This window comes from Acidimicrobiales bacterium, assembly GCA_034521975.1.
Taxonomy (GTDB): Bacteria; Actinomycetota; Acidimicrobiia; order Acidimicrobiales; family SKKL01; genus SKKL01.
In genome coordinates this window covers 57,137-284,447 of sequence record JAXHLR010000002.1, presented here as the reverse complement: position 1 = coordinate 284,447, position 227,311 = coordinate 57,137, and the positions used below count along the sequence as shown (strand labels likewise).

At 69.8% G+C, this 227,311-nt stretch carries 243 protein-coding genes, 5 tRNA genes, 1 other RNA gene and 1 pseudogene (2 of these 250 cut by a window edge); 86 read left to right on the top strand and 164 right to left on the bottom strand.

Features of this window, described 5'->3' with window-relative positions:
• The 14 genes from efp to U5K29_01480 all read right to left on the bottom strand — a co-directional run.
• Positions 1 to 308, bottom strand: the 5' portion of a protein-coding gene (efp, locus tag U5K29_01545) for an elongation factor P (GenBank protein ID MDZ7677218.1). The gene continues 256 nt to the left of window position 1, outside the view; 308 of the gene's 564 nt are visible here — the first part of the coding sequence; its start codon is at positions 306 to 308; its stop codon lies off the left edge, out of view.
• A gap of 55 nt (positions 309 to 363) precedes the next feature.
• Positions 364 to 1,449 (bottom strand): Xaa-Pro peptidase family protein, encoded by a 1,086-nt coding sequence (locus U5K29_01540; protein ID MDZ7677217.1) that lies wholly within the window; start codon positions 1,447 to 1,449, stop codon positions 364 to 366.
• Between the two features lie 35 nt (positions 1,450 to 1,484).
• Positions 1,485 to 1,928: a type II 3-dehydroquinate dehydratase gene (locus tag U5K29_01535; protein MDZ7677216.1), complete on the bottom strand. Its 444-nt coding sequence runs from the start codon at positions 1,926 to 1,928 to the stop codon at positions 1,485 to 1,487.
• Complete coding sequence (locus U5K29_01530; GenBank protein MDZ7677215.1) at positions 1,925 to 2,935, bottom strand: 3-dehydroquinate synthase family protein; 1,011 nt, start codon at positions 2,933 to 2,935, stop codon at positions 1,925 to 1,927. The genes U5K29_01535 and U5K29_01530 overlap by 4 nt, the downstream gene beginning before the upstream one ends.
• Positions 2,932 to 3,465, bottom strand: a complete 534-nt coding sequence (locus U5K29_01525) for a shikimate kinase (GenBank protein MDZ7677214.1) — start codon at positions 3,463 to 3,465, stop codon at positions 2,932 to 2,934. The genes U5K29_01530 and U5K29_01525 overlap by 4 nt, the downstream gene beginning before the upstream one ends.
• A 38-nt stretch (positions 3,466 to 3,503) precedes the next feature.
• Positions 3,504 to 4,316, bottom strand: coding sequence for an A24 family peptidase (locus U5K29_01520; GenBank protein ID MDZ7677213.1), 813 nt, complete (start codon positions 4,314 to 4,316; stop codon positions 3,504 to 3,506).
• Between the two features lie 64 nt (positions 4,317 to 4,380).
• Positions 4,381 to 5,688, bottom strand: a complete 1,308-nt coding sequence (locus U5K29_01515) for a DUF4388 domain-containing protein (GenBank protein MDZ7677212.1) — start codon at positions 5,686 to 5,688, stop codon at positions 4,381 to 4,383.
• 108 nt (positions 5,689 to 5,796) lie between these two features.
• Positions 5,797 to 6,639, bottom strand: coding sequence for a shikimate dehydrogenase (gene aroE / locus U5K29_01510; protein MDZ7677211.1), 843 nt, complete (start codon positions 6,637 to 6,639; stop codon positions 5,797 to 5,799).
• An 8-nt stretch (positions 6,640 to 6,647) separates the two neighbouring features.
• Positions 6,648 to 7,907, bottom strand: coding sequence for an endolytic transglycosylase MltG (mltG, locus tag U5K29_01505; protein ID MDZ7677210.1), 1,260 nt, complete (start codon positions 7,905 to 7,907; stop codon positions 6,648 to 6,650).
• On the bottom strand, positions 7,904 to 8,335 hold the full coding sequence (gene ruvX / locus U5K29_01500; GenBank protein MDZ7677209.1) for a Holliday junction resolvase RuvX: 432 nt from the start codon (positions 8,333 to 8,335) through the stop codon (positions 7,904 to 7,906). Before ruvX ends, mltG begins: the two co-directional genes overlap by 4 nt.
• Complete coding sequence (gene alaS, locus U5K29_01495) at positions 8,332 to 10,914, bottom strand: alanine--tRNA ligase (GenBank protein ID MDZ7677208.1); 2,583 nt, start codon at positions 10,912 to 10,914, stop codon at positions 8,332 to 8,334. The genes ruvX and alaS overlap by 4 nt, the downstream gene beginning before the upstream one ends.
• Positions 10,915 to 10,926: 12 nt before the next feature.
• Complete coding sequence (locus U5K29_01490; GenBank protein MDZ7677207.1) at positions 10,927 to 11,169, bottom strand: hypothetical protein; 243 nt, start codon at positions 11,167 to 11,169, stop codon at positions 10,927 to 10,929.
• Between the two features lie 2 nt (positions 11,170 to 11,171).
• Positions 11,172 to 11,528, bottom strand: coding sequence for a hypothetical protein (locus tag U5K29_01485; protein MDZ7677206.1), 357 nt, complete (start codon positions 11,526 to 11,528; stop codon positions 11,172 to 11,174).
• Entirely contained in the window at positions 11,525 to 12,865 is a 1,341-nt protein-coding gene (locus U5K29_01480; protein ID MDZ7677205.1) for a replication-associated recombination protein A, read from the bottom strand. Before U5K29_01480 ends, U5K29_01485 begins: the two co-directional genes overlap by 4 nt.
• Positions 12,866 to 12,948: 83 nt before the next feature.
• On the opposite strand from U5K29_01480, the gene U5K29_01475 reads away from it, so the two are divergent.
• Positions 12,949 to 13,614, top strand: a complete 666-nt coding sequence (locus tag U5K29_01475; protein ID MDZ7677204.1) for a hypothetical protein — start codon at positions 12,949 to 12,951, stop codon at positions 13,612 to 13,614.
• Between the two features lie 21 nt (positions 13,615 to 13,635).
• Here the strand turns inward: U5K29_01475 and aspS are convergent, their stop codons facing one another.
• Together aspS and hisS are read right to left on the bottom strand one after the other, a co-directional pair.
• Complete coding sequence (gene aspS / locus U5K29_01470) at positions 13,636 to 15,393, bottom strand: aspartate--tRNA ligase (GenBank protein MDZ7677203.1); 1,758 nt, start codon at positions 15,391 to 15,393, stop codon at positions 13,636 to 13,638.
• A complete protein-coding gene (gene hisS / locus U5K29_01465) occupies positions 15,390 to 16,649 on the bottom strand; it encodes a histidine--tRNA ligase (GenBank protein ID MDZ7677202.1) in 1,260 nt (419 codons plus the stop codon). Before hisS ends, aspS begins: the two co-directional genes overlap by 4 nt.
• A gap of 108 nt (positions 16,650 to 16,757) precedes the next feature.
• Here hisS and U5K29_01460 point away from each other — a divergent pair, with 108 nt between their 5' ends.
• Positions 16,758 to 17,621: a universal stress protein gene (locus U5K29_01460; GenBank protein MDZ7677201.1), complete on the top strand. Its 864-nt coding sequence runs from the start codon at positions 16,758 to 16,760 to the stop codon at positions 17,619 to 17,621.
• A gap of 17 nt (positions 17,622 to 17,638) precedes the next feature.
• Here U5K29_01460 and U5K29_01455 read toward each other — a convergent pair whose 3' ends face one another.
• From U5K29_01455 to ruvC, 9 genes are all read right to left on the bottom strand, one after another.
• Positions 17,639 to 19,855 carry a bifunctional (p)ppGpp synthetase/guanosine-3',5'-bis(diphosphate) 3'-pyrophosphohydrolase gene (locus tag U5K29_01455; protein ID MDZ7677200.1) on the bottom strand — a complete coding sequence of 739 codons (2,217 nt, stop codon included), beginning with the start codon at positions 19,853 to 19,855 and terminating at the stop codon, positions 17,639 to 17,641.
• Between the two features lie 79 nt (positions 19,856 to 19,934).
• Positions 19,935 to 21,089 (bottom strand): protein translocase subunit SecF, encoded by a 1,155-nt coding sequence (gene secF, locus U5K29_01450; protein ID MDZ7677199.1) that lies wholly within the window; start codon positions 21,087 to 21,089, stop codon positions 19,935 to 19,937.
• Entirely contained in the window at positions 21,086 to 22,498 is a 1,413-nt protein-coding gene (gene secD / locus U5K29_01445) for a protein translocase subunit SecD (GenBank protein ID MDZ7677198.1), read from the bottom strand. The genes secF and secD overlap by 4 nt, the downstream gene beginning before the upstream one ends.
• Positions 22,498 to 22,848, bottom strand: coding sequence for a preprotein translocase subunit YajC (gene yajC / locus U5K29_01440; protein MDZ7677197.1), 351 nt, complete (start codon positions 22,846 to 22,848; stop codon positions 22,498 to 22,500). The genes secD and yajC overlap by 1 nt, the downstream gene beginning before the upstream one ends.
• A gap of 96 nt (positions 22,849 to 22,944) precedes the next feature.
• Positions 22,945 to 24,066, bottom strand: a complete 1,122-nt coding sequence (tgt, locus tag U5K29_01435) for a tRNA guanosine(34) transglycosylase Tgt (GenBank protein MDZ7677196.1) — start codon at positions 24,064 to 24,066, stop codon at positions 22,945 to 22,947.
• Positions 24,063 to 25,085: a tRNA preQ1(34) S-adenosylmethionine ribosyltransferase-isomerase QueA gene (gene queA / locus U5K29_01430; GenBank protein MDZ7677195.1), complete on the bottom strand. Its 1,023-nt coding sequence runs from the start codon at positions 25,083 to 25,085 to the stop codon at positions 24,063 to 24,065. Before queA ends, tgt begins: the two co-directional genes overlap by 4 nt.
• A gap of 45 nt (positions 25,086 to 25,130) precedes the next feature.
• Positions 25,131 to 26,210, bottom strand: a complete 1,080-nt coding sequence (ruvB, locus tag U5K29_01425) for a Holliday junction branch migration DNA helicase RuvB (GenBank protein MDZ7677194.1) — start codon at positions 26,208 to 26,210, stop codon at positions 25,131 to 25,133.
• Positions 26,207 to 26,812: a Holliday junction branch migration protein RuvA gene (gene ruvA / locus U5K29_01420; protein ID MDZ7677193.1), complete on the bottom strand. Its 606-nt coding sequence runs from the start codon at positions 26,810 to 26,812 to the stop codon at positions 26,207 to 26,209. Before ruvA ends, ruvB begins: the two co-directional genes overlap by 4 nt.
• On the bottom strand, positions 26,809 to 27,306 hold the full coding sequence (gene ruvC, locus U5K29_01415; GenBank protein ID MDZ7677192.1) for a crossover junction endodeoxyribonuclease RuvC: 498 nt from the start codon (positions 27,304 to 27,306) through the stop codon (positions 26,809 to 26,811). Before ruvC ends, ruvA begins: the two co-directional genes overlap by 4 nt.
• Before the next feature lie 105 nt (positions 27,307 to 27,411).
• On the opposite strand from ruvC, the gene U5K29_01410 reads away from it, so the two are divergent.
• Together U5K29_01410 and U5K29_01405 are read left to right on the top strand one after the other, a co-directional pair.
• Positions 27,412 to 28,407 (top strand): ABC transporter ATP-binding protein, encoded by a 996-nt coding sequence (locus U5K29_01410; protein MDZ7677191.1) that lies wholly within the window; start codon positions 27,412 to 27,414, stop codon positions 28,405 to 28,407.
• Complete coding sequence (locus U5K29_01405; protein ID MDZ7677190.1) at positions 28,404 to 29,228, top strand: ABC transporter permease; 825 nt, start codon at positions 28,404 to 28,406, stop codon at positions 29,226 to 29,228. Before U5K29_01410 ends, U5K29_01405 begins: the two co-directional genes overlap by 4 nt.
• Here U5K29_01405 and U5K29_01400 read toward each other — a convergent pair.
• The 5 genes from U5K29_01400 to U5K29_01380 are packed head-to-tail and all read right to left on the bottom strand — an operon-like array spanning position 29,188 to position 34,501.
• Complete coding sequence (locus U5K29_01400) at positions 29,188 to 30,405, bottom strand: glycosyltransferase family 87 protein (protein ID MDZ7677189.1); 1,218 nt, start codon at positions 30,403 to 30,405, stop codon at positions 29,188 to 29,190. The genes U5K29_01405 and U5K29_01400 overlap by 41 nt on opposite strands.
• Positions 30,402 to 31,313: a glycine cleavage T C-terminal barrel domain-containing protein gene (locus tag U5K29_01395; protein MDZ7677188.1), complete on the bottom strand. Its 912-nt coding sequence runs from the start codon at positions 31,311 to 31,313 to the stop codon at positions 30,402 to 30,404. The genes U5K29_01400 and U5K29_01395 overlap by 4 nt, the downstream gene beginning before the upstream one ends.
• Before the next feature lie 8 nt (positions 31,314 to 31,321).
• Positions 31,322 to 32,836 (bottom strand): anthranilate synthase component I, encoded by a 1,515-nt coding sequence (gene trpE / locus U5K29_01390; GenBank protein MDZ7677187.1) that lies wholly within the window; start codon positions 32,834 to 32,836, stop codon positions 31,322 to 31,324.
• Complete coding sequence (gene hisI, locus U5K29_01385; protein MDZ7677186.1) at positions 32,817 to 33,188, bottom strand: phosphoribosyl-AMP cyclohydrolase; 372 nt, start codon at positions 33,186 to 33,188, stop codon at positions 32,817 to 32,819. Before hisI ends, trpE begins: the two co-directional genes overlap by 20 nt.
• A gap of 59 nt (positions 33,189 to 33,247) precedes the next feature.
• The gene (locus U5K29_01380; GenBank protein MDZ7677185.1) at positions 33,248 to 34,501 is read right to left on the bottom strand and encodes a DUF222 domain-containing protein; all 1,254 of its coding nucleotides are present in this window, start codon (positions 34,499 to 34,501) and stop codon (positions 33,248 to 33,250) included.
• A gap of 114 nt (positions 34,502 to 34,615) precedes the next feature.
• On the opposite strand from U5K29_01380, the gene U5K29_01375 reads away from it, so the two are divergent.
• The gene (locus U5K29_01375; GenBank protein MDZ7677184.1) at positions 34,616 to 35,224 is read left to right on the top strand and encodes a hypothetical protein; all 609 of its coding nucleotides are present in this window, start codon (positions 34,616 to 34,618) and stop codon (positions 35,222 to 35,224) included.
• Between the two features lie 23 nt (positions 35,225 to 35,247).
• Here the strand turns inward: U5K29_01375 and U5K29_01370 are convergent, their stop codons facing one another.
• From U5K29_01370 to U5K29_01360, 3 genes are all read right to left on the bottom strand, one after another.
• Complete coding sequence (locus tag U5K29_01370; protein MDZ7677183.1) at positions 35,248 to 35,544, bottom strand: hypothetical protein; 297 nt, start codon at positions 35,542 to 35,544, stop codon at positions 35,248 to 35,250.
• 111 nt (positions 35,545 to 35,655) lie between these two features.
• Positions 35,656 to 36,018, bottom strand: coding sequence for a hypothetical protein (locus U5K29_01365; protein MDZ7677182.1), 363 nt, complete (start codon positions 36,016 to 36,018; stop codon positions 35,656 to 35,658).
• A 26-nt stretch (positions 36,019 to 36,044) separates the two neighbouring features.
• A complete protein-coding gene (locus U5K29_01360) occupies positions 36,045 to 36,395 on the bottom strand; it encodes a co-chaperone GroES (GenBank protein ID MDZ7677181.1) in 351 nt (116 codons plus the stop codon).
• Between the two features lie 25 nt (positions 36,396 to 36,420).
• Between U5K29_01360 and U5K29_01355 the strand changes: the two genes are divergently transcribed.
• Positions 36,421 to 37,050: an alpha/beta hydrolase gene (locus U5K29_01355; GenBank protein ID MDZ7677180.1), complete on the top strand. Its 630-nt coding sequence runs from the start codon at positions 36,421 to 36,423 to the stop codon at positions 37,048 to 37,050.
• Here U5K29_01355 and hisF read toward each other — a convergent pair.
• From hisF to hisD, 6 genes are read right to left on the bottom strand one after another with little or no spacing between them, the layout of a single operon-like run.
• Positions 37,037 to 37,825, bottom strand: a complete 789-nt coding sequence (gene hisF / locus U5K29_01350) for an imidazole glycerol phosphate synthase subunit HisF (GenBank protein ID MDZ7677179.1) — start codon at positions 37,823 to 37,825, stop codon at positions 37,037 to 37,039. The genes U5K29_01355 and hisF overlap by 14 nt on opposite strands.
• The gene (locus U5K29_01345) at positions 37,807 to 38,544 is read right to left on the bottom strand and encodes a 1-(5-phosphoribosyl)-5-[(5-phosphoribosylamino)methylideneamino] imidazole-4-carboxamide isomerase (GenBank protein ID MDZ7677178.1); all 738 of its coding nucleotides are present in this window, start codon (positions 38,542 to 38,544) and stop codon (positions 37,807 to 37,809) included. Before U5K29_01345 ends, hisF begins: the two co-directional genes overlap by 19 nt.
• Before the next feature lie 2 nt (positions 38,545 to 38,546).
• A complete protein-coding gene (gene hisH / locus U5K29_01340) occupies positions 38,547 to 39,188 on the bottom strand; it encodes an imidazole glycerol phosphate synthase subunit HisH (GenBank protein MDZ7677177.1) in 642 nt (213 codons plus the stop codon).
• Positions 39,189 to 39,198: 10 nt separating this feature from the next.
• On the bottom strand, positions 39,199 to 39,816 hold the full coding sequence (gene hisB, locus U5K29_01335) for an imidazoleglycerol-phosphate dehydratase HisB (protein MDZ7677176.1): 618 nt from the start codon (positions 39,814 to 39,816) through the stop codon (positions 39,199 to 39,201).
• Positions 39,813 to 40,901 (bottom strand): histidinol-phosphate transaminase, encoded by a 1,089-nt coding sequence (gene hisC, locus U5K29_01330; protein ID MDZ7677175.1) that lies wholly within the window; start codon positions 40,899 to 40,901, stop codon positions 39,813 to 39,815. Before hisC ends, hisB begins: the two co-directional genes overlap by 4 nt.
• Entirely contained in the window at positions 40,898 to 42,193 is a 1,296-nt protein-coding gene (gene hisD / locus U5K29_01325) for a histidinol dehydrogenase (protein MDZ7677174.1), read from the bottom strand. Before hisD ends, hisC begins: the two co-directional genes overlap by 4 nt.
• 67 nt (positions 42,194 to 42,260) lie before the next feature.
• Between hisD and U5K29_01320 the strand changes: the two genes are divergently transcribed.
• Positions 42,261 to 42,452 carry a hypothetical protein gene (locus U5K29_01320; GenBank protein MDZ7677173.1) on the top strand — a complete coding sequence of 64 codons (192 nt, stop codon included), beginning with the start codon at positions 42,261 to 42,263 and terminating at the stop codon, positions 42,450 to 42,452.
• 310 nt (positions 42,453 to 42,762) lie between these two features.
• Positions 42,763 to 43,557: a mycothiol synthase gene (mshD, locus tag U5K29_01315; GenBank protein MDZ7677172.1), complete on the top strand. Its 795-nt coding sequence runs from the start codon at positions 42,763 to 42,765 to the stop codon at positions 43,555 to 43,557.
• Here mshD and U5K29_01310 read toward each other — a convergent pair.
• The gene (locus U5K29_01310) at positions 43,521 to 44,270 is read right to left on the bottom strand and encodes a VIT1/CCC1 transporter family protein (GenBank protein ID MDZ7677171.1); all 750 of its coding nucleotides are present in this window, start codon (positions 44,268 to 44,270) and stop codon (positions 43,521 to 43,523) included. The genes mshD and U5K29_01310 overlap by 37 nt on opposite strands.
• 39 nt (positions 44,271 to 44,309) lie before the next feature.
• On the opposite strand from U5K29_01310, the gene rlmN reads away from it, so the two are divergent.
• A complete protein-coding gene (rlmN, locus tag U5K29_01305; GenBank protein MDZ7677170.1) occupies positions 44,310 to 45,359 on the top strand; it encodes a 23S rRNA (adenine(2503)-C(2))-methyltransferase RlmN in 1,050 nt (349 codons plus the stop codon).
• A gap of 3 nt (positions 45,360 to 45,362) precedes the next feature.
• On the opposite strand, the gene U5K29_01300 is transcribed toward rlmN, so the two are convergent.
• Positions 45,363 to 46,109: an NTP transferase domain-containing protein gene (locus U5K29_01300; GenBank protein ID MDZ7677169.1), complete on the bottom strand. Its 747-nt coding sequence runs from the start codon at positions 46,107 to 46,109 to the stop codon at positions 45,363 to 45,365.
• Between U5K29_01300 and U5K29_01295 the strand changes: the two genes are divergently transcribed.
• The 4 genes from U5K29_01295 (at position 46,108) to U5K29_01280 (ending at position 50,612) form a co-directional block, all read left to right on the top strand.
• Complete coding sequence (locus U5K29_01295; protein MDZ7677168.1) at positions 46,108 to 46,491, top strand: hypothetical protein; 384 nt, start codon at positions 46,108 to 46,110, stop codon at positions 46,489 to 46,491. The genes U5K29_01300 and U5K29_01295 overlap by 2 nt on opposite strands.
• 58 nt (positions 46,492 to 46,549) lie before the next feature.
• Positions 46,550 to 48,118: an AMP-binding protein gene (locus tag U5K29_01290; GenBank protein MDZ7677167.1), complete on the top strand. Its 1,569-nt coding sequence runs from the start codon at positions 46,550 to 46,552 to the stop codon at positions 48,116 to 48,118.
• A gap of 561 nt (positions 48,119 to 48,679) precedes the next feature.
• On the top strand, positions 48,680 to 49,378 hold the full coding sequence (locus U5K29_01285; GenBank protein ID MDZ7677166.1) for a ubiquinone/menaquinone biosynthesis methyltransferase: 699 nt from the start codon (positions 48,680 to 48,682) through the stop codon (positions 49,376 to 49,378).
• Positions 49,371 to 50,612 carry an isochorismate synthase gene (locus tag U5K29_01280; GenBank protein ID MDZ7677165.1) on the top strand — a complete coding sequence of 414 codons (1,242 nt, stop codon included), beginning with the start codon at positions 49,371 to 49,373 and terminating at the stop codon, positions 50,610 to 50,612. Before U5K29_01285 ends, U5K29_01280 begins: the two co-directional genes overlap by 8 nt.
• Positions 50,613 to 50,648: 36 nt before the next feature.
• Here U5K29_01280 and U5K29_01275 read toward each other — a convergent pair whose 3' ends face one another.
• Positions 50,649 to 51,506, bottom strand: a complete 858-nt coding sequence (locus U5K29_01275; protein ID MDZ7677164.1) for a phytanoyl-CoA dioxygenase family protein — start codon at positions 51,504 to 51,506, stop codon at positions 50,649 to 50,651.
• Positions 51,507 to 51,787: 281 nt separating this feature from the next.
• On the opposite strand from U5K29_01275, the gene U5K29_01270 reads away from it, so the two are divergent.
• On the top strand, positions 51,788 to 52,051 hold the full coding sequence (locus U5K29_01270) for a DUF4242 domain-containing protein (protein ID MDZ7677163.1): 264 nt from the start codon (positions 51,788 to 51,790) through the stop codon (positions 52,049 to 52,051).
• On the opposite strand, the gene U5K29_01265 is transcribed toward U5K29_01270, so the two are convergent.
• The 3 genes from U5K29_01265 to menD all read right to left on the bottom strand — a co-directional run bounded on the left by U5K29_01265 (position 52,041) and on the right by menD (position 55,515).
• The gene (locus U5K29_01265) at positions 52,041 to 53,192 is read right to left on the bottom strand and encodes a tetratricopeptide repeat protein (GenBank protein MDZ7677162.1); all 1,152 of its coding nucleotides are present in this window, start codon (positions 53,190 to 53,192) and stop codon (positions 52,041 to 52,043) included. The two genes, U5K29_01270 and U5K29_01265, sit on opposite strands and share 11 nt — an antisense overlap.
• Positions 53,193 to 53,281: 89 nt before the next feature.
• On the bottom strand, positions 53,282 to 53,491 hold the full coding sequence (locus U5K29_01260) for a hypothetical protein (protein ID MDZ7677161.1): 210 nt from the start codon (positions 53,489 to 53,491) through the stop codon (positions 53,282 to 53,284).
• A gap of 302 nt (positions 53,492 to 53,793) precedes the next feature.
• Complete coding sequence (menD, locus tag U5K29_01255) at positions 53,794 to 55,515, bottom strand: 2-succinyl-5-enolpyruvyl-6-hydroxy-3-cyclohexene-1-carboxylic-acid synthase (GenBank protein MDZ7677160.1); 1,722 nt, start codon at positions 55,513 to 55,515, stop codon at positions 53,794 to 53,796.
• 24 nt (positions 55,516 to 55,539) lie between these two features.
• Between menD and U5K29_01250 the strand changes: the two genes are divergently transcribed.
• Positions 55,540 to 56,325, top strand: coding sequence for an alpha/beta fold hydrolase (locus U5K29_01250; protein ID MDZ7677159.1), 786 nt, complete (start codon positions 55,540 to 55,542; stop codon positions 56,323 to 56,325).
• Here the strand turns inward: U5K29_01250 and U5K29_01245 are convergent, their stop codons facing one another.
• Complete coding sequence (locus tag U5K29_01245) at positions 56,326 to 57,198, bottom strand: 1,4-dihydroxy-2-naphthoate polyprenyltransferase (GenBank protein ID MDZ7677158.1); 873 nt, start codon at positions 57,196 to 57,198, stop codon at positions 56,326 to 56,328. It lies immediately after the preceding gene.
• A gap of 91 nt (positions 57,199 to 57,289) precedes the next feature.
• On the opposite strand from U5K29_01245, the gene U5K29_01240 reads away from it, so the two are divergent.
• The gene (locus U5K29_01240) at positions 57,290 to 58,405 is read left to right on the top strand and encodes a long-chain fatty acid--CoA ligase (protein ID MDZ7677157.1); all 1,116 of its coding nucleotides are present in this window, start codon (positions 57,290 to 57,292) and stop codon (positions 58,403 to 58,405) included.
• Positions 58,406 to 58,409: 4 nt separating this feature from the next.
• Here U5K29_01240 and U5K29_01235 read toward each other — a convergent pair whose 3' ends face one another.
• Positions 58,410 to 59,759 carry a zinc ribbon domain-containing protein gene (locus tag U5K29_01235; protein MDZ7677156.1) on the bottom strand — a complete coding sequence of 450 codons (1,350 nt, stop codon included), beginning with the start codon at positions 59,757 to 59,759 and terminating at the stop codon, positions 58,410 to 58,412.
• Positions 59,760 to 59,835: 76 nt separating this feature from the next.
• On the opposite strand from U5K29_01235, the gene U5K29_01230 reads away from it, so the two are divergent.
• The gene (locus tag U5K29_01230; protein MDZ7677155.1) at positions 59,836 to 60,030 is read left to right on the top strand and encodes a hypothetical protein; all 195 of its coding nucleotides are present in this window, start codon (positions 59,836 to 59,838) and stop codon (positions 60,028 to 60,030) included.
• A 22-nt stretch (positions 60,031 to 60,052) separates the two neighbouring features.
• Here the strand turns inward: U5K29_01230 and U5K29_01225 are convergent, their stop codons facing one another.
• The 9 genes from U5K29_01225 to U5K29_01185 form a co-directional block, all read right to left on the bottom strand.
• Complete coding sequence (locus tag U5K29_01225) at positions 60,053 to 60,205, bottom strand: hypothetical protein (protein ID MDZ7677154.1); 153 nt, start codon at positions 60,203 to 60,205, stop codon at positions 60,053 to 60,055.
• 10 nt (positions 60,206 to 60,215) lie between these two features.
• Entirely contained in the window at positions 60,216 to 60,968 is a 753-nt protein-coding gene (locus tag U5K29_01220; protein MDZ7677153.1) for an SDR family oxidoreductase, read from the bottom strand.
• Between the two features lie 11 nt (positions 60,969 to 60,979).
• Positions 60,980 to 61,600, bottom strand: a complete 621-nt coding sequence (locus U5K29_01215; GenBank protein ID MDZ7677152.1) for a nitroreductase family protein — start codon at positions 61,598 to 61,600, stop codon at positions 60,980 to 60,982.
• A gap of 11 nt (positions 61,601 to 61,611) precedes the next feature.
• Positions 61,612 to 62,619 (bottom strand): patatin-like phospholipase family protein, encoded by a 1,008-nt coding sequence (locus U5K29_01210; GenBank protein ID MDZ7677151.1) that lies wholly within the window; start codon positions 62,617 to 62,619, stop codon positions 61,612 to 61,614.
• A gap of 3 nt (positions 62,620 to 62,622) precedes the next feature.
• The gene (locus tag U5K29_01205; GenBank protein MDZ7677150.1) at positions 62,623 to 63,255 is read right to left on the bottom strand and encodes a hypothetical protein; all 633 of its coding nucleotides are present in this window, start codon (positions 63,253 to 63,255) and stop codon (positions 62,623 to 62,625) included.
• 121 nt (positions 63,256 to 63,376) lie between these two features.
• Entirely contained in the window at positions 63,377 to 64,147 is a 771-nt protein-coding gene (locus U5K29_01200; protein MDZ7677149.1) for a GNAT family N-acetyltransferase, read from the bottom strand.
• The gene (gene dnaE, locus U5K29_01195; protein ID MDZ7677148.1) at positions 64,148 to 67,684 is read right to left on the bottom strand and encodes a DNA polymerase III subunit alpha; all 3,537 of its coding nucleotides are present in this window, start codon (positions 67,682 to 67,684) and stop codon (positions 64,148 to 64,150) included.
• A gap of 87 nt (positions 67,685 to 67,771) precedes the next feature.
• Positions 67,772 to 68,302, bottom strand: coding sequence for a proteasome activator (locus tag U5K29_01190; protein ID MDZ7677147.1), 531 nt, complete (start codon positions 68,300 to 68,302; stop codon positions 67,772 to 67,774).
• 48 nt (positions 68,303 to 68,350) lie between these two features.
• Positions 68,351 to 69,490, bottom strand: coding sequence for an alkaline phosphatase family protein (locus U5K29_01185; protein ID MDZ7677146.1), 1,140 nt, complete (start codon positions 69,488 to 69,490; stop codon positions 68,351 to 68,353).
• Between the two features lie 73 nt (positions 69,491 to 69,563).
• Between U5K29_01185 and U5K29_01180 the strand changes: the two genes are divergently transcribed.
• On the top strand, positions 69,564 to 70,007 hold the full coding sequence (locus tag U5K29_01180) for an Rrf2 family transcriptional regulator (protein MDZ7677145.1): 444 nt from the start codon (positions 69,564 to 69,566) through the stop codon (positions 70,005 to 70,007).
• Between the two features lie 704 nt (positions 70,008 to 70,711).
• Positions 70,712 to 72,028 carry a DUF222 domain-containing protein gene (locus U5K29_01175; protein MDZ7677144.1) on the top strand — a complete coding sequence of 439 codons (1,317 nt, stop codon included), beginning with the start codon at positions 70,712 to 70,714 and terminating at the stop codon, positions 72,026 to 72,028.
• Here U5K29_01175 and U5K29_01170 read toward each other — a convergent pair.
• The 3 genes from U5K29_01170 to U5K29_01160 are packed head-to-tail and all read right to left on the bottom strand — an operon-like array spanning position 71,976 to position 73,787.
• Entirely contained in the window at positions 71,976 to 72,896 is a 921-nt protein-coding gene (locus tag U5K29_01170) for an RluA family pseudouridine synthase (GenBank protein MDZ7677143.1), read from the bottom strand. The two genes, U5K29_01175 and U5K29_01170, sit on opposite strands and share 53 nt — an antisense overlap.
• Positions 72,868 to 73,404: a signal peptidase II gene (gene lspA, locus U5K29_01165; protein ID MDZ7677142.1), complete on the bottom strand. Its 537-nt coding sequence runs from the start codon at positions 73,402 to 73,404 to the stop codon at positions 72,868 to 72,870. The genes U5K29_01170 and lspA overlap by 29 nt, the downstream gene beginning before the upstream one ends.
• The gene (locus U5K29_01160) at positions 73,401 to 73,787 is read right to left on the bottom strand and encodes a TraR/DksA C4-type zinc finger protein (GenBank protein MDZ7677141.1); all 387 of its coding nucleotides are present in this window, start codon (positions 73,785 to 73,787) and stop codon (positions 73,401 to 73,403) included. The genes lspA and U5K29_01160 overlap by 4 nt, the downstream gene beginning before the upstream one ends.
• 504 nt (positions 73,788 to 74,291) lie before the next feature.
• Between U5K29_01160 and ileS the strand changes: the two genes are divergently transcribed.
• Positions 74,292 to 77,444: an isoleucine--tRNA ligase gene (gene ileS / locus U5K29_01155; GenBank protein ID MDZ7677140.1), complete on the top strand. Its 3,153-nt coding sequence runs from the start codon at positions 74,292 to 74,294 to the stop codon at positions 77,442 to 77,444.
• Positions 77,445 to 77,456: 12 nt separating this feature from the next.
• Here the strand turns inward: ileS and U5K29_01150 are convergent, their stop codons facing one another.
• The 23 genes from U5K29_01150 to U5K29_01040 all read right to left on the bottom strand — a co-directional run bounded on the left by U5K29_01150 (position 77,457) and on the right by U5K29_01040 (position 99,246).
• Complete coding sequence (locus tag U5K29_01150; protein MDZ7677139.1) at positions 77,457 to 78,464, bottom strand: DivIVA domain-containing protein; 1,008 nt, start codon at positions 78,462 to 78,464, stop codon at positions 77,457 to 77,459.
• A 25-nt stretch (positions 78,465 to 78,489) separates the two neighbouring features.
• On the bottom strand, positions 78,490 to 78,741 hold the full coding sequence (locus U5K29_01145) for a YggT family protein (protein MDZ7677138.1): 252 nt from the start codon (positions 78,739 to 78,741) through the stop codon (positions 78,490 to 78,492).
• Positions 78,742 to 78,749: 8 nt separating this feature from the next.
• Positions 78,750 to 79,406, bottom strand: a complete 657-nt coding sequence (locus tag U5K29_01140; GenBank protein ID MDZ7677137.1) for a cell division protein SepF — start codon at positions 79,404 to 79,406, stop codon at positions 78,750 to 78,752.
• Positions 79,407 to 79,433: 27 nt separating this feature from the next.
• Positions 79,434 to 80,126 (bottom strand): YggS family pyridoxal phosphate-dependent enzyme, encoded by a 693-nt coding sequence (locus tag U5K29_01135; protein MDZ7677136.1) that lies wholly within the window; start codon positions 80,124 to 80,126, stop codon positions 79,434 to 79,436.
• Positions 80,126 to 80,806, bottom strand: coding sequence for a polyphenol oxidase family protein (locus U5K29_01130; GenBank protein ID MDZ7677135.1), 681 nt, complete (start codon positions 80,804 to 80,806; stop codon positions 80,126 to 80,128). Before U5K29_01130 ends, U5K29_01135 begins: the two co-directional genes overlap by 1 nt.
• A 17-nt stretch (positions 80,807 to 80,823) precedes the next feature.
• A complete protein-coding gene (gene ftsZ / locus U5K29_01125; protein ID MDZ7677134.1) occupies positions 80,824 to 81,930 on the bottom strand; it encodes a cell division protein FtsZ in 1,107 nt (368 codons plus the stop codon).
• Between the two features lie 206 nt (positions 81,931 to 82,136).
• Positions 82,137 to 83,033, bottom strand: a complete 897-nt coding sequence (locus tag U5K29_01120; protein MDZ7677133.1) for an FtsQ-type POTRA domain-containing protein — start codon at positions 83,031 to 83,033, stop codon at positions 82,137 to 82,139.
• A complete protein-coding gene (murB, locus tag U5K29_01115; protein ID MDZ7677132.1) occupies positions 83,030 to 83,947 on the bottom strand; it encodes a UDP-N-acetylmuramate dehydrogenase in 918 nt (305 codons plus the stop codon). The genes U5K29_01120 and murB overlap by 4 nt, the downstream gene beginning before the upstream one ends.
• A complete protein-coding gene (murC, locus tag U5K29_01110) occupies positions 83,944 to 85,323 on the bottom strand; it encodes a UDP-N-acetylmuramate--L-alanine ligase (protein ID MDZ7677131.1) in 1,380 nt (459 codons plus the stop codon). Before murC ends, murB begins: the two co-directional genes overlap by 4 nt.
• Positions 85,316 to 86,461, bottom strand: coding sequence for a UDP-N-acetylglucosamine--N-acetylmuramyl-(pentapeptide) pyrophosphoryl-undecaprenol N-acetylglucosamine transferase (locus U5K29_01105; protein MDZ7677130.1), 1,146 nt, complete (start codon positions 86,459 to 86,461; stop codon positions 85,316 to 85,318). Before U5K29_01105 ends, murC begins: the two co-directional genes overlap by 8 nt.
• Positions 86,451 to 87,608, bottom strand: a complete 1,158-nt coding sequence (gene ftsW / locus U5K29_01100) for a putative lipid II flippase FtsW (GenBank protein ID MDZ7677129.1) — start codon at positions 87,606 to 87,608, stop codon at positions 86,451 to 86,453. Before ftsW ends, U5K29_01105 begins: the two co-directional genes overlap by 11 nt.
• A complete protein-coding gene (murD, locus tag U5K29_01095) occupies positions 87,605 to 88,957 on the bottom strand; it encodes a UDP-N-acetylmuramoyl-L-alanine--D-glutamate ligase (protein MDZ7677128.1) in 1,353 nt (450 codons plus the stop codon). The genes ftsW and murD overlap by 4 nt, the downstream gene beginning before the upstream one ends.
• Complete coding sequence (gene mraY, locus U5K29_01090) at positions 88,954 to 90,003, bottom strand: phospho-N-acetylmuramoyl-pentapeptide-transferase (GenBank protein MDZ7677127.1); 1,050 nt, start codon at positions 90,001 to 90,003, stop codon at positions 88,954 to 88,956. Before mraY ends, murD begins: the two co-directional genes overlap by 4 nt.
• Positions 90,000 to 91,466, bottom strand: coding sequence for a UDP-N-acetylmuramoyl-L-alanyl-D-glutamate--2,6-diaminopimelate ligase (locus U5K29_01085; protein ID MDZ7677126.1), 1,467 nt, complete (start codon positions 91,464 to 91,466; stop codon positions 90,000 to 90,002). The genes mraY and U5K29_01085 overlap by 4 nt, the downstream gene beginning before the upstream one ends.
• A complete protein-coding gene (locus U5K29_01080; protein MDZ7677125.1) occupies positions 91,456 to 93,222 on the bottom strand; it encodes a penicillin-binding protein 2 in 1,767 nt (588 codons plus the stop codon). The genes U5K29_01085 and U5K29_01080 overlap by 11 nt, the downstream gene beginning before the upstream one ends.
• Before the next feature lie 116 nt (positions 93,223 to 93,338).
• Complete coding sequence (locus tag U5K29_01075) at positions 93,339 to 93,821, bottom strand: septum formation initiator family protein (protein ID MDZ7677124.1); 483 nt, start codon at positions 93,819 to 93,821, stop codon at positions 93,339 to 93,341.
• The gene (gene rsmH / locus U5K29_01070) at positions 93,818 to 94,795 is read right to left on the bottom strand and encodes a 16S rRNA (cytosine(1402)-N(4))-methyltransferase RsmH (GenBank protein MDZ7677123.1); all 978 of its coding nucleotides are present in this window, start codon (positions 94,793 to 94,795) and stop codon (positions 93,818 to 93,820) included. The genes U5K29_01075 and rsmH overlap by 4 nt, the downstream gene beginning before the upstream one ends.
• Positions 94,796 to 95,009: 214 nt before the next feature.
• A complete protein-coding gene (locus tag U5K29_01065) occupies positions 95,010 to 95,429 on the bottom strand; it encodes a division/cell wall cluster transcriptional repressor MraZ (protein ID MDZ7677122.1) in 420 nt (139 codons plus the stop codon).
• 237 nt (positions 95,430 to 95,666) lie between these two features.
• Entirely contained in the window at positions 95,667 to 96,374 is a 708-nt protein-coding gene (locus tag U5K29_01060) for a hypothetical protein (protein ID MDZ7677121.1), read from the bottom strand.
• Positions 96,367 to 97,467: an o-succinylbenzoate synthase gene (menC, locus tag U5K29_01055; protein MDZ7677120.1), complete on the bottom strand. Its 1,101-nt coding sequence runs from the start codon at positions 97,465 to 97,467 to the stop codon at positions 96,367 to 96,369. The genes U5K29_01060 and menC overlap by 8 nt, the downstream gene beginning before the upstream one ends.
• Positions 97,468 to 97,473: 6 nt before the next feature.
• Positions 97,474 to 97,983: an HNH endonuclease gene (locus U5K29_01050; GenBank protein MDZ7677119.1), complete on the bottom strand. Its 510-nt coding sequence runs from the start codon at positions 97,981 to 97,983 to the stop codon at positions 97,474 to 97,476.
• A 71-nt stretch (positions 97,984 to 98,054) separates the two neighbouring features.
• Positions 98,055 to 98,342 carry a hypothetical protein gene (locus tag U5K29_01045; protein MDZ7677118.1) on the bottom strand — a complete coding sequence of 96 codons (288 nt, stop codon included), beginning with the start codon at positions 98,340 to 98,342 and terminating at the stop codon, positions 98,055 to 98,057.
• A gap of 25 nt (positions 98,343 to 98,367) precedes the next feature.
• Entirely contained in the window at positions 98,368 to 99,246 is an 879-nt protein-coding gene (locus U5K29_01040; GenBank protein ID MDZ7677117.1) for an ROK family protein, read from the bottom strand.
• 143 nt (positions 99,247 to 99,389) lie between these two features.
• Here U5K29_01040 and U5K29_01035 point away from each other — a divergent pair, with 143 nt between their 5' ends.
• Genes U5K29_01035 through U5K29_01025 form a run of 3 tightly spaced genes read left to right on the top strand, consistent with a single transcriptional unit; the run spans position 99,390 to position 103,910 of the window.
• Positions 99,390 to 100,364 carry a MoxR family ATPase gene (locus tag U5K29_01035; protein ID MDZ7677116.1) on the top strand — a complete coding sequence of 325 codons (975 nt, stop codon included), beginning with the start codon at positions 99,390 to 99,392 and terminating at the stop codon, positions 100,362 to 100,364.
• Between the two features lie 16 nt (positions 100,365 to 100,380).
• Complete coding sequence (locus U5K29_01030; GenBank protein ID MDZ7677115.1) at positions 100,381 to 101,616, top strand: DUF58 domain-containing protein; 1,236 nt, start codon at positions 100,381 to 100,383, stop codon at positions 101,614 to 101,616.
• The gene (locus U5K29_01025; protein MDZ7677114.1) at positions 101,613 to 103,910 is read left to right on the top strand and encodes a DUF3488 and transglutaminase-like domain-containing protein; all 2,298 of its coding nucleotides are present in this window, start codon (positions 101,613 to 101,615) and stop codon (positions 103,908 to 103,910) included. The genes U5K29_01030 and U5K29_01025 overlap by 4 nt, the downstream gene beginning before the upstream one ends.
• 64 nt (positions 103,911 to 103,974) lie before the next feature.
• Here the strand turns inward: U5K29_01025 and U5K29_01020 are convergent, their stop codons facing one another.
• From U5K29_01020 to U5K29_01005, 4 genes are all read right to left on the bottom strand, one after another.
• A complete protein-coding gene (locus U5K29_01020; protein ID MDZ7677113.1) occupies positions 103,975 to 104,349 on the bottom strand; it encodes a DUF3040 domain-containing protein in 375 nt (124 codons plus the stop codon).
• Positions 104,350 to 104,469: 120 nt separating this feature from the next.
• Positions 104,470 to 105,717, bottom strand: a complete 1,248-nt coding sequence (locus U5K29_01015) for a DNA polymerase IV (protein MDZ7677112.1) — start codon at positions 105,715 to 105,717, stop codon at positions 104,470 to 104,472.
• A 4-nt stretch (positions 105,718 to 105,721) separates the two neighbouring features.
• The gene (locus tag U5K29_01010) at positions 105,722 to 106,219 is read right to left on the bottom strand and encodes an NUDIX hydrolase (GenBank protein MDZ7677111.1); all 498 of its coding nucleotides are present in this window, start codon (positions 106,217 to 106,219) and stop codon (positions 105,722 to 105,724) included.
• 55 nt (positions 106,220 to 106,274) lie between these two features.
• Complete coding sequence (locus U5K29_01005) at positions 106,275 to 107,258, bottom strand: hypothetical protein (protein ID MDZ7677110.1); 984 nt, start codon at positions 107,256 to 107,258, stop codon at positions 106,275 to 106,277.
• 96 nt (positions 107,259 to 107,354) lie between these two features.
• On the opposite strand from U5K29_01005, the gene U5K29_01000 reads away from it, so the two are divergent.
• The 5 genes from U5K29_01000 to U5K29_00980 are packed head-to-tail and all read left to right on the top strand — an operon-like array spanning position 107,355 to position 111,352.
• Positions 107,355 to 107,645, top strand: coding sequence for a hypothetical protein (locus tag U5K29_01000; protein MDZ7677109.1), 291 nt, complete (start codon positions 107,355 to 107,357; stop codon positions 107,643 to 107,645).
• 4 nt (positions 107,646 to 107,649) lie between these two features.
• Entirely contained in the window at positions 107,650 to 108,444 is a 795-nt protein-coding gene (locus tag U5K29_00995) for an inositol monophosphatase family protein (protein MDZ7677108.1), read from the top strand.
• Between the two features lie 54 nt (positions 108,445 to 108,498).
• Complete coding sequence (locus U5K29_00990) at positions 108,499 to 109,179, top strand: response regulator transcription factor (GenBank protein ID MDZ7677107.1); 681 nt, start codon at positions 108,499 to 108,501, stop codon at positions 109,177 to 109,179.
• Between the two features lie 12 nt (positions 109,180 to 109,191).
• Positions 109,192 to 110,667, top strand: a complete 1,476-nt coding sequence (locus U5K29_00985) for a HAMP domain-containing sensor histidine kinase (protein ID MDZ7677106.1) — start codon at positions 109,192 to 109,194, stop codon at positions 110,665 to 110,667.
• Complete coding sequence (locus U5K29_00980; GenBank protein ID MDZ7677105.1) at positions 110,651 to 111,352, top strand: GerMN domain-containing protein; 702 nt, start codon at positions 110,651 to 110,653, stop codon at positions 111,350 to 111,352. Before U5K29_00985 ends, U5K29_00980 begins: the two co-directional genes overlap by 17 nt.
• On the opposite strand, the gene U5K29_00975 is transcribed toward U5K29_00980, so the two are convergent.
• On the bottom strand, positions 111,353 to 112,384 hold the full coding sequence (locus tag U5K29_00975) for an ATP-dependent 6-phosphofructokinase (protein ID MDZ7677104.1): 1,032 nt from the start codon (positions 112,382 to 112,384) through the stop codon (positions 111,353 to 111,355). It abuts the gene before it with no gap.
• Between the two features lie 107 nt (positions 112,385 to 112,491).
• Here U5K29_00975 and glpK point away from each other — a divergent pair, with 107 nt between their 5' ends.
• On the top strand, positions 112,492 to 113,982 hold the full coding sequence (gene glpK, locus U5K29_00970; protein MDZ7677103.1) for a glycerol kinase GlpK: 1,491 nt from the start codon (positions 112,492 to 112,494) through the stop codon (positions 113,980 to 113,982).
• A 16-nt stretch (positions 113,983 to 113,998) separates the two neighbouring features.
• On the opposite strand, the gene U5K29_00965 is transcribed toward glpK, so the two are convergent.
• Positions 113,999 to 114,667, bottom strand: a complete 669-nt coding sequence (locus tag U5K29_00965) for a hypothetical protein (protein ID MDZ7677102.1) — start codon at positions 114,665 to 114,667, stop codon at positions 113,999 to 114,001.
• 116 nt (positions 114,668 to 114,783) lie between these two features.
• On the opposite strand from U5K29_00965, the gene U5K29_00960 reads away from it, so the two are divergent.
• Positions 114,784 to 115,371: a TetR/AcrR family transcriptional regulator gene (locus tag U5K29_00960; GenBank protein ID MDZ7677101.1), complete on the top strand. Its 588-nt coding sequence runs from the start codon at positions 114,784 to 114,786 to the stop codon at positions 115,369 to 115,371.
• Between the two features lie 15 nt (positions 115,372 to 115,386).
• Here the strand turns inward: U5K29_00960 and U5K29_00955 are convergent, their stop codons facing one another.
• The 11 genes from U5K29_00955 to U5K29_00905 all read right to left on the bottom strand — a co-directional run bounded on the left by U5K29_00955 (position 115,387) and on the right by U5K29_00905 (position 125,463).
• Entirely contained in the window at positions 115,387 to 116,559 is a 1,173-nt protein-coding gene (locus U5K29_00955) for an aminotransferase class I/II-fold pyridoxal phosphate-dependent enzyme (GenBank protein ID MDZ7677100.1), read from the bottom strand.
• A gap of 62 nt (positions 116,560 to 116,621) precedes the next feature.
• Positions 116,622 to 117,566, bottom strand: coding sequence for an ROK family protein (locus U5K29_00950; GenBank protein ID MDZ7677099.1), 945 nt, complete (start codon positions 117,564 to 117,566; stop codon positions 116,622 to 116,624).
• Positions 117,567 to 117,576: 10 nt separating this feature from the next.
• Positions 117,577 to 118,692 (bottom strand): hypothetical protein, encoded by a 1,116-nt coding sequence (locus tag U5K29_00945; protein MDZ7677098.1) that lies wholly within the window; start codon positions 118,690 to 118,692, stop codon positions 117,577 to 117,579.
• A 57-nt stretch (positions 118,693 to 118,749) separates the two neighbouring features.
• On the bottom strand, positions 118,750 to 121,227 hold the full coding sequence (locus tag U5K29_00940; GenBank protein MDZ7677097.1) for a hypothetical protein: 2,478 nt from the start codon (positions 121,225 to 121,227) through the stop codon (positions 118,750 to 118,752).
• Positions 121,228 to 121,282: 55 nt separating this feature from the next.
• Positions 121,283 to 121,738 carry an SRPBCC family protein gene (locus tag U5K29_00935; protein ID MDZ7677096.1) on the bottom strand — a complete coding sequence of 152 codons (456 nt, stop codon included), beginning with the start codon at positions 121,736 to 121,738 and terminating at the stop codon, positions 121,283 to 121,285.
• Positions 121,739 to 121,825: 87 nt separating this feature from the next.
• Entirely contained in the window at positions 121,826 to 122,275 is a 450-nt protein-coding gene (locus tag U5K29_00930) for a hypothetical protein (protein ID MDZ7677095.1), read from the bottom strand.
• Positions 122,272 to 123,393: a glycosyltransferase family 4 protein gene (locus tag U5K29_00925; GenBank protein MDZ7677094.1), complete on the bottom strand. Its 1,122-nt coding sequence runs from the start codon at positions 123,391 to 123,393 to the stop codon at positions 122,272 to 122,274. The genes U5K29_00930 and U5K29_00925 overlap by 4 nt, the downstream gene beginning before the upstream one ends.
• Positions 123,390 to 124,568 carry a tRNA epoxyqueuosine(34) reductase QueG gene (gene queG / locus U5K29_00920; protein MDZ7677093.1) on the bottom strand — a complete coding sequence of 393 codons (1,179 nt, stop codon included), beginning with the start codon at positions 124,566 to 124,568 and terminating at the stop codon, positions 123,390 to 123,392. Before queG ends, U5K29_00925 begins: the two co-directional genes overlap by 4 nt.
• A 19-nt stretch (positions 124,569 to 124,587) precedes the next feature.
• Positions 124,588 to 124,785 carry a hypothetical protein gene (locus U5K29_00915; protein ID MDZ7677092.1) on the bottom strand — a complete coding sequence of 66 codons (198 nt, stop codon included), beginning with the start codon at positions 124,783 to 124,785 and terminating at the stop codon, positions 124,588 to 124,590.
• 52 nt (positions 124,786 to 124,837) lie between these two features.
• A complete protein-coding gene (locus tag U5K29_00910; GenBank protein ID MDZ7677091.1) occupies positions 124,838 to 125,053 on the bottom strand; it encodes a hypothetical protein in 216 nt (71 codons plus the stop codon).
• 50 nt (positions 125,054 to 125,103) lie between these two features.
• Entirely contained in the window at positions 125,104 to 125,463 is a 360-nt protein-coding gene (locus U5K29_00905) for an STAS domain-containing protein (protein MDZ7677090.1), read from the bottom strand.
• 125 nt (positions 125,464 to 125,588) lie between these two features.
• Between U5K29_00905 and U5K29_00900 the strand changes: the two genes are divergently transcribed.
• Positions 125,589 to 127,307 (top strand): DEDD exonuclease domain-containing protein, encoded by a 1,719-nt coding sequence (locus U5K29_00900; protein MDZ7677089.1) that lies wholly within the window; start codon positions 125,589 to 125,591, stop codon positions 127,305 to 127,307.
• Here U5K29_00900 and trpD read toward each other — a convergent pair.
• The 3 genes from trpD to U5K29_00885 form a co-directional block, all read right to left on the bottom strand.
• Entirely contained in the window at positions 127,304 to 128,359 is a 1,056-nt protein-coding gene (trpD, locus tag U5K29_00895; protein ID MDZ7677088.1) for an anthranilate phosphoribosyltransferase, read from the bottom strand. The genes U5K29_00900 and trpD overlap by 4 nt on opposite strands.
• 19 nt (positions 128,360 to 128,378) lie before the next feature.
• On the bottom strand, positions 128,379 to 128,615 hold the full coding sequence (locus tag U5K29_00890) for a WhiB family transcriptional regulator (protein ID MDZ7677087.1): 237 nt from the start codon (positions 128,613 to 128,615) through the stop codon (positions 128,379 to 128,381).
• A gap of 126 nt (positions 128,616 to 128,741) precedes the next feature.
• The gene (locus U5K29_00885; GenBank protein MDZ7677086.1) at positions 128,742 to 129,071 is read right to left on the bottom strand and encodes a hypothetical protein; all 330 of its coding nucleotides are present in this window, start codon (positions 129,069 to 129,071) and stop codon (positions 128,742 to 128,744) included.
• Between U5K29_00885 and U5K29_00880 the strand changes: the two genes are divergently transcribed.
• Positions 129,070 to 129,825, top strand: a complete 756-nt coding sequence (locus tag U5K29_00880) for an IspD/TarI family cytidylyltransferase (GenBank protein ID MDZ7677085.1) — start codon at positions 129,070 to 129,072, stop codon at positions 129,823 to 129,825. The two genes, U5K29_00885 and U5K29_00880, sit on opposite strands and share 2 nt — an antisense overlap.
• On the opposite strand, the gene U5K29_00875 is transcribed toward U5K29_00880, so the two are convergent.
• The 4 genes from U5K29_00875 to U5K29_00860 form a co-directional block, all read right to left on the bottom strand.
• Entirely contained in the window at positions 129,806 to 130,420 is a 615-nt protein-coding gene (locus tag U5K29_00875; protein MDZ7677084.1) for a DUF3501 family protein, read from the bottom strand. The genes U5K29_00880 and U5K29_00875 overlap by 20 nt on opposite strands.
• Positions 130,417 to 131,727 carry a heterodisulfide reductase-related iron-sulfur binding cluster gene (locus tag U5K29_00870; protein MDZ7677083.1) on the bottom strand — a complete coding sequence of 437 codons (1,311 nt, stop codon included), beginning with the start codon at positions 131,725 to 131,727 and terminating at the stop codon, positions 130,417 to 130,419. The genes U5K29_00875 and U5K29_00870 overlap by 4 nt, the downstream gene beginning before the upstream one ends.
• Positions 131,728 to 131,827: 100 nt before the next feature.
• A complete protein-coding gene (locus U5K29_00865) occupies positions 131,828 to 132,247 on the bottom strand; it encodes a rubrerythrin family protein (protein ID MDZ7677082.1) in 420 nt (139 codons plus the stop codon).
• Positions 132,240 to 132,707, bottom strand: coding sequence for a transcriptional repressor (locus U5K29_00860; GenBank protein MDZ7677081.1), 468 nt, complete (start codon positions 132,705 to 132,707; stop codon positions 132,240 to 132,242). Before U5K29_00860 ends, U5K29_00865 begins: the two co-directional genes overlap by 8 nt.
• Before the next feature lie 147 nt (positions 132,708 to 132,854).
• Here U5K29_00860 and U5K29_00855 point away from each other — a divergent pair, with 147 nt between their 5' ends.
• From U5K29_00855 to U5K29_00800, 12 genes are all read left to right on the top strand, one after another.
• A complete protein-coding gene (locus tag U5K29_00855; protein MDZ7677080.1) occupies positions 132,855 to 134,522 on the top strand; it encodes a glycerol-3-phosphate dehydrogenase/oxidase in 1,668 nt (555 codons plus the stop codon).
• Positions 134,519 to 136,039 carry an FAD-binding oxidoreductase gene (locus U5K29_00850; GenBank protein ID MDZ7677079.1) on the top strand — a complete coding sequence of 507 codons (1,521 nt, stop codon included), beginning with the start codon at positions 134,519 to 134,521 and terminating at the stop codon, positions 136,037 to 136,039. The genes U5K29_00855 and U5K29_00850 overlap by 4 nt, the downstream gene beginning before the upstream one ends.
• A gap of 19 nt (positions 136,040 to 136,058) precedes the next feature.
• Entirely contained in the window at positions 136,059 to 137,501 is a 1,443-nt protein-coding gene (locus U5K29_00845) for an FGGY-family carbohydrate kinase (GenBank protein MDZ7677078.1), read from the top strand.
• A 147-nt stretch (positions 137,502 to 137,648) separates the two neighbouring features.
• Entirely contained in the window at positions 137,649 to 138,065 is a 417-nt protein-coding gene (locus U5K29_00840; GenBank protein ID MDZ7677077.1) for a cupredoxin domain-containing protein, read from the top strand.
• Positions 138,066 to 138,103: 38 nt separating this feature from the next.
• An RNA gene (rnpB, locus tag U5K29_00835) (RNase P RNA component class A) lies at positions 138,104 to 138,472 on the top strand.
• Positions 138,473 to 138,745: 273 nt separating this feature from the next.
• Positions 138,746 to 139,633 carry a transposase gene (locus U5K29_00830; protein ID MDZ7677076.1) on the top strand — a complete coding sequence of 296 codons (888 nt, stop codon included), beginning with the start codon at positions 138,746 to 138,748 and terminating at the stop codon, positions 139,631 to 139,633.
• A 97-nt stretch (positions 139,634 to 139,730) separates the two neighbouring features.
• Complete coding sequence (locus U5K29_00825) at positions 139,731 to 139,979, top strand: integrase core domain-containing protein (protein MDZ7677075.1); 249 nt, start codon at positions 139,731 to 139,733, stop codon at positions 139,977 to 139,979.
• Positions 139,980 to 140,115: 136 nt separating this feature from the next.
• A complete protein-coding gene (locus tag U5K29_00820) occupies positions 140,116 to 141,183 on the top strand; it encodes a tyrosine-type recombinase/integrase (protein MDZ7677074.1) in 1,068 nt (355 codons plus the stop codon).
• Between the two features lie 157 nt (positions 141,184 to 141,340).
• Positions 141,341 to 143,761: a site-specific integrase gene (locus U5K29_00815; GenBank protein ID MDZ7677073.1), complete on the top strand. Its 2,421-nt coding sequence runs from the start codon at positions 141,341 to 141,343 to the stop codon at positions 143,759 to 143,761.
• Positions 143,758 to 144,306 carry a DUF6262 family protein gene (locus U5K29_00810; GenBank protein ID MDZ7677072.1) on the top strand — a complete coding sequence of 183 codons (549 nt, stop codon included), beginning with the start codon at positions 143,758 to 143,760 and terminating at the stop codon, positions 144,304 to 144,306. Before U5K29_00815 ends, U5K29_00810 begins: the two co-directional genes overlap by 4 nt.
• An 87-nt stretch (positions 144,307 to 144,393) precedes the next feature.
• On the top strand, positions 144,394 to 144,636 hold the full coding sequence (locus tag U5K29_00805) for a hypothetical protein (protein MDZ7677071.1): 243 nt from the start codon (positions 144,394 to 144,396) through the stop codon (positions 144,634 to 144,636).
• A gap of 110 nt (positions 144,637 to 144,746) precedes the next feature.
• Complete coding sequence (locus tag U5K29_00800) at positions 144,747 to 145,040, top strand: hypothetical protein (GenBank protein MDZ7677070.1); 294 nt, start codon at positions 144,747 to 144,749, stop codon at positions 145,038 to 145,040.
• A gap of 99 nt (positions 145,041 to 145,139) precedes the next feature.
• Here the strand turns inward: U5K29_00800 and U5K29_00795 are convergent, their stop codons facing one another.
• Complete coding sequence (locus U5K29_00795; protein ID MDZ7677069.1) at positions 145,140 to 145,655, bottom strand: hypothetical protein; 516 nt, start codon at positions 145,653 to 145,655, stop codon at positions 145,140 to 145,142.
• Positions 145,656 to 146,873: 1,218 nt separating this feature from the next.
• Here U5K29_00795 and U5K29_00790 point away from each other — a divergent pair.
• Together U5K29_00790 and U5K29_00785 are read left to right on the top strand one after the other, a co-directional pair.
• Positions 146,874 to 147,137: a hypothetical protein gene (locus tag U5K29_00790; GenBank protein ID MDZ7677068.1), complete on the top strand. Its 264-nt coding sequence runs from the start codon at positions 146,874 to 146,876 to the stop codon at positions 147,135 to 147,137.
• 54 nt (positions 147,138 to 147,191) lie between these two features.
• Complete coding sequence (locus U5K29_00785; protein ID MDZ7677067.1) at positions 147,192 to 148,436, top strand: DUF5677 domain-containing protein; 1,245 nt, start codon at positions 147,192 to 147,194, stop codon at positions 148,434 to 148,436.
• Between the two features lie 13 nt (positions 148,437 to 148,449).
• Here the strand turns inward: U5K29_00785 and U5K29_00780 are convergent, their stop codons facing one another.
• On the bottom strand, positions 148,450 to 149,025 hold the full coding sequence (locus tag U5K29_00780) for a transposase (GenBank protein MDZ7677066.1): 576 nt from the start codon (positions 149,023 to 149,025) through the stop codon (positions 148,450 to 148,452).
• Positions 149,026 to 149,296: 271 nt separating this feature from the next.
• On the opposite strand from U5K29_00780, the gene U5K29_00775 reads away from it, so the two are divergent.
• Positions 149,297 to 149,767, top strand: a complete 471-nt coding sequence (locus U5K29_00775; GenBank protein MDZ7677065.1) for a hypothetical protein — start codon at positions 149,297 to 149,299, stop codon at positions 149,765 to 149,767.
• A 257-nt stretch (positions 149,768 to 150,024) separates the two neighbouring features.
• On the opposite strand, the gene U5K29_00770 is transcribed toward U5K29_00775, so the two are convergent.
• From U5K29_00770 to U5K29_00760, 3 genes are read right to left on the bottom strand one after another with little or no spacing between them, the layout of a single operon-like run.
• Positions 150,025 to 150,210 (bottom strand): hypothetical protein, encoded by a 186-nt coding sequence (locus U5K29_00770; protein ID MDZ7677064.1) that lies wholly within the window; start codon positions 150,208 to 150,210, stop codon positions 150,025 to 150,027.
• Positions 150,207 to 150,932, bottom strand: coding sequence for a hypothetical protein (locus U5K29_00765; GenBank protein ID MDZ7677063.1), 726 nt, complete (start codon positions 150,930 to 150,932; stop codon positions 150,207 to 150,209). The genes U5K29_00770 and U5K29_00765 overlap by 4 nt, the downstream gene beginning before the upstream one ends.
• 54 nt (positions 150,933 to 150,986) lie before the next feature.
• Positions 150,987 to 151,757 carry a hypothetical protein gene (locus U5K29_00760; protein ID MDZ7677062.1) on the bottom strand — a complete coding sequence of 257 codons (771 nt, stop codon included), beginning with the start codon at positions 151,755 to 151,757 and terminating at the stop codon, positions 150,987 to 150,989.
• Positions 151,758 to 152,114: 357 nt separating this feature from the next.
• Between U5K29_00760 and U5K29_00755 the strand changes: the two genes are divergently transcribed.
• A complete protein-coding gene (locus U5K29_00755) occupies positions 152,115 to 152,357 on the top strand; it encodes a hypothetical protein (GenBank protein MDZ7677061.1) in 243 nt (80 codons plus the stop codon).
• A 265-nt stretch (positions 152,358 to 152,622) separates the two neighbouring features.
• On the opposite strand, the gene U5K29_00750 is transcribed toward U5K29_00755, so the two are convergent.
• A complete protein-coding gene (locus U5K29_00750; GenBank protein ID MDZ7677060.1) occupies positions 152,623 to 153,243 on the bottom strand; it encodes a TetR/AcrR family transcriptional regulator in 621 nt (206 codons plus the stop codon).
• A gap of 92 nt (positions 153,244 to 153,335) precedes the next feature.
• Here U5K29_00750 and U5K29_00745 point away from each other — a divergent pair, with 92 nt between their 5' ends.
• Positions 153,336 to 154,145 carry a methyltransferase domain-containing protein gene (locus U5K29_00745; GenBank protein MDZ7677059.1) on the top strand — a complete coding sequence of 270 codons (810 nt, stop codon included), beginning with the start codon at positions 153,336 to 153,338 and terminating at the stop codon, positions 154,143 to 154,145.
• 379 nt (positions 154,146 to 154,524) lie between these two features.
• On the opposite strand, the gene U5K29_00740 is transcribed toward U5K29_00745, so the two are convergent.
• The 8 genes from U5K29_00740 to U5K29_00705 all read right to left on the bottom strand — a co-directional run bounded on the left by U5K29_00740 (position 154,525) and on the right by U5K29_00705 (position 159,226).
• Entirely contained in the window at positions 154,525 to 154,704 is a 180-nt protein-coding gene (locus U5K29_00740; protein MDZ7677058.1) for a hypothetical protein, read from the bottom strand.
• A gap of 10 nt (positions 154,705 to 154,714) precedes the next feature.
• Entirely contained in the window at positions 154,715 to 155,278 is a 564-nt protein-coding gene (locus tag U5K29_00735; GenBank protein MDZ7677057.1) for a histidine phosphatase family protein, read from the bottom strand.
• Positions 155,278 to 155,769, bottom strand: a complete 492-nt coding sequence (locus U5K29_00730) for a hypothetical protein (protein MDZ7677056.1) — start codon at positions 155,767 to 155,769, stop codon at positions 155,278 to 155,280. Before U5K29_00730 ends, U5K29_00735 begins: the two co-directional genes overlap by 1 nt.
• Before the next feature lie 13 nt (positions 155,770 to 155,782).
• A complete protein-coding gene (locus U5K29_00725) occupies positions 155,783 to 156,496 on the bottom strand; it encodes a C4-type zinc ribbon domain-containing protein (protein ID MDZ7677055.1) in 714 nt (237 codons plus the stop codon).
• A gap of 99 nt (positions 156,497 to 156,595) precedes the next feature.
• Positions 156,596 to 157,726 carry a hypothetical protein gene (locus tag U5K29_00720; protein MDZ7677054.1) on the bottom strand — a complete coding sequence of 377 codons (1,131 nt, stop codon included), beginning with the start codon at positions 157,724 to 157,726 and terminating at the stop codon, positions 156,596 to 156,598.
• 130 nt (positions 157,727 to 157,856) lie between these two features.
• Positions 157,857 to 157,930 (bottom strand) — tRNA-Val (locus tag U5K29_00715).
• Positions 157,931 to 157,945: 15 nt separating this feature from the next.
• On the bottom strand, positions 157,946 to 158,425 hold the full coding sequence (locus U5K29_00710) for an NUDIX hydrolase (GenBank protein MDZ7677053.1): 480 nt from the start codon (positions 158,423 to 158,425) through the stop codon (positions 157,946 to 157,948).
• A gap of 48 nt (positions 158,426 to 158,473) precedes the next feature.
• Entirely contained in the window at positions 158,474 to 159,226 is a 753-nt protein-coding gene (locus U5K29_00705; protein MDZ7677052.1) for an inositol monophosphatase, read from the bottom strand.
• Between the two features lie 48 nt (positions 159,227 to 159,274).
• Here U5K29_00705 and U5K29_00700 point away from each other — a divergent pair, with 48 nt between their 5' ends.
• Positions 159,275 to 159,835, top strand: coding sequence for a hypothetical protein (locus U5K29_00700; GenBank protein MDZ7677051.1), 561 nt, complete (start codon positions 159,275 to 159,277; stop codon positions 159,833 to 159,835).
• Between the two features lie 16 nt (positions 159,836 to 159,851).
• Here U5K29_00700 and U5K29_00695 read toward each other — a convergent pair whose 3' ends face one another.
• Positions 159,852 to 160,736 carry a diguanylate cyclase gene (locus U5K29_00695; protein MDZ7677050.1) on the bottom strand — a complete coding sequence of 295 codons (885 nt, stop codon included), beginning with the start codon at positions 160,734 to 160,736 and terminating at the stop codon, positions 159,852 to 159,854.
• A 66-nt stretch (positions 160,737 to 160,802) separates the two neighbouring features.
• Between U5K29_00695 and U5K29_00690 the strand changes: the two genes are divergently transcribed.
• From U5K29_00690 to U5K29_00680, 3 genes are all read left to right on the top strand, one after another.
• Positions 160,803 to 160,875: transfer RNA gene (locus U5K29_00690), tRNA-Asn, on the top strand.
• 152 nt (positions 160,876 to 161,027) lie between these two features.
• On the top strand, positions 161,028 to 161,192 hold the full coding sequence (locus U5K29_00685) for a hypothetical protein (protein MDZ7677049.1): 165 nt from the start codon (positions 161,028 to 161,030) through the stop codon (positions 161,190 to 161,192).
• A gap of 385 nt (positions 161,193 to 161,577) precedes the next feature.
• Positions 161,578 to 161,721, top strand: coding sequence for a hypothetical protein (locus U5K29_00680; GenBank protein MDZ7677048.1), 144 nt, complete (start codon positions 161,578 to 161,580; stop codon positions 161,719 to 161,721).
• Positions 161,722 to 161,754: 33 nt separating this feature from the next.
• Here the strand turns inward: U5K29_00680 and U5K29_00675 are convergent, their stop codons facing one another.
• The 3 genes and pseudogenes from U5K29_00675 to U5K29_00665 all read right to left on the bottom strand — a co-directional run bounded on the left by U5K29_00675 (position 161,755) and on the right by U5K29_00665 (position 164,810).
• On the bottom strand, positions 161,755 to 162,063 hold the full coding sequence (locus U5K29_00675) for a WhiB family transcriptional regulator (GenBank protein MDZ7677047.1): 309 nt from the start codon (positions 162,061 to 162,063) through the stop codon (positions 161,755 to 161,757).
• Position 162,064: 1 nt separating this feature from the next.
• Entirely contained in the window at positions 162,065 to 162,301 is a 237-nt protein-coding gene (locus U5K29_00670) for a hypothetical protein (protein ID MDZ7677046.1), read from the bottom strand.
• A gap of 53 nt (positions 162,302 to 162,354) precedes the next feature.
• A pseudogene (locus tag U5K29_00665) lies at positions 162,355 to 164,810 on the bottom strand (phage tail tape measure protein).
• Between the two features lie 212 nt (positions 164,811 to 165,022).
• Between U5K29_00665 and U5K29_00660 the strand changes: the two are divergent.
• Entirely contained in the window at positions 165,023 to 165,313 is a 291-nt protein-coding gene (locus tag U5K29_00660) for a hypothetical protein (protein ID MDZ7677045.1), read from the top strand.
• A 16-nt stretch (positions 165,314 to 165,329) separates the two neighbouring features.
• Here U5K29_00660 and U5K29_00655 read toward each other — a convergent pair whose 3' ends face one another.
• The 4 genes from U5K29_00655 to U5K29_00640 all read right to left on the bottom strand — a co-directional run bounded on the left by U5K29_00655 (position 165,330) and on the right by U5K29_00640 (position 168,526).
• Positions 165,330 to 166,094: a hypothetical protein gene (locus U5K29_00655; protein ID MDZ7677044.1), complete on the bottom strand. Its 765-nt coding sequence runs from the start codon at positions 166,092 to 166,094 to the stop codon at positions 165,330 to 165,332.
• Positions 166,060 to 166,488: a hypothetical protein gene (locus tag U5K29_00650; protein MDZ7677043.1), complete on the bottom strand. Its 429-nt coding sequence runs from the start codon at positions 166,486 to 166,488 to the stop codon at positions 166,060 to 166,062. The genes U5K29_00655 and U5K29_00650 overlap by 35 nt, the downstream gene beginning before the upstream one ends.
• Before the next feature lie 641 nt (positions 166,489 to 167,129).
• On the bottom strand, positions 167,130 to 168,245 hold the full coding sequence (locus tag U5K29_00645; protein ID MDZ7677042.1) for an AAA family ATPase: 1,116 nt from the start codon (positions 168,243 to 168,245) through the stop codon (positions 167,130 to 167,132).
• On the bottom strand, positions 168,242 to 168,526 hold the full coding sequence (locus tag U5K29_00640; GenBank protein MDZ7677041.1) for a hypothetical protein: 285 nt from the start codon (positions 168,524 to 168,526) through the stop codon (positions 168,242 to 168,244). The genes U5K29_00645 and U5K29_00640 overlap by 4 nt, the downstream gene beginning before the upstream one ends.
• 137 nt (positions 168,527 to 168,663) lie before the next feature.
• Here U5K29_00640 and U5K29_00635 point away from each other — a divergent pair, with 137 nt between their 5' ends.
• Positions 168,664 to 168,912, top strand: a complete 249-nt coding sequence (locus U5K29_00635) for a hypothetical protein (GenBank protein MDZ7677040.1) — start codon at positions 168,664 to 168,666, stop codon at positions 168,910 to 168,912.
• A 74-nt stretch (positions 168,913 to 168,986) separates the two neighbouring features.
• Here U5K29_00635 and U5K29_00630 read toward each other — a convergent pair whose 3' ends face one another.
• From U5K29_00630 to U5K29_00605, 6 genes are all read right to left on the bottom strand, one after another.
• Entirely contained in the window at positions 168,987 to 169,199 is a 213-nt protein-coding gene (locus U5K29_00630; GenBank protein ID MDZ7677039.1) for a hypothetical protein, read from the bottom strand.
• A 146-nt stretch (positions 169,200 to 169,345) separates the two neighbouring features.
• Positions 169,346 to 169,879: a hypothetical protein gene (locus tag U5K29_00625; protein ID MDZ7677038.1), complete on the bottom strand. Its 534-nt coding sequence runs from the start codon at positions 169,877 to 169,879 to the stop codon at positions 169,346 to 169,348.
• Positions 169,876 to 170,799: a tyrosine-type recombinase/integrase gene (locus tag U5K29_00620; protein MDZ7677037.1), complete on the bottom strand. Its 924-nt coding sequence runs from the start codon at positions 170,797 to 170,799 to the stop codon at positions 169,876 to 169,878. The genes U5K29_00625 and U5K29_00620 overlap by 4 nt, the downstream gene beginning before the upstream one ends.
• Positions 170,800 to 170,915: 116 nt before the next feature.
• Positions 170,916 to 170,989, bottom strand: a tRNA-Val gene (locus U5K29_00615).
• A 15-nt stretch (positions 170,990 to 171,004) separates the two neighbouring features.
• Positions 171,005 to 171,484: an NUDIX hydrolase gene (locus U5K29_00610; GenBank protein MDZ7677036.1), complete on the bottom strand. Its 480-nt coding sequence runs from the start codon at positions 171,482 to 171,484 to the stop codon at positions 171,005 to 171,007.
• Between the two features lie 48 nt (positions 171,485 to 171,532).
• Entirely contained in the window at positions 171,533 to 172,285 is a 753-nt protein-coding gene (locus U5K29_00605; protein MDZ7677035.1) for an inositol monophosphatase, read from the bottom strand.
• A gap of 48 nt (positions 172,286 to 172,333) precedes the next feature.
• Here U5K29_00605 and U5K29_00600 point away from each other — a divergent pair, with 48 nt between their 5' ends.
• Positions 172,334 to 172,894, top strand: a complete 561-nt coding sequence (locus U5K29_00600; protein ID MDZ7677034.1) for a hypothetical protein — start codon at positions 172,334 to 172,336, stop codon at positions 172,892 to 172,894.
• 16 nt (positions 172,895 to 172,910) lie between these two features.
• On the opposite strand, the gene U5K29_00595 is transcribed toward U5K29_00600, so the two are convergent.
• Entirely contained in the window at positions 172,911 to 173,795 is an 885-nt protein-coding gene (locus U5K29_00595) for a diguanylate cyclase (protein ID MDZ7677033.1), read from the bottom strand.
• Positions 173,796 to 173,861: 66 nt separating this feature from the next.
• On the opposite strand from U5K29_00595, the gene U5K29_00590 reads away from it, so the two are divergent.
• The 5 genes from U5K29_00590 (at position 173,862) to U5K29_00570 (ending at position 178,960) form a co-directional block, all read left to right on the top strand.
• Positions 173,862 to 173,934 (top strand) — tRNA-Asn (locus tag U5K29_00590).
• A 12-nt stretch (positions 173,935 to 173,946) separates the two neighbouring features.
• Positions 173,947 to 174,019, top strand: a tRNA-Ile gene (locus U5K29_00585).
• Between the two features lie 57 nt (positions 174,020 to 174,076).
• Complete coding sequence (locus tag U5K29_00580) at positions 174,077 to 174,796, top strand: DUF2510 domain-containing protein (protein ID MDZ7677032.1); 720 nt, start codon at positions 174,077 to 174,079, stop codon at positions 174,794 to 174,796.
• 105 nt (positions 174,797 to 174,901) lie between these two features.
• Positions 174,902 to 177,685: an EAL domain-containing protein gene (locus U5K29_00575; GenBank protein MDZ7677031.1), complete on the top strand. Its 2,784-nt coding sequence runs from the start codon at positions 174,902 to 174,904 to the stop codon at positions 177,683 to 177,685.
• A gap of 54 nt (positions 177,686 to 177,739) precedes the next feature.
• Positions 177,740 to 178,960 (top strand): geranylgeranyl reductase family protein, encoded by a 1,221-nt coding sequence (locus U5K29_00570; protein ID MDZ7677030.1) that lies wholly within the window; start codon positions 177,740 to 177,742, stop codon positions 178,958 to 178,960.
• A 6-nt stretch (positions 178,961 to 178,966) separates the two neighbouring features.
• On the opposite strand, the gene rpoD is transcribed toward U5K29_00570, so the two are convergent.
• The gene (gene rpoD, locus U5K29_00565; GenBank protein ID MDZ7677029.1) at positions 178,967 to 180,307 is read right to left on the bottom strand and encodes an RNA polymerase sigma factor RpoD; all 1,341 of its coding nucleotides are present in this window, start codon (positions 180,305 to 180,307) and stop codon (positions 178,967 to 178,969) included.
• A gap of 17 nt (positions 180,308 to 180,324) precedes the next feature.
• On the bottom strand, positions 180,325 to 182,103 hold the full coding sequence (dnaG, locus tag U5K29_00560; GenBank protein MDZ7677028.1) for a DNA primase: 1,779 nt from the start codon (positions 182,101 to 182,103) through the stop codon (positions 180,325 to 180,327).
• A gap of 132 nt (positions 182,104 to 182,235) precedes the next feature.
• Here dnaG and U5K29_00555 point away from each other — a divergent pair, with 132 nt between their 5' ends.
• Genes U5K29_00555 through U5K29_00535 form a run of 5 tightly spaced genes read left to right on the top strand, consistent with a single transcriptional unit; the run spans position 182,236 to position 184,614 of the window.
• Positions 182,236 to 182,649, top strand: coding sequence for a hypothetical protein (locus U5K29_00555; protein ID MDZ7677027.1), 414 nt, complete (start codon positions 182,236 to 182,238; stop codon positions 182,647 to 182,649).
• Positions 182,650 to 182,677: 28 nt separating this feature from the next.
• Positions 182,678 to 183,412, top strand: coding sequence for an AzlC family ABC transporter permease (locus U5K29_00550; protein ID MDZ7677026.1), 735 nt, complete (start codon positions 182,678 to 182,680; stop codon positions 183,410 to 183,412).
• Positions 183,405 to 183,725: an AzlD domain-containing protein gene (locus tag U5K29_00545; GenBank protein MDZ7677025.1), complete on the top strand. Its 321-nt coding sequence runs from the start codon at positions 183,405 to 183,407 to the stop codon at positions 183,723 to 183,725. Before U5K29_00550 ends, U5K29_00545 begins: the two co-directional genes overlap by 8 nt.
• A gap of 29 nt (positions 183,726 to 183,754) precedes the next feature.
• Positions 183,755 to 184,078, top strand: a complete 324-nt coding sequence (locus U5K29_00540; GenBank protein ID MDZ7677024.1) for a helix-turn-helix transcriptional regulator — start codon at positions 183,755 to 183,757, stop codon at positions 184,076 to 184,078.
• Positions 184,079 to 184,083: 5 nt separating this feature from the next.
• Positions 184,084 to 184,614: a hypothetical protein gene (locus U5K29_00535; GenBank protein ID MDZ7677023.1), complete on the top strand. Its 531-nt coding sequence runs from the start codon at positions 184,084 to 184,086 to the stop codon at positions 184,612 to 184,614.
• Between the two features lie 26 nt (positions 184,615 to 184,640).
• On the opposite strand, the gene U5K29_00530 is transcribed toward U5K29_00535, so the two are convergent.
• The 6 genes from U5K29_00530 to U5K29_00505 all read right to left on the bottom strand — a co-directional run bounded on the left by U5K29_00530 (position 184,641) and on the right by U5K29_00505 (position 188,615).
• Positions 184,641 to 185,963 (bottom strand): glycine--tRNA ligase, encoded by a 1,323-nt coding sequence (locus U5K29_00530; protein ID MDZ7677022.1) that lies wholly within the window; start codon positions 185,961 to 185,963, stop codon positions 184,641 to 184,643.
• Between the two features lie 145 nt (positions 185,964 to 186,108).
• Entirely contained in the window at positions 186,109 to 186,435 is a 327-nt protein-coding gene (locus tag U5K29_00525; GenBank protein MDZ7677021.1) for a type II toxin-antitoxin system PemK/MazF family toxin, read from the bottom strand.
• Positions 186,432 to 186,668 (bottom strand): antitoxin MazE5, encoded by a 237-nt coding sequence (locus U5K29_00520; GenBank protein MDZ7677020.1) that lies wholly within the window; start codon positions 186,666 to 186,668, stop codon positions 186,432 to 186,434. The genes U5K29_00525 and U5K29_00520 overlap by 4 nt, the downstream gene beginning before the upstream one ends.
• 61 nt (positions 186,669 to 186,729) lie before the next feature.
• The gene (gene recO, locus U5K29_00515; protein MDZ7677019.1) at positions 186,730 to 187,455 is read right to left on the bottom strand and encodes a DNA repair protein RecO; all 726 of its coding nucleotides are present in this window, start codon (positions 187,453 to 187,455) and stop codon (positions 186,730 to 186,732) included.
• A gap of 42 nt (positions 187,456 to 187,497) precedes the next feature.
• Positions 187,498 to 188,220 carry a polyprenyl diphosphate synthase gene (uppS, locus tag U5K29_00510; protein MDZ7677018.1) on the bottom strand — a complete coding sequence of 241 codons (723 nt, stop codon included), beginning with the start codon at positions 188,218 to 188,220 and terminating at the stop codon, positions 187,498 to 187,500.
• Between the two features lie 26 nt (positions 188,221 to 188,246).
• Positions 188,247 to 188,615 carry a hypothetical protein gene (locus tag U5K29_00505; GenBank protein MDZ7677017.1) on the bottom strand — a complete coding sequence of 123 codons (369 nt, stop codon included), beginning with the start codon at positions 188,613 to 188,615 and terminating at the stop codon, positions 188,247 to 188,249.
• Positions 188,616 to 188,717: 102 nt separating this feature from the next.
• On the opposite strand from U5K29_00505, the gene U5K29_00500 reads away from it, so the two are divergent.
• Together U5K29_00500 and U5K29_00495 are read left to right on the top strand one after the other, a co-directional pair.
• Positions 188,718 to 190,652 (top strand): ATP-dependent DNA helicase, encoded by a 1,935-nt coding sequence (locus U5K29_00500; protein MDZ7677016.1) that lies wholly within the window; start codon positions 188,718 to 188,720, stop codon positions 190,650 to 190,652.
• 67 nt (positions 190,653 to 190,719) lie between these two features.
• Positions 190,720 to 191,274, top strand: coding sequence for a hypothetical protein (locus tag U5K29_00495; protein MDZ7677015.1), 555 nt, complete (start codon positions 190,720 to 190,722; stop codon positions 191,272 to 191,274).
• A 42-nt stretch (positions 191,275 to 191,316) separates the two neighbouring features.
• Here the strand turns inward: U5K29_00495 and U5K29_00490 are convergent, their stop codons facing one another.
• A complete protein-coding gene (locus U5K29_00490) occupies positions 191,317 to 192,111 on the bottom strand; it encodes a maleylpyruvate isomerase family mycothiol-dependent enzyme (protein MDZ7677014.1) in 795 nt (264 codons plus the stop codon).
• 118 nt (positions 192,112 to 192,229) lie between these two features.
• Between U5K29_00490 and U5K29_00485 the strand changes: the two genes are divergently transcribed.
• Positions 192,230 to 192,808, top strand: a complete 579-nt coding sequence (locus tag U5K29_00485) for a TetR/AcrR family transcriptional regulator (protein ID MDZ7677013.1) — start codon at positions 192,230 to 192,232, stop codon at positions 192,806 to 192,808.
• Positions 192,809 to 192,844: 36 nt separating this feature from the next.
• Here U5K29_00485 and era read toward each other — a convergent pair whose 3' ends face one another.
• Genes era through U5K29_00470 form a run of 3 tightly spaced genes read right to left on the bottom strand, consistent with a single transcriptional unit; the run spans position 192,845 to position 196,454 of the window.
• Positions 192,845 to 194,941 (bottom strand): GTPase Era, encoded by a 2,097-nt coding sequence (gene era / locus U5K29_00480; GenBank protein MDZ7677012.1) that lies wholly within the window; start codon positions 194,939 to 194,941, stop codon positions 192,845 to 192,847.
• Entirely contained in the window at positions 194,938 to 195,486 is a 549-nt protein-coding gene (ybeY, locus tag U5K29_00475) for an rRNA maturation RNase YbeY (GenBank protein MDZ7677011.1), read from the bottom strand. Before ybeY ends, era begins: the two co-directional genes overlap by 4 nt.
• Positions 195,483 to 196,454, bottom strand: coding sequence for a PhoH family protein (locus tag U5K29_00470; GenBank protein ID MDZ7677010.1), 972 nt, complete (start codon positions 196,452 to 196,454; stop codon positions 195,483 to 195,485). The genes ybeY and U5K29_00470 overlap by 4 nt, the downstream gene beginning before the upstream one ends.
• Before the next feature lie 198 nt (positions 196,455 to 196,652).
• Here U5K29_00470 and U5K29_00465 point away from each other — a divergent pair, with 198 nt between their 5' ends.
• Entirely contained in the window at positions 196,653 to 197,240 is a 588-nt protein-coding gene (locus U5K29_00465) for a hypothetical protein (protein MDZ7677009.1), read from the top strand.
• Here U5K29_00465 and U5K29_00460 read toward each other — a convergent pair.
• A complete protein-coding gene (locus U5K29_00460) occupies positions 197,180 to 197,437 on the bottom strand; it encodes a helix-turn-helix domain-containing protein (GenBank protein MDZ7677008.1) in 258 nt (85 codons plus the stop codon). The two genes, U5K29_00465 and U5K29_00460, sit on opposite strands and share 61 nt — an antisense overlap.
• Positions 197,438 to 197,525: 88 nt before the next feature.
• On the opposite strand from U5K29_00460, the gene U5K29_00455 reads away from it, so the two are divergent.
• From U5K29_00455 to U5K29_00400, 12 genes are read left to right on the top strand one after another with little or no spacing between them, the layout of a single operon-like run.
• Positions 197,526 to 198,353 (top strand): hypothetical protein, encoded by an 828-nt coding sequence (locus U5K29_00455; protein ID MDZ7677007.1) that lies wholly within the window; start codon positions 197,526 to 197,528, stop codon positions 198,351 to 198,353.
• The gene (locus U5K29_00450) at positions 198,353 to 199,660 is read left to right on the top strand and encodes a hypothetical protein (GenBank protein ID MDZ7677006.1); all 1,308 of its coding nucleotides are present in this window, start codon (positions 198,353 to 198,355) and stop codon (positions 199,658 to 199,660) included. Before U5K29_00455 ends, U5K29_00450 begins: the two co-directional genes overlap by 1 nt.
• Positions 199,657 to 200,976, top strand: a complete 1,320-nt coding sequence (locus U5K29_00445) for an ATPase, T2SS/T4P/T4SS family (protein MDZ7677005.1) — start codon at positions 199,657 to 199,659, stop codon at positions 200,974 to 200,976. The genes U5K29_00450 and U5K29_00445 overlap by 4 nt, the downstream gene beginning before the upstream one ends.
• Entirely contained in the window at positions 200,973 to 201,854 is an 882-nt protein-coding gene (locus U5K29_00440; protein ID MDZ7677004.1) for a hypothetical protein, read from the top strand. Before U5K29_00445 ends, U5K29_00440 begins: the two co-directional genes overlap by 4 nt.
• Entirely contained in the window at positions 201,851 to 202,759 is a 909-nt protein-coding gene (locus U5K29_00435) for a type II secretion system F family protein (protein ID MDZ7677003.1), read from the top strand. The genes U5K29_00440 and U5K29_00435 overlap by 4 nt, the downstream gene beginning before the upstream one ends.
• Positions 202,760 to 202,815: 56 nt before the next feature.
• The gene (locus tag U5K29_00430) at positions 202,816 to 203,034 is read left to right on the top strand and encodes a hypothetical protein (protein MDZ7677002.1); all 219 of its coding nucleotides are present in this window, start codon (positions 202,816 to 202,818) and stop codon (positions 203,032 to 203,034) included.
• Positions 203,031 to 203,447, top strand: coding sequence for a hypothetical protein (locus U5K29_00425; GenBank protein ID MDZ7677001.1), 417 nt, complete (start codon positions 203,031 to 203,033; stop codon positions 203,445 to 203,447). The genes U5K29_00430 and U5K29_00425 overlap by 4 nt, the downstream gene beginning before the upstream one ends.
• Entirely contained in the window at positions 203,444 to 203,914 is a 471-nt protein-coding gene (locus U5K29_00420) for a hypothetical protein (protein ID MDZ7677000.1), read from the top strand. Before U5K29_00425 ends, U5K29_00420 begins: the two co-directional genes overlap by 4 nt.
• Complete coding sequence (locus U5K29_00415) at positions 203,907 to 204,338, top strand: pilus assembly protein TadG-related protein (GenBank protein MDZ7676999.1); 432 nt, start codon at positions 203,907 to 203,909, stop codon at positions 204,336 to 204,338. Before U5K29_00420 ends, U5K29_00415 begins: the two co-directional genes overlap by 8 nt.
• Positions 204,339 to 204,382: 44 nt before the next feature.
• The gene (locus U5K29_00410; protein MDZ7676998.1) at positions 204,383 to 205,720 is read left to right on the top strand and encodes a hypothetical protein; all 1,338 of its coding nucleotides are present in this window, start codon (positions 204,383 to 204,385) and stop codon (positions 205,718 to 205,720) included.
• Positions 205,717 to 206,526: a LysM domain-containing protein gene (locus U5K29_00405; protein MDZ7676997.1), complete on the top strand. Its 810-nt coding sequence runs from the start codon at positions 205,717 to 205,719 to the stop codon at positions 206,524 to 206,526. Before U5K29_00410 ends, U5K29_00405 begins: the two co-directional genes overlap by 4 nt.
• Entirely contained in the window at positions 206,424 to 207,167 is a 744-nt protein-coding gene (locus tag U5K29_00400) for an iron ABC transporter permease (GenBank protein MDZ7676996.1), read from the top strand. The genes U5K29_00405 and U5K29_00400 overlap by 103 nt, the downstream gene beginning before the upstream one ends.
• A 9-nt stretch (positions 207,168 to 207,176) precedes the next feature.
• Here U5K29_00400 and U5K29_00395 read toward each other — a convergent pair whose 3' ends face one another.
• The 7 genes from U5K29_00395 to lepA all read right to left on the bottom strand — a co-directional run bounded on the left by U5K29_00395 (position 207,177) and on the right by lepA (position 214,934).
• Positions 207,177 to 207,728, bottom strand: coding sequence for a transcriptional regulator (locus U5K29_00395; GenBank protein MDZ7676995.1), 552 nt, complete (start codon positions 207,726 to 207,728; stop codon positions 207,177 to 207,179).
• A gap of 93 nt (positions 207,729 to 207,821) precedes the next feature.
• A complete protein-coding gene (locus tag U5K29_00390; GenBank protein MDZ7676994.1) occupies positions 207,822 to 208,568 on the bottom strand; it encodes an RsmE family RNA methyltransferase in 747 nt (248 codons plus the stop codon).
• Between the two features lie 8 nt (positions 208,569 to 208,576).
• A complete protein-coding gene (gene dnaJ, locus U5K29_00385; protein ID MDZ7676993.1) occupies positions 208,577 to 209,698 on the bottom strand; it encodes a molecular chaperone DnaJ in 1,122 nt (373 codons plus the stop codon).
• Positions 209,699 to 210,697, bottom strand: a complete 999-nt coding sequence (gene hrcA, locus U5K29_00380) for a heat-inducible transcriptional repressor HrcA (GenBank protein MDZ7676992.1) — start codon at positions 210,695 to 210,697, stop codon at positions 209,699 to 209,701.
• 69 nt (positions 210,698 to 210,766) lie between these two features.
• Positions 210,767 to 212,131: a deoxyribodipyrimidine photo-lyase gene (locus U5K29_00375; protein ID MDZ7676991.1), complete on the bottom strand. Its 1,365-nt coding sequence runs from the start codon at positions 212,129 to 212,131 to the stop codon at positions 210,767 to 210,769.
• Between the two features lie 46 nt (positions 212,132 to 212,177).
• Complete coding sequence (locus U5K29_00370) at positions 212,178 to 213,128, bottom strand: oxidoreductase (protein ID MDZ7676990.1); 951 nt, start codon at positions 213,126 to 213,128, stop codon at positions 212,178 to 212,180.
• A gap of 21 nt (positions 213,129 to 213,149) precedes the next feature.
• A complete protein-coding gene (gene lepA, locus U5K29_00365; GenBank protein ID MDZ7676989.1) occupies positions 213,150 to 214,934 on the bottom strand; it encodes a translation elongation factor 4 in 1,785 nt (594 codons plus the stop codon).
• A 104-nt stretch (positions 214,935 to 215,038) separates the two neighbouring features.
• Between lepA and rpsT the strand changes: the two genes are divergently transcribed.
• Positions 215,039 to 215,314, top strand: coding sequence for a 30S ribosomal protein S20 (rpsT, locus tag U5K29_00360; protein ID MDZ7676988.1), 276 nt, complete (start codon positions 215,039 to 215,041; stop codon positions 215,312 to 215,314).
• A gap of 83 nt (positions 215,315 to 215,397) precedes the next feature.
• On the opposite strand, the gene holA is transcribed toward rpsT, so the two are convergent.
• The 8 genes from holA to U5K29_00320 all read right to left on the bottom strand — a co-directional run bounded on the left by holA (position 215,398) and on the right by U5K29_00320 (position 223,768).
• A complete protein-coding gene (holA, locus tag U5K29_00355) occupies positions 215,398 to 216,417 on the bottom strand; it encodes a DNA polymerase III subunit delta (GenBank protein ID MDZ7676987.1) in 1,020 nt (339 codons plus the stop codon).
• Positions 216,414 to 217,244, bottom strand: coding sequence for a dihydropteroate synthase (gene folP / locus U5K29_00350; protein MDZ7676986.1), 831 nt, complete (start codon positions 217,242 to 217,244; stop codon positions 216,414 to 216,416). The genes holA and folP overlap by 4 nt, the downstream gene beginning before the upstream one ends.
• A 109-nt stretch (positions 217,245 to 217,353) precedes the next feature.
• Positions 217,354 to 217,785: a hypothetical protein gene (locus tag U5K29_00345; protein ID MDZ7676985.1), complete on the bottom strand. Its 432-nt coding sequence runs from the start codon at positions 217,783 to 217,785 to the stop codon at positions 217,354 to 217,356.
• Between the two features lie 40 nt (positions 217,786 to 217,825).
• Entirely contained in the window at positions 217,826 to 218,356 is a 531-nt protein-coding gene (locus U5K29_00340; protein MDZ7676984.1) for a hypothetical protein, read from the bottom strand.
• Between the two features lie 176 nt (positions 218,357 to 218,532).
• A complete protein-coding gene (locus U5K29_00335; protein ID MDZ7676983.1) occupies positions 218,533 to 220,074 on the bottom strand; it encodes a VWA domain-containing protein in 1,542 nt (513 codons plus the stop codon).
• Positions 220,075 to 220,404: 330 nt separating this feature from the next.
• The gene (locus U5K29_00330; protein ID MDZ7676982.1) at positions 220,405 to 222,195 is read right to left on the bottom strand and encodes a ComEC/Rec2 family competence protein; all 1,791 of its coding nucleotides are present in this window, start codon (positions 222,193 to 222,195) and stop codon (positions 220,405 to 220,407) included.
• On the bottom strand, positions 222,195 to 222,974 hold the full coding sequence (locus U5K29_00325) for a helix-hairpin-helix domain-containing protein (protein ID MDZ7676981.1): 780 nt from the start codon (positions 222,972 to 222,974) through the stop codon (positions 222,195 to 222,197). Before U5K29_00325 ends, U5K29_00330 begins: the two co-directional genes overlap by 1 nt.
• Before the next feature lie 89 nt (positions 222,975 to 223,063).
• Positions 223,064 to 223,768, bottom strand: coding sequence for a tetratricopeptide repeat protein (locus U5K29_00320; protein ID MDZ7676980.1), 705 nt, complete (start codon positions 223,766 to 223,768; stop codon positions 223,064 to 223,066).
• 38 nt (positions 223,769 to 223,806) lie between these two features.
• Between U5K29_00320 and U5K29_00315 the strand changes: the two genes are divergently transcribed.
• The 3 genes from U5K29_00315 to U5K29_00305 are packed head-to-tail and all read left to right on the top strand — an operon-like array spanning position 223,807 to position 226,755.
• On the top strand, positions 223,807 to 224,850 hold the full coding sequence (locus tag U5K29_00315) for a phosphotransferase family protein (GenBank protein MDZ7676979.1): 1,044 nt from the start codon (positions 223,807 to 223,809) through the stop codon (positions 224,848 to 224,850).
• Positions 224,847 to 225,737 carry a PAC2 family protein gene (locus tag U5K29_00310; GenBank protein MDZ7676978.1) on the top strand — a complete coding sequence of 297 codons (891 nt, stop codon included), beginning with the start codon at positions 224,847 to 224,849 and terminating at the stop codon, positions 225,735 to 225,737. Before U5K29_00315 ends, U5K29_00310 begins: the two co-directional genes overlap by 4 nt.
• Positions 225,738 to 225,747: 10 nt before the next feature.
• Positions 225,748 to 226,755: an LLM class F420-dependent oxidoreductase gene (locus tag U5K29_00305; GenBank protein ID MDZ7676977.1), complete on the top strand. Its 1,008-nt coding sequence runs from the start codon at positions 225,748 to 225,750 to the stop codon at positions 226,753 to 226,755.
• 12 nt (positions 226,756 to 226,767) lie between these two features.
• On the opposite strand, the gene U5K29_00300 is transcribed toward U5K29_00305, so the two are convergent.
• Positions 226,768 to 227,311 carry the 3' portion of an AMP-binding protein gene (locus tag U5K29_00300; GenBank protein MDZ7676976.1) on the bottom strand. The gene runs 1,112 nt beyond the window's last position, so 544 of the gene's 1,656 nt are visible here — the last part of the coding sequence; its start codon lies off the right edge, out of view; its stop codon occupies positions 226,768 to 226,770.

Here is a 227,311-nt window from a genome sequence, read left to right as displayed (position 1 = left end):
GCGTCGCCGAGGGTCTCGGCAGGCACGTGGAGCTGGTCGTAGGTCTCGCTGTCCATGAAGATGTAGTCGGTGCCGTCGTGGTAGAGGTACTGCATCTCGCGCTTGTCGATCATGGCCCGCTCGAGCTTCTCGTCGGCACGGAAGGTGCGATCGACGATGGCGCCGGTGCGGGCGTTCTTGAGCTTCGTTCGGACGAAGGCACCGCCCTTGCCGGGCTTGACGTGCTGGAACTCGACGACGTTCAACAGATCGCCGTCGATGGCAAGGGTCATCCCGTTCTTCAGGTCGTTGGTCGAGACTGCGGGCATGCTGGTGCTTCCTCGCGCGGGCGGACAGATGGGCGGACAGATGAGGGGGTCGGACTCAACCGAGGACGGTGTGGTGGGACGAACGGGTGAGACGACGACAGCCGGTGCCGGTGACCTCGACGGTGTCCTCGATGCGGACCCCACCGAACCCTGGCAGGTAGACCCCGGGTTCGACGGTCACCACGTGGCCGACGGCGAGCGTATCATCGGAGGTCGCGGCGAGACGAAGGCGCTCGTGGATCTCGAGGCCCACCCCATGACCGGTGGGATGTACGAACGCCTCGGCCCACCCGGCCTCGGCGACCACCCTCCGAGCGGCGGCGTCGACGTCACGACACGGCCTGCCGGCGACCACCTCCTCCACCCCGGCGGCCTGGGCCGCGGCCACCACCTCGAGCAGGCGCCCGGCGGTGTCGGAGGGCTCGCCGATCACGAAGGTGCGGGTCATGTCGGATCGGTAGCCGTCGACGGTGGCCCCCATGTCGATGACCACGAGATCACCCTGTTCGATCACCCGGCCGGTGGGGCGGTGATGGGGTACCGCCGAGTTGGGTCCTGACGCCACGATGGTGTCGAACGCCGGCTCCTCGGCGCCGAGACGTCGCATGGCGGACTCGAGGGCGACCGCGACCTCGACCTCGGTCGCACCGGCACGAAGCATGGGAACGACCTCGGCCAGTGCTGCGTCGGCGATGCCCGCAGCCGCTTCGGCGCGGGCGATCTCGGCCGACTCCTTCACCTCGCGCAGCGACTCGATCAACCCGGTCGTCGGCACCAGTTCGGCATCGGGGAACCAGCTGGCGTCGGCAACCTGGGCGCTCGCCCAGGAGAGGTCGTCGGCCTCGGCCGCGACACAGCCGAGCTCCTCCTCGCGGGTCAGCTCCGAGAGCACCTCCCCCGGTGCGCTGGTGACCGCGAGCTCCGCGTCCACTCGCGCATCTGCGAGCTCGGCAGAAGCGGACTCGCGGTAGCGACCGTCGGTGATCAGCACCGATCGGCGGGGCAGGATCAGCAACATTCCGGCAGAACCACTGAAACCCGTCAACCACCGGAGGTTGACCAGCTTGGTGACCAGCAGGGCATCGGCCCGGTGTCGGGAGATCTCCCGGCGCACACGATCGAACCGGGCGCTGCGCTCCATGGCCGGCAGGTTCGGCGCAGGCCACGAGGTGGTGGTCACGGCTCGAGCAGCGCGGCGACGGCATCGACGGCCATCTCGTAGCCGAGCGACCCCAGTCCGGCGATGGTCCCGGCCGCGACCGGCGACACGACCGAGGTGTGCCGCCACGGCTCGCGGGCGTTGGGGTTCGACAGGTGCACCTCGATCACGGGACCGTCGAACGCAGCGAGCGCGTCGTGGATCGACCAGGCGTAGTGGGTGAACGCACCGGGGTTGACGATGATCGCTCCGACCCTGCCCCTGGCGGCGAGAATGGTGTCGACCAGGTCTCCCTCGTGATTGCTCTGGTGGTGCTCCACGTCGAGATCGTGGGTCGCTGCCCGTCGCTCGGCCAGGTCGATGAGCTGATCGAGGGTGGTGGTGCCGTAGATCTCGGGTTGGCGCTCACCCAGGATCGCCAGGTTGGCACCCGAGAGGATCAACACGGTGGAACGGCTCACGACGACCTCCTGATCGCGGCCAACGTCTCGCGGACGAGCGCCGGTTTGACGTCGGCGACCACCTCGATCCCGTCGGGACCGTCGAGCACGAAGGTGAGACCGTCGAGTGCCTTCTTGTCGCGGGCGAGCAGGTACATGAGCTCGTCGTCCTCCAGCGCCCCGGGAAGGTCCTGGGGCAGGTCGTAGGCAGCCACCACGCGGCGGTGCTCGGCGACGCGGTCGGCGTCGATGCGCCCGAGACGGCGGGCGAGCTCGGCCGCGTAGACCAGGCCGATGGCCACCGCTTCACCGTGGCGGAGGTCGAACTCGGTGGCGATCTCCACCGCGTGGCCGAGCGTGTGGCCGTAGTTGAGCGTCGCCCGCCGCCCCGACTCCCGCTCGTCGGACGCGACGATGTCGGCCTTGATCTCGACACAGCGAGCGACCCGCTCGTCGAGGTCGAGGGCGTCGAGATCGCCCCCGCCGAGGAAGTGGTACTTGGCCAGCTCGCCGAGCCCGCTGCGCAGCTCGCGAGGTGGCAGCGTGTCGAGCAGCTCGGTGTCGCAGATGACCCCCGATGGCTGCCAGAAGGCACCGACGAGGTTCTTGCCCTCGGGCAGGTTGACCCCGGTCTTGCCCCCGATGGCGGCATCGATCTGGCCCAACAGCGTGGTGGCGACGTGCACCACGGCGATGCCCCGGTGATAGACCGCAGCGGCGAACCCGGCAACGTCGGTCACGAGCCCACCACCGACCGCGACCACGACATCGGTGCGGGTGAGCCCCCATGCGGCGAACTGGCTGCACAGCGACTCGACCGTGTGCAGATCCTTGGCCGCCTCGCCGTCGCCGATGGTGAATCGCCGGTGCTCGATGCCGGGGTCGACCACGATGTCGAGGTGGTCCTGGGTGACGATCGCCGCTCGGCGCGCCGACGGCGGTATGAGCGATGGCAGATCGCTGCGCGCACCGCGGCCGACGACCACGTCATAGGAGCGGTCGGCGAGGCGGATGGGGACGGTGATCATGGCTGCCAGCCCAGCACGCCCAGCACCTCGTCGGCCACCTCGTCGGCGCTGCGGTGCCCGATGTCGACGACGACGTCGGCCACCTCCGCGTACAGCGGTGCCCGGTGGTCGTGCAGGTCACGGAGCGTCGCCAGTGGATCGTGGCCCGAGAGGAGCGGACGGCGCCGATCGCCGTCGAGGCGCTGAGCGAGCATCCCGGGATCGGCCCTCAGCCACACCACCGTGGCGTCGCGTCCGAGGGCCAGACGGGCATCGGGCGTGAGCACCACCCCTCCCCCGGTCGCTACGACCACGGGCTCGGTCCGGGTCAGCGAGCGGTGGAGCGAGTCCAGCTCGTAGCGACGGAACGCCGCCTCACCCTCGCCGGCGAACAGCTCGCCGATCGAGCGGCCGGTGACGCCTTGGACCAGATCGTCGGTGTCGATCAGCTCGCGACCCATGCGCTCGGCCAGGATCCGGCCGACCGAGGACTTTCCGGTGCCCATCAGCCCCACGAGTGCCAGGTGGCCCGAGATCGAAGTGCTCGCCATCGCTGGAACCTTACCCATGCCCCTGGCACTCGGGAGCTTCAGTTCAGGACCTGGCCGCTGAACACCACGGCCAGCAACGCACCGAGACACAGGGCAGGTCCGAACGGGAACGCCCCCTTTCGGCCGAGCACCATGAGCACGGCCAGACCGATCGCTGCGCCGAGCAGGCTGCCCGCCAGCGCGCCCATCAGGACCAGCTGCAGCCCCCATTCGATGCCTCGATGGACCGGTTGGCCGTCGATGGTGACGAGCGACCCCGCCCAGCCGAGGTGCAGACCGAGAATCAGCGCCAGCTTCACGTCGCCGAAGCCCATCCCCCGCGGCCAGACGAAGAAGAACACGAACAAGAACGCGAAGTAGGCCACCGCTCCAACCACGGCGGCGACGAAGGCTCCCGTAACGCTGTCGATCAGCGCGGCCGCCCCGAGCACGGGAACCGTGACCGCCAACGCCGGGAAGACGACGCGATCGGGGATCCGGTAGTGGTCGATGTCGATGACCGTGGCCACCACGAGGGCAGCGCCGAACACGAGGAACGCGGGCAACGCCGGGGTCCAGCCGATTCGGTGGGCGAGCACGGCGAGCACCACCGCCGTCCCGAGATCGACCGCCGGCGCCCGCCACCGGCGCATCGCGATCTCGGCGGTGCCGTCGTCACGGTCGTCAGGAGACCCGACCAGCACGGCCGTCCCTGCCGGTTCGGCATCGAGCCAGGATCGGATCGGCACCAACTCGTGCCCCGGTCGGCTGAACAGCGGCTGGCGCCCGGGCACCTGGTCGATCGCCCGTCGTAGCACCGGACCGATCATCAGACCCAGCACCGCCGCCAGGATGGTGACGATCCCGCTCACGCCGGAGGACCCTAGTGGTTGTGGCGCGCGTGCCCGAGCTGGCCGTTTCGACGCAGCTGGTGGGCTACTCGTCGACCGACGAGAGGTACTTCAACAACAGGTTTCGGTTGATGGGTTCACCCGAGGCGTCCTGGGCCCGGGCGATGGCCTGCTCGCGCTCCTCGTCGGTGTCGGCCGAGGCTGCGGCAGCCACCGCTTGCTGGGCCCGGGGGCTGAGGTTGGCCAGCTGGCGAGCCATCTCCGAGGCCTCTTCGGCCTCGCGGGCGTCCTCGGGCGAGCCGAACGTGGGGATCTGGAACGGGTCGGGGCCGAACGGATCATCGGGCCCGGGGGCCTCCTCGGACGCTCCGAACAACGGAACCGACTCCTCGTCGCTGTGGAAGCTCGAGAGGCCGTCGTCGTCGGGGTCATCGTTCCAGCCGGCGATGGGATCCTCGGCGGTGGGTGCAGCGGGTGGTGGTGGCGGGGCGAAGGCGGCCTGGTTCGACTCGGCGGCATCGGTCGGCGGCGGGGCGAAGGCTGCTGAAGGACCGGACCCGGAGGCATCGGTGCTGAGCAACGGCCCGTCGGTGCCAGAAGGTGGCGGTGGCGGCGGTGGCGGCGGCGGTGACGACTCGGGCGTCGGAGCGATCAGCGACTCGGTGTCGGCGAAGGAGATGCCGGTGTCCGCCGCGGCTGCGGCAGGGGCCTCACTGTCGTCGGGTGCGACCGATTCGGTCGGCGCCACCGGGGCCAGGTCGATGACCGCTGCTGATTCGGATGTGGTGTCGGGCTCGGAGCCCGCGTCGGCGGGCGGTTCGGGCTGGGTCGTGGTGCGAAGCTCCTCCTCGCCGACCCTGGCCGCGCCGAGCTCGACCAGGTCGCGAACGACGCGGGAGGCGGGAAGCTCGGAGATGCCAAGGCGCTCGGAGAGGACCTCGGTCGTGCAGCCGTCGCCGAGGGCGACGACCGCCTTCCACTGTGGAGCGGTCAGGGTGATCTGCTCCTCGCCGCGCTCGGGGTCCAAGGTCACGAGCCGGGTGGGAGATGGCACCACCGCCTCGATCTCGCGCCACTCCCGGAGCTGCTCCTCGGCATCGGCCAGCGCTTCTTCGACGTTCTCCTGGTGTTCGCCCTGGCTGGTGACCTCGATGTCGCTGTCGAAGACGAACGACCCATCGCCGTAGCGCAGAAGCTCGAACAGGACCTCTCCCGGCCGTTCGGCACGCGGGGCTCCGGTCGCCGACGCCCCCACCAGCTCACCGTCGACCACCGAGAGGCTGCCGTTGCCACGATCACCGTCGATGCGCAACACGCCCGTCTTCTTGGTGGACGCGAGGAGTCGGAGCACATCGGCCAGTGCGAACGTTTCGAGTGTTCCTTGCAGAGCCACGTGGACCTCCGTACCCGTTCTGCTTCGTCTCCTCATCGGCATGTGAGCCCGAGAACTTCACGTTTCGCGCCCGAAAGTCGCGTCGATCCACTCGACGTCCTGGTGCAGTCAACCAGGCTTCACAGCCTGCCACATGGCCTCGATCGGTGCCGGATGGCCCGTCCAGAGGCTGAACGCGAGGCCGGCCTGGTGCACCAACATCCCCAACCCTGGGACCGCCATCGCTCCCCGTCGTTCGGCCTCGTCGAGCAGGCGGGTCCGGAGCGGGTGGACGACCAGGTCGGCCACCACCTGACCCGGACCGAGCAAGGTGGGGTCGAGGGGGATCGCGGGCGCCTCGGGCGACCCCGACACCATACCGATGGGCGTGGCGTTGACGACGAGGTCGGCGGCGGCGACGGCATCGGCGGCGACGACCCTGCCCGCCCCGCCGGCCAGCGCCGCGGCCTGGAGGCCCCGCGCGTGGGTCCGGTTGACCACCCCGACCTCGCTGGCTCCGGCTTCGGCCAGAGCCAGGATCACCGAGCGCGCCGCTCCCCCGGCTCCGATCACCACGCATCGCATGCCGTGGGGGTCGATCCCGTGATCGGTGCGCAGGGAGGCGACCAACCCGTCGCCGTCGGTGTTCTCGCCCACGAGCACGCCGTCACGGTTGACGACGCAGTTCACCGCACCCAGCGTTGCCGCCACCGGTGACAGCTCGTCGACCGCGGCTGCGGCGGCATCCTTGTGGGGCATCGTGACCGACAGGCCACGGAGGCCGAGCGCAGCGACAGCCCGCACCGCGGCCTCACCCCGGTCGGGTGCGACCTCGAGGGCGAGATAGACCCAGTCGAGCCCGAGCGCATCAAAGGCAGCGTTGTGCAGCACAGGGGACAGCGAGTGTCGCACCGGGTGCCCGATGACCGCGGCGAGCTGGGTGGTGGCGCCGATCCGGCGCGGGCTGCCCATGGCCCCCCTCAGAAGAGGCCGGCGGCCCGCGACTCGTCGCGGACCCGCAGGAACTCGTCGTAGTCGTCGGTGAAGAAGTGACTGCCGTCCTCGCCCGCCAGCACGTAGTAGAGCCATGGCCCCTCGGCCGGGTGCAGCGCGGCGTCGAGCGCGCTGCGGCTGGGGGCGGCGATCGGCGTCGGCGGCAACCCGGGGTTGAGACGGGTGTTGTAGGGCGAGTCGATGGCGAGGTCGGCATCGGTGAGCGGGCCGTCGCGCTCGGGTCCCCGCGCATAGAGCACCGTGGCGTCGATGCCGAGGTTCATGCCCAGCGCCAAGCGGTTGTGGATCACCCGGGACATCATCGCGTGCTCCTCGGAGAGGCGGGCCTCCTCCTCGATCATCGAGGCGATGATGATGTGGTCGTAGGCCGTGAGACCGGTGTTGGCGAGAGTGGCGGGATCGATGTTCATCCAGGGGTCCAACCCGACGGATCGAGCCACCTGGTCGAACTGATCCTTCATGCGCTGGAGGATCTCTTGGGTGTTGTCGTCGGTGTTGTACTCGTAGGTGTCGGGGAAGAGGAGTCCCTCCCAGCTGTCGATGTTGCCCGGTCGCCACGGGCTCTCCATCCGGATGAGGGCACCCGACACCTCGTCGGCGTCGAATCCCGGGACGTCCTCGTCGAGCAGCTCGGTGATCTCGTCGAGGGTGAGCCCCTCGGGGACGGTGAAGCGGTCGGTCTCCGGGGGTGCCGGACCGGCGGCCAGCGTGTCGATGACATCGCCGAACGCGGAGTTCTCCACCAGCGTGTACTCGCCGGCCTGGAAGGAGTCGATCCGCTTCCAGCGGAGGTAGTAGCGGAACACCGTGGGGTTCGAGACCACACCTTCCTCGGCAAGCTGGCTGGCGATGTCGTCGACGGTGGACCCGCTGGGGATCGTGATGCTCAGCGCATCGCCGGGGCCGCCTGTGGGGTTGATCTGGCGTTGGATCCACAGGCCGGCGCTGCCGACCAGGACACCGAGGACGATCAGCACGCCGAGCGTGGTGAACAACACCTTGCGGATGGGGCCAGGAGGTTGACCGACCCGCACGTACTCGCGGGCATCGAGCGGTGGGCCCGATCCGGCACCGGGGTGGACTGCGGGTTCGTCGGGCGGCGGATAGGCATCGGGAGGACGGCTCGCCCCGACCGGCGGACGCTCGCCGTGGGGCTCGTCCCCTGACCCCGGGGTGTCGCGGACTTCGGTGGCGGTGTCCTGGTCGAACAGGCGGGGATCGGTCACGGTCGGTCGCCCTCGGAGGGGGGACCGGCATCGAGCCAGGCCTGCAGCATCACCGATGCCGCGACCTTGTCGACGACCTGGCGGCGGGCACCGGCGCCGAGGTTCTGGCCCATGAGCTGCCGGTCGGCGGTCACGGTGGTCAAGCGCTCATCGTAGGCCGCGACGGGGACCTCGAGGGTGTCGGCCAGTTCGGCGATCTCGGCTTCAGCCGCTCGTGCGGCCGGACCCATCGTTCCGTCCAGCGAGAGCGGCATCCCCACCACCACGACCTCGGCACCGGTCTCGACGGCCAGTTCGGCGATCCGAGCATGGTCGCGGGAGCGGTCACCCGAGCGAACGACCACCTCGTAGGGGGTGGCCAGGGTTCCCGAACTGACCGCGACGCCGATCCGCTTGGTGCCCAGGTCGATGCCGAGGGCTCGGCTCATGCCCCGTTGACCGACTCGCGGACCAGATCGAGTGCCTCATCGAGCCGGTCGGGGTCGCGCCCACCGGCCACCGCCAGCTCGGCGTTCTTGCCCGTGCCACCGCCGACCATCTTGGCGGCAGGGCCGATCAGCTCGGAGGCGTGCAGGCCGCTGTCGGGGGCAACTGCGGCAACGATGGCGACGCCACCCGATTCGGGCGCGCTGCCGAGGATCGCCCCGCGGACCTCGGGCTGCTCGCGGATGGCGACGGCAAGGTCGCGCAGCTCGTCGCGGCTGAGGTCGTCGCGCCGAACCACCACCACGCCGTCGACGGCATCGGCGGCCAGCGTGCTGGCCTCTCCCCGGGCCACCTGGCGGCGCAGGGCCTTGACCTCGTCACGGAGATCCTTGAGCTCGCCCAACCGCTTCTCGATCCCCTCGACCACCTCGTCGGGGCCGGTGCCGACCAGGTCGGAGGCCTGGTCGAGCAGCTGCTCCTCGTGACGCAGTCGCTCGATCGGCCCGGTACCGGTGATCGCTTCGATGCGGCGGATGTTGGAGCCGATGGAGCTCTCGCTGATGATCTTGATCGGGCCGATGTCGCCCAAGGCGTGCACGTGGGTGCCGCCGCACAGCTCGATGGAGTGCTCGCCGGCTTCGAGGACCCGGACGGTGTCGCCGTACTTCTCACCGAAGAACGCGATGGCACCGAGCCGTTCGGCTTCGGCCTTGGAGGTCTCGAAGTGGCGAACGGGGGCGTTGCCGAGGATCTCGACGTTGGCGAGGTCTTCGATGGCGGTGATCTGTTCGGGGGTGAGGGCGTCGAAGTGGCTGAAGTCGAAGCGCAGGCGGTCGGGAGCGACCAGCGACCCCTGCTGCTTGACGTGGTCGCCGAGGACCTCGCGAAGGGCCCAGTGCAGGATGTGGGTGCCGGTGTGGTTGCGCTTGATCCTGGCCCGTCGCTCGGCGTCGATGGTGGCGGTGACCGACTGGCCGACCTCGATGTCTCCTTCGAGCATCCGGACGTGGTGGCGGGGCAAGCCGGGCAGGGCGTAGGTGGTGTCGAGCACCTCGGCGGTGCCGGTGGGTGAGGTGATCCGACCCGTGTCGCCCACCTGACCACCCGACTCGGCGTAGAAGGGGGTCCGATCGAGCACGAGCTCGTCGCCGATCCTGGCGATGACGGTCGCGGCGGATTCGACCTCGTCGCGGCCGGTGAAGGTGGTGGGCCCGTGCTCGTTGAGGAGGCGCTGGTGCTCCGCGGCCTCTTCCCCTGCGGCTACTCCCCCGCCCTTGCGGGCGGCCTTGGCCCGGTTCCGCTGCTCGGCCATGGCTGCGTCGAACCCTGCCTGGTCGACGGTGAACCCCTTCAGTTCGGCCACCTCCTGGGTGACCTCGAGGGGGAAGCCGTAGGTGTCGTGGAGCTGGAAGGCCACCGCGCCCGGAAGCTCGCCGCCCTCGGGGAGCTCGTCGAGCGCGGTGTCGAGGGTTTGCGAGCCGGTGCGCAGCGTCTGGCGGAACCGGTCCTCCTCGCGGCTGACGATTCCGAGCACCAGGTCGCGGCCGTCGACGAGCTCGGGGTAGTCGTCGCCCATGATGTCGATGCAGCGCTCGACCAGCGGTGGACAGACCGGTCGCTCGACCCCCAGCAGGTAGGCGAAGCGGATGGCCCGGCGGATGATGCGCCGCAGCACGTAGCCGCGGTCCTCGTTGGAGGGGACGATGCCGTCGGCGATGAGGAACGACATCGTGCGGGTGTGGTCGGCGAGCAGGCGCAGGCCGATGTCGCCGAGATCGCTCGAGCCGAGTCGGGTGCCGGTGACCCCTTGGGCCTCGTCGATGAGCGCGCTGAGCGAATCGGCGACATAGAGGCTGGGCGAGCCGTCGATCACGCCCAGGATCCGTTCGAGTCCGGCGCCGGTGTCGATGCCCGTGGCCTCGAGGTCGGTGAGGCTGGCGTCGGGCTGGCGGAAGTACTGGGGGAACACCAGGTTCCAGAACTCGACGAAGCGCTGCTCGGCGGCCGGGTTCGCCGGACCGCCGTCGGGGCCCCACTCGGGCCCGGAGTCGAAGAACATCTCGGAGCTGGGACCGCAGGGACCGGTGTCGCCCATCTCCCAGAAGTTGTCCTTGTCGAGGCGCTGGATGCGCTCGTGGGGGAACCCGGCAGCGTCGACCCAGAGCTCTTCGGCCTCGTCGTCGTCGACGTGGACGGTGATCCACATCTGGCCGGGATCGATGCCGAGCACCTCGGTCACGAACTCGTGGGCCCAGACGATGGCGTCGGCTTTGAAGTAGTCACCGAAGCTGAAGTTGCCCAGCATCTCGAAGAAGCTGAGGTGCCGCAACGAGCGACCGATGGCGTCGAGATCGTTGTGCTTGCCGCCCGCACGCACGCACTTCTGCACCGACACCGCACGCTTGGGCGAGAAGGGCACCGGTTCCTCGCCGAGGAAGTACGGCACGAACTGCATCATGCCCGAGTTGGTGAACATGGGCGCGCTGGGGTGGGTGGGGATGAGACTCGACGACGGCACCGCGGTGTGGTCGCGAGCGGTGAAGAAGTCGGTGTAGGCGCGACGAAGCTCGGTGGCTCTCATGATCCGACCAGCCTACCGACGGGGACCGGCGATCTCGGCCCGCATCCGTTCTTCGGTCTCGGCCATGGCGGCACGCCCCTCGGCCGCTGCCTCGCGGAGGTCGGTGCCGAGCTGACGTATGGCATCGGACAGGTTCTCGCCGATGCCCGCCGGTGTGTAGCGGGCCGCGGTCTGGCGCACCGCCCGCATGAGCCAAAAGGAGATCCCGAACCCGAACGCAGCCCCGGCGACGAGCCAGAAGAGTCGACGAAACATCGTCATCTCCCTCGACGCAGACGGCGCATGGCTCGTCCGGCGCCCGCGCCGAAGGCGACGACCTTGATGACCGGGTTGGACACCACCAGGTAGGTGAGCTTCGAGGCCGAGTCGACGGTGGTGGAGACCGATTCGGCGGTGTCGAGCAGCTCGTCGACCCGGTCGAGCTGTTGGTTGGCCGCTCCGGCTGCCCGTCGCAGGTCGGCGACCGCGGGTACGGCGTCGACCCTGATGGCTTCGATCGTGTCGCGCAGCGACCGCAGAGTGGAGATGATCGACACGACGGCAAAGAGCAGCACCACCAGCGCCACGATGGCGGCGATGGCGACGATGACCGCGGCCAGATCGGCGGCGCTCACGAGGAGCGATCCTGGTCGTCCGGTAGGTGGCCGCTGGAGGCTTCTGTGGTTCGCGTGGCCATCCGGGTGGCGATCTCCTGTTCGGCTCCGTGCGATGACGGCTCGTAGTACACGACACCGTCGAGACCGGGGGGCCGGTGCTGCTGTGGCACCCATCCCCGCGGGTCGTCGTGAGGATAGTCGTAGCCCCGGCCGTGCCCGAGCACCGTTGCCCCCTGGTAGTGCGAGTCGCGCAGGTGAACCGGCACGGCATCGTCACCGCCCCGTTGCGCGTCGGCCTTGGCCCGTCCGAGCGCCATCGTCACCCGGTTCGACTTCGCAGCAGTGGCCAGATGGACCACGGCGTGGGCCAGGTTGAGCTGGGCCTCGGGCAGCCCGACGAACTCGACGGCGCGGGCTGCGGCGTTGGCGACCACGAGGCTGGTGGAGTCGGCCATGCCGATGTCCTCGGAGGCGAGGATCACCAGGCGCCGGGCGATGAAGCGTGCGTCCTCGCCCGCGTCGAGCATGCGAGCCAGCCAGTAGAGGCCGGCGTCGGGGTCCGAGCCCCTGATGCTCTTGATGAAGGCGCTGATGACGTCGTAGTGGGCGTCGCGCCCGTAGCGCAGGGCCTTGGTGGCCACCGCCGCCTCCGCATGGGAGAGCTCGACGTGAGCGGGACCAGCGTCGCCCCCTGCCGCCAGGGCGACCGCCACCTCGAGGGCGGTGAGGGCCTGTCGCCCGTCGCCCGACACCTGGTCGGCGAGGTGGTCGAGCGCGTCCCGGTCCGCGGTGGCCTCCTCGGCCGCGAGGCCCCGGGTCAACAGGTCGAGGGTGGCGTCGCGGTCGAGGGTTTCGAGCCGGAACAGCGTGGAGCGCGACAGCAGTGGCGGGTTGACCTCGAAGTAGGGGTTCTCGGTGGTCGCGGCCACCAGGGTGAGCAGGCCCGACTCGACCGAGGGCAGCAGGGCATCCTGTTGCGCCTTGTTGAACCGGTGAACCTCGTCCAGGAACAAGATGGTGCGGTGCCCGTGCTGGCCGAGCCGTTCCTCGGCCTTGGCGATCACCTCGCGGACATCCTTGACCGATGCCGACACGGCGCTGAGCTGCTCGAAGGCGTTGCTGGTGGTGTCGGCGATGAGCCGGGCCAGGGTGGTCTTGCCGGTCCCTGGTGGCCCCCAGAGGATCACCGACGAGATGCGGTCCTGCTCGATCAGGGTGCGCAGCGGCGCCCCGGGTGCCAGCAGATGGTGCTGGCCGACCACCTCGTCGAGGCTGCGGGGCCGGAGCCTCGCCGCCAGCGGAGCGCGGGCGGCGAGTCGCTGCGATGCCGCGGCGGCAAAGAGGTCGTCGGCCACGGACCGAGGGTAGCGACCCCAGCAGCACTGCCGCGCGGCGGATGCTCCGCGAGTCAAGCGCGCTGACGTGCCACCATCTGTCCATGCCGCAGTGGGTCGTCGTCCTGTTCTGGACCTGGGTCGTGGTCTCGCTGGTCATCTTCGTGATCCGGCGGGTCAGGAGTCGCCGGGCCAAGCTCGCCGGTGGATCCGATGTCGGGCCCGCGCCGGCGTCCTCGGGTGGCCTGCTCGACAAGGAGTGGCCCGCACCTCCACCCCCCGAGCCCGGTGACGAGACGTTCCGGCTTGATCCTCAGGCGGCATCCCCTGAGCCCGTTCAAGACTCACCCCCAACCGGCGACCACGACGAAGAGACGCCACCCTCGACCGGGCACGTCCCACCTCCCGCCGACACGCCCGGCATCCCCACCGGCGCACCCACCCTGCCCGAGCTGCTGGCGGGCATCACCTTGCCCCACGAGCTGGTGCCGTTGACCCAGCTCGATGCCCGGGTCGACGTCGCCACCCACGTGATCGTGGCCACGGAGAAGGCCAGCGCCGAGGTGGTCCGCACCGGGATGATCGACGAGCTCGAGCGTCTGGGCTATGACATCGAGCACGTGTCGATGATGCACCTCGTCGCGAGTGGCCCACGAGGCCGCGTGCTGATCGACATCCACCCCGACGGACCCGGGGCGACCGAGGCGGGGGTGGCCCGCTTCCCCACCGCCCTCGAAGGGAGCGTGGTGGTCGAGCTGCGGGTCGGCTGACCCGGCCCGGTCAGCCGAGGGCTAGGTCTGCGGCGGCAGCAGCCGCAGGCCCAGCTCGTCGAGTTGGGCAGGGTCGATGGGGCTCGGTGCCTCGGTGAGCGGATCGCCCCCCGACTGGGTCTTGGGGAAGGCGATCACCTCGCGGATGTTCTCCTCCCCCGCGAGGATCGCCACGAGCCGGTCGATCCCGAAGGCGAACCCGGCGTGGGGTGGGGCACCGTAGCGGAACGCCTCGAGCAGGAACCCGAACTTGGCTCTGGCCTCGTCCTCGGTGATGCCGAGCAGCGCGAAGATCTGCTGCTGGACGTCGGAGCGATGGATACGGACGCTGCCCGAACCGAGCTCCCAGCCGTTGACCACCAGGTCGTAGGCCTGAGAGCGGACAGCGAGCAGCGCCTCGCCGGTGGCGTCGAGCAGGTGCTGGTCGTCGGGGTGGGGCATGGTGAACGGGTGGTGGGCGGGGATCGGTGACCCGTCGTCGCCGAGCCCCTCGAACAGCGGGAAGTCGACGACCCACAGGAACTGCAGACCACCCTCGTTCACCGGCGGTCGCCCGAGCTCGAGGCGGAGCAGACCCAGCACGTGCTGCACGGTGCGGCGTTGGTCGGCCACGAGCAGCAACAGATCAGCCGGTTCGGCGTCGAGGGTGTCGGCGATCGACCCCAACTCGGCCTCGCTCAAGAACTTGGCGACCGGTGAGGTGAGGGTGCGGTCGGGTTCGACCTTCATCCACACCAGGCCCTTGGCGCCGAACCGCTTTGCGGTCTCGGTGAGGTCGTCGAGCTGCTTGCGGGTGCGGTCGGCACCACCCGGCACCCGGATGCCCTTGACACAGTCGGCCGCGAACGCGTTGAACTCCGTGTCGGCGAACGTCGGGGTGAGCTCGACCAGCTCCATACCGAACCGGATGTCGGGCTTGTCGCTGCCGAATCGCTCCATGGCGTCGTGCCAGGTCATGTGGGGCACCTCGCCGGGGCGCTCGCCGGTGACCGCCTCGACCGCGGCGGACACCGCATGGGTGATGAACTCCAGCACCTCTTCCTGGGTGGCGAAGCTGGCCTCGGCGTCGAGCTGCATGAACTCGAACTGGCGGTCGGCTCGGAGGTCCTCGTCGCGCAGGCAGCGGGCGATCTGGTAGTAGCGATCGATGCCGCCGACCATGCACAGCTGCTTGAACAGCTGCGGACTCTGGGGGAGGGCGTAGAAGGACCCCGGCTTCAATCGCGACGGCACCACGAAGTCGCGAGCGCCCTCGGGGGTGGAGGCGATGAGCATGGGGGTCTCGATCTCGACGAAGCCCTGCTCTTCCATCGCGCCCCGGATCGCGCTGTTGACCGTGGCGCGCAGCCGGAGGTTCCGCTGCATCCGGTCGCGGCGCAGATCGACATAGCGGTGGCGCAGGCGCACCGTCTCGTCGGTGTCGAGCCGCTCGTCGACCGAGAACGGCGGTGGTTCGGCGGTCGAGAGGACCTCGACGCTGCAGTCGCCGACCTCGACCTCGCCGGTGGCCAGGTTGGGGTTGGTGGTTCCCTCGGGCCGGTGCCGCACGGTTCCGGTGATGCGCAGCACGTATTCCGAGCGCAGGTCGTGCGCGTTGTCGACCACGCACTGCACCACACCGGTGTGGTCGCGCAGGTCGACGAAGGCCAGGTGCTCGCCGTGCTCGCGGCGGCGGGCGACCCACCCGCAGAGTGCGACCTGCCGGCCGACGTCGGCGGTGCCGAGCCGTCCGCACATGTCGGATCGCATGGGGGTGGTGGATGTCGGTGTATCGGTCACAGTCTCTTCCTCAAGTCGTCGACGAGATCGTCGGTCGCGACTCGTTCCTGGTCTCCACCGTGGCGCAGGTCGCGCACGGTGATCTCGCCGGCCGCGGCTTCATCCTCGCCGATGATCAGCGCCAACGCCGCGCCCGAGCGGTCGGCGGCCTTCATCTGGGACTTCATGGAGCGCCCGTCGAAGACCCGGTCCGCCGCGATGCCGGCCCGGCGCAGCTCGGTGGTGATCCGTCGGGCGTGGGTGCCGTCGACCACGTCGACCACGAACACCCGGGCCTGCTCGGCTGGATCGCGGAACACGCCCTCGGCCTCGCACGCCAGCAGGATCCGCTCGATGCCCGAGCCGAAGCCAACACCCGGGGTGGCGGGCCCACCGAGCGCCTCGGCCAGCCCGTCGTAGCGCCCACCGCCACCGATGGCGTTCTGGGCCGAGTCGAGGGCGTTGGCCGCGAACTCGAAGGTGGTGTGGGTGTAGTAGTCGAGACCCCGAACCAGGCGCGGCTCGATCCGGTACCCGATCCCGAGGTCGTCGAGACCGGCCAGCACCTGTTCGAAGTGGGCGGCGGCATCGGGCGAGAGCCCATCGACGGTCTGGGGTGCCTCGTCGGTGACGGCCCTGGTCGTGGGGCGCTTGGAGTCGAGCACGCGCATGGGGTTGGTGGCAACGGTGGCCCGGTCGGCCGGATCGAGCTGGTCGACCCGATCCTCGAGCCAGGCTCCGAGACGGCGGCTGTAGCCGGCGCGGTCCTCGGTCGAACCCATCGAGTTCACGATGAGCTCGACCTCGGTCAGCCCGAGCGAACGGTAGAAGTCGGCCTGGAGGGCCATGACCTCGACGTCGACGTCGGGATCAGCGCTGCCCAAGGCCTCGACCCCCAGCTGGTGGTGCTGACGGTAGCGCCCGGCCTGGGGGCGTTCGTACCGGAAGTTGGGCGCCACGTACCAGGCCTTCCAGGGGACCTCGGTGGGCCGGTGCTGCACGAAGGCCCGCACGACCGAGGCGGTACCCTCGGGCCTCAGGGCGATGCGGCGGCCTCCCTTGTCCTCGAAGTCGTACATCTCCTTGGTGACGATGTCGGTCGACTCGCCCACCCGCTGGAAGACCTCGAGATCCTCGAACATGGGGCTGATCACCAGGCCATAGCCCGCCTGTTCGGCCAGCACGGCGAACCGAGCGATCAGCGCCGCCCAGCGTCCCGATTCGGGGGCGAGTATGTCGCGGGTGCCCTTGGGGGCGCTGAAGGATGGACTGGCCACGGCGGCGAGGCTACCGGTCGGCCCGCCCGCCCTCCGAACCGGTTGTCGACCCGGCGAAGGAGACGTTGGACCCTTGGAGCATGCCGGGGCGATCCGTAGGCTCCAACCATGGCTACAGTTCCGAGCACCCAGCCCACCGACGTCGTCGTCGCCGTCGACGGTTCCGAATCCTCTCAGGCCGCGCTGCGGTGGGCCGCCGGGCTCGGACTTCCGCTCCGGGTCGTGCAGACCTGGGAGTACCCGAGCACGATCCCGCTTCCGTGGAGCCGCCTCACCTCGCACACACCCGAGGAGGTCGACCAGGAGGTCGAGTCCGCGCTACGGGAGCTCGTGAGCTCGAGCCTCCCCGATGGGATCCCCGTCACCAGCGAGGTCCTCCGAGGCCCGGCAGCGACTGCGTTGATCAACCATGCCGCCGAGACCCGACCCAGGATGCTCGTGGTCGGCTCGCGGGGCCATGGCGGCTTCGCCGGTCTCCGACTCGGGTCGGTGAGTCGCCACTGCTTGGAACACGCACCATGCCCGGTGGTGATGGTCCCCGGCCCCGAACGGACCACCGCCGAGTCGACACTGTCCTCGATCGCGGTCGGCGTCGACGACTCCGAGCTCTCGAAACGGGCCCTCGACCTGGCGATCGGTCTCGCCGGAGACACCGGCGCCTCGGTGACCACCATCCACGTCTTCGACATCGAGCGAGCGCATCTGCCTGCCGATGTCACCCTCAGCATCCGTTCGGCGGTCGACGAGCAGATGGCGGCCCAGCGCGAGGAGGCACTCAGCCGGCACGAGGTCTCCGAGGCGCTGATCGTCGACGGCGATCCCCGCCGGATGCTGCCCGACACGGCGGCCGAACACCACGCCGACCTGCTGGTCGTCGGTGCCCTCGGTGCCGGGACGGTCAACAAGGACCTGGGGCCGGTGGCCTCCTATCTCGCCTCTCACACCACGATCCCCCTCGCCGTGGTGCGCTGAGGGCGTTCCGGCCCGGTTCACCCGCCCTTGCCGGGGACCACGCGGTAGGCGTCGTACACCGAATCGATGCTGCGCACGGTGCCGATCAGCGAGTCGAGGTGTGACGGGTCGCCGAGCTCGAAGTCGAACCGCAGCTTGGAGACTCGGTCGTTGCCGGTGGTGGTCGTGCACGAGATGATGTTGACGTGGTGGTCGGCCAGCACCGCCGAGACGTCGCGCAACAGGCGCGACCGGTCGAGGGCCTTGACCTCCATCGACGCGACGAAGAACCCCGACGGGGCGGAGTCCCACTCGACGTCGATGAGCCGGTCGGCCTGACCGGACATGAGCGACACCGCGTTGGCGCAGTCGGCGCGGTGCACCGACACACCCCGGCCGCGGGTCACGAACCCCATGATCTCGTCGCCAGGGACCGGCGTGCAGCAGCGCGACAGCCGCACCATGACATCGTCGAGCCCTTCGACGTGAACACCCGAGGACGAGGCGCCCGGTCGGTTCTTGGCAGTGCGCGCCGTGCGAGGCAGTTGCTCCTCGATCTCGGGTTCTCCGCCCCGGAGCGCCTTGCCCACCCGTCCGGCCACGGACTTGGCCGACACGTGGTGCTCGCCGATCGCCGCGTGCAGCGCGTCGACGTCGGCGTAGTTGAGCGACTCGGCAACCTCCTTCAGCAGCGGAGAGTTGGTGAGCTTCTGGACCGGGAGCCCTTCGCGCCGCAGCGCTCGTTCGAGCTCGTCGCGGCCGGTCTCGATGGCATCCTCGCGTCGCTCACGGGAGAACCACTGCCGGATCTTGTTGGTGGCCCGTGGCGTGACCGCGATCTTGAGCCAGTCGCGCGAGGGCCCGGCCCCTTCGACCTTGGAGGTGAAGATCTCGACGGTGTCGCCCGAGTTGAGCTTGGAGTCGAGCGGCACCAGCCGACCGTTGACCCGGGCGCCGATGCAGGCGTGGCCCACCTCGGTGTGAATCGTGTAGGCGAAGTCGATCGGGGTGGCCCCCACCGGCATGGTGATGACCCGACCCTTGGGCGTGAACACGAAGACCTCGTCCTGTTCGAGGTCGATCTTGAGGTTGGCCATGAACGCCGAGGGGTCGGAGGTCTCCTGCTGCCACTCGATGATGCGGTTGAGCCAGGCCACGTCCTCGCTCGACGCCGCGTCCTTGTAGCTCCAGTGCGACGCCACCCCGAACTCGGCCCTGCTGTGCATCTCCGAGGTGCGGATCTGGACCTCGAGCGGCTTGCCCTGGGGACCGATGACGGTGGTGTGCAGGGACTGGTAGAGGTTGAACTTGGGCATGGCGATGTAGTCCTTGAACCGTCCCTGCACCGGCTTCCACGTGGCGTGGATGGACCCCAACGCGGCGTAGCAGTCCTTGACCGTGTCGACGGTGACCCGGATGCCCACCAGGTCGAAGATGTCGTCGAACTCGCGGCCCTTGACGACCATCTTCTCGTAGATGCTCCAGTAGTGCTTGGGGCGACCGGTGACCTCGGCCTCGACGTTGGTCTCGGCCAACCGGGCCCGCACCTGCTCGAGCACCTGGATGACGTACAACTCGCGCTCGGGGGCGCGGGTGGAGACCATCTGGTCGATCTCGGCGTAGCGCTTGGGATGCATCGCCGAGAAGGAGAGGTCCTCGAGCTGCATCTTGAGCTCCTGCATGCCCAGGCGATGGGCCAGCGGCGCGTAGATGTCGAGGGTCTCCTGGGCGGTCCTGGCCTGCTTCCACGAGGGCATGGCGGCGATGGTGCGCATGTTGTGCAGCCGGTCGGAGAGCTTGATGATCAGGACCCGCAGGTCCTTGGCCATGGCCACCAGCATCTTGCGCATGGTGGCGGCCTGCTGAGCCTCCTTCGAGTCGAACTTGAGCCGGTCGAGCTTGGTGACCCCGTCGACGATGGCGGCGACCTCGGGGCCGAGCTCACGTTCGAGGTCGGCGACCTCGATGCCGGTGTCCTCGACCGCATCGTGCAGGAGCGCGGCGGCGATGGTGACCGCGTCGAGGCCGAGATCGGCCACGATCTTGGCCACGGCGAGCGGGTGGGTCATGTAGGGCTCGCCGGACACCCGCGTCTGTCCCTGGTGGGCGTCGCGGCCGATCTCGTAGGCCCGGGTGATCATCGCCGCCTGGGCGCGGGAGTCGCGCCCCTTGAAGCGCGCGACGAGCGGCGCGACCTCGACCGACGGCGGCGCCAGCTCGCGCCGCCAGGGAAGGACGCGGTCGACGGTGGCCATGACCGCCGCTCAGTCCCTGCTGGTGGTCGTCATGCCTTCAGGCTACCGGGGACCTGCACCCACGGTGACGATCTCGACTTCAGCGTCGCTTGCCCTTCTTGCGGGGTCTCGGAGGGTGGGTGAGGGTGGGCGTGACACGGGGCGTGGGAGCCGCGGGTCCGGCCCTGTCCGGCGACGAGGACGTCCGGGACTGCCGGGCGGTCTTGGCGTCGTCGCGGGCCGCCTTGCGGCCGGCGCTGGCCATGCCCGCCACCTCGGTCGCCTCGACCGGCGTCGAGCGGTTGCCGCCCAGCTTGCGGCTGATCTCGGCGAACTGCGACTCGCGCTCTTTGAGCCAGGTGACGGCGGGAACGGCGACGAACAGCGACGAGTAGGCGCCGACCGCCAGGCCGATCGCGAGTGCGATGCCGAACTCCTGCAGGGTGGTCGCACCGAGCAGCAGCGAGCCGACCAGGAGGATCGAGACGATGGGCAGCAGCGAGGTGATCGTGGTGTTCACCGACCGCATGAACACCTCGTTGGTGGCGTAGTTCGCCATGTCGGTGTAGGTCATCTTGGTGCTGGTGCCGACCAGGTGGGTCGACTCCTTGACCTTGTCGAACACGACGACGGTGTCATAGAGCGAATAGCCGAGGATGGTGAGGAAGGCGATGACCGTCGCCGGGGTGACGGTGAACTGGAACAGCGAGTACACACCGACGGTGACGGCGATGTCGTGGACCACCGCGACCAGCGCGCCCGCGGCCATCCGCCACTCGAGCCGGATCGAGAGGTACGCCGCGATGGCGATGAAGAAGTAGATCAGCGCCCGCTCGGCCGCTCCGGTGATCTCGTCGCCCCAGGTCGGACCGACCGTGTTGATCGACACCTGATCCGGGCTGGTGCCGGCGGCCTCGGCCAGAGCGCCAACGATCTCGTCGCTGTCGTCGACCGCGTCGACCCCGGCCTGCACCCGGATGGTGCGGGAACCGGCGGCGGAGGTGAGCTCTTGGATGCGGGCGTCGTGTCGATCGATGGGGCGGAGCGCATCACGGGTCTCCTCGACCGACAGGTCGGCGGAGGGAACCTCCCACACGCCGCCCCCTTCGAAGTCGATGCCCAGTTCGAGGCCACGGATCGCCAACGAGGCGACGCAGATCGCCACCAGCACCACCGAGATGATCAGCGCCTTGCCCCACGCCCGGCGGAAGTCGAAGCCGGGGTTGCCGCTGTAGAGCCGTCCGGCGATGCTCATCGGCCACCTCCCAGCGTCGCCGGTTCGCGCACCGAGGGCGCAGCGCCGGCCACCGGCTCGGTGGCCGGGATCCCCAACCAGCCCGGTCTCCCCCGGAGACGGTGCGACCGCCCGAGACCGATGACAAAGGGGCGCATCAGGTAGTAGGACACGATGAGGTCGAGGATGGTGGCCAGCCCGAGGTAGAGCGCGAAGCCCCGAACCGGACCGATGGTGAGCCAGTAGAGCAACCCCGCTCCGATGAGAGTGGTGACGTCGGCCTTGACGATGGTGGAGAACGCCGTCTTGAAGGAACGCTCGACCGAGGATCGCACGGGCCGCCCCTCGCGCACGTCCTCCTTCACGTTCTCGAAGTAGACGACGTTCGAGTCGACCGACACGCCCACCGCGACGATGAGACCGGTCACTCCCGCCAAGGTGAGGGCCAATCCCTGGGCCTCTCCGAGCCAGCTGATGATCGACCACAACAGGGCGAACGACACGCCCAGCGACAGCATGGCCACGATGCCCAGCAATCGGTAGTAGGCGATCATGTAGATGGCCACCAGCACCACGCCGACGAGGCCGGCCACGATCCCGGCATCGAGGGCGTCGCGGCCGATGGTGGCCGACACGGTCTGGGTCTGTTGGGTCTCGAGCTCGACCGGCAATGCACCGAAGCGCAGCACGAGGGCGAGGTCCTGGGCGCCCTCCTGATCGAAGTTGCCGGTGATGGTGACCGCATCGTCGAACTGGGGTTCTTGGAACACCGGTGCGGAGATGACGGCGCCGTCGAGCACGATGCCGAGCTGGCCGGTGGGACACTGGGGCTGGCGCGCGAAGCAGGCACTGGCCAGCTCGTTGAACGGTTCGATCCCCTCCGCTCCGCTCTTGAGGTCGACCTGGACCAACCACTCGAGTGCCTGCTGGTTGTAGAGCGCTTCGGCGCCGGAGATGCCGCTTCCGGTGAGTGCCGTCGGCCCCATCCGGTAGTGGCGCTCGACGCCGACCGAGTCGTCGCCCGCCAGCACCACCTCGTCCTCGGCGATGTCGTCCTCGGGCTCGGTGAGCTCGACGTCGGGTCCGACCTCCTCGAGCACCGGACGGAACCGCAGCTCGGCGGTCTGGCCGATGAGGTCGAGGGCCCGCTGAGGCTCGTCGACACCGGGGAGTTGGACGATGATGGTGTCACCCTGACGGGCCACCTCGGGCTCGGCCACGCCCAGGGCGTCGACCCGGCGACGCATGATGTTGATCGACTGGTCGAGGTCCTCGTCAGAGGCCGGATCGGTGGGCTGGAGCACCACCGATACCCCGCCCTGCAGGTCGAGGCCGAGCAGGGGCTGGTTGCCGGCCGCGAAGGTGTAGATCAGTGCCGCCGCGGTCACGATCACGATCGCCAGCAGCGGCACCAGTTCCTGTCTGCGCATCAGCGGTCCTCGACGGCGTCATCGCCTTCGCTGGTGTCGTCGGCGGCGCTGTCGTCGTCGGCGCGGTCGTCGTCGGCGCGGTCGTCGCCGGCGTCGTCCTCGAAGTCGATCTTGGAGGCCACCGCCGCGCTGGCGATGCGGATCTCGACGCCGGGCGAGACCTCGAGGAAGATGTCGTCGTCGAAGACGTCGGTGACGGTGCCGTAGATCCCCGCCGTGGTCAGCAACTCGTCACCGGGCTGGATCGAGGCGACCAGCTCGTTGTGGCGCTTCGCGCGGCGCTGCTGGGGCAGGATCATGAACCCCCAGACGAACAGCACCATGACAGCGAGAAAGATGAGCAGGTCCACGGCGAACAACAGCCTTCCGATGGCGATCAGACCGGAGGGTCACGCTAGTCGCGACCACCGACCCAGTGGTACCTGACCGCTCGGCCGCCGACCCGGTCAACCCCACACCGCCAGCACCTCGCGGCGCAGGGACTCGAACGTGCCCGCCTCGATCGCGGTGCGCATGCGGTGCACCAGGTCGAAGGTCCAGGCGAGGTTGTGCAGGGTCAGCACCCGGTGGGCGGTGGGCTCGTTGATCATGAGCAGGTGCCGCAGGTAGGCCCGGGAGTAGCGGTGAGCCGGGCTGGCCACGAACCCCGGGTCGAGCGGATCGTCGTCGGTGGCGAACCGCCGGTTGCGGAGGTTGATCCGACCCTCGCTGGTGAGGATCATGCCGTGGCGACCCAGGCGGGTGGGGAGCACGCAGTCGAACATGTCGATTCCGAGCGTGACCGCTTCGACCAGCCCGGCAGGGTCGCCGACGCCCATCAGGTAGCGGGGCTGATCGGCGGGGAGCTGATCGATGGTGGCGGCCAGCGCCTCGACCATCTCGGCCCGGCTCTCGCCCACCGACAGGCCTCCGATGGCGTAGCCGTCGAAGCCGATGCCGACCAGGGCCTTGGCGCTGGTGACCCTCAGCTGGACGTCGAGTCCGCCCTGCACGATGGCGAACTGGGCCTGGTCGCGACCTTGGGCCAGACGGTGCTCCCGCTCGGCGAGGAAGGCGGCCCGGCCCCGTTCGGCCCACAGCGTGGTGCGGTCGACCGCGTCGGTGATGACCTCGGGTGCCGACGGCAACGGGGGGCAGACGTCGAGCACCATCTGGATGTCGGCGCCGAGGCCAGCCTGGATCCGGGCCGCCTCCTCGGGGCTGAGGTGATGGGTGCTGCCGTCGTAGGTGGAGACGAAGGTCGCCCCTTCATCGGTGACCCTGGGTTCGAGGGAGAACACCTGGTAGCCACCCGAATCGGTGAGCAGGTGACCGCCCCAGTCCATGAAGCGGTGCAGACCACCCTGCCCGTCGATCAGGTCTGCACCTGGCCGAAGCATGAGGTGGTAGGTGTTCCCGAGCACGATCTCGGCGCCCAGCGCCTCGAGGTCGACGGTGTCGAGGGCCCGCACCGCGGCCTTGGTACCCACCGGCATGAACTGCGGGGTGGCGAACCGGCCTCGCGGGGTGGTGACCCACCCGGTGCGGGCGGCACCGTCGGAGGCGACCAGATCGATGTCGAGCCTCATCGGCCACCCCGCTGGAGGAACATGGCATCGCCGAAGGACAGGAACCGGTAGCCGTGGTCGAGGGCGTGCCGGTACAGATCGCGCCAGCGGGGACCGACGAAGGCGTCGACCATCACCAGCAGCGACGAGCGGGGGATGTGGAAGTTGGTGAGCAGCGCGTCGACGACCTTCCAGTCGTGGTCGCCGTGGATGAACAGGTCGGTCCGACCACACCGCTCGCCGCTGGTCGCCGCCGACTCGAGGGCACGGGTGACCGTCGTGCCGATGGCGACCACCCGGTCGGCATCGCGGCAGGCGGCCATGGTCTCGGCGGGGACCTGGTAGCGCTCGGCGTGCATCCGGTGGTCCTCCACCCGATCGGCGGTGATCGGACGGAAGGTGCCGAGTCCCACCACCAGCTCGACCGGATGCACCGGCACCCCGTTCGCCTCGATCCGCGCCAGCAGTTCGGTGGTGAGATGCAGCCCGGCGGTGGGGGACGCAACCGATCCGGGGCGGTCGGCGAACACCGTCTGATACCGCTCGGGGTCGTCGAGGGTCTCGGTGATGTAGGGCGGGAGCGGCACCTCGCCGTAGCGGTCGAGCGCGTCGAGCAGATCCATCCCCGTGGTCCGCACCTGCACCAGTCGGCGACCCTCGCCCAGGTCGTCGCCTACCTCGACACCGAGCCCGGCGTCGTCGCCGGCCGGTGTCAGGAGGGTGCCGGGGGCCACCTTTCGGCTTGGCCTGACGAGCGCCTCCCACACCTGGCTGTGGGTCGGATCAGGCTCGAGCAGCAGCACCTCGACCGCTCCGCCGGTGGGCTTGACCAGGTGGAGTCGGGCGGGCAGCACCCGGGTGTGGTTGACGACCACGACATCGCCGGGCCCCAGCAGCTCGGCCAGGTCGCACACCTGGCGGTCCTCGGGGCGGTGGCCGGGGCCGTGGTCGACCAGCAGCTTCGCCGCATCACGGGGCTCGATCGGATGCTGGGCGATGCGCTCGTCGGGGAGGTCGTAGTCGAAGTCGGCGAGATCCATGGGCACCGAAACACTACGGCCCCAGGGTGGTCCGACCACCAGCGCTCACTCGAAGAGGCTGGGCGGCTCTGGATCGGCCGAAGGGGCCTGGGGAGCGATGAGCCCGAGGTGGCTCCACGCAGTCGGCGTGGCCACCCGGCCACGTGGCGTGCGCATGAGCAGACCGAGCTGGATGAGGAACGGCTCGTAGACGTCTTCGACCGTCTCGGAGGGTTCGCCCACACTGATCGCCAGGGTGGACAGACCGACCGGGCCGCCACCGAAGCGACTGCAGAGCGCATCGAGGATGGCCCGGTCGATCTTGTCGAGACCGAGCTCGTCGACCCCGAACAGGGCGAGGCCGTCGTGGGCGGTGGCGTGGTCGACCACGCCGGTGCCGCGCACCTCGGCGAAGTCGCGCACCCGCCGCAGGAGCCGGTTGGCGATGCGGGGGGTTCCCCGCGCGCGGCGTGCGATCTCGACCGCGCCCGCGTCGTGCAGCTCGACGCCGAGGATGCCCGCGGTCCGCACGACGATGGACTCGAGATCGGTGGCGGCGTAGTAGTCGAGCCTGGCCACCAGGCCGAAGCGGTCGCGCAGCGGTCCGGTGATGAGCCCGGTGCGGGTGGTGGCGCCGACGAGGGTGAAGCGAGGCACATCGAGGCGCAGGGAACGAGCGGCAGGCCCCTTGCCCAGCACGATGTCGATCTGGAAGTCCTCCATGGCCGGATAGAGCACCTCTTCGACCGCACGAGAGAGCCGATGGATCTCGTCGATGAACAACACGTCGCCGTCGGCCAGCTGGGTGAGGATGGCGGCGAGGTCGCCGGCGCGCTCGAGCGCAGGACCGGAGGTGACGTGGATCCCGACGCCCATCTCGGCGGCGACGATGCCGGCCAGCGTGGTCTTGCCCAGACCCGGCGGCCCGGCGAAAAGCAGGTGGTCGGCCGCCTGGGCCCGGCGGCGTGCCGCTTCGAGCACGATGCCGAGGTGCTCCTTGAGCTCGGCCTGACCGACGAACTCGCCCAGGTGTCGGGGCCGCAGACCGGCCTCGTCGGCCCCTGGTGTTGCCGCCGCCCAACCGAGCGCGCCCTCGGCGTCGTGATCGTCGGGCCCCGGTTCGGGGTCGAGCAGCTCTTCTCTCATCGGGCCCCGGCCAGGCGCCGCAGTGCCTCACGCAGCAGATGGGAGGCGTCGCCGTCGTTCGGGAGGTCGCGCACCGCCTCGCGGATCTCGTCGCTGGAGTACCCGAGGCCGGCAAGCGCGTCGTGGACATCGGAGCGCGACGAGCCACCCGAACCGTTCGACGACGTCTCGCTCGTGGCCGACGATTCGAGATCGGGGACATCGAGGCGGGACTTCAGCTCGACGAGCAGACGGGCCGCGGTCTTCTTGCCGACACCCGGAACCAGGCACAGCGATGCGAGGTCGTCGTCGGCGAGGACGCGGGCCAGCGCCGACGGCGGGTGCACCGACAAGATGGCCAGGGCGAGCGACGGACCGACACCATGGGCGCCGAGCAGGGCCTCGAACGCGATGCGCTCGTCGCGGTCGGCGAACCCGTAGAGGGTCTGGGCGTCCTCGCGGAGGTGGTGGTGGACGTGCAGGAAGACGTCGTCGCCGACCTCGCCGATGGCGACGGCGGTGGACGGGCTGACCACCACCCGGTAGCCGATGCCGGCCACCTCGACGAGCACCTCACCCGACAGCGTGCGATCGATCAGGGTGCCACGCAACGACCCGATCATCGGCGACCTCCGATGGCAGCGGACAGCGGCGCGTGGGCGAGGTGGCACAGCGCCAGGGCGGCGGCATCGGCGGCATCGGGCGGTTCGGGGGGTCGGCGCAACGCCAGCAGCGTGGTGACCATGGCCCCCACCGCCGCCTTGTCGGCCGCGCCGTCGCCGGTGACGGCCAGCTTCACCTCGTTGGGTGAGTACTCGACCACCTCACAGCCCCGGCTCGCCGCCTCGGCGATGACCACGCCCGAGGCCTGGCCGACCGACACCGCGGTGCGCACGTTGTGCTGGAAGAAGATCCGCTCGATGGCCACGACGGCGGGGAGGAACTCGTCGAGCAGGGCCTTGACCTCGGCCTGCAGCTCGGCGAGTCGGGTGGGGAGCGGATCCGACGGCGAGGTGCGCAGCACCCCGATGGCCACGGCCCGGGCCGGACGCGGACGCGGGTCGACCACGGCGTAGCCACAGCGCGAGAGCCCGGGGTCGATGCCAAGAACGAACACCAGTACGACCATACTCGGGGTGGTGGAACGATTCGGGGATGGTCGCGGTCGCGAGAGCTACAGATCGACACCGTGTGCGCCGACCAGATCAAGGTGCACGAACCGATGACGGGGACCACCACACCGCTGCCTCGCGACATCCCCGACGCGGTCCCCGCCGTCGTGCTGGACGGCGTCAGCCGGGTCTTCGGCCCGGTCCGGGCACTCGACCGGCTGGATCTGGTCGTGCCCACCCAGAGCATCACCGTGCTGCTCGGTCCCAACGGCGCCGGCAAGACCACCGCGGTGCGGATGATCACCGGCGCGTTGGACCCCCATGGAGGCAGCGTTCGGGTGTTCGGACTCGATCCTGCTCACCGCGGCGAGGAGGTCCGGCGTCGCTGCGGGGTCGTGTCGGCCAAGCCCGCCCTCTACGACCGGCTCAGCGGGTGGGACAACCTTCGCTACGCCGCGCAGCTGTACGGACTGGGACGCAACGCCGACGGCCGCATCCGTGAGGCCGCGGCCCGCTTCGAGATCGAGCACGCTCTCGACCAGCAGGTCGGGGGCTACTCCACCGGGATGAAGACCCGCCTCGCCCTCTCGCGATCGGTGCTGCACGAGCCCGACCTGTTGCTGTTCGACGAACCCACCTCTGGACTCGACCCGGAGTCGTCGTACGCGGTGCTCGACCTCATCCGCCAGATGCGGACCGATGGATCGACGATCGTCATGTGCACCCACCTGTTGCTGGAGGCCGAGGGACTGGCCGAACAGATCGTGGTGCTCGACGAGGGCACCAACCTGGTGTCGGGGACCAACGAAGAGCTGGTGGCGCGCTACTGGCCCGGACTGTCCCTGCGACTCGAGGCCGAGGACCCGGCGACCCTCGACCAGCTCCGCCACCGTCCGGGGGTCCTCGGCTACCAGCGCCAGAGCCTGGCCACGGTCCAACTCGACGAGCACACCGCCGTGGCCGACGTGGTCGCCGACCTGGTCGCGGCCGGGGTGCGCCTCACCAGGGTCGAACCCCACCGGCCGAGCCTCGAGGACCTGTACTTCGCCGTCCGCTCCGAGGCCCGAGCCGCCCGAGCAGCGTCGACCGGAGGGGAGACCCCGTGAACGTCGGTCACATCCTCACCGTGGCTCGCACCGACCTCAAGCAGCTGATCGGGGCCCGCGACTTCTGGTTGCCGATGATGTTCCTCGGTGGCCTGTTCTTCGTCATCGTCCCCCTCGTCCTGCTCTCGAGCATCACCGCGATCGGCGATGTCGATGCCGTCGCCCAGATCTCCCAGACCCTCGAGATGCTGCCTGCCACCGCCCAGGAGAACGTCCGGGGCAACTCCGATGCCGGCCGGGCCGGCTACGTCCTGGCGGTGTACCTGTTCGGACCGGTGGCAGTGGTCGTTCCGCTCACGATCTCCACCGCGGTCGGTGCGGCGTCGATCGTGGGCGAGCGCGAGCGGGGCACCGGTGAGTTCCTCGCCCACTCCCCCGCCGACGTCCGTGCGATCTACCTCGGCAAACTGCTGGCCAGTCTCCTGCCGGGCTATGCCACCACCATCGTCGGGTTCGGCATCTACTCGCTCATCGTCAACGTGATCGTGGGGCCGGATGTGGGCGGCTGGTTCTTCCCCACATCGGAGTGGTGGGTCCTGATGCTGTGGGTCATCCCTCCGTTCCTCGCCCTGGCACTATCGGTCGTGCTGCGACTCTCGGCGCGGGTGAAGAGCACCGCCGCCGCTCAGCAGGCTTCGGGCCTGGTGAGCATCCCGCTGATCATGGTCGCCTACTCGCAGTCGACCGGAGCGCTCTTCGGCGCGGCCCGTGCCTCGGTGGTGATCGGTGGGCTGGCCTGGGCCCTTGCGGTGGTGGGGCTGTGGCGGGGGATGAAGGCAGTCAGCCGGTCACGTCTGCTGGGCGTCGCCGACGGGATCTGACCTCGGGGGTCGGGCTGGTGGCGTGCCAGGCCCAGGCCCAGGTGGCGATCACCAGCAGCGCCACCGGCTGCACCCCCAGCATGGCCGCGCCGAGGTGTCCGAACCCCGCCACCCACCAGAGGGCCAACACCTGGGGTTGGTGCCGTTCGGGAATCGTGGTGATGAGCGCTCCCACCGACACCACCAGCATGCCGGCGTCGTAGTAGAGCGAGTGCGGGGCCACCACCAACAGCGTGGGCAGCACCAACGCCACCGTGAGGTGATCGAGCACCGGCCGGGTCCAGAGCCGCCACACCAGCGCGGCCACCGTGGTGGCGCCGGCGACGAGGGCGATGGCCAGGGCAGCCCCTGAACCCGCGCCCAGCGCCACCTCTGCCAGGCCCAGCCACGAGACCTCGTTGTGGAGGTTGGCTCCCTGGTCGATCTCGCTCAGCGAGCGGGTGAGGTCGAGCCACGGGCCCATCCAACCGAAGCCCGACACCGCCGCGGAAGCGAGCCAAAGTACGACGGTCGTGACCGCCGCCGCCGCGACCGCGGTCCACCGTCGGGCGAGCACCACCAGAGCGAGCAGCGGCACCCCGTACTGGGGTTTGAGGGTGAGCAGGCCCATCGCCACGCCGGCGACCAGGTCGCGATGGTGGTGGAGTCCCCACCAGACTCCGCTTCCGGCCAACAGTACCAAGGCCGTGTTCTGTCCGAGCGTGACCCCGGTGAACATCGGAAGGAAGGTGAGGGTGAACGCCACCGCCGCGAGCCGGTACCGGTGGACCGTCAGCACGGGGAGCACGCTGCGGAGCACCAGCACCGCCGCGCCGAGGGCGGCGATCATCGCCAGCGTGTGCACGAGGTAGGCCAACCGATAGTCGAGCAGGGCGAGCACCCGGTAGGTGGCCGCGACGACGGGCGGGTAGGCGAACAGGATGAGCGAACCCTCCTCACCCCAGTAGCGCGCCTGGGCCTCGACCTGGCGGTCGACCTCGTAGAGCCGATCGCCGTCGCCGTCAGCGACGATCTGGCCGGCGGCGTAGAACTCGGGGAAGTCTCCCCCGAGCCGCCCCGACAGGCTGCTGGCGCCGTCGGAGGAGACCACCACCAGCACCACCGCGGCGACGATGGCGACCAGGATCGCCAGCGGGTAGGTCCGCCACCGCCAGCTCCCCCCGCCCGCCTGGGTCACGCCCGGCGACCCTCCACCAACGGAAGCTCGACGGCACGGCCCGAAACGACGCGGTCGGCGACGGTGATCTCGACGTCGGCGGGCAGGTCGATGCCCCGCTTGAGATAGGCCAACGCGACCGGATGACCGGTCGAGGAGACGTCGGCGGAACTGGTGACGCGTCCGACCTCGCGGTCGTCGTGGACCAGCGTGGCGCCCTGGGGCGGCGCCTGTTGGTTCTCTAGGTGAAGGCCGACGAGACGCCGTGGTGTCTGGCTGCCTCGCGAATCGATGCGGGCCACCAGCTCCTGGCCGGTGAAGCAGCCCTTGGTGAAGCTCACCGAGATGGGGACGACGCCGGCCTCGGCGGGGATGGTCGACGCCTCGAGCTCGTGGCCCATGCGGGGGCGTCCCGCCTCGATTCGCAGCACCTCCATTGCCTCGACCGAGCATTCTGGTGGCCCGGAGGTGACCTCGCCGGGCCCGATCAGGTCCCAGCCACGATCGCCTGGCCACTCGACGGGCACCGCCACCCCTTGGTCGGGGCTGGGCGGTGATTGTGGCGCCAGGACCTCGGCGCCGCGGAGCGCGGTCACCGTCCAGTCGCGACGTTCGAAGGTGACCGGGGTGCGGAGCTTGAACCGTTCGAGCCGTGCGACGAGCGGATCGGCCCAACCGGCGTCGATGTCGAGGGCGAAGGTGGTGTCGTCGACGCGGGTGACCCGGAACCAGGCGTCGACCTTGCCCTGGGGTTGGAGGATGAACGACCACGCGGCCCGTCCCGGTTCGAGGGCGGCGACGTCCTGGCTGAGCTGGCCCTGGAGGTAGTCGACGACGGCGTCTCCGTGGGCCAGCACGACCTCGCGGTCGAGGCGTACGAGCCCGGCGTCGTCGCGCAGGCGTTGGATCTGGTCGGCGAGCGGTGACATCGGGGGGCTCACTCCTGGTGCTTGCGTCGGATCGCGGTCATGCGTCGGGCCGGCGGGATGGCCACCAGCAGCGCCTTGGCCTTGTTGCGGCACTCGAGGTCTTCCTGCTCGGGCACGCTGTCGGCCACCACCCCTGCGCCGGCCTGTACCGACGCGACGTTGTCGTCGCCGATGATCATGGTGCGGATGGCGATGGCGGTGTCGATGTTGCCCGAGAAGTCGAGGTAGCCGACCACCCCGGCGTAGGGACCGCGCTTGGTGGGTTCGAACTCGTCGATGATCTCCATGGCCCGCACCTTGGGCGCGCCCGACACCGTGCCCGCGGGAAGCGTGGCCCGCAGCACGTCGATGGGGGTTCTGCCCTCGGCCAGTTCGCCCGCTACCTGCGAGGTCATGTGCATGACGTGGCTGTAGCGCTCGAGGGTCATCATCTCCTCGACCCGTTCGGTGCCGAAGGTGACCACTCGGCCCACGTCGTTGCGGGCGAGGTCGACGAGCATGACGTGCTCGGCGATCTCCTTGGGGTGCTCGAGCAGCTCGGCGCCCAGCCGTCGGTCGTCCTCCTCGGTGGTGCCTCGCCGACGGGTGCCGGCGATGGGCCGGGAGATCACCCGGCCGTCGAGGAGCTGCACCATCGGTTCGGGCGAACACCCGACCAGGCTGAGCCCCGGCTGGCGCACGAAGAACATGTAGGGGCTGGGGTTGATCTGGCGCAGCACCCGGTAGACGTCGAAGGGGTCGGCGTCGAGGGCGACGTCGAAGCGCTGCGAGAGCACCACCTGGAAGATGTCGCCGGCGAGGATGTACTCGCGAGCGGCGTCGACGGCCCGTTCGTAGGGCGCACCGCCCATGGTGGTGGTGAACTCGGGCAGTTCGTCGGCGTCGGGTGGGTCCATGATCGGCTCGTCGATGGCTCGGGCGCCGTCGCGGGCCAAGGTGTCGAGCCGGGCGACGGCGTCGTCGTAGCGGGCGTCGAGCTCGGCCTCGTCCGCCCCCGGCGGCACGATCACGTTCTCGATGAGGGTGACCCGCTGGCGCCAGTGGTCGAACGCCGCCAGCTCCCCGATGACCGACAGCATGGCGTCGGGATGCCCACGGTCGTCGGGCGGCACGTTCGGGAGCCGTTCGACCTCGCGCACCACGTCGTAGCCGAGGTGGCCGACCACGCCCCCGTGCAGCGGAGGCAGGTGGGGCAACGACGGCGACCGGTAGCAGTCGAGCAGCTCCTCGAGGGTGGCGAGCACCCCCTGGTCGAGGGGCAGGTCGTCGGGCAGGTCGCCTTCGACGGCGACCGCTCCGGCGCGGGAGGTGATCGTTCCGATGGGGTTGCGGCCGACGAACGACCACCGGCTCCACCGTTCGCCGTGCTCGACCGACTCGAGGAGGAACCCCGGCTGGTCGTCGCCACAGAGCCGGGCGAAGGCGGCGACGGGGGTGATGAGGTCGGCCAGCAGCTCGCGCCAGACCGGCACCACCGTGTACTCGGCAGCGAGGCGGTGGAACTCAGCTCTGGTCGGCTGCATGCCCGAACTCCCGGTAGAAGCAGCTGTGGTTGCCGGTGTGGCATGCCCCACTGCCTTCCTGCTCGACGGCGAAGAGCACGACGTCGCCGTCGCAGTCGTACCAGCCCCGCCGCACGTACTGGCGGTCGCCGGAGGTCTCGCCCTTGCACCACAGCTCTTGGCGGGACCGGCTCCACAGCCAGATGCGCCCGGTCTCGAGGGTGCGCCGCAACGACTCGGCGTTCATCCAGGCGAACATCAGCACCTCGCCGGTGCCGTCCTCCTGGATGATGGCGGGCACGAGTCCGGCATCGTCGAACTGGACCTCGGCCAGGTCGGCCTCGTCGACCGGTATGGGTGTCACAGCGGGCATCACCCCATCGTACGGGCGCGCCGCGACCCCACCGAACGATTCCCACCGAGGTGGGAGGATCAGGAGCCGGGTTGGTCGGCTTCGCCGTCTCCATCGTCGTCTCCATCGGCGCTGCTGTCTGTCTTGCTGCCGCGGCCACTTCGTCGTCGCCGGGCTTTGTCGGTGCGGCGGCGGCCGGGGTGGTGTGCGGGGCAGCGGGGTTCGCCGTTGGCTTGGGTGGTGGGCCCGGCGGGCCAGGCCTCGATGTGGTGGACGTCGCAGCGTTCGGCGGGCACCTCGCAGGTGTTGTGCACGCATTGGGGTTGGCAGATCTGTACGGCTCGGCGGGTGCCACCGACAAAGAACCGTGCCTGTTCGCCGAGGTCGACCAGCCGCGACGGGGTGTCGAACACGGCCCGTTCGATGTCGGCTTCGCTCAACAGGGGCAGGACCTCACCGGGGGTGAGGACCTGGCCGGTGGAGAGCTCACACACCCGACCCGCCAGGGTGTCGTGGTCGATGTGCACGGTGATCAACGGCACCGGTTTCCGGGCACCGGCGGGGGTCGCGGCGGAACGCCGGGCCATCTCGACCAGGGCGTCGTGGCGACGTTGGGCATCGCTGCGGGCCAGATCGGCCTTGGTGGCGTCGACCCCGAGACGGTCGCGGGCCTCGGCCCAATCGGTCTCCCACAGTTCTTGTTCGATCCTCGCCAACGCTTCGGCGAACAGGCCGTGGGCGACCGGGTCGAGATCGACCTCGAGATGGCCCATCCCGTCCAACCCAGTGGTGAGTCGGGCCCGGCGGGCCTCGTAACGGGCCCGGGCCTGGTCCTCGACCTCATCAGGCGCCGCGCACTGACACCAATAGTCGACCACCTTGGCGAAATCGTCGAAACCCAACACCTGGGCCTGGGCCACCAGCCACGCCTCGTCATCACCGGCAAACACCTCGGGGTTGATCCGCTGGGCCCGAGCCAACAACCGCACATGACGCGCCGACAACTCCCCCGCCTCGTGGGCGGCCGCGGTCCCGGGCATGTCCCGCAACGCCCGAGCCCGCCCGAACACGCCCTTGGTCTCGGCCCGATCACGACCCGCGGCCCGACCCAACCACGCCGACGCGGACTTGGACCCGTCCTCGGCCCAGACCCGCGACGCCTCCACCCGGCCCGCCACCGCCGCCGTCACCGCATCGAGCTTGGAACCCGCCCCCATCAACCCCACCAACACCTCCGCCGCCGACCCCGGATCGACCAGAGCCCAGTCGACCCCAGCCAACCCGTCGAGCACCTCCCCCAGTTGTCGCACCAACACCGCCGGATGTTCGCTCATGCACCCCACAATACCGGCTCGAACACCTGTTCGCAACCACAACCACCGAAACTTCAAGAAATCTCACAGAAGACGCCCGTGACTCAATGATGAGGAGGTGACACGATCCGATGTGTGATCGTCGTCGTCGAGGGCCCCAGCGCGGCGGGAAAGACCACATGGTGCGTTGCACAGGGACCCGACAGCGTGGTAGCCGAGACGGAACGGATCGAACCGCCCGCAGCCTCGTCTGACGACGGCCTCGCTCGGTTCTGGAACGACGTCAACTGCCGCCGCTGGGCAGAGGCCCTTCGGGTTGAGACCGAGCGCGACCTGGCGGTGTGTGACACCGATCCACTGAAGCTGCACTACGACTACTGCCTCGCGCGACTGGGGGTCATCTCGTGGGAACGCTTCGAAGCCGGCATCGACGCGGCGACCGAGGCCATCGCGTCCTGTCGGTTGGGCATCGCCGACCTCGTGCTGGTCAACATCTCCGACGACGAAACGCTGTCGCGCCGGCGCGACGCCGACCCGACTCGTAGCCGGAGGAACTTCGATCTGCACCGTCGTCTCGGCTCGGGACTCCGTGACTGGTACCAGACGCTCGCCCGGCTCGATCAAGATCGAGTCAGATGGGAGTACCCGAGTGAGATGCCGCCGATGCTCGTGCGCGACCGGTACGACACGGACCTGTTCCGAGTCTGGATGTCCCAACTCCCGCGCGAAGCGGCTGGCCCATAGCGCGACCGAGGAGTCCCACGACGTCAGTCGCCAACCGTTCGGAGCTCGACACCGAAGCTGGTCGCAGCCGTCCGCAGAGGATCGTTGTCGTCGACTTCGGCGAGACAGATGACGGCGGAGAGATGCCTCGCCGCCGCCAGCGCTTCGAGCGAGATGAGATCGAGGCGAGCTCCGGCGTGGACCAGTTCACCCATCGGCCACCCCAAGGCCCGGAGCGACACCAGATCGATCGTCTCGGGAAGCTCGATGACCGCGCCGAGCACGTCGGCGGCGACTGCTTCATCGACCCCACCGAGCCGCCTCGACAGCGACCCGACCACCGCGGAGTCAGATTACAAGGCAACAATGCATATCTACAAGGTCGCATTGGACAGCGGGACCGTCCCCGAGCTCCGTCCGAACGCTGAGGCCAGGAGAGCAGGCCGCCAGCCTCAGTCGACGAGGCGGTCGAGCAGCCAGCTCGGACCGACGACCTTCGCCTCGACGGCTCGGACCCGGGCGGCCAGCTCACGGTCGGCGGTGACCACCACCACGTCACGGTTGGTCTCGGCAACCGAGACCATGGTGTCGTCGCCTTCGCCGAGCGCGTGCACGACCGCCACGCCGTCGTGATCCGCCTCCTCTGCCCCTGACCGGGACCGGCCCTCGAGCACCACGGTCACCGGCGGATCGAGATTCCCCGCGGCCACCGTCGCCCGCACGCGACCCACGAAGGTTCGTGCGGCCCCCGGCCGATCGCGCCACCATCCCGTCGGGCGCGACCCGATCACGTTGGCCGCGTCGATCACCAGCATCCGACCAGGTTCGCGCGGCCTCGACCTCAGAGGTACAGGCCGGTGCTGCCTTCTTCGAGGCGGCTCGATGCCACCGCGTGGATGTCGCGCTCGCGCAAGATGATGTAGTCGGTCCCCCGCACCTCGACCTCGTAGCGGTCCTCGGGGTTGAACAGCACCTGGTCGCCGGTCTCCATCGAGCGCACGTTGGGCCCGACCGCAACGACCTCGGCCCAGGCGAGTCGCTTGGAGCTCTGCGCGGTGGCGGGGATGAGGATGCCACCCGACGACCTGCGCTCGCCCTCGGGCTGTTCGATCTTCACCAGGATCCGGTCGTTCAGCATCTTGATGGGCAGCTTGTCGTCGCCCGGCAGACCGGCGCCCTCGCTGTTGCTCATCTCGCCGACGGTACCGTCTGGGGCCATGTCCGACGACATCGACATCGGGCCCATCGAGATCGTCACCGACGACGGGCTGACCCTTCACGGCGACCTCGTGGTCCCACCGGGGACCGGTGCCGTCGCGGTGGTGTGCCATCCGCATCCGCGGATGGGCGGAGACCGCCACAACACGGTGGTCGACGCAGTGTTCCGGGGACTCGCCGTTACCGGGGTGGCGGTCGTGCGGTTCGACTTCCGCGGTGTCGGACGATCGGAGGGCACCTTCGGGTCGGGTGTCGACGAACGGCTCGACGCTTCCGCTGCCCTCGGCACCGCGGCCGCACTCGCCCCCGGCACACCGCTGTGGTCGATCGGCTACTCCTTCGGCGGCGACGTGGCCCTCTCGTCCGACCATCCCGACCTCACCGGCTGGGTCGCCATCGCCGCTCCGCTCTCGGTGATCGCCGACGATCCCGCCGCCGCGACCGACGACCGACCGACCACCCTCGTCGTCCCCGCCCACGACCAGTTCCGACCGCCTGCCGCGGCCCGCGACGCCTCCGCCGGGTGGGGCGCCACCACCGTCGTCGAGATCGACATGGCCGACCACTTCCTGACCGGACGACTCGCGGCGGCGGTCGACGCGGTGGTCGAGGCCGTCACACCGGCCTGACGTTGACTCCCTGATCGGCCATGAGCGCCTTGGCCTCGGCGATCGAGTGCTCGCCGAAGTGGAAGATCGACGCGGCCAGCACGGCGTCGGCCCCACCGCCGGTGATGCCGTCGACCAGATGCTGCAGCTCTCCGACCCCACCGGAGGCGATGACCGGGACCGGCACCGCGTCGGCGACAGCGCGGGTCATCTCCAGGTCGAACCCCTGACGGGTGCCGTCGCGATCCATGGAGGTCAGCAGCACCTCTCCCGCGCCCAGATCGGTGGCGCGGGTGGCCCACTCGACCACGTCGATGCCGGTCGGGCGGCGCCCGCCGTGGGTGTACACCTCGAACGACGACGGCACCTCACCCAACGATGTCGACTCGACCTGTTGGCGACGGCCGTCGATGGCGATCACCACGCACTGGGTTCCGAACTCTTCGGCCAGCTCACCCAGCAGCTCGGGGCGGGCCACCGCGGCAGAGTTGACCGACACCTTGTCGGCGCCCGCGCGCAACAGCCGGCGGGCGTCGTCGACCGAACGGATGCCACCGCCGATGGTGAACGGGATGAACACCTCCTCGGCCACGTGGCGGGCGAGCTCGACGATGGTGTCGCGCTCGTCGGACGAGGCGGTGATGTCGAGGAACACCAGCTCGTCGGCGCCCTCGGCGTCGTAGCGGGCCGCCAGCTCGACGGGGTCGCCCGCGTCGCGCAGGTCGACGAAGTTGGTTCCCTTGACGACCCGACCGGCGTCGACGTCGAGGCAGGGGATCACCCGCGCGGCGCGCATCGCAACACCTCCACCGCTCGTTCCACGGGAACCGCTCCCTCGTACACCGCCGTGCCGACGATCGCCCCCGCGAGCCCGCGCCCATCGACCTCCACGGCGTCGAGCGCCCGCAGGTCGTCGAGGCTGCTGACGCCGCCCGAGGCGATGACGTCGAGGTCGGTCGCGGCCAGCATCTCGGTGAGACCGGCGACGTCGGGCCCACCCATGAGCCCCTCGCGCTCGATCTGGGTGACGACGACGGCCTCGGCGCCGGCGCCCGCGAGGCGCGCCAGCACCTGATCCCACTCGACGCCGGCACCAGCGGTCCATCCCCGGATGGCAACCTCACGGCCCCTGATGTCGAGGCCGATGGCGACCCGCTGCTGGGCAGCGATCGCCTCGACGATCTCCGGCTCCTCGAACGCCGCCGTGCCGATCACCACCCGAGTCACTCCGATGCCGTCCAGCGCTCGGGCCGCATCGGCCGACCGCACTCCCCCGCCGACCTGGACCGGTACCGACACCGCCTCGACCACTGCTGCGATGTGGGGGCGGTTCACCAGCTCGCCGGTGCGCGCCGCGTCGAGATCGACGCAGTGGATCCATGGCACGCCCGCCTGTTCGAACGCTCGGGCGACCGCGGCCGGGTCGTCGCCGTGGACGGCCACGTTGTCGAAGTCGCCCTGCACCAGCTGCACGACACGCCCGCCGAGGATGTCGATGGCGGGATAGAGATCCACGGTCAGACCCCCACGGCGGTACGGGCCATGGCCACGAAGTTCGACAGGATGGCGATGCCGGTGTCGCCGGACTTCTCGGGGTGGAACTGGGTGGCCAGCACGTTGTCGTGCTCGACAGCGGCGACCACCGGTCCGCCGTAGTCGCACCGGGCGATGGTGTGCTCGCCGTCCTCGGGCGCGTAGGAGTGGACGAAGTAGACCCACGCCGGATCCGCAAGTCCCTCGAGCAGCGGCGAGGGCCGCACGATCTCGAGCACGTTCCACTGCATCTGGGGCCGCTTGACCCCTTCGGGGAGCAGCACCACCCGGCCAGGGAGGATGCCGAGCCCGGGGACGTCGGCGGTCTCGTCCGATCCCTCGTACATCAGCTGCATCCCGACGCAGATGCCGAGGAAGGGCCGACCGCTCGCGGCGGCCTCGACCGCCCGGGTGGCCAACCCCGACTCGTGCAAGGCCTCCATGCACCGCCCGAAGGCGCCGACCCCGGGCAGGACCACGGCCGCGGCATCGGCGATGAGGCCGGGATCGGCGGTGAGGCGCGCGTCGGCACCGGCCCGCTCGAGCCCCTTCTGGGCCGAACGCAGGTTGCCGATGCCGTAGTCGAGGACCGCCACCAGCGGCCGCTGGGTGTCGGCGCTGCTCATCGGTGCACCCTCACAGGGTCCCCTTGGTGGAGGGGACCGCACCATCGGCCACCTCGACGCGGATCGCGTCGCGCAACGACCTGGCGACGGCCTTGAAGCTTGCCTCGATGACGTGGTGGGTGTTCTTGCCCCGCACCATCTCGACGTGGAGGGTGATCGCGGCCGAGGTGACGAACGCGCGCCAGAACTCCTCGGCCAGCTGGGGATCGAAGGGTGGGTCGCCGAGGATCTTCTCGCCTGGGGGATGGACCTCGTAGACGAGGAAGGGCCGGCCGGACAGGTCGAGCGCCACGTCGACCAGGGCCTCGTCGAGCGGTACCCGGTTCGACGCGAACCGGCGCACCCCGGCCTTGTTGCCGAGCGCCTCGGCGAAGGTCTCGCCGAGCAGGATCCCGGTGTCCTCGACCGTGTGGTGGGCGTCGATGTGGAGGTCGCCGGTGGCGGTCACCGAGAGGTCGAGCCCGCCGTGGCGACCCAACTGGGAGAGCATGTGGTCGAAGAACGGCAACCCCGTGGACGCCTCGACCACCCCGCCACCGGTGGCGTCGAGGTCGAGGGCGATCTCGATCGAGGTCTCCTTGGTGGTCCGCGAGCGGCGCGCGCTGCGGGTCGGGGTATCGGTGGTCATGTGAGGATCTCCGTGAGTGCTTCGAGAAAGCGATCGTCTTCGGCCGGGGTGCCGAGGGTGACCCGCAGGCAGCCGTCGAGGCGCGGCCACGAGGCGCAGTTGCGCACCAGCACGGATCGATCGACCAGGTCGTGCCACACCTCGGCACCATCGCGTGCGTCGGGCCGGAACAGGATGAAGTTGGCGCCCGATGGCCACACGGTGACCGCAAGCTCGGACAGGGCCGCGACGACCCGGCCCCGTTCCTCGACCAGGTCGGCCACCCGGTGCTCCATGGCGTCGATGTGGCGGAGCGCCAGCGTGCCCGCCAGCTGGGTGACGGCGTCGAGGTGATAGGGCAGCACGACCTTCGCCAGCTCGGCGACCAGCCAACCCGGCCCGACCAGGTACCCGAGCCGCGCCGCGGCCATCGCCCAGGTCTTGGAGTAGGTGCGGGTGACCACCAGCGGCAGATCGTCGTCGAGGAGCTCGAGCGCGGACCACCCGGCGAACTGGCCGTAGGCCTCGTCGACCACCACCAGCGCACCCTGCGCGCCGGCGCGACCGACGATGTCGCGGACGACGGGCTCGGGCTCGACCAGACCCGTGGGGTTGTTCGGCGAGCAGAGGAACACGATGTCGGGATCGGTCGCCATGATCCGGTCGACCTCGGCCGGGTCGAGCTCGAAGTCGTCGGTGCGCTCGCCGACCACCACCGAGGTGCCGGTCACGCGGGCGATGTGGCCGTGCAGGGCATAGGTCGGCTCGAAGACCGCCGCCGTGCGGCCAGGCCCCCCGTAGGCGAGGCAGAGGGTCTGGAGGACCTCGTTGGAGCCGTTGGCGGCGAACACCTGGTCGGGACCGACGCCGTGCAGCCCGGCGATGGCGGTCCGCAGCTCGGTGGCAGCACGGTCCGGGTAGCGGTTCCAGTCGACGGCGGCGATCGCGTCGGCCAGCTCGCGGGCGAACTCGGGCGGTGGTCCGACCGGCGACTCGTTGGTGTTGAGGCGGACCTCGACGTCGACCTGTGGCGAGTGGTAGCCGTCCATGAGCGCGAGGTCGTCGCGCACCGCCGGCCGTCGCGACCGCGTGCCGGAGCCGGTCATCGGTCGGCCTGGCGGAGACGGACCGATTCGGCATGGGCATCGAGCCCCTCGGCCGCCGCCAGCGCCACCACGTGGGGAGCCACGGCGTCGAAGCCCGCGGGCTCGACGGTCACCACGTGGATGTCCTTGGTGAAGTCGGCGACGGTGAGCGCGCTGGCGAATCGGGCGGTGCCGTCGGTGGGGAGCACGTGGCTGGGACCGGCGATGTAGTCGCCGATCGACGCGGGAGAGAGCGGTCCGCAGAACACCGCCGGTGCGTTGCGCACCAGCGGAAGCAACCGACGAGGGTCGTCGCAGAGGAGCTCGAGGTGTTCGGGGGCGACGAGGTTGGCGACCGCGATGGCCTGCTCGGGGCCGTCGACGAGGGCGCTGAACCCACCGGCGGACAAGGTCTGTTCGATCTCGGTTCGCCGTGGAGCGCCGGCGACGAGACGTTCGACCGCGGCGTCCACCGCCTCGCACACCTCCGGGGACCAGCTGATGAGCCACGAGGTGCCGTCGGGGCCGTGCTCGGCCTGCAGGATGACGTCGATGGCCGCGTAGTCGACCGGTGTCGTCTCGTCGGCGACGACCACCACCTCGGACGGTCCCGCGAAGGCCGCCGCGATGCCGACCCGGTCGGACACCTCGCGCTTGGCGACCGCGACGAACACGTTGCCGGGCCCGGCGATGACGTCGACCGGGCGCACCGTCTCGGTGCCGTAGGCCATGGCACCGATCGCCTGGGCTCCACCGATGGCGTAGACCTCGTCGACCCCGGCGATCGCGGCCGCGGCCAGGGTCACCTCGGCGACTCGACCGGTGGCGCGGTCCGGTGGCACGCACAGCACAACCTCGGGCACGCCGGCGACGCGGGCGGGGATGACCGTCATCAGCACCGTGCTCGGGTAGGCGGCCCTGCCCCCGGGCACGTAGATGCCGGCGCGCTCGACCGGCCGGACCAGCGCCTCGATGCTGATGCCGTCGCGGGTGTCGGTGTGGTCGTGGCGCACCTGGGTCTGGTGGTGGGCCCGGATGCGCTCGGCGGCAGCGTCGAGCGCGGCCCGCACCGACGGATCGATCGACGCCAGGGCTTCGTCCAACGCGGCGGAAGGGACACGTGGCGAATCGAGGCGCACCCCGTCGAAGCGTTCGGTGAGCTCGAGGACCGCGGTGTCGCCGCGTACGCGGACGTCGTCGAGGATCTCGCGCACCGCTTCCACCGGCTCGGAGCCGGCCGCCTTGGGCCGGGGCAGGGTGGCGCGGAGGGCGTCGTCGTCGAGTCCTCGCAGATCGAGGTGGGTCAGGATCATGGCCCCGCCACGGTACCGGTCCCACCGATCGGATCGCCCATCGGTTTCGTGGGGTCATACTGCGTGCATGGACGAACACCGCGCCCAGCTCTCATCGGTGTCCTCGACGCTCTCCGAGCTCACCCAACGGGTGGTTGCCATCGCCGACGCGCACCGTGACACCGAGACCGACGACATCAGCACCGACCTCGACGAGGTGGAGCGAGCCCTGCGCAGCGCCTACCGGCGCCTCGACCGTCTGGTGCACCGCCTGCGATGACCACGCGGACGACGCACGCCCCGCTGAAGGTTCTTACGTTGTACGGTCGGGGCCCTGACGCGAGTCGGCGCCCCCGAAGGGGCGCCGACCGGGTGACCTCAGGCGGCGGATCCCGGGTCACCTTCAGCCAGGTGGCGGGACCTGGCAGGTATCACCATACACCGCCCGCGACGCCGTGACACATCCACATTCAACTTTTCGGTTCTAGAGCGCCGTTCGCGTTCTACGGCGTACGGTCGAACCGGCTCCCGGAAGACTGGCCCCGGGGCCTGACCCGAGCCGACGACGCCGACCGGTACCCTCGACCGCGATGTCGACCACACCCCTCCCTCCCGACCGAGCGCTGACCGTGCACCACCACGGTGCCGAGGGCGTCGCCCACCCCGGCGAACGCGGATGGGAGGTGGAGCTGCACGGCGGAGCCGGAGGACTCGACGTAGCCACCGCCAGCCGACTCCTCGACGATCTGGTGCAGACGATCGGCGACCACGGTGGAGGCCCGGTCCGCTGGCGGGTTCCGGACGCGAGCGCCGAGCACCACCAGATCGCGACCGCCGCGGGCCTGGCGCCGACCCGCCGGCTCGTCCAGATGCGCCGGTCGCTCCCGGTTCCACACACCACGGATCTCGACACCCGGCCCTTCGAACCCGGCCGCGACGACGAGGACTGGCTCCGGATCAACAACGCCGCGTTCGCCTGGCATCCCGAGCAGAGCGGGTGGACCCGCCAGCACCTCCGCGACCACGAGGATGAACCGTGGTTCGATCCGAACGGCTTCCTCGTGCACCCGCCGACCGGCCCGTTGCTGGGGTTCTGCTGGACCAAGGTGCACCACGACCTCGACCCTCCGCTCGGGGAGATCTATGTGATCGCCGTCCACCCCGATGCCACCGGACGGGGCCTGGGGCGCGCCCTGGTGCTCGCCGGACTCGAACACCTCGCCGGCCTGGGTCTCGACACCGCCATGCTCTACACCGAGGCCGACAACCGACCGGCCGTCGCGCTCTACGAACAGCTCGGCTTCACCGTCCACCACACGGTGACGGTGTTCGAACGCGACGTTCCGGCTCAGATCCCGACGCCGATGGCCGAGCCGATCCCGTAGGTGACCGCGGCGGCCCCGCTGGCCACCAGTGCCTGGCGGACCGCGGTGTAGACCGGCGACCGGCCCGAGAAGAAGCCAACGATCGCGCCGAGCACCAACGCGCCCACCAACCCGAGAACGACCGAACCGACGAACGCCCCGGTGCCCGCAGTGAACAGCCAGGGGATCAGCGGCAGCGCGGCACCGACGGCGAAGGCGGCGAACGACGAGCCCGCAGCCCCCAGCGGCGAGCCGAGCTCATCGGGATCGATGCCGAGCTCCTCGCGGGCATGGACCTCCAGCGCCACGTCGGGGTCGCGCATCATGGCCCCGGCCAGCTCCTCGGCCAGCTCAGCGCTCATCCCCCGATCCTCGTAGATCTTGGACAGCTCCAGCTGCTCGAGCTCGGGGTTCTGGCGCTGGGCGGAGCGCTCGATCCGCAGCTCGCGCTCGTAGAGCTCGGTCTGGGCACGCATGGAGATGTACTCGCCTGCGGCCATCGACACCGCACCGGCGACGAGCCCGGCGATCCCCGCGAGGCGGACGACGCCCTCCGCAGGTGACGCGCCGGCCATACCGAGGATCAGCGACACGTTCGACACCAGACCGTCGCTGGCGCCGAAGACCGCTGCTCTGGCGCCTCCGGTGGACACGCTCCGGTGCTGGTGGTTGCGGTGCGCCGCCCGGTAGACGGCATCGAGGGAGTCGTTCCGCAGCGAGGGATCGTGGTCCATGCCGACAGCGTATCCAGGGCCGCTGCCTAAGCTGAGTGGGTGCCCACCCGCTATGACCCCAGCGCCCACGAGCTCGCAGGCCTGCTCGAGGACGAACCCGCCTACCGGACTCGACAGATCTGGGACGGCCTCTACCACCAGGGGCGGGACCTGCTCGAGCTGACCGACGTGCCCAAGGGACTCCGGGAGCATCTGGCCGAGGAGCTTCCACGCGCGCTCACACCGGTCGCCGAGTCGGTCAGTGACGACGCCATGACCGCCAAGTGGCTGTGGGAGCTCGACGGCGGCGCCCGGATCGAGACCGTGCTCATGCACTACCGCGACCGCACCACGGCATGTGTGAGCACCCAGGCCGGCTGCGCCATGGCCTGCTCGTTCTGTGCAACCGGTCAGGCCGGGTTCGACCGTCAGCTCAGCGTCGGCGAGATCGTCGAGCAGGTGATCGAGGCCCGGCGAGCGGCCTTGCCCCGCCGCCTGTCGAACGTGGTCTTCATGGGGATGGGCGAACCGCTGGCCAACTACGACGCCATGTGGGGCGCCATCGAGCGGCTCCACGCCGACGTGGGGCTCTCGGCGCGCCACATCACGGTGTCGACGGTCGGCCTGGTGCCCGGCATCCGACGACTGGCCGCCGAAGCTCTGCCGGTGAACCTGGCGGTGTCGCTCCACCTGGCCGACGACGAGCGTCGCGACCAGCTCGTCCCCATCAACCGGCGGTACCCGCTCGCGGTGCTCGCCGAGGCCTGCAACGAGTACCTGCGAGCCAAGGGACGCCGCCTGTCCTTCGAGTGGGCCCTGATCGACGGTGTCAACGACTCGGATCTCGACGCCCGGCAGCTGGCGACGTTCGCCCGCCCCCTGCGAGCACACGTGAACCTGATCCCCCTCAACCCCACACCCGGCTACCCCACCCGGGGGACACCACCGGAACGGGTCCGGTCGTTCTGCGAGCATCTGCGGTCACTCGGCATCAACGCCACGGTCCGCCAGAACCGCGGTACCGACATCGATGCCGCGTGCGGCCAGCTCCGAGCGAACCAGACGACCACGGTGGCATCCCCGCGCCGTCGCCGCGACCCAGGCGCCTGAACCTCACCGGACCAGCACGGTGACCCCCACATCGGTGCGGATGGCGTCGACCAGGATCTCGACAGGCCACACGTGGGCACCGGGCCACACGACCGAGCGGACGACCGTTCCCTCGACCACCGCGCCCTCGCCGACGACCGAGTGGCCCCGCGACCTCAGCAGGCTGGCGGTGAGGTAGTCGCGGGGAGTGGCACAGTCGATCACGGTCCCCTCCCAACCGACCACGTCGAGACGACCGGCCTCGGCCGCCGGAGCCCAGCACGTCTCGTAGAGCCCTGAGGGTTCCACGGCCAGCCGGGCGACCTCACGCGCGGGGAGGAACGAGGCGACGATGCGCGAATCGGCAGCCAGGACAGGTGCTCCCGCCACGACGACCCGGATCCGGTCTCGATCCCAGCTCTGAGCGAGTGGTTCGAGGTCGCCGGGACACCAGGTGTCGGCGTTGACCACGACGAGATCGTCGTCGCCGATCCACGGCGCGGCGTGGGCCACGCCGCCGGCGGTGCCGAGGCCCGGCCGGTCCTCGACCGACAGGTGGACCCGGCCCGACAGGTGGGCCTCCATCTCGGCCCGCCCGTGGTGGGCGTTCACCGCGATCCTGGTGGTGCAGGACCGCAACCTGGCGATGGCGTGGTCAACCAGGGCCGCCTGGCCGAAGGGCAGGAGCGGCTTGGGACGCACCCGGCTCAAGGGCTCCATCCGGGTGCCGGCACCGGCGGCCAACACGAGGCCTGCCAGACTGTCAACCATGGAGACGCGCCGCTGGACCAACCCTCATCAGCCGCAGACCCTACAAATCGCGGTGCTGTTGCTCTACATCCGCGCCGTGCTCGGCCTGCTCCTCGGTGGCACCGTCTACCAGTTCTACTGGGGCTTCGAGGTCAACCTGCTGGCGTCGATCGCCATGGTCGCCGGCGGGCTCGGCATCGCCAACGAGAAGCGGTGGGGCTACCGCTTGGCCGTGGGCATCACCGTGCTCGGGCTGTTCCCGCTCGTGGCCTGGTTGTGGGACTTCGGCCCCAGCATCCTCGGGGAGTTCCGGTTCGTCACCATCGCGCTGTTCCCGATCGCTCAGGTCGTGCTGCTGCTGCACCCCCTGAGCCGTCAGCACCAACGCATCTGGTTCACCTGAGCGCGTCGGTCCGCCGATCCGTCCGGGGTGCGTTCGTGGCCACACTACGGTGACCCCGGTGAGCTACAACCTGGCGGACCTGTTCGAGCGGGTTGCGCGACATGTCCCCAGCCGCGAGGCGATCATCTGCGGCGACCACCGGTGCACGTACCGTCACCTCGACCAGCGAGCCGATCGCGTCGCCGCCGCGCTGGCCGGCTCGGGCATCGCACCCGGCGAGCGGGTGGCCATTGCGCTGCGCAACAGCATCGAGTACCTCGAGCTCATGCTCGGCGCGTTCAAGTCGGGGGCGGTGCCGATCAACGTCAACTACCGGTACCAGGCCGGCGAGCTGGGCCACGTGCTCGACGACAGCGGCGCCCGGCTGCTGGTCCACGAACCCGAACTGACGCCACGGGTCGATGCCCTGGACCGGCTGCTGAAGACCCTCGAGCGAGGTGCGGCCTACGAGCGGTGGCTGAACGATGCTCCGGGGGGAACCCCCACGTCGCCCCGATCCAGCGACGACCACTACATCCTCTACACCGGCGGCACCACCGGCGCCCCGAAGGGGGTCGTGTGGCGCCACGAGGACATCTTCTTCGCGGCCATGGGTGGCGGTCGCCGCACCGCGAACCCGATCGAGGCACCCGACCAGATCACCGACGTGATCGCCGACCCGCCCAACCGGGTCCTGCCCGCGTCGCCACTCATGCACGGCACCGCGCACTGGTTCGCGTTCCTCACCTTGTTCGCGGGCAGTTGCGTGGTCCTCTCGCCCGCACCGACCTACGATCCGACCGGCCTGCTCGATCTCGTCGACGCGGAATCGGTGTCCTATCTGGTGGTGGTCGGAGACGCGTTCGCCGCCCCGCTCGCCGACGCCGTCGCGGCCGAGCCCGACCGCTGGGACCTCACCAGCCTCACCGTGGTGATCTCCGGCGGAGCCACGCTCTCGGCTCCCGTGAGGCGGGCGCTGCTGGACCTGCTGCCGTGGGTGATGGTGGTCGACAGCTATGGCACGTCCGAGACCGGGGGACAAGCCTCGCTCGTCTACTCGGCGGGAATGGCGCCGGTGACCGGGCCACCGCGCTTCGAGGCCGGCGACCACACCGTGGTGCTCGACGACACCCTGTCGCCGGTCGAACCCGGCAGCGGGGTCGCCGGCCGCGTGGCCAGACGGGGACACATCCCGCTCGGATACCTGGGAGACCCGGAACGCACCGCAGCCACCTTCCCGACCGTCGACGGGGTGCGATGGGCGATCACCGGCGACCAGGCGCTGGTGGATGGAGACGGACGGATCCTGCTGCTGGGACGAGGATCGGCCACGATCAACTCAGGAGGTGAGAAGATCCATCCCGAGGAGATCGAAGCGGTGCTCCGCGAGCACCCCGCGGTGCACGACGCGGTCGTGGTCGGCCTGCCCGACGACCGATGGGGAGAACGGGTCGGGGCGGTGGTCGCTGTGCGTGGGCGCCACGACGTGTCGAGAGCCACGCTCGCCAACCACTGCCGCACCAATCTCGCGAGCTACAAGACGCCACGGACCATGGCCCTGGTCGACCGGGTCCAGCGAACCGAGTCGGGAAAGCCCGACTACGCCTGGGCCCAGTCGCTGCTCGCCGCCACGGACCGACCCTCGTAGAGGCGGCTCTGGTCCCGGACCGCCCACGTGGCGAACGGTCCGGGATCCAGAGCCGCGGTCCCGCGATCTGGTGAGGCCGGCTACAGCGGAAGACTACCCGTCGCGGCGTTGACGCCGCCGGTGTCCTTGTAGACAGCCAGGGTGCGCTCGGCGATGCGCATCTGGTGGATCTCGTCCGCGTGAGGTACAGCTCCTTCTGCTCATCGGTGGCCCAGTGCAACAGGGTGTGCATGTTGCCCTCGTCGGGGGTCTGGGCGTCGAGGGCGAAGGGTCCCATGGGGGTCTTGGCCGCCTCGGCGGAGACCGCGGCCATGGCGACGAGTGTGCCATGCGGTCGGCTGAACGATCCAGTGATGCGACTGTACGAGTCGGACAGCGTCCGCGTCCCCGGGTGGTCGGCCCCGACATCAGCCGAAGCCGCACCACCCGGGCGCGCCGGCCCCTACTCCAGGGGGCCGCACACGGCGCCCGCGCCGTTGCAGCGCCCGAACCCTAGTGGGTGGTGGAGGCCCGCGCCCGCCCGTGCGGGAGCACCCTCGCCCGGCATCTACCATCCGAGGTGTGATCGAGGACCGCGACGAGCTGCCGACCGGAGGCACCAAGGTCGCGGCGGTCCGCTCGATGTTCGACACCATCGCCCCCCGCTACGACCTGGTCAACCGGATCATGACCTTCGGCCTCGACGTGCGGTGGCGCCGCCGGGCGGTGCGCGACCTCGACCTGGCACCGTCGAGCACCGTGCTCGACCTGGCTGCCGGCACCGGCGACTTCTGCCGGGACCTCCAGGCAGCGGGGATGGAACCGATCGCCATCGACCTCTCGTTCGGAATGCTGTCCAACGCCCGGACCGAGGCGCCCCTCGTGCAGGCGGACATCCTCCGCCTCCCGGTTCCCGACCGGTCCGCCGACGGGATCACCTGTGGGTTCGCCCTGCGGAACCTCGTCGAGCTGCGCCCCTTCTTCGACGAGCTGGCCCGCGTCGTCCGCCCGGGTGGACGGATCGCGCTCCTCGACGTGGGCGAACCCACCAACCCGGTCCTTCGGGCCGGGCACGCCATCTACTTCGGCAAGGTCGTCCCGGTCATCGGCGGGCTCCTCTCCGATCCCGCCGCCTATCGGTACCTCCCCCGCTCGGTGCAGTACCTCCCCGACCCGGTCGAGCTGCTGAGGATGGTGCGCCGGGCCGGGTTCGCCGATGCCACCCACACCCTGTTGCCCCCCGGCGCCGCCCAGCTGATCCTCGGATCCCGCGATGGGTGATCCCACCCACCAGGTCACCACCCGCCGCCTCGACGACGACGTCGATCTGTTGGCCTTCGCCGGCGACCACGGGCTGTTGGTCGAGCGCGACGGGGTGGGTCTGGCCGGACGCGGGGTGGCCGCCGAGCTGATCCTCGAGGGCTCGGTCCCGGCCGAGGTCGCGACCGCCTTCGACCACGCCACCACGTCCTTCGACGTCGACGACGAGGTCGGGCTCCCCGGATGCGGCCTCGTCGCCTTCGGTGCGCTGCCGTTTCTCCCCGGCCGGCCCCGCACCCTCACCGTTCCCGAGGTGCTGGTCGGTCGAGGACCAGACGGGACCCGATGGCTGACCCACGTCGTCGCCAACGGGGACCGACCGGCGGCGGTCGACCTCCATCCCCCGACGCCCACCGAGTCCGAGCTCGATCCGGGCGAGATCAGGATCCGATCCGCTCGCGATCCCCGGGACTGGTGCGCTGCGCTCGCACAGGGGCGCGACACCCTGGGCGGGGCCGACGGTCTGCGCAAGTTCGTCCTGGCCCGCGAGATCACCGTCGACACCGACCGACCGCTGTCGCGCTCCGCTGTCCTCGGTCGCCTCCGCCGCGCCTACCCCGGCTGCTACCTGACCTCGGTCGGACCGATGGTCGGAGCCTCGCCCGAGCTGTTGCTGTCGCGGTCGGGCGACATCGTCCGATCGCGGCCCATGGCGGGCACGGCCCCGCGCAGCGCCGACCCCACCGCCGACGCCCGTCTGGCGGCATCGCTGCTGGCCTCGAGCAAGGACCGCGAAGAGCATCAGATCACCATCGACATGGTCCGCGACACGCTGCTGCCCTGGTGCTCGTACCTCGATGCCGAACCCGAACCGTCCATCGTGGCCATGGCCAACGTCCAGCACCTCGCCACCTATGTCGAGGGCCGCCTGTCGACCCCCGCCGCCTCGGCGCTCGAGCTGGTCACCGCCGTCCATCCCACCCCTGCGGTGTGCGGCTCGCCCACCGCGGCCGCGCTCGAGCTGATCGACCGACTCGAGGACCTCGACCGGGGCGCCTATGCCGGGCCGGTGGGGTGGGTCGACCACCGGGGCAACGGCGAGTGGGCGGTCGGGATCCGCTCGGCCGAGCTCTCCGGCACCCGGGCCCGGGTGTTCGCCGGAGTGGGCGTGGTCGCCGACTCGGACCCCGACGCCGAGCTGGCCGAGACGAGGGCGAAACTCCAGGCGATCCTGTCGGCGCTGCTCCGCCCCTAGCCACGATCGGCAGGCTTGATCGAACGACAGCGTCGGTCATCCGATGCGGCGGGAGAGCTCCCCGGAGGAGACGTCGCCGAACCCGATGCGCCCGGCGTCTGGTCGCAGGACCTCGATCGGGTCGCGCAGGTCGTCGATGTAGCCAAGGGCGTAGGCGCCGCGCCCGTAGCCCATGAGCCGCTGCAGGTCCTCGTCGAAGATACGCGCCGTCTCGACCGGCACGGTGAGGTACTGGTTCTCCTCCTGTCGCAGCCAGGCCACGGAGTAGGTGATGTTCACCCCACAGCGCACCTGCTCGGACCGGTTCGCGCCACGCCCGTGGTACAAGGTGCCGGTGTAGAACAGCACCGATCCTTTGGGCATCTCGGCGGGGATCGTGTCGACCTCGGTGAAGCGCTGCCTGTCCTCGAAGTGGTTGCTGCCCGGAATGACCCGGGTGGCTCCGTTAGCCTCGGTGAAGTCGGTCATCGCCCAGAGCGTGTTGCACTGGACCTCGTAGCCGGAGGGAAACGGGAAGAAGTCGAAAGCCCACTGGTCACGGTGGATGTCCTGGGCCGACTCACCGGGTCCGACGGCGATGAGCTGGGTCAGGTGGAGCTGGTAGGAGGTGGCGTCTCCGAGCACGAGGTCGACCGCGCCGCGCACGGTGGGGTGCTGGATGAGCGCCCGGCTCGTCTCGCTGCGGGCGAGCAGTCCGCCCGTGCGCCGCGTCGAGTGTCCGGAGAAGTCGTCGGGCCCAGGTGACGTGGCCTCCATCCACGGCGCCATCTCCTCAGCCAAGCGGTCCATGACCGTGGGGTTGACGAGGTGCTCGACCACCGCACATCCGTCCACAGCCAGCACCTCAGCGATCATTGCCGGCTCGACATCGGCAGCGAAGCGTTGGACCTGCACGACGGAACCCCCCTCGGTGTTGGATCAGGAAACCAGCGTCGCACGTCGGCGCTGTGTTGCGCTCGTCCGGGCCCATCGCGCTCGTCGGGGTGGTCATCCTGCCGGAGCACGACGCACCGACGACGGCGAGGTGCGCGAACGCGCAGGTACTGCTCGCGGCGTGCCGATGCCCCCGCCGTCCTGACGCGAGGATCCGCGTTTCTACCGATGCGCGCCCGCCTGCTGTCCCATATGGTCTGAACCAGACCGCGAATCCGTGGTCGAAGAACAGGGAGACCAAGATGTCGGTGTACATGGTTGACAGGGACCTGCCAGGGATCACGCTCGATGCTCTGGGCAACGCACAGAGGAAGGTCATTGCCACAGCGGAGGAGTTCCGACGCAAGGGCCAGGAGGTTCGCTACATCCGGAGCACGTTCGTGCCGGGGGAATCCCACTGCATGTGTCTCTTCGAGGCATCCACCGCGCAAGATGTCGCCGATCTCAATGACGAGGCGGGAGTCCCCTACACGCGGGTGACCGAAGCGATGGATCTTACTCCCTGACCTCGGTTCCCCCACGTTGGCCTACGGTGGCCCACCACTTGACCAACTGGGTCCGTGATGTGAGGTCGAGCTTGGTGAAGATGTGTGAGAGGTGGCTGTGCACCGTTCGCTCCGAGACGAAGAGCTCCTCGGCGATGAGGCGGTTCGACATTCCGGCAGCGACCAGTTCGGCCACCTGAGCCTCCCGATCGGAGAGTTCGGTGGAGACAGGACACAGGCCGTCTAGGTTCTGTTGAGCTGTGGTGCGACCCGCCACATCCTGAAGCTTCTCGAACCGTGCGATCGCCTGTTCGTAGAGCATGCGGGCCTCGGTGAAGGCCCCGTGCGCCTCCCAGAAGCCCGCAAGGTTGTTCAACATGGCCGCTTCGCCGCGGAGGTCGGCGACAACGGTGAAACGGTCCAAGGCGCGACGCGCCAGCTCGATGGCATGATCGACGTCACCGTGCGCGTTGGCAAGGATGGCGAGGTTGTTGAGACACAGTGCCGCTCCCCGTCGGTCCTCGATGGAGTCGAAGAGCTGCAGGGCACCGTCGTAAAAGCGAGACGACCGCTGGTCGTCCCCGACGTCCTGAGCAAGGTTGCCAAGGTTGGCAAGGACACTGGCCGACTCATGCCGCAACCCTTGGGCCCGGAACAGCTCCGAACTGTGCAGGAGATGTTCAAACGCTTCGTCGGGGCTATGCCTTGCCGCGGCGATCAATCCCAAACACGACAACGCGAATGCTCTGCCTCTGTCGTCCTCGAGTTGCTCTGACGCCGCCAGGGCGAGCAGCCCAGCATCCTCGGCGGCCTCGTGGTCGCCCGAGCGCAGCAGGACCACGGCGAGAGCACTGGTCGCCGACGCGACAGCACCTTCGTTCCCGATCGCTGCATGAAGGGAGATCGCTTCCTGATGGGCCCGTCGCGCTGCAGCCAGGTCACCTTGGACCGTGGCGAGCGTGGCAAGCGCCCCGTACGCTTCTGCTTGTTCGGCTGGTGGGCCGTCTTGAGCCGCCAATGCGCTCTCGAGCGTGTCACGGCCTGCGACGAACTGGCCGTGCGACTCCCAATGCGGGGTCAGCCGGGTCGCGAGGACGAGAGGGGAGAGCTCCTGATCGGACGGATCGCCTGATTTCGTCTCATCCGGGTGCCCTCTGTCCACGATCCGGCCCTCCTCGGTGCATGGAATGATGCCACGAGGGTGACCCACCCGGGAAGTGCGCGAACGGCGTCCAGAGATGTTTCGAGCCGCTAGAGCGAGACCTGCCAGCCACTGGCGGGGTTCGGGACACCGCTCGCAGACCTCAGCGAAGCGGTGACCCCATCGATGATCGCCTGCAGCTGGGAGTTGATCTCGTCGCGCTTGACCAACAGATCGTCGAGCTCGACCTGGCCGAGGATGCTGCGCAGCCTGGTCTGGGCGATCTCGGAGGTGCCCCGCAGGTAGTTCTGGATCGCCACGACGGCACGAACGGGGTCGACGACGTGGCGGCAGCGAGCAGCAGCACGATGACGGCGACAGCGGCCGCGAGGCCGTAGATCCACGCTTCGTTCATGATGATCCGCGGGCTCACGATCGGGGGACGACGGCTCGGCGAGGAGGTCGAGGCCTTCCACGTCGACGATCCTCACCGATGAACCATCGTCCGCGGTCGTCTCGAACTCGCACCACTGCATCGTGTCCAACGGGGGGACCCTCAACCCGCCTGCCCACAGCTACCGTTGACGCCCGTGACCACCTCAACGCATACGGCCCCAAGCTCCTAGCCGAGCGCGTCGGCCACCGCGGCGTGCAGCTCGTCGTGGAGGGCCACGTTGGCGTGTCGCTCGGTGCGGGCGACGATCAGGTGGACTCCCCCCGCCGCTTGGGCATCGACCACCGCACGGCTCACCTCCCCCGACTGTGCGGCGACCGTGGTGGGAATGCCGTGGACCGCCGCGAGGGCGGCGAGGTCGATCCCGTGGGGGGTCCCGAAGAGCCGCTCGAACCCTTCGCTGTCGAGCAGCTCGGCCTGGGGCAGGAAGGAGAAGATGCCGCCTCCGTCGTTGTCGACCACCACGACGACCAGGTCGACCTGGCGCTGCATCAGCCCGAGCAGACCGTTCGAGTCGTGCAGCAGGGCCACGTCGCCGATCAGCAGCGCGGTCGGTGATCCGGCCAGCGCCACCCCCACGGCGGTGGAGACGACCCCGTCGATCCCGTTGGCCCCACGGTTGGCCAGCACCCGGACACCCGACCGGGCCGCGCCGTACCACTCGAGGTCGCGAACGGGCATCGACGACGACACGACCAGGCTGCTCCCGGCGCTGAGCGCGGCGAGGAGGTCGCGGGCGACGCCGGGCTCGGATACCGACGGGTGCAACGCCAGGGTCGAGGCGATGCTCGTGCTGGCCGCGGCGTCGGCCTCGGTCCACTCGTCGAGCCACCCGGGGTCGGTGCCACCCCCGGCGACCGCCACCGCCAGCTCTGCGGCCAGGTGTGACGGATCGGCGGCCACGATGAGCTCCGAGCGGCGGTCGGGGTCGGCCCAGATGCCGTCGGGATCGATCACCAGGTGCTCGGATGCAGCGGTCAGCCACTGGGCCAGCACCTTCGATGCCGGCGGCTCTCCCAGCTGCAGCACCACATCGGGGCGGTGCCGCTCGGCGAAAGGCACGTGCCGCAGCAGGGCATCGGCGTGCGACACCGTGGTACCCACCTCGGTCCGGCACCCCGAACGCGGATCCGCCAGCACCGGCCAGCCGAGGCTGCGGGCCAGGGCGTGCACGGGGATCGGGTCGAGTGCCCTCCCACCTCCGGCACCACCGGCGACGATCACCCCGCGCCGTCCGGCGACCGTGGCGGCGAGATCGGCGACCACCCGCGGGGCTGCGTGTGGTGTCTCGACGTCGCGGCGGTGCCACGGTGCGTCGTCGGCGCGCCCGGGCGGCAGCTCGCCGGGACTGGCCACGAGCGGGTCGCGGAAGCCCAGGTTGAGCTGCACGGGACCCGCCGGTGGCCCGAGCGCCTCGGCGACGGCCCTGGCACCCAAGGACCGCCAGGCCGACTCGGGCACCGTGTCGACCGGTCCCGGATCGGCGAACCAACGGGAGGCGACACCGTAGAGACGGGTCTGATCGATGGTCTGTGGTGCCCGGACCTGCTGGAGCTCGGGTGGCCTGTCGGCGGTGACGCACACCATCGGGACCCGGCCGTTGTGGGCCTCGACCACCGCGGCGTGCAGCTCGACGGTGGCGGTGCCGCTGGTGGTCAGCACCGGCGCCGGCGATCCGGTGGCCAGGGCGAGCCCCAGAGCGAGGAACCCCGCCGACCGCTCGTCGTGGTGGACATGGACCCGCAACCGATCGTCTGCCACCAAGGCCATGGCCAGCGGCGTGGACCGGGACCCGGGAGCCACCACCGCATCGGTGATGCCGCACCTGACCCATTCGTCGACCACGGTCGCGCAGAAGGTGGCTTGGGCGGTGATCGGCGCGTCGGGCATCGGCGCGCAGCATAGGTTGTCGGCGTGGATCGACCGAGCGTGCTCCCCGGCGAGGCATCTCTGTACGCCGAACGTCGCGGCAGCGGCCCTCCGCTGGCGCTGGTGCACGGGTTCACCCAGAACCGGCGGTGCTGGGGGCCCGTCGCCGAGGACTTCGCCCGCGATCACGAGTTGGTGCTGATCGACGCCCCCGGACACGGGTGGTCGAGCGATGTCGTCGCCGACCTGGTCGGCGGCGGGCACCTCATCGCCGAGGCTGCGGGCCCGGCCACCTACCTCGGGTACTCGATGGGTGGGCGCTTCGCGCTCCACACCGCGCTGGAACGGCCCGACGTCGTCGACGGCCTGGTCCTGGTCGGCGCCACCGCGGGCATCGAGGACCCCGGCGAGCGCTCCGCCCGGCTCGCCGACGACGAGGCCAGGGCCCGTCGCATCGAGAAGATGGGGGTCGAGGCGTTCGTGGCCGAGTGGTTGTCGTTGCCGATCTTCTCCGGCCTGGGAGCCGACGTGGCCTGCCGGGACGAACGCTCGGAGAACACTGCTGCGGGTCTGGCCTCGTCGCTGCGCCTGGCGGGCACCGGCAGCCAGGTGCCGTCCTGGGACCGCCTGGGTGAGCTGACCATGCCGGTGCTGGTGGTGGCGGGAGCCGCCGACGCCAAGTTCGTCGCCCTCGGCGAGCGCCTCGCAGCCTCGATCGGGGCGTCGGCGACCTTCGAGACGATCGCGGGAGCCGGCCACACCGCCCACCTCGAACAGCCCGCGCGCTTCCTCGTCACCGTGCGCAGGTGGCTGGAGCGGCACGGGCTGTGATCAGGCGCTGTACCAGAGCCCTGCGGACAGCGCGACCCCGACGATGAGCTGAACCCGTCCCGTCGCCCCCAGCACGGGGATCAACGCCTGCCCGGCCGCTCCCTCGAGGACCGACAGCACCGGTCGGCGACCGAAGGGGATCCCCACCAGCGCGGCCACGGCACCGATCCGGCCGAACGCGGCGATGGGCGGCACCATCACGAACGGTGCCGCCATCAACAGGGTGTAGAGCACGCGTGTGCGCCCGTCGCCGAGGCGGACCGCCAGGGTGCGCTTGCCGGACGCCGCGTCGCCGGGGATGTCGCGCAGGTTGTTGACGACCAGCAACGCCGTCGACAGCAGCCCGACCGGCACCGCGACCGCCACCGACAGCCCGGTGACGGTGCCGGTGTGCACGTAGGTGGAGCCGACGGTGGCGACCAACCCGAAGAACACGAAGACGAACAGCTCGCCGAACCCGGCGTAGCCGTAGGGGCGAGGGCCACCGGTGTAGAGCCAGGCGGCGGCGATCGCCAGCGCCCCCACCACCAGCAGCTCCCAGCCGACCGCGAGCACCAGCGCCAGCCCCGCCAGCGCGGCGACCCCGAGGGCGGCCAGCGCAGCCCGCTTGACCGCCGAGGCCGGCTTCAGCCCCGAGCCCACCAGGCGCATCGGGCCCACCCTGGCGCCGTCGGCGTCGGTGCCCCGCTTGCCGTCGCTGTAGTCGTTGGCGTAGTTCACGCCCACCTGCAGGGCGAGTGCCACGACCAGCGCGGCGCCGGCCCGCCAGGCCACGACGGGCGCCTCGCCCACGGCGGCGGCGGTGCCGACCGCGACCGGGACCACCGCAGCGGGCAGCGTCCTGGGGCGGGCCCCGAGGATCCAGGGGTTCATCGGCGCGGCGTCACGCGGGTGCTGGTGGTCTCGGGCACGACGTGAAGTGTCGTCCAGCGGGAGAACCAGGGCCAACCTCTACGCTGCGTTCGTGCACGAGCTCGTGGCGCTGATCGGACCGGCCGGGCCGGCGTGGGTCGACCGCCTACGGCGGGCGTGGGACGACGGCGACGCCGTACTCCCGGTCGATCCCCGCCTACCGGGGCCCGCCCGCGACCGGCTCATCGCCGCGATGGCCCCCACGGTGCTCGACACCCCCGACGGTGGCCGCACCCGCACGACCGACGGAAGGCCGGTGCAGGCCGGCGATGCCCTGGTGGTGGCCACCAGCGGCACGACCGGCGCCCCGAAGGGGGTGGTCCTGACCCACGACGCAGTCACCGCGTCGGCACAGGCGACCACCGCGCGCCTCGGTGTGGACCCGGACCGGCACCGGTGGCTGGCATGTCTGCCCCTGTCCCACGTCGGCGGGCTCTCGGTCGTGACCCGGGCGCTGCTCACCGGCACCCCCCTCGAGGTGCACCCGGGCTTCGATGCCGAGGCGGTGACGGCCGCGGCCACCGAGCGTGGCGCCACCCACGTGTCGCTGGTGGCCACCGCGCTGGCGCGGATCGACCCGTCGCGCTTCGCCTGCATCGTCCTGGGCGGCTCGGCTCCCCCGGCCGACCGCCCCGCCAACACGGTGGCCACCTACGGCATGACCGAGACCGGCAGCGGCGTGGTCTACGACGGCCATCCGCTCGATGACGTCGAGGTGCGGATCGTCGACGGCGAGATCCACCTGCGGGGACCGATGCTGCTGCGGGCCTACCGCGACGGCACGGTGCCGACCGACTTCGAGGGATGGCTGGCGACCGGCGACCGGGGCGAGGTCGATCCCGACACCGGCGAGCTCACCGTCCACGGGCGAGCGAGCGACCTCATCATCACCGGCGGCGAGAACGTGTGGCCGGCCACGGTCGAGGCGGTGCTCGGGGCCCATCCCCTCGTTGCCGAAGTCGCGGTGGTCGGCCGGGCCGACCCCGAGTGGGGGCAGCGGGTGGTGGCCGTCGTGGTCCCGGCCGATCGTCACCATCTTCCGACGCTCGACCAACTGCGCTCGGCGGTGAAGGACCAGATGCCCGCCTTCGCCGCCCCGCGAGAGCTCGAGCTGGTGGAGCGATTGCCCACCACCGCGCTGGGCAAGGTGGTGCGCACGCGGCTGTGAGCGCTCAACCCGGCGCCGACACGGGACGCCATGGCTCCGGGAGCGCATCGACCGGCACCAGGAACAGGCCTTCGTAACCACCGGATGCCTGCGTCCGATCCGACAGCCGTACCGACACGGGGCTCGTGGAGGCGTCGGGACCGCGCCACCACACCGCCTGCACCGACGGCTGCAAGTGCTGCTCGAGCCAGATCAGACCGTTGCTGTCCGGTGTCCAGGTGACGGCGGTGCTGGGGTCGCCGCTCCATCCGTCGAGCGCGAAGGTGACCGGTGGGCCACCGTCCACCGACAGAACCGACAGTTCGAGCGCGGATCCGTCGGCATCGGGCGGAGAAACGACCGCCACGGCGCTGCCATCGGGCGCGGGACGGGCAGCGATGATCGATGCCGACGACTCGAACCCACCCAAGGTGGTCTCGATGCCGGCAGACACGTCGTCGAGCACGATCTCGCACTCGAGCACCTCGTTGCAGCTCCGACGCACCAGAAGCCGGTCGCTGGCCCCGAGCAACGACCCGAAGGCGTGCCGCTGCGGGGTGCCGTCGGGGGCGATGAGATAGATGGCTCCGCCGATGTCGACCGCCAGGCGTCCATCGACGAGACCGGCCGGTCGGTCGAAGGGCTGACCGAGATCGAACACCTCGAGTTCGCCCGTGGCGAGGACCCGACCCAGCACCGCGCCCGACCTCGGCGTCGCCGAATCGGCGGACCACAAGGTCAACAGCTCGCCGTGGCCGGGCCACCACAGATCGGCCTCGTATCCGTCGGTCTCGACTCGCCGCCACCCGGCCGAGGTGGGACGGGTCTGATACAGCTCGGAGTCCACTCCCCGGACCAGAAACGAGTCTCCTGTCCATCGTGCACCCTGCACCGGTCGGACCGGCAGGTCGTCCTCGATCACCTGCTCGGTGCCGGTGCCCAGGTCGGCGACCACCACAGCTCCGTTCGATCGGAACCACACCAGCGCCATGCCGGACGCCGGATCGAGCCGCTCTCCCTCTTCCAGCAGCGTCAGGTCGTCGTTGGTCCGGGGGGTGGGCAGCGTCGGAGCCGAGGCCGGGGGGAGCGTCGTGGTCGTCGTCTGGTCTGCGGCGGTGGGGTCCGCCCGCTCGTCGGCGTCGCCACCGCCGGTGACCGACAGCACCACGATGAGCGCCACCACGCCCAGCAGCACCCCGGCGACCGTGGTGCGGGTGCGGTCCCGGGGCGGTGGCGGCTCGGGTTCGTCCGGGTGTGCCTCGGAGCCGAGGTCGAAGACCGGGAGGGCGTGGCTGGCCGCAGCGCCGCAGGACGGGCAGAACCGGGCACGCTCCGGCAGGCTCGCTCCGCAGGTGCTGCAGCTGCTGGTCCCCACGAGGTTCACGCTACCGGGCGCACTCCACCGCAACGGTTCGCGACATCGCCGACGAGGGTCGGCAACACTGGGTGGCGTGTCCGATGATCCGCTATCGCCCGGCGACGCCCCGCGCGAACGCCGACCGCTCGATCGGCGTCACCTCAAGGTGCTGGTGTTCGTCCCACTGGTCGCCGTGGTGGGAGTGGTCGTGCTGCTGCTCGGCGTGCCGTGGCCCCTCGTCGTCGCGGCGCTCGTCTTGTTCGTGCTCTGGCTGGTGTTCGAGGGTTGACCCACGGCCAGGGTGGGGCGGCTCAGGCGAGCAGCGCGCTCACTGCGCCGGCGGCGGTGGTGAGCACGAGGGCGACCACCGCGATGACCGCAACCCACCACATGGCGGGGTTGCGCTGCTTCATCGACGGAAAGGTGTCGTCGGGTTCTGGCGGGCGTGTCACTCGTCCGGTCACGTCGTCCACCCTAGCTACCGCTGCGCAGGAGCGAACCACCGTCGACGACCAGGGTGTGACCGGTGATCCACGCCGCCAGGTCCGACGCGAGGAACAGCGCAGCGTTGGCGATGTCCTGTGGCTCGCCGATGCGACCGAGCGGGGTGTTCGACCCGAGCGTGGCCTCGTTGGGCTCCCACAGCGCCCTGGCCATGTCGGTCTTGACCAGACCCGGGGCGATGGCGTTGACCCGAACCGTGGGTGCCAGCTCGTTGGCGAGCAGGCGCGTCTGGTGGACGAGTCCCGCCTTGGTCATGTTGTAGATGCCGATGCCCGAGGCGGCGGAGTAGGCGCCGACCGAGGCCAGGTTGATGATCGAGGCCCCCGGACGCGCGTGCATCGACTGGTGCCATGCCTGGTGCGACCACACGAGTGGACCCCGCAGGTTGACCTCGAACGTCTTGTCGTACCGGGGCAGGTCGATGTCGATCGAGCGGCCGGCGTAGGGGTTGGTCGCCGCGTTGTTGACGAGGATGTCGATGCCACCGAAGCGTTCGACGGTGGCTGCCACGCAGGCCTCGGCCGCCTCCGGATCGCCGGCGTTGGCCGCGAAGACCGCGGTCTCGCCGTCGATCTCGGCCGCGGCGGCATCGAGCGCCTCCTGCTTGCGCGACGACAGCATGACCCGTGCGCCATGGGCAGCCAGCGACGCGGCGATGGCCCTGCCGATCCCCTTCGACGCGCCCGTCACGAGCGCGACCTTCCCCCCGAATGCGATGTCCATGTGCTGGGACCCTAGCGGCCCCGCGAGCCACCCCAGGACCCACGATGGACGGCCTCGGCGAGCCCGCGTCGGGGTTGATCGGCCGACCGACCCCGACGGTGCTCCGGCGCGGGATGCCCGATGGCGACCGCCCCGATGGGTCGCAGATGGTCGGGAACGCCGAGCGCGCCCATGAGCTCGGCCTCGTTGCGGAAGATCCCGAAGAACAGCGCGCCGAGCCCGGCGTCGACCGCGGCGTGCAACAAGGTCATGGTGGCGAAGGCCGTGTCGATGGTCCAGTACGGCACCGGCCACGCATCCTCGGTCGCACCCAACCCCGTGGTCTCCTTGTCGGGCCGGGAGTACCGGTCGAGATAGCGCTTCGGGTCGGCCAGCGGCACGACGATCACCGGGGCGGCCAGCAGCCCTGGCCAGGCGAACGACGGGCGCCGCTCCTCCGGCAGGGTCACGTCCCAGAAGGCCGCGGTCTGTTGCGGTCCCTCGAGCACGACCAGGTCCCGACCCTGGCTGTTCCCCGCGGAGGGAGACCTCAGGGCGTCGGAGAGCATCTGGTCGAGGACCTCGGCGTCGACGGGTTCCGAGGTGAATGCCCGCACCATCCGGCGTCGAGCGACGACGTCGCGGAACTCCATCGGGTCAGGGATCAGCTCGCGGAGGCGACGGAAATGGGAGCCTCGGCCGCCTCGGTGAGGAGGCGCGCGGCTCTGGGGCTGGCGATGAACCTGGCGGTGGCGTCGTAGGCGGCCACCGCCACCGGTTCGAGACCGTGGCCGCGCATGGGGTTGAGACCATGCGCGTCGAGCTCCTCGCGGCCCGGACGCAGCAGCAATACCGACCGTCCGGCGGAGCGCAGCGCCATCCGGTCTCGCGCCAGGCCACGGTTGATGGGGCGCCGGGCGGCGCGGGCGAGCGGTCCCGGCGCGCGGCGGGGGTCATAGGCCATCGGAGCCGAGGCGATGACCAGCGGGGCCTCGACCCGACCGGCCAGGTCGAGGTTCGTCGTGGAGTGGACGCCCCCGTCGACCAGCGTCCGGCCGTCGAGCCGCACGGGCTGGTAGTAGCCGGGAATGGCGCATGACGCCAGCACCGCCTCGGCCAGCGGCGGTTGGTCGCCGCGGCGTCCGAGCACCACCCGTCGGCCGGTCTCGATGTCGACCGCGCACAACCACAGCGGCGCATCGGGCCAGTGGTCGCCGATGCCGGTGCCGACATCGCCCTGTTCCTCGCTGAGGCTGAGGAACCCCCCGGGGAAGACCCGGCGGGCCAGCTCGGGTATGGGCACCAGCGGGACCCGTACGAGCGAGCGCGACACGACGAACACCGAGCCCAACGCCCGCCGCACCAGCTGGGAGGGGTTCGTCCACGACCGCCCGAAGAGGTCGTCGCCGGCGACATCATCGCGGTGGTCGGGCAGCCGGGTCCTGGTGGCGAGGGCCCAGATCTCCGAGGTCGACCATCCCAGCCGCAGCAGCGCACCCATGACGCTTCCCGCGCTGGTGCCGATCACGAGCCGAGCTCGAGCCGGGTCGAGTCCGCCGACCTCGTCCAGGGCCCGCAGCACACCGGCGTGGGAGGCCATGCCGACCCGGCCACCGGCACCGAGCACCAAGGTGAACCCATCGGTTCGGTCGTTGGACCCGACGGGGATCACCGATCAGGCCAGCTTCGCCAGATCCTCGGCCATCGCCCAACCGAACGCGATGAGCGAGTCGCCACGTCGCCGGTCGAGCGGTTCGAACAGCGCCGCCACATCGGGGGCGATCCGCTCGGGCTTGAGCGCCTCGTGGTGGAGCACACAGGGGGTCGAACCGTCGCCGGTGGCCACGAAGCTGCGGTCGTCGTAGTTGCCGTTTTCAACGCCGAAGCGCTTGGCGAGCCGTCGCCCCCAGGCCCGTTCCTCTCCCGAGGCCTTGTGGCCCGGCCGGGGCACGATGTCGTCGAGCTGGCGGTAGGCCTCGAACCCTGCGGGATCGTTGAAGCGGGCACCGATCAGGACGTCTTCGTCGGGGAACGCCAGCACCGCCCGCCGCAACTGGTCGAGGACGATGCCCCGCAGGATGGAGTCGCGCTTGGAGGTCCGCTTCACCGATGCGACACCCACGAGCACGCTCGGGGTGCCCCCGATGCGTTCGAGGGTGCTGAACGAGAAACCCTTCAGCTTGCTGTTGTCCCTGGCCAGGGTGATCAGCACCCATTCCTCGGCCTGCTTCGAGAGCATGCCGACACCGATCTCGCTGTCTCCCTCCGCGCACATGTCCGCCAGCTCTCCGAAGTCTGCATCGCTCAAGGCGGCGCAATCCTTGGTCTCGATCTCGATCGCCATGCCTGTCATGACCCCCAGGAATGGTGGACGGACAACACCACCAGTCCAGTAGGTCCCCGCCGTTCGCGCAACTTGAGCGATCGGCTCAGCGCAGCCACACGTCGCATCGGGCCACCCGGGCGAACCCCAACCGGTCGTAGATCCCTTCACCGGCGGGGGTCGCCTGCAACCAGGCGTGGGGGATCCGGTGCGCGGCGGCCAGATCGAGCGCGGCGGCGGTCAGCGCGGTCCCGATCCCACGCTCGCGATGGCGCGGATCCACGGCGGTGCCGACGATCGCCGCCGCGGCCGGATCGAGGTGGACGGTGATCGAGCCGACCACCGGCCCGCCGATCTCGGTCCGGGCCACGATGACGGCAACGTCGGGGTCGGCGAACATGGCGTCACCGACCAGCCCCGATGCGGTCGCGGGGGTGAGATCGAACGACACGCGCTGCACCTCGACGATCTGATCGCGTTCGACGCTGGTTCCGAGCTCGAGCACGACACCGGGCTCGATCCTCTCCCAGTCACGTGCGGCGAGCGGTCGCACCATCCCCGGACGGCTGACGACCACCTCGAACCCGCGCCGGTCGAGCACCGCTTCGATGTCAGGGTGTGCGCCGACGACCAGGTCGAACGCCGGTCGCCATCCGGCACGATCGAAGCAGATCTCGGCCGCGATCACCGCGGCGCCGGGCTCGGTGACCGGCCCCTCGACCACCGCCACCTGCTGGGTCTGGTCCACGATGCCGCTGAGTGCGACGAGGAGCCCACCGAGGTGCCTGATGGTGCTGCCGGGCACCCATCTGGTCTGACGTGCCCAACTCGTTGCCAGACCTCGCTCCAGCAGCCGCGCGGCCTCGGGTGAGTCCACTCAGCAGACGATGGCGTCGGGGCCGAGCATCTCGCGCAGCTCGCCGACCAGCCCGCCCTCGGCGTTCACCGAGAACTCGTCGGGGAGGCGGATGACGGTACGGTCGCCGAGGTGCAGGAAGACCTCGGACTCGCCGGGGTGCCGTGACAGCAACGCCTTGAGCGCGCCCGACACCTCGTCGGAGAGCGCGGTGAGCGCCACGCGGATGCGCAGCGGCGGCCTTGCCTGCTCGAGGCCCCCTTCGAAGGGTTCGATCTCGACCGCCATGAGCTTGGGGACATCGTCGCGATGGTCGACCCGGCCCTTGACGCACACGACGCGATCGTTGTCGAGCAGGTGGCCGTATGCCTGCATGGTCTTGGGGAAGACCATGACCTCGGCCGATCCCTGGAGGTCCTCGAGGGTGAACACGGCCATGAGGTCGCCCTTCTTGGTCCACTTGCGGGCCAGACTCGTGATGATCCCCCCGCAGGTGCGGACCGAGCCCTCCTCGACATCGAGCAGATCGAGCAGGTTGATGTCGGTACGGCGCCGCAGCGCCCCCTCGGCGCCCATGAGCGGATGGTCGCTGACGTAGAGCCCGAGCATCTCCTTCTCGAAGGCGAGGCGGGTCATCTTGTCGAAGTCGATGTCGGGGATGGGCGGCCGTTCGTCGAAGACCGGGTCGCCGTCGGCCTCGCCGAAGAGGGTCATGACCCCCATGTCGCGCTCGCGACGGCGGGCCACGGTGGTGTCGACGATCGCCTCGAACACCTGCAGCAGTCCCTGGCGGGGATGGCCGAGCGAGTCGAACCCACCGGCCTTGATGAGGGCCTCGAGCGTTCGCTTGTTGAGCACCGAGAGGTGGACCCGTTCGCAGAAGTCGTAGAAGTCGGTGAAGGGCCCGTTGGCCTCGCGCTCGGCGACGATGTGGGCGACGAGCCCTTCGCCGACGTTGCGGACCGCGGACAGCCCGAACGGGATCGAGCCGAGGCGACCGCCGTCGGGGTCGGGCACCGCGGTGAAGTCCGACGCCGAGACGTTCACGTCGGGGACGAGGACATCGACGCCCATGTTGCGGCACTCGGCGAGATAGACCGCGGCCTTGTCGAGGTTGGTCCTGACGCTGGTGAGCAGTGCGGCGAAGTACTCGACCGGGTAGTGCGCCTTGAGGTAGGCGGTCTGGTAGGCGACGAAGCCATACCCGTAGGAGTGGCTCTTGTTGAACGCGTAGTCGGCGAAGGGCTCGATGATGTCGAACCACGCCTTGCCGAGATCGCGCCCGTACCCGTTGGCCTCGCAGCCGGCCTCGAACTTCTCGCGCTCCTGGGCGATGAGCTCGCGGATCTTCTTGCCGCACGCCTTGCGGAGGTTGTCGGCCTCGGCGAGCGAGTACCCGGCGAACTTCTGGGCGATCCGCATCACCGACTCTTGGTAGATCATCAGCCCCTGGGTGCTGCCCAGGATCTCTTCGGCGTCGGGGTGCAGGTAGTCGATGGGCTTCCGGCCGTTCTTGCGGTCGGCGTAGTCGTTGTGCATGTTCGCCGCCATCGGGCCCGGGCGGTAGAGGGCCACGAGCGCGGCGACGTCTTCGAAGCAGGTGGGGGCGAGGGAGCGCATGAGGGCCCGCATGGGCCCGCCTTCGAGCTGGAACACGCCGATGGAGTCGCCCTGGGCGAGCAGCTCGTAGGTGAGGGGGTCCTCGAGGTCGACCGAGTCGATGTCGAGCGCCACGCCCCTGGTCTCGGCAATGAGGTCGACCGCGTCCTGGATGACATCGAGGTTGCGCAGCCCGAGGAAGTCCATCTTCAACAGGCCGAGGTCCTCGACCCCGTGCATCTCGTACTGGGTGACGACCGGGGCGTCCTCGGGGTCCTGACCGTTCTCGGGCTTGCGCTGGATGGGCAGGTGCTCGGTCAGCGGCTCCTTGGTGATGACCACCGCGGCCGCGTGGATGCCGTCCTGGCGGCGGAGTCCTTCGAGTCCCTTGGCCACGTCGATGACCTGGCGAGCATCGGGATCGGTGTCATACATCTGGCGGAGCTCGGCCGCCATCTTGTAGCCGTCGACGAACTTGGGATCTTCGGTCATGCAGGCGTAGAGCGGGGTGTCGCGGCCCATGATCAGCGGTGGCATGGCCTTGGCGACCTTGTCGCCCACCGCGTAGGGGTGACCCAGCACCCTGGCGGCATCGCGCACCGCGGCCCTGGCCTTGATCGTCGAGAAGGTGACGATCTGGGCGACGTGGTTGCGGCCGTAGCGCTCGGCGGCGTAGCGGATCATCTCGTCGCGGTAGCGGGAGTCGAAGTCCATGTCGATGTCGGGCATGGACGACCGCGAGGGGTTGAGGAACCGTTCGAAGAGCAGGTCGTAGCGGATGGGGTCGAGGTCGGTGATCCACAGGCAGTAGGCCACCGCACAACCGGCCGCGCTGCCACGGCCCGGCCCGACCCGGATGCCGGTGTCGCGCGCGTGGCGGATGAGGTCCCAGGTGATGAGGAAGTAGCTCGAGAACCCCATTTCGCTGATCGTCTGCAGCTCGTAGGCCAGCCGTTCGACGACCCGGTCGTCGAGGGGTTCGCCCCACCGCTTCTTGGCCCCCTCGAAGGTGAGGTGCCGGAGGTAGTCGTCGTCGCCCTCGAAGCCTGCGGGGATGGGGAAGTCGGGCAGCTGGGGTGTGCCGAACTCGATCTCGACGTTGCAGCGCTCGGCGATCCACAGCGTGTTGTCGCAGGCTTCGGGCACCTCGGAGAAGAGGTGGCGCATCTCGGCGGCGGACTTCAGGTAGTGCTGGTCGCCGTGGAACTTGAAGCGGTCCGGGTCGCTCATGAGCGACCCGGTCTGGACACACAGCAGCGCGTCGTGGCTGACCGCGTCGTGGCTGTGGGTGTAGTGGCTGTCGTTGGTTGCCAGCAGGGGCGCGCCGATGCGGCGGGCGATCTCGACCAGCTGGGGGTTGGTGCGGTGCTGTTCGGGGATCCCGTGGTCTTGGAGCTCGACGAACAGCGAGTCGCGTCCGAAGATGTCCTGGAGGCGTCCCGCCTTCTTGAGCGCGCCGTCGAAGTCTCCCTGCATGAGCGACTGCAGCACGTGCCCGCCGAGGCACCCGGTGGTCGCGATGACACCTTCGGAGTGCTCGTCGAGCAGGTCCCAGTCGACCCGGGGCTTGTAGTAGTAGCCCTCGAGGAAGGCCCGGCTGGCCAGCTGGATGAGGTTGCGGTAGCCCTCGCGGTTCTCGGCCAGCAGCGTCAGGTGGTAGTAGAGCTTCTTGCCGCCGTCGACCTCACCACCGGAGTCGTCGACCCGGCCCCGCCGTGCCGGCCGCTCGAAGCGGTCGTCGTGGGCCATGTAGGCCTCGGTGCCGATGATCGGGTTGATGCCGTGGTCGCGGCACTCGCGGTAGAAGTCGAGGACCCCGTACATGTTGCCGTGGTCGGTGATCCCCAACGCCGGCTGGCCGTCGGCCGCGGCCGCGGCGACCACCTCGGAGATGCGCGCCGCGCCGTCGAGCATGGAGAACTCGGTGTGCACGTGGAGGTGGGTGAACGAGTCGGTCACCGCAGGAAACCCCCTGACAAATCACAACGGTGTCGTTCTCGCCGACTGTACCCCATCTCGCCGCGACGCGAACGAGGAGACACCGAGTCAGAGGTAGGTGCCGGGGCGATCGGTCGACGGACTCTGCCGACCCCCCTGCTCACCACTCGGGAGCTCTGCCGAGCGCATCTGCTCGAGCTGCTGGCGGGCGGCGACCTGCTGCGCGAACAGCGTGGCCTGGATGCCGTGGAAGAGGCCTTCGAGCCAGCCAACCAGCTGCGCCTTGGCCACCCGGAGCTCGGCGTCTGACGGAAGCTCCTCGGCCCCGAAGGGCATGGTGAGCCGCTTGAGCTCGTCACGGAGATCCTCGGAGAGCGCACTGCCCAGCTCGGTGATCGACAGGTCGTAGATGTCACGCAGACGGTCGCGGCTGGCTTCGTCGAGCTGGGTGGTTCGCACCTCGTCGAGCAGCTGTTTGATCATCGAGCCGATGCGCATCACCTTGGCGGGCTCATCGACCGACTCACGTCGGTCGTCGTGCTTCTTGGCGCGCTGTCCGTCCGGAGTGAAGGGGGTGATGAGCTCTCCACGCTCGGGAGCATCGGCCGGATCGTGGGGTGAGCGCTGGTGTTCCGACATCAGGGGCACCATAGCGGGTCGAGGCGGATCACCCTCTGGCCGCGCGGGTCACCCTCTGGCGGCGATGAGCGGCACCAGCATCTCGGCCGGCGTCACCGATCCGTGGCGTCCGACGAGTTGGAACGGACCGGTGTCGTTGGGCTCGAGGAAGGCCAGGGTGCCCCATGGGGCGAGCAGCACGTCGCCCATCCGGGCCCGGGCCATGTCGCTCACCTTGGGCCCGTACCAGCCCTGGCTGATCGCTTCGTCGCGGGTGCGGATCCACGCCTGGTGGCCGTGGTGGGTGACCAGGGCTTCGAGCAACGCCTGGGACCGACCGGGGCGGGCGTGGAACCACCGGAAGCGTCCTTCACCGGACTGCATGGCGGTCTCGGCGAGCACCTGGTGGTGGGGACTGGTGACGTTGCCGCCGGTCTCGACCTGGCCGTGGTCGGCGGTGACGATCAGCGACGCGCGCGGTGGCAACAGGTCGATGATGTCGGCCGCCAGGCGATCGGCGGCCACCAGCTCCGACTCGAAGCAGTCGCCGAACCCGTACTCGTGGCCCACCTTGTCGATGCCGTCGTAGTAGGCGTAGATGAACGGCTCGTTGGCCTGCAGCAGACGGTGGAGGTGGACCAACATCGTCGACGGCATGCGGTAGCCGTGGAACCGGACCTGGTGCAGGTGGGCACCGCTGAACCCCGACGTGGCGAACTCGGCCTTGGTGACGATCGGGGGGCGCTGGCCGGCGAAGGGACTGACGTCTTGGAGACGCTCGGGCGGGAACCGGTCGCGTGCGTCGCCGCGGGCGGTCGACCAGCGCAACACGTTGAGCACCTCGCCCTCGACGGCCATGCGGTAGCCGACGACACCGTGCTCTCCCGGTGGAAGCCCGGTGGTGATGGAGGTCAGCGCAGTGGCCGTGGTGGAGGGAACCACGCTCGCCACCGGACCACCGGCCAGACTCGCGAGGGTCGGCACCAGGTGGGCGTAGTGCTGGAGCTGCTCCCACCCCAGGCCATCGAGCACGAGCAGCACCACCTGGTCGGCATCGACCACCGGGGACGGCAACCAGCTGGGCGTCTCGTCCCACTCGAGCAGGGCGGGAACCACGTTGGAGATGCATGCTCCGCCGTAGTCGGGGAGGCACGGGTGCTCGTGAACCGAGTCTGGCTGGTCCGCGACAGGGGGTTCGCTCGGACTCATCTCGTCCACTCCATCACGTCTGGTGGGCCGATGCCAACACCGGGGTGCTCCCGTCGGCCATACAGTAGTGATCGTGAAGGTTTCGACTCGCGGTGACTACGCCTGCCGGGCGCTGCTCTCCCTCACGTTGCACGCCGACCACGAAGGCCCCACCTCGGTTCGCGACATCGCCGAGCGGACCGGGCTGCCCCAGCCCTACCTCGAACAGATCCTCCTCGCACTCAAGGGTGCGGGGCTGGTTCGGTCCAAGCGCGGTGTGGGCGGCGGCTACGTGCTCGCCCGAGACCCGGCGACCGTCACCTTGGCCGACGTCGTCAGCGCAGTCGACGGGCCCATCGTCGCCGGCGACTTCGGCGAACCCCACCAGGACGGTGCCTGCGACCACGAGGGTCAGTGCGTGCTGCTGGCGGTCTGGGCCGAGGTGGGCGAACACATGCGCCGCCACCTCGAAGGCACCACGCTGGCCGACGTCGCGGCGATGGCTCGCGGCCAGCAGGACTGGCCCGAGGTCGACTGAGCGAGTGGCCGAGCGGTCGAACGGTCGAGCGGTCGAGCAGCACGGCCGGCGGTTCGGGATCGGGTTCAGGCCGGTGGCACGTGACGACTTCCCGCAACTCGCAATGTGGTTCTCCGAGCCCCACGTCGACCGATGGTGGAACGAGGACAGCTCACCGGCAGGCGTCGAGGCCAAGTACGGCAGGCGTGTCGATGGTCTCGACGCGACGGGCATGTGGGTGATCGAGATCGACGGGCGTCCGGGCGGGGCTGGCCCAGCACTACCGGCACGAGGACTATCCCGACCACGACGAAGCGGTCGGACTCCCCCACGCCGTGGGAATCGACTACCTGCTCGGTGCAGAGTTCTCCGGGCAGGGCTTGGGTCCCAGGGTCCTCGCCGAGCTCGCGAGGTTCGTGCTCGACCGTACGCCGGGTGCACGATGCTGTGTCGCGACTCCGGCCCAGGCCAACAGACCGTCTTGGGTCGCCTTGGAGCGAGCAGGGTTCACTCGCCACGGGGCGTGCCGACCACCGGACGAACCGCCGGCGTGGACCTACGTATGGTGGCCCGACTGAACCCTCGGACGACGCGACACCTGCGAGAGGCTTGACACTCGAACACCTGTTCGATATTCTGGAGTTCTTCCCCATCGGAGCCGGTGCGGCTCCCTCCAGTCAGGTCGAGCGCGAAGGGCGCGGGTTTCGATGGGTCGAGCCACGGTGGTGAGCCACGACAACGAGGCGGAGCACGGCGAAGGCGTCGGAGACGTCGAGGGCGGCAAGCGCGCCGAGCATGCGGTCCTGTCAGCGAACGCGGCCCGCTACGCCGAGTCCACCCCCGATGAGCGCCTGGCCGCCCTCGAACAGCTCGCAGCGGTGCTGTGTGCCACCCACGCCGAGATCCTCGACATCCTGGCTGCCTCAGCAGCTCAGGGCGACCACGACCTCGACGGCGCCACCGACGTGGCCCCGTGGCTGGTCGGGCGCCTGGGGCTGGCCCGCTCCAACGCCGACGAGTGGGTGCGAGCCGGCCAGGCCCTCCAGGCGCTGCCGGCGCTGCGCGGCGCCTACGCACGCGGTGAGCTGTCGTGGGACCAGGTGAGACCCGCCACCAAGTTCGTCACCCCCGACGCCGACACCGAACAGGCGGCAGCACTGCCTGGACACTCGGCCCACCAGATCGCGTTGATGGCCCGCCAGGCCCGACCCGTTCCCGACGACGAGGCCAACGACGCCCACGCCAACCGGGGGTTCCGATGGCGACGTGACCACCGCAAGGGTGGCTACTGCTACAGCGGGTTCTTGCCCTTCGACCAGGGCGAGGCGGTCAACCAGGCGATCGACTCGATCGCCGAGAACTGGGGCCCCGACCCCGAAGTTGGCCGGTGGGCGCCGATCGCCACCCGCCGCGCCGACGCTCTCCACGACCTCGCCACCCGCAAACTCGGCTCCGCCTCCGCTCCCGACCGGGCCACCGTGGTCATCCACGTCGACGCTGCTGTGGTCGACGGCGAGACACCGGGCAACGGGTTCATCGGCGACCTCGCCCTCTGCCAGAGCGGGGTCATGCGCTCCATGTGCGACGCCCGCGTCGAGGTCGCGCTGCACGGCCCCGACGGCGCCACCGTCGGTGTCGCCCGGGCCAGCCAACAGGTCCCGTGGTGGCAGCGCCGCCAGGTCCACGGCCGAGACATCTGCTGCCGCGGGTTCGGTTGCGGACGCAAGATCCGCCAGATCCACCACATCCACCACTGGACCGACGGCGGTGAGACCAACCTCGACAACCTCGTGGGTCTGTGCTGGGAACACCACCGCCTCGTCCACGAAGGCGGCTGGACCATCGAGGGCAACCCCAACGGCGAGATCACCTTCATCAGCCCCGACGGCCGACGCCGCCTCCCCAGCCGGCCCCAACCGCTTCACCCCAAGGTCCGCACCCAACTCCGACGCATCAACAACGGCAATCTCCGACCGACCCCAGAAACCGCTAGGAGAGACCCCCGAGCACCCCGGCGAGGTCCTCCGGCAGCTCCGACCTGAACCTGAGGCGCTGCCCGGTGCCGGGGTGATCGAAGCCGAGCTGGGCGGCGTGGAGCCATGGCCGCGCGCACGGGATCGGCGAGCGAGCGCCGCCGTACTGGCGGTCGCCGACGATGGGGTGTCCGATCGCGGCCAGGTGCACGCGAATCTGGTGGGTTCGACCCGTCTCGAGCCTGCACGCCAGGAGGCTCACCTCCGAGGGATCGCTGAAGGTCTCCCGCACCTCGAAGCGAGTCCGCGCCTCGCGGCCCTGGTTGGTGACCGCCATCTTGGTCGGGTCAGAGGCCCTCCTGCCGATCGGCGCCTCGATGAGACCACTCGGCGAGTCGAGATGGCCCCAGCACAGGGCCAGATACTCGCGCTCGACCGAACGGGATCCGAACTGATCCACCAGCGACTCGTAGGCCCGCTGGGTGCGGGCAACGACCAGGAGACCGCTCGTGCCCTTGTCGATCCGGTGCACGATGCCGGGCCGCTCCGGCTCACCGACCTGGGCGACCTCCGGCCAGATGGCCACTACTCCCTGCACGAGCGTTCCCATGGCGTTTCCCGAGCCCGGGTGCACCACGAGCCCGGCGGGCTTGTCCACGACGATGACATCGTCATCGACGTGGACCACGTCGAGCGCCACCGACGGGTCGGGCTCGATCGACGAGCCTGCCGGCGACTCGGGCACCTCGATCGAGACCTCTTGACCACCGCTGACCTTGGTCGATCGCAGAGTGACGACGTCGCCATCCAGTGTCACCGCGCCGTCGGCGATCATGGTGCTCGCCTCGGATCGACTGCACCCCGACACCATGGCCACCACCCGGTCGAGGCGTTCGCCGTCGAGGCTGTCAGGCAGAGTCTCGTGCTGCGCCGGCATCGCGACTCGCTCCTGCCTGCTCGGTGTCGGATCCGTCGTCGGCGCCCCAGGTGGCGATCGCCAACAGCACCGCCCCGACGACGATCGCCATGTCGGCAACGTTGAAGACCGGCCACCACTGCAGGTCGATGAAGTCGACCACGCCTCCACCGAGGAACCCGTCGCCTGCACGGAACGCGCGGTCGATCAGGTTGCCGATCGCTCCGCCCATGACCAGGCCGACCGCGAACAGGCCGAGTCGGTTCGGGATCCGGCCGACCATCAGGAGCAGGCCGACGACCACGAGCGCGGCCAACGGAGCGATGAGCCGGCCCCAGCCGGCGCCCAGCCCGAACGACATTCCCGTGTTGAACGCGAGACGCAGCTGCAGGGTCCCCACGAGCTCGATGATGCGGCCGTCGGCCAGCGAGGTGACCGCCCAGTGCTTGGAGATCTGGTCGATGACCACCAGCACCGCAGCAAGCGCGACCGGTCCCACCGCCCGCCGGTGGACCGGGCTCGAGGTCACCGGCGGTTGAACCCCCCGACCTTGAACTCCACCCGCTCGGCCGCCCACGGAATGGCCTCTAGTCGTTCCTTCGGGATCGGCAGGCCAGAGGTCACACAGATGCCGTAGGTGCCGTTGTCGATCCGCGCAAGTGCGGCGTCGATCTCGTCGACCGCCGCCCTCGCCTGTGCGCTCAGCGCCAGGTCGCGCTCGCGCTCGACGGCCACGGTGTCGCCCTCTCCGGACTCGTCGTCGAACTGGACGTCTCCAGGATCGCGATCGAGCATGAGCAGGTCGGCCTCGGCCTTGAGGCTGTCGGCCTGGTGGGTGTAACGGGCTCGCTCCTTGAGCAGCGCTTGTCGCTGATGCTCGAGGAACTTCGCTCCGAACGGCGTCTTGGCCACCTTCTTCTTGGCCGGCGCCTTCTTCTTGGCCGGCGCTGCCTTGGCCGGAGCTGCCTTGGCCGGCGCTGCCTTGGCCGGCGCCTGCCTTGGCCGGCGCCTTCTTCTTGGCCGGAGCCTTCTTCTTGGCCGGAGCTGCCTTGGCCGGCGCCTTCTTGTTCGCTGACGCCTTCTTCTTGGCCGGCGCCTTCTTGTTCGCTGACGCCTTCTTCTTGGCCGGCGCCTTCTTGTTCGCTGACGCCTTCTTCCTGGCAGGCGTGTTCCGTGCTGGTGCCTTGGCTGCCCCTCGAGTGCTGGCGTTGGCCATCGTCGTTCCTCTCGCTGCCGGGGAGTGCGGTCCCTGGGCTCCGCCGGGGTCGGTGTGGTCGAGCGATCCTATCGCCACCACGAACGCTCTCCGACCCACCAGACCAGGATCTGACACCACCGAAACCGCTTCCCGGGCCTCGGGGACCGGCCGATATGCTGCCAGGGCCCATCGTCTCCGCGTGCGAGGACCACTCCCCCATGGCCGACCAGCCCTACTCCCCTGTCGATCCACGACCCTCGTTCCCCGAGATCGAGCGGCGGATCCTGGAGTCGTGGTCGGCCGGACACACCTTCGAGCGCTCGGTCGAGGCCCGCCCTCCGGGCCCCGACGGGGCCAACGAGTTCGTCTTCTACGATGGCCCGCCGTTCGCCAACGGACTCCCCCACTACGGGCACCTCCTCACCGGCTATGTGAAGGACGTGGTCCCCCGCTACCAGACCATGAAGGGCCGCCGCGTCGAGCGCCGCTTCGGCTGGGACTGCCACGGCCTGCCCGTCGAGATGGAGGTCGAGAAGGACCTCGAGGTCGCCGGCCGAGCCGCAATCGCCGACTTCGGCATCGAGCGCTTCAACGACACCTGCCGCACCTCGGTGATGCGCTACACCAAGGAGTGGGAGCGCTATGTCACCCGCCAGGCTCGCTGGGTCGACTTCAGCAACGACTACAAGACCATGGACATCTCCTACATGGAGAGCGTCATGTGGGCCTTCAAGCAGCTCTGGAACAAGGGGCTGGTCTATGAGGCCCACCGGGTCATGCCGTATTCGTGGGGCGCCGAGACGCCCCTGTCGAACTTCGAGATCCGTCTCGACGACGCCACCCGTCCCCGCCAGGATCCCGCCATCACCGTGTCGTTCACCCTCGACCCCCGCGACGGCGATCCGGGCCCCATGCACATCCTCGCCTGGACCACGACTCCTTGGACGCTCCCCTCGAACCTGGCGCTCGCCGTTGGCCCCGACATCGACTACGCCATCGTCGAAGAGGACGGCGAGCACTACCTGATCGGTGCCGACGCCATGGGCCACTACGAGAGCCAGCTCGCGGGCACGCGCCACGTCGGCACCATCACCGGTGCCGACCTGATCGGCCGCACCTACCAGCCGCTGTTCCCCTACTTCGCCGACGTTGCGAACAGCTTCCGGATCATCCCCGCCGACTTCATCGACACCGCTGAGGGTACCGGCATCGTCCACATCGCGCCCGGCTTCGGCGAGGACGACCAGCGCATCGGCGAAGAGCACGGGATCGGCCTGGTTGTGCCGGTCGACGAGGCCGGGCGCTTCACCGAGGATGTCCCCGAGTGGGCCGGCGAGAACGTGCTCGAGGCCAACACCCCCATCATCCGCCACCTCAAGGAGCTCGGCCGGGTCGTCAAGCACGAGACCTACGAGCACAACTACCCTCACTGCTGGCGCACCGACACGCCGATCATCTACCGGGCGATGAGCTCGTGGTACGTCACGGTGACCGACTTCCGCGACCGCATGGTCGAGCTCAACCAGCAGATCAACTGGATCCCCGACCACGTCCGCGACGGCCAGTTCGGCAAGTGGATCGCCGGCGCCCGTGACTGGTCGATCAGCCGCAACCGGTTCTGGGGCTCACCCATCCCGGTGTGGAAGAGCGACGATCCCGACCATCCACGTGTCGATGTCTACGGCAGCCTCGACGAGATCGAACGTGACTTCGGGGTCCGCCCCACCGACCTGCACCGGCCCACGATCGACCAACTGGTCCGCCCCAACCCCGACGACCCAACCGGCAAGTCGATGATGCGACGGGTGCCGGAGGTGCTCGACTGCTGGTTCGAGTCGGGATCGATGCCCTTCGCCCAGGTCCACTACCCGTTCGAGAACAAGGAGTGGTTCGACCACCACCACCCCGGCGACTTCATCGTGGAGTACGTCGCCCAGACCCGCGGCTGGTTCTACACCCTGCACGTGCTGGCCACCGCGCTGTTCGACACCCCCGCGTTCCAGAACGTGATCTGTCACGGCGTGGTGCTCGATCACGAGGGCAAGAAGCTGTCGAAGTCGAAGCGCAACTATCCCGACCCCGAGGATCTGTTCGAGACCATCGGCGCCGACGCGCTGCGCTGGCACCTCATGTCCTCGCCCATCCTCCGCGGCGGCGACCTGCGGATCGCCACCGACGGTTCCGATGTCGCCGAGGTGGTGCGCCAGGTGCTCATGCCCATCTGGAACGCCTACTCGTTCTTCGTGCTCTACGCGAACGCCGACCGACGCCGGGCCACCGCGCGCGCCAACTCGCCGCACGTGCTCGACCGCTACATCTTGGCCAAGACCCGACACGTCCTCGAGACCGTGACCGCCTCACTCGACGACTACCACCTGGCCGACGCCTGCGCCGAGATCCAGACCTTCATCGACGCGCTCAACAACTGGTACATCCGCCGTTCCCGCGAGCGCTTCTGGGGTGGCGAGGACGGTTCCGGGTCCGCCGACGCCCACGACACCCTCTTCACGGTGCTGACCACCCTCACCAGGGTTGCCGCGCCGCTGCTGCCGATGCTCACCGAGGAGATCCACCGCAACCTCACCGGGACGGACAGCGTGCACCTCGCGGACTGGCCCGACCCCGACGAGCTACCGGCCGACACCGACCTCGTCCGCGACATGGACCGCGTCCGCGACGTGTGCACCGCCGCGCTGTTCCTGCGCGAGGAGCATGGTCTCCGCACCCGCCTGCCGTTGCGGGACCTCACCGTCGCGGGAGCCGACAGCGAACGCCTCGCCCCCTTCGTCGAGCTCATCGCCGACGAGGTGAACGTCAAGTCCGTGTCGCTGACCGACGACCTCGCGTCGCATGCAGACTTCGTCCTACGACCAAACGGTCGGGTGCTCGGACCCAAGCTCGGCGGCGACACCCAGAAGGTGATGGGCGCGGCCCGAAGTGGGGAGTGGACCCTCGACGGAGACCGGGTGGCCGTCGCTGGTCACTCACTCGAACCCGGTGAGTTCGAGCTGACGCTCAAGCCCCGCGAGGGCGAGACCAGCCAGGCGCTACGTACCAACGACGCAGTGGCGGTCCTCGACACCGAGGTCACATCCGAACTCGCCGCCGAAGGCCGGGCACGAGACCTCGTGAGGCTCGTCCAGCAGGCCCGCAAGGATGCAGGGCTGGAGGTGACCGACCGCATCTCGCTGCGCGTTCAGAGCGACTCCTCGGCGGTGAGCAGTGCCGTCACCGACCATCGAGACTGGATCGCGACCCAGGTGCTGGCGGTCGACATCGCCGACGCGACCACCGGGACCGGCCACACCGCCACCGGGGAGATCGACCAGGACCCCGTCACCATCGAGGTGGAGAACGCCAACCGCGGTTGAGGTACGCGCCTGTCAGCGGCGGCGGCCGAAGCGACGTGAGGGTTCCTCGTCGTTGTCCTGATCGAAGAACGCCGCCATGGCGGCGTCGGCCTCGGACTCGGCGGACTCGTCGCTGACCGCCCGGCGCAGCTCGTCGAGGTGCGAGCTACCGAACGATCCACCGGCTCCCACCACCGGGTGCGCCTCGGTGGGGGGACCATCGCTGTCGGGGATCTCGTCGATGCTGCCGAAGAGGCCACGGGGAGCCGGGTCGTCGTTGCCGGGCTCGTCCTGGGGTTCGCCGACGGCGGGCTCGTCGCCGCCGGGCGTGGTCGGCTCGGCTGGCGCGGCGGGAGTGCTTCCGGTGCCGGTCGACTCGGGCTGCCAGTCCTCGGGCGGGGGTGGCAGGTGCGAGAGGTCCTCGTCGTCGGCCGGGCTCTCGGCCGCAGGAGGGTCGGACAGCACGATCACCGACTCGGGTTCGTCGCCGGGCACGGGAGCGATCGTGGCCCGCGACGGATCGTCGAGCACGTCCTTGATGGCATCGAGCTCGGCGTGCAGCCGGGCCCGTTCGGTCTCGAGGTGCGAGTCGATCACCTTGATCCGCTCGAGCATCTCGTCGCGGTGGCCTTCGAGATCGCGTATCTCGGCCTCGAGGCGATCGCGGGTCGCCCCGACGTCTCGACGCACCGCCTCCTCGGCCTGGACGAGCATCTCGTCGGCCCGCTGGCGCGCGTCGGCCACGATGCCCTCGGCCTCGTCCTTGGCCTCGCTGACTGCGGCGTCAGCGGTGCGTTGAGCGAGCACGAGGGTGCGTCGCAGCGTCTCGTCGGCGTCCTTTTGCTCCCGCGCCGCGGCCTCGAGCTTGGCGATGTGGTCCTCGGTGGCCTCGACGCGTCGCTGTGCCTCGCGGAGTCGTTCCTGCATCTGCCCGACCGCAGTGCCCACCCGGGCGAGAAATGCGTTGACTTCGTCCTTGTCGTAGGCGCCGCGACGTTCGGTGAACTGGACGTCGCGGAACAACTGTGGGGTCAGATCCATGGGCGCGATGGTAGCCAACAGCGGATCAACAGATGATCGCCCGGATGATCTGGATGCCGAAGAGCACGATGAGCGGTGAGAGGTCGAGGCCCATCCCGCCCATGCGAACCGGCGGGAGCAGGCCCCGGACCGGTGCCATGACCGGTTCGGTGATCGCGTAGAAGAAGCTGGCAACGCCCTCCATGGCTCCACCCGGAGCGAGCGGGATCCAGCTCAAGACGATGCGGATGAAGATGATGACCAGGTACCACCCGAGCAGGGTGCAGATGATCTCCACGAGGCGGGCTAGGAGTCGTAGAGGCCACGTTCGGAGAGCCGCTGGCGCTCCTCGGCAGAGACCTCGACGTCGGTGGGGGTCAACAGGAAAACGTCGGTGGCGACCTTCTTCATCTGGCCGCCGAGGCCGTAGCAGAGGCCGCTGGCGAAGTCGACGAGGCGTCGCGACAGATCGCGCTCGACTCCCTGCAGATTGACGATCACCGGCTCCTTGTCCTTGAAGTGGTCGGCCATCGTGGCCGCGTCGTCGAAGGACCGGGGCGCCACCACGTAGGGCGTGGCCGTCGGCCGGGCGATGGTGCGGACCCCGCTCTTGGCGACCGACTCGGCCGGAGCGGAGCGCCCGGGATCGGACCCGGGAGCCGAGGCCTGGTTCGAGGCGGCCACCGTGCGGACCGGGGGCTGTTCGTGCGGTCCGCCGTGGGTGGGAAAGCGGGTCTGTCCACCTTCGGGCGCGGGAACGCCGGGTAGTGGCGACACCGACGCGGTGCGGTCGGCGACCGGCTGGACCGAACGCGGTTGGGTGGCTGGCTGGGGGGACGGTGCCGGCGACGGTGGCACTCCGGGAACTGGGGCGCGCGGTGCGAACTCGTCGTCGTAGTCCTCGTAGTCCTCATCGTCGCCGAGGCCAAGAGCGATCATCGCCTTGCGCCAGACCGTTGACATGCGGCTCCTCCTCGCGGTGTGACGATTCTAGACGCCGGCCGGGGGTTCAGCGGTGACACCCTGGCGACGCGGCCCGAACAGCGCCGTCCCGACCCTGACCATGGTGGCACCGCACGACAGGCCGACCTCGAGGTCACCGGACATGCCCATGGACCGCTCGGCGAGACCGAGCCGGTCGGCCAGCGCGGCGGTCGCCTCGAACCCCGGACGCGGATCGGCACCGACCTCGGTGGGGCCGATGGTCATCAATCCCCGCACGTCGAGGCCCAGCGCGTGCAGCTGCTCGACCAACTCTGGCACCTGGTCCGGTGGGCACCCGGCCTTGGCGGCCTCGCCGGTGGCGTTCACCTGCACGAAGACCGTGGCGCCCGGGGCCCACCGGGCGATCTCGCGGCCGACGGCGAGACGGTCGACCGTCTGCCACACCGAGACGTGCGGTGCCAGCTTGCGCACCTTGTTTCGCTGCAACGCCCCGATCATGTGCCACCGAGGCGGCACGGCGGCGGCGGATTCGACCTTGGACAGCAGCTCCTGGGCGTAGTTCTCGCCGACGTCGACCAGCCCGGCAGCCAACGCCGCCTGGACCGCGTCGGGACCGAACCCCTTGGTGACGGCCAGGATGGTGGTCGTGTCGGGATCGACACCGACCTCGCGGATGCGCCGTCGGAGCGCGGCCAGGCGTTCGCCCACCACCGCCGGGTCGATCTCGGGGAGGCCCATCAGGCCCGTGCGATCCAGGCCACCAGTGCCTGACGTTCGCGGTCGCCTCGGGCCCGGTGCGAGTACCACCGACCGCCGCACGCGGTGCACGCGGTGTGGTCGGCGACGAGGGGAACGGCCTCGCGCCCCAGCGCCACGGCCACCGCGGCCGGCAGATCGAGGGCGGGCTGACCGGCGGAGGTGGTCGAGCGCACGACGGGACCGAACCGCTCGACCAGCGGCACGAGGTCGGGCTCGGAGAACTGGTAGCACTCGGGATGGATGCAGGGTCCCAACACCGCCCGGTAGGGACCGCGGGCGACCGAGCGAAGGCGACCGGCCCCGCGTTCGACCACCCCTTCGGACAGGCCCTTCCAGCCGACATGGACGACCGCCACCGCTCCGCCGTCGGCGATCAGCGCAACGGGAGCACAGTCGGCGGTGTGCACGGCCAGTACCGCACCCGTGGCGGTGGTGACCGCGGCGTCGGCCTCGACGTCGGCGTGCTCGCCGGGAGCGGTGACCTCGACGACCGACGAGCCGTGCACCTGCGCCAACGACGTCCAGGGAAGCGGGGCCACCCGAGCGCGACGGGCATCACGTTCGGTCGCGGCGGCCTCGCGACCCAGATCGCCGTGGGATCGGTCGGTGAAGACCAGGTGCGCCTGCCGGCCATCGAGCAGGGGCAGGGTGACGGCCACGTCGGGGTGCAGGGCCTCTAGCGCAGGAACGACGGCACGTCGAAGTCGTCGTCGCCGTCGATGTCGAGGTCGTCGCCCTCGTCGTCGGTGAAGATGTCGGGGGTCTCGTCGTCGCGAAGCAGCGTGTCGCGGTCGAGGATCGACGGCCGCCGTTCGGTCTCGCTGCGCTTGTCGTCCCACCGGTCGAACCCGGCGGCGATGACGGTGACCCGGACCTCGTCGCCCATGGCGTCGTCGATGACCGCGCCGAAGATGATGTTGGCGTCGGGATGGGCGACACCGTGGATGACCTCGGCCGCCTCGTTGACCTCGAACAAGCCCAGGTCGCTGCCCCCGGAGATGTTGAGGAGGATGCCGCGGGCACCTTCGATGGATGCCTCCAACAGCGGGCTGGAGATCGCGGCCCGGGCCGCGTTCAGCGCCCGACCCTCGCCGGAGCCGAACCCGATGCCCATCAGCGCCGAACCGGCGTCGTGCATCACCATCTTCACGTCGGCGAAGTCGGTGTTGATCAGACCCGGCGTGGTGATGAGGTCGGTGATGCCCTGCACCCCTTGGAGGAGGATCTCGTCGGCCATCTTGAAGGCGTTGAGCATCGACGTCTTCTCATCGGCGATGGTGAGGAGGCGATCGTTGGGGATGACGATCTGGGTGTCGACCTTCTCGCGGAGGCGCTGGATGCCGGCTTCGGCCTGGACCGAGCGGCGGCGACCTTCGAACGCGAACGGTCGGGTGACCACGCCGATGGTGAGCGCCTCGAGGCTCTTGGCGACCTCGGCGACCACCGGCGCCGCCCCCGTGCCGGTTCCACCGCCCTTGCCGGCGGTGATGAACACCATGTCGGCGCCCTCGAGCGCCTCTTCGATCTCCTGTCGGTGGTCCTCGGCGGCCTGACGTCCGATCTCGGGATCGCTGCCTGCCCCGAGCCCACGGGTGAGCTCACGGCCGATGTCGAGCTTGACGTCGGCGTCGCTCATGAGCAGGGCCTGGGCATCGGTGTTGACGGCGACGAACTCCACGCCCTTGAGACCGGCGTCGATCATGCGGTTGACCGCGTTGACACCACCCCCGCCGATGCCGATGACCTTGATGACCGCCAGGTAGTTCTGGGGAATACCGGCCATGGTCGGCTACCTCCACCTCTGTGACGTCGGATGTGGGCGAGCACGCTCGCCGGAACAAGACGAAGGCCGGACAACGGTGTCGCCCGGCCTCACGTTGCAGTGGAGGTTGAGGTGACACTCGACCTCATCTACGGGGTGAGACGCTATCGGGCCCATCGGATCAGGGTCAAGGATACCCCTGACCTGGGCCGATGCGGGGGATCCCCTCACATCGCCTCGCAGTCGGGGTGACGGGTGACCGCCGGGGTGGCGGCCACCCGGACATCGACGGTCGCCAGACAGCTCAGGTCGACCCGGGTCAGCACCGTCTCGGCGGCCACCAACTGTTCGGGCAGGTCGAGCGTCCTGCCGAGCCGGACCCGCGCCGGATCGGACACCGGATCCCCGCCCGGTGCCGGGTCGTGGCCCTGGCTGGGATCGGACGCCGACCGCGCCAGGCGCAACCAGTGCTCGCCGGAGGGGTCGACCACCACCGCGTCGATCCAGGGATGGAGGCCAACGGTCAGCGAGGCGGCCACCGACACCGGGGGACGGTGCTCGGCGTCGAGGCGACCGCCCACCTCCGGTGCCTCCACCCCCTCGATCATCGCCAGCGACGAGCGATCGTCGGGCGTCGCCGACGCCAGAACCCACCCGGAGCGGTCGACGAGCCACGAACCGGCATCGGTGCCGTCGCCGACCAGGATGGCAACGGGTACTCGCTCGGTGACCGCGAACCGTATCGTTCCCCACCAGCTCCTGGTGACCTCGACCGACTCGACCCAGGCCAGTGCCTCGATCCGGTCGTCGACGGCCCCCAGGTCGAGATCGATCAAGGGGTCGTCGATGGCGACGCCACCCGTCGCGACGACGGTGGCGGCATCGAGCCGCTCCACCCCGACGACCTCGAGGTGGTCGATGTCGAGGAGCGGGCTCCGGGTGATCGCCCACGCCATGGCGCAGACGATGGTGACCACCACGGCGAACAACAGGCGTCGCAACCGGCGCCGGCCCTCGCGCCGACGAACCGCGATGCGACGGGCACGCAGCCGGGGATCGACCGGCGGGGTCGATCCCGGACGCTCGGCGACCGCGGTGCCGCCACCGGAGCTCGCACGGGTCACGAGGCCGGCTCTCCCACGACGTGGGTCTCGGCGCGCAGCTCGACGCCCATGCGCTCGGCCACGCGAGTGCGCACCTCGTTCATGAGCCTCCAGATGTCGTCGGCCGAGCCACCAGGATCGGCCTGGATGAAGTTGGCGTGCTTGGGCGACACCTGGGCCGAGCCGAGCCGCAACCCGCGACACCCCGCCTCGTCGATCAGCCGCCCGGCGTGATCGTCGGGCGGATTGGTGAACACCGAGCCCGCATTGGGGCCACCGGGCTGGTTCGCCCGCCGCCACCGCACGATGGAGTCGATCTCGGCCTGGGCGGTGGCCGGGTCGCCTCTGCTCAACCCGAACGTGGCGTCGACCACGACGGTCGACGGTGCCAGGTTCGAGGACCGGTAGGAGAGCTCGAGCGCATCGGCGGACACCTCATCATGGTCGCCGCCCGCGAGGGCGACGACGCGGATGCTGATCAAGCTGGCCGCCATGTCGGACCCGTGCCCTCCGGCGTTCATCCGCACCGACCCGCCGATCGAACCGGGGATCCCGACCGCCCACTCGAACCCGGTCAGCCCGGCACGTGCGGTGCGACGGGCGACGACGGGCATCGATGCCGCGCCGCCGGCGGTGACCCGGGTGCCCTCGATGTCGACCGAGGCGAACTCGTCGCCGAGGTGGACCACCACCCCGGCGAAGCCGCCGTCGAGCACCAACAGGTTCGATCCCTTGCCGACCACCAGCACCGGGACGGGATGCTCGGCCAGCACCTGACCGAGATCGACCAGATCGGCGACGGCGTGGGCGTCGAGCAGCAGCGCTGCGGGCCCTCCGACGCGATAGGTGGTGAGCGGCCCGAGCGGCACCTGGCGCCGGACACGCGGACCCAGGGCCTCGGCGACGGCGTCGATGGCTGGCGCATCGCGGTTCACGGCGACGTCTCCCCCAGCTTCTCGAGCAGCGGGGAGGGGAGGGTGGTGATGTCGCCCGCCCCGATGGTGATGCACAGGTCGCCCCGCTGTAGCTCGCCGACCACTTCGGCGATGAGCGCCTCGCGGTCGGGCGCCCACCGGATGTCCGCGTCGGGATGGGCGCGGCGCGCCGCCTCCCAGATCAGCGATCCGCTGATGTCGTCGCGGTGGGGCTCCCCGCTGGGGTCGAGCTCGGTCACCCAGACGATGTCGGCGTCGACGAAGCTGTCGGCGAAGGACGCCCAAAGGTCGGCGGTGCGGCTGTAGCGATGTGGCTGGAACACCGCGAGCACTCGGTCCCACCCACCGGCCGCGGCTGCTGCCAGCACCGCGGTGACCTTCGCCGGGTTGTGGGCGTAGTCGTCGACCACGGTGACGCCGCCCACCTCGCCTCGGACCTGGAAGCGACGCTCGAGTCCGGCGTATCGGGCCAGGGCCTCGACCGCCACCGGCACCGGCACCCCCAGGTGGTGGGCGGCGGCGATGGCCATGGCCGCGTTGCGGGCGTTGTAGACGCCCGGCTCCGGCACCGCCACATCGGTGCTGGCCCCCGATGGATCGATCAACGTGAACCGGGTGACACCACGACCGACCTCCGGCTCGACGATGCGCCAGTCGGCGCCGGGCGAGAGACCGACCCCGAGCGAGCCGTGCCGGGCACCGAGGCGGTTCGCGATCGGGTCGTCGACACCCACCATCGACCCGCCGGTGGCTTCGGAGAGGAACCGATCGAACCCGGCCTCGATGGCGTCGAGCGACCCCCACTGGTCGAGGTGGTCAGCGTCGACGTTGGTCACCACCGCGACCTCGGCGCCGAGCTGCAGGAAGGTGCCGTCGCTCTCGTCGGCCTCGACCACGAACCACTCGCCGCTCCCGAGCCGGGCCGAGCCCAGGTTCCCGATGCGGGCACCGACGATGTAGGAGACGTCGAGCCCTGCGTGGTTGCAGATGGTGACCAGCATCGCCGTGGTCGAGCTCTTTCCATGGGTCCCCGAGACCGCGAGCGCTCGCCGCGTCCCGACGATGGAACCCTGGAGCTCGGGGCGGCTCACCACCGGGATGCCGCGCCGGAGCGCGGCCTGCCGTTCGACGTTGTCGGCCGACACCGCGGTGGAGCAGGCGACCAGGCCGGCATCGCCGACGTTGGCGGCGTCGTGGCCGACCACGACCGTGGCACCAAGGGACCGCAGGTGCGCGAGCTCGGGCCCGTCGACCAGATCGGAACCGGTGACGTGGTGTCCCATGGCCAGCAGGATCTCGGCCATCGCACTCATGGCCTTGCCTCCGATGGCGACCATGTGGATCCGCGTTGGGCGGGACAGGTCGACCTCAGTCACCGAGCGCGTGCTCCTCGCACAGCGCGGCCACCCGCCCCGCGGCATCAGCGTGGCCTACCTGGCGAGCGCTCGCGGCCATGGCCGGGAGCGTCGCGGGATCGTCGAGCAGCTCCTCGACCAGCTCGACCAGCCGCTCGCCGGTGCACTCGGCATCGGTGATCCGGATGGCCGCGCCCGCTTGGACCAGCGCCTCAGCGTTGTGGAACTGCGCATCGCGTGGGGCGATGGGAAGCGGGACCAGGATGCTCGGCACGCCGACCACGGCCAGCTCGGCGACGGTCGATCCACCGGCTCGCCCGATGAACAGATCGGCGGCCGCGAGCAGCCGATCGGCCCTGGACTCGTACTCGAAGGACCGGTGGTCGATGGCGGCCTCGGCGCCGAGCACCGGAGCCGGTGCGTGCTCGCTCTGCCAGTCCCTGCGTCCGACGACGTGGTGCACCACGAGATCGCCCCGGTCGGCGAGTCGTTCCACCATGGCGATCGCTGCACGGTTGACCGACCGGGCACCGAGCGATCCGCTCATCACCGCGATGAGCGTCGAGCCCTCGGGAACGCCGAGCTCGCGACGGATCGCAGAGCGCCTCGTCGGATCGGCCGCAGCATCTGCTGCCTCGACGATCTCGGGTCGCACCGGGTTTCCCGTGACCACGGCGCGGGGAAGGTCGGTGCCCTCGAAGGGCACGGCGCAGGTCTTGGCGAAGCGGCCGGCGAGACGGTTGGCGAGCGACCCCCTTGCGTTCTGTTCGGTGACCACGACCGGGACCCGCCAGACCGCCGCACCGATGATCCCGGCCACGGCGGCGTAGCCGCCGAGCGACAGCACCACGGCCGGACGGTGACGACGCACGATGCCGATGCCCGCGAGCGTGGCCCGGACGAGTCCGACGACCGCCACGAGGTTGGCCAGGTCGAGACGGCGACTGTTGAGACCACGACCCGGGAGGACGCTCACGGCGAACCCGGCCTCGGGCACCATCTCGACCTCGACCCCGCGCGCGCTGCCGAGGAAGTGGATCGAGTCGGGTGAGTGCCCTCGACGGACCAGCTCGGCGGCCACCGACAGCCCGGGGATGACGTGGCCCGCGGTGCCCCCACCCGCGATCATCGCCCAGGTGGGGGTCGGATCAGCGGGCATGGCGCGACACGTTCAACAAGATCCCGCTGGCCGCCATGATCGCCAGCAGCGACGAGCCACCGAAGGAGACGAAGGGCAGGGGCACCCCGGTGATGGGCAGGATGCCGATGACTGCGCCGATGTTGACGAAGGCCTGCACGCAGAGCCAGGTGGTGATCCCTGCGGCGACGAGCATGCCGAAGGTGTCGGGCGCGCGCATCGAGGTGAGCACCCCCAGCCAGGCGAGGGCGATGAAGAGGGCGACGACGAGCGACGCGCCGATGAGCCCTGCCTCCTCGGCGATGATGGCGAACACGAAGTCGGTGTGGGCGAAGGGCAGGAAGCCCCATTTCGAGCGACTCGCTCCGAGCCCCACCCCCGCCAGGCCGCCCTGGGCGATGCCGACCAACGACTGGATGGTCTGGTAGCCCGTGTCGAGGGGGTCCCGCCACGGATCGAGGAACGTCATGACACGCTCCCGCCGGTAGGGAGCAGCGAGGGCCAGCCCGCCGGCAGCAGCGGCGCCGCCCATACCGAGTCCGGCAAGGGGGAGCAGCGGGGTGCCGGCCACGAACAGCATGGCCACGGCGATGGCGCCGATGACCATGGTGGTGCCGAGGTTCGGCTGCAACAGCACCAGCCCCGCCACGACCGCGGTGACCACCGCCACCGGCTTCAGGGTGATGCGCAGGTCGTGCATCCGGTGGGCCCGCCGGGCGAGCAGGTCGGCGGTGAACAGGACGAGGCCGAACTTGGCGAACTCCGACGGCTGGATCTGGACGGGACCGATCCCCAGCCAGCGGGTCGCACCGTAGACCTCGCGGCCGATGCCGGGGATGAGCACGAGCACGAGCAACCCGAGCGAGACCAGCAGCGACGGGACCGCCAGCCGGCGCCAGACGTGGTAGTCGATCCGCATGGTGAGCACGAGGACGACGAGGCCGGCACCGAGCCAGATCGCCTGACGCTTCACGAAGTACCAGGACGAGCCGAACTGGTAGAGCCCGACGACCGACGAGGCCGACATCACCATGACCAGTCCGAGCAGGCAGAGCAGCACCACGATGGCCAACAGCGCCATGAAGAGCCCGGTGCGGCGTCCCCTCGGTCGGCCAAGGAGGCGGGGCCCCGACCGTGGGCGGGTCTCGGTGGGTTCGTCTGTGATCATGAGGCACCTGTTCCGGTGTGCAGGGCTCGGACGGCCCGACCGAAGTCATCGCCCCGTTCGGCGAAGTTGTCGTACCAATCATGGGACGTGCAGCCCGGCGAGAGGAGGACCGTGTCGCCGACCCGGGCGAGCATGCTGGCGCTCCCGACCGCGTCGTCCATGGAGTCGGCATCGACGACGCTGATCCCCATGGGTGCGAACACAGCGCGAACCTCGGACGCGGCTTCGCCGATGGCCACCACCGCCCGGACGCGGTCGCTCACCTCCCGTAGCGCGGTCAGATCGAGTCCCTTGTTCCGGCCCCCGGCGATGAGCACGACGTGCGCACAGCCCCGCACCGCGGCGATCACTGCGTGAGGCACCGTGGCCTTGGAGTCGTCGACGAAGCGGACCCCGCCCTGTTCGTCGATGAGCTGGGCGCGGTGCGCCAGGCCTTCGAAGCTGCCCAGTACCTCGGCCACGGCCACCAGATCGGCTCCGGCGCTGCACGCCGTGGCGGCGGCGGCCAGCGCGTTCTCGATGTCGTGGGGCGCTCGGCGGCTCATCTCATCGACCGCGACGATGCGCTCTCCCCTGTCGGTGACCAGCCAGCCGCTGTCCACTCGGTAGTCGCCATCACCGGCGGAGAACGTGAGGTGGCGGGCCGCGCCCCGCCCGCGGTGACGACTCACCACCGGATCGCCTGCGTTGGTGATGGCGACGCCGTCCGCGGGTTGATGGTCGAAGATCGACGCCTTGGCCCGCTCGTACGCATCGAGGCTGTCGTGCACATCGAGGTGATCGGGAGCGAAGTTCAACCAGGTGGCGACGACGGGCGCGAAGCGCTGGCTGTGTCCGAGACGGAACGACGAGGCTTCGACCACGAACACCTCGGGGCGCTGATCGGCGATCGCCGCGATCAGCGGCGTGTCGTTGTTGCCGGCGAGGGAGGTGGCCCGTCCGCTGGCCTCGAGCATGGCCGCCACCATCGTGGTGACCGTGGTCTTGCCGTCGGTGCCGGTCACCGCCACCACGGGACGATCGTCCCGTTCCGCGGCCAGGTCGAACTCGGACTGGACGGCGACGCCGAGGCGGCGCGCCGTTCGGATCGCCGGATGCCGGTCGGGCAATCCGGGCGCGGGGATGAGCCGCGACGCGCCACCCACCAGGCGAGCGACCTCGTCGGGATCGGGAGATTCGATCAGCTCCAGACCGCGGCTGTCGACGAAGTGCCTGACCTCGGGGGAGGGACGGTCATCGATCACCACCAGCTCGCGGTCGTCGGCGAGGAGCGCATCGACCACTGCCCTGCCGGTGATGCCGAGGCCGACCACGATCGTCGGACCCGGGCCGGAGCCCGTCGGGTTCACCCCGGCACCACCCGGGCGGGGAGGTCGGTGTTGGTGATGAAGTCGGCGTAGAACAGGCCGAGACCGACCGCGGTGGCGATCCCGGCCAAGATCCAGAAGCGCACGATCACCGTCGTCTCCGGCCAGCCGCGCAGCTCGAAGTGGTGATGGATGGGAGCCATCCGGAACACCCGCCGGCCGGTCAGACGGAAGCTGGCGATCTGGATGATCACCGACAACGCCTCCATGACGTAGAGCCCGCCGATGAACACGAGCAGCAAGTGGGTGTTGGTGGCGAGCGCCAGAGTGGCGAAGGCAGCTCCGATCGCCAGCGAGCCGGTGTCACCCATGAAGATCTGAGCCGGCGAGGCGTTCCACCACAGAAAGCCCAGACACGCGCCGAGCATCGCGACCGCGACGATGGCGAGGTCGAGGGCGTGGCTGACCTCGTACAGCTCGGGGTTGCGGAACGCCCAGAACCCGATGACGGTCATCGCCGCGAACCCGAGAGTGGCCGAACCACCGACGAGGCCGTCGAGGCCGTCGGTGAAGTTGACCGCGTTGGTGCTGCCCATGATCAACAACAAGGCGAACAGCGCCCACCCCCACTCGCCGAGATCGACGCCGAGGTGCCCGGCCCTGGTGAAGGCCAGCTCGGTGCTGACACCGGTGAACGCCAGCATCGACACGATGAACCCGCCCGCCACGAGCACCAAGCCGGCCAGCTTGGCCCGCTTGGTCAGGCCCAGGTTCCGTTCCCGTGACACCTTGATCCAGTCGTCGACGAGTCCGACCAGACCCGCTGCCGCGATCGCGAGCACGACGATGATGCCGGTACGGGTGTAGACGCCCCGGTAGAGGTTGGTGGCGGCATATCCCACCAGGAGACCGGCGACGATGGCGACACCGCCCATCGTGGGAGTGCCGGCCTTGGTGGTGTGGCCTTCGGGCACGTCGTCGTGGATCGGCTGACCGATGCGATGCGAAGTGAGCCAGGCGATGAGGTACCGGGTGGTCGCGAGGGACACGGCGATCGAGACCGTCACCGCGATGAGCAGCTGGATCACCGCACGGTCCCGTTCAATCGTTCCCACTCCTCGACGACCACGACGCGGTCGTCGAAGGGGATCGTCTGGTCGCCGATGATCTGTTCGGTCTCGTGTCCCTTGCCCGCGACCACGACCAGGTCGCCGGGCGCGGCAGCAGCAAGCGCCCGGCGAATGGCCTGACGACGGTCGGCCTCGATCTCGATGTCGACGTGTTCGGTCGTGCTCATCCCTGCGCGCATCTCGTCGATGATCGCGTAAGGATCCTCGCTGCGGGGGTTGTCGCTGGTGAGCACCACGTGGTCGGCCAGCCGGGCCGCAGCGTCGCCCATCGGGACCCGCTTGGTGCGATCCTTGTCTCCCCCGCAGCCCACCACCAGGTGGACCCGGCCGCTGCCGGTCAGCTCGTTGGCGGTCTCCAGCAGCTGGCTCAGCGCGTCGGGGGTGTGCGCGTAGTCGACCATCGCCTCGAACCCGGCACCGAGGTCGACCCGCTCGAAGCGGCCCCGGACCGGCTCGACCCGCTCGAGGCCATCGGCGATGGTGGCGGTCGGGATGCCGAGCAGGCGGGCCACCGTTGCGGCGGCCAAGGCGTTGGACACGTTCGCCCGGCCCACCAACGGCAGGGTGACGTGCTGGCTCTCCCACACGAAGCTGCTGTGGTCCGGGTGGAGCTGGAGCCCGGAGGCATCGGCGAGCCGGTAGCCGATCGTGGGGATCGACGCCGCGTCGAACAGGAGCCGGCCGTGGGAGTCATCGAGGTTGACCACTGCCTGCCGCGCGTGGGCGGGCGTGAAGAGTCGGGCCTTGGCTTGGAAGTAGGTGTCCATGCTGGCATGGAAGTCGAGGTGGTCACGGCTCAGGTTGGTGAAGACGGCGATATCGGCGACGATGGCGTCGACGCGGTGCAGCGACAGCGCGTGGGAGGAGATCTCGATGGCCACCGCTTCGGTGCCGCGAGCGAGGAGGGCGGCCAGGCGTCGCTGCAGCTCCGGCGCCTCGGGGGTGGTGGGCGTGGTGTGACCCCCGGTGAGCGTTCCGATCGTCGCCGCAGCCGTTCCAGCCTGCTCGAGGATCGACCGCAGCAGGTGCACGACCGTGGTCTTGCCGTTGGTGCCGGTGACGCCGATGACGGTCATCGATTCGGCGGGATGGCCGAAGAAGCAGGCGGCGATGGGGGCCATCGCGACCCGGGTGTCATCGACATGAAGCTGGGGCACCCCGATCTCGAGTCGATGGTCGACGACGAGGGCGACCGCTCCAGCGGCGACCGCGTCGATCGCGAGGTCGTGACCGTCGACGCTGGTGCCGCGGATGCACACGAAGAGGTGCCCGGGCCCGACGTGGCGGGAGTCGTGGACGACGTCGGTGACCAGGACCCCGTCGGCAGGCGGTCCATCGGTGGTGCCGATCAGCCCGGCACCGGCACATCGAGCCAGCTCTCCCAGCGCCACCTCATGGGTGGCTCTCGGCTCAGCGATCACGGGCATCTCCTGCTGCGGCGTCACCCGCGGCAGGATCTGCGACCACGGGCGCTCGGACTCTGGCGGACTCCGCCGAGGGGCTCGAGGCCGACACCAGGATAGGTTCCGATGCACCATCGGTCCGAACCCGGCTTGGCGGCACGTCGAGCAGGCGCAGCGCGTGCTCGGTGACGCGGGCGAACGCGGGCGCCGCCGCGGCCCCACCGGAGTAGTTGCTCGTGGGGTCGTCGACCACCACGATCACCGAGACCCTGGGGTCCTCGACCGGCGCGAACCCCACGAAGGTGGCCATGTAGCGTCGGCTGCCGGCCTCGCCGAACCCGCCGTCGTCGAGACGCTTCCATGCGGTTCCGGTCTTGCCCGCCACCTCGTAGCCGGGCACGGCGGCCCGCCGTCCGGTGCCCTCGTCGATCACCTCGGTGAGCATGGTGGCGACCTGATCGCTCGTGCGTTCGGAGATGACCCGGTGGGATTCGGCGACGGGGACCTCATGGCGGTCGCCCTCGGCGTCGACGTGAGCCGAGACGAGCCGCAGCGGCACGTGGACTCCGTCGTTGGCGACCACGTTGTAGGCGGCGAGGACCTGAGCCGCGGTGACCGAAACACCGGTACCGATCACGTTGCCCGCGATGTCGGACCCGTGCCAGTCCTCCACCGGGCGCAGGAGACCGGGGCTCTCACCGGGAAACCCGATCCCGGTGGGTTCACCGAAGCCGAAGTCCTCGAGGTAGGAGCTGACCCGCTGCTCCCCCAGCTCTTGACCGAGCATGATCGCACCGACGTTGGACGAGTCGACGAGGATGCGACTCACCGACCACGGCTCGGTGGCATGTGGCGTGGAGTCGTGGAACCAGCTGTCGGCGACCAGGAGCTGAGCGGGCACGCGCAGCTCGCGCCACGGTGTGCTGAGCCCCTCCTCGAGCGAGGCGGCGACCGTCACCAGCTTCAGCACCGAGCCCGGGGCGAAGCTGTCGACCAGGGCCTGGTTGTATCCCGACGGCACCGCCTCGCCGCTGTCGGGATCGGTGGAGAGGTTGACCATGGCCAGGACCTCACCGGTCCCGGGAACGCTGACGATCATCGAGGCGTGATCGGCCTCCATCTCGACCACCCAGTCGGCCAGCGCCTCCTCGGCGAGGTGCTGCAACGATCCGTCGATGGTCAAGACCACATCGTCGCCGCGACGGGCGGGCTCGACCTGATGCTCTCCGACCGGGATCGGCACCCCTCCGTTGAGGCTGCGCTCGAACACGACCTCGCCGGGCGTGCCACTCAGGAAGTCGTCGAACTGCAGCTCGACCCCCGAGACCCCACCACCATCGATGTCGGCATCGCCCAGCACGGTGCGCGCCAGGTCCCCCGAGGGACGCACCCGGGCCGGTTCGGCCCGGAGGTACACGCCCTCGAGGTCCAGCTCGGCGACCGCCGCCGCGGTCTCGTCGTCGACCTGGCGGGCAAGGTACTCGAACCGCGAGACGCGGCTGAAGCGCTCCCGCAGCCATGAGGGGTCGAGGTCGAGCAGGCGCGCCAAGGCCTCCGCGGCTCCGGCCGGGTCGGTCACACGGCTGGGGTCTGCCCAGACCGTGGTCGCCGGGACCGACAGCACGAGCTCGGCACCGCTGCGATCCAGGACCGATCCGCGGCTGGCAGGCAGCACCTCCGACCGCAGGCGCTGGTTCTGACCGTAGGCGACGTAGCGCTCCTGGGCCACGAGCTGCAGGTCCGCGACCCGGGCGACCACACCAACGAACAACATCGTGAGCGCGATCAACAACCCCCAGAGGCGGCGTCGATGGACACGTCGGGGAGACGGGGAGGTCCCCGAGGACCGGACCAGCCCACCGGCGCGACGTGTGACCGGGGGGCGCCTGCTCATCGTCCGCCGGCCACCGATCGGGCTGCCTGCTCCTCGCCCGGCGGGGGCGGGCCCCGTTCGGCGCCAGGCCCGCGCTCGGGCACCGGAGTCTGCACGGGATCCAGGTAGACCCGCTCGGAGGGCGTCACCAGCCCGAGGTCACGAGCGGCCTCGGTGATGGCCTCGGGCGATTCGAGCCCTGCGACCTCCAGGCGCAGCGAGTCGAGCTCGCCCTGGCGGTCGGCCACCTGCTGGTCGAGGCGGTCGAGCTCGAACTGGGCCTGCACGACCAGGGTGTGAACCGCGGCCAGTCCGAAGATGCCGGCACACAGCGCCACGAGCAGCGTGGTGCCGACGACCCCCACGCGAAGTCGACGCCGTGGGGCCTCCGGTTCGACCAGGCGCAGCGGAGGACGGTCGTCGCGACGTGGAGCCGGATCGCCGACCCGATCGGGGCCGGCACCTCGCCGGGCAGGGGCCTCGATGCTCAGGATGCTCACGCCGCGGCCTCCAGCTTCTCGACCGCGCGCAGGCGCGCGCTCTCGGCCCGACGGTTGGTGGCACGCTCGTCAGCGGTCGGGGTCCAACCGCCGCGACGCAACAGACGCACCTTGGGCACCGCGCCACAGACGCAGGGCAGATGATCGGGACAGGTGCAGCCACCGGACTCGGCCACCAGGAACCGTTCCTTCACGATGCGGTCCTCGCCCGAGTGGTAGGTCAGCACCGCACACCGTCCGCCCGGGACGAGCAGGGCGACGGCCTGGTCGATCGCGCTGGGCAGCACGGCCAGCTCCTGGTTGACCTCGATGCGGATGGCCTGGAACGAGCGGGTGGCGGGATGTCCACCCCGACGCCGGGCCGGGGCGGGGATGGCGGACCGGACGACCTCGGCGAGGTCGACGGTGGTGTGCACCGGGCGCGCGGCGACGATCGCCCGCGCGATCGGACGGGCGAAGCGCTCGTCGCCGTAGGTGCGAAGGACCCGGCTCAGGTCCCGCTCGGAGTAGCGGTTCACCACGTCGTCGGCGCTGCGCTCGGACCGCTGGTCCATCCGCATGTCGAGCGGTGCGGGCCGGCGGTAGCTGAAGCCCCGGGCGGCGTCGTCGAGCTGCCAGGAACTGACGCCGAGGTCGAACAACACGGCCACCACGTCGAGGTGCCCGATGGACTCGACCACCTGGGTGAGCTCGTCGAACCGGGCTCGACGGATCGTCACCCGGTCGCCGAAGGGGGCCAGGCGCTCGGTGGCCGCGGCGATGGCGTCGGCGTCCTGGTCGAGCCCGAGCAGGACGAGATCGGGCCGGGAGTCCAGCACCGCGTGCGCGTGTCCGCCGCCCCCGATCGTGGCGTCGACCACCAGTCCGGTTGGGACCGGTTCGAACAGCGCGACGATCTCCTCGACCATGACCGGTCGGTGCTCGAACCCGTCGGCGGGTGAACGGTCGCTGTGGTCGGGAGTGTGGTTGTCCATCGTCATCCTCGGATCGAACCGCCGCTCATCTGCAACCCCCCGACCGCCGAACGCCCGTCGGGATGTCTCCCCGATCGGACTGAATGGGAAGCGGGCGGAGTAGGGGCCTTCCATCTCGCCGGTCGGGGGGTTGCACATGAGCGGCTGTCGCCGTGTTGGGGGTGGTCGTGTCAGAACCTGTCGGTGTTCGGGGACGGGACGTGGAGATCGATGGTCAGAGCCCGATGACCGAGACTGCGCTGGCGAGCTTGGAGTCGGCGTCGGTGCTGACCCCGGACCACCGCTCGACGCTCCAGAGCTCGATGCGATCGAGTCGACCGTTGATGATCAGCTCGCGGTCGAGACCGCTGTGCTCGCGGAGACGGGGCGGGATCGAGATGCGGCCCTGTGAGTCGGGCCGGACGGTGGCGGCATCGGCGGCGAAGACGCGCAGCGCGTCCTGGCTGACCTGGCCCTCTCTCACCTTGTCCTGCAGCAGCGATGCCACCTTTTCGAACTCCTCCGGGGTCCAGAGACCGATGCAGTCGTCGAGCTTGGCCAGCACCCCTCCCTCAGCGAGCGCGCTGCGGAACGCCGACGGGAGCACCACTCGCCCCTTGTCGTCGAGGGAGTGCTCGAAGGTTCCGAGGAACACGGCGCCCCCTCTCGTGGATCAGGCCGCTTGCTGGGTTCGGGATGGATGGCTGTCGGTGGGTGGAGGGCGATGGGACTGGACGGAACCTGTGCTCCCCTGTCCTCCATTTCGCCCCACTTTACGCCCCTCGCTCCCACTCGTCAACCACTCGCCCCCTCTGGACCCCCGACAACCGCGCGCGGAACGCGCGAGTTCGACCGCGTGAGGTCACGCGATCGGGTCAGGGGGCCGGATGGTTCAGCGAGACAGGGGCAGCGACCCGAGCAGCGCCTCGACGAAGGCGTCGGGGTCCACCGCCACCGACCGCGCGCCGGCCTCGAGCACAGCGGCCACCTGCTCGGCCTCGGGTGCGCCGAGGCCGAGCAGGTCGACGATCTCGGACGGCTCACCGCGGTGGTAGAGGACCGTCTGGAACCGAGCAGCGTGACGGGTGCGCCGCTGGGACAGGCCCACCAGCTTGCGCCCACGGGGATCGACGACCTCGCCGGGGCCGAGGCCCGCGAAGCACACCAGCCGGGACCAATCGCTCGGGCGCATCGCTCCCCGATGTGGCACGGACTCGATCCCCGAGGAGGTGAGCGCGCGGGCCATGGTGTCGCCCACCCAGTGGGTGGCGCGACCGACATCGGCGTCCCACAGCGAGTGGCCGACGGGGATCACGAAGTCGATCCAGGTCGACCGTCCGGGAAGCAGCAGCACCGCTCCCCCGCCGCTGCGGCGACGAACCAGATCGATGCCGCCCCGTTCGAGAGGCCCCGGCGGCACGACCAGGTCACGCTGGGTGCTCCCGAGCACCAGTGCCGGCCGCAGGGGCTCGCAGATCCAGACCGATGCCTCGACATCGGGGCGCACCTCGGCATCGTGCAGGTCGGCCGCAGTGCCCCGGCGCCGTTCGACCCGCCACCCGCGCACCAGATCGGCGGCGACGATCTCGGGCTCAGCCACCGATCGATCGCCGAGCGACGGTGACGTCGTCGAGTCGACCGGGATCAGGAACCCGTCCGATCCCCGGCCCGGCCGGCACCGAGAGCATCCCGTCGGACTCGAGCACGATCGGATCGGTGACGTCGTCGAGGACATAGGCCGCCGACGGCCCGAGGTCGGTCGGCAACGTGGCGCCCGGCAGGGCGGCGACGGCGAGCGCCGCGGCGCGTCCGATGCCGAGCTCGAGCATGCCCCCGCACCACATGGCGACGCCGCGCTCGACCAGCATGGCGTGGACGTCGGCACAGGCCACGAGTCCGCCCAACCGCGACGGCTTCAGGTTCACGGCCCCGACCGGACCCAGTGCCAGGGCCGTCTCGACCATCCCTGCGCTGGTGGCCGACTCGTCGAGGGCGATCGGTGTGCGCATGCGATCGGCCAACCGGACGGAACCGACCAGATCGTCGGGCGCCAGCGGCTGCTCGAGATAGGCCAACCCCAGCTCGTCCAACCAGTCGAGCTCACCCGGACCGGCATCACCGAAGGAGCCGTTGGCGTCGGCGGCCAGCCACAGGTCGGGCCACGCCTCGCGCACCGCGCGCAACGGTTCGGCGTCCCACCCCGGCGCCACCTTGAGCTTGACCGCCCGCACCCCGGTATCGAGCCGCTGTCCGACCTCGGCGAGCAACCGATCGATGTCGGTGCCGACTCCGAGGACGGCGCAGGTCGCCACCCGCTGCTGGGTTGCGCCCAACGCATCGGCGAGCGAGACGCCGCGCCGGCGCAGCTCGAGATCGATCAGCGCGCCCTCGATGGCGCTCACCGCCATGGGGTGGCCCCTGATGCCGGCGGGGCGACCGGCCAGCGCGGCAGGCCCGAGGTGGTTGAGCAGCACCGACCAGGCCCCCTCGTGCCACTCGGAGGTGTAGGTGGGGGCGGCCAAGGCCGGACACTCACCCCAGCCCTCGGCGTCGTCGACCCCGACCACCCGGACCAGGATCGACCACCGATCGTGCTCGGCTCCGTGGGCCGAGACCAGAGGGGTGACCAGAGGGACGCACACCCTGATCAGATCGATCCGCTGCAGCGGTCCCGAGGGGAACAGATCGCCCACCTTCGGCTAGGCCGGGATGAGGCGACTGGGCTGGAGGTACTGCTGCCACAGCTCGGGCACATCGGCGACCGCCACGATGATCCAGCTGAGCTCGCGCGGCGTCGCCGGCCGTGTCCGCAGCGTCATCGGCGTCTCGGCCAGCAGGCGGTCGCCCTTGGCGGCGTTGCAGCGGCGACAGGCGGCGACCACGTTCTCCCACACGTGTGACCCGCCACGGCTGCGGGGAACGACGTGGTCGATGCTCTCGGCGGATCCGCCGCAGTACTGGCACCGCCCACCATCGCGATGGAACACCGCCCGACGGGACAGAGCAGTGGCTCGTTCGTAGGGGACACGGACGTAGTAGCGGAGCCTCACGACCGAGGGGACCGCCACGCTGAGGCGCTCGGAGCGGTACTCGTCACCCGACTCGTGGACGATCTCGGCCTTCTCGGACAGCACCAGCACCACCGCGCGGCGGGCCGGGACCACACACAGTGGCTCATAGCTCGCGTTGAGCACCAAGGCCCGACCCATCGCAGCAGACTAGCTTCCTGCCGGTCCCGGCTCGGGAGAGATCGCTGCCGGCGCCGGCGCGGACGAGGGCCTCATCGCCGGACCACGCGCGGCCACGTACGGCACCACCTCAGGAACGAGATCACCTCGGCAGGGGGCGGCGCTGAGGGATCGGGCCCGAACGCCGTGGTGAGCCGGAACGTGAGGAAGCCGGCATCGGGAACCGGCAGCCACGGGTGTCGGGCCCACCAGCGACGGGGGATCAGTCCGACGAAGGTCGTGGTCGCCACCGGCCAGAGCCACGGACGGCACACGATGGCGAGGACCACGCGCGTCCAGCCCACCTCCGTCCGTCCCCTCATCACCGGTACCGGTCGCATGGCCACGATCGTATCCAGCGCCGCCTCAGGCGATGCCGATGTCGAGGCCGACGTTGCGCCACGCGACCGCGGCCGCGCCCACGAGGGGGCCGTCGGCACCCAGGCCCGCCGGGACCACGCTCGCGCCCCGGGAGAAGTCGAGGACACAGATCTGGTCCATCTCGCGCTGGGCGGCGGCGAAGAAGGGCGCCCCGTAACCGAGCGCCACCGAGCCCGCCACCACCACGAGTCGCACATCGAGCAGGTTGCACACAGAACCGGCGGCCCGGCCCACCAACCGCCCCGCCCGTTCGACGGTGGCCCGATCGGCCTCGGCGGCGGGCCGCCCCGTGGAGCGCTCGATGGCGGTCCCGGATGCTTCGGCTTCGAGTGTGCCCGGCGCGTGCTCGGGAAGGGTCGCCCCGTCGGGTTCGACCACCACGTGGCCGATGTGGCCGGCGTTGCCTGCGGCGCCGCCGAGCAGCCGTCCGTCGAGCACGATCCCACCCCCCACCCCGGTCGACACGACCATGGCCATGAAGTCCGACTCGCCCGCCGCCGCACCGATCCACCCCTCGGCCAGGGCCAGCGCCTTGGCGTCGTTGTCGACCCACACCGGCAGAGCCCAGCGCGCGGCGATCTGGTCGCGCAGCGGGAAGCCGCGCCACCCGGCGATGTTCAGGGGTGACACCGCCTCGCCGCCCGGCGTCATCGGCCCGCCGCACCCGACACCGATCCCCTCCGCCCCGCCCCCTCCAGCGGCCTGCACGAACGGATCGACCAGCTCGACCAGCCGCTGCCAGATCACCTCGCCACCGGCGTCGGGAGTCGGCACCTGATGACGTTCGAGCACATGCCCGGTGTCGTCGACCATTCCGGCGGCCAGCTTCGTGCCGCCGATGTCGATCGCGACGACCACTGCCATCCGGCCACGTTAGCGACCACCGACCGAACAGAACGCGCCCAACCCCCGGCCTACGCTGGGTGCGACAGAGCGCCGTGGATGCGCTCCGCCGACGGCGGCCCGGCGCCGGGTCCCCAACTCCGACCACATCGAGGAGCACCCACGTGGCCATCTCCGACACCGACGCCCAGGCCGCCGCCTTCGCCGAGACCGCTCACGCCGTGATCACCAACGTCGAGCGGGTCATCCAGGGCAAGCGTCGCGCCATCGAACTGGTGCTGCTGGCGATCGTCGCCGAGGGCCACCTGCTCATCGAGGACGTGCCCGGCGTGGGCAAGACCAGCCTGGCCAAGGCGGTCGCCCGATCGATCGACCTCCCGTTCGGACGGGTCCAGTTCACCCCCGACCTGTTGCCCTCCGACGTGGTCGGCATGAGCGTGTGGAACCGCAGCGACAGCAGCTTCGAGTTCCGTCGCGGACCCATCTTCAACGGGATCGTGCTCGGAGACGAGATCAACCGGGCATCGCCCAAGACCCAGTCCGCGCTGCTCGAGGCCATGGCCGAGGAGCAGGTGACCGTCGACGGCAACACCTACCCGCTCCCCCGCCCGTTCATGGTGATGGCCACCCAGAACCCGATCGAGTACGAGGGCACCTACCCCCTTCCCGAGAGCCAGCTCGACCGGTTCCTGATGCGCATCTCGGTCGGCTACCCCTCCGCCGAGGGCGAGCTGTCGATCCTCGAGACCCACGGCCAGGGCGGGGTCCTCGATCAGCTCTCGCCGGTCACCTCCGCCGCGGAGATCCAGACCATGGTCGAGGTCGCCCGGACCGCACGGGTCCATCCCGAGATCTCGCGCTACCTCGTGGACCTCGCGGGGGCCACACGTCAACATCGGTCGCTCGCGCTCGGCATGTCCCCTCGCGCCACGCTCGGCTGGCTCCGCGCGGCGCGGGCGCTCGCCGCGCTCAACGGCCGCGGCTTCGTCATCCCCGACGACCTCAAGACCCTGGCCCACCCCGTCCTCGGGCATCGCCTCATGCTCACCCCCGAGGCCGAGCTCCAGGGTCGAAGCACCGCCGAGGCCGTCGACGACATCCTCCGCACGGTGCCGGCACCGAGCTGGGACGGCCGATGATCCTCCGGACGCCCGCATGCTGACCCGTCAGGGCTGGGGGGTGGCGATCGCCGCGATCGCCATGATCGGGCTCGGCCGCGTGCTCGGCACCCTCGAGCTGTTCCTGCTCGGTGCCGCACTCGGTGCACTGGTGGTGATCGTGGTGGTCCGGGCAGCGCTGCTCGAGCTCGATGTCGGCGTGCGGCGCGACGTCCACCCCCCGCGGGTGCACGCGGGCGCCCCGAGTCGCATCGAGCTCGCCGTCACCAACAGGAGCCACCGTCCGACTCCGGTGCTGCGCATCGTCGACGCCGTCAGCGGAACACGTGGCGCCGACCTGGGTCTGGCCCCGATCCAACCGGGTGGGCAGGCCCGGGCCGCCTACCGCCTCCCCACCGAACGTCGCGGGATCATCACCATCGGCCCCCTCGACGTCGTCCTCGGCGATCCGTTCGGGTTGACCTCGGTGCAGGTGCGCGGCGCCGGGCGCACCGAGCTGACCATCTACCCGCGGATCGACCCCATCGTCGGGCTCCCCGAGGCCGCCGGCCACGATCCCGAGGCGACCAACCAGTCGCCCGGCTCGCTCGGGTCCAGCGCCGAGGAGTTCTTCGCCTTGCGTCCCTTCGAGATCGGCGATGAGCTGCGACGGGTGCACTGGCCGTCGACCGCACGCTTCGACGAGCTGCTCGTGCGCCAGACCGAGCTGCCGACCCAGAGCCGTGCGACCGTCCTGCTCGACCTGCGGGCCGACTCCCAGAACGAGGCCTCGCTCGACCTCAGCGTCTCGGCTGCGGCCAGCATCCTCACCGCCGCCCGCCGCGACGGCGACCTGTTCCGGCTGGTGTGCACCGATGGCACCGACTCCGGCTTCGTGCCGGGCAACGCCGCCTACGCGGCCGTGCTCGAGTATCTCGCCACCGTCGGGCTGTCCCACGGCGCCCAGCTCAACCGCATCCTCGAGTCGGTGACCCGAACCTCACATGGTGGGGCGCTGGTGATGGTCTCGGGTGCGCTGACCCAGCACGATCGGGCTCGGGTCGATGCGCTCCGGCCTCGGTTCTCCACTCTCACCACGGTGCTGATCGACCGTTCGGCATGGGATCACCGCACCCGCGACGCGGAGCAGGTCGGTTCGACCACACCCACCGAGATCCATGTCACCGGCGCGACCCCCTTCCCGGCCGCCTGGAACGAGGCGATGGCCCGACGTCGGCGATCCGGCGCCCGATCGACCGCACGACTGGCCACCGTCGAGGGATCGCCCACATGAGCCCCGCCGGCGGCCTCCGACTCGTGGTGGCCGAGCTCGCGCTCTTCGCCGTCACCGCGACGGTGGCAGTCGGGTTCGGTCGCCTCTTCGACGACAGCGGCGGTTGGCTGGTGCCGCTGCTGCTCACCGCTGCGCTCGCGCACGGTGCCGGTGCTCTGCTTCGACGGCTCGGCGTCGGCGTGGTGCTCCAACTCGCCGCGGTGGCGCTGGGGACCGCCCTCGTCATCTCCTGGATCCACGCCCCCGACACGCTCAGATACCTCCTCCCCACCTCGGAGACGCTTCGGGTCGTCGCCGGGGCGCTCGATGAGGCCCTGATGCTCTACCCCGAGGCCAGGGCACCCACCGAGCCGATCGCCGGGTTCGTGATCGCCTCCATGATCGGCGTGGCAGTCGTCGCCACGATGTCGGACATCGCCGCCTTCCGGCTCGGAGCCGAGATCCAGGCCCTCATCCCGCCCTTGACGGTGTTCGTGTTCTGTTCGGTCCTCGGGGCGGGAGATGGCCGGATCACCGCAACGATCGCCTTCACCGTGTTCGCCTTCGGGTTCGTGCTGGTGGTGCGGGCGCTGACCCGGGGGACCGCAGCGACATGGCTCCCCGGCGACGACGACCGAGGCCCAGTGGCGTTGGTGCGCCTGGGTGGGAGCCTCACCGCCGTCGCCGCCCTTGCCGCGATGCTCGTCGGGCCGTCGTTGCCCGGTGCCGGCGACGAGGGTTTGTGGACCTGGCGGGGCGGTGGTGGGGATGGTTCGCGGATCGTGGTCAACCCGCTGGTCGACATCCGGTCGCGCCTCGTGAACCAGTCGAGCGAGGTGGCCTTCACCGTCGAATCGAGCGAACCGTCCTACTGGCGGACGATGGCCCTCGACGACTTCGACGGCCAGACGTTCACGCTGGAGACCACCTTCCGGACCGTCGGTGGCACCCTGCTGCGCGGCGATCGGTCCGGATCGACCACACCTGTCGAGCAACACTTCGAGATCGGGGCGCTGGCATCGCCCTACCTTCCAGCGGCCTACCAGGCGGCCCGCATCGACACCGGGGACGAGGCCATCCGCTGGGATGACCGGACCTCCACCGCGCTGCTCGAGCGCGAGGAGGGCGCCTACGACGGGCTCGAGTACAGGGTCGAATCCCTGGTGGGCGTCCACGACCCCGAGGACCTGCGCGCCGCTCCCGATGAGGTGCCCTCGAGCATCGCCGATCGATACCTGGAGCTCCCCGAGATCGACCAGCGGGTCGTCGAGCTCGCCGAGTCGGTGGTCGCCGATGCCGACACGCCCTACGACCGCGCCTTGGCGCTGCAGGACTTCCTCCGCGACGAGTTCGAGTACTCGGTCGAGGTGCAGCCGGGTCACTCGGACTCCGAGCTGGTGCGCTTCCTGATCGAGGACCGGACCGGCTACTGCGAGCAGTTCTCGGCCTCGTTCGCAGCCATGGCCCGGGTGGCCGGCCTTCCCTCGCGGGTGGCGGTGGGGTTCACCGTGGGCGAGCCTTCCCCCACCGACCCCGACCGCTACGTCGTGCGAGGCGAGCACGCCCACGCCTGGCCCGAGGTGTGGTTCCAGGGTGTCGGGTGGGTGCCCTTCGAGCCGACACCGGGCCGGGGCGATCCACGATCCGAGCGCCACACCGGGGTGGCGGCCGACCAGGAAGGTGGCTTCGGCGACTCCGCCACGACCACCACGACCGAGGCCGAGCAGGGACCGACCCCCACCCTGGACGACACGCTGCCCGACGTCTTCGGAGACCTGAGCGGCGGCGACGCCTCCGCGACCCCGGGAGGCGGCGACGACGGGCTGCCGACACCGCTGATCGCCATCGCCGCGGCCGCGGGCGTGCTGGCCTGCTGGGCCATGCTGGTGGCTTCGGCGGTCGGACTTCGCCGCTGGGTGCGGCGCCGACGGCTCGGGACCCACCCTCCGGGCCTGGTGCTCGCCGCCTGGGCCGAGGTCACCGATGCGGCACGGTCGATCGCGGTGCGTCCGGGTCCCACCGAGACCCACCGCGAGTTCGCCGCCCGCCTCGCCGCTGCGGTCCGCGACGCCGACTCCCCGGTGCGCACCCTCGCCGAGATGGCCTCGACCGCCCGCTACGCGCCCGATCTGGTGCTCGACGACGAAGCCACCCAGGCCAATGGTGCCGCCCGCCTGGCCACCGCCGCGATCCGAGCCGCCCGCAGCCGGTCACAGCGTGTCGCCGACCGTCTCGACCCTCGCCGAGCGCTCCCCCACCGCCGGGGAACCCGCCGGCAGCGGCGCCACGCGGTGCTCACCCAGTGGGCCAGGTGACTGGGGTCAGCTGACAGGGCTCAGCTGAGGCCGACCGGCCGAGCCGGCCCGGAGGCCTTGGCGGTCACTCCTCGCCGCGGAAGCGGTCGCGCATGCGCTGGCTGGTGTTGCCGAAGTAGTCGCGCAGCCCGGCGGTCCGCATGGACTGGGTCATCTGCTCGAGCCCGGCCCGGCCGAGGGTCCGTGCGGCACGCACGAAGAACAGTGCGGACGCGAGCATGAGGAGGAACCCACCGAAGGCGAAGACGAACGACATCGCCAAGGTGAAGATCATGATGACGCAGCCGAGGATGAACCCGACCGTGGAGAGCTTGAGGCTCCGGAAGGCGTGGGTGTAGACGGTGGTGCTGGCCACCTCGCGCGCCAGCCCGGGATCGCTCTCGTAGAGCTGCTCCTCGATCTGTTGCAAGATGCGCTGTTCGTCTTCGGAAAGCGGCACCGTCGCTCCCTATCACCCCACGGACCCGGCGGTGTCCAAGCCCTGGTAGCTCACAGTCTCGCACACGACACCATGATCAACAACGCGCCCGGGGACCGTTCTCCGCGATCGTCACGGCGATCACCGTGGCTGGTTCGGACCCCACTGCTGGGCGCCGCGACGCACCAGGTCCACTCCTGTCGGTCCCGCCGCGATCGCCGGGCCGATGGCTCGCTCCCCGTACCGCTGTCGGATCTCGTCGACGGCCCGGCTGGCATCGTCCCAACCGGGGTCCGACTCGTCGAGGGAGAGCTGTCGTGGCTCGTCGATCGAGACGCCGGTGACACCGACACCCAGCAATCGCACGCCCGCCGTGGTGTCGACCTCGGCCAGCAGCCGCTTTGCCGGACGGGCGATCATCGGCCCCGAGTCCACCGCCGTTGCGAGGGTGGTGGACCGGGTGATGGTGCGGAAGTCGCCGAAGCGGACCTTGATCGTGACCGTACGACCCCGGAGGCCGGCCCGGCGCATCCGTGAGGCCACCGCATCGGCCTGGCGGACGACCTCGCGGGTGAGTCGGTCGGGATCGGTGAGGTCGGCGGCGAAGGTCTCCTCGTGGCTCACCGACTTGGGCGCGAGATCCGGGCTCACGGGGCGATCGTCCTCGCCGTGTGAGAGTCGGTGGAGGTGGCTCCCGGTGGTCGTACCGAGGACGGCGACGACGGCGCCCCGGTCCAGCCCTGCCAGGTCGCCGATCGTGCGCACGCCGATCCGGTGGAGTCGATCGAGGGTCACGGGGCCGACTCCCCACAGCGCCGACACGGGGAGCGGGTGCAGGAACCCGATCTCATCCCCCGGGCGCACCTCGACCACCCCGGCGCCCGGCAGGGTGCCGCCCGCCCGTGCCGTGGGCTTGGCCTCGTTCGATGCCAGCTTGGCGATGAACTTGGATGGGGCGACGCCCACCGAGGCTGTCAACCCCTCCTGCTCGAGCACGCGTTCCCTGATGCGAAGCCCCACCGCCCGGCCGTCACCGTGCAGGCGTCGGACACCGCTGACGTCGAGGAACGCCTCGTCGAGCGACAACGGCTCGACCAGTGGCGTGTACTCCCGGAACAGGTCCATGACCCGAGCACTGACCGCGGCGTAGGTCGCGTGATCACCGGGCAGGAACACGGCGTGGGGGCACAGGCGAGCCGCCCGGACCGACGGCATCGCCGAGAACACCCCGTGGGCGCGCGCTTCGTAGGACGCGGCGGCCACCACTCCCCGGGGACCGTGTCCGCCGACCACGACCGGCTGTCCCCGCAGCTCGGGGCGCCGCAGCAGCTCGACCGACACGAAGAAGGCGTCCATGTCGACGTGCAGGATGGTGGATGCGGTGGCCACCGGGTCACACCCCGGTGGCGGTGCGGGTCACCACGAGCTCGCTCAGACGGGAACCATCGACCCGGTAGCGGTACTGACGGCTCTCGCCCCACTGCTCGGTCAGCCACTCGGTGAGCGGCTCACGGACCCACGGATGGTTCGCGGTGAGGTGATCCGCGCAGCGGTCGAGCCCCACGAACCGGGCGTCGTCGACGATCCCGTCGGGGTCGTCGACGCGCAGCGCGCCGCTGTACTCGGTGGCGACGTGGGCCTCGACCCGCAGCTCCCACCCGAGCCCTGGGGCGACGGCCTCGATCACATAGACCGGCCCCGACCACGACGAGACCGCCAGCCCGGTCTCCTCACGGACCTCGCGGGTCAGCCCGCCGATCAGCGTCTCGCCGTCGTCGATCACTCCACCCGGCGGACTCCAGTCGTACCGCCCGTTGCGGCGCCGATTGCGAACGAGCAACAGGCCCTCGGGCCCGAGCACGATTCCCCCTCCGACCAACCACTGATGCACGACTCAAGTGTGGCAGCAGTGCTCGACTCGGACCACCACCGCGAACCGCGACGGGTCAGGGTTCGAGATCGGAGCGCTCGATGGTGAGCCCGTCACCGATCACAACCTCGCCGTCGGGAGCGACCGCCGGGGCGGAGACGGGCGGGGCGACCGGTTCGGGTGCCTCGACGCTGAGACCGTCACCGATCACGACCTCGCCGGGATCGGGCGCAGCGGGCGCCGGCGACGCCGGAGGTGGGGTGGCCGGATCCTCGGTGAGGGTTCCGGTGCCGGTGCCGGTGTCGGTGCCGGCTTCGGGGGCGGGTGCGGGTGCGGGGGTCGCCTCGGGGGCCTCGATGGTGAGACCCTCGCCGATCACCACCGACGAATCGGTGGCGGTGGCCGCCACCGCCCGACCGAGCTCGGTGCCGGGAGCGGCGTCGGAGCTGGGAACCAGCACCAACACCCCGAGGCCGGTGACCCCGACGACCAATCCGATCACGGGAACGAGCACCTTGGCGCGCAGGAGCGTCCGGAGCCGCTCGATGGCACCGTCGTCGGCCTCCATGAGCACGTGCAGTCGGTGTTCGACGTCGACGCTGGAGATCGCCAGGGCGCTGGACAGCACCGACACGTCGAGGGACCGCAGCGGCACCGGGGTACCGACTGGCAGGCCCCGCATCTCATAGACCAGTGCCAGGTAGCGGGACAGGACGTCGTCAGCGGTGTCGGCTTCCGGAGAGAACGACGTCGACCACGGGCCGGCCGCGACCGTGCCCTCGTGGACGTCGATGACCAAGGTGGATCGTGACGCCACCAGCTCGCCAGGGTCGGCCCCGTACAGGTCGAGCAGACGGGTGACCTCGTCGTCGCTCAGGTCGACCCGTCCCTGCTCGATCTCGATCAGGTCGACGGGCGCGTAGCGGCCGGCGCTGCGCCGGGCCACCTCGTCGAGGTCGGCCCCACCGCGCGCGGCCTGCAGCAGGGCGCCAAGACGCCGCAGCGGCACGGCGGTGGCTTGGTCGAGTCGGACCAGTTCGGTCTGAGCGGCGTGTTCCACATCTCCAGTATCGACCCGCGACCGCCCCGAGTGAAGCGCGATGAGTCGAATGGACCACTCCAGATACGGGCGCCTCGCCCACTACGCTGACCCTCGATGAACGCTGAACGCCACCAATCCCTGCAGCCGGCGGTTCCATCGTCGGGAGCGCGGGCCCTTGCCTTCGCCGCGATCCTGCTCGCCGGCCTGTGTGGCGGCTTGATCGGCTACGCGGTCACCGACCTGCAGACCGACGGTGGCGTCGCGTCCACGATCGGAGGCGTGGTCGGTGCCGTCCTGGCCGCCGGTGGCGTCGCCATCGTCGCGGTGCTGGCGTTGCGGGCCATGACCGAGTGGCACAGCATCGACCAGCGTCGGCGCGGCCAGCCGAGCTCGCCCCCCAGCTGATCCGGTGGCCGACCTCGACGCCCTGCTCGCGCTCGCCGAGCGCGTGGCCATGGCTGGTGCCGAGCACCTGCGGACATCGATGCATCACGCCGATCTGCACGTGTCGACCAAGGTCACCCCCACCGATCTCGTCACCGACGTCGACCGCAGCTGCGAGACCCTCGTCGTCGACCTGCTGACCAGCGCCCGCCCCGACGACGGGCTCGTGGGCGAAGAGGGGTCCTCGATCGCGGGTCGCTCCGGGGTCGACTGGGTGGTCGACCCCCTCGATGGCACGACCAACTTCGTCTACGGCCATCCTGGCTTCAGCGTGTCGATCGGGGCCGTCATCGACGGTCGACCGTCGATCGGGGTCGTGGCCGATCCGCTCACCGGTGACCTGTTCTCTGCCCGGGCGGGGGGCGGGGCCACTCGCAACGGCGCCGTGCTCGGCCTCGGAACACCGCCCGACCTCGCGCATGCACTCGTCGCGACCGGGTTCTCCTACGACGCCGGTCAGCGTCGCCACCAGGCCGAGGTGCTCACCACCGTGCTCCCCCGCATCCGTGACATCCGCCGCATGGGTGGTGCGGCGCTCGACCTGTGCTCGGTGGCTTGTGGCCGGGTCGACGCGTACTACGAGCGCGGGCTGCAACCGTGGGACCTGGCGGCGGGGTCCGTGATCGCCGCCGAGGCGGGAGCGCGCGTGGGAGACCTCGACGGAGGCCCCCCTTCGGGGACCTGCTGCCTCGCAGCACATCCCGTGCTCTTCGATGCCCTCGCCGCCCTTCTCGTCACCGCTGACCCACCCCCGACCTGACGAATCTTGGCGACCCTCCCCACATCGCGAGCCCAGATGAGGCACCATTCGTGCGTGGGAACGAGGATTCTGACCGTTGAGGACGACGAGCGCATCCGCACCGCGGTCAAGCTCGCGCTCGAGGACGAAGGCTGGATCGTCGACGAGGCCGACAACGGCGAGGACGCGCTCGACCTGTTCGGACGCAATCCGACCGATGTCGTGCTCATCGACATCATGTTGCCCGGCATCGACGGGTTCGAGGTGTGCCGATCCATCCGCCGGTCGAGCGACGTGCCGATCATCATGGTCACCGCCAGGGCCGACACCCACGATGTGGTCGCCGGACTCGAGGCGGGCGCCGACGACTACCTCACCAAGCCGTTCGCCCCCAAGGAGCTGTCCGCCCGGATCCGGGCGCTCCTGCGTCGCATCCGCTCCTCCGATCCGTCGAGCACGCACCTCACGCTGGGCGACCTCGAGATCATCCCCGACGAAGGTGTCGTCACCCGCGACGGTGAGGAGGTCCATCTCACCAAGACCGAGTTCCGGCTCCTCGTCGAGCTGGCCTCCAGCCCCGGACGGGTGTTCAGCCGCGAGGTACTGCTCGAGCGGGTGTGGGGCTACGGTTACTTCGGTGACGGCCGCCTGGTCGATGTCCACATCCGCCGGCTGCGCACCAAGATCGAGGCCGACTCCGCCAACCCGCGGCACGTGGTCACGGTGCGGGGCCTCGGCTACAAGCTCCAACCCTGACCGACCCCACCCATGAGGCTCCGCCCGCGACCCCTCGGCCTCCGAGCCCGGATCACCCTTGCCTTCGCATTGGGATCGCTGCTCCTCTCGGTCACCTTCTCGACCTCCACGTGGGCCTTCACCCGCCAATCGCAGCTCAACCAGCGAGAGTCGATCGCGGTCGAGCGCCTGTACGGGAACGCCCAGCCGCTCAGGGACACGCTGCTCGCCGGAGGCGAGACCAACATGAGCGAGTACATGGGCTCGCTGCCCACCCCCGCCAGCCAGGTGCTGGCCATCGAGATCGACGAGGGGCTCAACACCTCCTCGAGCAGCCAGCGGGTGGTGTTCGAGGACATCCCTCCGGGGCTGCGCGAGCTGGTGGCGTCGGGGACCCCTGCGTCGATGCGGTACCGCCACGCCGACGAGCCGGTGCTGGCGGTCGGGGTCCCCATCCCCGCCGCCGACGCCCAGTACTACGAGGTGGTGTCGCTCGCCGAGCTCGAACGCTCCTTCGACGTGCTCGCCTACTGGCTCACCGCCGCCTCGGCGCTCACCGCGCTGGCGGGTGCCACCCTCGGTTGGTGGGCCAGCCGGCGCACGCTTCTGCCGCTGGTCGATGTCGGCATCGCCGCCGAGGCCATCGCCGGCGGGCGCCTCGACACCCGACTCGAGTCGGCCAACGACCCCGATCTGGCGGTGCTGGTGTCCTCGTTCAACGAGATGGCGGCCGCGCTCCAGACCCGCATCGAGCGCGACGCCCGGTTCGCCTCCGACGTCAGCCACGAGCTGCGGTCTCCGCTCATGACCCTTGCGGCCTCCATCGAGGTCCTCGAGACCCGACGCGACGAGCTCCCCGAACGGTCCAGGGCCGCGCTCGACCTGCTCGTCCACGACGTGAACCGCTTCCAACAGCTCGTCGGCGACCTCCTCGAGATCTCGCGCTTCGATTCGGGAGCTGCCCACCTCGACCTCGAACCGGTCGCGCTCGCCGAGTTCCTCGGCCAGGCCGTCCAAGCCGCAACCCACGAGCCCGTACCGGTCATCGCCGACGGCTCGCTCGCCGACGCGATCGTCGAGGTCGACAAGCGCCGCATGGCCCGGGTCGTCGCCAACCTGCTCGACAACGCAGCCAAGTACGGCGGCGGCGCCACCTCCATTCGCCTCAGCCGCCACGGCGACCAGATCCGGTTCGCGATCGAGGACGCGGGCGAAGGCGTGGCACCAGAGGACCGCGATCGCATCTTCGACCGCTTCTCCCGCGGTGGCACCGCAGGGTCGCGGGGCACCGACACGGGCACCGGATTGGGCTTGGCGCTGGTCGCCGAGCACGTTCGGCTCCACGGAGGAACCGTGCGGGTCGAGAACCGCAGCGACGGGGTGCGCGGAGCCAGCTTCGTCGTCACCCTCCCGATCGCCGAGCACGACCACGAGCAAGCCGATCCCCAACGACCCGACTCCACCGCCGACACCCCCCTCCTGACGATGCCCCATGTCGAACCTCGCTAGATGCGACAGCCACCGGGCCCGGGCGCGACGCCTGCTGGCCCTCGCCGCCGCGGCCATGACCCTGCTCATGGGCTGCGCCATGCCCAGCGACGCCGAACCCGAACCCATCACCCTCGACGACGAGTACGCCAATCTGCTCGAGCCGGCCCCGCCGCCCACCACCACCACCCCGGCCGAATCGACCCTCCCCCGCGGGCTGTGGTTCATCGCCGACGACCTGCTCTCGCGGGAGTCCACCCAGATCGAGGTGAGCCGAGCCGACGACCTCACCGCCGTGCTGAACCGTCTCACCGAGGGCACTCGCCAACAGGACCATCGAAGTGCGATCCCCGAGGGTGTGGTCTTCCTCGGGCATCGCTCCGACGAGGGGTCGCGCACGGTCACGATCGAGATGGCCGACGCCGCGCTCTTCGAGATCGACGGGACCGAGCTGGCCCGCGCCGTCGCCCAGATCGTCTTCACCGCCACCCAGCCGGTGTTCGGCTACGAGATGGCCCGCTTCGAGATCGACGGCGAGATCCGGTCGGTTCCCACCGGGTCGGGTTCGAACAGCAGCGAGCCGGTCGGACAGTGCGACTACGAGCGGTTCGATCCCGATCCGTCGTGCCCCTCCACCACGACGACGACCACCACCACCACCACCACCAGGGATTTCACCACCACCACCACCGACGACGACCGGTGATCAGGAGAAGAACTGCGAAGCGGCGTCGTAGAGCTCGTCGCTGACCATCTTGAGGGTGCCGGTCGCCTCGTGAAGGTCGACCCGGACGATCCGGTCGGCGTCGAGCGCCACCATCTGCCCGAACGCAGCGTCGTGCACGGCGTCGATGGCCGCCACCCCGTAGCGGGAGGCCAGCACCCGATCGAACGATGTCGGGGTCCCACCACGCTGCACATGGCCGAGGATGGTCACCCGGGTCTCGTATCCGGTGCGGTGCTCGACCTCGTCGGCGACCACCTGCGCGATCCCTCCCAGGCGCACGTGGCCGAACCGGTCGCGCTCCTTGGGGGCCAGGTCCAGGGTCCCCGCCACGGGTTCGGCGCCTTCGGCCACCACGATGATCGTGGCGTACTTCTTGGCGCGCCGATGCCGGCGGAAGATGCTCTCGCACACGGCTTCGATGTCGAAGGGGTGCTCGGGGATGAGGGTGAGGCTGGCTCCCCCGGCCAGGCCCGCCCTGATCGCGATGTGTCCGGCGTGGCGTCCCATGACCTCGACGACCATCACTCGGTCGTGGGACTCGGCGGTGGTGTGGAGCCGGTCGATGGCGTCGGTGGCGATCTGTACCGCAGTGTCGAACCCGAAGGTCATCTCGGTGGCATCGATGTCGTTGTCGATGGTCTTGGGGACCCCGACGATCGGCACGCCGTCGTCGGCGAGATCGCGCGCCGCTCCCAGCGAACCGTCCCCTCCGACCGCGATCAGGGCATCGACTCCGAGTTCGGACATGGTGAGCCGGACCCGTTCGACACCGTCGTGCTCCGAGTACGGTTCGACCCGGCTCGTGCCGAGGATCGTTCCGCCACGGGGCAGGATCCCTCGGCACCGTTCGACGTCGAGCTCGGTCCAGTCGTTCTCGATCACGCCTCGAAACCCGTCATGGAACCCGACGACCGAGTCGCCGTAGTGGCGCTCGGCCTTTCGCACCACCGCGCGGATCACCGCGTTGAGTCCCGGACAGTCCCCACCGGCGGTCAAGACCCCGACACGCATCTGAGCTCCTGTTCTGGTTGGTCGTCGTCGGACGCCACCCGAGCGGTCCGATGCGTCACGCTAGCGAGTGGACCACGAGACGCGACGGTTGCGTAGGGTATGGCGCCATGGCAGTGGTCATCTCCATCGACGCCGGCACCACCGGTGTGCGCGCCCTGGCGGTCGACGAGCGCGGACAACCGGTGAGGTGGTCCTACCACGAGTTCACCCAGCACTTCCCTCGTCCAGGCTGGGTCGAACACGATGCCGAGGAGATCTGGTCGACGGTGCAGCGCACCCTGGCCGAGCTGATCTCCTCGCTGGACGACACGGTCGCCACCGTGGGGATCACCGACCAACGAGAGACCATCGTGGCCTGGGACCGCCGGACGGGAGCGCCACGGCACCACGCGATCGTGTGGCAGGACCGACGCACCGCCGGTGAGTGCGAGGCGCTCGAGGCCGGCGGACACCTGCCCATGGTCCGCGACCGGACCGGCCTGGTGCTCGATCCGTACTTCTCGGCCACCAAGCTGCGGTGGCTCATCGACAAGGGCGGCGTTGGCGACGACGACGACCTGGCGGTGGGGACCATCGATTCGTGGCTGCTGTGGAAGCTCTCCGGAGGCGCGGTCCACGCCACCGATCCGAGCAACGCCAGCCGCACCATGCTCTACGACATCCACCGTCTGAGCTGGTCCGACGATCTCATCGAACTGTTCGGGGTGCCGGGCCACGCCCTGCCCGAGGTCCGTCCGAGCAGCGGCCGCTTCGGAGTCACCGCCGACACCACCGCGCTCGGTGCCGACGTGCCCATCAGCGGGATCGCCGGCGACCAGCAGGCGGCGCTCTTCGGCCAGGCCTGTGTGCGGCCGGGCATGACCAAGAACACCTACGGCACGGGCTCGTTCGTGTTGATGAACGTCGGCGACAGCTGTCCCGAGCCCATCGACGGTCTGCTGACCACGGTCGCCTGGACGATCGCCTCGCCCGCCGGGGGATCGATCACGCACTACGCGCTCGAGGGCTCGATCTTCGCGACCGGGGCGGCGGTGCAGTGGTTGCGCGACGGGCTGGGGATCATCGGGGCCGCATCCGAGCTCGAGGCGCTGGCGCGCCAGTGTGACGACAGCGACGGGGTGGTGTTCGTCCCCGCCTTCACTGGCCTCGGTAGCCCGTGGTGGGACCCTCATGCCCGCGGGACCATCGTCGGGATCACCCGCGGAACCGGCCGCGCGCACCTGGCCCGGGCAGTCATCGACGCCATGGTGCACCAGACACGTGACGTGGTCGATGTCATGTGCTCGGCATCGGGTCGCGAGGTGCAGTCGATGCGTGCCGACGGTGGGGCGTCGGCCATGGACCTGCTGCTCCAGCTCCAGGCCGACCAACTCGGTGTCCCCGTCTCGCGGCCGGCCAACCAGGAGACCACCGCCATCGGTGCCGCGTACCTGGCAGGACTCGCCGAGGGCGTGTGGTCGTCGCTGGAGGAGATCGGGGACCACTGGGCCGTCGACGTCGAGGCGACACCCGCGCTCGACCGTGACCGGGCCGATGCCGACCACACCCAGTGGCTCAGGGCCGTCGAGCGCTCGCGAGGGTGGATCGCCTCCGCCTGAAGGTGTCCACCGTCGATCAGACGCTGGGGTGCAGCGCCTGCGACCGGGTCCGTCTCACATCGCGAAACCTGGTGTCGGCGATCCTCGCCAGCGCAGCGACGTGCCTCCGCTCCAGCGCCCGGAAGGCGGTACCGGTCCGTCCCAGCAACAGCGCGTACCCCGATGCGGGCAAGGGCGCCCACACGACGTCATCGGGACCACCAGACTCACCGTGGTGCATCAACCTCGTGCCTTCGACGAAGGCGGCCAGCCAAGCCGGAGCCGGACCGGGACCGTCGCCGACCCTGACCTCGCCGTCCTCGAGATCGACCACCGACGCCCAGGTGGCGCCGATCGTGCGACGGGCGTGGGTGCACAAGGCCTCGAGCAGGTCGTCGGGGGTCGGGGCCCCGACCAGGACCGCAGCGATCTCGAGCGCGTCGAGCCGGGGATCGTGCACGGCACCGGCGATCGGTTCGATGAACTCCACATCGACGCCGTCGACCTGGCCGACCTCGTGGATCAACAGCTCGACGAGATCGTCGGCGGGAAGCTCCACGACCAGTTCGTCGATCGCCCCTCCGGCGCTTCGTTCGAGGATCTCGATCCCCACCACGCTTCCCCGGACCGCACCGATGCGACTGGTGACCGCACCGAGCGCCCCAGGTCGATCTGGAAGCCACAGACGTACCACGTAGGTCTCCATGTCGGTGACCGTACGGCCTCACTGTGAACGGGGGGTTTCGTGGCGCGTACATGTTGATGTCGGGCGTCGCCACCACCCAAGAGGGGGCCTCGCCTCCCCTGGTAGCGTCGACCGCGATGACCGACCGGCGACTCACCCCCCGTGGCCGTGAACGGCGCCGCCAGCTCATGGACTACGCCACCGAGCGGTTCGCGGAGCACGGCTATGACCCCACCGCGGTGTCGGAGATCGTCGACGGCATCGGTGTCGGCAAGGGGGTCTTCTACTGGTACTTCAACTCGAAGGAGTCGCTCCTCCACGAGATCCTGACCGAGGCCCAGCACCGTCTCCGCCGCTGCCAGCGGGAGGCGATCGGCGCCGAGCCTGACCCCTTGCGCCGCATCGAGCTGGGCATCCGGGCGACCATCACGTGGCAGGCCGAGCACCCGGCCCTGGTCAAGCTCGCCCAGTTCGCCTCCGGCGAGGATCGGTTCGCCCCGACGCTGCGCCAGGCGCACGACGTCGCGCTCGCCGATGTCGTCGGACTCGTCAAGGATGCCATCATCAGTGGCCAGGTGCGCGACGACGATCCGCAGATGCTGGCCCACGCGATCCTCGGGGTGACCGTGCACCTCTCGATCATGCTGCGCCACGAGCACGGCCCCGACGCCGGGGAGCTGGCCGACCTGGCCGTGCGCTTCTGCCTGGACGGCCTGGCCGTCTGATCGGCGGGCCGGTCCTCAGAGCTTGGTGAGCGCCCGCCGTAGGTTTCGCACCGCCTGGTTGATGCGTTGCTCGTTCTCGATCAGCGCGAACCGCACGAATCGCTCGCCACCGGAACCGAACCCGGCACCGGGCGAGACGGCGACGTCGGCCTCGGTCACCAGGTGCGAGGCGAACTCGACCGAGTCCATCTCGTGGTAGGCCTCGGGGATGGGGGCCCATGCGAACATGGTGCCTTGGGGCCGGGGTACCGACCATCCGATGCGGTCGAGCCCGTCGATCAGGGCATCGCGCCGGGCCTGGTACACCTGGCGCACCTGGCCCGGATACTCGTCCGCCTCGTTGAGGGTCACCGTCGCCGCGATCTGGATGGGCTGGAAGGTGCCGTAGTCGAGATAGGACTTGAGCTTGGCCAGGGCGGCGACGACCTCGGGGTTGCCCACCATGAACGCGACCCGCCATCCGGCCATGGAGTACGACTTGGTCATCGAGTAGAGCTCGACGGCGACATCCTTGGCCCCCGGCACCTGCAAGATCGACGGGGGCTCGTAGCCGTCGAAGCCGAGATCGGCATAGGCGTGGTCGTGGACCAGCACCACGTTGCGCTCGCGGGCGAACTCGACGGTCTTGGCGAAGAAGTCGAGATCGACACAGGTGGTGGTGGGGTTGTGCGGGAACGACAGCACGGCAACCCGGGGTTTGGGCCAGGCGTACTCCCAGGCCTCCTCCATCGCCGAGAAGAAATCGTCGCCGGTGCCGAGCGGAACCTCGGTGATGTTCGCGCCGGCGAAGAGCGGACCCCAGATGTGGATGGGATAGGAGGGGGTGGGCACCAACGCGGTGTCACCGGCCTGCAGCAGCACCCACATCAGGTGCGAGAAGCCCTCCTTGGCGCCGATGGTGTTGATCACCTCGGTCTCGGGGTCGAGCTCGACGTCGAACCGACGTGAGTAGAGCGCGGCGACGGCCTCGCGGAGCTTGGGTATGCCCTTGCTCTGGCTGTACCGATGATTGCGGGGGTTCTGCACCGCCTCGGCCAGCTTGTCGACCGCGATCTGTGGCGAGGACAGATCGGGATTGCCGAACCCGAGGTCGATCACATCGCGCCCTGCGCGCCGCGCCTCGATCTTGAGATCGTTGATGGTGGCGAAGACGTAGGGCGGCAAGCCCGTGATGCGGCGGAACTCCATGCCCGCACAGGCTACTCCTGTCGGTGGGTCACCCTGGGACCGGTTTCATCCCTGCAGCACCGTCAAGCGGCGAACAACAACGCCGCGCCCACCGCCGCGGCGGCATCGCCCGCGGTGGCGGGCGCCACCGGTACCGCCGGCCGGTACGCAGCACCCATCACCAGGTCGTCGAGGTGGGTGCGGACCGGATCCAACAAGAGGTCGCCGGCTCGGACCAGGCCACCCCCCATGACCACCAGCTCGGGATCGACGATGTTCACCAATCCGGCGAGCCCGACCGCGACCCATCTGGCGAAGTCGTCGAGCACGGCCACTGCGGCCTGGTCACCGGCGACGGCGGCGGCCGTGACGGCCAGACCGTCGATCTCGTCGAGGCGCCCTTCGGCCCGGTCGAGCAGTGAGGGAGCCCGTCCTGATGACGCCGCGTCCCGGCCGAGTCGACCGAGCGCGCTGCCCGAGGCGTACTGCTCCCAACACCCGCGGTTCCCGCAGCCGCACGGGGGCCCATCCGGGTCGACGAGGAGGTGGCCGAACTCGCCGGCCATGTGGTTGGCACCGCGGCGCACCTCGCCGTCCATGATCAGTGCGCCCCCGATGCCCGTGCCGAGGGCGACCACGATGGCGTTCGCCGTCCCTCGCGCGGCCCCGGTACGGTGCTCGGCCACCGCGGAGCAGGTGGCGTCGTTGTCGACCGCGACCGGTGCCTCGACACGTGACCCGACCGCACCTGCGAGGTCCAGATCAACGACGCCGGGAAGGTTGGGAGCGAAGCGCAGCACTCCTCGGGCATCGACGAGGCCCGCGGCGCCGATCCCCACCGATCCCAACGGTCGCTGGGCCTCGCCCGCGAGCTCCTCGACCATCTGGACGATCGAGGAGACGATCTCCGCTCCGCTGCTCGGGGTCGAGGTCCGTCGCGTGGCCACGACCTGTGCCGACTCCGGGTCGACGGCGACGCCGAAGACCTTGGTTCCCCCGAGGTCGACCCCGACCGATATCGCTGCCACCCGGGGGCTCTCAGTACCGGAGCAAGGCGCCGATGCGGCCCAGGACATCGAGGTCGGGATTCTCCACGCACACCTCGACCCGACCCGACTGGTGCATCACCTGTTGGACCGCCTCGGACACCACGTCATCGAGGTGATCCATCTCCGAATCGCACATCGCACAGCGGGGACCCACCGTGGCGAGGACCTCGCACTTGGGGCACCGCCACCCCGACTCCTCGAAGCCCTCGGACACCAACAGGAGCTCGATGCGGCGCTCGGACAGGACGCGAAGGGTGTCGACCAACCCCAGAACACCCTTGCCGTTCGCGCCGACGGCGTCGCGCAACCGGGCCACCGCCTCGGCTTCGACGGCCCGCTCGGTGCGGGCCTCGATGTCGAGCATCGCCACGCGGATCTCGTCGTCGGAGGCGGACACGCCGAGACCAGATGGGTCGACGAGGCATTCACGCAGGTACGGATGCAGGTGCTGCTCGATGTCGCTGACCGCTTCGGCCGCACCACCCAGCGTCACCCGGTCCACGCCGTGGGTCCGGAAGACCTCGAAGGCGATCCGTGCTGCATCACGCAGGTGCTGGTGGGCCAGCTCGTCGACGTGGCCGCTCACATCGCCACGGGCGGCGTGGCCTCGCTCGTCGTAGTCGCGCGGCAGCTCATCGAGTGCTTCGGACCGCTCGACGAGCTCGCCTCCGTCGAACACCAGGACCCGGGTGCGTTGGCGGTCGACCAGCAGCATCCCGATGGGCTGGAGCTGCTCGACCACCGATTCGAGTTGCGCCACCGCAGGCACCGGGCCCACCGTGAGCCGGTTGTGGACCGGCACCGGCAGGTCGATCACCTTCCACAGCCCAGCTGCCGAGCACGAGAACAGTGCGAGACCGCGCACGCTCGAGCGGTCGAAGCCGTTGTGCACGTGGGAGATGATGCGGTCGACATCGTCGGCGACCTCGGGGATCAGCTGGCCGTCGGATCGGAGCCGCCGAACGAGGCGATCAAGATCCTGCTCGTAGTCGACGGGTCGGACCCGGGCCCGGCCGTCGACGTTCAGGTAGCAGCTGACGACTGCCGCGCCCTGTGCGTCGAACTGGGCCAGTTCCCGAACGAGATCGTCGGTGATCGCAGTCACGGTGCCTCCTGGGTGGTGTGCTCGCATCGTAGACAGAACCGCCCAGTCAGCCTCCCATCACATCGCAGGCTGGCCGGGACGAACCACTGCAGCGTGGTCGAGACCCTGGCGTTGGGCCCAATCGGTGACGGCCAGCTCGTCGCCGAGATAGATCACCTGCACCGTCTCGCCGATGCGGGCCAGCGCATCGCACAGGCTCTCGACCTCGCTCGAGGGCAGACCCCTGAACGCGTCGTTCAGCACGAGCGGTACCGAGCCGGCGGGCGACACCGAGCGCAACGAGGCCACCCGGCCGAGGAGGTACCACTCGATGGGGCCGACGCCCTCCTCGGTCAGCTGCCACTCGACGGCGGGCAAGGGAGCTCCGGCACCGCCGAGGCGGCTGGATTCTGCCCGCATGGCTTCGAGATCACCCCGAAGCGAGTCGCGTTCGGCGGTGAGCGCGCGTTCGGATCGGCGTAGCTCCCCGATGGCGGCGTGGAGCCGATCGACACGCTCGACGGCGCCGTGGTGGCGCTGCAGTCGCGCCTCGGTCAGCGCAGCCTGCTCCCGAGCCGAGACGACGGCCGGATCGGAATTGATCCTGGTGTCGAGGGCAGCCTCCGCGCTGGAGGTGGCGGCGGCCTCTCGCTCGGCCTCGAGGGTCCGACTGCTGGCGTGCGCCTCGTCGAGGCCGACCAGGTCGGCCTCGATGGAGGCGATCTCCGCGGCGAGGTGCTCGGACTCCGACTCGCGGTCGGTGAGCTCGGCGTCGAGCTCGATGCTGCGCTGCAACAGCTTCTCGACCAGGGCCTCCTGCTCGATGACCCGCTGCTCGAGCGGCGACGAGACCTGGTTCGGCCCCTTGGTCTCCGAAGCGGTGAAGCCACCCGGCAGGCGAACGTGGGGGAGACCGTCGTCGACAGGAGTGCTCGCCAGCGCCTCGGCACGATCGTGGGCGGCGTTGGCATCGGTGAGCCACTGGTCGGCGAGCTCGACCAGCGAGGCGGAGGTGGCGGCGTTGGCGATGTCGACCCCGAGCCGGCGGAGACGATCCCGCAACCGGTCGGGGGCATCGAACTCGACCTGACCGGGCACCCGGAGCCGGCGAAGCGCCCCTTCGACGTCTTCGGGTAGTTCACCCAACAGCTCCTTGGCCGCCGACCAGAGCTGCTCGCGCTCGGCTTGCAGCATCCGAGCGTGCGGGTCGGACTCGACGGCGGCGATGACCTCCTCGAGCTCGCGCTCGAGCTGGGCCACCAACCGTTGTGCCTCGTCGTGGCGCTGATGGGCGCCCTCGTCGACGGTGGGCATGGTGCGACCCATGAGGTAGGACGCGTAGGTGGGGAACCCGTAGCGGCCGAGGAGAACCTCGAGCTTGGTGCTGGCCGCTTCGTAGACGCGGGTGGCCTCTCTGCCATGGCGGCGGCTGTTTCGCTTGTCGACGTTCTCGATCACCTCGTCGTGGAGACGTTCGATCTCACGATCGTCCTCGGGCGGGACGGTGCGCGGCTCGGCGGCTTCGGCGGCTTCGGCTTCGGCGCTGCGGGCTTCGGTGAGGCGGGCTCGCACGGCACCCGGATCGAGGCCGCGTTCGGCCAGATCGCGCTCGAACTCGCGCTGGCGTTGCCGGTGTGCAGCCACCTGGTCGGCCAGGGCGGCCGCGGGTAGCGAGGGCACCATCTCTGCCTCGGGTGGTCCGGCCAGAACCTCGCGGATCCCCTGTTCGACCTCGGCCATGGCAGTGCGGTCGGGCAGCGACTCGGCAGGCTCCGACTCCGACTCCGGCTCCAGCGGCGGCGACGGATCGGCCGGTTCAACCGCAGATGCTTCGTCGGCCAACTCGGCACGCAACTCGTCGAGCGTGGCGCGTTCGGCCTCGAGCTGCTCGAGCAGCTGCAGCAACCCGAGTCGTTCCTCGTCGAGCAGGGTCTCGAAGTCGTCGTGACGCCGGCGGCGCTCGGCCAGCTCGGATGCGAGCTGCTCTCGATGCTGTGCGTCGGGTGAGGGCTCCGGCGGGACCGCAGGCGGGTGGTCGTGCTCCCCGTGGGCGCGCTGCCGGGCGAGGGACTCGGCTTCGTCGACGGCGCGCAGCGCCGCTTCGTGGGCCGTGACGGCGAACTCGTCGAGTTCTCGCCGTGCCTCGTCGAGCTCGACGGTCCGGTGGTCGAGCTGGTCGGCGACCCGGTGGATCTCGTCGTCGATCCGGGCGAGGTCGCCTTCGACCGAGGTGATCTGTCCGCGCATCTCGCGGTCGCGGTCGGACTCGGTGTCGGCATCCGCCAGCAGGGTCGCACCAGGGAGCTGCTCGGCCTCGACCACCACATCGGCATCGGAAGGGAGCTCGAGGCTGGCCACGCGCACCGGGTCGATCTCGACCAACATGCCGTGGGCTTCGACCAGTCCGCTGAGACCCTCGACGTCGCCGCGCGCGATCCGCGAGAACGACTCGATGATCCGGCTCTGAGCACCGGGGTCGAGACCGCCGAGGACGGTCACATAGGGGTGGAGGTCGAGCTCGTCACCCGTATCGAGGTCAAGTCGGAGAATGCGCATGGTCGGTTGCCAGATCGGCCGCCAGGGCCAGAAGATGAGGTGCGGGAGCCGCCTATCAGGAGGTGGTGATCGCCTCGACGCGTGCCTTCAGCTCGGGGAGGGCGGTCCGGAGGATCTTGGTCTCGGCCCGACGCTTGACGAAACCGGGTAGTGGGACCACCAGATCGACGTTGAGCGTATAGGCGACCTCGGTGCTGCCGGGATCGTCGGGATGGGGCGAGAACTCGTAGCTGCCGTCGAGCACACGGGTGAGATCACCGCTGACCAGCCGCCACGACAGCCGCTTCGGGGCCTGGTCGTAGTCGTAGCGCAGGGTGTAGTTGGTGCTGCGGCCCATCGCCGCAGTGCGGAACGCGACCTCGAGCGGGCGTCCCTGGTCGTCGCGCTCGAGCACCCTGGCCTCCTTGACGTCGTTGGCCCACTCCGGGTACCGCTCGACGTCGGCCGCGACCTCGTAGCACCGTTCGAGCGGTGCGGCGATCACGGTCCGTTCGGTGGCCTGCTCGGGCATCGATTCCAGCCTCCCATGGCTGAGAGTGTGGGACGTGTCGCTGCATTCTGGCCGATCGGGACCCCCGTCGTCATCACGGCACCCCGATCACGACGTCTCGTCGGGTGACGCGCCGCTCCGAGCACGCCGCGGTGGGAACGTGCCGTGACGGGCTCCCCACAGCCCGGCACAGCCCACCCCGAACATCGGCGCCATGGAGACCATGACCAACGAGGTGAACGGGGCCAGGACGATCACCGCCACCGCAATCAGGCACTGGGCGACGAGTGAGCCCATGAGGGACCGCCGGACCCGACGGGGTGCGCTTCCGGCCAGGAAGTAGACACCGCCCACGCCGATGGCCTCGGTCCGGCTCCGGCCGACCGCGATGGAGTAGGCAACGAAGAACAGCACACACCCGATGGCGAACAGGCCGACCGACAGCCACACCACCAAGGGGGCGAAGGTGTCGATCGCCACCACTCCGAGCATGCTGGCCACCGTCAGCGCACCGGTGCCGGCCCACGAGGCCCGACCCGGCGCGCCACCGGCGATCACGAGTCGACCCCGAGCGCGGATCCGAGGCGGGCGGCCAGGCCCGTGTAGGTGAAGTCGGCCACCACCCGTCGACGTGCCCGCTGGCCCATCTGCTGCCGGCGGTCGGGGTCGGCGAGCAGCACGTCGATGGCGCTGGCCACCGAAGCGGGGTCGGTGGGCCGGTCGACGACCAGCCCGGTCTGGCCGTGGGCCACCGCTTCGCCTGCCCCACCGCTGCGACCGGCGATGGTGGCGACACCAGCCGCCGCGGCCTCGAGGAAGACGATGCCGAACCCCTCTTGTTCGAGACCCGCCCATCGGTTGCGGCAGAGCATGGCGAACACGTCGGCGCTGGCGTAGAGCGCCGGGACCGAGTCGTCGGGAACCCGACCCAGGAACTGCACCGGTGCCCCGCAGCGCCGGGCGAGGCGCTCCAGGCGGGGACGGTCGCGGCCCGACCCCGCGATGGCGACGAGGAGGGACCGGTGGCGGGCTGCGAGAGAGCCGGCAGCTTCGATGAGCACGTCGAACCCTTTGCGGGGCACGAGACGGCTGAGCCCGAGCACGATGGTGGAGTCTGGGGGAAGGCCGAGCCGCGAACGGGCGGCCGCCCGCTCTTGGGGGCCGAGCGGTCGGAACCGGTCGACGTCGACACCCGGAGGAACGACCACGCCGGGGAGCGTCCTGCCGGCCGCGTGCTCGCCCTCGGCGAGGGGGTACCCGCCGGCGGCGATCACCCGGTCGGCGCCGCGAAGGACCCGGCCGAGGAGCGCGCGAGACCCGGGGAGCCGACCGGGAACGGTGACCTCCGCACCGTGGAGCACGATCGCGTATGGACGTCTCAACGACGGGCCGAGGGCGCCCAGTGGCAGGGCGGGGTCGAGCACCACCAGTTCGGCTCCCGTGCGCTCGGCGAGCCGGTCGATCTCGTCGCGTAGCCCTGGCGTCGGCAACAGCACCGGTTGGCGGGTCCGTTCCACCGCGAACCGCTGCTCGGCGTCCCACGTGGCAGCCTCGGGATGCGGAGTGGTGAGCACGGTGAACGAGTCGGGAGGCAGGCGACGCCAGAGCTCCCACAGATAGCCCTGGATGCCGCCGACCTTGGGTGGGAAGTCGTTGGTGACGAGCAGGTGCTTCACAGGGTCCTTCGTGGGGTGGGAGCGGGGGCGGCCAGTTCGTCTTGAACCGAGGGATCGGGATCGTCGGCGAGGGCCGATGTCAGCTCGTCATAGCCGAGGCGCCGCGCCGCCCACACCGCGTGCGATCGCACGAGGGCATCGTGGTGCACCAGCGCACCGGCCACCGCGTCGCGCACCGAAGCGGCGTCGGGATCGGCGACGTTGGCCAGCGCGAGCAGCGCGTTGCGCCGCAGGTACGCGGGATCGCGTTGGGGAATGTACCAACGACCGTGGCGCTCGAGCAGCTCGTCGTCGCTGCTGGCGAGCATCTCGAGCAGCGGGACCCACCCCTCGATGTCGCCGGCTTGGTCGGTGGTCGAACCGGCGATCTGACGCAGGACCCGCCGGTTCGGCGGACACACGTCCTGGCAGTCGTCACAACCGTAGATGCGGTCCCCCAGAGCCTCACGATGCTCGTGGGGAAACGAACCGGGGGCCTGCACCAACCAGGCCAGGCACCGTCTGGCATCGACCACACCCGGTTCGATGATCGCCCCGGTCGGGCATCCCTCCAGACACTGGGTGCAGGACCCGCACCCGTCGGGGACCGGCTCGTCCACAGGATCGAGCGGAGCGTCGGTGAGCACGGCGCCGAGCACGAACCACGAGCCCTGACCGGGCAGGAGGAGGTTGGCGTTCTTGCCGAGCCAGCCGATGCCGGCGCGATGGGCGGCGGCGCGGTCCACCAGCGCGTTGTCGTCGGCGAGAACGATCCCACGCCAGCCAGCACCCTTCAGCTCATCGGCCACGACGCCGAGCGCCTCCCGCAGCCGGGCGTAGTGGTCGGTCCAGGAGTACTTGGCGACCCGGCCCACGGGCCCTCTGCCGGGAACGGGTGCGGAGCCGGGTTCGGCATAGCTGAGCGCACCGACGACCAGTGCCGCCGCCGAGGGCAGGGTCCGGCTCGGATCGGTGGAGCGTGCCGGGTTGCGGAAGGTGAAGGCCATCCCCGCGTGCAGTCCCGCAGCACGGCGCCGCTCGATCTCGTCGCGGGCGAGGTCGAACGGCTCCGCCGACGCGATGCCGACCGCGTCGAGCCCGGCCGCCCGCCCGATACCGAGGATGTGATCGGAGTCGACGGGCGAACGGGCGACAGGCACCGCGCCATCGTCGCCGTCGTCGGTGACGTCGGGCAAGCGTGGGCGCGGCGCCGTGTCAGCCGGACCGTGGCGCGTGGCGCAGGTCGGGCACGAGCCCCGCCTGGTTGAGCCGGCGCAGCGCGAGCCGTTCGGTGGCGTCGACCACCACCGTCTCGGAGGCGTCGGAGGAGCAGATGAAGGTGACGACGCAGTCGTCACAGGTCGAGGTGTGCTGGTGGGCGCACTGGTCGCAATCGATGATGAGTGGTGTCACCACTGCACCGTACGCAGGGGGTGTGACAGCCATGATGGATATGCCCGGTCGATCAGGTCGCGGGACCGGCCACCTCTTCCACCGAGCCGCCGGAGCTGCACCACCGGCACGAGACCTCTTCGATGTCCTCGAGGAGCACCTCCTCGTCCTCGACCTGGAGCTCACCGCCCACGGTGAAGTGGTGGAACGCCCGGGTGCGGCGGGTCGTGGTGACATCGAACCGGGTGAGGTTGCCACAGGCTGTGCATCGGTATCTGGTCGTGCTCACGTGAGCCGAGGGTACTGTGCGATCTGCGACGAGGTCGCACGGCCCAGTGGTCAGCCGCCCGTGGGCGCGTCCCGGATGGAGACCAGCCGGTCGATCCCGCTGATCTGAAGGGACTTGGCCACCGGAACGGTCGGCGCCTCGATGACCAGCGGCGCCGCCTCGGCATCGCCGCCGGCGTCCAGGCGACCGACCAGCCGCACGATGGCGCTGAGGCCGGTCGAGTCGAGAAAGCTCGTGCCGGACAGGTCGATCACCACCGGACCACCCGCGTCGATGGCTTCGAGCACCCGTTGCTCGAACCGCTCGGCGGTCGCGATGTCGATCTCGCCCCGCACGACGACCCGAGCCGCCGAGGGTTCGAGATGGACCGCCGCCTCGAAGCTCGGGCGGGTGTCCCGTTGCTCGTTCATGACTCCGCCCTCCCGTCGTGGCACAGGGTTCGGGCTCCGGACGATGCGGCACGCCTCGATCCACCCACCTGGCAAGTCTCGCCCGAAGGGGGCGCGGCCGCAACTCGGAAGTTGCATGCGAACGGGTGTTCGACTACACCATGGCGATGGCCCGCCCGACCCCGGCCCCGAGCACCCAACGCTCCTTCGACGACCTCGGCCAGCCCCTGCACGAGGTCACCTTCTGTGTGATCGACCTCGAGACGACCGGTGGCTCACCGAGCACCTGTGGCATCACCGAGATCGGGGCGGTGAAGCTGCGCGGCGGCGAGTGCGTCGGCACCTTCCAGACCCTGGTGAACCCCGGGATGGCGGTTCCTCCCGAGATCACGGTGCTCACCGGCATCACCACCTCCATGGTCGTCCCGGCCCCGCGCATCGAGGCGGTCCTGCCCGCGCTGCTCGAGTTCATCGGCGATGCCGTGCTGGTCGGCCACAACGTGGGATTCGACACCGGGTTCCTCGATGCCGCGCTCACCCGAGCCGGGCGCGCCCGGCTGTCGAATCGGCGGGTCGACACCGTGGCGCTTGCTCGCCGGCTGCTCCGCGACGAGGTCCCGAACTGTCGTCTCGGCACCCTCGCCGAACGCTTGCGGCTCCCCCATCGCCCGAGCCACCGGGCGCTCGACGACGCCTTGGCAACCGGCGACCTGTTGCACATGCTGCTCGAGCGGGTGGGGCGCCTCGGCGTCACCGGCCTCGACGACCTGTTGTCGCTCCCCAAGCTGGCCGGGCACCCACAGGTGGCCAAGCTGGCCCTCACCGACTCGCTGCCCCGGGCTCCGGGCGTCTACCTGTTTCGCGACGTCAACGGGCAGGTCCTCTACGTCGGCAAGGCATCCAACCTGCGCCAGCGGGTCCGCTCGTACTTCTCCGGTGACCAGCGGCGCAAGGTTCCCCAGATGCTTCGCGAGACCCACCGCATCGACCACCGGCGCTGCGTCAACGACCTCGAGGCCGCCGTGCGCGAGGTCCGCCTCATCCAGGAGCACCAGCCCCGCTTCAACTCCCAGCTCAAGCGGTGGAAGCGCTACACCTACCTCAAACTCACCACCGAACGCTTCCCCCGCCTGTCCATCACCAAGCAGGTGCGTGACGACGCAGCGGTCTACCTCGGCCCGCTCAGCTCGACCGCGGTGGCCCGCCAGGTGGCCGAGGCCATCGAGACGGCGGTGCCCCTCCGCCGCTGCACCGCCCGGCCCGGAGCCAGCCCGCGCCCGGCTCCGTGCGCCGCGGCGCAGCTCGGCGTCGCCACCTGTCCCTGCGCCGGAGCGGTCTCCGAGTCCGAGTACGCGCCGCTGGTCGACCGCGTGGTCGCGGGCATCACCTCCGAACCGGCGCTGCTGCTGGACCCGCTCGCGGCCAAGATGCACGATCTGGCCCGAGCCGAGCGCTACGAGGAGGCTGCCGACATGCGTGACCGCGCCGCCGCCTTGGCCGGCGCCCTCGAGCGTCGGCGCAGCGTGGAGCAGCTCCGCTCCACGGGGCACCTGCTGGTCGAACTGGGCGACGGGGGCGTGGCCCTTCGCGACGGGCGCTTCCTCGCAGCGTGGAACGGTCCACCACCTCCAGACCCGCTCCCAGGGTTCGAGGATGCACCGCCCCCGGCCCAGCTCGATGACCCCCAGACGGTTCCGGGGCGCGACGAGATCGACGAGCTTCTGGCGGTCGCACGCTGGCTCGACGCCAACACGGCGCGGATCCGCATCGTCGGCGGCGACACCACCGCGACCGAGCTGCCCGCACCGCTCCCCCGATTCCGACCCGCCGGCACCACGCTCTCGGCGACCTCTCGCCACCGCTAGCCTGCAGCGGCGCCCGACACCTGCACCACCCGCTCGAGGGTCGCCGCGGCACGGCCGTCGTCGATCGCGACCGCGGCCGCGGCCACGCCGGCAGCGATGTCGTCCACCGCACCACCGACCCACAACCCCGCGGCCGCGTTGAGCACGACGATGTCACGCACCGGGCCGTGTTCGCCGGCCAGCATCCTGCGCGCCAGCTCCGCGTTCGCGGCGGGGTCGCCACCGCGAAGCTCGTCGGCTGGCCGGACCGCGAGGCCGACCGTCGCCGGATCCAGGTCCCACACCCGGACGTCGCCGTCGCGGACCTCGTGGATGGTGGTCGGCCCGGTGAGGGTGATCTCGTCGAGACCGTCGGATCCGTGCACCACCAGCGCACGCTCAGCCCCACGTGCGGCCAGCACCCCGGCCACGAGGTCGATGACCCGGTGGTCGCCGACCCCGATCACCTGGCGGGTGATGCCGCCGGGGTGTGACAGCGGACCGAGGAGGTTGAACACCGTGGGGATGCCGAGCTCGGCGCGCACCGGCCCGGCGAAGCGCATGGCTGGATGGAACGCCCGGGCGAAGGCGAACCCGATGCCCGCGTCGCGGACGCACTGGGCCACCGCCGCCCCGTCGAGGTCGATGGCGATGCCCAGTTCGTCGAGGAGGTCGAACGAACCCGACGTGGAGGAGGCTTTGCGGTTGCCGTGCTTGCAGACCGGGACACCGGCGGCCGATGTGACGATCGCCGCCATCGTCGACACGTTGAGCGCATGGATGCGCCGGGTCGGCGAACCCCCGGTGCCGACGATGTCGACCGCACCCGGCGGGAGATCGAGGGGCTCGGAGGCGTCGAGCATCGCATCCACCATGCCGCTGACCTCCTCGACCGTCTCGCCCTTGAGCCGCAACGCCACGATGAACGCGGCGATGCGGGCATCGCTGGCGTTGCCGGCGAGGATCTCCCGAAGGGTGGCGTGGGCTTGGTCGGCGGTGAGGTGAGCTCCGGTGGACAGCGGCCCCAACACCGCTGGCCATCCGCCGAGCTCCTCGAGGGTCGGACGGCTCATGTCGTCACCCTGGCGGGGATCAGGCGGTGCGGCGGCGCTGACGGATGATGCGACGACGTTCCTTCTCGGTGGCACCGCCCCAGACGCCGTCGCGCTCGCGCCGGCTGAGCGCGTGTTCGAGGCAGGCCTGGCGGATCGGACACACCGCGCACACCGCCTTGGCCGGATCGGCATCGGCTTCTTCGTCGATCGCCGGGTAGAAGATGTTCGGATCGAGTCCTCGGCATGCGGCCTGCTGCCGCCAGGACTGGCTCATGGTGGACAACTCGATGGGTTGGGGACGGATCGGGCCGCCAGTGGTCCGGTCCATCGGGACAGATGGCGGCGGAACGGCGAGTATGGCCCCGCAGGGACGGGGCTGTCCAGATCAATGCATCCACGCTCACCACCGCCCTATCCGGTTGATCTCACCCGATTCCAGCGCCTGTCGTCGCACCGCTGCCGGGCGGCCGAGGTGCGCCAGCGTCGAGCGGTCGAGGGTCTCCACCACCTGACCCTCGTCGTCGATGACCTTGTGGGCGTCTACCACCGAGGCCAGCGGTCCGACCGCGTCCAGTTCGGGGGCCGCCTGGAGGCGAGCGACGAGCGACTCCATGGCCTCGGGGGTGAGCTGGCCGGGGTCGTCGTCGGACAGCACGATGACGATCGTGGGGTCGTGAGTGGGTTGTTGCCTCACCGTGGGGGCTCCCGCCGCCAGGTACGGTGCGAGCATGGGTGCCGAGGGGTCACCACGGGTCGCTGCGGTGCTGTTGGCCGGCGGATCGGGAACGCGGTTGAGCGCCGACGCCCGGGCCGGTCGGCCGCGCTCGAACAAGGTCTATCTGACGGTCGGGGGACGTCCGCTGCTCGCATGGTCGCTACTGACCCTAGACGCCCACCCTGACATCGTCTCGATCGTCGTCGCCGTGCGCGCCGGGGACGAGGCCGCCTTCGGTGAGGTGCGACGTCAGCTCGACCTCGGCACCACGGTCCACACCGTGACCGGCGGAGCCAGCCGAGCCGCCAGCGAACAGGCTGCGTTCGAACTGTTGCGACCAACGGTGGAGGTGGGTGGCCTCGACGTGGTTGTCGTGCACGACGGTGCCCGCCCGTTCGCCTCGCTCGCGCTGGTCGACCGGGTGATCGCCGCCGCGGTCGACCACGGTGCGGCGATCCCCGGCCTGGAGCCGGAGCGACTCGTCTACCAGGTGACCGGCGACCCGGCGACGGCGCAGCGCCTCGACTCGGCGACCCTGCGCCGGGTGCAGACCCCGCAGGCGTTCACCGCGGGGCCGTTGCTGTCGGCCTACCGCGATGCCACCGGCGAGGGCTTCGACGGCGTCGACACCGCGGAGGTGGTCGCCCGCTTCGCCGGGCTGTCGGCACGGGTCGTGCGAGGAGAACCCGACAACATCAAGCTCACCACCGCCGGCGACGTGACGCTGGCCGAACAGATCGCGGCGAGGATCAGTCGCGAAGGTCGCTGAGCAGTTCTTCCACCGTCTCGGGGGCGAGCGGGGTCGAGTGCTGGTAGTGATCGTGGTCGATCACCAGCGAGACCGGTCCGGCCGCGAACTGCTCGATCTGGTCGGGAGTGAGCTGGAACCAGATGTAGTGGACCGAGGCGGTGGTCTCCTCGCGGGTGAGCTGGGCCTCGTGGGACGCTTCGGGGATGCAGGTCACCTCGACGGTGTCGTCTCCCTCGCCGATGTGCAGCTTCACGGCCCGCTCGATCCCCACCAACTTGGGCAGCCACTCGCGCAGATGTTCCTCCTCGGTCAGCTCCAGGAACAGGGTGGCGCACAACATGCCGGGATCGGGGACGAGCGGGTTGTAGACCTTGAGCTCGCCCTCGATGGCCTCGTCGCTGATGAGCTTCTCGACCCTGGCCATCTCCTGGATCTGGAAGCGGATGGTGTCGCGGTTCTCGAACAACAGGGTGACGACGGGCCCGACCGAGACGCGCCGCTTGCGCTTGAGGGCCACGATCTGGCGGCGGAACTCGTCGCGCTCACGCTCGTAGGCGCGCTGGTCGGCGATGTCGGCGATGGTGAGCTTGCGGGGGCTGGTCGAGGTGCTCATCTGGCTTCCTCCTCTGGGATGCCGTAGGCGCGGGCCATGACCTGCAGCGGGTGCAGCGGCGCACGGCCGGTCTCTTGCACGATGCCGCCGTTGGCCAGGTTGCAATCGCCGGAGACGACCTCGCTGTCGGCCTTGTCGATGGCGGTCGCCATCTTCTTGGCGACCTTGCGGGACATCTCGTAGTTCTCGGCGCGCAGGCCCCAGGTGCCGTCGACCGCCGAGCACTCTGCCACCAGCGAGATCTTGGTGCCGGTGAGCTTGAGCAAGTCGCGGCTCTTGAGCCCGATGTTCTGGGCTCTCAGGTGGCACGGGGCGTGATAGGTGAGGGTCTCGGGAACCAGGCCGGGGAACTCCCGGTCGAGCCCGTCCTCGGTCTCCTTGTGCAGCTTCATGAGGTACTCGGCGGCATCGAAGGTGTGCTCGGCCACCGTCTCGGCGTCGGTCCCACCGATGTAGTCGGGGTAGTCGAACTTGATGATGTAGCTGCACGTGGGCTGGGGCACCACGACGTCGCGGCCGTCGCGGACCGCCTTGGCCAGCACCTCGACGTTCTTGCGACCCTGCTTGACGAAGGCGTCGACGTCGCCCTGGTGCAACAGCGGCGCCCCACAGCACTGTTGACCCTCGGGGAGCGAGCATTCGACCCCGTTGTGCTCGTACACCTTGACCATGTCGTGGCCGACCGCCGCGTTCTGGTACTCGACGATGCAGGTCGGGAAGAGGGCGACCTTGCCCTTGGAGTCGCCCCGAAGCTGCGCGGCTCGCTTCTTGAACCACGTGCTGAAGCGCTGGCGGTTGTAGGGCGGCAGGACCCGTTCGGACGCGATGCCGACGGTCTTCTCGATGGCCTTGCGGACCGGCGAGCCCGGCTTGGCGATGGCCTTGTTGGCGATGGGGGCCAGGGTGGTGTTGACCTTGCCCACCAGGTCGGTGCGACCGAGGGCCTGATCGGTGAGCTTGGTGCCGACCGTCTTCTTGTTGGTGCGATGGAGGGTCTGTTCGGCCCGCATCATCAGCCGGGGGAAGTCGATCTCCCAGTCGCTCTGGCCCGGGATGTAGGGGCAGTTCACGTAGCAGAGCTTGCACTGGAAGCACTCGTGCACGACCCGATCCTGCTGGTCGGGGGTGAGCTTGGCGGCGTCCTGGTCGTCGTGCTCGTCGATCATCTCGAACAGCGACGGGAACGCATCACAGAACTTGAAGCACAGCCGGCAGCCGTGGCAGATGTCGTAGACCCGGGTCATCTCCTCCCGGAGGTCGGCTTCGTCGAAGTACCGGGGGTGGAAGGGGTCATACGTCGTGGTCACGAGAGCGTGCTCCTAGCGCGTCGGATCGAGGGCAGCAGACAGGCCGAGCGGACGTGGACCGGCGCCGCCGCCACAACTGAGGCGACGGCGCCAGACGACGTCAGGAGATGCTGTTGAGGCCCTCGGTGAAGCGGCCGGCGTGGCTCTTCTCGGCGCGGGCCAAGGTCTCGAGCCACTCCGAGATCTCGTCGAAGCCCTCTTCGCGGGCGGTCTTGGCGAAGCCGGGGTACATCTCGGTGTACTCGTAGGTCTCGCCCTCGACGGCCGACTTGAGGTTGTCCTCGGTCGGGCCGACGGCAACGTCGGTCACGGGGTCGCCGGCCTCGGCCAGGAAGTCGAAGTGGCCGAACGCGTGGCCGGTCTCACCCTCGGCGACCGAGCGGAACAGCGCGGCGACGTCGGGATAGCCCTCGACGTCGGCCTTCTGGGCGAAGTAGAGGTAGCGCCGGTTCGCCTGGCTCTCGCCGGCGAAGGCCTCCTTCAGGTTCTCGTGGGTCTTGGTGCCCTTCAGGTCAGGCATGGTTGGTGTTCTCCTTGGGGAGGCGGCTGGATGACACTTGCTCGGGGTCGGTGCATGCGGCGCACCGGCCCCGGAAGACGATGTCGGTCGACGACACCGCGAACCCCTCGAGGTTGTCCTCGTCGAGGTCGATGGCCGTGAAGTCGACCACAACGTCACGAACCGCACCACAGCGCTCGCACACCAGGTGCTGGTGTGTGTCGAGGTTGGTGTCGAAACGTGCCGAGCCGGTGCCGAGGTCGATCTGCTCGATCTCTCCCATGGCAGTGAGATCGTTGAGCGTCTGGTAGACGGTGCGCAGCGACATCGTCGGCATCTCGGTGCTCGCCATGGCGTACACCGCATCAGCGGTGGGATGGGCGAGCTCGTCGTGGAGGACCCGGAAGATCAGCTGCCGTTGAGGTGTGACCTTGAGGCCCCGTGCCCGGAACAGGTCGGTGAGCTCGTCGGGTGACTTCACGGATTCCAACCTAGCGGAGACCGACCTAATCTGCAACCGTTGTCATTTGGCACTGACTGCTGATTGATGAACCGTACCGGTGGCGCAATAGGCTCGGGGCGTTCGACGCGACCCCCCGCCAGCCACCCCTGCCAGGAGCACTCCCCCATGGCCCCCGGTACCTTCGATCGAGCCACCGCCCTCGCCCGTCTTCGCGACACCTCCTTCGACGTGGTGGTCATCGGTGGCGGGATCACCGGCGCCGGCGTCGCCCTCGACGCCGCCTCACGTGGCCTGCGGACCGCGCTGGTCGAACGTGACGACTTCGCCTCCGGCACCTCGTCGAAGTCCTCGAAGCTGGTGCACGGTGGGCTGAGATACCTGCAACAGGGCGACATCCGGCTGGTGTACGAGGCCCTCGCCGAGCGCCAACGGCTCCGTCGCAACGCACCGCACCTGGTGCGGGTGCTGCCGTTCCTGTTGCCGATCTTCACCCGGGACGGGCTGTTCAACCGCAAGCTGGCGTGGGCCCTGGGCAAGGCGATGTGGATGTACGACCTCACGGGAGGCGCCCGAATCGGCAAGCTCCACAAGCGGCTCTCGACCGAGGATGCGCTCGAGTACATGCCGACCCTTCCCGCCGACCGACTCGCCGGGGCTTACCTCTACTACGACGCCGCCACCGATGACGCCCGCCTGACCCTCACCGTCGCCCGGACCGCCGCGCTCGACCATGGCGCGGTGGTGGTGAACCGGGCCGGGGTCGTGGGACTGAGCGCCGGGAACGACGGCCGGCTCGACGGAGTCTCCGTCGATGTCGACGGAGAGATCATCGAGGTGAGTACGAGCACCGTGGTGAGCGCCACCGGCGTGTGGGCCGACGAGCTCCGGGGACTCGGCCAGAGCGATCCGGCGGACACGATCCGACCGGCGAAGGGGATCCACATCACCGTGCCGTGGGACAGGATCCGCAACGAGATCGCGGCGGTGGTGCCGGTCCCCGGCGACCGGCGTTCGGTGTTCGTGGTGCCATGGGGCGACCAGACCTACATCGGCACGACCGACACCGACTACGACGGCCCCCTCGACGACCCCCGCTGCACCCCCGACGACATCGCCTACCTGCTGGGGGCCATCAACGGTTCGGTCGACGTCCCGATCACCGTCGACGACATCACCGGCACCTGGGCGGGACTGCGGCCGCTGGTGAAGACCGGAGGCAGCGGCCGCACCGCCGATCTGTCCCGTCGCCACCGGGTCCAGGTCCACGACGACGGTCTGGTCTCGATCACCGGCGGCAAGCTCACCACTTACCGCGAGATGGCCGCCGACACCGTCGACACCGTCGTCGCCCAGCTCGGCGACCGGGTCCGTGGGCGGATCGCCAAACGCTCCCGGACCAACAAGCTCGCGCTGCGCGGCGCCGAGGGCTTCGACGCAGCCCGCGACGCCGCCGACGATCCGGTCTCGACCCACCTGGTGGAACGCTACGGGGGTGAAGCCCGGACCCTCATCGCGATGATCGACCACGATCCCAGCCTCGGCCACCGACTCAGCCCCGACCATCCCTTCGTTCGAGCCGAGGTTCGCTACGCCGTCCGATACGAGATGGCGACCTGCGTCGATGATGTGCTCACCCGGCGGGTGCCGCTGCGCCTCCGCGACGCGGCGGCTTCGGTCGCAGTGGCGGACGAGGTGGCCGAGCTGATGGGTGCCGACCTGGGCTGGACCACCGACGAGCGCGATGCACAGGCCGAGGCCCATCGGGCAGCGGTGGCTGCCGAGCGTCGATCCGCGTCCCTTCCCGCGGTCGACGCCACCGCGGTGGGGTCGTGACCCGCTCCCCCACGCCCCTGCCCGACCCGGGCTCGGGTGTCCCCACACCACCCATCGACCTTCCCGATGCCGCCACCAGCACCACACGGGTGCAGACCCGACCGGTCGAGGTCGACGAGTCCACCCTGGTGCGCCTCGGCGACGCGTGCGCCGAGGTGTCGGTCGACGCCGCGACGCGGAGCGAGACATCGAGGGACTGGTGGCCCCTGGCGATGATGTGGGCGCTCGAGAATCAGATACCGGCCCAGGCCGCGGTGGTCGCCAGGCCGAGCACCCCAGACGAGGTGGCGGCGGTGTTGAGGATCTGCGACCAGGCACGCGTGCCGGTCACCGCCACCGCTGGTCGCAGCGGCGTGTGCGGGGCATCGGTTCCGGTCCACGGTGGGGTGGCGCTCGACCTGACCGGGTTGTCCGGGATCCCCCACGTCGACAGCAGCTCCCTGACCGCCGACGTCGCCGCCGGCACCTTCGGCGACCACCTCGAGACCCGGCTGCGCGACGACCACGGGCTCACCCTCGGGCACTGGCCGCAGTCGGTGTCGCTGTCCACCGTGGGCGGGTGGCTGGCGTGCCGATCCGCGGGCCAGCTGTCGAACCGCTACGGCAAGATCGAGGACCTGGTCGTCGGCCTCGACGTGGCGCTGGCCGACGGGACGATCATCTCCACCGGGGGTGCTCCCCGCGCGGCGGTCGGTCCCGACCTCACCCAGCTCTTCGTCGGCTCGGAGGGGACACTGGGGGTCATCACCGGTGCGCGCCTGCGGCTGCGTCCGGCACCGGAGGTCGAGGCCCACCGCGCCTATGGGTTCACGACGTGGGACGAGGGGATGGAGGCCTGCCGCCGGATCCTGCGCCGCGGCGCCGACCCCGCGGTGCTGCGCCTCTACGACGCCGTCGAGTCCGATCGCAGCTACCAGACCGGCGAACGCAACGTCGCGCTGATCCTCGACGAGGGCGACCCGGTCACCGTCGAGGCCAACATGGCCATCGTCGCCGCCGAGTGTGCCGACGCCGAGGTGCTCGACGAGTCACTGGTCGGCCGGTGGCTGGACCACCGCAACGAGGTCTCGGCGCTGAAGAGCCTGATCGGCAACGACTTCGTGGTCGACACCATGGAGATCTCGGCGCCGTGGTCGGCCCTTCCCGGGATCTACCGGGCCACCGTCGACGCCCTTCAACAGATCGACGGGGTCCGGGCAGCATCGGCCCACCAGTCCCACGCCTACGTCGACGGCGCCTGCCTCTACTTCACCTTCGCCGGCCGTCCGTCCGATGGCGACCGTGACGCGATGTATCGGCGCTGCTGGGATGCCGGCACCCGGGCGGTGCTGGCCGGCGGCGGCGCGCTCAGCCACCATCACGGCGTCGGGCTCAACCGGGCCCGCTTCATGACCGAAGCGCTGGGGCCGGCCCACACGGTGCTGGCGGCGGTGAAGTCATCGCTCGACCCCAACGGGATCCTGAACCCCGGCAAGCTCGGGTTGCCCGATCCCTTCGGCGAGGTGGAGTGGCCGTGATCTATCGAGGAGAACCGCGATGCAGGTGCTGGTGATCGATGTGGGGACCAGCGGCATCCGCGCCGCGGCTGTCGACCCCGACGGCACGATCATCAGCGAGCGCCACGTTCGGGCGGTGCCGTCGACCCCGATGCCCGGCCTGGTCGAGTTCGATGCCTCACACATGGCCCACGCCGCGCTCGAGACCGCCCAAGCGGTGCTGGCCGAGGTGGGCGAGGTGGCAGCGGTGGGCATCGCCAACCAGCGGGCGTCGACGGTGGTCTGGGAGCGGGACAGCGGCACACCGGTCGGGCCCGGAATCGGATGGCAGGACCTGCGCACCGTGGGCGAGTGCCTCGCGCTGCAGGCCGACGACATCCGCCTGGCGCCGAACCAGTCGGCCACCAAGCTCGCCCACCTGCTCGATGCCGCCGACCCGGACCGTTCGGGCGACCTGTGCTTCGGGACCGTCGACTCATGGCTGGTGTGGCACCTCACCGGCGGCACCCACCACGTCACCGACCGGACCAACGCCGCGGTCACCGGGCTCCTCACCGGCGACGCCGGTCGCTGGAACGAGCGGGTGCTCGACGCGCTCCGGATCCCCGAGTCCTGCCTGCCGACGGTGGTCGACTCGGCCGGGGTCGTCGGGCCCGCCACCGCGCTGGCCGGCGCGCCGCCGATCACCGGGATCGCCGGCGACCAGCAGGCGTCGCTGGTCGGGCAGGGATGCGTCCGGCCGGGCATGACCAAGATCACCTTCGGCACCGGCGGCATGCTCGACATGTGGCTCGGCGACGACGCTCCAGCCTCCGCCGAGCGCGGGCCGGCGGGAACGTTTCCCATCGTCGCCATGTCGCGTGGCGGCACCACCTCGTGGGGACTCGAGGCGATCATGTTGTCGGCGGGGTCCAACCTCGACTGGCTCGTCGAAGACCTGGGGCTGCTCTCGGATGCGGCCGAGTCTCACGAGGTGGCGGCCTCGTGCGCGGACAGCGGCGGCGTGGTGTACGTGCCCGCGCTGCTCGGCTTGGGGACCCCCCAGTGGGACTACGGGGCTCGCGGGACGCTGCTCGGCATCACCCGGGGTTCGGACCGGTCCCACATCGTGCGAGCCGTGCTCGAGGGGATCGCCCACCGTGGCGCCGACCTCGTGGAGGCGGCCGAGGCCGAATCGGGCCGCACCATCGACCAGCTGCGGGTCGACGGGGGGATGAGTGCCAACCCAACATTCGTCCAGGCGCTCGCCGACGCGACGGGCAAGGTCGTCGAGATCTCGCCGGTGCTCGAGGCCACCACCCTCGGCGCCGCGTATCTCGCCGCGCTGGGCGCCGATCTCATCGAGGACGAACGTGCCATCGCGCAGCGATGGGAGCCACGCGAGCGGGTCGAGCCCACCGGCCGGCTCGACCGCGACCAGTGGCGCACCGCCCTGGAACGAGCCGCCGGGTGGCACGGCGAGCTGTCGGCGCTGGACTTCTGAACCTGGGCCTGGGGTACGTACGCGCCTTGGTCGGACCTGACTACAGCACCCCACCAATCGCGCGTACAGTGTGACTGTCGTCACGACATGAGGTGTTGGGGGGAACCAGTACCTCGATCCAGGAACACCAACTGTTTGAGGAGTCACATGGCACGTCGTCGGATCGGACCGGTTCAGCTGGCGGGCGTGGTCGCCGCGACCGCGTTGCTCGTGGCGGGTTGCAGTGGCGAGGGCGGGAACTCGGCGGCTGGCAATGGTGGGGGCGGCGGCGATGACACCACCGTTCTCACGATCACCCCGGGCGGCGATCCCGACCCCGGCGAAGCCGACATCGAGATCCACAACTTCCGCTTCGAGCCCGAGGAGGCCACCGTGTCGGCGGGCGACTCGGTGACCTGGGTCAACGAGGGTTCCGCGCCGCACACGGTGACCTTCAGCGAAGAGCTCAACTCGGGCACCATCCGCACCGAGCACGGGTTCACCCACACCTTCGAGGAACCGGGCGAGTACGAGTACTGGTGCAACAACCACCCGGACATGGAGGCCACCCTCATCGTCGAGTAGCCGCCGCGCCCCCGAGGGGGCACACTGGTAGGCGACGGTGAGTCGGCCGGGTGACCGCGGCCTGGCATCGACCAGGTCGAGGAAGGTCGGGACTCCACAGGACAGGGTGCTGGCGAGACGCCAGTCGGGGCGACCCGCAGGAAAGTGCCACAGAGAACAGACCGCCGATGGCCCGGTTCGCCGGGCACAGGCAAGGGTGAAACGGTGCGGTAAGAGCGCACCAGCGCCCGGGGCGACCCGGGCGGCTCGGCAAACCCCACCCGGAGCAAGGCCAAGTCGTGGGCACGGGCGGCCCGTCCGTCCCGTCAGGGACAGCCCACAGGTAGGCCGCACAGATGGATGGTCACCCATCGGGACCCCGGCAACGGACCCGAGGACAGAATCCCGCCTACAGGCCGACTCACCGTCACCACCAGGCCAGGCGCACCAGAATGGTGCGCTGACCTGGGCTTTCGGCTCACTGTTCGTCACGCTCGATCTCACGAGATCGGCGGCGATCTCAGCTCTCCTGAGTCCTGGCTGAGTCCTGGACCGGGGCGAGGATCATCCGACCCCTGTCTGTCAGGGTGAGTTGAGACACCTGCGGTACCCGATCATCTGACCCGACGGGGCGAGACAGGAACTCGAGAACCATGACCATGACCACTGCATCGTTGAACGGCCGCGCCCACACTGGGGGTGTGACTGACGACGACATCGACCCTGCGGCGCGCCCGACGCGGCGGCGGTTCACCGCCGGGTACAAGGCGGAGATCCTCGCCGAGTACGACTCGTGGCCGAAGGGCTCGGAGGAACGCGGAGCGATCCTGCGCCGTGAGGGCTTGTACAGCTCCCACATCTCGGAGTGGCGTAAGCAGGCCGAGGCCGGCGCCCGCGAGGGTCTGGCCCGCAAGTCGAAGAAGCGCCGCACGGCGGAGGAAGTCGAGCTCGATCGGCTGCGCCGACAGAACGAGCGCCTGCGCCAAAGACCTGGCCAAGACCCAGACCGCGTTGGAGATCACGGGAAAAGTGCACGCGCTCTTGGAGCAGCTCTCCGAGAGCGCGGACACCGAGACCAGGTCGAAGCCGTGACCGCCGAGCACCTGCCCGCCCTGGAGGAGGCCACGTCGACCAAGCGGGCGTGTGAGCTGTTGGGCGTCAACCGCTCCACGGTGCTGCGTCGCCGACGGCCACCGGTCCATGGGCCTGCGCCACCGCGGCCGGCGCCGCCGAACAAGCTGTCCGAGCCCGAACAACAGCACGTGCTGTCGGTGCTTCGCTCGCCCAAGTACCGGGACCTGGCCCCGGCTCAGGTGTGGGCCCAGCTGCTCGATGACGGCATCTACCTGTGTTCGATCCGCACCATGTACCGGCTCCTCGCCGCCGCCGGCGAGAACCGCGAACGTCGCCGCCAACGCACCCACCCGGCCCGCAAGCGCCCCGAGCTCATCGCGACCGCACCGAATGAGGTTTGGTCATGGGATATCACCAAGCTCCCCGGCCCCGAACGCGGCGTCTACTACGAGCTGTTCGTGATCATCGACATCTACTCCCGCTACGTCGTCGGCCTGGTGTGTCGCCGCCGCTGAGACCGGCGAACTCGCCGAAGCGTTCATCGCCGACGCCCTCGACCAACAAGGCATCGACCGCAACCAGCTCACCCTGCACGCCGACCGCGGCACCTCGATGACCTCCAAACCCGTCGCCCAGCTCCTCGTCGACCTCGGCGTCACCCGCTCCCACAGCCGCCCATCGGTCTCCAACGACAACCCCTACAGCGAAGCCCAGTTCAAGACCCTCAAGTACTGCCCCGCGTTCCCCACCCGGTTCGGATCCATCGCCGATGCCCGCTCGTTCTGCGCCTCGTTCTTCGATCACTACAACCACGTCCACCGTTCTCTGGGGGACCGGGACCTGTCGCGCCATGTTGCATAGAGGCGCCGTCTGACGGGTTGTGCAACAGGTATCCGCGCCTGTGGTGCACGTGGCGATTACGCATGGCGTCTGTGACGAGGGCGGGCGTTGACGGCGAACGGGTCGTGGTCGGTGATGGCCGGTGAGGGCGTTCCCGGTGAAGCTGCCGTCGGGGGTGCGGTATTGGACGGTGCTCGACGACGACCTGGTCGTGGTCGCCGAGGCCGACGCGTATCTGCGCCATGTCCGGTTCGGCCGCGATGGCTCGGAGCTGACCACGAAGTCCTACGCGGGCGGGATCTGCTTGTTCTTGCGTTGGTGTGCTCGCACCGGCCGTCACTGGCATGACGGCGTCGAGCATGTGGGGCTGTTCATGGTGTGGCTACGCCACGCGGGGCCGGAGGTGAGCGGGCTCGACGCGTCTCCCGTCGAGATGGGTGAGGTGCTCTCCGGTCCGGGCCGGGAACCGGTGCGCGGCGCCCGCCGGGTCAACGGCGTGTTGGCCGCAGTCCGGGGGTTCGTGGTGCACGCGGTCGACTCGGGAGCGGCGCCCGGCCATCTGGTGCCGATGCTCTATGAGCTGGCCAGCGAGCGCGACCTTCCCGAGCAAGCACAACGAGAAGACGGCCCGATGTCGTGGCGGATGCGGGTCCGCCACCGTCTGCATGAACCGGAGACGGCGGTGGATCGGGCCAGCGACGCCGAGATCGTGGCGTTGTTGGGGGCGTGCCGGTCGGCCCGGGACCGGCTGATGGTGTTGTTGATGGCTCGAGCGGGGCTCCGTCGGGGCGAGTTGTGCGGGCTGCGTCGCAGCGACGTCCATCTCGGATTGGACTCCCGCCCGCTGGGCTGCGAGGTCGAGCGGGCGCATGTGCATGTGGTTCGACGCGACAACCCGAACGGGGCGTGGGCCAAGTCCCGCCGTCAACGGGTGGTCCCGTTGGACTTCCTGGTCGTGGTTGCCTTCGACACCTACGAGTTCGAACGCCTGGAGGTGCCCGAAGCCCGCGACAGCGACTTCGTGGTGGTCAACTTGTTCCGTCGGCCGGTGGGCGCGCCGATGCGACCGGACGCAGTCAACGAATTGATGACCGCGTGGTCGAAGCGCGCGGACCTTTCCCGGTCGCTGTCCCCCATCAGCTCCGTCATGCCTTCGGCAGCAACGTTGCCGATTCCGGTGGTGGGCTCGACGAGGTGGCCGAACTGTTGGGTCACGCCTCGATGAGCTCCTCGCAGGTGTATCTGCATCCGGATCCAGCCCGGCTACGCGACGCCGTCGACCGCGTGCCAAGCCCCCGCCCACAGACAGGAACCGACCAATGACCATTCCCCTCCACGCCGTTTCCGCCGACGTTGTCGTCCCGACGACGGACGTTTCACACGTGTTCGCCACGGCGGGCGGTCTCGACGGGCGGGCCGTTCGCCTCGCCGCCCTGGTCGACCCGGTGTTCCTCACCGACGCGGGATGGGACCCGGCCAGCAGTGTGCTGTCCCCACCGCCGTCGCATCCGCTGTTGGGCCGCCCGGTCTGTTGCGGGAAGGACTGTTCGACCACGGCGCCGGCCCGGAGTCGGGTGTGCGCGTCGTGTCGGCGTCGACTTGACCGTCACGGGCTCGGTGTCGATGAGATCGATCTGTTGCCGGTCCGCACCGGCTGGGCGAAAGGCCCGGGCCTGTGCGCGGTGAGCCGCTGTCGGCGGGAGTGGCTGTCGTCGCGCCATGGGCTGTGCCGAGCGCATCTCGACCAAGCCGACACGCTCGGGATCGGCGTGGCCGAGTTCTGCCGGCATCCGGCGGCCCGGCCGCTTACTGCTTGCGGCCCGTGCGCGGTTGCCGGCTGTGTGCAGCAGCGCCGTCACCCCGACGGCCTCTACTGCGAGCCCCACCAGCTCCGACTCCGGCGTGCCCGCCGGGAGGATCGTTTCGACGAGCAGCAGTGGCGGCTGACCGAGACCCCGATCGGGCGGGGCGGGCAGATCAGTTTCCGGGGGCTGGCACCGGTCGTGGTCGCGGAGCTGTTGGTCGGGCTGCAACAGCGCGGCCGGCTCGACGGTGTCAAGACCAAAGAGGCCGATCTGCGGCGATGGTGCAACGAGTTGCGCGCCCAGCAGGCGGCCACGCTCGCCGACTACGTCATGGCGGCCGATCCCGACCCGATGCTTCAGTCGTTGTGCAAGTCGGTGAGCGCGCACGCCCGTCGGGCACTTGCGAGCCCCGAGACCGAGATCGCCGGCGACGAATGGGACCTGGTGGTGTTCGGCCACACCAGCACCTTGTCGTTCACGAAGATCACGCAGCCCTGGCTGCGCGAGGTCGCCAAGCGTTGGGCGGCCGACGATCTCCCCAAGCGCCGGTCGACCACGTCCAGAGGTGGCCTGGCCGTGCGTCACCATCTGGGCTGTGTGGCCCGGTTGTCGGAGAGCCTGCGGATGAGACCCGACCGAGGTGAGGTCCCCGCCGCGCTGGACCGCCCGGCTATGGAAGCCTTCCTGAACCGGCTCGCCTACCTCCAAGGCGCCGGCCAGATCAGCAACGACGGGCGGATCCGGACCTGCCGGGAAGTGCGCAAGGTCCTGACCACGGCCCGGGCCATGGGCCTGACCCGCCCCGGCGGGCCAGCGGCCGGCCTGGGTGAGGACTTCACGATCGGAGTCGCCGACGTGCCCGACAAGGCCGAGCCAGCCGAGCCCGGCCGCGATCTCCCCTCCGAGATCATGCGTCAGCTCTGCGCCCACCTCGACGAGCTGGCATCGCCGGTGATGCGCTGCGCCATCGAGTTGGCCATCGACACCGGCCGACGACCCGAAGAACTCTGCACACTCAGCCTGGACTGCCTGTCACGAGACGACGACGGCGCAGCAGTGCTCGTCTACGACAACCACAAAGCCAACCGGCTCGGCCGTCGACTGCCGATCAGCGAGAACACCGCCCAGCTGCTCATCGACCAGCACCAACATGTTCGAGCCCGCTGGCCCCACACCCCGCTGGCCGAGTTGAAGCTGTTGCCCACCGACCGGCGCAACCCCGACGGCACCAAGGCCATCACCGCGTTCAGCCTCGCGTTCGCGCACCGCACCTGGGTGACCCGCATCCCCGAGTTGGTTACCGCGGATGGCGCCATCTTCGACAAGACCAAGATCGTGCTCTACGCCTACCGGCACACCTACGCGCAACGTCACGCCGATGCCGGGGTCGGCATCGACGTGCTGCGCGAGCTCATGGACCACCGAAAGCTCGATGCCACCAAGGCGTACTACCGAGTCGGCGAGAACCGTCGCCGTGAGGCCGTCGACCGGGTCGCTGCCATGCAGTTCGACCGGCACGGCAACCGCATCTGGCGAACCGCGCAGCAACTGCTCGACTCCGAACACACCCGGCGCGCTATCGGCGAGGTCGCCGTCCCCTTCGGGGTCTGCGCCGAGCCGTCCAACGTCCAAGCCGGCGGCAACGCCTGCCCGTTCCGGTTCCGCTGCACCGGCTGTGACCACTTCCGCACCGACGTCTCCTACCTGCCCGACCTGCAGGCCTACCTCGACGACCTCCTACGCAACCGGGAACGAGTCCTCGCTGCCACCGACGTCGACGAATGGGCACGCGCTGAAGCCATGCCCTCCGAAGAAGAAGTCCTCCGCGTCCGTCGACTCATCGCCCGGGTCCACGCCGGCCTCAACGACCTCACCGACGACGAACGAACCCACATCGACACCGCCGTCGCCGCCGTCCGAGGGCACCGCACTGTCATGATCGGCATGCCCCGCATCCGCCAGATCGCACCCGACCTCCGCCCGGAACGACCCGCATGACCGACACCCACACCCGCAGCGCTGCCATGACCCAAGGACGGCGCGCCGATTCAGCCCGCCGTCGCCAACGCGTGCTCAAAGCCCTCAACGACGCCACCAACAAAGGCGACGAGATCAGCGTCAGCGGCATCGCCCGACGCGCCGGAGTGGACCGCAGCTTCCTCTACCGCCACCGCGATCTTCTCGAACAGATCCACGCCGCCGAAGCCCAACCGCCCAACGCTGCAGGCGTCGGGCCCGCCGTCAGCCGGGCGTCGCTGCAAGCCGACCTGGCCAACGCTCAGCAACGCGCCGTTCGTCTCGCGGCGCGGGTTCACCAACTCGAACAGCGCCTCTCCGAGACGCTCGGAGACCAGGCATGGCACGAGTCCGGTCTCGGCGTCCCCGACGACATCGACCAACTCAAACAACAGATCGGCACGCTCGAACAACACACCATCGATCTGCGGGTCCAACTCGAAGAACGCGACGAAGACCTCGCCGCCGCCCGAGCCGCCAACCGGGAACTCATGGCACAGCTCAACACCCCACGGATCGCGACATGACCATCGCCAACCGGCACGTGCACCACACCTGTTGCAGTTCTCAGGCCGTCGACACGAGCCCTCCCACCTGCCCAAACGCACAGATCCGTGTCTCTCGTCGGCGCCGGACCCCCGGAGAACCGCCTCCACGCCGGCATCGGGCTGCACACCCCCGCATCGGTCCACTACGGCACCGCCACCGAGATCCGCGCCGCCCGAGCCGCCACCCTCACCGCCGCCTACAACGCCAACCCCGCCCGATTCCGCCATCAACCACCGACCCCACCCAAGCTTCCCGAGGTCGCGTGGATCAACGACCCCAACCGAGAAGCACTCATCCAATCCGCGTAAGAAGTTGTCTCATCCCCCTTGACACGTTCCGGACCGAGCCCGGGCGCCGCCGCCATTTCTGTTCACGCTTGCTACAAGTCAGACGGACCTATAGGAGGAGGACCTGAGCAATGATGGATTGCAACTGCACCTTCACCACCACCGCCCTCGCACGCCGCGACCCAGACGAGGTCAAGGCACTGCATGATCGTCTCATCCGCTGCCTGAGCGGCGATGAGGGCGTCGGGGGCATCGCCGAGGCGCTCGACCACCTCGCCAGCGGTCACGAACGCTCGACCGTTGTGCTCGACGTCGCGGACCTCGTCGAGTTCGTCAGCGAACACCGTTGGCCCGATCAGGTCGCCACACTTCGGCTGGCACGGGCTGTCGACGGCCTCACGCGGCGCTCGGTCGGAGCCGACTAGAAGAACACCCCCGAAATCGGCGAGCTTGGGGAGCGGCCTCGGGCTTTCCGCCCGGGGCCGCTCACTGTGCCTCAGCAGCGGTGACGATACGGCCCCTTGCTAGCCCGGCCGATATCGCAAGATGGAGTACGGGACTAGCCGCCGGCCAACGAGCATGTAAGTGAATCCGAAGAAGATCACGAACATTGTTGATGAAACGAGCGCGTATACCATGGGGCTCTCAGATCTTGGAATGCCTACTGCCCGAGCGAATGCGTGTTGGCCCTCAGCCTCATCAAGATCGTATGCTGCAGGGTCAACAAGAGCACTTTCACTATCAGTTGTGAGGTTGTCAACAAGTACAATCAGTGATAGGAGAATGATTGCTAGGAAAGGAATTACGAGAACCAATAGACGCCTTCCATGTAGACCAGATGCTCTTAGCCTTGCGCCAAAACGCCTGACGAAGCCGCGTTCTTCAGTCCAAGACAGGTCGCCATCTGATAGCCGTGCCAGCTTTGCTGGCTCCATGTCAGCACCAATGACTGTACCTTGAACCTCTGGTTTGGGTCCGCTGTGAAGGATCTCTACTAATGCGCCGTCGCCGCCATCGAGGAAGGAGAACTTGATCGGCACGGTCTCTTGGTCGAGTTCAGCCCGAAAGTGGATCTGAGGACGACTGCATCGCTGGACTCGCACTTGAAACGGTTGGGCACCTTCGGCGAAAACAACCCTCAGTTGATCGTCGGGAAGCAGATCATTCGCCCGGATTGAGTCTCCCGCGCCAGCGTTCCAAATGGCAAGCCGAGTTATTGAAAGATCGTCAGTGCGCTCGCCATTCACGAGAAGTTCCAAACCAGCGTGTGTCAGAGCCAGATCAGGCTTCAGCAAGACCTCGTGGTCAATCGCCTGACGAACTCTGGGTCGACGCTTCATCCTCCGCGCGGAGTACCATGCCAACAGAGCGGATATCGCTGCCACGGATACTGTCAGTAATATGTTGAGCATTTGTCTCCCCCGTTATGCGCCAGAGAGTCAGGCGTCTCCACGCCCCGGACGCACGCTACTCTCCGTGCCGAGCTGCCCTCCTAGTCTGGCCGGCAGCGCCCAGCGGAGCACCACCCGACCAGACCGAAGAATCAGGGGTGCAAGGACGTTCAGCTCTCGGGCTCAGCGATCTTCACGATCGCCGCGGGGTGGGCGAACGCGAAGCCGATGCCGACTGCGGTCCGAGGCGAATTTGGCGGAGCCGTCGACGTCGAGACGAGCGCCCCTGGCGGATCACCACGAAGGTGCGATTACGCGGGGTTGCCCAGGCGACTCGTCGGCTGGCACGAGCTGTCGAGCACCTCGGGCGGCACCGGCGAGTCGGCGTCGCAGAGCAACTGATGCAGACGTCTCGCCGACGCGGTCCCGGCCACGGCTCGGGGCAGCATCGCGCGTTCGCGGTACCTTGTCGCGATGGGCGACGGAACGACGCCGGCGGCGAATCTCAGACGGATCTACCTGGCAACGGGCATTGGTTCGGGGTTTGCCATCCTTCTCACACCTCTCGGCTCGGCAGACCTTGAGGCCTCCGTTCGCTACGTCGGTCTCGTTGTTCAACTTGGCGGCGTCGTCGCTGCCCTGTGGACGTCCCTCCTAGACCATGAGTGGGCCAATTTGCCCCCTCCTTGGTCTGCTCTCGCCGCACACGTACGTCGCCTTCTTCTGCGGCTCCAGCGCTTCGCCACTCCACGAAGGGGGCGCGTACATCACAGAGTCGTGGTCGACTCGGTAGACGTTGGGTCCGTCATCTCGTCGCCTCGTGTCCACGTGGGGCGTGGTCCTACCCCAGACGACCTGGATGAGCGTGTGAGCAACCTCGACCGCGAGATGGGTCGGGTCTACGAACAGCTCAACCTCAACAGCGACGCAATCACCGAGGCCCGGGAGAGAGCCGAGAAAGCCCTAGCCGAGGAGCGGAAACAGCGGGAGGAACGGGAGGAGCAACTCCGGTCAGACATCCGCCAAAGAACAGGCGAAGCCGCGCATCTCGATTTTCGCGCCCTCGTCATGATCGGGGTCGGCTCAATCGTCGTCGGCCTCGCCCATGAGATCAGCACTGTACTGACATAGCGAGCCTTGCCTCGCAGCGCCAGCGTCACACACAACGCGTAGGATCAAAGGTGGATGCGGTACTGGAAGCAACCCTCAGCGCTCGGCGCGCAAGCTGTCAACGCCTTTGACGACCCAAAGGTTGCCCAGGCCATCGAAGACGCTATAGAGCGACGCATCGAGGACGGGATGAGCTGGCAGGTAGCTGCCGATGAGGTCACCGACCTGATCGCGAATCACGTAGCCGACTCGATTGAGAGTTCGGGGAGGAACATTAGACTCGATGCCCTTCGACGCGCGCCTCGAAAGCTGCGGGAGCATCGGCGATACCGTGGTAGATTTGAAGCAAACCTGGAGTGGGTTTGGGGTGATGCACTCGATGCGCTCTACCTCGTCCTAATAGTCTGTCGTGAACTGAACGTAGACCTGTTTACCAATCACTCCGAGGAACGAGCCGAGGACGACAAGCTTCAAACACTTTCCTCAATCACCTCAAGGGCGTGCCTTGTGACTTCAGACATTCACGCTCTGCTGAGAACAGGCCACCCGCTAGGAGCATTCGCGCGCTGGCGTACACTGCACGAGCTTGTCGTCGTCTCGGCGCTCATCAGCAATTCGGACCAGGAGATCGCTCAGCGGTTCGCTGCCCACTCGACGGCCGAAGCGTACAAGGACGCGCTCCTGCATGAGAGGCACCGGGGGTTCAACGGTCGAGCGGCCCTCCCCGATCCCGAGCTTGAGGCACTTCGCGAGGCGTATGAGGAGGCATGCAGAAGATATGGCTCACGGTTTGCCGACCCTTGGCAGTGGGCCGCTCCCCTAACGGAGCCAGAGCGGCCAACCTTTTCGCTCCTTGAGAAGCTTGCCGGGATGTCGCATATGCGTCCTGACTTCCGCACAGCATCCCACCATCTTCATGGAGGCGCTAGTGGCACAGATCTGATCAACGTGCCGTTCCGTGGCGTGTTGACCACTCTTTCAGGCCCAACCAACTCGGGCTTGGCCGAGCCCGGGTCCGGTGCAGCGCTTGCACTCACACAGGTAACCCTCGGATTCGTAGGCTACGTCGTCGATACACAGAAGCCAGATCCAGCGGTCGTGTCCACGATGCACGCGCTTTCCTCCATGTACGGCGATGTTAAGGAAGCATTCGCTCAGGCTGATCGGCACCTCGCCTCACTAGAGAACAGCTTTCAGGCCTCTGAGGCTCGCGGCAGGCTTGCAGTATGGTGTCACGAGGCTCGTAGTCGAACGGCGAGGCTGAAGTGGCGCGTTGGGCGGCGCTCTGGCCGATGGTCGGTCTGGAAGAAGGCCCTGTGAGGCATTGATGGCTCTACGCGACTGCGGTGGGAGCGGGGTGTAGCGGTGGCGCGTTGACAGGCTGCCACCGATGACCGCAGCGCAGCAGAACGCGGTGGCGGTAGTTGTCGAAGTTCCGGAACCCGAACCCAGAGCGCTTGGTGTTCTTCACCACCAAGTTGCCCTCGACCGGACCGTTCGACAGGCTGGTGAAGTGCCAGCGCAACAGCTCGGCCTCCCATCGCGAGATCGTTGTCGCGAGGCGGTTGAGCTCGGGCACGCCGGCGTCGGCGACGTGTTGGTAGAACACGACGAGCCGCCGGCGGGCGTGCATGGCGTCGGTGGAGCCATAGATTTGGCGCAGCAACTCCTTGGCCAGGTAGGCGGCGGAGACCTCCCCGTCGGGGTCGCCGCGGTGGAGCCAGGCCAGCACCCGGTCGAAGCCGCCGTCGGCAAGGCGTTCGTGGGCGCAGAGCAGGCGGCGGCGGATCCGGTAGAGCGGGTCGCCGGCATGGCCACGGTGGCCGAGGGTGTCTTGTTGGACCCGGCGGCGGACCTCGTCGAGGGCCTGGTTGGCGAGGCGGATCAGGTGGAAGTGGTCCACGACGATCGCCGCATCGAGGCAGCCAGCGGCGCACGGCGGCGGCGTAGGGCTGGTGCGGGTCGATCACGACGTGTTCGATCCCGTCGCGCCACACCTGGGGCTTGGACTCGAGCCAGGTGGCCACAGCGTTCTTGGACCGGCCTTCGAGCACGTCGATGGTGTCGCCGGTGTCGAGGTTCACGACGTGGGTGACGAACATCGTCGGCGACGTCTGCGTCGCTGCGAGGAACGACGTGTCGTCGAGGCCGATCGCCCGGGGTGCGCCGAGCGCTGTCACGTGACCGGCCCGGGCGCGAGCGTGGTCGCGCACGGCATCCATGGCCGCCCACCAACACACGCCGAACTCGGCGGCGAGTGCGGCGACGGACTGGCCGCCGGGACCGACTCGGCGGGCGATGTGGGTGCGTGCTCGTTCGGTGAGCACCGCGCGTTCGTCGATCTCGTGGCTCTCATCGGCGAAGGCCGCGATGGCGCAGTCGGGGTCGGGGCAGCGCCACAGCTGCTTGCGCCACACGAGCCGGACCGGCACACCCGAGATCGGCAGGTCGCGTACGACGTGGCGGCGGGTGTCGTGGCGCCACGCTCGCCGGCCGCAGCCAGGGCAGCCGACCGGGGCGAGGGGCCGGCGTTCGATCCACAGTGTCCACTGCCCGCCCAACAGCCAGCCGTTCGTGACCACGAACTCGTCCAGTCCGACGAGCGCGGTTGCATCGCTACGGTGATCCTCCATCAGGGGCCTCCTTGGTGATGACTGATGTCGCAATCGCCATCACTACTGGGGGTCCCTGACTCATGTCACGGACCGGTCACTGAGAGCCGCATTGATCTGGGTTCAAGGCGCATGCGAGGACGCATCAGCCCAGCCCAGCCCAGCGAAAGTTTCGACTCACGCCCCTGGCGGAGGCGCTGACTCCATGCCCAAGCAAGCGATCATACCGGTAGGCGGGAGGGCCTGAGCCGCCCGAACATCACTGACGCTTACGAACGGCCCGGCCCTCAGCGCAGTCACCGGTTCCTACCATCACCTTCGCCGTTGAGGTGGCGGTCCAGGTCTCGGGTGAGTTGCTCGCGGGCGCTGTCGCGCCCGTGGAAGGCCTCCGCGAGGCGGTCGCCGAGGCCGTCGCCGTTCAGGCTCTCGGGGTCCTCGGTGAACAGTGGGCTTCCACAGGTGGGACACGAAGCGTTCATCATGCGGCCTCCTCGTCGTCGGCGTCGTGGGAGATGAGGGCTTCCCACCGCTCGATGTAGGGCCGAGCCCTGGCCTCGTTGGCGTCGAGACGCTCGGCCTCGGCCTCGGCGCGATGCTGTGCCCTCATGCGGGTCATGCCCTGCTCGTGCTCCCTGGCTTCGGCCTCGGTGTTGAGCCGGAGTTCAAGGCCAGCCTCTATGAGGTTGACGAAGAAATTGCCGGGAGCGCCGTACAGCTCTTGCGCCCGTTCGAGGTCGCCAGGTCGGCGGGGCACGACGTACCAGGCCGATCGGGCACGCCCGTTGCTGGGCAGGGAGTTCCGCGCCTGACGAATCTCGTCAAGCTCGGCGAGGGCGTCCTGGCGTTCCTGCCAGTTCGCCGCGGCCTCAGGGCCGGCGGCGAGGATCGCCTTTCGGTCCGGATCGTTGCCGAATCGCTTGACCGACTTGGCGACGACCCCTGCGGCGCGGTCGAAGTGCGGGCGAAGCTCGGCCACGATGCGGTCGGCGTCGCCGCGGAGCGCACGGGCCGAAAGCGAGGTGATCGGCCGGTCGAGGTCGGCAGCGATCCACTGGATGCGTTCGCGTGCCAACTCGTCGAGTGCTGCCGAGCGAACCGCGTCGGCCGCATCGTCGGCGGTGATCTCGCCGGCCTCGACCCTGCGGCGAAGATCGGAGCCAGCCGAGGTGTTGGCGACGGTGCCGATGGCCTTCCGCAACGCCAAGCGCCAACGGTGATGAACTACTCGCCGCGCCAATTGGTTTCCGTCGTCGCCCGCTCAGTCGAGATCGATGCGCGAGACGACCGTCTCGACGTAGCCCTCGAGGTCGCTGGTGAAGTAGGGACTGAACGTCGACATGGCGGTGACCGAGGCACCCACACGTCCAACACGGACGCCCACCACATCGAGGTACACCGGCAAGGTCATGCCTTGGGCTCTGAGCTCTAACGTGACGCGGAATCCATAGGTTTGGTCACCGAGAGCCGAGGTCGAGAGGCGATTGATCTCGACATTCAGGACCTCAATGCCCTCCCCAGCGCCTTCTAGTCTGAGCACCGAGCGCATCGCATCCCCGACGCAATCAATCGTCGCTGGGGCGGTCTTCGCGTCATATCTCCGACTCGCCGCTTCCTCGGTCGGAAACACGGTGACTGACGAGGTGATCTCCTCATCCTGAGACGACACAAACGTCGGCGACGCTGCCCGCTCCCCTCCCCCGTAAAGCTCCTCAAAGTCGTAACCGGCGCACTCTGCAATTCCAGCCTGTAGTGCTTCGTCATCCTCGTCCTGCTGGACCTGCTCTTGCCATCCTGGTGGGAAGTCGTCGAGGCGAAGAACCGCTCGCTCGGCGATCTGCCTGTCCGCTTCGACATCACTGTCGTCGCGTTCGGCCGGGCCCGATTCACTCGAGTCGACCTCGTCCGGGTCCGGACTCTCCGACGCGTCGGCGGCCGGACTCTCCGGCGCATCTGCCGCTGGATCAGCGGCATCATCATCCGAGCAAGCTATGAGGCTCAATGCGAGGACTGTGAAGAGCGCCCCCAGCATTCGTCGATGGACTCTTCGTGGGATCAACGGTCAACCTCTCCAGCGGGCCTCGAAGTCCCTGTCTATACCTAAGCGATTAGGGTTCGCTGACACCTCCCAGTGACAACGCTTCGCTGTCGCGTCTTAGGCCGTGGGCGCAGCGTCGACATCGGTGTCAACGGCGACGGTTCACCGTCCAGGCGCGGCGGGCACTGGGTCGCGAGCACCGAGAGGGCTGTGAGGGCTCACATCGAGCGAGTCGGCTGCCGATGGAGAGGCGATCGAGTCGGGAGGGTTTCACCGATGGCGCAGTGTCCGTGCAACTGTGGGCGCCGGGTGCCGTTCAATCGCGGCGGCGCTGCGACAGGCTACAAGCGGGTGACCGGGATGCTCGACCAGTTCGGCGACATCGCTGACGGGATCCGGGGCGACGGGGGCGATCCGAGCGAGTTCCTCGCCACACGGGGAGAGGGCGAGAGAATCGCTCAACAGATCCTCGACCACCTGCACAAGGTAGCGAAACCAACGACCCACCCATCACTTCTCGACCTCGTGAACGACATGCGTCGTTGGGAGACGCGTTGGCAAGCTGCCCTCCTACGCGCCGTAGGCGAGATCTAGCCGCTTGACACGGCCGTGACACAGCGCGTCGAGAACAACGGTGAAACGGCGTGAACTAGCGAGTAGACGAAAGCCCAGGTCAGAGCCGGTTTTCTCACGAACGTCCAGGTCAGCGGATCGAGGCCGTCAGAATCCCGCCTACAGGCCGACTCACCGTCACCCCACTCCTGCGACTGGCCCCGATGCTGCCCGGAGCCACCCGCCTCTGGGGCGCGCGGGGCGAGTTCGGTGCGCCACGACACATCGTGGACGGCACGACCCGTCGCTAGCTCGTCAGCCGGGCTTGCACTGCCGCGCGGGCGCGTGTGATCGCCGCGTTGTCGTTGTGGAGCACGGTGACGAGGTTCGTTCCCGCGAGGATGACACCCAACTCGAACGCGATCTGTGCCGGATCCGAGTCTTGGGGCAACTCGCTCTTCTCGTGAGCCGATCGCGCTTCGGCGTCGAGCAGGTCACGCCATTGGCCTTGCATCCTGGCCACCTCGTCGTGCACGCGTCCGGGGCGGGCGCCGACCTCGGCGGACACGGCCACGAAGAAACAGCCGCCGGGGAAGACGCGACGCTCGACGTAGTCGAGGTAGCCATCGCACAGCGCCACGAGACGCTCACCGCCGGTCTCGGTGGTGGCCAGCGCGGGGGCAACCACCTCGGCGACGAAGCTGTCCTGGGCTGCATTGATGGTCGCCAGCTGCAGCTCCTCCTTCGAGCCGAACAGGGCGTGGACGCTGCTCTTGGCGACGCCGGTGACCTCGGCGAGGCGGCCGATGGACAGACCGTCGAGCCCTTCGACCGTGGCCAGGGCCGCCGCATGTTCGACGATGCGCGCCCGGGCTCGATCGCCCGGCGCCCGGGTCCGCCTGGCCTGGTGATCATGCTGTTCTGACATCGGTGCGCTCCCTTGTGTGCGAAGAACCCCTTGCATACTAGACGGACGATCGTCTATACAGTGGTAGACGATCGTCCGTCCAAGGAGCCGACATGTCACCTCCGACTGCTGCCACCCATCGCTGGAAGGAGGCCGGCCAGGCGTGGGGAGCCCGGTCTGTCGACTGGGCGTACCTCTTCGAGCCGTACGCGCGACCGGCCAACGAGGTGGTGTTCGACCAGCTCGGCGTGGGCGCCGGGATCGGTCTGCTGGACATCGCGTGCGGTTCGGGGTTCGCCGCCCAGACCGCCAGTCGTCGAGGCGCAACAGTGAGTGGTCTCGACGCGTCGGCGGCGCTCGTGGACATCGCGCGGGCACGCACCCCCGAAGGCGACTTCCGGGTGGGCGACATGTTCGCACTGCCGTTCCCCGATGCCTGCTTCGATGTGGCGACGAGCTTCAACGGAATCTGGAAGGGCTGCGAAGCCGCCTTGCACGAAGCGCGCCGCGTGCTCACACCGGCCGGGAAGCTCGGCCTCACGTTCTGGGGGCACCCGGAGCGTCTCGGGCTCCTGCCGTACTTCGTCAAGGTGATCGAGCTCTCACCACCCAGCCACGGCGAAGCCAGTCTTCAACAAGGCGACACCGGACGGGCCGGCGTCATCGACGAGATGCTCACCTCCACCGGCTTCAACCCCCGCCAAGCAGGTACCGTGACCGTGATCAACGAGTGGCCCGACGTCGACACCGCGGTGCGAGCACTGGCCGCAGCCGGACCCTCGATCCCCGCCATCGAAGCCGTCGGCTTCGACACGTTCTGCGACGCCCTACGAGAGGTGATCGAACCGCTGCAGGTCGACGGAATCGGCATCCGCATCGCCTCCGAACTCGGCTGGATCACCGCCGACCTGAACAGCGCCTGACCGCCGACCCCGAACTCGTCGCTGCCAGCCGCCGCCACGTCCACCCCCTCGGCCACTCATCGAGGCCCGTAATGCGCTCGCCAAGCACCAACCCACCAACCACAAAGGACAACCCCTGGACGAGCTCGACGTCACCCACGGCGGCATCGTCGACGCCCACTACGGGTCCGGGCTCAGCTTCCGCGACCCCGACGGCATCGCCCTCGAGTTCTTCGCCCCACCAGGATGAACACACCCCTCGGACGCCCATGGTGGCGATCCAATGCTGAGGACTGCCGGCAAGATGTGCCTTCCTGGGGCGCTCCGTGCCGCCAGAGTGGGTTCACCTGGACCGCGGTCTTGACCGCGCGGCACCTGCCAGCCCCAGCAACGACGCCGGTCAAGCCCTCCGGCGGAGGAGCACCACAACGACGACCGCCGCCACCATCACCAGCAGCAGCAAGCCCGCAGCGGCGACCCACGGGAACCCGGCCTCGGAGCCGGTGTCGGTGCTGCCCTCGACATAGGACTCGATCGCCTCAGCAGGGTCGACCTCGGTGGTGTCGACTGCGAGCACCATGACCGCCACGCTAGCGAGGTGCCTCGTTGAACCCGTGCAGCACGGGACCACCGGGACCGGTGGCCACCCTGGTGATCGACGGCTGCCCGACCCGGGTCCGCCACGCCGCTCCCGGCGCGCCACCGAGAGCCCACGATACGACGGCCTTGATCGGCGACACGTGGGTCACCACCACGACGGCGGAGGACGCTGCGGCGTCGACCAGCGATTCGCACGCCTCGGCAACCCGGCGGTGCAGCGCCGCCAGCGACTCGCCGCCGGGCGGGTGCCACTCCGGGTCGGCCCGCCACGATGACCACACGGTCGATGGCACCTCGGCGACCGGTGTGCCGTCGAGCTCGCCGTAGTCGATCTCGAGCCACCGGTGGTCGACCTCGGGCTCGACACCGAAGGCTTCGGCCGTGCGCCGGGCCCGGATCAAGGGGCTGGTCACGACCCGGTCCACCGGACCGATCCACTCGGCGACGGCGCGGGCCTGGGCCAGACCGGTCTCGTCGAGGTCGGCATCGATCCGTCCCTGCAGCCGGCCTTCGGCGTTGACGACCGTCCGGCCGTGGCGCACCACGATCAGCATCAGACCACCAGGTCCCGGTCGAGTCGACCGTGGTGGACGAGCTCGTCCCGACGACCCGGATCGTCGAGACCGAAGCGCTTCCACGACCAGACGATCACCGCCAGACCGATCAGTTCCATGACGACGCCGACGATCCCACGACCGAGGGTCGGCACCCCGACATCGGGGAAGGCAAACCCGAAGACCGGCCACCAGAACAACTCGGTGGAGCTCCAGGTGCCGTCGAGGACCAGGTGCATGAGCAGCCCGATGGGGATGCCCAACCACCGCCGGCGCACGAGGCGTCGGTTCCGGGTCGCCAGCATGACCATCACGAGCACGGAGGCCGGCGCGACGAGCGTGTGCAGCACCGGGGGGAGCCCGGCGACGGCGGTCGACACGTCGACCAGGGGGAGCAACGTCCCGAGCACCACCATCCGGTAGTCGAGCGCCGGACTGCGGAAGGCGAGGACGACCCCGACGAAGCCGAGCCCGATGAACCAGAAGAACACGTTGGCCGGCTGTCTAGTGGACCAGCATCCGCCCGCACTCCTCACAGGTGGCGGGCTCGTCGGGCGGGAGCTTTCGGATCCGATCGATCTCGACCGCGGAGAGGGTCAGGTGGCACCCCCCGCACGAGGTGCCGTGCAAGCGGGCGATGGCGATGCCGCCGAGGTGCTTGCGGCGGGCCTCGTAATCCTGCAACGTCTCGGCGGGTACCTCGGCCGACGCCGCCTCCCGTGCCGCGGTGACCTCGGACAGCTCGGCGCTCACCTCTCGCTCGGCGTCCTCCAGCTGTGCTTCGACCGAGCTGCGCCGTCCGGCGAGCGTCGAGGCTTCCGCGTCGAGCGCGGCGCGAGCTTCGTCCACCGGTTCGGTCTCGGTGAGCACCTCGAGCAGCTCGTCCTCGAGCTCGGAGGTGCGCCTCCCCAACGACGACACCTCGTCCTGAAGCGCCTGCAGCTCGCGGGGTGCGGTGACGGTCCCGCTGTAGAGGCGCTTGTCGGCCTCGGCCCGCTTGGCCTCGACCGAGGCCAGTTCGTCCTCGATCCGCTTCTGGCTCCGGGCCAGCGCCGCGGCCTGATCGTCCACCTCGCGTCGACGGGTGTCGAGGTCGCGCTCGGCCGCGGCGATCTCCGACAGCTCGTCGCGCTCTGGCAGGTGGTCTCGTCGGTGCCGGAGCTGGTCGATCCTGGTGTCGAGCTCCTGGACCTCGAGGAGCTGCTCGAGGACGCTCACAGGGTGGCGTCGGGGGAACTGGTCTGGCGCACCGATGTCATGTCGACAGCATGGCTGCCAAGGGCCGTCCGCGCCACACCGGAGGGGTGCCGACCCCCATCACCGCGGCAGGTGGGTCCGGTTGGGTCCTCTGGCCCCGTCGATGCGCTCCAGTGCTTCGCGCCGCTCGGCAGCGATCTGTCTGGCCCTCCGCTCCTCGGGGGTGAGGTCCTCGGCGTGCTCCTCGGCATCAGCACCCTCGCCCTCTACCGGAACGGCCTCGGCCCGGTCCTCGGCATCCTCGGGGTCACGAGCGTGGATGGTGTTGCCCGTCTGGTCGAAGAAGGCGTCGATGGCTGCTTCGCGCCGTCGAGCCGACCCGTGTCTCACCGGCCGGGCACCCGATGGGACCGGGGTCGCCTGCTTGACTGCGCGGCGGCTGCGCCTGATGGTGCGACGGACGTTCCTGACCACTTGGTCGGCGGTGGCGTGCAGCGACAGTCCGAGGAAGATGAGCAACGCGGCGATGACGAGCAGGGGCACCAGCTGGGTGCCGAGCACCGCACCGAGCACCGCGACCCGGGCGTCGATCGACCGCAGCACCTCGAGCGGCAACACCACCGCGCCGACCACAAGCAGCAGACCCGAAGCCACCACCGCGCGTGCCAACGCCTTGAGCGAGCTACCCGTGCGGGGATCGAGCACAGCACCGGCCACGAACAACGCGAAGCCGGCCAGTACTGCCAGCACGGCCACCCTGAGCAGTGCCGCCGTGGATCCGGCGGTGACGTCCCAGGGAGATGGCACTGGTGCCGGATCGACGAGTGCCGATGTCGGGAACCGGTCGGCCAGCGCGACGTCGGCGTCGCGCAACCCTCGCTCGGCCGCCTGGGTGATGATCCGGGGGTCGAGCTGCACCGCCAGGTCGTCACCGGTGAGCCAACCACGGTGAGCCTCTGCGAGCGCCATCTCGAAGTCGTCCACCACGTAGCCGTTCTGGGCCATGCGCTCGCTGGCTACCGCCAGGTCGTCGGCGGGCACGGTCTCGGGGGCGTAGGCGGCCTGGATCGAGCGCTCGAACTCGGCTGTCACCGCCGATCGGATGGCGGGAACCTCGAGCAACTCGGGAGCGGCTCGTTCGACGACCGGCGTCGAGCGGACCATCGCGGTCGCGCCCGCGACGAGGGCCGCGGTGACGGCGACGATCAGCCCGAGGGTGACGAGGAGCTGACCCGAACGTTCACGCCCCACGACCACCTCCTCGATCTCCCGTGTGCGCGGTACGCGCTGGCGGCCGACCCGCGGCCGGCCATCTGGTTCTCTATCGGCACCGGCGGCGTCGCCTTGAGCCGCTTCCGCCCGGGCTCATCCACCGATCTCGTGGGCGCTGAGGGACTCGAACCCCCGACCCCCTCCTTGTAAGGGAGGTGCTCTCGCCAGCTGAGCTAAGCGCCCCGGAGACGGGTCAGCCTAGTCATGGTGCCGCAACGCCCTCTCGATGGTGGCCAGGGCGACCGCCGTCTCGTCCTGCAGATCGGGGAGCGCATCGGGCTCGAACCACTCGACAGCGACGATCTCGGGACTCGTGGGCGACACCAGCGGCTCGTCGTCGACCGGGCGGGCCCTGAACACCACATCGACCCGGCGCACAACAGGTTCGACCACGACCTGGGCCTCGCCCTCCAGGTCGACGTCGATGCCGATCTCCTCGCGCACCTCTCGTCGGGCGGCGTCACGAGCATCCTCCCGACGGGCCAGCAGGCCACCCGGAAGGCCCCACCGGTTCCGGTACCGGTGCTGGATGAGCGCGATGCGGCCGTCGGCCCGTTCGATGACACAGATGGCCCCGACCGTGTAGGAGGGCGTCAGGGTGCCCACGATCCGGCGGCGAACACGACGTGGAAGCCATCCGAACACCCCGAGCAGGAGCCGATGCACCGCAGCGATCACCTCATGAGCCTACGGCCGGGCCCGACCCATCCCATCGGGATCCGCGCCTCAGAACCCGCCGCGGGCCGCGACCACCTCGTCGAGCAGCTCGGTCGTGCAGGCGGCGACCGGGGTTCGGCGGGCGTCGTGGGCGAGCACCACGAGTGACCGTCCATGCGCATCGCGCACCGCGACCCCGGCCTCCTCGCACACCAGCAGTGCCCCGAGGTAGTCCCAGGATCCGTGCGCATCGACGCTGCAGTCCACGAAGGCGTCGAGCGTGCCGTCGGCGACCGCACACAGGTCGAGCGCCGCCGCACCCAGAGCCCGGAACTGGCGCCATCCCAGGTGCCGAGGCGGCAGGCCCGACAGTCCGACGAAGGCATCGTCGAGGGAGGTGGCGACGCCGGGGGCGATGGAGCCGCCGTCGAGCGTCGCTCCCCCGCCGCGCTGGGCCCGGTACCACCGGTCGTGCGCCAGGTCGACCACCACCGCCGCCAACGGCCCGTCGGCGTCGACCGCGCAGAGACTGGTCGCGTACCACGGGACCCCATGGGCGGCGTTGGTCGAACCATCGAGGGGATCGAGGACCACGACGACGTCCCGCCCCGGATGGTGCAGACCGCTCTCCTCGCTGAGCACCCCGACACCGGCGTCGACCAACCTCCGCACCGCCACCTGGTCCGCCTCGACATCGCTGTGGTGCTGGCCGGGCGCGGTCCCCGCCAACCCCCATGCGTCCAGCCTTGCGAGCGATATCTGGACGAGGCCGGCAACCTCGTCCAGCAGCTCGGGGATCGATGCATCCGCGGGGGGCCGCATCGGGCGCAACCTAGCCGAGAGACCACCAATGCTGGCAGTCTTGACGGCGTGGCAGCCATCGATGTTCCCGTCTTCGTCGCCGACCTCAAGGACCACGCCGTGGACCACGGGTTCCACGTCCACGACGAGCGACACTTCGTCGAGACCTATTCCCTGCGCCAGGCCTGGGAGGTCGATCTCCACCCCGAGGAGGCCTGCGGCGGACCGCTTGACCTGCACCTGGCGCTCGAGGTCGACCCCCGGGTCATGCTCGGCTTCGAGGACGCCATCCTCGACCTGCCCGAGACCGACGAGCCACCCGATGTGTGGAACTTCCCGCTGCTGTTCACCTGGGCCATGCCGCCGCTGCCCAAAGGCCCCGACCTGTTGGTGCTGGCCACCGAGCTGGCCGGCATCGGCGGTCCCGATCTCCCTCTCGACGTCTCGGCGATCGACTCCACGGCATCGGCCACCGAGGCCACCGAGCGGAGCCTCTCCATCGTGGGACGGATCGAGGTCTCGCTGACCCGGATCTTTCTCGGACAGGAGCAGCTGTGCGACGTGTTGGACCGCTGCCTCGAGGTGAGCCGCTTCTTGCTCGACCGAGCCCCGGTCTGGCTGGACGAGTAGCGCTCGACCCCAGCGATCAGTCGAGGCGACGGCCGAACGCCAGCTGCGACCCTCCTCGCGCCTTGGCTCGGTACATGGCGGCATCGGCGATCTCGAGGAGTGCACCGGCGGTGTCGGCATCGTCGGGGAGGACGGCGATGCCGATGCTCATCCCGATGAGGTGCTCGGCGCCGTCGACCACATAGGGCTGGGACACCGAGTCGACCACGCGCAGCCCGACGGCCTCGAGCGCGTGGGCCGAGTCGAACTCCTCGACCAGCACCGCGAGCTCGTCACCACCGAGACGGGCCGCCAGATCGATGTCGCGGAGCGCCCTACGTACCCGGTCGGCCACCTCCGCGAGGACGACGTCGCCGGTCGCGTGTCCGTGCCGGTCGTTGACCTCCTTGAACCGGTCGAGGTCGCAGTAGAAGACCGCCAGGGCACGTCCCGAACGGCGTGAGCGGGCGATCGCGTGCTCGAGCTCTGCGGTGAACGCCGCCCGGTTGGCGAGCCCGGTCAGCGCGTCGCTGCGGGCCGCTCGAAGGGTCTCGGCCTCACCACGGCGGCGCTCGGTGACCTCGCGGACGATGCCCAGCACCTCGCCACCGGTGGGGACGATCCTGGCCTCCCACCAGCGCTGCTCGCCGTCGAGGACCAGGTCGTACTCGACGGTGCAGAGCCTCCCCGTGGCGAGCGCCTCCTGGATGCCGGCCATCACCACCTCGGCTTGGGCTGCGGGCATCGCGGTGCGCACCGAACGGCCCGGGATCGAATCCTGGGTCATGGCGCTGGGATGGTCGTCGGGCCGTTCGACGCTGATGAAGGTGCCGTCGGCGGTGATCCGGTAGATGGGATCGGGGATCGCCGCGACGAGGGCGCGGAGCCGTTCGACCTCGTCGCCCAGCTCCTCGTCGCTCACGGGCACGATTCTGCCAGCCCGAGCGGCAGGTCACGACCGCCGGCACTGCTATCCTCACCGCTGCATTCCGGGGTAGCTCAGTCGGCAGAGCAACTGACTGTTAATCAGTAGGTCGTGGGTTCGAGCCCCACCCCCGGAGCTCCCCCCGTCAGGGCCAGTAGCTCAGTGGTCAGAGCAGGCGACTCATAATCGGGTCAGCCTGAACGGCCTGCTAACGAGCGAAACCCCTGGGTCGGTGCCAACCGTGGCGTCGGAATCTCCTGCTCTCACCACCAGGAGGACCACCCACCCATGACCACCGACCAGCTTCCGACCATCGACCAGGTGCCGGGCCTCAAGGGCTTCGACGACGACTACTGCCCGATCTGGCACGACGACCACCTCGACGACGCGGAGAGGACCTCGATCACCGGCTCCAGGCCGATCCGACCGCGAGCCTGGACCGCATGCGCCTGATGGACGCTGCGTTCTCGCTCGAAACCGGGGTCGATGAAGCCGACGCCTACCTCGACGAGATCCTCCTCGGCGGCCAAGCTCATCGAGCGAGAGCGATGCGCGACGGGCCAAGCTCAACGCCGCCGGGTTCACCTTGGAGCGGCGGCAGGAGTTGCGGCGGGCGGCGCTGATCGAGGATCTGGCCGAACCGGAGCGGCGGGCGATCGACGCCGGTCTCGGCGAGCGGTGCCGGGTGGACGGTCGACCCTGCCGATCTCGACGACGAACTGCTCGGGGATGCTCGCATGTACTGCGATCCGGGCATGCAGAAGCTCATGACGGAGGCAGCGGCGGCGAGCGTGTGGACCTTCCACCCTGACTCCATGATCGACGACGGAGGCGACCAGTGACCGTCACCACCGTCGAACGCGAGGAAGCCGAACGCCGCGATATGGCGATCAAGCTCGTGCAGCGCACGATCGAACTGTGCGAGCGTCACGGCCACGACACCAGCGAGCTTGAGCAGCGGCTCATCGAGCTACGAGCCTGACCGACCCCGTGCCGCGACAGCGACCCCCGGCCATCACGGTCGGGGGTCGCTTCGCGTCGATGCGGCGCCCTGAGCGTTCCTGCGAGCCCGCCTGCGCTCCCGTGGTGACTCACCCGCCCAGATGCCGTGGGGCTCGTCCTGGCCCGCCTGGCGGCACTCAGACCGCACCGGGCACCGGGCGCAGACGGCCTTGGCGTCGGTGCCCTGTTGCCCCAGCTCGGGGAACCATCGGCTCGGGCCCTCGCCACGGCACGCAGCGTCGGCGTGCCACCGCGGGAACGGCCCAGCAGCTCGACCAACAGATCGGCACCGTCGGGAGCGGCGTCGGGGTCGCCGTCCCAGGTCACGGCAAGTCGAGTGCCTGTTCGGCGCAGTCGACCACGGTGACAGCGAGCCCGACCGCAGCGAGCGGGTCCAACGCGACCACGAGATCCTGGCCGTCGGTGGTGTGCAGGATCAGGATCACTTCCGAGGCGAGGGTGTCGGGGTGGGTGCCGACGTGGAACTCGTAGTGCTCAACGTTGCAGTTGACCGCCCGCAGGTCGAACGCTGCGGCGAGGTCGGCGTCGGCGTCGTCCATCTCAACGGACCCCCGCCAAGTGCATCTGCCACCCGGCTCGACGCTGGGAGTGCTCAGCGAGAGCGTCCGTCTCGAGCTCGGAGAGCCCGCGGTCGAAGTGCTCGATGGATGTGCACCTCATTACCGCCACCAGCGCCCGACAAGGCTTCGAGGAACTGCCGCTGGGTGCTCACGTGCCCGTCGGTGACCGGCGATGAACATCTCCGAACGTGGGCGTGTCCTCGTTCACCAGATAGGACGTACCGGCCTGCACCGGGCCACCCAGCGCACGGCCCGCCATCCCCACCGCACGACCGGACCGTGATCGGGATCGTGTGCGAACGAGTCGAACGAGCCTGCTCGGTCAACACCCCGAACTTGCGGTCGAACTCCGAGGTGTCCGCATAGAACGAGATCGTGATCTCCGACGGGATCGAGTGCGCTTCGTCGCGCACAATCCCCAACTCCTCCGCCAGGTCAGCGGCCTGTTGCTCGGTGATCCAACCCTGGTCCGCCCAGCTGTCGAGCTTCGCTTCGGCCTCGTCGAGCGACATGCCCCCCGCCAAACGGATCTGCAACTCGTTCAGGGCACCGTCGAGATCGAACGCAGACCGCACCGCGTCGTAGTTGGCGTCCTCCAGATTCCCTTGGGCTTCGAGGAGCTTCATGGAGGCTTCGCGGGCCTCGTCGGACCCTTGGCCGTGCTCACGGATCGCCTTGTCGTACTCCTGGGTGGCGGCGATCAGCTTCCACTCTGCTGCGGTCACATCATCCTGAGCTTCGGCGTTCTTCTGTAGCGCGTCGATCGCACCGAACCACGGGTCGAACATCGCTCGGAGAGTGTCCCGGTAGTTCTTGACCGCATCCTCGGCTTCCTCGGCAGCGGTCTTGTTGTCATCGAACGCATCGGTCATCTCGCCGACCTGGCCGGCGGCACCGGAAGCGGCGTCGCCTGCCCCGTCGACGGCACCCTCCACGTTCTCGACGTGGGTGACCGCCTCCCGAGCGTCGTCGCGCATGCGGTGGAGAAAGGCGGCGAACGCGAGAGTGCTTTCACCGGCCGCGTCGGCGGTGGCGAGCAGCCGGTCTCGCATCTGCTCCCAATCATCGTCGCTGCCGTGGATCGCCCTCGACAGGTCGGCGACCGACACCTCGGCGTCATTCAACATCCGAGCCAGGTCGGGGGTCTCACCCACCACCCGAGCGATCTCGGAAGCGGTGCCCTCAGCAGCGTCGCCCGCTTCGCGGATCGCGTCGGCGAAACCGAGCATCCGTTGCCGTGCTTCCTCGGCCTTCTTCGCGTTCTGGCCCATGATGTAGGACACACCAGCGATGGCGACAGCGGCGAGGCCGACACCGGTCGCCATGCGGCCCATGTTGCGGCCGACGAACTGCCCAGCAGTACCCATCCCCATCATCGACGCCCGCAGGATACGGACCTTCGGGACCAGCATCGCCGTCACACCGAGCACGGTCAGCCCCGCGGTCGACACACCACCGAACGCCAGACCGGCGGTGCGGATCGGACCGGGCATCTCAGCGAACCCGACCGCCATATCACCCACAGCTTCGACCACATTGTTGAGCACCGGCAGCAGCGTCGAACCGGCATCGACCGCCAGATCGGTCACCCGGTTGCGGAGGATCTGCATCTGTGCCGCTGTCGTGTCGTAACGCATCTCGGCCTCCGACGCGAGGGCCGTGTTGTCCTCCCACGCCCGGTTGCCGATCTCCAACGCCTCGGTGAGCACATCACCAGCCGACGCAGCCGACAGCAGCGAACGCATCAACCGCTGATCGGTCAGAGACAGCGCCTCGAACACTTCGGTGGTCGACTCGCCCGCCTCGTTCATCGTCCCCAACCCACGAATGAAGCTGTCGATCGCCTGGGCCGGATCGTCCTCGAACGCGGTCACGAACTCGTCGACAGTCATCCCCGCCACATCAGCGAACGTGTCCAACTCCTCGGTGCCGGTCAGCACCGCGTCACGCATCCCGGTGAACACCTTGCTCAGTGCGGTACCACCAGCCTCGGCCCGCACACCGACCGAGGTCATTGCCGCACCGAACGCGAACACGTCCGCCTCGGACAACCCCGCGATCTGGCCCGCAGCAGCGAGACGGGTCGAGAACTCGACGATCTCAGACTCGGTGGTCGCCATGTTGTTGCCGAGATCAACCACCGTCGACCCCATCCGATCGAAGTCGGACTGCGAGGTCTGCATGATGTTCGCCACACGAGCCAAGTTCGTAGCGGCCTCACCAGCCGACAGGTTCGTCGTCTCCCCAGGTCGATCATGGTGCGCGTGAAGTCCTCGATCGCCGGGGTCGAGATCCCCAACTGGCCCGCAGCCTCAGCCACCGCCGCGATCTCGGTGTGGGTCGCAGGAAGCTCGGTCGCCATCCGGCGCAACCCGTCCTCGAGCGCACCCAGCTCCTCGTCGGAACCGTCGACGGTCTTGAGCACACCAGTCCACGCCGACTCCCAATCGATCGCGGCCTTGGTGGCGAGCGCGAACCCACCGGCCATACCCGCAGCCATCAACAGCGACGACCGGCCCACCGCCTGCAACTGGGCCTCGGCGGCCCGCCCCCTGCCCGACACTTCGCGACCGAAGTCGCGTGTCGCACGACCGGCCTGGCGGACCCCCTGGGTGTAGTTGGAGACGTTCGCGATGAAGCGAACCCTCACGTCCCGATCATCAGCCATGCGTCATCTCCTTCGCAGGTACGGTCGGAGCTATGAACAAGCGGACGATCGGCGCCGGCCTGCTCGTGCTCGGTGTCGTGCTGCTGCTCGCCGGGTGGTGGATGTGGCAGGCCGAAACTGAGAACGTGGCCGCCAAACAGCGAGCAGAGGATCTGATAGAGGCGTACGATGTCGACCTCGGCCGCGATGAACCCGAACCGGACCGCACACCAGCGATCGCAGTGTTCGGGTTCGCTGCGTTCTCCGGGATTGCCGGAGTGATCTTCCTGGCTGCGCCACCAGACTCGACCCCTACCAGCTCGCGTGGCGGTCCGCCGACGTGAACAAGCCTGGGCGTGGTCACGCTGCGAGCCTCATGGACGCGCCGTCAAGGCGGGCCTTGATCCAGTGGTCGAGCGCCGAGACTGCCCCGAGCATCCCCTTCGGGGACTCGAGGGTCTCCAACACCCGGTGCATGGCCCGTGCCTCTTCGAGGTCATCGCCAACGGCGGCGACGATCCGCGGCAGGCGGTTGCTCCACCCGGCCAGCTCCGCCCCGCGTGACTCGAGGTAGCGCTTCGCCCACGGCGTGGCCACCAGGAACCACCTCGACAGAGCATCGCCCTCGTCGTTGGCTTCGCGCACCATGGCCTCCATGCGCTCGGGTACCTCGTTCGCGCTCAGGCGGTCGAGAACCATCGCCACATCCGAGCGCAGGTTTGCCAGAGCCGCCTCCTGGGCGGCATCAGCCGGTTGGGGTCGCGGCGGCAACATCGTCGCCCGCAGTCGTTCCGCAGACGCGTCCACAAGCTGGCGGATCTCCTCTGCCGCTTCACGGGCGTTGCCGCCCTCGGACGCGACAACCTCGCGGGTCGCGTCGGCGCGTGCTTCGTCGGTGAGGCGCTGGTTGTGGTGGATCTGTCGTGCCCGCTCATCGGCCGCGTCGACCGCAGCCTCGGCCGTGGACCACAGCCCCACGGCCCGGCGGTAGTTCCGCTGCAGGACAAGCTGGGTGCTGCGGTAGCGGCTGTTCTGCAACCGCCCATCGGGAATCGAGGAGTCCCAGGCGAGGAATCCCCGCACCACCACGTCACGCAACATCAGGGTCGGTTCTTGGCTCGGCATCTCGATGTGTCTCCTTGGTGAGAAATCTGACCGGTATCAACCAGTCCCGGCCATGACGTTGAGCCCCCGGGATCGTCCCGTTGGCCGCCTTGCGGCGCACCGTTCGTGGGTGGGACCCGATGACCTCGGCCGCCATGGCCGACGACACAAACGATGACGGTTCCGGCACCTCGCGAGCGACGAACTGTCCGCGAGAGGACATACCTGCCCGGGCGATCACACCGAGCACGTCGATCAACTCCTCCGCCTCAGGCAGCGGAGCATGACGGCGCTGCAGGTGCTGGCGGTAGGCCCGATCCACCAACTCCGCCACCGTCCGGGCCGCGTCGGGTTCGACCACCAACACCGGCACACCACCCGACACCCGCACGTCGACCATCCGACGCCTCAACACCGGCCGGGCTCCCCCTCAACGTCCTCAAAACGCCCGAAACAGCCCGTCATCGCCATCAAATGTCCGAACCTTTGAACCCGTACAACCTGCGAAGACGCTCCCGGCCCGGTCTTGGGCCCTGGGGAGGGGACCCCCCGGTGGGGGGTCACAGCCCGGCCCACGCTTCGATCGCCGATGCGAGATCGGTGACCCGGAGGGGGTCGTCCTTGCGGCGACAGCCCGACGACAGCGTGGGTCCGCAGCTCGGTGGTCGTCGCCTCGGCGTCGGGCTCGGGGAGTCCCCCGTCCCTACCTACCCACCTACCGGCCTCGTCGTTGGCCTGGATCGCTTCGAGCTTGGTTCGCAGCTCGGAGGCGAGGGTGGAGGTACGGGCCCGGCCGCGAGCGGTGTCGGCGGCGAGGGTGGTCAGCCCGCTCACCGGATGCCTCCCCCGACCGCGACCACCGATCGCAGCGCTACCAGGTGCGAGCAGCCCGGTCCGCGGTGCGGGCACGAGCAATGCCAGTCGCCCAACTCGAATCCGAGCTTGTAGACGTGACCCTCGCCGCGAGCCCGGGCTTCGACGACGCCACGCGGCTCGAGCCGCGTGACAATCAGTCGCCCTTCGGTGAGCAGGCGGTGGGCCTTCGTGCGTGCGGTTTCACGAGGCATCGGGACCCCCAGTGGGGGTGTTGGAAGTGTTGAGTTGTGGAAAGTCGAGGACCTTCGTTTCCAACAACTCAACACTTCCAACAGGGGTATAGAGGCCCCGGCTCGCCCGTTGGATGCGCCCGGCGTCGGCCAGTCGGCCCAGGTAGGTTCCCGCTGCCTTGTCGCCCATCTCGAAGGTGGTGGCCACCTCGCGGGCCCGCACACCGTCGGGGTGTTCGGCCACATAGGTGACGATCTCAGCGGAGCGGTCACCGATCCCCGAGGCGGCACGTTGCTGTGCAGCTCGGGCCGCAGCATCGGCCAGGGTGCGGCCTTGGGTCGACCAGGTGCCGGTAGTGCCGTCGAAGCGGACCGCGTACTCACCTTCGCCCACGTCTCGGCCGGTGACCGCGATGGTCCCCTCATCGGCGTGACGGTCACGGGCCAGGACGATGATCGTGTCCGCAGCACCGGCCAGCCCGTTGGTGCCCGACACTCGCTCGACGAAGTCCTCGGACTGCGCTTTGCGGTCGTGGTGGTTCACCAGCAGCGCGGAGCCGGGGTGATGGTCGACCAGGCGTTTGAGCGCGGACCCGACCCGATAGTCGCGGCCGTAGCTCGATTCGCCCATGAGCGCCGGAGGCATGACCTTGCCCAACGTGTCCAAGATGACCAGCGGCGAGGTGTCGGGGTGGCAGTCGAGCCACGCATCAATCGTGGCGAGCACCGATCCCGGTTCGATGCGGGTCAAGTAGGTGAACCCCTCGGGGATGGCCTCGCCTTCGAGCAGGGTCCGACAGCGGTCCTGTAGACGGCGGTCGCCGTCCTCGAGCGCGAGGTACAGCACCGGGCGCGACTCGACGGTCTCGCCCAGCATCCGGCCGCCCGAGGCGACCGCGAGTGCCAGGGCGAGCACGAACCAGGACTTGCCGACCTTCGGGGGTCCTACCAGCAGGTTGGAGCCTTCGGGGATGATGCCGGGAAGGTGCCACCGCAGTGGTGGGAACTCCTGGGCGTCGAGCCAGGTACCGTCACGGAGCCCGGACAACAGCTTGATGGTCTCGTCCTCGTCGGGGTCGGTGCCGTTGAGGATCGCGGTCTGGCGGAGGGTGTCGAGGATGCTCACTCGATCACCTCCTCGAACCGCTCAGCGAGTGCACGAGCACGGGCCTCGACCCACCGGGCCACGTCGGGCTCGGCCCGGTCCAACAGGTCGGCGAGGCGGCGGTACCGGCGTGCGGCCGGCGCGAGCCGGTAGGCATGCAAGTCCTCGGCCGCTGCGGCGGCCTCATCCAGCGCTCGGCGCAACAGCAGCGACACGGCCTCGTCGAGTAGCCCGTCAGGCTCCACCATGATGGGTAGTCCGGTGACGTGACAGGTCGTCGGGATCGTCAGGTGATCGCTCACTCGACCACCTCCCACACGACGGCCCCGACCCCTCGACGGGTCGGGCGGGTCCGGCCGGTGTCACGCACCAGACCAGCGGCCACCAGATCACCCCTTCGCTTCGACCATGAGCCGAGCAGCTCGTCAGGATGACGGGCGTGCCCCTCGTCGTCGGTCGATGGGCCGTGCTCGGCCAGGTCGGCCAGGATCAGGCGGGCGAGACGCGACCGCGGGCCGCGGTCAGCTTGTCGCGCAGCGGCCCGGCTCGTCTCGTGGTCATCGGGTCGTGCGTCGTCGATGCGGTGGCAGTTGCGGCACTCGGGGAGTACACCGCGGTGGTCGCGCTCGACGGTGCCGGTTCGGCACCGCCAGCAGGGGGCCTCGATCGGCTCGGGGTCACCCCATAGTGGTACCGGGTGGGGTATGCTGTCGCTGTGCCGTGCGACGGTTTGGGCCTCCCCCCTGGGGAGGTCCTGCCGCGTCACGCCGCCCCCTTGGCTTGGCGGCGGGCCTTGGCTGACCTGAGGGCGAGGTCAGCGAAGTACGCCTTTCGGGCGTGTTCGGCTCGGCGGGCTCGTTCCTCGGGCGTGAGCGCCCCATCGGGGTCGACTTCGGCTTCGAAGCGCTCCAGAAACGCGGCACGGGCCGGTTCGGTGTTAGTGCCGCCACCAGCGTGGAGCTTGTGGGCGGCCATCCTCGCTCGGAGAGAGCGTTCGTTCGGTGTGAGGGCAGGCAAGGCAGGCCTCCTAGGAGGTCCCGCTTGCCATCGGGGAGCAGCCTTGCCCGGCCGGATCAGTTGTCAGCCAACCTACCAGCGCTGTGCTATCGGGTGGTGGACCGCTACACGGCCCGGTACTCGCGGGTGACGAGAACCTGCCTGCGCCGTGCACTGTGGGCATCCGCCACCAAGAACACCCTGTCGTGGTAGCCGCAATCAGCCGTCAGCACCGTCTCCCATCGAGGATCATCCATCGATGAGAGCCAGGCTTCCCACCCTTGGAATCGTGTCGGGTCAGCGACAGCGTTGCGAATGGCCTGCGTGAGTGTCACGGGCCGACCGGGTTCGCCTTCGAGCGGGATGGCGACCCTTCCTAGGCCGTTGGTAAGCGGGCGTCGCTCAACTCGTGCTCGATCCCTTCGTTCCTCGATGGTGCGGCGGGACTCATCCTCCATTCGACGAGGAACGAGGCGTCGCTCACCGACCAGTAAGCGGGTGCCCCCGACCGAGATCACCCGGAGCCCGACGTCGACGCCACACCCCTTCTCGCCGCACTTCACCTCTGCCACGAGCGAGGCTCGGGGATCGCTCTCGACGTGCTCAAGTGCCGGTACCCACTCAACTCCCATCGGTTCCGCGAGGTCGATCTCGATCACAGCCGGTCCCCCGGTGACAGACGCCGGTGGGCGTCGCGGGCCCGCGAGTCCGCACCCGAGGCGCCGTAGCGAGCGAGCATCTGCCGGGCACGCCAACCGGTGAGGCGCATGAGGTCACCTTCGTTGCCACCGGCTTCGAGCCAGCGATGGGCGAAGGTGTGGCGGAACTGGTGAGCGTGGAGCCCGTCGATCCCGGCCTGTCGCCCCCGTCGTTCGAGTATGAGGCGAACCCCTTGGTCGGTGAGTGGCCCGCGGGTGCCGAGCCACAGCCGGGGCGACTCGGTGTAGGGGTGGCGGTCTCGGTGGCGCAGGTACCGGTCGAGGGCCTTGGCGCACTTCGCGCCGAACGGGCACGCTCGGGGCCTCGACCCCTTGCCCATGACCACCGCGACGCGGTTCTCCCAGTCGATGTCGGCCACCGCCAGGTTGGCCAGCTCGCCGCGACGCATGCCGGTGTCGAGCAGCATCATCACGATGGCGGTGTCGCGACGAGCGTCGAAGGTGTCACCGGCGCACGCCTTCAACAACCGGTCGAGGTCGTCGTCGGTGAGGATCGGGACCGGTTCTTCGGGAATGGCCGGGGGCTTGATGTTGGCCATCGGGTCGGCGTCGAGCTCACCCTCGGCGACGAGCCACCCGAAGAACACCCGCAGGCCCTTGTAGCGGGTCTGTGCTGTCGATGGCTTGTTGCGGGCCAACTGGTCGGCCATGAACGCTCGGATCGAGTCGCGGGTCACCTCGGCCACGATGGTGGGATGGTCGTGGTCGCGGCAGAACCGGTCGAACAGGCGCAGCGACGAGGTGTAGCCGTCCACGGTGCGGGGGCTCTTGCGTTCGGCTTCGAGGGCGAGCACGAACGAGGCGGCGAGGCGTCCGATGGAGCCGGGCGACTGGTCGGCGGGGAGCTTGTAGGTGGCCATTCTCGGGATCTTTCAGGGCGAATGTTATGCGCTCTAGCTGCGCTGTGCTAGAGTACCCGATGGAACCGAGCGAGGCGGGGATATGGCCTCTGACCTGCGGATTTGTACCGATCTCGTGGGCGCTGAGGGACTCGAACCCCCGACCCCCTCCTTGTAAGGGAGGTGCTCTCGCCAGCTGAGCTAAGCGCCCCGGAGACGGGTCAGCCTAGTCATGGTGCCGCAACGCCCTCTCGATGGTGGCCAGGGCGACCGCCGTCTCGTCCTGCAGATCGGGGAGCGCATCGGGCTCGAACCACTCGACAGCGACGATCTCGGGACTCGTGGGCGACACCAGCGGCTCGTCGTCGACCGGGCGGGCCCTGAACACCACATCGACCCGGCGCACAACAGGTTCGACCACGACCTGGGCCTCGCCCTCCAGGTCGACGTCGATGCCGATCTCCTCGCGCACCTCTCGTCGGGCGGCGTCACGAGCATCCTCCCGACGGGCCAGCAGGCCACCCGGAAGGCCCCACCGGTTCCGGTACCGGTGCTGGATGAGCGCGATGCGGCCGTCGGCCCGTTCGATGACACAGATGGCCCCGACCGTGTAGGAGGGCGTCAGGGTGCCCACGATCCGGCGGCGAACACGACGTGGAAGCCATCCGAACACCCCGAGCAGGAGCCGATGCACCGCAGCGATCACCTCATGAGCCTACGGCCGGGCCCGACCCATCCCATCGGGATCCGCGCCTCAGAACCCGCCGCGGGCCGCGACCACCTCGTCGAGCAGCTCGGTCGTGCAGGCGGCGACCGGGGTTCGGCGGGCGTCGTGGGCGAGCACCACGAGTGACCGTCCATGCGCATCGCGCACCGCGACCCCGGCCTCCTCGCACACCAGCAGTGCCCCGAGGTAGTCCCAGGATCCGTGCGCATCGACGCTGCAGTCCACGAAGGCGTCGAGCGTGCCGTCGGCGACCGCACACAGGTCGAGCGCCGCCGCACCCAGAGCCCGGAACTGGCGCCATCCCAGGTGCCGAGGCGGCAGGCCCGACAGTCCGACGAAGGCATCGTCGAGGGAGGTGGCGACGCCGGGGGCGATGGAGCCGCCGTCGAGCGTCGCTCCCCCGCCGCGCTGGGCCCGGTACCACCGGTCGTGCGCCAGGTCGACCACCACCGCCGCCAACGGCCCGTCGGCGTCGACCGCGCAGAGACTGGTCGCGTACCACGGGACCCCATGGGCGGCGTTGGTCGAACCATCGAGGGGATCGAGGACCACGACGACGTCCCGCCCCGGATGGTGCAGACCGCTCTCCTCGCTGAGCACCCCGACACCGGCGTCGACCAACCTCCGCACCGCCACCTGGTCCGCCTCGACATCGCTGTGGTGCTGGCCGGGCGCGGTCCCCGCCAACCCCCATGCGTCCAGCCTTGCGAGCGATATCTGGACGAGGCCGGCAACCTCGTCCAGCAGCTCGGGGATCGATGCATCCGCGGGGGGCCGCATCGGGCGCAACCTAGCCGAGAGACCACCAATGCTGGCAGTCTTGACGGCGTGGCAGCCATCGATGTTCCCGTCTTCGTCGCCGACCTCAAGGACCACGCCGTGGACCACGGGTTCCACGTCCACGACGAGCGACACTTCGTCGAGACCTATTCCCTGCGCCAGGCCTGGGAGGTCGATCTCCACCCCGAGGAGGCCTGCGGCGGACCGCTTGACCTGCACCTGGCGCTCGAGGTCGACCCCCGGGTCATGCTCGGCTTCGAGGACGCCATCCTCGACCTGCCCGAGACCGACGAGCCACCCGATGTGTGGAACTTCCCGCTGCTGTTCACCTGGGCCATGCCGCCGCTGCCCAAAGGCCCCGACCTGTTGGTGCTGGCCACCGAGCTGGCCGGCATCGGCGGTCCCGATCTCCCTCTCGACGTCTCGGCGATCGACTCCACGGCATCGGCCACCGAGGCCACCGAGCGGAGCCTCTCCATCGTGGGACGGATCGAGGTCTCGCTGACCCGGATCTTTCTCGGACAGGAGCAGCTGTGCGACGTGTTGGACCGCTGCCTCGAGGTGAGCCGCTTCTTGCTCGACCGAGCCCCGGTCTGGCTGGACGAGTAGCGCTCGACCCCAGCGATCAGTCGAGGCGACCGCCGAACGCCAGCTGCGACCCTCCCCGCGCCTTGGCTCGGTACATGGCGGCATCGGCGATCTCGAGGAGTGCACCGGCGGTGTCGGCATCGTCGGGGAGGACGGCGATGCCGATGCTCATCCCGATGAGGTGCTCGGCGCCGTCGACCACATAGGGCTGGGACACCGAGTCGACCACGCGCAGCCCGACGGCCTCGAGCGCGTGGGCCGAGTCGAACTCCTCGACCAGCACCGCGAGCTCGTCACCACCGAGACGGGCCGCCAGATCGATGTCGCGGAGCGCCCTACGTACCCGGTCGGCCACCTCCGCGAGGACGATGTCGCCGGTCGCGTGTCCGTGCCGGTCGTTGACCTCCTTGAACCGGTCGAGGTCGCAGTAGAAGACCGCCAGAGCACGTCCCGAACGGCGTGAGCGGGCGATCGCGTGCTCGAGCTCTGCGGTGAACGCCGCCCGGTTGGCGAGCCCGGTCAGCGCGTCGCTGCGGGCCGCTCGAAGGGTCTCGGCCTCACCACGGCGGCGCTCGGTGACCTCGCGGACGATGCCCAGCACCTCGCCACCGGTGGGGACGATCCTGGCCTCCCACCAGCGCTGCTCGCCGTCGAGGACCAGGTCGTACTCGACGGTGCAGAGCCTCCCCGTGGCGAGCGCCTCCTGGATGCCGGCCATCACCACCTCGGCTTGGGCTGCGGGCATCGCGGTGCGCACCGAACGGCCCGGGATCGAATCCTGGGGCATGGCGCTGGGATGGTCGTCGGGCCGTTCGACGCTGATGAAGGTGCCGTCGGCGGTGATCCGGTAGATGGGATCGGGGATCGCCGCGACGAGGGCGCGGAGCCGTTCGACCTCGTCGCCCAGCTCCTCGTCGCTCACGGGCACGATTCTGCCAGCCCGAGCGGCAGGTCACGACCGCCGGCACTGCTATCCTCACCGCTGCATTCCGGGGTAGCTCAGTCGGCAGAGCAACTGACTGTTAATCAGTAGGTCGTGGGTTCGAGCCCCACCCCCGGAGCTCCCCCCGTCAGGGCCAGTAGCTCAGTGGTCAGAGCAGGCGACTCATAATCGCTCGGTCGCAGGTTCGATCCCTGCCTGGCCCACCGGGTGCAACTAGGGTCACTCATGACGCAGCTACCGTCCGAGGGAGAACCAACGAGATGAGCGCGGCCAACTGGTACCCAGACCCCACCGGGCGCCATGTGCAGCGGTACTTCGACGGCCAACGCTGGACCCCACACGTGGCGGGGGCCGATGGCGGCCAATCCCAGGATCCGGTGCCGGTCGACCCCTCGGTCCCCGCACCGGCCGCGCCACCCACCGCGGCCGCACCAGCACCCCAACAAGCACCACCACCCCAACAAGCACCACCGCCCCAACAAGCACCACCACCCCAACAGAACTGGTCTCCACCGCAGCAGGGCCAGGCCACCCCCGCGACCCCGGCCGCCAGCGGTTCCTCGAACATCGCAGTCGGCGCCGGCCTGATCGTCAGCGCCGTCGGCGCCATCGCCACCCTGCTGGCGATGTTCGCCCTGGACTGGATCGGCGACGGACCGTTCTCCATCGACCGCGCCGACATCGGCGATGCCATCTCGGGCTTCGCCGAAGCCGACTTCACCGTGGTGAGCGAGCTGTTCTTCTCCTTCGGCTGGATCGTGGTGCTCGTCGCGGCCATCGCCGCGCTCCTCGTCCCGTTCGTGCCCGCGCTCAAGCTCCCGGTGGCCCTCGTGTGCGCCATCGGCACGGCCTGGGTGCTGTTCACCCTCTTCGACATCACCGAGAGCGTCGATGAGCTCGCCATCGGCGCCTGGGTCGCGGTGGCCGGTCCCGCCGTCGCCGCGGTCGGTGCGCTCATCTCCAAGCCTGCCTCCCGCTGACCGCTCGACCCACGACATCAGTCCTCATGTGGCGCCGGTGACGGCCGATCGGTAGAGGGAACCCCCTCGGACAGTCGAACACGCCGGTGTTGCCGGCGGAGCACGATGGACAACGGTCGGCGCATCCCCGATGACGCGCACAGCGTGGCTACCGCCGTGGCCACCGCGCTGCACCGGCCCCTCGTGGTGGCCTGGCGGTTGCATGACTCGGACCACCTCGACGTGGTCGGTCCGCTGGTCGAGCCCACGATCCTCGAGCCGGTGGCAGCCACGCTTCGCTCCGAGATCGACACCTTCAACGGCGAATCGCGCCGCTTCCGGGTCGGACCACAGGACGAGTGGACCGCCATGGCCGCGACCGCCACCGATGGCGGTACGACCCAGCACCAAGTGGTGGTCGCCGTCCCCGACGGAGTCGACGACCTCACGCTGGAGGCCATCGTCGAGTCGGTCGCTGGCGCCCTGCAGGCCGTCCTGGCCCGACTGTGGTGGCAGACCCTGACCGAGGCCGGGCCAGATGTGGTGGTCGTGCTCGATGCGACGCGCCTCATCACCCATGTCAGCAACTCGGTGCGCGTCGTCCTGGGGTATCGACCGTCCGACCTGATCGGCACCGACGTCACCACCCTGTTGACCCCCGACCACGTACCCGATCTGATCGCCAGCGTCGATCGGCACCTCGGCGAACCCCGCGGCCCGGCGGCACGGGCCGAATCACCACTGCGGGCCCAGGTCCGCCATTCGGACGGCTCGTGGCGCTGGATCGAGACCGTGTCCGCCGACCGGCTCGACGATCCGGTCATCCGAGGCGTGATCCTCACCTGCCGCGACGTCACCGACCTGGTGGAGGCCCACCTCGCGCTCCAGGCGGAGCAGGAACGGATGGGCTTCATCCTGGACAACTCGGTCGACATCATCGCGGTGTTCCGCGGGGACGGCACCGCGGAGTTCGTCACCCCCTCGGTCCAGCGGGTGCTCGGGTGGCCCGTCGAGCAGTTCCTGAGGCGCACCGTGTTCGAACTGATCCACCCCGACGACTTCGAGCAGGTGGCCACCTCCCTCGGCTCCACCTTGCAGGAGCCAGGGGAGCGCCGTGCAGGCCGCTTCCGGTTCCTGCGCCAGGACGGCACCTGGGCGTGGATGGAGGCCAGGTCGATGATCGCCCCCGGCCGCAGCGACGTGGCCGTGGTGTCGGCGCGTGACGTGACCCAGGAGATGGAGGCCCTCGCCCGGGCCAGAGCCGAGGAGGCGCGCTACCGGACCCTGGTCGAGGCGTCGCCACAGGCCATCGTCATCCACCAGGACGGCAACCTCGTGTTCGTCAACCAGGCGGCGGTGGATCTTCTCGGGGCGAACCGTTCCAGCGACCTCATCGGATGGCCGATCGCCCGGTTCTCCTCCACCAGTTCCCAGGTCACCGGGCAGCAGACGGCAGCTCTGGAGCGGGGCGAGATCGTCGGGCCGTTCGAGACCTCGGTGACCCGCCTCGATGGCTCGACCGCCGTGTTGGAGATCACCAGCATCCCGACGACCTGGGATGGGGGCCAGGCGGTGCAGGTGGTGGCGTTCGACATCACCGAGCGGCGCCGGACCGAGTCGCTCCTCGCCCACACGGCCCTCCACGACCCGGTTTCGGGCCTGCCCAACCGCAGCCTGCTCGCCGACCGCATCGACCAGGCCATCCGGCGGGCGCGTCGCACCGGCGAGCGGTCGGCCCTGCTCTTCTGCGATCTCGACCACTTCAAGGTCATCAACGACGCGCTCGGCCACACCGCGGGCGACGAGGTGCTGATGGACGCCGCGCAACGGCTGCGGTCGCTCGTCCGCGAGACCGACACCGTCGCTCGATTCGGCGGCGACGAGTTCGTCGTGCTCTCCCAAGACCTCAGCAACGACGACGACGCCATGCGACTGGTCGCACGGATCCGCGGTGCCTTCGACGAGCCCTTCACGGTGTCGGACACGACCATCCACCTCACGGTGTCGATGGGTGTGGCTACGATCAGCGGCAGAGAGCACCGCGACATGCTGTTGAGCTTGGCCGAGTCGGCGATGTTCGCCGCCAAGGATGCCGGCCGGAACCGATGGGTCATCGCCGACGAGTCGCTGCGAGCACGCACCGGCGACCGGCTCCGCCTCCAGAGCGAGCTGCACGCCAGCCTCGACGCCGGCACCGGCCTGGGACTGCACTTCCAACCCGAGGTAGATCTCGCCACCCGTCACACCATCGGGTTCGAAGCACTCCTCCGCTGGACCACGTCGGACGGCACCAACGTGCCACCCGACCGGTTCCTGCCCATCGCCTCCGACGCGGGATTGATGCACCGCATCGGTGGCTTCGTCGTCGCCGAGACGGCCGCGGCGCTCAGCCGGATCCCCCCGACGCTCTCCGACGCCTGGATCGCCATCAACGCCGCCCCCGAGGAGCTCGAGCACCCCGACTTCGCGTCCCAGATCCAACAGGCGCTGGACCTGGCCGGCATCGATCCCCACCGGTTGTGCCTCGAGATCACCGAGCACAGCATCATGCGTGACCCACCGGGAGTCGCGACCGCGCTGCAACCCCTGCGCAACCGGGGAGTGGCCATCGCCATCGACGACTTCGGCACCGGCTACTCGTCGCTCGCCTACCTCGCCCGGTTCCAGCCCGAGTTCTTGAAGATCGACCGGTCGTTCACTGCCGACGCCGTTGGCCGGCACGACCAGCGGTCGATCATCGAAGCCGTGCTGCACCTGTCCGAGTCCCTCGGGATCACCAGCATCGCCGAAGGGATCGAGACCGAGGAGCAGGCCGATCTGTTGCTCGATCTGGGCTGCGATCTGGGTCAGGGCTGGTTCTTCGGCCGTCCCACCGACATCGACACCGCCTTCGAGCAGGCGCCGCGCTAACCGATCGATCGCTTCGAGTCGCGATCGGTCGGGCTTTTCGGGCAGGCTTGGTCCGTGGAGCACCGAGACATCGTCGTGATCGGCGCCGGGCCCGCGGGATCTGCCGCGGCCATCAGGGCCGCGCGTGGCGGTGCCTCGGTGGCGGTCTTCGAGAAGGGCGCCTACGGGCGCGACAAGGTCTGTGGGGACGGGCTCACCCCTCGTGCCGTCGGCGCGCTGCACGAGTTGAAGGTCGAACCAGCTGCCGCCCACCGGATCGACGGTCTGCGGATGATCGCCGGCCGCACCACCCGCGAGCTGGCGTGGCCGGCCTCGTCGCGATTTCCCGCCCATGGGGCGGTGATGCCACGACGGGCGCTGGACGCCCACCTGGCCGATGCCGCCACCGAGGCGGGCGCGGAGATCCACTGGTCGACCACGGCCTCGCCCGTGATCGACCCCCGCGGGCGGGTCTGTGGCGTCGAGGCCGATGGACGGCAGTGGTCGGCCGACCTGGTGATCCTCGCCGCCGGTGCACCCGGGGCCGCGGCCCGAGTGCTCGGTGCCGGCCGCGCACAGGATGAACCGTTCGGCCTCGCCATCCGCACCTACGTTCCCTCACCGCGCCATGCGGAGCGACACCTCGAGGCGTGCCTGACCCTCACCGACACCCACGGGGTCGCCGTCCCCGGCTACGGGTGGATGTTCCCCGCCGGTGACGGCACCGTGAACGTCGGGGTCGGAGCGCTGTCGACCATGAACGGCTTCACCCGCCTCAACCTCAACCGGTTGCTCGACTCGTACCTGGCCTCGGTGCACGAACCGTGGGAGCTCGGCGAGCCGCTGGAGCGCCCCCGCGCCTGGCGTCTCCCCATGGCAACCCAGCGTCGCCACGGTCCTGGCTGGGTCGCCATCGGCGATGCGGCAGGACTGGTGAACCCCATGAACGGCGAGGGGATCGACTACGGCCTCGAGTCGGGGATCCTGGCCGCCGACCTGTTCCTCGACGATCCGGGCACCGCGCCGGACCGCTACGACCACGAGATCAGCGACCGCTTCGATGCGTTCCTTCGCACCGGTCGCCGGTTCAGCTTCCTGATCGGCCATCCGCGGATCCTGCGAGCTGGGCTTCGGGTGGCGGTCGGCAGCCAGCTCACCGCGGACATCACCCTGGCGGTGATGGGCAACCTGGTCGACTCCGACAGCCCGGGGGCATCGGGCCGGGTGCTGCGGGTCGCCGACCGTGCCCTGGCCGCAGCCGATCCACTGCTGCGCCGGACCCGGGCTCGGCGCTGAAGGCCGCTACTCGCTGTCGAGGTAGTCGCGCAGCTTCTGGCTCCGGTGGGGGTGGCGCAGCTTGGCGAGGGTCTTGGACTCGATCTGGCGGATGCGTTCGCGGGTGACCCCGAACTCACGGCCCACCTCCTCGAGTGTGCGCGCCTGACCGTCCTCGAGGCCGAACCGCAAGCGGACGACCTGCTTCTCGCGTTCGCTGAGATCGTCGAGCGCGGCGAGGACGGCCTCGTTGAGCATCCGCTTGGCCGCCATCTCGGCCGGGGCCTCGGCCTGAAGGTCTTCGATGAAGTCGGCCAGGTTGGAGTCGTCCTCCTCGCCGACCGGTGAGTCGAGCGACAACGGGTCCTGGGAGATGCGCAGGATCTCCCGCACCCGCTGGGGGGTCATGTCGACCTTCTCGGCCAGCTCGTCGACGGTGGGCTCACGCTCGAGCTCCTGGAGCATCTGGCGCTGCACCCGCACCACCTTGTTGATGGATTCGACCATGTGCACGGGGATGCGAATGGTGCGGGCCTGGTCGGCGATGGCGCGGGTGATGGCCTGACGGATCCACCAGGTGGCGTAGGTGGAGAACTTGAAGCCCTTGGTGTAGTCGAACTTCTCGACCGCACGCATGAGCCCGAGGTTGCCCTCCTGGATGAGATCGAGCAGCAGCATCCCCCGACCGACGTAGCGCTTGGCGATCGACACCACGAGCCGTAGGTTGGCCTGGGTGAGCGCCTCGCGGGCGGCGTCGCCGTCCTTGACGGCGCGCAGCAGTCGCCGGCGCTCGGCCCCAGCCAGCGGAACGGTGCTGGGGTCGTCCTCGGCAGCGGCGAGCTGCTCGCGGGCCAGGAGGCCGGCTTCGATGCGCTTGGCCAGGGCGACCTCTTCGGGGCCGGTGAGCAGCGGCACCCGGCCGATCTCTTTGAGGTAGAGCCGAACCGAGTCCGAGCTGCCACCAGCGCTGTCGGACGGGACCGGGATGCGCAAGGGCCGCTGGGCGACGCGGGTGGCCACGGCGGCGACGGGCTCGGTGTCGCGCTCCTCGGGTTCGGGGCGGCCGGCATCGGCGACCGGCGGGAACCCACCCGACGTCTCGTCTGGTGCGGTGGTGCCGTTGCCGCCGACGGCGTGGGCCGGGACACCACTGAGCGGCTCGTCGGGGTCGAGCTCGTCGACGCTCTCGTCGATGGTGATGCCCACCCCTCGGAAGTAGCCACGGATGCGCGTGATGTTGTCGGGCGTCGGGTCGACATCCTTGAACACCATCATCACTTCGTCGCTGGTGAGCATCCCGCGAGACCGGCCCCGCTCTGTCAATCGCTGCAGATCGTCCGGGGGGACCTCGGCCCACGGGGAGCTCACTTGCGTACGATCGTTCATCACTCCCCTATGGCCCGTTGCCGATGCCAGGCTAGCAACTGGTCCAGCGGTCTCCGGTCCGCGTGCGGGTCCCGCAGCTCCATGAGCCGCTCCTTGAGCCACTGCAGCGTCGGGGCGTAGTCGGCCACATCGTCGGCTTGGCGGGCATCGGCCTCGACCTGGCCGATGGCCCGGCGGGTGGCCTCCTCGACCAGCCGGGTGGCCACGTCGGTGGCATCGGCCTCGGACTCCTGAACCGCGAGCCGCTGGAGCAGGTCGGCGGTGGCGGGGTCGGCCTCGGCGATGAGGTCCCGGAGCTCGCCGCCGCTGACGAGCGCCCGATAGGCGCCCAGGTGCAGCTCGTCGTCGAAGAGGCACTCGTCGAGCAGATCCGCGATCTCAGCGGGTCGGTGGGTGAGCACCCGCAACGACTCCAACGCCGGGGTGTTGCGCGGGGGACCGGAGCTGACCACCGGGCGGCTCCCCTCCCCTCCGGTCGCTTGGCGCTGCGGCCTCCGGGGGCGTCGCCCGCCTCGCAACTGGTCGCGCAACCGGTCGACATCGATCCGGCAGCGATCGGCGATGGTCATGAGGTACTGGTCGCGCACCAGGTCGCTGGGATGCTCGGCCACGACGTCGAGGGCGGCTTCGGCCCCCCGGGCCCGACCCTCGGGCGCGGAAAGGTCGGCGCCGGACAGGACCCGCTCGAGCCGGAACCCGAGGAACGAGCGCGCGTCGGCCACCGTGGCCCGCAGCGCGTCGGGGTCGCTGCGCCCGAGCTCACCGGGGTCGACCCCCGCCGGCAGCGCGGCGACGGCGACGTCGACGTCGAAGCGCTGCTCCCACTCGTAGAAGCGTTCGGCGGCGGCCTGACCAGCCGCGTCGGCGTCGAAGGCCAGCACCACCCGCCGGGCGAACTTGCGCAGCACCTGGACGTGGCTCTCGGTGAGGGCGGTACCGCAGGTGGCGACCGCACGGGCGACGCCGGCCTCGGCGAAGGCGATGACGTCGGTGTACCCCTCGCAGATGACCGCCTCGTCGGCGGCGACCATGTCGGACTTCGCCCAGTTCAGGCCATAGAGCACCCGGCTCTTGGCGTAGATGGGCGACTCGTGGGAGTTGATGTACTTGGCCCCCTCGGTGCCGGGCAGGATGCGTCCACCAAAGGCGACGGGATCACCGCCGGCGTCGAAGATGGGGAACAGCACCCGGGCCCGGAACGCGTCCTGTTGCCGGCCGCGCCGGTTGACGAACCCCAGTCCGGCATCGCGGAAGACCTTGTCGGGAACCCCCAGCGCCGACGCGAGCTGGTCCCAGTCGTCGGGTGCCCAGCCGAGCCGGTAGCGCTCGACCGTGTCCTTGGTGAACCCTCTCGACCGCAGGTACGAGCGGGCAGCGCCGGCGTCGGGTGCGGTCATGAGGCGGTCGTGGTACCAGTCGACCGCCCGGCTCATGACCTCGATCAGCTTGGCGCGGTACTTGCGGTGCTCGGACTCGTTCTCGTCGGTGTAGCGGAGCGTGATGCCGGACTTGGCAGCGAGCCACTCGACCGCGCCGACGAAGTCGAGGTGCTCGATCTCTCGCACGAAGCTGATGGCGTCGCCCTTGGCCTGGCAGCCGAAGCAGTAGAAGACCCCCTTCTCGCCGTTGACCGAGAACGAGGGGCTCTTCTCTGAGTGGAACGGGCACAGGCCGGTGAAGCTCCGCCCCACCCGCTTGAGCTGGGTGTACTGACCGGCGATGGCCACCAGGTCGGCCGCTTCGCGGACCGTCGCCACGTCCTCGTCACGGATCCCCACACGCCGAGGCTACCCCCGCCACCGTCGGGGCCGTTCGACTCATTCACGGCGCCGAAGGTCACCACGACGTCGTCGCGGCCGATCACCGCATCGATGTGTGCTGCCCGTGCCCACTCCCTCACCACCATGCCCATGACCGACGCCCACCACCGATCCTCCGATCAGAGCCCGGTGCCGGTGCCGCCGGCGGGCTCGACCTGTCCGGTGTGCCACCGTCCCGATGCCCTGCGGGTGACCCGCACCGACAGCGGGCGGGTGTACCGGTGCCGGCACGCGACGCTCGGCGAGTGCAGCTTCGAGGGCTTCGAACGGCCGTTCCGCCGGCCCCCCGTCGAACGAATGTCGGCTGCGTTCGCCGAGCGGCTCGCCCGCATCGCCGAACGGGTGGTCGACGACTGCCAGGCCGAGGGCCAGGCAACGGCCCGGGTCGACCCCGCGATGGTGACCGCCCTGCGCTCCGCGGTGCGTCAAGCGGCACGCGGCCGCGGTCTGCAGGTCAGGACCAACCACACCGGCGACGGCCGGATCGAGATCCGGGTCGCCTGATCGACCCTCGCCCCGCCATGATGCGGGCATGAGTCGATCAGAGCTTCGAGCGGGCGCCCGCGCCGCCGCTCCCATGCTGGCAGCGGTGATCCCCTTCGGGCTCGTCGCCGGCGCCACCCCGGTCGCGGCCGGGTTCGGCGTCTTCGCTGCGCTGGGCATGTCGCTGTTCATGTTCGCCGGTGCCTCCCAGCTCGCGCTCACCGAGGTGCTCGCCGACGGTGGCTCGTTCTGGGTGGCGGCGACCGCAGCGTTGACGATCAACCTGCGCATGCTGCTCTACTCGGCATCGCTGGCACCGTTCCTCGCCCACGAGCCACTGCGGCGGCGTCTGGCCGCCGCCTACATGACCGTCGATCAGACCTACGCCCTGTCGGTCTCGCGCTGGACCGGACACGACCGCGTGCCCGATGCCAGCTTCCACATCGGCGGTGGGCTCCTGCTCGGCTCGGCGTGGCTGTCCTCCACCGCGATCGGTGGGGTGCTGGGCGAGACGCTGCCCGACGAGCTCCCCCTCGACTTCGCGGTGCCGCTGGTGTTCCTCGTGTTGCTGATCCCCATCCTCACCAACCGACCGGCGGTGGCGGCCACCATCGTCGGGGGCGTCGTCGCGGTGGCCGCCGCCGAGTCGGGGCTCGGGCCGTGGTCGATCATCGTGGGAGGCCTGAGCGGGATCGCGGCGGGCTCGGTGGTCGACTGGCTCACCACCCTCGGCCGGTCCGACGCCGCGGGCACCGCCTCTGGGTCGGGAGCGGTCGATGAGTGACGTGTGGATCGCCCTCGCGCTCGCGGGCGCCGGCACCTACGCCATGCGGGCGTCGTTCCTCGCCGCGGCCGGGCGCCTGTCCGAGGTCCCGCCGTGGGCGAACCGGATCCTTCGCCAGATCCCGCCCGCCGTGCTCGCCGCGATCATCCTTCCGTCGCTGGTGCGCCCCGAGGGCACGGTCGATCTGCTCCAACCCCGACTCGCCGCCGGGCTCCTCGCGGCACTGGTGGCGTGGAAGACGCGGTCGGTCGCCCTCACCCTGGCGCTGGGGATCGGAGGACTCATGGTCATCGAGGCGATCTGGCCCTGGTGAAGCGGTATCCGCTCGGATACCATGTTGGCATGAAGGTCGACACGGTGATCCGCACCGCACGACAGCGGGCGGGGCTCAGTCTCCGGGGCCTCGCCGAACGCTCCGGCACCTCACACGCCACCCTCGCCGCCTACGAGCACGGCCGCAAGGTGCCCCGGGCCGACACCCTGGCCCGCATCCTCGACGCAGCAGGCGTCGCCCTGGTCCCCACCCCCATCCGACGCAGCGATCACGACCTGGCCGCCCGCCGGGCCAAGGGAGACGAACTGGTCGAGGCGCTGCGGTTGGCCGCTCGGTTCCCGGCCCGGCACGCGCCCACCATGGGATATCCCCGCTTCGGCCAGGTCGCCTGAGCCCGGTGGATCTGCCCGAACGCATCGTCGCGCTGCACCTCGCCCTCGACGGCGGCGCTGTGCCCCACGCCTTCGGCGGCGCGCTGGCCCTCGCTTGGTGCACCCACCAGGCACGAGGCACGATCGATGTCGACCTCAACGTGTTCGTCCCCCCGAGCGATCTCGACAAGGTCCTCGGCGCGCTCCCCCGCGAGATGACCTGGACCGACGACGACATCACCACCATCGGCCGCGACGGCCAGGTGCGTCTGTGGTGGGACCGCACACCGGTCGACCTGTTCTTCAACACCACCGAGTTCCACGGCCAGGTCCTCGACCGGGTGCGACTCGAGCCGTTCCTCGGCCACGACCTGCCGTTCCTGGCCTGTGGCGACCTGGCGGTGTTCAAGGCGTTCTTCGACCGCACCCGCGACTGGGCCGACCTCGAGGACATGGCGGCCGCCGGCACGCTCGACGTGCCCGGAGTGCTCGGGGTGCTCGTGCACTACCTGGGCGTCGACGACCACCGCATCGAGCGCTTGCGCTTGCTGGGCTGAATGCCGGCCCAGGCGACGGTCATCCACTACACCAGCCGCGAGCGGAACCAGTCGACCAGCTCGGCGATGGGTACGCGCTCCTGCTCCATCGAGTCGCGGTCGCGGATGGTGACCGCCTTGTCGTCGAGGCTGTCGAAGTCGATGGTGACGCAGTAGGGAGTGCCGAGCTCGTCCTGGCGGCGGTAACGCCGGCCGATGGCCTGGGTCTCGTCGTAGTCGCACATGAAGTGCGGCTGGAGGGCGGCGAGGACCTCCTGGGCCGGCGGGATGAGCGTGTCCTTCTTCGAAAGGGGCAGCACCGCGATCTGGTACGGCGCGATGCGGTGGTGCAGGCGCAGCACGGTGCGCGTCTCGCCCCGAACCTCCTCCTCGTCGTAGGCGGCCATGAGGAACGCCATCATCGTGCGGGTGGCACCAGCCGCGGGCTCGATGACGTGGGGCACGTAGCGCTCGTTGGTGGCCTGATCGAAGTAGTCGAGCTTCTCGCCGGAGTGGTTGGCGTGCTGGGTCAGGTCGTAGTCGCCTCGATTGGCGATGCCCTCCAGCTCGTCCCAGCCCCAGGGGAACAGGTACTCGACGTCGGCGGTGCCCGAGGAGTAGTGGCTGAGCTCGTCGGCGTCGTGGGCACGCAGGCGAAGCTGATCGGCGGGGATGCCGTGGTCGATGTACCACTGGAGCCGTTCGGCGCACCAGTACTCGTACCACCGCTGGGCCTCGTCGGGCGGGACGAAGAACTCGAGCTCCATCTGCTCGAACTCGCGGGTGCGGAACACGAAGTTCTGGGGAGTGATCTCGTTGCGGAACGACTTGCCGACCTGGGCGATGCCGAACGGGGGCTTCTTGCGGCTGGTGTTCAACACGTTGGCGAAGTTGGTGAACATGCCCTGGGCGGTCTCGGGCCGCAGGTAGGCGACGGCGCCGTCGTTCTCCACCGGGCCGGCGTGGGTCTTGAACAACAGGTTGAACTGGCGGGGCTCGGTGAACTGGCCCGACTCGCCACACGTGGGGCAGGTGTCGGGGTCGTCGAGCTTGTCGACGCGGTGGCGGGCGCCACATGCCCGGCAGTCGACGAGCGGGTCGGTGAAGTTCTGGAGGTGACCCGACGCCTCCCACACCTGCGGTGGGGAGAGGATGGCGGCGTCGATGCCGACCACGTCGGTGCGCATCTGCACCATCGAGCGCCACCACGCGTTCTTCACGTTGCGCAACATGAGCACGCCGACCGGGCCGTAGTCGTAGGTCGACCGGAAGCCGCCGTAGATCTCGGCCGAGGGGAACACGAAACCCCGCCGCTTGGTGAGGTTGACGATCTTGTCGAACAGCGCGTACTCGGCTTCGGGCTCGGACATGGTGGACAAGGCTACAAGGGGTGCCCTCGTGGCCCCCAACGGGATCCGCCACCGTGCACATCGGCGCGCCATGATGAGGAGGTGTGCAGCCGGCGTCAGGCCATGCGTGATGATCAAGGCCACCGAGACGTTGCGGCGGATCGGTTCAGGCGCAGTCGACGGCCACGGCGAGCGCGGCGCAGACCTGCCGCATCCGGTCGTCGCTGAGCCGACCGAGTCGGTCGACGAGCACACCGAGCGACACACTCTCGACGGAGTCGAGGTTGACCACACTCACCAGCGGCACTGGGTCCGCGCCCGGTTCGAGGGTCACCTCGCTCGGTAGGTGCCGGATCGTCGTGGTGCACGGCGCGACGAGCGATCGACCGAGGTGGGGGATGGCGATGTCGCGACTCAACACGACAACCGGTCGTCGCCCGATGTGGGGAAGCTCACACCACCACAGCTCTCCCCGTCGCGGCCGGTCGGTCACGATAGGCCAGCACCCGTGCGGAACGACGCCAGATCGCCCCACTCGTCGGGCTCGTCGAGGGGATGCTCGTCGTACGCGGCATAGGCGCGATCGACCTCGGCGCGTCGATGCTGTGCCAGGAGCGCGGTGAGCGCTTGATCCAACAGCACAGCGTCCGAGACAGCGGCGGTCACCTGGCGCGCCTGGGTGAGCAACTCGTCATCGACCGTGGTGCTCACGCGTGTTCGAGCCATGGCATGACTATGCCACTCCTCTTCGATCACCACAAGGCGCCGTCATGTCGTGATGGACGCACTAGGCCCGTTCGATGACCCCCACCGACCGGAGTCGCCGTTCGAGGTGGTGCTCCATCGCCCTGGTGGCGAGCTGTTCGACCTCGTGGGTCGCCGGCGATCCGGGCTCGTTGAGCGCGGCGCCGAGATGGCCTCCGAGGATCCGTCGCATCAGGTCGAGCGCCTCGGGTGTCAGCGGCACGCCGGAACGACACGAGTGGCAGAGCGTGCCGCCCTCGTGCAGGTCGAAGGCCACCAGCTCGGCGTCCTCGCCGCAGCTCACGCACCGGTCGAGCACCGGCCCGAACCCCTCCTGGGTGAGCAGCTTCCAGTAGAAGGCGCCCATCACCAGCGGCGAGTCCTGGGCCGCCAAGGCCCGCAACGCCCCGAGCAGCATGCGGTACAGGTGCGGGTTGTCCTCGCGCTCCTGGGCCATCTGATCGATCGCCTCGAGCATGGAGGTGGCCCGCGAGAAGCGATCGAGGTCCTCGCGGATCGGTCGGAAGTGGTCGATGGACTCGACCTGGGTCACGATGTCGAGCTCGCGGCCCTCGTAGAGCTGCAGGGCCACGTGGCTGATGGGCTCGAGACGGGAACCGAACTTGGAGCGGGTCTTGCGCACTCCCTTGGCCACGGCGCGGACCTTGCCCCGGCCCTGGGTGATGAACACCACGATGCGGTCGGCCTCACCCAGCTTGTAGGTGCGCAGCACGATCCCGTGGTCGCGGTAGATCGCTCCCTTGCTCACACCCGGACGCTACCGCCGCACCGGCTCGGCGCCGCGGACTGCTCAGGTCTCGTCGACGCCGCCGAAGCGTCGTTCGCGCCGCTGGTACTCGGCGACGGCGTCGAAGAGGTGCTCGCGCCGGAAGTCGGGCCACAACACGTCGGTGAAGACCAGCTCGCTGTAGGCCAGCTGCCACAGCAGGTAGTTCGAGGTGCGGAACTCGCCCGAGGTGCGGACCATGAGGTCGGGGTCGGGCATGTCGGGCGCGTACAGGTGAGCGGCGATGGCCCGCTCGTCGATCTTGTCGCTCGGGATCCCTTCATCGACGATCGCCCGCACCGCGTCGACCAGCTCGGCCCGCCCGCCGTAGTTGAACGCCATGGTGAAGGTCATGGTGCGGTTGTCGGCGGTGAGCTCCTCGGACTCCTCCATGCGACGCAGGAGGCGCTTGGGCACCCGCCAGTCGCGGCGCCCGATGAACCGCATCCGCACCCCCCGCTCGTGCAGCTCGTCGCGACGACGGACCAGGATCGACTCGTTGAAGTTCATGAGGAACTTCACCTCGTCTCGGGGACGTCGCCAGTTCTCGGTGGAGAAGGCATAGACCGTCAGCCAGCCGAGCCCGAGATCGAGCGCACCTTCGACGGTGTCGAACAGCGCTCCCTCGCCCGCGGCGTGACCCTCGGTCCGCTTCAGGCCACGGCGCTTGGCCCAGCGGCCGTTGCCATCCATCACACAGGCGACGTGGGCGGGGATGCGCGTGGGATCGATCTCGTCGGGGGCCACGTCCCGAACGCTACCGCGCCGGTCGCCTACCGCTTGCCGGAGACGATCTGGTACACCCGGGCCCTGGTGACGCCGATGGCATCGCCGATCTCGCGGTAGCTCACCCCTGAACCGGCCGCGGCGCGCACCTCGACCTTGAGCTCCTCCCAGGCGGCCTGCTCGGCCAGCCGCGCCAGTTCGAGGCGCTCACGCTTGGCCACGAGGGTCTTGCGGGTGGCGTCGTCGATGGGTCCACCCTTGGGCTTGCGCTGGCCGTTCGTCATGGAAGGTTCCGAGGTGTGATCGCTGCGTGATCGAGTGGCCTCGAGGCGTGCTTCGAGCTCGGCGACCCGGTCGACCAGCGACTCGATGGTCTGTTCTGCTGGCTCCTGCTCGCTCGCGCTCGTGCCTGGCATGGGACCCCATCGGCGCCCCGACGCGGCAGTCAAGGTCGGGGGCACCGATTCGGTGCGTACGACCTAGGTCGGACGACCCAACCGGGGTGTCCCACCCCGCAGATGGACACCGGTAGCGTCGTGTGGGTGCCGGTCCCCTCCACCGATCCCAGCGACACGGTCTCCGCGCTGGAGTCGGTCGTCGCCAACCTGCCCGGTGGTGGCGAGGATCGACCGGGACAGGTGGAGATGGCCCGTGCGGTCGCCGAGGGCATCGCGTCGGGCCGCCACGTGGTGGTCCAGGCGGGCACGGGCACCGGCAAGTCGCTCGCCTACCTCGTGCCCGCGGTGCTGTCCGGTCAACGGGTCGTCGTCGCCACCGCGACCAAGGCGCTGCAGGACCAGCTCGCCGGCAAGGACCTCCCCTTCTTGGCCGAGCAGCTCGACCACGACGTCGGGTTCGCGGTGCTGAAGGGCCGGTCCAACTACGTGTGCCTGCAGCGGGTGGCCGAGGTTGGTGGGGGCGGCGACGACGAGCAGCTCGGCCTCGACGGACTGGCCGAGCGGGCGCCGGCCGAGGAGATCGCCCAGCTGGTCGCCTGGGCGGCCACCACCGAGACCGGCGACCGCGCCGAGCTGAGCTTCGAGCCCTCGGTGCGGGCGTGGACCGCGGTGTCGGTCGGCCCCCGCGAGTGCCCCGGGGCCAACAAGTGCCCGAAGGGCGACGTGTGCTTCACCGAGGCCGCCCGCCGGGCCGCCGCCGACGCCGACGTGGTGGTCGTCAACACCCACCTCTACGGACTCGACGTGGCCACCATGGGCGCGGTGCTCCCCGAGCACGACGTGGTGGTGATCGACGAGGCCCACCAGCTCGAAGAGGTCATCTCCGCCACCTCCGGGATCGAGATCGGCGCCGGACGGTTCCAGCACCTCGGCCGGGCAGCACGAGCGATCATCGCCGACGACACCCTGGCCGCCTCACTCGAGGCAGCGGGATCGGCCCTGGCCGACGAGCTGGGAGAGCTGGCCGGCACACGCCTGCGGGCACCGATCGAGGGGCCGGTGGCCGAAGCGCTGGTGACCGCCCGTCAGCACGCGGACCGCGTCCTCGACGCTGTCCGTCGGGTCCCCAAGGACAGCACCGCCGACGTGGCGGCGCGCCGCGAGCGGGCGCTCACCTCGGCCGGCGCGCTCATCGACGATCTCGACACCGCCCTCGCGGTGCCCGACACCCACGTCGCCTGGGTCAGCGGGAGCCCGGAGTTCTCCTCGTTGCAGCTCACCCCGGTGGACGTGGCGGAGTTGCTGGTGGACGGCTTGTGGGCCCAGCGCACCGCCGTGCTCACCAGCGCGACGATCCCACCCAACCTGGCGGCGGTGGTGGGCCTCCCCGATGGGGGGTTCGATCAGCTCGACGTCGGCAGTCCGTTCGAGTACCAGACCAATGCGCTGCTGTACTGCGCGGCGTCGATGCCCGATCCCCGCGATACCGCCTACGAGGCGGCGCTGCACTCCGAGCTCGAGGCGCTGATCGTCGCCGCTGGAGGGCGCACCTTGGCGCTGTTCACGTCGTGGCGGGCCATGGACGCCGCGGCGCGGGTGCTCGAACCGCGACTACCCTGGAAGGTGCTGACCCAGCGCGACCTCCCCAAGCCGGCGCTGGTCGAGGCGTTCCGCGACGACGAGCAGAGCTGTCTGTTCGCCACCCTCGGGTTCTGGCAGGGCGTGGACCTTCCCGGCCGCACCCTGTCGCTGGTCACCATCGACCGGCTGCCGTTTCCCCGACCCGACGACCCGGTGCTGTCGGCGCGCCGCGAACGGGTGCGGGGCGACGCGTTCCGCCTGATCGATCTCCCCCGTGCGGCCATGATGCTGTCCCAGGGCGCCGGCCGGCTCATCCGCAGCGACCAGGATCGCGGTGTGGTCGCGGTGCTCGACAAGCGATTGGCCACCGCGGCCCGCTACCGCTGGGACATCGTCAACGCGCTCCCCCCGATGCGTCGCACCAAGGACAGCGCCGAGGTCGAGGCGTTTCTCAAGGAGATGCGGGACGGCTGAGCGATCAGCCTCGCAGGCTCCCCTTCTGACCCTTGCATGTAGTGTTAGGTGCTCCTAACATCAGGGCATGCTCAATGACCGGATCCTCGCCTGCCTCCGCCGAACCGCTGCCCTGCTTCACTGCATTCCCGACAGCGTGCTCGTCATCTCCGCCGATGGACGGGCGGTCCTCCGGGCCGGTCCCGACGCCCCGGGTGCCACGACGGCCGCGATGCGAACCTCGACCTGTGGGTTCCGGAGCGCTGTGGCCCGGGCCTGGTCGCTGCACCGCGACCGACACCGGCTCTCCTTCCTCCACCTCAGCGGGAACGAGCACCTGCACCTGCGGTTCGTGACCGGACTGGCGGCCGACCCCGAACCCGACGGCGTGTTCCGCATCCGGTTCGGCGCCGAGCAGATCGCCCTCTTCGCCACCACCCTCGAACTCGACACCGTGCGCGAACTCACCGGACCCCACACCCCCGTCGAGTTCCACGAGGACCGGGCCCTCGGGATCACCATCGGACACATCCACGACGCCACCGATACGTTCGCCCGTCGCGCCCTGGGCGACCTTGCCGCCTGCTGTGTCGTCGAGGAGCTCGTCGCGGACCTCAACCCCCTCACCGTGGACCACTTCTGAGCGTCCCCGAGACCGCCAGCAGCTGCCGATCGGGGCGCAGGATCAGAAGAGCACGCGGGTCGTGAGGAGCTCGACGCCCGGTGTGTCCGGGGCGGGATCGCCTCGCCCCGAGACGATCCAGGCGAAACTCAGCGCATCGAGCTCGATCTGGGGACCGTCGGACCCCTGCGCGTAGTCGCCGCCGGCCTTCCCGGTGAGGGCGAGACGGAACGGCGCCCCGTGGCGCTGCGCCCACTCGATGACGACATCCTCCACGATCCTCCCGTCGACGTCCGGATCGATGTTCGGCTCACGGTCGACCGCCCGCGCGATGTCGACGCGGTGCAACCAGGCGTCGCGGGTGAAGATCACCGTGTTCAGCTCGCCGAGGGTGACCCGGGCCGGGGAACCGGCGGGCGTGTTGCCGGACGCGTCGACGGGGACCGGGATGCGTCCGAGCAGCGTCGGGAAGCGCGACCGGGCGCGCACCGCTCGGGGCGCGACGTCGCGCAGTCGCGCCAGGAGCGCGTCAGGCTCGAGCTCGGCGTGCTTGCGGATGTGGAGACCGGTCCATGCGTCGAGGCCGTTGCCGTCGTATTCGCCCTTGTGTCGCATGGCCCATGCCTGCTGGCGGAGGAACTCGGGGATGGAGGCGTGCGCCTCGGCGGCGCCGAGCAGGTGGCGGACCATGTCGGCGACGGTCCACGGCTTGCAGACGGTGGGGCGCTCCCACTCCTCGGGCGACAGGGACCTCAGCTGGTCGAGCAGCGCGTCGTAGGCCGCGGTCGCGAGGCGCCAGGCCTCGGGACCGCGATCGATGCGCTCGAGACGGTCGATCGTGGTCGCGGTTCGGTTCATGATCGCTCCTTCCGGTGTGCGAACACCTGGGACAACGTATGCCTCTTCCCGCCTAACGTCAATAGGTTTTCCAAACTCTGTTAGGGTCAATGGGCCATCAGCTGGAGGTGGACCGACCGTGGACCGTCGAGCTCAACGACACGAGCAGATCCGCGCCCAGATCCTCGAGGGTGCGTGGACCCTCGCCCGCGAGCGTGGACTCACTGGCTGGACCCTCCGTGAGCTGGGGGACTCGGTCGGGATGCGCGCCCCGTCGCTCTACGTCTACTTCGACCGAAAGCACGCGATCTACGACGCGATGTTCGCCCAGGGCTACGAGCAGCTCCTCGCCGAGGTCGAGGGAGTGTCGAGGTCCGGTAGCCCGTCCGAGGTGCTCGGTCGGATCGCGCACGGGTACTTCGACTTCTGCGTCACCGACCCCGCTCGATTCCAGCTGCTGTTCCTCCGGGTCATCCCCGACTTCACCCCTTCGCCCGCCAGCTACGCCCTCGCTCAGCACGCCCTGGACCTGCTCCAGGAGGTCCTCGCTGACCTCGGGATCTCCCACGAGGGCGCCATGGACCTGTGGACCGCGATCAACACCGGGCTGGCGAGCCAACAGCTCAGCAACGACCCCCATGGCGATCGCTGGGCCGTCCTCATCGATCGCGCCGTCGAGATGTACATCGACAGCGAGCTCGAGCCTCCACCGGCCTGAGCCCTCGCCACCGAGACGACCACTGTTGTTGCCCGGTCAGTAGCCGAGGCGCTCGAGCGCCTTGGAGCGGCGCTGCCAGTCCTTGTCGACCTTGACGAACAGCTCGAGGTAGGCACCCGCCGGGAGCTGCTCGCGCACCCGGGTGCCGACCTCTTTGAGCACCGAGCCCTTCGCGCCGATCACGATGCCCTTCTGGGAGTCGCGCTCGACGAGGATCTCGACCCGGATGCGGGGCCACTCCCACTCGGTGACCCGAGTGGCGATCGAGTGCGGCAACTCCTCGCGGGCGACGGCCAGCAGCTGCTCGCGCACCAGCTCGGCCACCCAGAACGCCTCGGGCACGTCGGTGATCATGTCGTCGGGGTAGTACTGGGGTCCTTCGGGCATGCGCTCGACGAGGTGGTCGACCAGGGCGTCGACGCCCTCGCCGGTGGTGGCCGACACGGGGAAGTACTCGCTGAAGTCCAGCTCCGAGGCCTTGGCCAGTTGGCTGATGACCTGGTCGGGCGAGGCGATGTCGACCTTGTTGACCACGACGATGGCGTCGGAGCGGCAGCGAGCGGCGACCCAGCGGTCGCCGGGCCCGAGCGGAGCGGTGGCGTCGATCACCACGCAGGCGGCGTCGACGCCCTCGAGGGTGGAGGTGGCGGTGTCGTTGAGCCGCTCCCCCAGCAGGGTGCGGGGCTTGTGGATGCCGGGCGTGTCGACGAACACGATCTGGGTGTCGGGCCGGTTGAGCACCCCGCGCACCTCGGTGCGGGTGGTCTGGGGCTTGTCGGACACGATGGTGACCTTCTGGCCCAGGATGCGGTTGAGCAGCGTGGACTTGCCCACGTTGGGCCGCCCCACGATGGTCACGAAGCCCGACCGCATCAGGCCGACCCGGCGAGGCGATCGACCCGGACACGGCCGATCCGGCGGCCCTGGACCTTCTCGGCACGCAGGCGGAACCCGTCGACCTCGACGCACTCGCCCTCCACCGGCACGTGGCCCAGCAGGTCGAACACCAGGCCGCCGACGGTGTCCCAGTCGCCTTCGGGCAGCTCGGCGTCGAGCATCTCGTTGAGCTCGTCGACCGGGAAGCCGGGCGTTGACCCGCAGGTTGCCTCCTCCGAGCGGCTCGATCATGGGGTCCTCGACGTCGAACTCGTCGACGATCTCGCCGACCAGCTCCTCGATCAGGTCCTCGAGGGTGACCAGCCCGGCGGTGGCGCCGTACTCGTCCACCACCACGGCGATGTGGTACTGCTCGGCCTGCATCTCGCGCAGCAGCGAGGCCACCCGCTTGGATTCGGGGACGAAGTGGGCGGGCCGCAACACGGTGCGGACCGGGTCGTCGGAGCGACCGTCGAGGTCGGCACGCATGAGGTCCTTGGCGTAGGCGACACCGACGATGTCGTCGATCCCGTCGCCGTAGGCGGGCACGCGGCTGAAGCCGTTCATGACCACGATCTCCATCACGTCGGCGATGCGGAACTCGGCCTGGACGCTGATCATGTCGGGGCGCGGGACCATGACCTCGCGCACGACGGTGTCGCCGAACTCGATGATCGACTCGATCAGCTCCTGTTCGTCGGAGTCGATCACGGCCTCGTCGGCGGCGACGCCGGCCATGGCCAGCAGCTCCTCCTCGGAGACGGCGGGGCCCTGGCTGCGGGTGCGGCCGGGGACGAGGAAGCGGGCGATGGCGACGAGCAGGCCGGTGATCCAACGCAGTGGGGGCACCGCGGCAAGGCCCCGAACGAGGGGTGCGGCCACGATCGCGGAGCGGCCCGGATCTTGCAGGGCCCAGGTCTTGGGAGCGGCTTCGCCCACCACGAAGATGATGACGACCTCGACACCCAGGGCGACGAGCACGCCCTGGATCCCCCACTGGTGGTCGGCCAGCACGGCGATGATGGTGGCCGCTCCCAGGTGGCAGATGAGCACCAGCAACAACACGGGGTTGAGGTGCTGCTCGCGGTCGTCGAGCATGCGGGTGAGGTGACGGGCACCCTTGGCTCCGTCCTCCTCCAGGGCGCGGGCCCGACCTCGGCTGAGGTGGGTGAGGCTGGTCTCGGCCATGGCCAGCACCGCGGCGGACGACACCAGCGCTGCGGCGGCGATGAGTCCGTAGACGACTCGATCGGTCACGAGGGTGGAACCTTTCGGGGCGCGGCGGCGAGGACCTGTCGTTCGGCGGCCCACATGGCCTCGGCCTCGCCGGGTTCGGCATGGTCGTGGCCGGCGACGTGGAGCACGCCGTGGACGACCAGCAGGGCCAACTCGTCGTCCAGGCCTCCGTCGTGGCTCGGGTGACCGGGGTGGGGTTCGGTGCCCGGGCGGCCGGGGGCGTTGCCGGCGGCCACCGCGGGGCAGATGACGACGTCGCCGAGGAGGACGGGGGCCGCGTCGGTCGGGAGGTCGTCGGCTGCGAGCCCGGCGTCGAGGGGGAACGACAACACGTCGGTGGGACCGTCGGCGCCCATGTGGGCGGCGTTGAGCTCGGCCATCGTGGACTCGTCGACGAAGGTGACGGTGAGCTCACCGTGGGTGATGCCCTGGTGGACGAGGGCGAGCTCGGCGAGGTGCGCCCAACGGTCGGTGTCGATCGCGTGGTCGGACTGCTCGTCGGCGATGGCGACCACGACCCCGGCACCGGTGTCCGCGGGGCGCGTGGGACTGGGGGGCTCGCTCACCGGGGCGTGCCACCTCCCCGGTCGGCGGTGTCGGCCTTGGCGTAGGCGTCGACGATGTCCTGCACGATGCGGTGGCGCACCACGTCGCGGCTGTCGAGGTGGACCCAGGCCAGACCGGTGATGCCCGACAGCACCCGCTCGAGCCCGTCGAGCCCGCTGCGGCCGCCGGCGACGTCGACCTGGGTGGTGTCGCCGGTGATGACGGCCTTGGAGCCGAACCCGATGCGGGTGAGGAACATCTTCATCTGCTCGGGCGTGGTGTTCTGGGCTTCGTCGAGGATGATGAAGCTGTGGTTGAGGGTACGTCCCCGCATGAAGGCGAGGGGTGCGACCTCGACGGTGGTGCGGTCGAGCAGCTTCTGGGCGCCTTCGGCGTCGACCATGTCGTAGAGAGCGTCGTAGAGGGGCCGCAGGTAGGGGTCGACCTTGGCCATCAGGTCGCCGGGAAGGAACCCGAGGCGCTCGCCGGCCTCGACGGCGGGCCGGGTGAGGATGATCCGCTCGACCTGTTTGGTCTGCAGGGCGTGCACCGCGGCGGCCACCGCGAGCCACGACTTGCCGGTGCCGGCCGGGCCGATGCCGAAGGTGATGACGTTGTCGGTGATGGCCTGCACGTAGCGGCCCTGGCCGCTGGATTTGGGGCGGATCGATCGACCCCGTGAGGTGCGCACCACCTCGTGGGTGAGGATCTGTGAGGGGCTCTCGTCGGCACGGATCATCTCGATGGTCCGGGTGATGCTGCCGGGGTCGAGGGCCTGACCTTGTTCGAGCAGCAGCACCAGCTCCTCGAAGATGCGGCCGATCTCGTCGGCGTCGGGACCGGCGACGGTGATCTCGTTGCCTCGCACGTGGATGGCCGCGGCGCTGAACGCGTCCTCGACGACCCGTAGCAGTTCGTCCCGTTGCCCCAGGAGCCCCACCATGAGGTGGTTGCCCGGGACGCTGATCTTGACCTCTGGTTCTGACATCGCCGCTTTCATCCGGTGTGACATCAGGCTATCGCTCCGATGGCACGGGTTCGCATCGGATCGTGAGCGGACGTGGCTCCCCTGGCGCCTCCCGGAGCCGATCGTCTAGGGTCTGAAGGGCTGGCCGGAGGCGACAGAGCCACACCGGGACAGAGCCACACCGGCGTACAGGCGGACAGGCGGACAGGCGGACAGGCGATGCAACCACTCGGCGGGAACCCAGGAGCAGACGGCGGTGAGGTTGGCCTCGACGAGTGGGCCGACCGGGCGCGTGTCGACACCGCCGGTCAGCTGCGCCGGCGCGAGGCATGGTTGCGCCGCCAGGCCGCCGAGGACGCCAGCGTGGTGGGCGTGCTCATCACCCATGCCGAGCGGGGGTCGACGGTGTCGGTCACCACCTGGTCGGGCAACCGCTACGTCGGGCGGGTGCGCGGCGCGGGGTGGGAGCTGGTGACCGTCGAGGTCACCGGGGCGTTGGGCTTCATCCGGCTCGACAGCATCGAGACCTTCAGGGCCCATCACGGTGACGGGGGCGACGCCCCCGACCCGGTGGGCCACCGCGGCGGCGCCGATCCGATCTCGATGGGCGAGGTCCTGGGGCTGGTGGCGGCCGACCGGCCCGAGGTGACGCTGGTGTCGCGCTCGGGCGGGCAACTGGCGGGTGAGCTCGTTGCGGTCGGTCGCGACGTGGTGATGGTGCGACCCCCCGATCAACGAGGACTGGCCTATGCCCCGTTGGCCTCGGTCTCGGAGGCGTTGGTCCCGGCTTCGACAGGATCGGGGTAGAGGTGTTCGAGCGAGCCCGGCTGGATGCGGCAGCGCTGGATGAACTCGTCCACCTCGCCGGCCTGGAGCCGGATGACCCGGCCGAACCGGTACGCGGGGATCTGGCCTTCGTCGATGAACCGGTACAGCGTGCGGGCGGTCACGCCCAGGCGACGAGCGGCTTCGCCGGTGGAGAGCCAGCGGATGTCTTCGGTCATGGCACCCAGCATAGATGACGCGGTCCCGGAGTGCAGTGATCACTGTGAGAGTGACGGAAACATACCGATGTACTACACATGAGTTGACATGACATTGAAGCGCAACACCTCTTTCCTCGCCCGGGTGACGGGCAACGGCAACGGACCCGAGCCGGGTGCGCCCGGACCCGAGCCGGGTGCACCCCGCCGCCACACGGGCAGGCCGCGTGGTCTGCCCAGCGGTCGAGCGATGGTGGGCGGGCTGCTCGTGGCGGTGGCCATGGTCGGCGCGGTCGCACTCTCGCGGGCCGCCGGCGCGCCCCCGACGGTGCCCACCGTGGTCGCCTCGACTGCGATCTCACCCTCGGAGGCGCTCGGACCTCACAACCTCACGGTGGCCGATCTGGCCCTGCCCGACGAGCTGATCGACAACACCTACCCCGGCCCCGACGCGCTCGCCGGCACCGTCTCGCGATCCCACATCGGTGTGGGCGAGGTGCTCCAGCGAGGCGGCGTCGTCGAGTCGACAGCGGTGCAACGCGACGCGGCACCCGCACGCGAGGTGTCGCTGCGCGTCGACGGTGACCGAGCGGTCGATGGCCGACTCGAGGCGGGCGACCGAGTCGATGTGCTGGCCACCTACGGCAACGGCATCGATGCCCTGACCTATGTGGTGCTCGCCGATGCCCCGGTGCTGTCCGCTGCTCGAACCGACGCGGGGGTGTCGAGCGGGCGGGCGCTCGTGCTCACCCTCGCGCTCTCGAGGCGCGACGACACGATCTCGCTCGCCCACGCGGTCGACAACGCCGACATCACCGTCGTTCGCACGACGACCGCCCCCACCGACGACGCCTCCACGCTCCACCCGTTCCGGCCCGAGCCCGAACCCGGCCCTGGCGCCGACACCGGGGGCAACGCTGCGCCGGAGGGTCGCTGATGCCAGGTGAGCGCTACGTCGTGCTCGGGCTGGCTCGACCGCGCGCCCACTGGTTCGCCGAGATCACCCGTTGGGCGACCACTGCGGCGTTGCCGGTCGAGTTCGTCAAGTGCCTGACGGTCGAGGAGACCCGTTCGCGCCTCTCCAGCGGACGTCGGTGGTCCGCCCTCCTCGTCGACGGCAAGGTGCCGGGAGCCGATCGCGACCTGATCGACCGCGCCCGCGAGGTCGGCGCCGCGGTCCTGGTCATCGACGATCCTCGGGTCGACCGCTCGTGGAGCGTGCTCGGCGCAACCGCGGTGCTGCCATCCCAGCTCCAGCGCGACGACCTCCTCGCCGCGCTCGCAGAACACGCCAAGCCGGTCGCTCGCTCGACCCCTCGACCCGAGCCGTCCCCGACCGTCGCCACCTCGCCGTGGCGGGGCAAGCTCGTCGCCGTCACCGGACCGGGTGGCACCGGGGCCTCCACGGTCGCGGCCATGCTCGCTCAGGGCGTGGGCTCGGAGGTCACCGAGCACGGACTCGTCGTCCTCGCCGATCTCGCGCTCGATGCCGATCAGGCGGTCATCCACGACGCCGGAGACGTCATGCCAGGGCTGCCAGAGCTCATCGATGCGCACCGGCTGGGGCGCCCCGAGCCCGACGAGGTGCGCAACCTCACCTTCGACACCGACCCGCGGAGCTACCACCTGCTGCTCGGCCTACGACACCACCGCGACTGGACCGCGCTCCGGCCACGAGCGGTCGCCGCCGCGATCGATGGCCTTCGACGCTCGTACCGCATGGTCATCGCCGATGTCGATCACGATCTCGAAGGCGAGCGCGACACCGGCTCCACCGACATCGAGGAGCGCAACATGCTCGCCCGCCACTGCGCCACCGAGGCCGATGCACTCGTGGTGGTGGGCGCGCCCGGGCCCGTGGGGGTCCATCGCCTCGCCCGACTCATCCGGCGTCTGGTCAGCTCCGGTGTCTCGCCCCAACGACTTCTGCCGGTCATCAACCGCGGTCCTCGCTCGCGCCGTCAGCGAGCCGAGATCGCGGCCGCCATCGCCGATCTCACCGGTTCGCAGTGCCGCGACGTCGCCAGCCCGATCACGCTGGCCGATCGTCGTCACCTCGACGAGATCATCCGCGCCGGCTCCCGGTGGCCGGACCCATTGGCGCGCTCCCTTCGTTCAGCGGTGCAGGCCACGCTCGAACGGGCGGTCGATGCCAGCGATGCTCCTGTCGGCCCCGAACGGATCGCACCGGGCTCGCTGGGGCACTTCACCGACCCGAACGAGATCGAGGAGGACCTCGCATGACCGTTCAGGTCCACGCCGTCGACGATTCCGCGTTCAACCCACTGGTCGAGATCGAGCGACGCGTCACCGAGCGCGCCAAGGAGCTCTCCATCGAGCTCGACCATGGCGACACCCAGGCGGCCCTCCGCCAGCTGATCGACGACGAGATCCGCCAGTGGGACGACGACCACCGTCGCGGCCGGCGATCGCATCCGCTCCCCGATCCCGAGCAGGTCGCCGAACGGGCCCTGCGCAACGTGGCCGGGTTCGGTCCCCTGTCGCCACTCCTCGCCGACGACGACGTGTGGGAGATCATGATCAACGCGCCCGACGCGGTCTTCGTGAAGCGGCACCAGGGTCACTCGGGCTATCACGGCGAGGTCTTCCACGACGACGAGCACGTCGTCCGCGTCCTGACCAAGATCCTCGACAGCTCGACCTCGGCTCACCGCAAGCTCGATCCCACCGAGGGCCTCCAGGACGCCCAGCTCGACGACGGTGCCCGACTCCACATCGTCCATGGCGATGTGAGCCGGGGTGGACACGTGATGGTCAACATCCGCAAGTTCACCGGGGTGCCCTTCGCCGACCTGAGCGAGCTGGTGGATCGGGGGACCCTCGATGCACCGGCGGCCAGGTTTCTGGCCGCGTGTGTGCGGGCACGCCTGTCGATCGTCTTCGCCGGAGCACCCGGTGCAGGGAAGACCACGCTGCTGTCGTGCTGCGCGGCCGAGCTCGACCCGTCGTTGCGCGTCGTGATCGCCGAGGAGGTCTTCGAGGCCGATGTACCCGTGGCCAACGTCGCCAGCATGCAGACGCGCCCGGCCCGCGCCGACCGACCAGAGGTCGACCTACGCCGGCTGGTCGCCGGGTTCCTTCGGATGGCGCCCGACGTGGCGATCGTGGGTGAGGTCCGGGACCGAGAGGCGCTGCCGCTTCTGCTCACCCTCTCCTCAGGGGTCAAGGGCTACACCACGATCCATGCCGGATCCGCCCGACAGGCACTGTCCCGCCTTCGCTTCGTCGCCCAGCTCTCGGGTACGGGACACGATCTCTCGGTCGGCGCGCTCACGTCGCTGGTGACCGAAGCGGTCGACGTGGTGGTTCATTCGGCCCGCCGCCCCGGTGGACCGGTCGTGACGTCGGTGCTGGCCGTCGAAGACCTCACCGGCCAGGCCGACCTCGGCCAGTTCACCACCACCGAGATCTTCGCTCGCGACCACCCCGCCGACCACCTCCAGTGGACGGGGAACGTCCCGGTCCGGCTGAATCGTCAGTTCGCCGAAGCTGGCATCGACCTCGTGGGCCACCTCGACCCCGGACGGGAGGCGCGGTGATCGAGCTCCTCGTCGCGACCGCGGCCGCCTACGGAACCTTCCTGCTCTACACCGCCTTCGCCTTCCGATGGCGTGGGCTCGGACTCGGACCCAAGGTCGGCAGCAGCAGGTTGCGCCGCCCCCGGGTTCGCGACTGGATGACCCAGGCAGGGCTCGGCGATGTCGGCACCGGTGAGTTCGTCGGTGTGGTCACCATCCTCGCCCTCGTGAGCGGCCTGGTGGGCGCCGCGCTGTTCGGAGGGCTGCTCCCGGCGCTCGCGCTCGCAGCCTTCGGTGGCTCGGCACCGATCGCCTCGTACCGGTTCCGACGAGCGCAACGCCGCGCTCGCTCACAGGAGGCATGGCCACGAATGATCGAGGAGATCCGCCTCCGCACGGGAGCGCTCGGTCGGTCGATCCCCCAAGCGCTGTTCGAGGTCGGAGCCCGCGGGCCACACGAGCTGCGCCCTGCCTTCGACGAAGCGCACAGGGAGTGGCTGCTCACGACCGACTTCGAGCGAACCATCGCGGTCCTGAAGGACCAGCTCGCCGACCCGACGGCCGACGTCACCTGCGAGACCCTCCTCGTGGCCCATCAACTGGGTGGCGCCGACCTGGGGCGCCGCCTCACCGCGCTGGCAGAGGACCGGATCCAGGACGTCCAAGGCCGCAAGGACGCCCGGGCCGAACAGGCGGGGGCCCGCCTGGCCCGGCGCTTCGTGATCTTGGTTCCGATCGGCATGGCCGTCGTGGGACTCCAGATCGGCGAGGGTCGCGCCGCGTACGGAACGGTCCACGGTCAGGTGGTGGTGCTCGTCGCCATCGGACTGGTGGCGATCTGTTGGGCCTGGGCCGGCCAGATCATGCGACTCCCCGAGACCGAACGGGTCTTGTCGTGATCGACCGCCTGCTTCTCGTCGTCGTCTGCACCGGCGCCGTCGGTGCCACCCTGCTGCTCGCCGAGTTGCGATGGTTCCGGCGCCTCGCGCTCACCGACCGCTTGCGCCCCTACTCACCCGCGGCATCCACCACCCGCCGCCATCACGGTCTGTCAGCGGGATCGTTCGCCGAGGTCATCGGGCCCCTCGCCGGCTGGATCGGCCATGCCGGCTCGGCCGCCTTGCGTATCGACGACGACATCACGACCCGGCTCGCCCGCATCCACTCCCCGCTCGATCCCACCACGTTCCGGGTCCGCCAGCTCGGCTACGCAGTCGTCGCCGCCACGGCGGGGACCGCCGCCACGATCCTGTGGGGCGCACCGGCGCCGGTGGGTGTCCTGCTCGTCGTCGGAGCACCGGTTCTCGCCTTCCTGATCCCCGAGCAACAGCTCACCACCGCGTCCAACCGCTGGAAACGGCGGGTCTTCCTCGAGTTGCCGGTGGTGGCCGAGCAGCTGGGCATGTTGCTCTCCGCCGGCTTCTCCCTCGGGGCAGCGCTCAGCCGACTCGCGGAACGTGGAACCGGTGCGTGCGGCCACGACCTGCGCCGGGTCTGTGCCCGCGTCCGCCACGGAACGAGCGAGGTCGACGCCCTGCGCGAGTGGGCCCAGCTGGTCCAGGTCGATGCGGTCGACCGGCTCGTCTCGGTGCTCGCGCTCAACCACGAGGCCGGCGACCTCGGTCGGCTCATCTCCGAGGAGGCCCGCGCCGTCCGCCGGGACGCACAGCGAGACCTGATCGAGACGATCGAACGCCGAGCTCAGCTCGTCTGGATCCCGGTCACCGTCGCCGCGCTGCTGCCCGGAACGTTGTTCCTCGTCGTCCCCTTCCTCGAGGCCATGCGCCTCTTCACCAACCCCTGATCCACACCACTGATCCCACACCGAACCACTGATCCCACACCGAAAGTGAGCCGCCCATGTCCCTCATCCTGCTCATCACCAACCTCGTGCTCGCCGCACTTCGGGCCAGCGCGATCCGGCTGCCCTTCGACGACCGGGGCGAAGGCGTGATCTCGGCCGCGATCGCGGTCCTGGTCATGGCGTTTCTCGGAGCAGCCATGTGGGTCGGCTTCAACGCGATCTGGGCCGATGCCGAGACCAACATCGGAGACCAGGTCGACACGATCGGGCGATGACCGCCATCCACCAGCGGTGCGACCGCGGCGCCGGCATGATCGGTGCCATCGGCGGGCTTCTGGTGTTCCTGACCTTGTTGACCTTCGCCGTGCAACTCCTGTTCAACCTGTACGCCAACTCGGCGCTCACCGCCGCTGCCCACGACGCGGCCCACCTCGCTGCGTCCGGCTCGGTCGACCACCGAGACCCGGACGCGGTCTCCGCTGCCATCGAACGGGGTGAGACCCGCGCCCGAACCGTGCTCGGCGGGTATCACGAGCGGGTCGACTTCGACTGGCAGATCGACACCGATCGGGTCAGGCTCACCGTCACCGCCGAGCACCCGAGCCTCGCCATGGACCACGTGGCCTCGGTGTTCGGACTCAACCGGTTCGAACGCACGGTCGAGGTGCGAGTGGAACGGACCCGGTGAGGCTCCGACCGCGGCGACGGGTCCGTCGCTTCGACGACGCCGGTCAGGTGGCGGGCATCGAGGTCCTGCCGTTCGGCTTCCTGATCTTCGTTGCGGGAGCGTTGCTCCTGGCCAACGCCTGGGCCGTGGTCGACGCCAAGCTGGCGGTGACCGCCACGGCGAGGGAGGCGGCGAGGGCCTTCGTCGAAGCCGAGGACGCAGCCGCCGCGCATCTGGCCGCCAACCGAGCGGCCCGCGAGTCGATCAGCGGGCACGGCCGCGATCCCGACGGCCTTGTGCTGCGGATCGAGACCGACCGGGGCTTCGTGCGGTGTGCCCGGATCGAAGCGGAGGCCGCGCTGGCGGTATCGAGCATCAACCTTCCCTTCATCGGGGGCTTCGGACGGACCTTCGATGTCCGCGCGAGCCACTCGGAGGTGGTCGATCCCTACCGGTCCGGCCTCGACGGAGAGGTGGGCTGTGCCTGAGCCTGATCGTGGGTCGGTCCTGTTGCTCTTCCCCGCCGCGTTCATGATCGTTCTCGTCCTCGGGGCGCTGGCCATCGACGCCGCCGCGGTGTTCCTCCACCAGCGCGAGCTGGCGGCTGCCGCCGGTGCAGCAGCCAACGATGCCGCCACGCTCGGGCTCGCCCACGAACGGCTGCGCCACGATGGCGAGGTGTGGCTCGATCCGGTGCGGGTCACCGAGGAGGTCGAGGCCTCCCTCGAGCGACGCGGAGTCCTCGACTCGCTGCTCGAACCACCTGAGGTCGTGGTCCTTGGAGGTTCCCGGGTCGAGGTGACCTTGGTGGCCCACGCCGACTACGTGATCGCCCCTGCCCTTCCCGGCGACCGCGGGGGCAGGACGGTTCGGGCAACCGTCGGCGCCGATGCCGTACTCGACGATGGCTAGAAATGCCTCTTGATAAGTTTCATGCATTTTGAGAGACTCCTGCAATGGACCTGGAGCGAGCCACCTTGCGCGTCGACGGAAGCGGAACGCGCCCGCTCGTCATCAAGGAGGCGACCCACAGGCCGGCGATCGAGCGCGTGCGCCACGAGATCGACGTGCTGCGACGGGTCCAGCACCCCGGTGTGGTGTCCCTGCTGGATGCGACCGACTCCGAGGACCAGGTGGTGGTTCGCACCCGGTTCTGCGGGTCACGGACCCTCGCCACGGTCGGCCCACTGTCGGTCGCCCGTGCCGCCGGCATCGTCGCGGCGCTGGCTGCCACGGTCGCGGATCTTCACGAGCTCGGAGTCAGCCACGGCAGGATCAGCGCCGACCACATCCTCATAGGGGGCGATGGCCGACCGGTTCTGTGCGGCTTCGGTGGGGCGACCCTCGACGCCGACGACCACGCCTGCTCCGAGGACGTGGCGGCCATGGGGGTCCTGCTGCAGGAGATCCTTGCGCCGTTGGACGATGTCGCCCCGATCCCTGCCAGCCGCTTGGGGCGGCGAGGAGCCTGGTCGGGCTATCAGCGCAGGGCGCTGCTGAACCTCGCCGACCAGGCCTCCGCCGACCACCCCTCAGCGCGGCCCTCGGCCCGACAGCTCGCCCAGAACATCCGGGCCACCGTTCCCGACGCCACCCTGTTCGAGCCCGGGGGCGACACCGGCGGGGACAGTCCCGCGGAGCCCCCCGAGCGCGAACCATCGAAGTGGTTGGCGCTCACTGGCGCCGGCACCGCCTCGCTGGTGTTGGTGCTCACCCTGGTCACCGCGCTCATTCTTCCCGCCGAAGGTGCCGGCCCGACGCCCGCAACCACGACCACCGCCCCCGAACCGGTCCGCGAGAGCACTTCTGGTCGGGCCCCACCCTTCCCCGAAGCGGTCCCGGCACCGAGCACGACCGCAGCACCCTCCCGACCGCCGGCCCCGCTCTCCGACCAGGCCGATCGCGCCAGCGGGTGCAGCATCTCGGCGGATGGTCCGCCGACGTTGGCCGATGGCGAGACCTGCCCCACCGCGCTCGCGCTGGCCGATGGGGTGCTCAGGGTCGGCAACGACGAGTTCCACCTCGGTCTCGATCCTGCCGCGGCAGCCATCGGCGACTTCTCGTGCTCGGGCGGGGCCCAGGCCGCGGTCCTCGACCTGGAGTCTGGCGAGGTGTTCGTGTTCGACCGCTGGGCGCGAGCGGGCCAACCGGCGACCGCCGCCGTGGCCGACCAGGTCACCGGCGGACGGCGGTTGCTCGCCGAGCCCACCCCCTCTGACTGTCACCGACTGGTGGCGCTCGACGAGTTCGGGATCCGCCACATCCTCACCGAATCCGCCACGGAGGACCCATGACGAGCAACTGGACCCGACGAGCGCTCGCGCTCGCCGCCCTCGCCTCGATCGCCGCGGTGCTGCACGCCGCCGGACAGGTGTTGCCAACGCCTCCGGCCGATCTCGATCAGGCGGTCAGGTGGTGGAACCACAGCGGGCCCACCGTGGCGGTGGCCACCTTGCTCAGGGCGGGCTCGCTGGTGGCCTGCTACTGGCTCATCGGCGTCACCGCCCTCGACACGATGGCGGTTGCTGTACGGGCACGGCCGCTGCGTCGGATCACCGAGCGGCTCTCGCCACGCCTGTGGCGCAGTCTCGTGCTGCGCCCGGTCGTGGTCACCGCCCTGGCAACACCCCAGGTCGTGCTGCCCGCGGCCACGATGAGCACCGCGGTCGCCCAGGTTGCCGACACCGGCGCCCCCGACCAACACGTGTCCACCGATGTCACCGACACCAACGGCCAGGTGCTGGTCATGTCCCGCCCCGGGCCGGTCACTCCGGCCGGCGAGGCCGAGCCGTCACCCCGCACGCTCACCATGCGGTGGCACGAGCCCGACACCGAGCCAGCCGACGATCCCCACGGCGACGACACCCCAGCGACGCACGCCTCGACACCCAGCACCACCCACATCGTGCAGGCCGGTGAGAACCTGTGGTCGATCGCGGCCTCCCATCTCGCCTCCGAGCAGGGCGGGCGGCCGACGGCGCAGGCGGTCGCACCGCACTGGCAGGCGCTCATCGACGCGAACCGGGACCGGCTGCCCGACCCCGACAACCCCGACCTGGTGTACCGCGGCCTCGAGCTCCGCCTCCCACCGACGACCTGACCCGACGCTCCCCCTGCCAGCACCCGAAACTTGGGCGGACCGGCACACCGCGCCGGGTCGCGGCGGCCTGGCACCCGATCGCCTCGCCCTGGTCGGCATCGGTCTCGGCGACCGGCGCGGCGGTGATCGATCTGCTCGTCGTGCGCCATCCGGGGCAGGCGACCCAGGCGTTGGTGTGGCTGTCGGGATCGACCTACGGGCGGGCGATGGACGAGGTGATGCTCCTCGCCTGGTTTCCGATCCTGCTCGTGCCGCTGCTGGTGCTCAGCGGACGACACCTCGACCTGCTGGGAGTGGGCGACGACGGTGCCCGCACGCTCGGGCTCAGCGTGGAGCGCGCCCGCGTGCTGGCGGTGGTGCTGGCCTGCGCGCTGGCCGCGGCGGCGGTGGGCATCGTGGGCAACCTCGGCTTCGTCGGGCTGCTCGGCCCCCACCTGGCGCGCCCGCTCACCGGACCCGGCCACCGGCGGTTCCTGCCGGTGGCAGCGTTGCTCGGCGCGCTCGTCGTGGTCGTGGCCGACGCGCTCGGTCGCAGCCTCTTCGCCCCCACCGAGCTCCCGGTCGGCCTCGTGGTGTCACTGGTGGGCACCCCGTTCTTCCTCCACCTCATCTGGCGGACGAGGACGGTGGCCGCGGGGTGAGACCGGGGCTCAGTGGGTGCCGTTGAACAGGCCGAGACCGGCGAGCTGGGCTTCGGCGTGCTCGGGATCGATGCCGAGGATGCAGGCGATGGCGCGCAGATCGTCGTTGCGGATCGTCAGCACCCGGCCGTTGAAGTCCTGGCGCTGCACCTGGATCGAGGCCAGGAACCGGTTGAGCATGGCCGCCTCGGGGCCCGAGAGCGACTCGAGGCGGGTCAGGTCGATGGTGAACGACGCCCGCTCGGGCTGCTTGGACGACACCAGGTCGACCACCGAGGTATCGGCACCGTAGGTTCCCGATCCCTCGTCGCGGGGCAGCAGCTGGTCGACCGGCACACCGTAGAAGTGGGCCAGGCGCTGGAGGCGGGGCACCGAGATGGCCCGCTCGCCGCGCTCGTAGGCGCCGAGCACCGACGCCTTGAACTCCTGGTCGGACGCGGCCTCGACGTCGTGCAGCGACATGCGCTTCTGGCGGCGGATCGCCCGAAGTCGATCGCCGACCATGCGGCCGTACTCCGAGACTGCCTCGTCGCTGTCGGGGAGATCCAGGTCCATGGTCATGCGCATCGCTCCGCGGTCGGTCCGGTCGGCGTTCGCCCGTTCGCCGACCGTCAGAATGGTTCAAGGTCACCCTAACCGCGTTGTGTGACCGATTCAATCACCCTCGGTGTCAACGGTGGAGGGTCTGGCGCCCCGCTCGACCCGACGCGCGCGCAACGCGGTGTACAGCGCGCTTGCCGTCACCGCGGCGGTCTCGGCCCGCAACACGTGGTCGGCGAGGCCGACCGTGGCCGGCACCAGCTCGCGCTCGGGGTCGCTCCACCCGCCCTCGGGACCGATCAGCACCATCCGGTGGTCGGGCGACGGCCGGGCACCGCCCACCTCCGCCCGCACCACCCCCGGCTCGCCGGCCAGCTCGGCCACCGGCACCACCCCCTCGATGCGGGGCAGGTGGCAGCGCCGGCACTGCATGGCCGCCTCGCGCGCCACCTTGCGCAGGCGCTCGACGTGGCGCACCCCCCGCTCGCCGTCCCAGCGCACCACCGACCGATCCGACGCCATCACGACGATGCGATCGATCCCCAGCTCGGTCAGCTTCTGGACCACCCACTCGGGCCGATCGCCCTTCACCGGGACGAACCCCACCGCCAGCTCGGGCACCGGTGCCCGCTCGTGGGCCACCTCGCCCACCGGCTCGAGCCGGTCGCCGAAACGGCAGGCGCGCCAGCCGCCGGCACCATCGGACACGGTGAGGCGATCGCCGCCACGCACCCGCAGGACCCGCTCCAGGTGGTGACGGTCGTCGGCGCTGAGCACCGGCGCGTCCAGATCGTCGACGAACACGTGCGGACCGCCACGCCCGTCGGGACCACCGAGTGCGCTGGCGCCGGGCACACCCACCCCCGGCGCTACTTGAACGCCGAGCGGATCTTGGCGAAGAAGCCCTCTTCGGCGGGGGCGACATCGTCGCCACGCTCGGCCGCGAACCGCCGCAGCAGCTCCTCCTGGTCGGCGGTGAGATCGTCGGGGACGTCGACGGCCACCTGGACCAGCAGGTCGCCACGGCCCCGGCCGTTGACGTGGGGCACGCCGCGGCCCCGCAGGCGGAACACCCGCCCCGGTTGGGTGCCCCGCGGGATGACGAGGTCCTCGGCACCGTCGAGGGTCTCGAACTCGAGGTGGACGCCCAGCGCCGCCTGGGCGACGCTGAGGTGCAGCTCGTGGACCAGGTCGTCGCCCACCCGCTCGAAGCGGTCGTGGGCCAACACCTCGAGATGGACATAGAGATCGCCCGCGCCACCGCCGCGGGCGCCGACCGCTCCCCGACCGATGAGTCGCAGCGTGGAGCCGGTGTCGACCCCGGCGGGCACGTCGACGTTGTAGTGCTTCTCGACGATGCGGCGGCCGTCGCCCTTGCAGTCGGGGCAGGGGTCGGCGATCACCTCGCCCAGCCCGCCACACGCACCGCACGGTCCGGCGGTGACGACCTGGCCGAGGATCGACTGGCGCATGCGCCGCACCTGGCCGCTGCCGCCACACTCGCTGCACACCTGGGCCGAGCTGCCCGGCGCGGCACCGGTGGCCTCGCAGGACTCGCAGGCCACCGCGGTGCGCACCGCGACATCGGTCTGGCAACCGAACACCGCGTCCTCGAAGCGGACCTGGGCCACCGCCTCGAGGTCGGGGCCACGGCTGGGTCCCGAGCTGCGGGTGGCCCGACCGCCGAAGGGACCGGCTCCTCCGCCGCCGAAGAAGGCGTCGAAGATGTCGGTGAACCCACCGGTGTCGAACGGTGAACCGCCACGGCCGCCACCGGACACCCCGGCTTCGCCGTAGGTGTCGTAGCGGCGACGACGTTCGGGGTCGCCCAGCACCTCGTAGGCCCGGGCGACCTCCTTGAACTCGGCCTCGGCCGCGGGATCGGGGTTGGTGTCGGGGTGCAGCTCGCGGGCCCGCCGACGGTAGGCCTTCTTGATCTCGTCGGCCGACGCGTTGCGGCCCACCCCGAGGGAGGCGTAGTAGTCCGACATCTAACCCTCGCTCAGCCGGTGACCGAGACGCTGGCCGACGATGGCCACCGCGGCCAGCGCTTGCGGATAGTTCATGCGGGTGGGACCGAGCACCCCGATCGTGCCGACACCCTCGCCGTCGACGGCGTAGGGCGCCACCACCAGCGAGCACTCGGCCAGTGTCTCGACCCCGGTCTCGGAGCCGATGGCCACGCTCAACCCGCGATCGAGCACGTCGCGCAGCAGCGTCACGACGACGATCTGTTGTTCGAGGATGGTGAGGACCTGGCGGACGGTGTCGACGGCATCGAACGAGCCTGCCATGAGCGAGGTCCCCCCGACGAACACGGAATCGGGATCGTGGTGGTGATGGGTGAGCTCGCGGAGCGCCACGTCGATGAGCGCATCGGCCTCCCCGTCGCCGGTGGGGCCCACCGGAGCCAGGTTGGCGAGCGATCCGCCGACCAGGTGCTCGCTCAGCCGCGCCGACGCGGTGGCCAGCGCGTCGTCGTCGGTGTCGTCCGCGAGCTCGAGGGTGTGCTTGTCGATGGCGCCGTTGGACAGCACCACCACCAGCAGCACCACCCGTGGTGACAAGCCGACCAGCTGGACCGAACGCACGGTGGCGACCTCGTGTGGCGGGCCGACCACGACCGCTGCCTGCTTGGTGATGTTGGACAGGAGCCGGCTGGTGTCGGCCAGCATCGCCTCGAGCTCACCATGGGCCCGGTCGAAGAAGTTGCGGACCTGTTGGGTCTCGGCCGCTCCGAGACGCCCGGGTTCGCTCAGGGTGTCGACGAAGAACCGGTACCCCTTGTCGGTGGGGACACGGCCGGCGCTGGTGTGTGGCTGCACGAGGAATCCGTCGGCCTCGAGCTGGGCCATGTCGTTGCGCACCGTGGCCGGAGACACGGCGATGGCGGGATCGCGTGCCACGTGGCGGGACCCCACCGGTTGCGCGGTCTGGATGTACTCCTCGACCACTGCTCGCAGGATCGAGGCTTTGCGTTCATCGAGCATGAGGTCGTTACAGAGCGATCGACGGCTTCGTTCGCACTCGATGATACCGAGTGCCAGGCCATCACACCGTCACCCGAGCTCCGCGTAGCGGGCGAGGGCCTCGGCCCGCTCGGTGGCGTGGTCGACGATCGGGGGCGGGTAGCCGCTCCCCGTTCCTTCGGCGAACAACGTCGGATCGGCGGTCCACGGTTCGTGGATCGCGACGTCGTCCAGATCGGCCAGCTCGGGCAGCCAGCGGCGCAGGTAGGTGCCGTCGGGGTCGAAGCGACGGGATTGGGTCACCGGGTTGAAGACTCGGAAGTAGGGGGCAGCGTCGGTACCGGTGCCCGCGACCCACTGCCAACCGTGTTGGTTCGAAGCCAGGTCACCATCGACCAGGTGGGCCATGAAGTGACGGGCGCCGCGGGTCCAGTCGAGGTGAAGGTCCTTCACCAGGAAGCTGGCAGCGATCATGCGCACGCGGTTGTGCATCCAGCCCTCGGTGAGGAGCTGGCGCATGCCGGCGTCGACGATCGGATAGCCGGTGCGACCTTCGCACCACGCGGTGAACGCCTCGTCGGTGTCGGGCCCCTCGTCGACGGCCATGGCCGCCATGGCCTCCCGGAACGCGGCTCGCGCGGTGTCGGGGCGGTGGAACAGCACATCGGCGTAGAACTCGCGCCACGCCAGCTCGGTGCGGAAGGTCGCCGCGCCCTCGGTGTCGCCGAGGCGGTTCAGGATCTGGCGGGGATGCAGGCAGCCCCACTTGAGGTAGGGCGACAGACGGGAGGTGCCGTCGACCCCCGGATCGTTGCGACGGTCGGCGTAGCGCTCCACGTGGGTCCGCAGAAAGCTGTCGAGGCGGCGGCGAGCGGCCTGCTCCCCCGGGTCGGGCAGCTCGTCGGCGGTGGGCTCGACCTCGGGCAGGGCGTCGGATTCGACCCCCGACACCCAGCCGAGCCCAACCGGGCGGCGCACCGGCGCCGGCCATCCCACCTGTCGCCACGCCTTGAGGAAGGGCGTGAACACCTTGTATGGCTCCCCCTCCTTGTTCAGGACCGTGCCCGGCTCCACCGCATAGGGCGAGCCCTCGAGCACCAGCTCACGGTCGTCGGCCGCGAGGGCCTCGGCCACGGCATCGTCGCGCCGGCGGCCGTAGGGACCGAAGTCCGCCGCGGCGTACACCGCACTCGCGTCCACCTCCCGGGCCAGGGCGGGCAGGACCTCGGCCGGGTCGCCGTGGCGCACCACCAACGTGCCGCCCGAGTCGTCGTCGAGCGCTCGGAGGCATCCGGCGAGAAACGCCCGGCGGTTCGCCCCGGCCGGGCCCCACAACGCGGGGTCGACCACGAACAGCGGCACGACCGGCCGACCGCGGGCGTGTGCCGCGACCAGCGCGGGGTTGTCCGACAACCGCAGGTCGCGACGGAACCACATGATCGTCCGGTCGGTCACCGCACCAGCATCGCGTGGGCGCGACCGGATTCTCCTGCCCGAGCGCTCAGGGACCTGCCTGACGCACCATCGCCTCCACGTCGAAGGCCACACCGGTCTCGCGCTCGGAGACCGCCCACAGCTCGTCGCCGGCGCGCTCGCTCACCGACCGGCCCACCAGCGGTCGCGCCACGGGGCTGCCGCTGTTGACGAACCGGGGCGCGTAGAGCTCACCGGAACGGGCCCGGGGATCGGTGGCGGCACGGAGCTGGGACAGCGCGCCACGCGCCGGGCTCATGCCAACGAACCGAGCGGTGCCGTGAGCCAGCTTCTGGCTGGCCCCACCGGAGGAGGCAGCGCTGGTGGCCTGCAGGTCGGTGTTGGTCAGCCCGGGATGGGCGACCAGGCTCGCGGCCGTGCCACCGGCGGCGGTGAGCCGACGGTGCAGTCCCACCGCGAAGTGCAGGTTGGCGAGCTTGGATCGGCCATAGGCGAGCCACGGGTCGTACCGCCCGCGGTCGAGGTCGCGGTCGGCGCGCAGCGACCGCCCGAGATGGCGCGCCGTGGAGGTCACCGTGACCACCCGCGAGCCGGTGACCGCCAACAGGGCGGGCAACAACCCGGCGGTGAGGGCGAAGTGGCCCAGATGGTTGGTCCCGAACTGCGATTCGAACCCATCGGCGGTGCGTCCCTCGGGCACGGCCATGATCCCCGCGTTGTTGATCAACAGATCGATCCGGGGGTGGGCCCGAGCGATCGTCGACGCCGCCTCGGTCACCGAGTCGAGCGACCCGAGGTCGAGCCCGACCACTTCGACCGATGCGGCCGGATGGGCCGACACGATCGCCCCGGTGGCCGACTCGGCCTTGTCGAGGTTGCGGGCGGCCATCACCACGTGGGCGCCGGCCGCCGCCAGGGCCCGCGCGGTCTCGAACCCCAGGCCACCGTTGCCGCCGGTGATCACCGCCACCCGGCCCGACTGGTCGGGGATCTCGATCTCGCTCCACTGGTCGAACATGGCAGACCTTCCGTCGAGCCTTCAGTCGTCGAGCTTGAGGGCGGAGATGAACGCCTCCTGGGGGATCTCGACCCGGCCGATGGACTTCATCTTCTTCTTGCCCGCCTTCTGCTTCTGCAACAGCTTGTTCTTGCGGGTGACGTCGCCGCCGTAGAGCTTGGCGGTGACGTCCTTGCGGTAGGCCTTGACCGTCTGGCGGGCGATGATCTTGCCACCGATGGCGGCCTGGATCGGCACGTCGTACTGCTGGCGCGGGATCAGCTCCTTGAGCTTGTCGCACATCTTGCGCCCGTACTCGTAGGCCGAGTCGCGGTGCACGATCATGCTGAAGGCGTCGACCGGTTCGCCCTGCAGGAGGATGTCGACCTTGGACAGGTTGGACCGGCGGTACCCGATCGGCTCGTAGTCGAGACTGGCATAGCCCTGGGTGCGACTCTTGAGCTGGTCGAAGAAGTCCATCACCACCTCGGCGAGGGGGATCTCATAGACCAGCTCGAGCCGTTCGGGTGACAGGTACTCCATGGACTGCATGGCGCCCCGCTTCGACTGGCACAGATCCATCACGGTGCCGGTGTAGGTGGACGGCGTGAGGACCGTGACCTTGAAGTAGGGCTCGTCGACCCCTTCGATCTCGCCCGGACTCGGCATCTCGCTCGGGTTGTCGATCTCGGTGACGCCGCCACCGGTGAGGTGGACCTCGTAGCCGACCGAGGGAGCGGTGGCGATCAGCGACAGGTCGAACTCGCGCTCGAGACGCTCACGCACGATCTCCATGTGCAACAGGCCGAGGAACCCGCAGCGGAACCCGAACCCGAGCGCGCCCGACGTCTCGGGCTGGTAGGTGAAGCTGGAATCGTTGAGACGCAACTTCTCCAGCGCCTCGCGGAGGTCGGAGAAGTCGTCGCCCTCGATGGGGTACAGCCCGCAGAACACCATGGGCTGGGGCTCGCGGTAGCCCTCCAACGGGTCGGGCGCGGGGTTCGCCGCGGTGGTGACCGTCTCGCCCGACCGGGCCTCGCCGACGTCTTTGATGCCGGCGATCAGGTAGCCGACCTCGCCGGGGCCCAGCTCGCGCACCGGGGTGGGGATCGGACGGCGGACACCGACCTCGCTGACCTCGTGGGTGGTGCCCGCCTGCATGAACCGCAGCTTGGTGTCGGTGATCAAACGGCCGTTGACCACCCGGATCGACGAGACCACCCCGCGGTACTGGTCGAAGTGCGAGTCGAAGATGAGCCCCTGCAACGGGGCATCGACGTCGCCGACCGGGGGCGGCACGCGCTCGACCACGGCGTCGAGCAGCTCGGGGACACCGTCGCCGGTCTTGGCGCTGATGCGCAACACGTCCTCGGCGGGGATGCCGAGCACGCGCTCGATCTCCTCGGCGTAGAGGTCGGGATCGGCAGCGGGGAGATCGATCTTGTTGAGGGCGGGGACGATCTCGAGGTCGTGCTCGAGGGCCAGCAGGCAGTTGGCGAGGGTCTGGGCCTCGATCCCCTGGGAGGCGTCGACGAGCAGGATCACGCCCTCGCAGGCGGCCAGCGACCGCGACACCTCGTAGCCGAAATCGACGTGGCCCGGGGTGTCGATCATGTTGATGACGTGGTCCCGGTAGTCGAGGCGGACGCTCTGCAACTTGATGGTGATCCCGCGCTCGCGCTCGAGATCCATCGAATCCAGGTACTGCTCGCGCATCTCGCGAGGGTCGACCGCACCACAGACCTCGAGGATCCGGTCGGCGAGGGTCGACTTGCCGTGATCGATGTGGGCGATGATCGAGAGGTTGCGTATGCGCGACAGATCCATGGGAGCTACTGACGATACCGATCGGGGTGTGACACGCGGTCCAGGGACCGGTATCATCTCACGGTTCCCCAACGACACCGTCAGAACGACCCAGTAGAGGCATCGTGGCCAACATCGCCAGCCAGAAGAAGCGCAACCGCCAGAACGAGAAGCGCCGGGCCCGCAACAAGGCCGTGCGCTCCGAGCTGAAGACCCGCATCAAACACGCCGAGACCGCCGCCGCCAAGGGCGATGACAATGAGGACAGTGAGGCGTTGATGCGCCTCGCCATCAAGCGCATCGACCAGGCCGCCGCCAAGGGCGTGCTGCACCGCAACGCCGCCAACCGTCAGAAGTCTCGCCTCACCAAGCGCCTGGCCCGCATCAGCGCCGACGCCTAGAGCACCTACCGGTCACGTTCGGGGGAACCGGAAGAGACACGACCCCGCCTGAGGCGGGGTCGTGTCGCGCCTGGCCACCTGGCTCAGCGGGCGGCGCTGAGCCGAGCGAGGCGGGCCACCAGCACCTCGAGGATCAGCTCGTCGGGCCACTCGCTCGCACCCTTCAGGTCGAGGTCGGCGTCGGCCACCAGCGTCACCTGCCGGGCGATCCGCTCCGACCCGAGCGCCCGGGAGAGCTTGAGCAGCTTCTCGGCCGGAAACGGTGCCATCCCCGCGATCGCCGCCGCGTCCTCGCGACCTCGGACCTCGGCGCCGTCGAGCTTCAACAGACCCGACACGTGGCGGTGCAGGGTCGCCAGGATCTGCAGGGCGTGACGGTCGCCGCCGATCAGCATCCGGTGCAGCCGATCGAGTGCGGTGGCGATGTCGCCCGCGGCGATGGCGTCGGTCAGCTCCCACGGCGGCACACCTCCGGCCTCGCCGAGGAACGGTTCGAGGTCGTCGACACCGACCTTGGCCCCGGGCCCGAAGGTGCTCTCGAGCACCTCGAGGATCGCCCCCAACCGGTTGACGTCCTCGCCGAGTCGGTCCACCAGATGCTTCTGGGCCCGGTTGTCCAGATTCACCGCAGCCGAAGCCAGGTGCTCTTTGAACCAGGCGTCGCGGCCGCGGGCGTTGGCGGGCACGTCGGTGGCGACGGTGACCGCCCCCGCTCGCTTGAGCGCCTCGGTGAGCGACTTGGGAACCGCCGAACGGCCCGTGAACTTCGGTCCCTTGTCCCACACCAGCACCAGGGCGGTGGTGGGCAACGGATCGTCGAGGTAGGCCACGAGGGGTGCCACGGACTCGGCGGTGGTGAAGCGGGCCAGATGGCGACCGACGACCACGCGCCGATCGGTGAGGAAGGGCGGTGTCTGGGCGGCATCGACCAGTGGCGAGATGTGGGCGCCGTCGCCGGTGAGGTAGCGCTCCTCGTCGAGCTCGTCGACCATGAGCGAGCGGTCGCCGTCGCCGACCAGCTCGGTGACGATGCGCCGCAGCTCGTCGCCGACCAGCACCGGGTCGTCGCCCTTGACGAGATGGACCGACGCCTCGGTGCTCATGCCGCCTCCAGCAGGTCGGCGCACAGGTCGGCGACCCGGCGGGCGGCCCGAACATCGTGGGCCCGCAGAACCCGACAGCCCAACATGATCCCGAGGGTGTGGGCGGCATCGGTGCCGGCGGCGACCTGGGTGACGTCGCGTTCGAGCAGGTGGGCGAGGAAGCGCTTGTTCGACGCCGACAGGAACACGGGGTGGCCGATCGACACCAGGTCGTCGGATCGGCGGAGGAGCTCGAGGGACTGGGCCTCGGTCTTGCCCAGGTCGAGCCCGGCATCGACCATGACCCGCTCGTGCGCGATCCCGGCGTCGACCGCCCACCGGGCGCGGTCGACCAGGAAGGACCGGACGTCGGCCACCAGGTCGTCGTAGACGGGCTCGGGATCGGGCACCCGAGGGGCGAGGCGGATGTGGGTGGCGACGACCGACGCGCCGCCGGCAGCACACACCGGCAGGTAGTCGGGATCGGCGAAGCCGGAGATGTCGTTGCCGACCACCGCCCCCGCCTCGATCGCGTGCTCCACGACCGACGCCCGCCACGTGTCGACCGACAACGCCAGATCGAACCGGGCGTGCAGCGCCTCGACCGCGGGGATGACGCGGTCGAGCTCCTCCTGCTCCCCCACCTCCTCGCCCGGCCCGGCCTTGACGCCGCCGACATCGAGGAAGTCGGCGCCATGGGCGACGAGCTGGTCGGCCTTGGCCAGGAACCCGTCGAAGTCCCAGTAGCTGCCCTGGTCGTAGAACGAATCGGGCGTGCGGTTCAAGATGCCCATCACCACCGCGCGATGGGTGATGTCGAAGCGGTGCTCGCCCAGCCACAGTTCCACGGATGCCGAACCTACACCGGAGGAGAACGGCCGCCGCCCTGGCGTCAGGCTACGAACCTGTCCGGAGCCCGGAGGAGGGCGGAGAGCTTGCACGTCGCGAATTGCTCGGTCATCTCGTCCAGGCGAGGTTGGTCTCGTTGTCGGCGGCCCGGACCCGCACCCACGAGGAACCCTCGGGGGCGGGGTTGACGCCCACCTGGGCGTAGGCGGCCGCGCTCACCGTCACGCCGTCGCGAGACGCGGTGATGGACAGACCGCCAGGGACCTCGACTGGGTCGTCGACGGTGAACCCGGCGGCGTCGAGCGCGTCGCGGGCGTCGTCGGCCACGTCGGCCACGTCACCGTCGGCGACCCCGGTCGTGGCCAGGTAGGAGATGTCCTTCGACACCACCTCCTCGGGGTCGTCGACCTCGGAGAGCTCCAGCGCTTCGAGCGCATCGGCCATCACGGCGTCCACATCCACGTCGGGGGTGTCGGAGCCGCCGCACGCGGTGGCAGCGGCAAGCACGGCCACTGCGGCCGCTCTGAACACCGCGTTCACCATTGTGACCGTGCCCGTCCGCCCCTGGCGACCACGGTCGTCACGGACCGGCGACATCAGCGACGAGTGCGTCGGTCGAACAGTCCAGCGCGTTGCCACGGATCCGGGCGGAGCAGTCGGCGGCGGTCACGAGGAGCAGCCCGCGCGTGTCGAGCGTCGTGTTCACGAGCTCGACGGTACCGGAATGCTCCGAGGCGGTCACGGTCACCGGCGCGTCGGTGCCCGTGGCGAGCACCGTCGATGACACGAGACGGACCGATCCACCCTCGTTCGCGTCATCGTCGGTCTCGGCGACCTGCAACGACCAGCCTTCGGCGACCGTCGCTTCGAGGCGTTCGGCCCGGAACTCGTCGTCGGCGTCGTTCAGCTCGATGAGCACCGCGCGGGAGTCGAAGGTGACCCGCTGGAGACGCACGACGTTGCGGGCGCGGTCTGTGTCCCGGTCATGCAGATTGAGGATTCCGCCGGTCACCGTCACATTGTTCAACGTGACGTCAGCGCCGCTACCGAGATGGACGACGCAGTCCTCGAGGTTCACGGTCGTGTTCGAGTCGCGCAGCTCACCAGTCACCTCAATGACACCGGGTTCGGTGGGATCGCCGTCGTCGCAGGCTTCGGCAACTTCGGGGAGTGTCGTCCGCTCCCCGAGTGTCGCCGCAGTTTCCACTGTCGTGTCGTCACCACAGCCAGCGGTCATGGCGACGCCGACGACCGCGGCGGCTGTTGCCAGCAGTCGACTCGTTCCCTTCACAACGCCTCCAGGATCGCGTCTGCCTGTGCCTCAGTGCCCCTATCATTCGGGTGAGGGTCGAACCGCACTTGGATCTCGGCGACGGTGTCATCACCGTCGAAGCTCACCGGCGGCCAGCCGAAGTCAAAGTCGACATCGATACTTGTCGCCGCACCGAGGGTCTCGCAGTCCGAGCCGAACACATACGAATCTGACGACCCTGCCCCGTGGCCCTCGAAGGCCGGGTACAGGTCGACGACGGTGAACCCAGCCTGACGCGACCGGCGGTCGAGCTCGTCGTTCAGGGCACCGACGACGTGGTCGCCGATGCCGTGCAACAGCGCACAGGACCGGTCCGGCGCGAAACGCACGTTCTTTGTGTCGTTGAACGGATTGAAGTACTTCGTGACGACGATCTCCACGCCGCCATCCGCTGCGTCAGACAATGCATCGAACAAGGCATCGAACTCGTCGTCGAGCTCGTCGACGCGGGCGGCGGCGGCGGCCTCGCACGACTCGTTGTTCACGTTGATATCGACGTCGTAGGTTACGCCGAGGAATTCCTTCTGGTGGATGCTCACGCACCGCGCCAACCAGGTCTCAACGTCACTGAACTCCATGTCGTTCGCGCCGAGGGACACAGTGACGAGTTCCGTCGCTGACGCTGCTGCGGTGAGCTGTGGTGTCCACGGACCCTCCACGTTCTCGCCGGCCTCGTGGGCGGCGACTGCGTCAGCGATCGTGTAACCCCAGATGCCGACCCGGTTCAGGTCGTCGAAGCGGTCATCCGCTTCGGCGACACGTTCGGGGTACGGCTGGGCCGGCGGGTCGTCACCTACGCAGCCGTACGGCGAGATCTCCCGGTCCTCCGAACATGTGGGGACGGAGAACCCAGTGGTAGTGGAATCGCCTACGGCGACGTAGGCGGCCGAGGAACTACCGACTGCGGCACCGATCGCCTCGGCGAGGCCGGCTTCGTCGTCGGCAGGGAAGTACTCCCCACCTGTGACTTCTGCGATACAACGAAGCTCGTCGGCGGCCGAGTCCGGGGCTCGAAATCCGACAGTAACCGCAGCGAAGTCAGCGCCGAGGTCGTCCTTGATGGATGCAGCCGTTGGACATGGGTCACCGCAGGTGGACGCCCCGTCTGAGATGAGCAACACGATCTTGGGGCCGGTGACGTCGCGCAACTCGTCGGCCGCGCCGAGCAGAGCGCCAGGCGTCGGCGTCGTTCCGGACGCGAACAGCGCGTCGGAGGCGGTCCGCATCGCCTCGCGATTACCTGTCCCGATCGGCGTCCGGACCGCGCCCCGCGACGAGCATGCCCCAGCGAAGGACCGCAGGCCTGCGGCCTGGTCACCCGCGAGAGCGTCGATACCGGTCCGTAGCGCGGCTTTCGCTTGGGTGAGCCTCGACCCCGACATCGACCCGGACGTGTCAACAACAAACGCTACGGTTGGCCGGGTAGACGATGCCGTGGGCGGTCCGTTCACCTGCTCACCGGGCGGTCCGTTCACCTGCTCACCGGCCGGTACTGCGTCAGCTGGGATCGCCGGCATCAAGCCAGCAGCCATCCCGGCTAGCAGCCCAACAATCGAACCCAAAGCCGGGACCCACAGCCGGCGCCTCCGCCGCTTGCACCAACTCGCCATCGCCTACCGCCTTTCGATGGCCTCCAATCTCAGCGTCAAGGCGCGCGTGGGTCAAGTGCATCGCTGTGCGAGATTCGGGGGGCCTTGAGCACCGATACTTCACAAGTCCGCTTGAGCTGGCCAGAACCATCCGCGCAAGAGCCTGCCTGCGGGGGATTCTGACGTTGCGACACGTTCAGGCTCCAAACCCAGCAGGCACTTGCAGGCCAAGGTGTATCTCCTGGAGGTCAGGGGGTGTCAAGCCTCCGAGGGGATGACCTCGACGTCGACGGCTCGCTCGCCGACCTCCTCGACACGGATCTCGAGATCGCCGACGGCGATGGTGGAGCCGGCAACCGCCACCGAACCACCCGGCACCCGGTGACCCGGTGGAGCGAGCACCAGGCGGGGCTCGGCCCGGGTCCGGAGGACGGCGACGGTCTCGGCCACGTCGCGACCGCCGTGGCGGGCGACCACCACGTCGACCCGCCCGACACCGGTGCGGCGCAGCGCCTCGAGCACCACGTCGGGCCGGGCCCCGCTGTCGAGCTCGAGGACGGTGGCACCGCCCGAGGCGTACAGGCGGCTGCCGTCGGCCAGCTCGGTGACCGGATCCGGCCCGCCGCGCAGCACGACCGCGGGATGCAGCACCACCGCCAGGATCACCACCACCCCCACCGTGGCCGGCACCCGTCGGGACCAGCGCCGACCGATCCACACCAGGACCGCCCCCAGCGTCGCCAGCACCAGGTGCGGGGTCCGGACCTCGCCGAGGGGAAGGACCGCGCACCGCTCGGCAACACCGCCGATCCATCCCACCAGCACCGAGGTGGGAAGGTGAGCCAGCTCGGCCACCGTCCCACCGAACACCCCGGCCACGATCCCTGCCGGCAGGCCCCACACCACGACCGGGCCGGTCACCGGGGCCGCGAGGACGTTGGCCACCAGCGCGGCCACCGGCATGCCTCCGAAGGTCGGGATGAGCAGCGGGGCCACGGCGAGCTGGGCCGCCACGGTGATCCCGATCGCGTTGGCCAGCGGCCCGGGCCCCGGCAGCGCATCGGCGATGCGGCGACTCCACACCAGGATGCCGGTGGTGGCCGCGACCGACAGCTGGAACGCCAGCTGGGTGGCGATCAGCGGATCGACGAGCAACAAGGCGACGACCGCGAGCGCCAGGATGTCGCGACTGTCGGCCTCGTTGCCGAAGGTGACCGCCATCGCCGCGAACCCGGCCATGGTGGTGGCCCGCAGCACCGACGGTTCGAAGCGGGTGACGAGGGCGAAGAACCCCAGCACGGCCAGGGTGGCCACCAGCCGGCTGCCCAACCGCATGCGGACCAGCAGCGGCCCGGCCAGCGCCAGGACGAAGGCCACGTTCTGTCCCGACACCGCCAGCAGGTGCGTCAGGCCCGAGCCGATGAACGCGTCGGCCACCTCGGGCGACTGGTCCCGCTGGTCGCCCAACAGCAGACCCACATAGAGCGACCGGGTGTCGCGGTCCATGGTCCGCGCGCCCGCGACCAGCGTCCGCCGTAGCCCGTTGGCCGCCCGGCTGGCGGGGTCGCCCGGACGCCACTGGCCCACCTCGGTGACGGTCATGCGGCCCACGACGTGGCGCCGGGCCAACCACGGCGCGTCCGGTGGTGGTGGACCGAGGCGCCCGGCGACCTCGACCTGCTCGCCGGTGAGGCGGTCGGCCAGGTCTGCCGCCGAAGTGCCACGCGCCCATGCCTCGAAGCGTCGGTCGCCGACACGGAGATCCACCCGTAGCGACGGCCCGAAGGACTGAGGGTCGCCGACCACGGTGACCACGCCGTGGAACCGTTCGTGGTCGGCCGGGTCGAGCGCCTGGTGGGTCCGTGCCGCGAGCGCCGAAGTGAGCAACAGCAGCCCGACACCCACCACCGCGGTCCGTCTGGTGTGCCATCCGGCGGCGGCGACCACCGGGCCAACGGCCAACGGGACCGGTACGGCCACGAGCGCGCCCAGCCAGGCCGCCGCCGCCATCCAGGTGAGCGGGGACAGCCCGCACCATCGCCTCGGCATCACACATGGACGAGGTCGCGCAGCGCGGCGAGCTTGGCATCGCCGATGCCACGCACCGACAACAGATCGTCGACCCGTGCGAAGGGGCCGTGACGCTCGCGGTGATCGATGATCGACGCTGCGGTCGCCGGCCCGATGCCCGGCAGGCGCTCGAGCTCGGTTGCGGTCGCCCGGTTCACATCGATCAGGGCCCCGGGGTCGGTGCCGGCACCCTCGGGGTCGGCGCCGGGTGCCTCCCTGCCGGCCAGCACCGTCGGCGGCCGGTCCTCGCCCACCTCGGGCACATACACCCGCGTGCCGTCCGACAGCGGCGCCGCCAGGTTCACCCGGTCGAGGTCGGCGCCCGCCACCGGTCCGCCCGCAGCAGCCAGCAGATCGCCGACCCGCGCGTCGTCCCCCATGGCATAGACGCCGGGATGGCTCACCGCGCCCGCGGCGTGGACCATCACCTGGGCGGGCTCATCGGATGGGTCTGTTCCCGACGCGGCACCGGTCTCGTCGCTGGAGGCGGTCGTGGTCGAGGCCGCGTACGGGATGGACAGCTCCGGCGGCGAGGACCCGCCGGCGGTGACGGCGACGACTGCCACCGCGGCCCCGACGGCGGTGACCACGGTCCCGACGAGGAGGGCGGTCGTCGACGTGCCGAGTCGGTCGGCCAGGTCGTTCAGACGGTCGACGAGGCCCGCGAGGACCGACGACCCGACCGAGCTCGACCGCGGGTCACCCTCCCACAGCGGCTCGTCGGCCTCCTGCGAGGGAAACGGTGTTGGCGGCGACACGGGAACCCTCCCCGTTCGGGGTGCGCACGAGGGGGAAGGTTCGGACCGAGACTACCGCCGCGTACCGGTCGGGGGAAGGGCCTGGTGGCTCAGAAGAGGCGGGCGGTGAGCGCCTTGCGGTAGCTGGCCGTCTTCGGGTGGTCGGGGCCGAGCAGCTCGAGCAGGTCGAGGAACTGCTGGCGAGCCTCGTCGTCACCCTTGACCCGGTCGAGCAGCTCGTCGAGCTGGCGCTCGATGTCGTCGCCCACCGCGCCCTGGGTGCGGGCCAGGGCCGCCACCCGACGGGTCTCGGCGGATTCGGGAATGCGCCCGAGCAGCTCGAGCGCCTCGTCGGTCTCGCCCTTGTCGACCATCAGCTCGGCGAGGGCGACCACCGCAGGAGGATGACCGGGATCGATCTCGAGCGCCGAGCGCAGCGACGCCTCGTCGCCGGCAGCAACGAGGCCCTCGAGCTCGGTCTCCTGCTCGGACGGCACCAGCTTGTCGACGAACTCGCGCACCTTGGCTTCGCCCTGGGCGCCGACGAACCCGTCGACGACGTTGCGGTCCTTCACTGCGAACACGGCGGGGATGCCCTGAACCCGGAACGCGGCCGAGGTCTGGGGGTTCTCGTCCACGTTGACCTTGGCCAGCACCACGTTGCCCCCGGTGTCGGCGACCACGGACTCGAGGATGGGTCCCAGGGTCTTGCACGGACCGCACCAGGGCGCCCACAGGTCGACCACGACCGGGGTGGTCTCCGATCGGTCGATGACCTCGGTCTGGAACGTGGCGTCGGTGACATCGATGCTCATGAGGGTCAGGATAGGGGGCCGCCGATAGTCTCGAACCCGTGACCGACCGCTCCTCCCCCGATCTCGCCGGCATCGACCCCGAACGGGTCACCGCCTGGTTCGAGTCCAACGTCGCGGGCGCCGCGCCACCGCTCGCCTTCTCCCTCATCGCCGGCGGGCACTCCAACCTCACCTACGAGGTCACCGACACCGCCGGCCACCGCTGGGTGCTGCGCCGGCCCCCCACGGGCCAGGTGCTGGCGACCGCCCACGACATGGAGCGCGAACACCGCATCATCTCGGCCCTGGCACCGACCCCGGTGCCGGTCGCCCCCGTCGTCGGCCTGTGCACCGATCCCGACGTGAACGATGCCCCGTTCTACGTGATGGACTTCGTCGACGGCCTGGTCGTGCAGTCCGAGGAGGTCGGTCTCCAGCTCACCCCCGACGTCCGGCGGCGGGCGGCCGAGTCGTTGGTCGACACGCTGGTCGACATCCATGCCGTCGACCTCGACGCGGTCGGCCTCGGCGACCTCGGCCGCCGCGAGGACTACCTCGCCCGCCAGCTCAAGCGATGGTACGGGCAGTGGAACCAGTCCAAGACCCGAGAGCTGCCCGCGGTCGACGAGGTGCACGACCACCTCGCGTCCGACCTGCCGGCCCAGCGCGAGGCCACCATCGTCCACGGCGACTACCGCCTCGACAACTGCCTCATCGGCCCCGACGGCGAGGTCGTGGCCGTACTCGACTGGGAGATCTGCACCCTGGGCGACCCGCTCGCCGACCTCGGCCTGCTGATGGTCTACTGGGCCGATCGCGACGATCCCGACTCGGGGATGCTCTCGCCGGCGACCGCCCTCGACGGCTTCCCCGGTCGAAGCGAGCTGGCCGAACGCTATGCGGAGCGGTCCGGGCGCGACATCGGCGACCTCGACCGCTACACGGCGTTCGGCTACTGGAAGCTGGCCTGCATCGTCGAGGGGGTCTACGCCCGCTACATCGGTGGCTCGATGGGGTCCCGCGACCCCGCCGGGTTCGAGGCGTTCAAGCACCAGGTCGACCACTACGCGGCCACCGCCCACCGACTGCTGGGACTGTCATGACCACCCTGTACGAGTTCCACGAACGCCCCGACCTCGACTCACCGGTACTGATCCTCGCACCCGAAGGTTGGGTCGATGCCGGTGGTGCCGGAGCCCGTGCCGCGGCCGCGATCCTCGAAGGGATCGAGACCACCACCGTGGTGTCCTTCGATGCCGACGTGCTGCTCGACCACCGGTCGCGCCGGCCCACCCTGCACCTTCGCGAGGGTGTGAACACGGGCCTCACCTGGCCGGCGATCGAACTGGTGGCCTTCAGCGACACCACGGGCAACGACATGTTGATGCTGACCGGGGCCGAACCCGACCATCTGTGGCGGGCCTTCACCCGCGCCGTGGTCGACCTGGCGCTCGAGTTCGGCGTGCGCATGGTGGTGGGCCTCGGTGCCTATCCGGCGCCGGTCCCCCACACCCGACCAGCGACGCTGACCACCACCGCCACCGACGCCGCGATCGCCACCCAGGTTGGTTCGATGCGGTCGAACATCGACGTCCCCGCCGGCATCGGCGGCGCGATCGAGGAGCGCTGCGCCGAGGTCGGGCTCCCCGCGGTCGGTCTGTGGGCCCAGGTGCCCCATTACGCGGCCACGATGCCCTACCCCGGGGCCGCCCTGGCACTGGTCGAGACCCTCAACGACGTCGGGGGGCTGTCGGTCCCCACCGGGACCCTCGCCCAGGAGGCCACCGAGACCACCAACCGCCTCGACGAGCTGGTGGCCGACTCGGCCGAACACGTCGCCCTCCTGCGCCAGCTCGAGGAACAGGCGGACCAGGCCGCCAGCGGGCCCGCCGACCGGGAGGAACCCGCCGGACCGCAGGGCCCGTTGCCCTCCGGCGACGAGCTGGCGACCGAGATCGAGCGCTTCCTACGGGACCAGGGCAACCGCTAGGGTCGCCGAGATGAAGGTCGACTCGGGGATCGGGGGGCTCGACGGCGTGGCCGCCGCCGCCCAACAGGCACAGCAGCGCGGCTACGACGGCGTGTGGAGCGCCGAGACCAGCCACGACCCGTTCATGCCGCTGCTGCTCGCGGCCGAACACACCGAACGGATCGAGCTCGGTACCGCCATCGCGGTGGCCTTCGCCCGCAACCCCATGACCCTCGCCACCACCGCCTGGGATCTCCAGGCCTTCTCCGGCGGCCGGTTCACCCTCGGACTGGGTTCGCAGATCAAGCCCCACATCACCCGGCGGTTCTCGATGGAGTGGTCGCACCCCGCGCCTCGGATGCGCGAGATGATCCTGGCCATCCGGGCCATCTGGGACTGCTGGACCAACGACACCAAGCTCGACTTCCGGGGTGACTTCTACTCCCACACCCTGATGACCCCGTTCTTCAACCCGGGTCCCAACCCCCACGGCGACGCCAAGATCTTCATCGCCGGGGTCGGCCCGTTGATGACCAAGGTCGCGGGCGAGGTGTGCGACGGGTTCCTCGTACATCCCTTCACCACCGACGCCTACCTGCGCGACGTCACCGTGCCCGCGCTCGATGACGGCATGGCGATCGGCGGCCGACAGCGGTCCGACTTCGAGGTCAGCCTCACCGCCTTCGTCGTCACCGGCAACAACGAGGACGAGATCGACAAGGCCAAGGCGGCTGCGCGGGGCCAGCTCGCGTTCTACGGCTCCACACCGGCCTACCGACCGGTGCTCGAGCACCACGGCTGGGGCGAGCTGCAGACCGAGCTGAACCGGCTGTCCAAACAGGGTGCGTGGCAGGAGATGGCCGGGCTCATCGACGACGAGATGCTGGCGACCTTCGCCGTGATCGCCGAGCCCGACCAGGTGGCGGCGGGGCTGAAGGAGCGCTTCGGCGGGCTGCTCGACCGGGTCGGGTTCTACCTCGGCCTCGCCGGGTCGGAGGAGACCCAGGCTCAGGTCATCGCCGAGCTGAAGGACGCCTGAGCGCGCCGGCGCTCAACCGACCCGCTCGAGATCGGTCTCCAGGTAGAGGTCACGGCACAGCGACCGCTGCAACTTGCCCGACGAGGTCTTGGGAAGGGTGCTCGGCGGGACGAGCACGATCTCCTTGGCGGGGACCCCGACCACCGAACGGACGTGCTCGTTGATGGTGGCGTGCAACGCCTTGGTGTCGTCGAGCTTGGTCTCGGCCACCACCACGATGGCCTCCCTGCCGTTGCGGCCCTCGACGCCGAAGGCGATGACGTTGCCGGCGCGCACGCCGTCGACCTCGCCCACGGCCCGCTCGATGTCCTCGGGGAACACGTTGCGGCCACCGACGATGATCACGTCCTTGATCCGACCGCACATGACCAGCTCGCCGTCGACGAGGTAGGCGAGATCTCCGGTGCGCAGCCATCCGTCGTGGAACAGGGCCTCGGTGGCGGCGATGTCGTTGTAGTAGCCGTTGCACACCGAGGTGCCCCGGATCTCGAGCTCGCCCACCTCGCGCTCGCGCAGCTCCATGCCCGACCCCGGATCGACGATGCGGATCTCGAGC

Coding starts and splice junctions, on each gene's coding strand:
- U5K29_01540 (MDZ7677217.1), bottom strand. CDS start 1,449: ATGGAGCGCAGCGCCCGGTTCGATCGTGTGCGCCGGGAGATCTCCCGA.
- U5K29_01530 (MDZ7677215.1), bottom strand. CDS start 2,935: ATGATCACCGTCCCCATCCGCCTCGCCGACCGCTCCTATGACGTGGTC.
- U5K29_01525 (MDZ7677214.1), bottom strand. CDS start 3,465: ATGGCGAGCACTTCGATCTCGGGCCACCTGGCACTCGTGGGGCTGATG.
- aroE (MDZ7677211.1), bottom strand. CDS start 6,639: ATGGGCAGCCCGCGCCGGATCGGCGCCACCACCCAGCTCGCCGCGGTC.
- ruvX (MDZ7677209.1), bottom strand. CDS start 8,335: ATGAGCCGAGCCCTCGGCATCGACCTGGGCACCAAGCGGATCGGCGTC.
- alaS (MDZ7677208.1), bottom strand. CDS start 10,914: ATGAGAGCCACCGAGCTTCGTCGCGCCTACACCGACTTCTTCACCGCT.
- U5K29_01490 (MDZ7677207.1), bottom strand. CDS start 11,169: ATGTTTCGTCGACTCTTCTGGCTCGTCGCCGGGGCTGCGTTCGGGTTC.
- U5K29_01475 (MDZ7677204.1), top strand. CDS start 12,949: ATGCCGCAGTGGGTCGTCGTCCTGTTCTGGACCTGGGTCGTGGTCTCG.
- U5K29_01460 (MDZ7677201.1), top strand. CDS start 16,758: ATGGCTACAGTTCCGAGCACCCAGCCCACCGACGTCGTCGTCGCCGTC.
- U5K29_01455 (MDZ7677200.1), bottom strand. CDS start 19,855: ATGGCCACCGTCGACCGCGTCCTTCCCTGGCGGCGCGAGCTGGCGCCG.
- secF (MDZ7677199.1), bottom strand. CDS start 21,089: ATGAGCATCGCCGGACGGCTCTACAGCGGCAACCCCGGCTTCGACTTC.
- secD (MDZ7677198.1), bottom strand. CDS start 22,498: ATGCGCAGACAGGAACTGGTGCCGCTGCTGGCGATCGTGATCGTGACC.
- tgt (MDZ7677196.1), bottom strand. CDS start 24,066: ATGAGGCTCGACATCGATCTGGTCGCCTCCGACGGTGCCGCCCGCACC.
- queA (MDZ7677195.1), bottom strand. CDS start 25,085: ATGGATCTCGCCGACTTCGACTACGACCTCCCCGACGAGCGCATCGCC.
- ruvB (MDZ7677194.1), bottom strand. CDS start 26,210: ATGAGAGAAGAGCTGCTCGACCCCGAACCGGGGCCCGACGATCACGAC.
- ruvA (MDZ7677193.1), bottom strand. CDS start 26,812: ATGATCGGGTCGTTGCGTGGCACCCTGATCGATCGCACGCTGTCGGGT.
- U5K29_01410 (MDZ7677191.1), top strand. CDS start 27,412: ATGACGGGGACCACCACACCGCTGCCTCGCGACATCCCCGACGCGGTC.
- U5K29_01395 (MDZ7677188.1), bottom strand. CDS start 31,313: ATGTCACCGCTCGCCGACCAGATCCAACGCCTGCGCGACGACGCCGGG.
- trpE (MDZ7677187.1), bottom strand. CDS start 32,836: ATGCAGCCGACCAGAGCTGAGTTCCACCGCCTCGCTGCCGAGTACACG.
- hisI (MDZ7677186.1), bottom strand. CDS start 33,188: ATGCCCGCTGTGACACCCATACCGGTCGACGAGGCCGACCTGGCCGAG.
- U5K29_01380 (MDZ7677185.1), bottom strand. CDS start 34,501: ATGAGCGAACATCCGGCGGTGTTGGTGCGACAACTGGGGGAGGTGCTC.
- U5K29_01365 (MDZ7677182.1), bottom strand. CDS start 36,018: ATGCTGGTGATCGACGCGGCCAACGTGATCGGGTCGCGCCCGACGGGA.
- U5K29_01360 (MDZ7677181.1), bottom strand. CDS start 36,395: ATGAGCAACAGCGAGGGCGCCGGTCTGCCGGGCGACGACAAGCTGCCC.
- U5K29_01355 (MDZ7677180.1), top strand. CDS start 36,421: ATGTCCGACGACATCGACATCGGGCCCATCGAGATCGTCACCGACGAC.
- hisF (MDZ7677179.1), bottom strand. CDS start 37,825: ATGCGCGCCGCGCGGGTGATCCCCTGCCTCGACGTCGACGCCGGTCGG.
- hisH (MDZ7677177.1), bottom strand. CDS start 39,188: ATGAGCAGCGCCGACACCCAGCGGCCGCTGGTGGCGGTCCTCGACTAC.
- hisB (MDZ7677176.1), bottom strand. CDS start 39,816: ATGACCACCGATACCCCGACCCGCAGCGCGCGCCGCTCGCGGACCACC.
- hisC (MDZ7677175.1), bottom strand. CDS start 40,901: ATGACCGGCTCCGGCACGCGGTCGCGACGGCCGGCGGTGCGCGACGAC.
- hisD (MDZ7677174.1), bottom strand. CDS start 42,193: ATGATCCTGACCCACCTCGATCTGCGAGGACTCGACGACGACGCCCTC.
- U5K29_01320 (MDZ7677173.1), top strand. CDS start 42,261: ATGGACGAACACCGCGCCCAGCTCTCATCGGTGTCCTCGACGCTCTCC.
- mshD (MDZ7677172.1), top strand. CDS start 42,763: ATGTCGACCACACCCCTCCCTCCCGACCGAGCGCTGACCGTGCACCAC.
- U5K29_01310 (MDZ7677171.1), bottom strand. CDS start 44,270: ATGGACCACGATCCCTCGCTGCGGAACGACTCCCTCGATGCCGTCTAC.
- U5K29_01295 (MDZ7677168.1), top strand. CDS start 46,108: ATGGAGACGCGCCGCTGGACCAACCCTCATCAGCCGCAGACCCTACAA.
- U5K29_01300 (MDZ7677169.1), bottom strand. CDS start 46,109: ATGGTTGACAGTCTGGCAGGCCTCGTGTTGGCCGCCGGTGCCGGCACC.
- U5K29_01280 (MDZ7677165.1), top strand. CDS start 49,371: ATGGGTGATCCCACCCACCAGGTCACCACCCGCCGCCTCGACGACGAC.
- U5K29_01270 (MDZ7677163.1), top strand. CDS start 51,788: ATGTCGGTGTACATGGTTGACAGGGACCTGCCAGGGATCACGCTCGAT.
- menD (MDZ7677160.1), bottom strand. CDS start 55,515: ATGCCCGACGCGCCGATCACCGCCCAAGCCACCTTCTGCGCGACCGTG.
- U5K29_01245 (MDZ7677158.1), bottom strand. CDS start 57,198: ATGAACCCCTGGATCCTCGGGGCCCGCCCCAGGACGCTGCCCGCTGCG.
- U5K29_01220 (MDZ7677153.1), bottom strand. CDS start 60,968: ATGGACATCGCATTCGGGGGGAAGGTCGCGCTCGTGACGGGCGCGTCG.
- U5K29_01215 (MDZ7677152.1), bottom strand. CDS start 61,600: ATGGAGTTCCGCGACGTCGTCGCTCGACGCCGGATGGTGCGGGCATTC.
- U5K29_01190 (MDZ7677147.1), bottom strand. CDS start 68,302: ATGTCGGAACACCAGCGCTCACCCCACGATCCGGCCGATGCTCCCGAG.
- U5K29_01185 (MDZ7677146.1), bottom strand. CDS start 69,490: ATGAGTCCGAGCGAACCCCCTGTCGCGGACCAGCCAGACTCGGTTCAC.
- U5K29_01170 (MDZ7677143.1), bottom strand. CDS start 72,896: ATGCCGGCGCAGCACGAGACTCTGCCTGACAGCCTCGACGGCGAACGC.
- ileS (MDZ7677140.1), top strand. CDS start 74,292: ATGGCCGACCAGCCCTACTCCCCTGTCGATCCACGACCCTCGTTCCCC.
- U5K29_01150 (MDZ7677139.1), bottom strand. CDS start 78,464: ATGGATCTGACCCCACAGTTGTTCCGCGACGTCCAGTTCACCGAACGT.
- U5K29_01140 (MDZ7677137.1), bottom strand. CDS start 79,406: ATGTCAACGGTCTGGCGCAAGGCGATGATCGCTCTTGGCCTCGGCGAC.
- U5K29_01135 (MDZ7677136.1), bottom strand. CDS start 80,126: ATGGGCCTCCCCGAGATCGACCCGGCGGTGGTGGGCGAACGCCTGGCC.
- ftsZ (MDZ7677134.1), bottom strand. CDS start 81,930: ATGGCCGGTATTCCCCAGAACTACCTGGCGGTCATCAAGGTCATCGGC.
- U5K29_01105 (MDZ7677130.1), bottom strand. CDS start 86,461: ATGCCCGCTGATCCGACCCCCACCTGGGCGATGATCGCGGGTGGGGGC.
- ftsW (MDZ7677129.1), bottom strand. CDS start 87,608: ATGATCACAGACGAACCCACCGAGACCCGCCCACGGTCGGGGCCCCGC.
- U5K29_01080 (MDZ7677125.1), bottom strand. CDS start 93,222: ATGTTGTTCGTTGGTGTGGTCGCCCGGGTCGCGGACCTGCAGCTCGTG.
- rsmH (MDZ7677123.1), bottom strand. CDS start 94,795: ATGGACAACCACACTCCCGACCACAGCGACCGTTCACCCGCCGACGGG.
- U5K29_01050 (MDZ7677119.1), bottom strand. CDS start 97,983: ATGGGTCGGGCCTTGGTGCTCAACGCGAGCTATGAGCCACTGTGTGTG.
- U5K29_01045 (MDZ7677118.1), bottom strand. CDS start 98,342: ATGCGACCGGTACCGGTGATGAGGGGACGGACGGAGGTGGGCTGGACG.
- U5K29_01040 (MDZ7677117.1), bottom strand. CDS start 99,246: ATGGCAGTGGTCGTCGCGATCGACATCGGCGGCACGAAGCTGGCCGCC.
- U5K29_01030 (MDZ7677115.1), top strand. CDS start 100,381: ATGCTGACCCGTCAGGGCTGGGGGGTGGCGATCGCCGCGATCGCCATG.
- U5K29_01025 (MDZ7677114.1), top strand. CDS start 101,613: ATGAGCCCCGCCGGCGGCCTCCGACTCGTGGTGGCCGAGCTCGCGCTC.
- U5K29_01000 (MDZ7677109.1), top strand. CDS start 107,355: ATGAACGCTGAACGCCACCAATCCCTGCAGCCGGCGGTTCCATCGTCG.
- U5K29_00985 (MDZ7677106.1), top strand. CDS start 109,192: ATGAGGCTCCGCCCGCGACCCCTCGGCCTCCGAGCCCGGATCACCCTT.
- U5K29_00980 (MDZ7677105.1), top strand. CDS start 110,651: ATGTCGAACCTCGCTAGATGCGACAGCCACCGGGCCCGGGCGCGACGC.
- U5K29_00975 (MDZ7677104.1), bottom strand. CDS start 112,384: ATGCGTGTCGGGGTCTTGACCGCCGGTGGGGACTGTCCGGGACTCAAC.
- glpK (MDZ7677103.1), top strand. CDS start 112,492: ATGGCAGTGGTCATCTCCATCGACGCCGGCACCACCGGTGTGCGCGCC.
- U5K29_00965 (MDZ7677102.1), bottom strand. CDS start 114,667: ATGGAGACCTACGTGGTACGTCTGTGGCTTCCAGATCGACCTGGGGCG.
- U5K29_00960 (MDZ7677101.1), top strand. CDS start 114,784: ATGACCGACCGGCGACTCACCCCCCGTGGCCGTGAACGGCGCCGCCAG.
- U5K29_00955 (MDZ7677100.1), bottom strand. CDS start 116,559: ATGGAGTTCCGCCGCATCACGGGCTTGCCGCCCTACGTCTTCGCCACC.
- U5K29_00940 (MDZ7677097.1), bottom strand. CDS start 121,227: ATGCGCATTCTCCGACTTGACCTCGATACGGGTGACGAGCTCGACCTC.
- U5K29_00935 (MDZ7677096.1), bottom strand. CDS start 121,738: ATGCCCGAGCAGGCCACCGAACGGACCGTGATCGCCGCACCGCTCGAA.
- U5K29_00905 (MDZ7677090.1), bottom strand. CDS start 125,463: ATGAACGAGCAACGGGACACCCGCCCGAGCTTCGAGGCGGCGGTCCAT.
- trpD (MDZ7677088.1), bottom strand. CDS start 128,359: ATGAGCCGTCCGACCCTCGAGGAGCTCGGCGGATGGCCAGCGGTGTTG.
- U5K29_00890 (MDZ7677087.1), bottom strand. CDS start 128,615: ATGAGCCAGTCCTGGCGGCAGCAGGCCGCATGCCGAGGACTCGATCCG.
- U5K29_00880 (MDZ7677085.1), top strand. CDS start 129,070: ATGGGTGCCGAGGGGTCACCACGGGTCGCTGCGGTGCTGTTGGCCGGC.
- U5K29_00885 (MDZ7677086.1), bottom strand. CDS start 129,071: ATGCTCGCACCGTACCTGGCGGCGGGAGCCCCCACGGTGAGGCAACAA.
- U5K29_00875 (MDZ7677084.1), bottom strand. CDS start 130,420: ATGAGCACCTCGACCAGCCCCCGCAAGCTCACCATCGCCGACATCGCC.
- U5K29_00865 (MDZ7677082.1), bottom strand. CDS start 132,247: ATGCCTGACCTGAAGGGCACCAAGACCCACGAGAACCTGAAGGAGGCC.
- U5K29_00855 (MDZ7677080.1), top strand. CDS start 132,855: ATGGCCCCCGGTACCTTCGATCGAGCCACCGCCCTCGCCCGTCTTCGC.
- U5K29_00845 (MDZ7677078.1), top strand. CDS start 136,059: ATGCAGGTGCTGGTGATCGATGTGGGGACCAGCGGCATCCGCGCCGCG.
- U5K29_00840 (MDZ7677077.1), top strand. CDS start 137,649: ATGGCACGTCGTCGGATCGGACCGGTTCAGCTGGCGGGCGTGGTCGCC.
- U5K29_00825 (MDZ7677075.1), top strand. CDS start 139,731: ATGACCTCCAAACCCGTCGCCCAGCTCCTCGTCGACCTCGGCGTCACC.
- U5K29_00810 (MDZ7677072.1), top strand. CDS start 143,758: ATGACCGACACCCACACCCGCAGCGCTGCCATGACCCAAGGACGGCGC.
- U5K29_00800 (MDZ7677070.1), top strand. CDS start 144,747: ATGATGGATTGCAACTGCACCTTCACCACCACCGCCCTCGCACGCCGC.
- U5K29_00785 (MDZ7677067.1), top strand. CDS start 147,192: ATGCGGTACTGGAAGCAACCCTCAGCGCTCGGCGCGCAAGCTGTCAAC.
- U5K29_00770 (MDZ7677064.1), bottom strand. CDS start 150,210: ATGATGAACGCTTCGTGTCCCACCTGTGGAAGCCCACTGTTCACCGAG.
- U5K29_00760 (MDZ7677062.1), bottom strand. CDS start 151,757: ATGCTGGGGGCGCTCTTCACAGTCCTCGCATTGAGCCTCATAGCTTGC.
- U5K29_00750 (MDZ7677060.1), bottom strand. CDS start 153,243: ATGTCAGAACAGCATGATCACCAGGCCAGGCGGACCCGGGCGCCGGGC.
- U5K29_00745 (MDZ7677059.1), top strand. CDS start 153,336: ATGTCACCTCCGACTGCTGCCACCCATCGCTGGAAGGAGGCCGGCCAG.
- U5K29_00740 (MDZ7677058.1), bottom strand. CDS start 154,704: ATGGTGCTCGCAGTCGACACCACCGAGGTCGACCCTGCTGAGGCGATC.
- U5K29_00735 (MDZ7677057.1), bottom strand. CDS start 155,278: ATGCTGATCGTGGTGCGCCACGGCCGGACGGTCGTCAACGCCGAAGGC.
- U5K29_00705 (MDZ7677052.1), bottom strand. CDS start 159,226: ATGCGGCCCCCCGCGGATGCATCGATCCCCGAGCTGCTGGACGAGGTT.
- U5K29_00685 (MDZ7677049.1), top strand. CDS start 161,028: ATGACCACCGACCAGCTTCCGACCATCGACCAGGTGCCGGGCCTCAAG.
- U5K29_00670 (MDZ7677046.1), bottom strand. CDS start 162,301: ATGGACGACGCCGACGCCGACCTCGCCGCAGCGTTCGACCTGCGGGCG.
- U5K29_00660 (MDZ7677045.1), top strand. CDS start 165,023: ATGAACAAGCGGACGATCGGCGCCGGCCTGCTCGTGCTCGGTGTCGTG.
- U5K29_00655 (MDZ7677044.1), bottom strand. CDS start 166,094: ATGCCGAGCCAAGAACCGACCCTGATGTTGCGTGACGTGGTGGTGCGG.
- U5K29_00630 (MDZ7677039.1), bottom strand. CDS start 169,199: ATGGCCGCCCACAAGCTCCACGCTGGTGGCGGCACTAACACCGAACCG.
- U5K29_00620 (MDZ7677037.1), bottom strand. CDS start 170,799: ATGGCCACCTACAAGCTCCCCGCCGACCAGTCGCCCGGCTCCATCGGA.
- U5K29_00605 (MDZ7677035.1), bottom strand. CDS start 172,285: ATGCGGCCCCCCGCGGATGCATCGATCCCCGAGCTGCTGGACGAGGTT.
- U5K29_00580 (MDZ7677032.1), top strand. CDS start 174,077: ATGAGCGCGGCCAACTGGTACCCAGACCCCACCGGGCGCCATGTGCAG.
- U5K29_00575 (MDZ7677031.1), top strand. CDS start 174,902: ATGGACAACGGTCGGCGCATCCCCGATGACGCGCACAGCGTGGCTACC.
- U5K29_00555 (MDZ7677027.1), top strand. CDS start 182,236: ATGACCGACGCCCACCACCGATCCTCCGATCAGAGCCCGGTGCCGGTG.
- U5K29_00550 (MDZ7677026.1), top strand. CDS start 182,678: ATGAGTCGATCAGAGCTTCGAGCGGGCGCCCGCGCCGCCGCTCCCATG.
- U5K29_00545 (MDZ7677025.1), top strand. CDS start 183,405: ATGAGTGACGTGTGGATCGCCCTCGCGCTCGCGGGCGCCGGCACCTAC.
- U5K29_00540 (MDZ7677024.1), top strand. CDS start 183,755: ATGAAGGTCGACACGGTGATCCGCACCGCACGACAGCGGGCGGGGCTC.
- U5K29_00530 (MDZ7677022.1), bottom strand. CDS start 185,963: ATGTCCGAGCCCGAAGCCGAGTACGCGCTGTTCGACAAGATCGTCAAC.
- U5K29_00520 (MDZ7677020.1), bottom strand. CDS start 186,668: ATGGCTCGAACACGCGTGAGCACCACGGTCGATGACGAGTTGCTCACC.
- U5K29_00505 (MDZ7677017.1), bottom strand. CDS start 188,615: ATGCCAGGCACGAGCGCGAGCGAGCAGGAGCCAGCAGAACAGACCATC.
- U5K29_00500 (MDZ7677016.1), top strand. CDS start 188,718: ATGGACACCGGTAGCGTCGTGTGGGTGCCGGTCCCCTCCACCGATCCC.
- U5K29_00495 (MDZ7677015.1), top strand. CDS start 190,720: ATGCTCAATGACCGGATCCTCGCCTGCCTCCGCCGAACCGCTGCCCTG.
- U5K29_00490 (MDZ7677014.1), bottom strand. CDS start 192,111: ATGAACCGAACCGCGACCACGATCGACCGTCTCGAGCGCATCGATCGC.
- U5K29_00470 (MDZ7677010.1), bottom strand. CDS start 196,454: ATGTCAGAACCAGAGGTCAAGATCAGCGTCCCGGGCAACCACCTCATG.
- U5K29_00465 (MDZ7677009.1), top strand. CDS start 196,653: ATGCAACCACTCGGCGGGAACCCAGGAGCAGACGGCGGTGAGGTTGGC.
- U5K29_00460 (MDZ7677008.1), bottom strand. CDS start 197,437: ATGACCGAAGACATCCGCTGGCTCTCCACCGGCGAAGCCGCTCGTCGC.
- U5K29_00455 (MDZ7677007.1), top strand. CDS start 197,526: ATGACATTGAAGCGCAACACCTCTTTCCTCGCCCGGGTGACGGGCAAC.
- U5K29_00450 (MDZ7677006.1), top strand. CDS start 198,353: ATGCCAGGTGAGCGCTACGTCGTGCTCGGGCTGGCTCGACCGCGCGCC.
- U5K29_00445 (MDZ7677005.1), top strand. CDS start 199,657: ATGACCGTTCAGGTCCACGCCGTCGACGATTCCGCGTTCAACCCACTG.
- U5K29_00430 (MDZ7677002.1), top strand. CDS start 202,816: ATGTCCCTCATCCTGCTCATCACCAACCTCGTGCTCGCCGCACTTCGG.
- U5K29_00425 (MDZ7677001.1), top strand. CDS start 203,031: ATGACCGCCATCCACCAGCGGTGCGACCGCGGCGCCGGCATGATCGGT.
- U5K29_00410 (MDZ7676998.1), top strand. CDS start 204,383: ATGGACCTGGAGCGAGCCACCTTGCGCGTCGACGGAAGCGGAACGCGC.
- U5K29_00405 (MDZ7676997.1), top strand. CDS start 205,717: ATGACGAGCAACTGGACCCGACGAGCGCTCGCGCTCGCCGCCCTCGCC.
- U5K29_00395 (MDZ7676995.1), bottom strand. CDS start 207,728: ATGACCATGGACCTGGATCTCCCCGACAGCGACGAGGCAGTCTCGGAG.
- dnaJ (MDZ7676993.1), bottom strand. CDS start 209,698: ATGTCGGACTACTACGCCTCCCTCGGGGTGGGCCGCAACGCGTCGGCC.
- hrcA (MDZ7676992.1), bottom strand. CDS start 210,697: ATGCTCGATGAACGCAAAGCCTCGATCCTGCGAGCAGTGGTCGAGGAG.
- U5K29_00370 (MDZ7676990.1), bottom strand. CDS start 213,128: ATGTTCGACCAGTGGAGCGAGATCGAGATCCCCGACCAGTCGGGCCGG.
- lepA (MDZ7676989.1), bottom strand. CDS start 214,934: ATGGATCTGTCGCGCATACGCAACCTCTCGATCATCGCCCACATCGAT.
- holA (MDZ7676987.1), bottom strand. CDS start 216,417: ATGAGCACCGAGGCGTCGGTCCATCTCGTCAAGGGCGACGACCCGGTG.
- U5K29_00335 (MDZ7676983.1), bottom strand. CDS start 220,074: ATGCCGGCGATCCCAGCTGACGCAGTACCGGCCGGTGAGCAGGTGAAC.
- U5K29_00330 (MDZ7676982.1), bottom strand. CDS start 222,195: ATGCCGAGGCGATGGTGCGGGCTGTCCCCGCTCACCTGGATGGCGGCG.
- U5K29_00320 (MDZ7676980.1), bottom strand. CDS start 223,768: ATGAGCATCGATGTCACCGACGCCACGTTCCAGACCGAGGTCATCGAC.
- U5K29_00310 (MDZ7676978.1), top strand. CDS start 224,847: ATGACCACCCTGTACGAGTTCCACGAACGCCCCGACCTCGACTCACCG.
- U5K29_00305 (MDZ7676977.1), top strand. CDS start 225,748: ATGAAGGTCGACTCGGGGATCGGGGGGCTCGACGGCGTGGCCGCCGCC.